Source organism: Nocardia sp. NPDC003979 (genome assembly GCF_053605015.1).
The window spans coordinates 1-230,686 of record NZ_JBSGIJ010000002.1 but is presented as its reverse complement, the minus strand read 5'-3'; the positions used below and the strand labels follow the sequence as shown (position 1 = coordinate 230,686).

Below are 230,686 nucleotides of genomic sequence, written 5' to 3'. Positions count from 1 at the left end.
GACCTGGCCGAGCACACCGTTCACGAACGACGGGGAATCGTCGGTGGACAGCTCCTTGGCCAGCTCCACGGCCTCGTCGACCGCGACGACCGGGGGCACGTCGGTGGCGTGGAACAGCTCCCACACCGCGATCCGCAGGATGGCCCGGTCCACGGCGGGCAGCCGCGTCAGGGTCCAGTCCTGCAGGTAGGACTCGATGGTGCCGTCCACCCGGTCGAGGTCGTCGGCGACGCCCTCGACGAGGGTGTTGGTGTACGGGTGCACAGGGGCCACGCTCTGATCGCGGGTCGCGAGCTCGGCCCGCTCGGCCAGCAGATCGGAGACGTCGACGTCACGCGCCTCCGCCTCGAACAGCATGTCCACGGCACGGCGACGCGCCTTGTGGCGCGCACCGAGCTTCTTGTACGAGCCCTTCTTGTCTGCCGGGGAGTCCGCCACGATCAGGCGTTGACGCGGCCGAGGTAGCTGCCGTCGCGCGAGTCGATCTTCAGCTTGTCACCGGTGTTGATGAACAGCGGGACCTGCACCTCGGCGCCGGTTTCCAGGGTGGCGGGCTTGGTGCCGCCGGTGGAGCGGTCGCCCTGCAGACCGATGTCGGTGTGCTGCACGAGCAGCTCGATGGTCACCGGGAGCTCCACGAACAGCGGCGCGTCCTCGTGCACGGCGACCTGCACGCCCATGTTCTCCAGCAGGAAGCGCGCACCCTGACCGATGGTGGCCTCCGGGATGGAGATCTGGTCGTAGGTCTCGCCGTCCATGAAGATGTAGTCGGAGCCGTCGTGGTACAGGTAGGTCATGTCACGACGGTCGACCGTGGCGGTCTCGACCTTGACACCCGCGTTGAAGGTCTTGTCGACGACCTTGCCGGACACGACGTTCTTCAGCTTGGTCCGCACGAAGGCGGGGCCCTTACCCGGCTTCACGTGCTGGAATTCGACGATCTGCTGAAGCTGACCGTCGATCTTCAGCACAAGGCCGTTCTTGAAGTCGCTGGTGTCCGCCACTGTCTTCGGATCTCCTCGTTCGTTACTGCGTGTCTCTGGGGACGCCGTCGTCACTCGACGACGGTCAGGTTCTTGCTGGTGAGGGTGAGCAGTTCCGGGCCCCCTTCGCGCACCACGAGCGTGTCCTCGATCCGGACCCCGCCGCGGCCGGGAAGGTACACACCTGGTTCGACGGTCACCGCCACGCCTGCCAGAAGTGTACCGGTACTCGTTTTGGCCACTCCGGGCGCTTCGTGGATCTGCAGCCCGACGCCGTGTCCGAGGCCGTGCACGAACTGCGCGCCGTAGCCCGCGTCCTCGATGACCACGCGGGCGGCGGCATCGACCTCCGCGGTCTTGGCACCGGGTTTCAGTGCTTCCCGTCCCGCTTGCTGGGAGCGGGCGACCAGCTCGTAGATCTCGCGCTGCCAGCCGGCCGGTTCACCGAGGACGAGCGTGCGCGTCATGTCGGAGTGGTAGCCGTCGACGACCGCGCCGAAGTCGAGTTTCACGAAGTCGCCCGTGGCCAGGACCGCGCCCGTGGGCCGGTGGTGCGGCACGGCCGAATTGACGCCCGCGGCCACGATGGTCTCGAACGAGACGGCCTCGGCGCCGTGCTCGAACATGGCCCATTCGAGGTCGCGCGCCACCTGACGTTCGGTGCGGCCTGGCCGCAGCAGGCCACGCTCCAGCAGGGACGCCAGCCCGGCGTCGGCGGCGGCGCACGCGGCCCGCAACTGCTCGACCTCGTAGTCGTCCTTGACCATGCGCAGCTGCTCGACCAGGCCGGAGGTCGGCACGAGCTGCAGCCCGGTGCGCAGCTCGCCGTAGGACTCGTGCTCGGCGACGGTCACCACGTGGCTCTCGAAGCCGACGCGGCCGAGTTGCCACTCGCCTGCCAGGTCGAGGATGCGCCGGGCGGTGGCGCGCGAGATCTCGGCACGGAGATCGGGGGTCTGCTCGGCAACCTGGGTGGCGTAGCGGCCGTCGGTGCCGATGACGGTGCGGTCCTCGGCGCCACGCATATCCCACGAGTGCACGAGCAGGACGGCGTTGGAGCCGGTGAAGCCGGTGAGATAGCGGATATTGACCAGATCGGTCACGAGCAGCGCGTCGACGCCGTTCTCCACCAGCAAGCTCCGCAGGGCGCCGCGCCGTGCCGCGTGGTCGGGACCCGTGTAGTCAGCACACATGAGTCAACGCTACCGCCGAACCACGGACACGTGGGCATCGAGTGCGCCATCTTCGGTTCCGGGCGTGGCACCGGCTTTTCCCGCGCCGACCTCGGCGGAGTCCGTGTGCGACAGCAGTTCTGGAGATAGGGCTGTCCACATGCGCGAAAGTTGTCCACATTCGGCGGAGAGGTCTCGATCGCCGCCGCTCGGGCCAGCACGATCGACACATGACTACTGCCGCGTTCTGCCTGCTCATCGCCTGGTGTCTGCTCCTCGGCGTGATCGATGTCCATGCCCGCCGCCTGCCCAACGCGCTCACCGGCGCGGGTGCGGTCGCCGTCTTCGGGTTCGCCTGGTACACCGGGCAATTGACCACGGCACTGATCGGTGCCGCCCTGCTGACCATGCCCTACCTGGTGACCCATCTGATCGCGCCCGCCGCGCTCGGCGCCGGTGATGTGAAGCTGGCGATCGCGCTGGGCGCCGCGGCCGCGCTGGCAGGCCCACCCGCGTGGACGTGGGCGGCTGTCGCGGCGCCACTGCTCACCGCAGTGGCGGCGGCTGTTGTGCTGGGTAGGCACTGGTTGCGGTCGGTATCGGGACGCGCCGTCGAGAGCGCGCGCCAGGTGACTGCACGCAGGGTGGTACCTCACGGTCCGGCGATGTGCCTGGCCACGGTGACGGCGATGGCACTGGCATGACGGCGACGCCGACGCGCCGAATCGCGAGGCCGTCCGCACGGCACCGGCACGACGGTCCGGTGGCCGTGCGAGCAGGCACACCACCGGCGTGCCGCTCGTCACTGCGGACCACGTGCCCGACCACGGGCGCCGACATGGGAAGATGGTCGGCGTGTTGCGCTGGATAACTGCCGGAGAATCCCATGGTCCCGCTCTCGTCGCCCTCCTGGAAGGGATGGTCGCCGGAGTCGAGGTGACATCGGACGATGTCTCCGCACAGCTCGCGCGCCGTCGGCTCGGCTACGGGCGCGGCGCCCGGATGAAGTTCGAGGCCGACAAGGTCACCCTGGTCGGTGGCGTGCGCCACGGGCGGACCATGGGTGGTCCGGTCGCGATCGAGGTCGCCAATTCCGAGTGGCCCAAGTGGACCGAGGTGATGTCGGCCGATCCCGTCGACGCGGCGGCGCTGGAAGGCATGGCGCGCAATGCCCCCCTCACCCGTCCGCGCCCCGGACACGCCGACTACTCCGGCATGCTCAAGTACGGTTTCGACGACGCACGCCCGGTGCTGGAGCGAGCCAGCGCCCGGGAGACCGCCGCTCGTGTGGCGGCGGGCACCGTTGCCCGCAACTTCCTGCGCCAGGCCTTCGGCGTCGAGGTGATCTCGCACGTCGTGTCGATCGGCGCCGCCGCGAACACCACCGGCGTCGTGCCCGGCCCCCAGGATCTCGAAGCCGTCGACGCCAGCCCGGTGCGCGCGTTCGATGCCGAGGCCGAGGCGGCGATGATCGCCGAGATCGAGGCGGCCAAGAAGGACGGCGACACCCTCGGTGGGGTCGTCGAGGTGATCATCGACGGGCTGCCCATCGGACTCGGCTCGTTCACCAGTGGCGAGCAGCGGCTCGACTCGCGACTCGCCGCAGCGCTCATGGGTATTCAGGCAATCAAGGGTGTCGAGGTCGGCGACGGTTTCGAGACCGCGCGCCGGCGCGGCAGCCAGGCCCACGACGAGATGCGTCCCGGTCCCGACGGTGTGCTGCGCTCGACCAACCGCGCGGGCGGTCTGGAAGGCGGCATGACCAACGGTGAGGCGCTGCGCGTGCGTGCGGCGATGAAGCCGATCTCGACGGTGCCGCGGGCGCTGTCGACCGTCGACATGTCCACCGGCGAGGAAGCTGTCGCCATCCACCAGCGCTCCGATGTGTGCGCGGTGCCCGCCGCCGCCGTCGTCGCCGAATCGATGGTGGCGCTGGTCGTGGCGCAGGCCGCGCTGGAGAAGTTCGGTGGCGATTCGCTGGCCGAGACCGTCGACAACATCACCAGCTACATCAAGCGGATCAGCAGCCGTCCCCACGTGCCCGCGGACAGCCGCACGTCGTGACCACGCCGGGCCAGCAGGGGACCGCGCGCCACACCGACGCGGGCCCCTCATCGACGACCGCACCCGGCACAGAGACCAGCGGCGACAACCCGATCACGACCCCCACCGCAGCAGGCGGAGACGCGACCCTCACCACGCCTCCCACTGCGGACACCGAGGCCGACCACGCCACGGCTTTCGCCGCGGCGGCAGAGGACGACAATCCGGCCACGGCACCCGGCCACGGTGCAGGGACGGGGGACGCCGACTCGACCACGGCAGCCGATCCGGAGGCCGGGGACGACGCCTCGGCCACGGTTCCCAGCGCGGAGGTCGGGGGAAACATCGCGCACACTGCTCCGAGTGCCGACTCCGATGGCGAGAACGCTCCCGCAGCAGGTGCGGACGTGGTTGGCGACAACGTGCTCACGCAACCGGGTGCGGACACGGTCGGCGACAACGTGCTCACGCAACCGGGTGCGGACACGGTCGGCGGCAACGCGACCACGTCACCGGGCGCCGATTCCGGTGGCGAGGCCGTGATCGTCGCGCGCGCTCGGGTGGTGCTCGTCGGTCCGCCCGGTTCCGGGAAGTCGACGATAGGTCGCAAGCTGGCCAGGGAACTGGGTGTCGAACTGTTCGACACCGATGCGGGGATCGAGGCGGAAACCGGGCGGAGCATTCCCGAGATCTTCGCCGAAGACGGTGAGCCGGAGTTTCGCCGTATCGAGGAGCAGGTGGTGCGGCGCGCCGTGCTCGAGCACGAGGGCGTGGTGTCGCTCGGCGGCGGGTCGGTGCTGTCGGCGCGCACGCGCGAGGTGCTGCGCGGCGCCACCGTGGTGTACCTGGAAATCAGTGTGGGCGAAGGACTTCGGCGCACCGGGTCGAGCAATGCCCGTCCACTGCTGAACGGTGCCGACCCCGCCGCGAAGTACCGCGAGCTGATGAAGCAGCGCCGCCCGCTCTACCGAGAGGTGGCCATGGTGCGCGTGCGCACCGACGGGCGCAGTCCGGGCCGGGTGGTGCGGATGATCCTGGCACGGTTGGGACTCGAATCGGTGCGCACCGACATCGTGCGTACCGCCGACACCACGAAGCCCACTCCCCCTTCACCTTCCACACCGGGCTCCGGCAGCAATCGTTCCAAAGCACGCAGACGGTCCCGTGCGAGGGCAGCAGCCGCACGGCGCGGCGAGACCCTTCCCGCACCCACGGCCCAGGCCGACAACGACGGAAACACTTCCGCCGCAGCACGACCCGCGCCGGGACGATCCGCCTCCGCTGAAACACCGCCCGGTGAGGGCAGGCGCTCGCGCCGCAACCGCTTGCGCCGCCGCGGCAGCCGGTCCCGTGCCGGCGGCGCGACCGACTCCACCCGGACCGGCGAGCCCACCGCCGCCGCGGCCCCACCTGCCGACGAAGCACGCGCCGACACTCCGGCCGGACCCGGCGAAAACGCCAAGACCACCCGCCCGAACCGACGCGGCCGCAAGTCCCAGCCGAGCACCCGTTCCGGCACCGCCCAAGGCTCCCCTGCCGACAGCGCCGACGACTCCCCGACCGCCGGCGGTCGCAGATCCGGCGGCACGGAATCGTCCGGCAACCGCAGCAGACGTGGCAGCCGCGGTAGGCGTGGTGGCGCGAAACAAGCAGCGGGAGGCCGGAATTCGGCGACCGATCCCGGTGCCCAAACACCCGCAGGCCCGACCGACCAGCGTGGGACTCAGCAACCCGCCGATCGGGGGCCGGGGGAACCGGCGCCGGGTTCCTGGCGGGCGCGGCCGCGACGGCGCGCGACAAGACGTATGACCAACGACCCGAGAGAATCGGAGCAGCGCACGTGACAGAGCCGACCACCATCCAGGTCCGTACCGCCGATCCCTACCCGGTGATCATCGGTCGCGGGTTGCTCGGCGACCTCGTCGAGGCGGTGACCGCGGGCAATGCGGTGCGGACCGTGGCGATCTTCCACCAGCCGCCGCTGGCCGAGACCGCCGAGGCCGTGCGAAAGGCACTGGCCGACACCGGGATCGACGCGCACCGCATCGAGATCCCCGACGCCGAGGACGGCAAGGACCTGGCCGTGGCCGGGTTCTGCTGGGAGGTGCTCGGCCGCATCGGGCTCACCCGCAACGACGCCGTGGTGAGCCTCGGCGGCGGCGCGGCCACCGACCTCGCGGGCTTCGTGGCGGCCACCTGGATGCGCGGAGTGCGCATCGTGCACGTGCCGACCACGCTGCTGGCCATGGTCGACGCCGCGGTCGGCGGCAAGACCGGCATCAACACCGAGGCGGGCAAGAACCTGGTCGGCAGCTTCCACGAGCCGAGCGCCGTCCTCGTCGACCTGGTGACCCTGGAAACGGTGCCGCGCAACGAGATCGTCGCGGGCATGGCCGAGATCATCAAGGCCGGTTTCATCGCCGACCCGGTGATCCTCGACCTCATCGAGGCCGATCCGGAGGCCGCACTCGACCCCACCGGCGAGGTGCTGCCGGAACTGGTCCGCCGCGCCATCCAGGTGAAGGCCGACGTGGTCGCCGCCGACCTCAAGGAATCGAGCCTGCGCGAGATCCTCAACTACGGCCACACCCTCGGCCACGCGGTGGAGCGGCGCGAGCGCTACCGCTGGCGTCACGGTGCGGCGGTGTCGGTCGGCCTGGTGTTCGCCGCCGAACTGGGCCGCCTCGCCGGCCGCCTGGACGACGCGACCGCCGACCGTCACCGCACCATCCTGGAAAGCGTCGGCCTGCCGGTGAGCTACGACGCCGACGCGCTGCCGCAGCTGATGGACGCGATGCAGACCGACAAGAAGACCCGCTCCGGCGTGCTCCGCTTCGTGGTGCTCGACGGCCTGGCCAAGCCCGGCCGCCTCGAGGGCCCGGACCCCAGCCTGCTCGCGGCGGCCTACTCGGCCATCGCCCGCGAGACCCCGACGAGCGGCGCGATCCTGCTCTGAGCACGGGCCGCACCGCCACCACGCGTGGACGAGCGACGCGCTAGAAGACGCCGCCTGCCTACCCCGCGTAGGCAGGCGGCACGCCCTGCGGCGAGTCGCCGCCGCCCACAGCGCACAGGCGGCGTCGACCGCTGGACCACACCTCCAGCTCTTCGTCCGCCTATCCCGCGTAAGCGGGGACCGGCTCCGGGGCGGCTTGGGGCTTCGCGGCCGATCTGCGCGCCCGGGCACGGCCGTAGCCCACGCCGATCATCGCGGGCAGGAACACCAGCAGCATGATGAACGACGCCGCGGAGGTGAGTTCGAACAGCGCGCCCGCGTCGCCGAGTTCGATACCGGGCACCTGGTCGAGGATCCAGCACACCGCGCCGCTGCCGAGCCCGGCGACCATGCCTGCCAGCAGCCAGCGGACGGTGAGGTCGGTGCCGTCGGCGGAGCGGGCGTCGCGCGCGCCCCAGGCGATGGCGGCGCCGACGATCACGATCAGGCAGGCAGCCCGCCAGAGGATGCCGTAGGTCGGCAGGGCCGCCATGGCGAATCCGAGCAGAACCCGCAGGGCGACCACTGTCGCCCCGAGTGCGATGGCACGCAACAGCCAAGTGGTCATGGGCATCACCCTAATCGGACAAAACTAGAACCGGTACCAATTCGCGGATCAGCGCGGCAACGGACCGATCAGAGGTCGAGCGCCGCCGCCATCGCCGCGCGGGGCGCGGGCTGTCCGGTGAACAGCTCGACCTGACCGTAGGCCTGGTTCAGCAGCATCCGCAGCCCGCTGACCACCGTGTGCCCGGCCTCGCCGACGGCCGTCGCCAGCGGGGTCGGCCACGGGTTGTAGATCGCGTCGAGCACCACCGGCGCCGTCGCCACCGATCCCGCGACCGCGGCCGCCGCCTCCGCGGGCACCGTGCTCACCACCGCGGCGGCACGCGCACAGATCGTGGCCAGGGATCCGGCATCGAACGACGCGGTGGCAGCCGACATCCCGAGCCGCTCGGCCAGGTCGAGCGCACCACGCGCCCGGCCCGCGTCGCGGACGACGATCGTCACCGATCGAGCGCCGAGCTGCGACAGCGCGAGCAGAGCGGGCCGCGCGGTACCGCCCGCGCCGAGCACCACCGCCTCCTCGACTCGTTCGACACCGCCGTCGCGCAGCGCGCCGAACACACCGTCGACATCGGTGCAGTCGGCCGACCAGCCGTCGTCGGTGCGGAGCAGGGTGTTGGCCGAGCCGACCAGTTCCGCCCGGTCGGTGCGCCGGTCCGCGTACGCGAGCGCCGCTTCCTTGCCCGGCATCGTCACCGACAGTCCCACCCACTCGGGGCCGAGTCCGTCGACCAGACCGGGCAGTTGCTCGGCGGAGCATTCGATGCGTTCGTAGGTCCAGGGCAGACCGAGCGCACGGTAGGCGGCCGTGTGCAGTTGCGGCGATCGTGAGTGCCCGATCGGCTGCCCGAGCACCGCCGCCTTGCGCGGCTCAGCCACCGGTCCGCGAGCTGTCGAGAATGCCGCTGCGCTGCGCCTGGGTGACCAGCCGCAGATGCTCCTGGTAGGAGTCGGTGAACTTCGTCGTGCCCTGCTTGTCGACGGTGACGAAGTACAGCCACGGTCCCGGCTCGGGCTTCTCGACGGCCCGCAACGCGGCCACCGAGGGTGCGGCGATCGGCGTCTTGGGCAGGCCCTCCATCGCGTAGGTGTTCCAGGCGGTCACCGCGGCGCGGTCGGCGTCGGTCGTGGCGACCTCGGTGGTGTCGAGGGTGTAGTTCACCGTGGAGTCGAACTGCAGCATCTGGCCGACCTCGAGCCGGTTCACGATCACCCGGGCCACCTTGCCCATGTCCTCCGGCTTGGCCTCGCGTTCCACCAGCGACGCGGCGATCAACATCTCGTAGGGCGACAGTTTCGTGTCAGCTCCCGACTGCAGCAGTCCGGTGGCCTCGTAGGCCTGCACGCTCGCGGTGATCAGTTGCTTCAGGATCTGCTGCGGTGTGCCGCTGGGATCGAAGTCCCAGGTTCCCGCCGCGATGAGTCCTTCGAGCTGCCTGGCCCGGTCGGGGCAGTCCTTGACCGCCTGCATCGCCCACTGTGGGACACCGAGGGCGGCCAGGTCGAGGCTCGCACCCGCCGCGTCGAGCTGCTCGTAGGTCACGCACTTGCGTTCGGGGCCAACGCAGCTGGCGTCGGCGATCTTGCGGTAGATGCCGTCGTAGCGGCCACCGGTGCTCACGTCGTGCTTGTCGTGCAGCAGCCTGCCCTCGGACACGACCACATTGCCCACGCGGGACTTACCACCGACCAGCGCGGCGACGGCGTCGGCGGCGGGGCTGCGCTCACCGATCGCGTAGAAGCCGGGCTGCACGCTGTTCATCCCGGTGTTCTGCACGGCCGCCTCGTAGAAGGCCTCGGAACTGGCGACGATGCCGCGTTCGTGCATCGCTTCGGCGATCTGGGTGGCGGTGTCGCCCGGATGCACCTGGACGACAACGGGTTTGCCTGCCGGGCCCGCGAAATCCTCGGCGGGAGCGAGGCTTCCCATCAGTTTGTAGCCCGCGAAGCCCGCCGCCGAGACGAACAGCAGCGCGAAGACGGCGGCCACCACCCACATGTTGCGGCGGCGGCGCTTGCGTTCGGCCGCCTTGCGGGAGGCGATCCGCGACCGTTTGCCGCGTCCCGCACCGGATCTGGCGCGGCCGCGTCCGGCCGGTGTGGCGCGCGGTGGGCGCTGACCCACCCGGCGTGGCGGTTCGGGCTCCGGTTCGGGCTCCGGCTCGGGGAATTCGTCCTCGTAGCGCGGGATGACGTTCGTGTCGTCGTCGAAGTCGTCCCATTCGGGGACCTCGGGCTCCTCGCGCGACGCACGGGGGTCGAGACCCCAGTCGTCGCGGCGCGGGTAACGCCGGTCCGCCTCACGCGCCCGGTACCGCTCCTCTGCCCTGGCCCATCGGTCGGTCATGCATCATCTCCGACCGCTGTGTCTGCTGCGTCCTTCACCATCGAACTCCGCTCGTCCAACCATCCTTGCAGAATCGACACCGCTGCCGCCTGGTCGATCATCTGCCGCTGGCCACGTGCGCGAACTCCACTCTCGCGCAACGCACGTGCAGCAGACACCGTAGTCAAACGTTCGTCGGAAAGGCGCACCGGAATCGGGTCGATCACCCGGCGCAACTGCTTGGCAAACTTGCGGGCGATGCCCGCGGCGGTGCCGTTTTCGCCGCGCAACGTCCGGGGCAGGCCGACGATCACCTCGACGGCTTCGTACTCCCGCACAATCTCGGCAATTCTCGCGATGTCGGCGGGTGGGCCGCCCTGACGGCTGGATTTGGCGCGTGGGACGGTCTCCACCGGCGTGGCGAGCACCCCGTCGGGGTCACAGGACGCCACGCCGATGCGGACACTGCCGACATCGACCGCGATCCGGCGGCCGCGACCGGGGTCGGTCGCCGGATCGGGTCGATCGGCCGGGGCCTCGTCCGAGGCGGGGGTGCTCATCAGCCGGCGAGTTCGGCCACCCGGGCGCGGACCGAGGTCAAACCGTTCGGGATACCCGACGGGTCCGAGCCGGAGCCCTGCGCCATCTCCGGCTTGCCGCCGCCGCGGCCGGCGATGCTCGGACCGAAGCTGGCGACGAGATCGCCCGCCTTGAAGCCGAGGTCCTGGGCGGCCTTGTTGACGGTCACCACGAACGGCGCCTTGCCGTCGACGTTGCCGAGCAGCACGACGATCGCCGGATCGCTGCCGAGGCGGCCACGGATATCGGTGGCCAGGGTGCGCAGATCACCGGCCGAGGCCCCCTCGGGCGCGGCGGCGGCGACCAGGCGCACGGAACCGACGCGCTCGGCCTGCTCGGCGAACGTGCCGGCCGAGGCGAGCACGGCGGCGATCTTGGTGCGCTCGAGTTCCTTCTCGGCCACCTTGAGCCGCTCCACGAGCTGCTCGACGCGGCCGGGTACCTCCTCCGAGGGCACCTTCAGCGACGACGCGACACCGGCGAGCAGGGCACGTTCCTTGGCCAGGTACTTGTAGGAGTCCAGACCCACGAACGCCTCCACGCGCCGCACACCCGAACCGACCGACGACTCACCGAGGACGGTGATCGGGCCGATCTGCGAGGAGTGGTCCACGTGGGTGCCACCGCACAGCTCCATCGAGAACGGGCCGCCGATCTCGACGACACGCACCTCGTCGCCGTAGTTCTCGCCGAACAGCGCCATCGCGCCCATGGCCTTGGCCTTGGGCAGATCGGTGACGAAGGTGTTCACCGGGAAGTCGGCGCCCACCGCGTCGTTGGACACGGCCTCGATGTCGGCCTTCTGCTGCTCGGACAGCGCGCCCTGCCAGTTGAAGTCGAAGCGCAGGTAGCCGGGCTTGTTCAGCGAACCGGCCTGCACGGCGTTGGGGCCGAGCACCTGGCGCAGCGCGGCGTGCACCATGTGCGTGCCGGAGTGGCCCTGGGTGGCGCCACGACGCCAGGACGGGTCCGCCTGGGCGAGAACCACATCGCCCTCGGTGATCTGGCCCTGCTCCACGGTGGCCTTGTGCACCCACAGTTTCTTGGCGATCTTCTGCACGTCGTTGACGCGCAGCTTCAGCCCCGAGGCGGTGATCGCGCCGCGGTCGGCGATCTGACCACCCGACTCGGCGTACATCGGGCTGCGGTCGAGGATCACCTCGACGTCCGCACCGGCCTGGGCGGCGGGCACCCGCACACCACCGGAGATCAGGGCGAGCACGTTGGCCTCGGAGGTGAGTTCGTCGAAACCGGTGAACTCGGTGGCGCCGCGGTCGACCAGTTCCTTGTAGACGGTCAGGTCGGCGTGGGCGTGCTTGCGGGCCTGGGCGTCGTCCTTTGCGCGCTGACGCTGCTCGGCCATCAGCGAACGGAAACCGGCCTCGTCCACGGAAAGGCCCGCCTCGGCGGCCATTTCGAGGGTGAGGTCGATCGGGAAACCGTAGGTGTCGTGCAGGGCGAAGGCGTCCGAACCGGCGATCTGCTTGCCGCCGGAGGACTTCACCGCCGATGCGGCGTTCTCGAAGAGGGTCTCGCCGGTGTTCAGGGTCTTGAGGAAGGCCGTCTCCTCACCCACCGCGACGGTTTCGATGCGGGGGAAGTCGGTGGCCAGTTCCGGGTAGGACGGCGACATCAGGTCGGAGACGACCTTCATCAGCTCGGCCATCACCGGCTTCTCGGCGCCGAGCAGGCGGGCCGAGCGCACGATGCGGCGCAGCAGGCGGCGCAGCACGTAGCCGCGGCCGTCGTTGCCGGGGTTCACGCCGTCGGCGATGAGCATGGCCGAGCTGCGCACATGATCGGCGATCACGCGGAAGCGCACGTCGTCGGCGTGCTCGACACCGTAGGAGCGGCCGGTGAGCTGCTCGGCCTTGTCGATGATGGGGCGCAGCAGGTCGGTCTCGTAGACGTTCTCCACGCCTTGGAGCAGCATGGCGACGCGCTCGACGCCCATGCCGGTGTCGATGTTCTTGCGCGGCAGCGACCCGACCGGCGGGAAGCCGAGCTTCGGGCTGTCCTCACCGCGGATGTCCTGCATGAACACCAGGTTCCAGATCTCGAGGTAGCGGTCCTCGTCGGCGACCGGACCGCCTTCCTTGCCGTAGGCGGGACCGCGGTCGTAGTAGATCTCCGAGCAGGGACCGCCGGGACCGGGCACGCCCATGTCCCAGTAGTTGTCCTTGCCGTCGCGGAACTGGATGCGCTCCTTCGGGATTCCGGCGACGCGCTCCCAGATCTCGGCCGCTTCCGGGTCGGACTCGTAGGCGGTGACCCAGATGCGTTCGGGGTCGAAACCGAATCCGCCGTCCTCCTGGGACTTGGAGATCAGCTCCCAGGCGAGGGTGATGGCGCCTTCCTTGAAGTAGTCGCCGAAGGAGAAGTTGCCGGCCATCTGGAAGAAGGTGTTGTGCCGGGTGGTGACGCCGACCTCGTCGATGTCACCGGTGCGCACGCACTTCTGCACACTGGTAGCTCGCGCGTACGGCGCCGCTTCCTGACCCAGGAAATACGGCTTGAACTGGACCATGCCCGCATTGACGAACAGCAGGTTGGGGTCGGCCAGGATCAGCGAGGCACTGGGTACCTCGGTGTGTCCGGCACGGACGAAATGGTCCAGGAAACGCCGTCTAATCTCGTGGGTCTGCACAGCTGACCAGCCTACCGTCTGCGATCCACCGGTTTTCCGCCGGAGTCGGTGGTCTCGGCGACAATCCGGACGTGGCTTGCTCAGTTGCCCCGGATGATGCGGCGCAACTTGCTCACCCGCGAACCGACCTCGCGTTCGAAGCCGTGGTCGGTGGGTTCGTAGTAGTCGGTGCCGACGATCTCGTCGGGCGGATATTGCTGGGCGACCACACCGCCGCGGTGGTTGTGCGGGAATTTGTAGCCCTTGGCATGACCCAGAGCCTTGGCGCCCGCGTAGTGCCCGTCGCGTAGGTGCGGTGGCACCGCGCCGGCCTTGCCCGCGGTGATGTCGGACATGGCCGCGGCCAGCGCCGAGGTGACCGCACCGGATTTCGGCGCGGTGGCCAGGTGGATGGTCGCCTGCGCCAGCGCCAGTTTCGCTTCGGGCAGACCGACGAGCTGCACGACCTGGGCGGCGGCGGTCGCGGTCTGCAGCGCCATCGGGTCGGCCATACCGACATCCTCGCTGGCGTGGATCATCAGGCGCCGGGCGATGAAGCGCGGGTCCTCGCCCGCGGTGAGCATGCGGGCCAGATAGTGCAGGGCCGCGTCCACATCGGAGCCGCGGATGGATTTGATGAAGGCGCTGATGACGTCGTAGTGCTGGTCGCCCGCGCGGTCGTAGCGCACGGCGGCCTTGTCGACGCTCGCCTCGACCAATTCGAGGTCGACAGTGCCGTCGAGCGAGGATTCGGCCGAGGCCTCGAGCGCGGTGAGCGCCCGGCGCGCATCCCCGCCTGCGACCCGCACGATGTGGTCGAGCGCCTCTTCGGTAACGGTGTACTCCCCCGCCAGCCCTCGCTCGTCGGCGATCGCGCGTTCCAGCACCGCCCGGATGTCGTCGGTGGTGAGCGACTGCAACTGCAGCACCAGCGAGCGCGACAGCAAGGGCGACACCACGGAGAACGACGGGTTCTCGGTGGTCGCACCGACGAGCAGCACGATCCGGTTCTCCACCGCCGCGAGCAGCGCGTCCTGCTGGGTCTTGGAGAACCGGTGCACCTCGTCGATGAACAGCACGGTCTGTTCGCCCACGGCCAGCCGTTTGCGCGCGAGGTCGATGACCGCGCGCACCTCTTTGACACCCGCCGACAAGGCCGACAACGCCTCGAACCGGCGCCCCGTGGCCTGCGACAACAACGAGGCGAGGGTGGTCTTGCCGGTGCCGGGCGGGCCGTAGAGCAGCACCGATGCGGCGCCGGACCCCTCGACCAGCCTGCGCAGCGGCGAACCGGGACCGAGCAGATGCTGCTGACCGATCACTTCGTCCAGCGAGCGCGGCCGCATCCGGACCGCCAGCGGCGCCCCGGGATCGCGCCGCACCACCGCGTCGAGTCCACGCTCGGGCTCGGCGGGGTCGCCCGGCACGTCGAACAGCTGATCACTCACGTCGTGCAGGGTACCGAGACCCTCGGACACATCCGGTCGATCGCCCGACACAGGCCGCGAATCTGAACAGATGACCAAATTCTGCGTGTCCGACTTGCGCGCCGGGCCGCGCTGGGATGAGATCGCTGATCGTGGTCGAAAACACCGAGGTCGTGTCCGCGGGGCAGTTCGCCCGCCGCACCCTGTTCAAAGGCAGCACAGCGGCCGCGGCGGCGGTGCTGATCGGTTCGGCGCAGGCCCACGCGACCGGGGCGGTGTTCCGGCACGGCGTGGCCTCGGGCGATCCGCTGCCCGACGCGGTGATTCTGTGGACGCGCGTGAGCGTCGACGACGACGCGACCCCCGGCTCCGGCCTCGGCGACGCGACCTCGGTGCGCTGGGAGATCGCCGCCGACGAGACCTTCACCCAGGTGGCCGCCTCCGGCACCGTGACAGCGACCGCCGACACCGACCACACCGTCAAGATCGACGCGAAAGGCCTGTCGGCGGGCACCGGCTACTGCTACCGCTTCCACGCGCTCGGCCAGACCTCCCCGATCGGGCGCACCAGCACCGCACCCGCCGCCGACAGCTCCCTCGACCGGCTGCGCCTGGGCCTGGTGTCGTGCTCGAACTGGGAAGCGGGCTGGTTCGGCGCCTACCGGCACCTGGCCGCGCGCGGCGACCTCGACGCCATCGTCCACCTCGGCGACTACATCTACGAATACGGTCGCGGGGAGTACGTCGGCCGCGCCGGAGCGGTACGTGCGCACGATCCGGCGCACGAGATCGTCACCCTCGCCGACTACCGGATCCGCCACGGCCAGTACAAGACCGATCCGGACCTGATGGCGTTGCACGCCGTGCTGCCGTTCATCTGCACCTGGGACGACCACGAGTCGGCCGACAATTCCTGGCGCGAGGGCTCCGAGGACCACGACCCCGCCACCCAGGGCGCCTGGGCCGACCGTCGCGCGGCCTCGGCCAAGGCCTACCTCGAGTGGATGCCGGTGCGTGCCACCCGGTCCGACGGGGCGGTGCAGATCTACCGGCGGCTGCGGTTCGGCACCCTGGCCGAGCTGTCGATGCTCGACCTGCGCAGCTACCGCGACGAGGAGGCGGGACCGGTCGCGGGCTGGCGGCACGCCGACGACCCGGCGCGCACCATCACCGGCCGGGCCCAGATGGATTGGCTCACAGCGGGATTGGTCTCGTCGCCGACCCAGTGGAAGCTCGTCGGCAATTCGGTGATGATCGCACCGGTGGTGTTCCCGCCGCTGGAACCGGCGACCACCGAGGCCATCACCGCCGCCCTCGGCATCCCGCAGGGCGGCATCACCGTCAACGGCGACCAGTGGGACGGCTACACCGCCGACCGCCGCACCCTGTTCGAGACCATCGCGGACGATCAGGTCGGCGATGTCGTGTTCCTGACCGGCGACATCCACACCTCCTGGGCCGCCGACCTGCCACTGAAGGCCGCGAACTACCCGGGCGGACCGACGGTCGGCGCGGAGTTCGTCATCCCCTCGGTCACCTCGGCCAGCGTCACCGACATGACGAAAACTCCGCCGCGCACCACCTCGATCGCGGCCGAGGAGGCCATCAAGGCCGCCAACCACCACCTGCGATACGTGGAACTGGACTCCCACGGTTTCGGCGTCCTCGACGTGACCCCCGAGGCAACCCAGATGGACTGGTTCTACGCCTTCGACGTCACCGACCCGGCCACCGGAATCCGCCACGGCACCTCGTTCGCCGTGCGCTCCGGCGGCCGCCTCGAACCACGAACCACACCCGTGCACTGATCGGGCGCGGCTTCTCGGGAATCGGCGCAGAATTCTCACCAGCGGCTGTCGATCACCACCGCGGTCGTTCGTCGGATGAGTACGGCCACCCGACGAACGGGCGACCACGATCCGAAGGAGCCCCCCATGAGCCAATACCTGGTCCTGATCTACGGCGACGAGGCAACCTACGCCGCCATGTCACCCGCCGAACTCGACGACATGCTCACCGCGCATCGCACCTTCCAGCAGCTCACCGGCGCGGCCAACCTCGGCGGCCACGCGTTGCAGCCCACCGCGACCGCCACCTCGATCCGCCACGACGCGTCGGGTGAGGTGGTGGTGACGGACGGGCCGTTCGCCGAGGCGAAGGAGGCGCTCGGCGGCTACTACCTGATCGAGGCGCCCGATCTCGACGCCGCGATCGCGATCGCCGCGCAAGTCCCGGCCCCGACGGGTGGGGTGGAAGTGCGCCCGATCAAGGTCTTCCCGCAGCCGTGACGACGGCGGCCGCGGCCGTCGAGCAGGCGCACCGTCGCGAATGGGCCTTCGTGCTCGCCGCGACGGTGCGGCTCGTCCGGGATTTCGATCTGGCCGAGGAATGCGTGCAGGACGCCTACGCGACCGCGCTGACCGTGTGGGCGGCCGATGGCGTCCCAGCCCGCCCGGGTGCCTGGCTGACGACGGTCGCCAGGCGGCGCGGCCTCGACCTGATGCGCCGCGACACCATCTTCCGCCGGTCGCTGCCCGAGTTGGTCGTCGACGAACCTGTGCCCGACACCGCCGACCTGGCCCTGGCCGAGTGCGACGATCCGGTGATCCCGGACGACCGGCTCCGGCTGATCAGCACCTGCTGCCATCCGGCGCTGTCCCCGCAGGCACAGGTCGCCCTGACCCTGCGGTTGGTCTGCGGAGTCACCACCGCCGAGGTGGCGCGGGCGTTCCTGGTGAGCGAGTCGACCATGGCGGCGCGCATCACCCGGGCGAAGAAGAAGATCGCCGTGGCGGGCATCCCGTATCGGGTCCCGTCGATCCGTGAGCTGCCGCAGCGGCTCGACGCGATCTGCGCGGTGATCCATCTGCTGTTCACCACCGGTCACACCGCGCCCGCCGGTGACGACCTCGTCCGCGCGGATCTGGTCGATCGCGCTCTCCAGCTCGCCAGGATGATGCACGCGCTGGTACCCGGTGATCCGTCGGTGACCGGCCTGCTGGCACTGATCGTGCTCACCGACGCACGGCGAGCCGCCCGCGTGGACGCGGCGGGCGAGCTGTGCACGCTCGAACACCAGGACCGCACCCGCTGGGATCACGCGGCGATCACCGAGGGCATCAGCCTGGTGAAACAGGCTCTGCCACACACCGATCGGTACACCCTGCAGGCGGCGATCGCCGCCGTCCACGACGAGGCGCCCAGCTGGGCCGACACCGATTGGCCCGAGATCATCGGCCTGTACCGGTTGTTGCTGCGGGTCTGGCCGTCCCCGGTCGCCCAGCTCAATCACGCCGTGGCGGTCGGTTTGGCGGGTGATCCGGCACGGGCGCTGGAATTGCTGCGTCCGCTCGGCGCGGAACCGGCTCTGGCCACCTACGGCTATCTGCACGCCGCCCGGGCGGCCTTTCTCGCCGAGCTCGGTCGGGTCGAGGAGGCGGTCGCCGCCTACGAGGACGCGCTGCTGCTCACCGACAACGCGGTGGAACGTGCGCATCTTCGAGGCAAGCTGACCGCCCTGTCCGGATGACGGACCGGCCGGTCAGGCGACGACGGCCGCTGGATCGCGGCGGATTCGGTCGCGCTCAGGCGTTCTCGGCGGCGAGCTCGCGCTTCCATTCGCGGAAGCCCTCCTCGGTGCGGCCGCGGCGCCAGTAGCCCGAGACGGACAGCCATTTCGGTGCGACGTCGCGTTCCTTGCGCAGGTAGGGGCGAAGGTTGCGCATGACGGCCTCTGCCTCTCCGTGCACGAATGCCTGAACCTGGCCGGGTAGCCAGTCGGCCGCGCGCACCGCGGCGACCAGCGGCGCGTTCGCGCCGGCGAGGTCGTCGGGCACCGCGTCCGAGGACACGCCGCGACGTACCCAGTGCACCTGGACGTCGGCGGCCGAGGCCAGCGAGATCTCGTCCTCGGCGCCGCCGACCTCGACGAAAACCTGGGCCGGTGCGCCCGCGGGCAAGGCCTCGACGGCAGCGGCGATGGCGGGTAGCGCCGATTCGTCGCCGGCCAGGAGATACCAGTCGGCGGCGGGGTCGGGAGCGAAGGCACCGCCGGGGCCGAACAGGCGGAATTCTTCGCCCGGTTCGACCGCGGCCGCCCACGGGCCCGCGATGCCCTCGTCGCCGTGGACGACGAAGTCGATGCTGATCTCGCGGCGTGACGCGTCGTAGGCGCGCACGGTGTAGGTGCGCAGTACCGGCTGACTGGCGGCATCCATCGTCTCGCGCACCGTGTCCAGATCGAACGGCTCCGGGTAGTCGACGCCGGGCACGGGGAAGATCAATTTCACGTAGGCGTCGGTGAAGGCGTTCGGGGTGAACGCACCGTCGGCGACAGTGCCGACGACGCGCACCAGGTGCGGTGTCAGCCACTGCTTGCCGACGACGGTGACGGTGATCGACTGCGGCACGTCTGCTCCCAACTCTCGGATCCAGCCGACGCTACTCCGCGCCGGGGACCATGTGGGGAGCTACGTTCTCACTCCGACCAGCGTTCCTCGAGCATCGCCGACACCTGCTCGGCGAAATCGCCGACCGCGTCGTCGCCGGTGACCCGCGCGTCCTCGGCCAGCGCCGACCAGCGGTTGATCAGCGCTTCCGATCGCGGCACGGACAGACCGTGCTCGCGGGCCGTGGCGATGCGGGTGTGGTCGGCGGGCAGGAACCAGTAGGTCGACAGCCACACCCAGATCAGGCGGGCCTCGAGGATCCGTTCGGCGAGCACCCTGTCGTCGGCCAGCGAGGGCCACACGCCGACCACGGCCGAACGCCACGCCTCGACCATCTCCCTGGCCCGGCCGCGCGACAGTTCGAAGTCACACAGGCACCCGGGGAACGAGACCAGCGCGTACGCGATGTCGAGGGTCGCGTCGCGGAAACCGCCCCACTCGTAGTCGAGGAAGCGGGCGCCCTCGTCGTTCATGATGACGTTGTCCGGGCACAGGTCCGAGGGGCTGAACGCGCGGTAGCGGCCCGCGGTGAACAACCGGTTGCCGTGCACGATGCGTTCGGCGATCTCACCGGGCACCTCGATGCCGAGTTCCGCCTCGAGCAGACCCGGCACCTCGGCGATCGCGGCCTGCGCCTGCTGGGCGATGCCGTCGACGCGGTGTGCCGAGTCGACCCGGCGCATCAGCGCGATGAAGTCCGGTTCGCGGCCGACGGTCGCGGCGTGCATGCGGCCGAGGGCCTGCGCGAACGCCATCAGCGCGTTGCGGGTGCCCGGTTCGGCGCGCGCGGCGAGCACCGAGGTGAGCAGCGCGTTGTCGCCGAGGTCCGAGAGCACGAGGATGCGGTCGGGCACGCTGTGCGCGATGAGATAGGCGCCGGGGCGCTGTTCGCGGCTCAGGGCGGTGGTGAACTGGTAGGACACCGCCTCGCGCAGGAATGCCGCGTCGATGCTGGCGACACCCGGTGCCATGCCACCGGTGACGCGGTCCTGCGCGGAGCCACGCACCTGCTTCACGATCAGCGTGCGCGGGAGCGAGAAAGCGTTCTCCGCGACACGCACCCGCAGGACAGTGGTCCTGCCACTACCACTGAGCTCCACTGGATCACTCAGCTTCACCGCAGCACCCATTCGCTTTGTGAGCAACTGTTGTGCTGCGGACACGACGTCGGCGGCGCGTTCGGCCAATAGTGCGGTCATCGCCTCTCAAGCTACTCGTACCTGGTCACTTCTAGCGAGCGGTTACGCAACCTTTCCGCGTCGCCCGGCGTGTTGGCACCGCGGTTGCGCGAGTGTGCCTGTTCGCTTGACACATCTGTCGCTCGTCGGGTTTTCTCGACGTCAACTGCAGTGCGCCACACCGCAAACCGGTTGAGTCGAAAGGTCTACCACAGTGACCGACACACCGTCCGCCGCATCGAGCGATTCACCGGGTGGGTCGCCTGCGCCCGGCGGTAGCGGGCAATTCGCCCACGGCACCGGACGCCACGAAGGACCCGGCCACCCGGCCGCCCCGAGCTCCGGAACGGGCAGGCACGGAATGGCCGGTGGCGCAGGCTATCCGCAGTTCGAAGGACCGGGTGCCGCCCAGTACGGCAGCGAACCGGTCGAACCCCCGCCGTCGGTTGCCGGATCGGGAACGGGTGCGCCGCACTACGGTCAGCCGGGCACCGGCCCGGGTTATGCGGTGCCACAGGAGAAACCGGAAACCTCGGGTTTCGCCACGACCCCCGCCGGTGGCGTGTCGCCGGGGCAGCCCGGGCAGCCGTCGGGTTACCTCCATTCGGGAGCACAGGCGCTCGATATCGGGCAGTCCCTGAGCTACGGCGTGGAACGCTTCCGCACCAACCCTGGACCGTGGCTCGGCATCATCGGCGTGGGTGTGCTCATCTACCTCGGCGCGCTCGCGATCGTCCAGATCGTGAACCCCACCTCGCCGTTGAGCGTGCTGTTCTTGTTCCTGATCGTGCTGGTTGCGCTGTGGTTGCTGCAGGCGGCGATGGTGCGTGGCGCGCTGTACGAAACAGACGGATACCCACCGGCTTTCGGGTCGTTCTTCCGTTTCGTGAACGCGGGCAACGTGTTGCTCACCGCACTGCTGGCGTTCAGCGCGACCCTGCTCGCGTCCGCGCTGTGCCTGGCGCCGGGGGTGATCGTCGGGTTCCTGTGCATGTTCTCGCTGCACTTCGTGATCGACCAGGACTACGGACCGGTCGAGGCGATCAAGGCGAGCGGCATGCTGGTGCTGGCCAACCTGTGGGCCTCGGTGCTGCTGTTCCTCACCATCATGCTCGTCACCTTCGTCGGTGTACTCGCCTGCGGGATCGGCCTGTTCGTCGCGGGGCCGGTGTGTGCCATCGCGGTCACCTACGCCTACCGGATGCTCACCGCCGGGCCGGTCGCCCGCGTCTAGTGTTCGAGCGGGGTGCGCATGCCGATCGCCCGTTTGAAGCGGCCGATCGGGCCTGATTCGTCGCCCGCGCGCGGTCGCAGTTCCAGCACGAGCACACCGGCAACCACGATGCCGATCAGGTTCACCGCGAGCTGACCCGCCGACTCGAACGCCCGGTGCCACTGACCGAGCGTCGCGGCCACCACCGCATAGCCTGCCGCGGGCACGGTGGTCACCGAGATGAACACCCCGATCAGGGCCGCCGATTTCGCGGTGACCAGCGACAGCATGCCTGCCGCCCCGGCCAGCAGGGCCACGACCAGGGAGAACGGCCCGACCTGGTAGATGAAGTCGACGTTGTGCGCGTCCATCACACCCTCGACGGTGATCCAGCCCATCCGCTCCCACAGCATGGTGGCGAACAACGTGATCGTCATCGCGACGGGGAACGCCACGGCCAGCGCGATCATCGACCGCCGGGCCAGCCGCCAATTGCGGCGGACGAGCGCGACCGACAGCGCGGCCAGCGGCCCGAACTCCGGCCCGACCACCATCGCGCCGACGATGGTGACGGGCGAATTCGTCGCCACCCCGATCGAGGCGAGCAGGCACGCGATGGTCAAGAACGCGAGGAAGGTGGAGTTGAGCGAGGACTCCTCGTGGGTCTCCACGAGCAACTGCTCCCAGACCACGGCGTCGCTAGGGTCGCCGGGCGCCGCCCGCACCGCACGATCGGCGGCGTCGGACAGCACCGCTTCCACCGGGCCCAGCGTGATGCCACCGGTGTGGACCAGTCCGAGCGACTTCACGTCGTCGAGGATCTTGTTGGCCGCCTCGCGGGCGATGTCGGCCTGGACGAGGTCACCGCCGGGGTCGACCGCGATGCCGGGCGCCACCGTCAGATGGGTGACGCCCGCATCGGCTTCGAGAATGCGGACCAGCTCAGCGGTCTGCTCGGGTGGACTGATTATGCGCAGATGCAGCACCGATAGCCTCCTGGTCACCGGTCCCCCACGGGACCACACCAGAAGCTACCGGTGCTGCTTTCCGGTCGCTACTTCTGCGCGGCAACAGCTTTCGGCGCGTCGCCGCCCTTGACCTCGGGCTTGGCGTCGATGCCCGCTTCCTTGCGCTGCTGGGCGGTGATCGGCGCGGGCGCGTCGGTGAGCGGGTCGACGCCGCCACCGGTCTTCGGGAACGCGATCACCTCGCGGATCGAGTCCTCCCCGGCCAGCAGGGCGGTGATGCGGTCCCAGCCGAAGGCGATACCACCCATGGGCGGGGCGCCGTAGGAGAAGGCGTCGAGCAGGAAGCCGAACTTCTCCTGGGCTTCGTCGTTGTCGATGCCCATCACCGCGAACACCCGTTCCTGCACGTCACGGCGGTGGATACGGATGGAACCGCCACCGATCTCGTTGCCGTTGCAGACGATGTCGTAGGCGTAGGCCAGCGCCGAACCCGGGTCGGTGTCGAAGGTGTCCATCGACTCCGGCTTGGGCGAGGTGAAGGCGTGGTGCACCGCGGTCCAGGACGAATGGCCCAGGGCCACGTCGCCGCTCGCGGTGGCCTCGGCGGCCGGTTCGAACATCGGTGCGTCGACGATCCAGACGAAGGCCCAGGCGTTCGGGTCGATGAGGTCGCACTTGCGGGCGATCTCGCCACGCGCGGCACCGAGCAGGGCACGCTGTGCCTTAGTCGGTCCGGCGGCGAAGAACACGCAGTCACCGGGCTCAGCGCCCACGTGCTTGGCCAGGCCCTCGCGCTCGGCGTCGGACAGGTTCTTGGCGACCGGGCCGCCGAGAGTGCCGTCCTCGTTGATCAGAATGTAGGCCAGACCCTTGGCGCCGCGCTGCTTGGCCCACTCCTGCCAGGCGTCGAGCTGACGGCGCGGCTGGCTCGCACCACCGGGCATCACCACCGCGCCCACGTACTCGGCTTGGAACACCCGGAACGGGGTCTCCTTGAAGTAGTCGGTGCACTCGGTGATCTCGATACCGAAGCGCAGGTCGGGCTTGTCGGAACCGAAGCGGCGCATCGCCTCCGCGTAGGTCATGTGCGGGATCGGGGTGACGATGTCGTGGCCGACCAGCTTCCACAGCGCGGTGAGGATGTCCTCGGCCAGCAGGATCACGTCCTCCTGGCGCACGAAGCTCATCTCGATGTCGAGCTGGGTGAACTCCGGCTGACGGTCGGCGCGGAAGTCCTCGTCGCGGTAGCAGCGCGCGATCTGGTAGTAGCGCTCGATACCGCCGACCATCAGCAGCTGCTTGAACAGCTGCGGGCTCTGCGGCAGCGCGTAGAAGCTGCCCGGCTGCAGGCGGGCGGGAACCAGGAAGTCGCGGGCGCCCTCGGGGGTGGAGCGGGTGAGCGTCGGGGTCTCGACCTCGATGAACTCGTGGGCGCCGAGCACCTCGCGGGCGGCGGCGTTGACCTTGGACCGCAGGCGGATGGCGTGGCCGGGACCCTCGCGACGCAGGTCGAGGTAGCGGTACTTGAGGCGGGCCTCGTCGCCGGGGGTCTCGTCGAGCTGGAACGGCAGCGGCGCGCTCTCGTTGAGTACGACCAGTTCGCGGACGTCGACCTCGATCTGGCCGGTCGGCAGTTCGGGGTTCTCGTTGCCGTCGGGACGCTGCTCCACCACACCGGTGATCTGCACGCAGTACTCCGCGCGCAGCTTGTGGGCCTGCTCGGCCGCCTCGCCTTCGCGGAACACCGCCTGCGCGACTCCCGAGGCGTCACGCAGATCGATGAAGATCACGCCACCGTGGTCACGCCGCCGGGCCACCCAGCCGGTGAGGGTGACGGTCTGACCGGCGTGCTCGCTTCGCAGCGAACCAGCCAAGTGGGTGCGCAGCACGGTATTCCTTTCGACGATTTTTCGCACCGTGGAGAACACCCGGTGCACGACCATCGTAGTGAGACACGATGGGCGAGGGAAAACCGATATCTTGCGCGCCGTGTCAAGCTTGTCGCGCGCCCTGCGCGACGGCTGCGCGCGCGGTGGCCAATGGTGCTGCAGGGCAGTGGACAACCGAGCGAAGGCGAGTACCGCGATGACCTTCAACGAGGGTATGCAGATCGATCCGGGCCGGGCATCCTCGGGCGGTGGACCGGGGATGGGCGGCAAGCTGGCCGTCGGTGGTGGCGCGGGTGGGCTGATCCTGCTGGTGGTCGGCCTACTGTTCGGCGTCGACCTGACCGGGTCCGGCAACGGAACCGGCCTGTCCGGCGGTCAGTACCAGGGTGGCGATGTCACCGCCGGGACGCCTGAACACTGCAAGACCGGTGCCGATGCGAACAAGTACGTCGACTGCCGGGTGGTGCTCACCGCGCAGAGCCTGGACGCGGTGTGGGGTGCGGAACTGCCCAAGCAGACCGGTCAGCGATACGTGCGGCCCGAACTCGTCCTGTTCACGGGAGCGGTGAACACCGGGTGCGGTAACGCGACCAGCGATGTCGGCCCGTTCTACTGCCCCGCCGATCGCACCGCCTACTTCGACACCAGCTTCTTCCAGGAACTCGTCGACCGGTTCGGCGCGAGTGCCGGGCCGCTGGCCCAGGAGTACGTGGTCGCCCACGAGGTCGGCCATCACATCCAGAACCAGCTCGGCGATATCGGCCGCGCGCAGCAGGATCCGCGCGGACCCGAATCCGGTGCGGTGCGTACCGAACTGCAGGCCGACTGCTATGCGGGCATGTGGGCGCATTTCGCCGACAAGCAGAACGCGCCGGGCAGCACGCAGCCGTTCCTGAAGCCGTTGTCGGACAATGACATCCGCGACGCACTGTCGGCCGCCAACGCCGTGGGCGACGACCGTATCCAGCGTGCGGCGGGCCGTGGCGTGAATCCGGAATCGTGGACGCACGGGTCATCGGATCAGCGCCAGAAGTGGTTCCTCGCCGGCTACCGCAGCGGTTCGGTGCAGTCCTGCGATACCTATTCCGCCACCGACCTGAACAATCCCCCCGGGTTACGCTGACCCTCGAACCCGATCCGACACAGCGTTTTTCATCGAGGGGAAACCATGCGCCTGCCCATCATCGGTCTGCTCGTCTGCGCGCTCGCACTGCCCGGTGCGGGCGCGCTCGCCCATGCCGAACCGGCGCCGCTACCCCTGATCAGCGTCACCACCATCCCCGCCGGGTGGTCGACACGCACGGACCTGCGGCCGGTGCTGCAGGTGTTCGACGACGGCACGGCCGTGTACCGGCCCGACGCGGTGAGCAAGGACCGCAAGGCCGAGACCGCGCCGAAGGAGGAGCGGGGAAAGGTAGCCGCCGACGTGATCTCGGCCGCGCGCGAGGAGATCGAGGCGCTGCAGGAGGTCGACTTCGGCATCCCCGCCGGTGAGGGCAAGGGCGCCCAGATCGTCGACCTGCTCACCGAGGATCCGGCCGAGGACGCCCACCTGGTGGTCTACTCCCCCGACGCGGCCGACGGCCTCAACCCTGAGCAGCAGGCCGCGCGCAAACGTTTCACCGACCTCACAAAGAAGCTGGTCGACGCCTTCGAGAAGTGAGTCGAGGTTCGCCCGCGGCACCGGGCCGCGGGCGAACCTCGATCAGAACCGGTCTTCGTCGGCGGTGCGTTCGTCCTCGTGGACGGCGCCGATGACCTCGGGCGTGGCTTCGCCGAGGAGACCGGTGAGGTCTTCGTTGCCGGTGCGGCTCTGGTAGGGCTGCACCGTGCGGCCGTGTTCCTCGTCGTTGGCGCGCTGGCCCGCGCCTGCCGCACCCGGGCTGCCGCCCATGAATCCGGAACCCGCGCTCGCGGGCGTGGTGCTGGCACCACCCATGCCGGTGCCGAGTCCCGTCGCCATCACGCGACCGGCGGCGGGCATCGCGGAGCCGGGCAGTGCCGTCGACTTCGGCGAGCCGGTGCTCGGAGTGCCGCTCGAGCTGCCGCCCCCGCCTCCGCCACCGCCGCCACCGCGCGCGGTACCGAGGGCGCCGAGCGCGGCACTCGAGCCACCGCCGCCCGTGCCACCGGTGCCCGCCGGGCTGGTGCCCGCCGGGGAGGTGGTGGTTCCACCGGTGCCGCCGGTGCTGGCCGCACTGGTCTCGGTGGCGCTGCTCAGCGCGTCCTCGGCCTGGGTGAGCAGTGGTTCGCCGATGTTCTCCGACGCGGCCGAGAGCACCTCTTCCGGCGAGGGCAGCCCGCTCTGACTCGCGAGTTGACCGACCACACCGCTGAGTTCGCCGGTGTACCCGGCCAATTGGCCGCGGGTGGCGTTGACGACCGTGACCGCCTCGCCCAGGTGGGTCGTCGCCAGGCCGATCAGCGTGGCCTGGGTGGGCGGCAGCATGATGGTCGGGGCGAGCGCCGTCGCCTGCGCGGCGAAGGTGGTGGCGATGGAGGTGAGCTGGGCGTTGCCCGTCTGCACGACCGCGGCCGCCTGCTGGGTGAGTGCGGAGATGTCGATGCCGCGCTGACTGGTCTCCTGCCCCTGGGCCTGCGCCTGCTGGCTGGCGGTGGTCGCGGCGTCGGCGGCCTGGCCCTCCCACAGTTGCTGCACGGTTTTCACGCCGCCCTGGGCCAGGGTCATGGCCTGTTCGATGACGGCCGAGGAGTTGCTCAGGATGGAGGTGGGGTCGAGCGAGCCGAACACGCCGGTGCCGAAGCTGCTGAGTAGGTCGAGGAACGGCTGGAACAGCGTCTCGATGCCGGGCAGCGCGGGCAGCGACAGGCCGTTCATGAGGGCCGCGACCGGGTCTTCGGTGAGGCTGGTCGCGGCGGCCGAGTTGCCGCCGGCCCCGGTGTTCGAGGCACCGCCCGCACCACCCGCGCCGCCCGTCGCACCGGTGACGGCGCCCTTGGCCTGGTTCATCAGGGTCTCGGCGGTGCCGAACGGGTCGATCGTGGCCTGGCTCAGCGCGCCCTGCACGTCGGTGAGCGCCGAGGACGCGTCGTCCGAGATACCGGTCAGGATGTCCTGGGCGTCTGTGCCCGCGCCGAGCCCGGAGAGGCCGGGCAGGCCGGTGGGCATGCCGACCTGCTGGGTTTCCTCGGTGATCTTCTGGGCGAGGGTGAAGACCGGTTCCTCGACGTCCTCGGGCAGCTGCACCAGCGGCACGTCGAGAATGGCCTGACCGGCCAGCTCCTGCGGCACGGCGCCGAGCGCGGACTGTGTCTCGGTCTCGGCGGTGGCCAGCGACGCTTCCGGGCTGATCACGCCGGTGTCCGCGCTCAGCGGCTTCATGCCGCGCCCCCGATCCCGGCGGCCTGGCGCGCGATCTGCGCCGCGTTGTCGATGTCGGTGGCGTCGAAGGTCACCGACGAGCGGAACGCCGCGTCCGACAGCGACCCGAACTTGGCGGACAGCTCGTTGATGTCCTTGGCCTGCAGCACCTGCGCGGCAGCGAACATCGCCAGGTAGTCGGCGCCGATGAGCCCGAACACGGGTGTCATCGCGGAGACATTGGCGACCAGGTCGAAATTGCCCGCCGCCGCGATCTGCCCCGCCACCCCGGCATTGGTCGTCGCGAACGCGTTGACACCTTCGGTTTGCACCGAGAGATCGGTCATGCGAATCCCCCACTCGTCGTGAAAAGTCGGTCTGGAGACCACGATCGGGTAGCCGCGCAACTCCCGACGCGACCGCCCGATTGCGCAGTGCGCCAAATATAGCCGAATACCCCGTGCGGTTTCGACTCGCGACGGACCCGATCTGCGGCATTCGATGGCAAAACTAGAACATGTTCTATATCCTCGGCCCCATGAAGGTCGCAGTGACCGGCGCAGCCGGCTACCTCGGTTCCAACCTGATCCCTCAGCTCGTGGAGCGCGGACACGAGGTGGTTGCCATCGACCGCGTCGCCCCCGCCACCACCGACCCGGCCGTCACCTGGGTCGAGGGTGACGTGCTCGACGCGGCGTCGATGCGCACGGCGCTGGACGGCGCCGAGGTGGTGTACCACCTGGTCGCCCTCATCACGCTGGCCAAGAACAACGATCTGGCCTGGCGGGTGAACACCGAGGGCGTGCGGGTCACGGCCGAGGCCGCGCTGGAGGTGGGCGCGCGCCGGTTCGTGCACACCAGTTCCATCCACGCCTTCGACCAGTACCGCGCGGGTGGGCACATCGACGAGAACTCCCAACGCTCCGACAATCCCGAACTGCCCGTGTACGACCGTTCCAAGTGGACCGGAGAGCTCTCGCTGCGGCCCGCCATCGAACGGGGCCTCGACGCGGTGATCGTCAACCCGACCGGCGTCTTCGGCCCGATCGACAACCTGCGCCAGCTCTCCCGCGTCAACCGCACCACGGTGGACTGCGCGCGCGGTCGCGTCCCGGTGATGATCGGTGGCGGCTTCGACATGGTCGATGTCCGCGATGTGGCGCACGGCCTGATCCTGGCAGGCGAGAAGGGACGCACCGGCGAGAACTACCTGCTGGGCGGGCACATGATCACCCTGCTCGAGTTGTGCCGGATCGCCGCCCGGCACGCGGGTGCCACCGGACCGCGTTTCGCCATCCCGGCGGGTCTCATCGGCGCCCTCATGCCGGTACTCGAACCGATCGGCAAGCGCCTCGGTTCGGACGTGCTCTCCAAAGCCGCTCTCGGCGCGATCATCTCGGCCCCCGTCGTCGACCACGGCAAAGCCGAACGCGAACTCGGCTACCACCCGCGCCCGATCCAGCAGAGCATCCACGACCTCGTCGACTTCGCGCTCGCGCCGCAGCACGCTTGACACCTGATCGAACGCATGTTCGACTCAAGGGGTGCGGTGGCAGTCTCAAACCCTCGATGCCGATGACGGTGCCCTGCCCGGTTTGAGCCGGGCGGGGCTCGTTCGCACCGTCCGCACGCCCGAGTTCGACGGCATCACCTTTCACGAGGTGTTGTGCAAGAGCGCGTTGAACAAGATGCCCGAGAGCAGCGCGTTGCCGTTCCGGTGGACCATCAATCCGATGCGCGGGTGTTCGCATGCGTGCCGGTACTGTTTCGCGCGCGGCAGTCACGAATATCTCGGGTTGGACGCCGGGCGTGATTTCGATTCCGAGATCGTGGTGAAAACCAATGTGGCGGCGGTGTTGCGGCGGGAATTGGGGCGCCGGTCGTGGCAGCGCGAGGCGGTGGCGCTCGGTACCAATACCGATCCGTATCAGCGAGCCGAGGGACGATACCGGTTGATGCCGGGAATCATTCGCGCGCTCACCGATTCCGGGACGCCGTTTTCGATTCTCACCAAGGGCCCGCTGCTGCGCCGGGATCTGCCGCTGCTCACCGAGGCGGCGCGGCGGGTGGAGGTGAGTGTGGCGGTGTCGATCGCGATTCTCGATCCCGACCTGCATCACAGTCTCGAACCGGGTACCCCTGAGCCACGTGCCCGCCTGGACCTGGTGCGTGCGCTGGCCGACGCGGGCTTCTCCGTGCATGTGATGGCGGCCCCGATCATTCCGTGCCTCACCGACAGCCGCGCCCATCTCGACGCCCTGTTCGCCGCGATCGCCGACGCGGGCGCCACCAGCGCCATGGCCTTCCCCATGCACCTGCGTGGGCCCACCCGCGACTGGTTCCTGGCCTGGCTCGATACCGAACACCCCGCCCTGATGCGGCGCTACCGCCAGCTCTACAACCGGGGCGCCAATGTCACCCCCACCTACCGCGACTGGTTGCGCGACCGAGTGAATCCCCTGCTCACCGCTCACGGGCTCCGCCGCGAGCAGGGCCCTACGACTCCGCCGACCGCCGCGCCCGCGCCGACGAACCCGCAACTCGCCTTGTTCGGCTGAGCGTGCGGCGTGAGTTCAGGCGCCGTCGACCACCTCCTCGCGAGAAACACTGGCAGCGGCTGCTTCGCGCTGCTCTCGCCCCGGCATCGCCGAGGTCAGCGCGGCGAGAAGCAAGGCGACACCGCAGATGGCACCCATCATCATGACGGCGCCGCCGAGGCTGTGCGAGCTGAAGAACACCGTGGTCAGCACCGCCAGTCCGACCGCGTTGCCGACCTGTTCGATAGTCGGCAGTACCCCGGACGCCTCGGCCATCCGGTCGGCGTCCAACCCCGACAGCATCATCGGTTGCAGCTGCACGCCGAACACCCCGACACCAAACCCGGCCGCGAACACCGGTCCCGCGCACAGCAGTGCACTGGCCACGCCGTCGACCAGGTACAGATACACCCCGCCCGCGCCGATGCACCCACCGAACAGCGCTATCCCACCAGCGAGCGCCCAGATGTCGAAGCGCGGCACCAGGATCAGCGAACCGATGGCACCCGCACCGGCACCGAGGGCGAACAGGGTCATCACCATGCCGGTGAGCAGCGGCGAGTAACCGAGCACGTCCTGCATCGTGATCGATGCGGCGAACACGAACGCCGTGAACAGCCCGAAGAAGGCACCGACCAGCACCGAGCCGACCCGGAAACCGTTGTTGCCGAACAGTTCCAGGTGCACGAGTGGTGACGCACCGCGTGCGGTCCGTCGACGTTGCTGGGCAAGGAACACGGCCGTGAGGGCCAGGCCGGCACCGACGACCGCCACGAGGTCGAGGCGCCAGCCGTGCTGCTGGATCTGCGCCATGCCCGCGATCAGGGCGAACAGCCCGAGCCCGGACAATCCGGCGCCGACCAGGTCGAGGCGGTGGCGCCCTTCGGGTCTGTTGCGGTCCAGGAACTTCCAGGCCAGTGCGAACGCGAACAGCCCGATCGGCAGGTTGATCAGGAACACCGACCGCCAGCCCCAGCCACCGATGTCGAGGGTGAGCAGGACACCGCCGACGATCGGTCCGAGCATCCCGGCGAATCCCGCGACGCCCCCGTACAGCGCGAAGACCAGCGGGTGGCGTTCGCGCGGGAATCCGGCGGTGAGAATCGCGATGGTCTGCGCGGCCATCCCCGCCCCGGCCGCGCCCTGCACCACTCGTGCGATCACCAATTCCATCGCACCGTCGGCCGACCCGCACCAGACCGATGCCGCGGTGAAGGCCGCGACCGACACCAGGAACATCGTGCGCCGCCCGACCATCGCCCCGATCCGGGCGGCGGTGAGCAGGGTGCAGGCGAAGGCCAGCGCGTACCCGGAGATCACCAGCAGCTGCGCCGAACGCGACGCACCGAGATCGGCGGTCAGGTTCGGCAGGGCGGTGTTCACGATCGTCACGTCGATCATCTGCATGAATACCGCGATCAGGCAGGCGCCGAACGCCAGCCAGGCACCGAGTTCGGGCGTTCGCGATTGTTCGGTGACGGTCACGACACCAACTCCATCGTCGCGCGTGGAGCCGACATCGACATCTGCGTCGGGAAACTCAGCTGCACCAGCCGGTGCGGCGCCGCCACCTCGAAGTGGGCGAGGAACGGCGGCACCACGGACCCGACCATCTTGTCGAGCATCCCGTTCACGTGCTCGAAGCCCGGCCGCAACCGCACCTGCCAGCAGGAGAACACCCCGGCGGGCCCGGTGAGCACGACCTGTTTCTCCACCCGCACGAGCAGCGGCCAGTGCACCGAGAACGCCAGCCACACATCGACGGTCTCCATCAGCCCCTCGGCGAATTCCAGGCCGCGCAGCAGGGTGAGCCCGGCGGCGATCGGCATCACGTTCGCCGGGTAGGGCTCGGGCAGGCCACCGGGTTGCAGATGCACGGTGTCGACGAAGTTCGCCTCCTCCCGCGACACCAGCGTCGAGCCCGAGAAGGTCTGCGCACGATAGGTTTCCGCGTGCAGGCGCCCATCGATGCGGCCGATGCGCTGTTCGATCGACATGACCGGCTCGCGCCCGTCACGATGCCGCTGAGCGGGGCCGACCTCGAGCGTCGTGTGGTAGCCGCCCCGGTTGTGCACGACCACCTGGGACACCTCCATCCCGCCGGGCTGTCCGGTGATGCCGACGTGGTAGGTCGACTTCTCGCCGTCGGGGATGAACGGGTCACGGAAGATGGAGGGGACGAATTCTTCTCGGATCACGGGATCTCCGCGGCGCTGTCGATGATGGCTCCGAACACGGACTTCATGGTGTCGAGGTAGCGGCCCACGTTCTCCTGGGCGATCGCGGTGTCGGGGAAGATGACGCTCAGCGAGGTCTGTCCCGGCAACCGGTTGATCCAGATCAGCGCTTCCTCGGACGCGGCGCGGTTGGCGAACACACCGGCGTGCAGGCTGTCGAACAGCTCGTTGCCGAGGAAGTCCCTGGCGTCGATGAAGGAGATCATCGGGGTCACCCAGCCGGGTTCGGCCTTGATCTCCGAATCGGCGGGCAGCAGCTCGAGGACGCGATGAAACGACGTGGGCGCCAACAGGAGTCCGCTGTCGTAGGCGCGCTGGGCGGTCCTGATCGCGCGCCCGATCGTCAGCCGTTGTGGGAGCGGGAACGCGACCGGAACCAGCGTCACATACCAGCCGACCGAATTGTTCTCCGCCGCCGAGGTTCTGGTGCTCACCGGGGTCATGCCGAAGTAGTAGTCCGACCCGACCAGTTCGCGCTCGGCCAGCGCGGCCGCGGCGAACACCCCGCCGGCGAAATCGGCGCTGTTGGCCCGGCAGACCTCCTCGAAACGCTCACCCTGTTCCTCGTCGAGCAGCACGATGCTGCGGTGGGCGCTGCGGTGGTATCCGTCGGTCTTCTCGCCGAGGTCGAGCGGGAAGCTCGGCAGCCGGTTGTCGTTGCCACGCAACAATGCCAGCCACTTCTTCACCCCGGCCGAGGCCAGCGTCTGCTGATCGCTGAGGAACCGTTCGTTGCGGCAGTAGTCCAGGTAGCTCGCCGCGGGGGCGAGCGGTTCGGCCTCGGGCCACAGTTCGGTGGCGTAGAGCTGGGCGAAGTCGGCGGCCGAGAGGTACTGGCCGAGGCCGTCGGTGTGCAGGTGGTCCACGGCCAGGTAGACGGTGGTCGAGTCCTCGTGCTCGATGGCGCCGAAGGTGAAGCAATCCCATTGGAACGGACCGGGTGTGGTCTTCTCGACATGCCGGCAGATCGCCTCGGGGTCGTCGATGTAGCCGTAGTCGACCGGGAGGAACTCCACATCGGCCTCGGGTACGAGGTGACGGCGCACCGTGCCGCCCGGTTCGACGGTGAACCAGGTGCGGAATGTGTCGTGGCGCAGCAGGAACTTGTGGATCGCCCGGGTGATGGCGTCCCGATCCAGTTCGGTGGTGGGAATGCGCGCGGTCACCAGGCACAGACCCGAGAAGCGGAAGTCCGCGCCCGCGTGCCGGGCGGCCAGGCGCAGATACTGTTCCTGTTGCAGCGACGGCGGCGCCGGATGGGCCGGGGCCCGCGCCGCGCGCGCGACCGAATCCGCCGAGGCGAACCAGGTCACGAGCCGTCCCGGCGCGGGCCGCCACTCGTCGATCAGACCGAACTCGACCATCAGTGCGATCCCGCCATCGAGACCTCGGACGCGCGGTCGACGGTCCACTGCTCGGGCACCTCGGCCGGTGCGGCGTCCTCCCCTGGTACCGGCACGACCTCCGGAAGTGGTGGTGTGGCAGCGGGTTCCGAGGCCAGGATCAACTCGGCGACCTTCGGTCCGGCCTGTTCCAGGCTGAACGAGCGGCCCATCTGCATCGACATCAGGTCGATGCCGAGCGTCTTGGTGACGCGTGCGCCCAGCTCGACCGCCATCAGCGAATCCAGCCCGAGTTCGGGCACCGGCACGGTCATGTCGATCGACTCCACGGGCACGCCCATGACGACGGCGAGTTCCTCGGCCATCTTCCTGGCGATCGCGGGCCCACGCTTGGCCTCCTCCATCGCGGCCAATTCGGCTCGGAGCCTGGCCAATTCGGAGGTGTCCTTGGCAGAGGACTTCGCGAGTCCGGCGGTGCGGCCGGTGCGGATCAGCTGGGGGAAGGTGCCGGTGAGCTTCACCCAGTCGGTGGGGATGATCGCGGCGTTGGTCGCGCCCAGACGCAAGGTCTGTTCGAGGTAGGCGGTGGCGTCGGCCATGTCGATCGGGCCGAAACCGACCAGGTCCAGGTACTTTTCGGCGGTTTCGTCCGACGCCATGCCGCCCGAGGCACCGGACAGGTGACCCCAGCCGATGCACAGGGCCCGCTCCCCCGCCGCCGCCCAGCGCCGGGCCAGGGTTTCCACCGCCACATTGGCGGCGCAGTAGTTGTACTGGCCGTAGATCCCGTACATGGAACCGCCCGAAGAGCACAGCACGAACATGTCCAGGGTGATGCCCGCGTCGGCGATCGCCTGGTGGATCACCTGCGCGCCTTGGACTTTGGGCCGGTAGACGCGGTCGAGTTCGGCCAGTTCCATCTTGGCCAGCCGGTTGTCGGCCACCGCACCCGCCGCATGGAACACTCCGCGCAACGGGTGCTCGTCGCTGTGCGTGCGGGCGATGATCGCCGCGACAGCGGCCGCGTCGGTGACGTCGGCGAGTTCCTCCACCACTTCGATGCCGATCGAGCGCCACACCTCGAGCTGACGCTTGGCGGTGTCGCTGCTCGCACCACTGCGCCCGATCAGCACGAGGCGGCGCGCACCGCGCATGGCCAGCCACCGGCCGATCGCCATCCCGAAGCCACCGAAGCCGCCGGTGATGAGATAGGTCGCGTCGCCGCCTATTTCGAGGGGCGGCAGGTAGGGGCGCACGGGTGGTTGCGGGTCGTCCATGCGCAGCGCGACGCGACCCACCCGCGAGGACCGCAGCGTCTCCTCGAAGGCCTGGCTCACTTCGTGCGTCTCGAACAGCTGATACGGCAGCGGGGTGTACACGCCCTCGGTGACCTTCTCGAACACCCGCTGCAGCAGCCGCGACAGGCGCTGCGGGCGCACCGCGACCAGGCGGTCCAGGTCCATCGAGTAGTAGGCGAGGTTCTTGTCGAAATTGGCCAGTTCCAGCAGCCCACCGGTGTAGATGTCGGCCTTGCCGACCTCGACGATGCGGCCGAATTCGGCGGCGGCATTGAAGTTCTGGCGCAGGATCTCGCCGGGGGCACTGCTGATGATCACGTCGGCGCCCGCGCCGCCGGTCAAGGCGAGCACGTCGTCGACGAAGTTGAGCGAGCGCGAGTTCACCGCGAAGTCGGCACCCATCGCCAGCACGTGCTCACGGCGCTCGGGCGAGCTCGCCGTGCCGATGATGCGGGCGCCGATCGCCTTGGCGACCTGGATGGCCGCGGTGCCGACACCGCCCGCCGCGCCGTGGATGAGCACCGTTTCCCCCGGCTCCAGCCTGGCCAGGTCGTGCAGGGCGTATTCGGCCGTGCCGAAGGCGATGGTGCTGGTGCAGTAGGCGGGATCGGTGTCGGGGGGAACCACCACCGCCAGTTCCCGGTCGACCGTGGCGAACCGGCGCATCATGCCCTTGGAGGCCACCGCGACCTTGTCGCCCACCGCCACATCGGTGACGCCCGCACCGACGCGCACGACGGTGCCCATGCCCTCCATACCGGGCACGGTGCCGAAGTAGGTCGGGGCGAGCTCACGCTCACCGAGCAGGCCGATGATCTTGAGCGGGTCCTTGTAGTTCAACCCGATCACCGCCATCGCGACCTCGATCTCGCCTGCGCCCGGCGCCACGCGGGGGCACTCCCGCCAGGCCACGTGCGAGAGCAGGCGGGTGCGCGGCATGTCCAGTTCGAAGTTGGTCTCCGGGTCGGTGAGCGGGTGGGCTGTCTCGAGTTCCTCGATGCGCTGGGGCAGCGGCTTGGTCACCACCGGCGCGAGGCGTGTTCCGTTCCGCAGCAGCACCTCGTCGGTGTTGTCGAGCGAGAATGCCCCCGGCACACCGAGTTCGGTGAGCAGGTCGGCGGTCGGGGTGCCCGGTTCGGTATCGATCAGGCGCCAGCGCAGTGGGGTCTGCTCGTTGAGCAGCACCCGGCGCGCGCCGGCGAACGCGGCGTGGCGCGGGTCGGGCGCGACATCGCTGTCCGGCGTGGCGAATGCGGATTCGGTGATCAGGGTGGCGTGCACGGTGCCGTCACCGAAGTGGATCTGCGGTGCCGCGCCTTCGACGGTGGGGGTGACGTACTCCGAGATCGCGACCGCGATGCGCTTGAGTGTCCACAGGTCGGCGACATCATCTGCGCCCGCCCCGGCCACGACGCAGACGTGCACGCGGTCGGTTTCCTCGGCCTTGGCCGCGGTGAGGATGGCGACCAGGTCCGCTTCGAGTTGCTCGCTCGCCGGGTCGACGACATACACCCGGGAACCGCGGACGGCAGCGGCGAGTCGCGCGGTGCGCGAGCTCTCGCCGAGTCCGACGATCACCGTGGACACCGAACCCGCCTCGGCCAGCGCCGCCGGGTCGAGCGGCTCGCGTTCCTCGAGCGTCTCGGTGTAGTAGAAGTCGGCCATCCGGTGCAGTGGGTCGTCGCCGGGTTTGAGCGCGCCGATCTGCAGTCCGGTCAAGCGCGCCACCAGCTTCCGGTCCTGATCGAGCAGGTCGACATCGGCACGCAGCCGGGCCTTCGGGTCGCGGCGGGCGATGACGGTGATCCGCGCGGGCAGGTCGGCGAGCAGGCGTACCGCCGTCACCCCGACGGGCACCATGACGCCCTCGTTGATCCGTTCGTCGGTGAACAGCATGGCCGCGCACTGCATGGCGGCATCGACCACGGCCGGATGCGCCAGGTGCCCGGAGTCGGCGGCGATGCTGCCGTCGACGGTGGCCAGCACGACATCGCGGCCGACGCGCACCGAGGTCACCCGCCGGAAGGACGGACCGTACTGCAGCCCCGCCGAGGCGAGTCCCGCGTAGAACATGGCCGGGTCCACATCGACGCCGACATCGATCGCGGGCAGTTCGACCTCGGTCTGTTCGTGCGCGCCGGTCAGGGTGCGCCCGGTCGAGTGCACCGTCCACGCCGTTCCGGTGGCGCTGCGCGAGCGGATCAGGAACCGGCCGCTGGCCTCCTCCACACTCATGGCGACCAACGGCACATCGGGGGCGCCCATGACGAGCGGCGCGACGAACCGGACCCCTTCCAGCGCCACCTGCTTGCTGCCGATCCGCTGCGCGGTGGCACTGAGCGCGGCATCGAGGTAGGCCGCGCCCGGCATGATCTTGACGCCGTTGACCACATGGTCGGCCAGCCAGGGCAGCAACTGGGTGCCGACCTGGAGCAGCCATTCGGGGCGGCCCTCGACGTCGGGGTCGCCGAGCATGGCGTACGTGCCGGGCGTGCCGAGGCGGGCCTGTTCGAACAGCGGCAGCGCCGAGTGCAGGCGGGTGCGCTGCCAGGGGTAGCGCGGCAGCGGCACATGCGCGGTGGGAACAGCCGGGAACAGCCGTTCGCGGTCGAGGACACCGGCCGCGTGCAGGCCGATGAGGGTGCGCCGGAGGCTGTGCGAGTCGGATTGTTCGCGGTCGAGGGTCGGCACCGTGGTGCCGTTGACGTCCGCGTCGACCATGGCCTCGCGGATATTGCCCGACAGCACCGGGTGCGGGCCGACCTCGAGGAATACCCGGTTGCCCGCGGCGAGCAGGGTGCCGATCGCGGCGTGGAACCGCACGGGCTCACGGACATTGGACCACCAGTACTCGGCGTTCCAGGCGCCCTCGGTGACGAGTTCGCCGGTCACCGACGAGTACAGCGGCACGGTGGGCGCCTGCGGGGCCACCTCGGCGAGCACCTCGCACAGTTCGTCGTGGATCGGCTCCATCAGGCGGCTGTGGTAGGGCACCTCCACCCGCAGCCTGCGGGCGAAGATGCCGTCCTCGGTGAGCTTCTCGGCGATCTCGTCGAGCCGGTCGACGTCGCCGGACAGGGTGAGCGAGGTGGGGCTGTTGATCGCGGCGATGTCGACGCTCGGGTCGTCGCCGATCAGCGCGGTCACCTGGTCGGTGCTCATCCCGACCGCCAGCATGCCGCCGGTGCCCGCCGTGGTGGCCTGCAGGCGGGCGCGGTGATAGGCCACGCGCACCGCGTCTTTCAGCGAGAGTATGCCGCTGACGTAGGCCGCCGACACCTCGCCCACACTGTGTCCGACGATGGCCGCCGGGGCGATGCCGTATTCGGCCAGCTCACGCACCAGACCGACCTGGACGAGGAAGTTGGCCGGCTGCGCGACCTCCGTACGGGTGACGCGCGACTCGTCCTCGGGCCGGTTCAGCTCCTCGATGATCGACCAGCCCGCCAGCGCACGGAACTCGGCGTCGATCTCGCGGGCGGTTTCGGCGAACACGCCACCGGCGGCCAGTAGTTCGCGGGCCATCTTCCAGTGCTGCGGTCCCATTCCGGAGAACACGAACACCGGTTCGGCGGCGGCCGATGACACCGTGCGGGACGCGTCGCGGCCGCCGCCCGCGGCGTATTCGTGCAGTTCGCGAACCACATCGTCGGTGTCGCCGTCGAGCAGCACTCCGGTGCGGAAGGGGTGCTGCGCCATCCGGGTCCAGGCCGCTTCGGCCAGCCGCTGCGGGTCGGCACCCGAGGTGATGAGGTCGGCGAACCGGCCGGCCAAGGCCCGCGCCGCGCCGGTGCTGCGCGCCGAGATGGGCAGAATGCCGAGGTGTCGTGGTGGTTCGGCCTGCGCCTGCGCCGGGGTGCGGAACTCCTGCAGGATGGCGTGCGCGTTGGTGCCGCCGTAACCGAAACCGTTGACCGCCACGGACATCGGTTCCCCGTCGGCGGGCAGGGGTTGCGCCTCGGTCTGCACATGCAGGCCGAGTTCGTCGAAGGGGATGTCGGGGTTGGGGTTCTCGAGCCAGCCCTGCGGCGGCAGCGTGCGATGGCGAAGGGCCAGCGCCGCTTTGATCACGCTCGCCACGCCCGCGGCGGCCTCGGTGTGGCCGATCGTCGCCTTCACCGAACCGACCCCGATGGTGCCCGAGCGGCCCGACGGTGCGCCGAAAACCCTTCCGAGCGCGCGCAATTCGACCGGGTCGCCGACGAGGGTTCCGGTGCCGTGCGCCTCCAGATAGGTGATCTTGTCGGGGGCGATGCCCGAGCGTTCGCACACGGTGCGCGCCAGCGCCTCCTGGGAGTCGACATTGGGCACGGTGATCGCGGTGGTCCGCCCGTCCTGATTCGAGCCCGTCGCCTTGATGACCGCGTACACGCGGTCACCGTCGCGCACGGCGTCGTCGAGTTTCTTGAGTACCACCATGCCCGCGCCCTCACCTCGGCCGTAGCCGTCGGCGGTGGCGTCGAAGGACTTGCACCGGCCGTCGGCGGCCAGGAAGCCGCCCTTGCACATCAGGACGAAGGTCTCGGGCTGCAACATCACGTTGACCCCGCCCGCCACGGCGACCCGGCAGTCGTCGTTGTCGAGCGCCTGGCAGGCCAGGTGCAGCGCGACCAGCGACGACGAGCACGCGGTGTCCACCGTGATCGCCGGGCCGACCAGGTTCAGCGCGTAGGCGATGCGGTTGGACAGCATCGTGTAGGAGGCGCTGGCCGGGGTGTGCATGTCGGTGTGGAACAGCGCCGGTCCGACCACACCGATCACCGACTGGTCGACCACGAAGCCGCCGACGTACACGCCGACCCGCTCGCCCGCGACCTGCCCGGCGATGCCGGCGTCGTCGAGCGCCTCCCAGGTCACCTCCAGCATCAACCGCTGCTGCGGGTCGAGCACGGTGGCCTCGCGCGGGGAGATCCCGAAGAAGTCGGGATCGAACTGCCAGGGATCGATGGTCATGAAGGCGCCGTGCTTGGTGTAGCTGCGCCCCGGCGTGCGCGGCTCGGGGTCGTAGTAGCGGCGCCAGTCCCAGCGATCGGCAGGCACCTCGACGACACCGTCGCGCTTGTCGACGACGAAGTCCCAGAACGATTCCGGCGAATCGATTCCGCCCGCGAACCGGCAACCGATTCCGACAATGGCAATATCCGACACGCAATTTCCTCCGGTTTCGACCGGTCTGTGGCAACTGACCGTTTGATGTCAACGTAGGAGCCCGGCACGGCGGCGATCGTTCGATAACCGACGTCTGCCATTTCTGACTGTCACTGGCGCGTACTCCTGTGATCTGCCCCAGGAGGCGAGGTCACGGCTCACAGCGAAATTCCGGGATCGATTGTGACCGAACGCAATATCGATGTTTCACGACCGAAAAGTCGCTCGACAATGACAAGTTCGACGCCATCGCGAAATGTCGTTGGGAGCCGGATGTGTACGCCGATTTGAGGCAGTGGGGCGATACCGTTGTGCGGCGCAGGTACGCCGTCATCGTGACGGTGGTCGCGGGATTGCTGGCGCTGGGAGCCTACGGACTCGGGCTCGGCGCCGATCTGAGCTCGAGCGGGTTCGACGATCCTTCCTCGGAGGCGGTGCGCGCGGCGCACGTGCGCGACAACGCCTTCGGGCGCGATCACAGCTCGGATCTGCTGCTGGTGTTCCGCGCACCGGACGGGACGACCATCGACGACCCCGCCTTCGCCGCCACCGTGGTGGCGGGGCTCAATGCCCTGCCGCAGCGGTTCCCCGACCGGATCGACCGGGTCAACGGCGCCTACTGGCCGACCGATACCGGGATGGCCTTGCCCGAGGTGTTCGGCTCGCCGGCGCGCGACAAGGCGTTCGCCTCGATCGCCGTCAAGGGCCTGAACCCCACCGAGCAGGGCCGCAACTATCGGGCGATCGCCGATGAGCTCACAATTCCCGGGGTCGCGATGGAGGTGGCGGGCGGGCAGCCGGTCGCCGCCGCGTTGAACGACACGATGGTCGAAGACCAGCGGCGGGTGGAACTGTTCGCCGTCCCGGTCGTCGCGGTGCTGCTGTTCTTCGTGTTCGGTGGTGTCGTCGCCGCCGCGCTGCCGCTGATCGTCGGCGGGCTGACCATGCTCGGCGCCTGGGGTCTGCTGCGCCTGCTCACCACCGTGACCGAGGTGAATTCCTTTGTGTCGCCCGTGGTCTCGATGATCGGGCTCGGCCTGGCCATCGACTACGGGCTGTTCGTGCTCAGCCGGTTCCGGGAAGAGCTGGCCGAAGGCCGGTCGGTGGAGGACGCGGTGCGCAACAGTGTGTCCACCGCGGGACGCACCGTGCTGTTCTCGGCGCTGATCGTGGTGGTCGCGGCGGCGGGCATTCTGGTGTTCCCCCAGGGTCTGCTCCGCTCGTTCGCCTACGGCGCGATGATCACCATCACACTGGCCGCGCTGACCTCCATCTCGCTGCTGCCCGCGATGCTCGCCGTGCTCGGCAGGCGGGTCGACCGGTTCGGTGTCGACTGGTTCCGCAAGCCGGTCGCCCGCGACCCCGGCAACGCCTGGGGCAGGCTGGCCGCCGCGGTGATGAGACGCCCGCTCGCGGTGGCGGTTCCGGTCTGTCTCGGCCTGCTGGTGCTGATCTTCCCGATCCAGCATCTGGCCTTCGGATCCGTCAACGAGAAGTTCCTGCCGCCGACTCACCCCACCCGGCTGGCCCAGCAGCATTTCGACGAATCGTTCCCGCTGCGCCAGATCGACCCGATCGACCTGGTCGTCGTCACCTTCGATCCCGGAACCGCCGATGTCGTGCGCGCCGACGCGAACCGGGCCCCCGGCCTGGCCGCGCCGTTCGCCGAACCGATGCAGTCACCGTTCCAGCCCCAGGTGCTCACCACCGGCACCGTGCTGGCCGAAGCCGCCGACGCCGAGGCGACGATCGAGTACCTGCGGTCGATGCCGCTGCCGCCGGGCACCACACTGCTGGTGGGTGGTCAGCCCGCCGTCGAGAAGGACAGCATCGACGCGCTGGTGACGCGGATGCCGCTGATGATCGCGTTCGTCTTCCTGGCCAGCACGCTGCTGCTGGCGCTGACTTTCGGCTCGGTGGTGTTGCCGTTGAAGGCCGCGGCGCTGAACCTGCTCGGGCTCGGTGCCACCCTCGGTGTCCTCACCTGGGTGTTCATCGAGGGCCACGGTGCGGGGGTGTTCGGTTTCACGCCACAACCCGTCATGGCGCTGGTTCTGGTGATCATCGTGTCGGTGATCTACGGCCTGTCCACCGATTACGAGGTGTTCCTGCTCTCGCGCATCGTCGAGGCGAGGGCGGCGGGCGCGTCCACCACCGAGGCGGTGCGGGCCGGGGTCGCCGGAACCGGGCGGATCATCACCGCCGCCGCGCTGATCCTGCTGGTGGTGACCGGCGCGTTCGCGCTGTCGGAACTGCTGATGATGCAGTACATCGCCTTCGGGATGGTCACCGCGCTGCTGATCGACGCGACCGTGCTGCGGTTGGTGCTGGTGCCCGCGTCCATGCGGTTGCTCGGTGACGCCTGCTGGTGGGCGCCGGGCTGGCTGGTCCGGCGCCGACCCCAGCCCGCATCCGATTCCGCCACATCCGTTCCCGCACCGGTTGTCGTCCGCGAACGGGACTGACATGAACCTCCGCAGCCTCGACACACCCGCGCCGCCCGTCGGCGCACTGCCTGCCTTCGCCTGGCGGGAGGTGTCGGTGGTCGCGGCTGCGGCGGGGACGCTGTTCCTGGTCCGTCTCGACCGCTACCGCATCGGCGGTGACGAGCTGTACTTCCTCGCGGCCGGGCGGCATCCGTCGGTGAGTTATGCCGATCAGGGGCCGCTGGTTCCGTTGCTGGCCGCACTGTCGGATCAGCTGGCGCCGGGTTCGGTCGTGGCATTGCGCTTGCCCGCGTTGCTGTTCACGGTGGCGGCTGTCGTGCTCAGCGCGGTGATGGTGCGGGAGTTCGGTGGCGGACGACTCCCCCAGACCGTCGCCGCGCTGGCCTACGCGACCACCCCGATGGCGGTGATGCAGTCGGCGATGCTGAGCACCTTCGCCCTCGACATCACGCTCACGGCGATGCTCGCGTGGCTGCTGATCCGGTGGGTGCGCACGCGCGCGGACGGGCTGTTGATCGCCGCGGGTGCCGTGGCCGCGCTCGACTTCCAGGTGAAGTGGCTGATTCCGATCATCTGGGCGGTGCTCGCTTTCGGTATCGCGGTGTTCGGTCCGCGCGAGATGCTGCGGCGGCCCGCGTACTGGGTCGGCTCCGCGTTGTTGGTCGGCTCGGCGGTGCCGATTCTGTGGTGGCAGCACAGCAACGGCTGGCCGCAGTTGTCCATGGGCGCGGTCGTGCGCGACGAACAGCTCGCCACGGCCGGGGTACTCGCGGCGCCCTGGACGATGATCCAGGTGACCGGGGCGGGTGGGTTGCTGCTGCTCGCGGGGATGTGGGCGGGGCTGCGCTCGCCACGATTCCGGCCGTATCGGTTTCTGATCCCGATGATCGCGATCGGGCTGAGCGGGGTAGTGCTCGCGGGTCTTCGGCCCTACTTCGTGGCCGGGGCCTTTCCCGGCCTGTTCGCCGCCGGCGCGGTGTATCTGGCGGACCGGGGGCTGTCTCGCCGCGAACTGGTGTTCGGCGGGGCGATCGCCGGGCTGTCCACGACGATCTGTGTAGCCCTCGTGCTCGCCCTGCCCCGACCGGAATCGGCGCTGCGGACGGCCACCGAGGACTACGCCCAGATCCATTCGCGCAGTGTGCTGTTCGGGTCGAGCGGCTGGGACGACCTGGTCGGCTCGGTGCGGCGAACCTACGAGCAACTGCCGCCGCGGCAGCGCGCCGGTCTGGTGATCGTGACCCAGAACTATTGGCAGGCAGCGGCACTCGAGCACTACGGACCCGCGGCCGGTCTGCCCGAGGTGTACAGCCCCAATCGGGGCTACGGCTACTTCGGCGCACCACCGGACAGCGTGACCACGGTGCTGTACGTCGGGGTGGACGGCCCGGAGACGGGTCTGCGCACCGGTTTCGCGCACACCGCCCCACTCACCCGACTCGACGAACCGCTGGGCTTCCCCGGTGTGAACCGTGGCGTGGCGGTGTGGCTGTGCACCGGACCGAGCCGGGCCTGGTCGGCGCTGTGGCCCGACGCCAGGGAACTGCGCCTGGTCGACGGAACGACAAGACACGCGCGATGAACGGAGCGATGACAGTGCTGCATTCGATGCTGCGACGGCTCGTCCTGTCGGTGGTGCTGGCCGCCGCGGGCCTCCCCGTCGCCGTGGCCGCGCAGGCCGCCCCGGACCTCGTGGCCGCCCGGGCCATGGACGCGGCCCGCCCCGCCCCGAACGGGTCGTTCGCGGTGGCCGCCGCGGCGAACGGGCCGGGCCGGGTGATCGACCTGACAGTGCACTCGGCGGCCATGAACCGCCCGGTCACCGTCGCGGTGATTCCGGCGGCCGATCCCGAAGCGCCCGCCGGTGCGCTGTATCTGATCAACGGTGTCGACGGCGGCACCGACACCCCGGACTGGCGCGAGGGCAGCAACTGGTTCACCAAAACCGATGCCCTGGACTTCTTCGTGGGCAAGCAGGCCACCGTCGTGATGCCGATCGGCGGCGCGGGCACCTTCTACACCGACTGGCAGTCCGACGACCCCGGCACCGGCCGCAACCGGTGGCTCACCTTCCTCACCACCGAACTGCCGCCGATCATCGACTCCGCCTTCCACGGCACCGGCCGCGACGCCGTCGCGGGGCTGTCGATGGCCAGTTCGGCGGTGTTCCGCATGGCGCAGGAGGCGCCGCAGCGGTTCCGGATGGTCGGCTCCTTCAGCGGGTGCGTGCAGACCAGCAATCCGGCAGGTCAGGCGATGGTCGCCTCGATCGTCACCGCGCGCCGCGGCAATCCGCTGAACATGTGGGGACCGCCCACCGACCCGGCCTGGGGCGCCAACGACGTGGCACTCAATGCCGAACGGCTGCGTGGGGTGGGGGTGTATGTGAGCACGGGCAACGGCATGCCCGGCCCGCTGGACACCCTCGACGGCCCGGGCATCGGGAACAGTCCGCTCAAACTGATCGATCAGCTGGTGATCGGCGGCGTGCTCGACGGGATCACCGTGGTGTGCACCAAGCTGCTGCGTGACCGGCTCGCCGCACTCGGCATCCCCGCCGACTTCGACTTCCGCCCGGCAGGCACGCACTCCTGGGGGTACTGGGAACAGGACATGCACACCTACTGGGAGCGCGTCGCCCCGCTCCTCGCGCCCTGATGCCTCGGATCGGTTCGGCCACTTGCTGATTCGTCAGCACCCTCGGTGGCTAGAACCGCTCGGCACTTGCGAATCAGTCAGCACCACCACGGACCCGGATCAGGTCGGCTGCTTGCGAATCCGCGGGCGCCACCGCCGACTCAAACCAGTTCGGCTACTTGCGAATCCGTGAGGACCACCGGCGACACAGCATCCTGTGCGCGTACCAGGCGGACACCGCGGTACAGCGGTCGTTCGTCGAGGCCGGCGTCGCGGGCTTCTGCCCGCAGCTGGGCGACCAGGACCTCGGAGATCGCGACGGCGGCGGCCAACGGCGCCGAGGCCAGGGCGTCGGCCAGTTTGCGCAGACCCAGCAGGTGCAGTTCGCGTCCGCTGCCCGAATCGGTGTACATGGCCAGCGGCACCAGTTGGGTATCCTCGCCCGCCGTCACGCGCAGGACGATGCGGCTGAGCCGGCCGGGGAACACCAGCAGTTGCGCGCCGGAGGCTTCGGCGAGGTCGATCCGACGCGCACCGACGAGACGATGAGCGTGGATCACGGTGCCGTCCAACCACATCCGCCTGCGCTTGAACGCCATCGCGTACGCGAGCGTGGGGACCGCGACGATCAGGCCGAGCAGGACGGCGTAGGCCCAGCTCAACCAGATCGAGGTCACCAGCATCACGACGACGCCGACGGCGAACGCGCCGAGCGAGAGTTTGCGCAGCATCGGGGCGAAAACCTCGGGTGCGACCAGGTCGATGCCGATCGGTTCCGTCGCCGGTCGCCCGGAATCCCCGCTCACCACAGTCCCTCTCACCGCCGCCGGCCCGCCCGGCGTGGGGCGCGGTCAGATTACCGCGCCCCGTGCACGCCGTCTGCTAGCGGCCGAGACCCGCTCGCAGAACCCCGACGACCTCACCGAGCGGCACCTGGCGTTGGTCGCCGGTGGCCATCTCCTTGACGCCGATCTCGTCGGTCTCGAGATCGCGGTCGCCCAGGACCAGCGTGAACTTCGCGCCGGACCGGTCGGCACCCTTCATGGCGCCCTTCATACCGCGCCCACCGTAGGCCAGGTCGACGCTGATGCCCGCGCCACGCAGCTCACCGGCCAGCGTGACCATCCGCGCCTTGGCCGCGTCACCGAGGGCGACGCCGTAGACCTGGCAGCGCGCCGGATCGGCGGCCGACTTGCCCTCGGCCGCCAGCGCGAGCACGGTCCGGTCGACACCGATACCGAAGCCGATACCCGACAGCGGCTGCCCGCCGAGCTCGGCCATCAGCCCGTCGTAGCGTCCGCCACCACCGATGCCCGACTGGGCGCCGAGCTGGTCGTGCACGAACTCGAAGGTGGTCTTGGTGTAGTAGTCCAGGCCGCGAACCATGCGCGGGTTCACCACGTACGGCACGCCCAGAGCGTCGAGGTGGGCGAGCACCTGCTCGAAGTGGGCCTTGGCCGACTCCGACAGGTGGTCGATCATCAGCGGCGCGTCGGCGGTGAGTTCGCGGACCTCCGGACGCTTGTCGTCGAGCACACGCAGCGGGTTGATCTCGGCGCGGCGGCGGGTCTCCTCGTCCAACGGCAGGTCGAACAGGAACTGCTGCAACAACTCTCGGTACTGCGGGCGGCAGGTCTCGTCGCCGAGGGAGGTGATCTCCAGGCGGAACCCGTCCAGGCCGAGCGCCCGGAAACCGGCGTCGGCGACGGCGATCACCTCGGCGTCGAGCGCCGGATCGTCCACCCCGATCGCCTCGATACCCACCTGCTGCAGCTGCCGGTACCGACCGGCCTGCGGCCGCTCGTACCGGAAGAACGGTCCCGCGTAGCACAGCTTGATCGGCAGCTGACCGCTCTTGTCGAGCCCGTGCTCGATCACCGCCCGCATCACGCCCGCGGTGCCCTCGGGCCGCAGGGTGAAGCTCTCGCCCTTGCGGTCGGCGAAGGTCCACATCTCCTTGCTGACCACGTCCGTCGACTCGCCGACACCCCTGGCGAACAGGGCGGTCAGCTCGAATATCGGCAGCTCGATGTGCCCGTACCCGGCCAGTCGGGCGGCATGAACCAACCCGTCGCGCACGGCGACGAACTCGGCCGAACCGGGCGGCACGTAATCCGGAACCCCCTTCGGGGCACTGAAGCTGCTGGTCTTGGTCACGATCACCCAGTTTTCCCCACGGGCGCCCCCCGCGTCCAACCGGTTACCCTCTAGGCGAACCTGACGACACGGGAGGAACGCGGTAGTGCCGAGTAACGAACAGCGACGGGCGGCGGCCAAGCGCAAGCTGGAGCGCCAGCTGGCACGACGGGCCGAGCAGGAGAAGAAGCGCAAGCGCCTGACGATCGCCGGGTCGGTGCTCGGCGTGATCGTGGTCGCGGCCGCGGGCGTCGGGGTGTACTTCCTCACCAAGGGCGACGACTCGCCCTCGGCGAACGCCGAGTCGTCGTCGGCGGTGCCGACGACCACGTTCGTCAACACGCCGCTCGACCTACCCGCACCGCCACCGCCTGCCCCCAAGCCGGCGACGGTCGACTGCTCGTACCCGGCCGACGCCGAGCCGCCCGCCAAGCCGGTGACGGCGCCCGCGGTGACCTCGGTGGCCACCGGCGGTCCCGAGGTGAAACTGTCGATCGACTCCACCCAGGGCCCGATCGGCCTGTCACTGAACAGCGCGCAGGCGCCGTGCTCGGTGAACTCGCTCGTGAGCCTGGCCCAGCAGGGTTACTTCGACAAGACCAGCTGCCATCGCATCGTGGCCAGCCCCGGTTTCGGCATCCTGCAGTGCGGTGACCCGACGGCCACCGGCTCGGGCGGCCCCGGCTACAGCTTCGACAACGAGTACCCCACCGATCTGTACCCGAACGGTGACCCTGCGCTGAGCCAGCCGGTGAACTACAAGCGCGGCGTGATCGCCATGGCCAACGCGGGAATCTCCCCCGAGGGCAAGGGCACCAACGGCAGCCAGTTCTTCCTGGTCTTCGGCGACACCGAACTGCCCCCGAAGTACACCATTCTCGGCACCATCGACGAGGGCCTGGCCACCTTGGACAAGGTCGCGGGCGCGGGCGTCGAGGGTGGCGCCCAGGACGGCGGCCCGGCGATGCCGATCTCGTTCAACACCGTCAAGGTGAGCTGACACCCCAGCTACCACGACACGGGCCGGACGCCTCGGGTGTCCGGCCCGTTCGTCGTTTTCAGGGTAGGCTCAGATGTCCACTTCCACAGCGGCATCGGGGAGCAGTCATGGCGGAACTCGACGACATCGGCAGCGAAACGGCGGCGATGATGCGCACCATGCTGCAGATGGCCACCCTGGTCGCCCTCAAGTCGCGCGAACACGGTCAGAAAGAGGCCGAGTCCCGCGCCAAGGCGATCGAGGCGAAGATGAAGGAAGCGCGCGAACTGCAGATTCGCGAGGCGCGCGACCTCAAGGCCAAGGACCCGCGCAATATCGAGCTCAAGCAGATGATGACGATGGGTCAGACCAAAACGCAGGAGAAGGGCCTGTCGTTGCAGAAGGACCCGTCCTCACCCTTCGCCACGAGTTCGGCCGCCGCGACAGCGACCAAGACGGTGGAGGCGCCGCAGCTCGGGTACGACTCGACCGAACGTCGTGCCGCCATCGCAGCGCATCTGCAGCGGGCCGGTGTGGCACCGGAATTGAGTCAGGTACGGATGCTCATGGAGATGAGCCAGGGCATTTCGCCCGAGGAAGCGCTGCGGATACGCGACGCGCCGACCCGCCACGTGGGGACCCGTGAGCGCGGGATCGAGTCGCGCGGGATCGAGCGCGGCCGCTGACCCGGGGCGGTCACCGCCCCGGACCGTCGACACGGTTCACGACGCGGAGGGGTCGCCCTTCTCCCACGCGCTGCGCGGAACGTGGGCGAATTGCTGATCGTCCGTCGGGTTCTCCACGGGCAGCGATTTCAGCATTTCCTTGTGCCCGTTGCGGACACTGCAGTACTTGAACGGCCCACGCGGATCGAACAGTTTCGTCATGTGCGGGTCGGCGTGGTCGAGGAACCACACGCTCAGACCCGTGCCGCCCTTCTGCCGGTAGAACTCCCATGCCTGCCACAGCGCGAGCAGACGCACGGCGGCCTCCGGGTGGCGCCACCATTCCGGGCACCACACCGTATCGCTGATATCGGTAACCTGCCGCCGATAGATCTCACTGAGATACTCGTTCACGAACGACACCAGATCGGCGTAGGCGTAGTCCTGCGTCTCCGGATTCGATTCCTGGTCGTTCACAGCGGCTTGACCTCCTCGATTTCACCGATCTCATCCGGTGGCGGATTGTTCTTCGACAGTGTTGTGGGGGCCTGGGCGCTGAGCACCAAATCGTCGATGCGGGTCTTGCGGGTCGGGTCGTTGTCCTCGATCGAGCGCCGGACCGCGTCGGCGTATTCCGATTCCCACCACGGCACGGTGCGCACGAGCACCGCGGGCTGACCGGAGGTGAACACCACTGCCCGGCCACGCGGCAGGGTGGCCAGCCCCTGGGCGGTGAAGGTGACCGACGAGCTCAGCGAGCGCGAGTAGCTCTTGCTGTTGCCCGACTGCGACACCGACGCCGAGATGGAGTCGTACTCGCCGATCGCCTCGGACCGATCACGCAGGAACGCCATGTCGTCGACACCGCTGCCGAGCACCTTGATGTTGGCGGCCGACCACAGCGCGTTCATCCCGTCCGCACCCCAGCAGCGCGCACCCTGCGCCCAGGACTGCAGCACCGTCATCACCACGATGCCGCGCGAACCGAAGTGGCTGTACTGCTTGGGCAGGTCTTTCCAACGCACCACGTTGGCGGCTTCGTCGAGGACGGCGAGCAGCGGGATCGGCAGCCGCCCGCCGGACGACATCGCCGCCTTGCGCATGGCCACATCGATCACGGCTTCGGTGAGGGCGCTCACCAGCGGCGCCGCCGATCCTCGACCTTCGAGCGAGAGGCAGTACAGCGTGCCGTTGCGTTCGATGAACTCGAGCTCGTCGAACTGCATCCGGTCGCTGCCGCCGCGGGTGATCCACGGGTGCACATTGGACAGCTGCAGGCAGCGGATCATCTTCTTCGCCGTGCCGAAAATGCCACTCTTGGTGCGCTGTTCGGCGTTGTACTGCATGGCGAGACCGGCAGCGGTGAAGTCGTGACCCGCGTCGCGCAAGTGTTGGATCGGTTCGCTGTTCTGTGAGTCGGTGACCCATTCCCACACCTGGGTGATCGGCCTGCCCGCGATCGCGGCGGCGAGGAACAGCCCGGCCAGCAGATCTTCGGCCTCGGGGTCGAAGAAGTTGTCACCGGTGTCGGCGCCACCGGATTCGGCGTCGGCGAAGTGCCCGGCCAGCCGGGCGGCCCGCATTTCGCAGCCTTCGCGCCGGAAATCGACCCAGGCCAGCGGGTCCCAGAACCAGGTCGCGCGTTCGCCTGCCACACCCTGCGGGTCGAACACGAACGTCGCGCTGCCCTTGGCCTCGCGGACATTGCGGGTGGCGTCCACGACGTCACGTTTGTTGGACGTGGTGAGTACCGGGCCGATGGCGGACAGGATCGCCGGGATCACCCGCGACGTCGACTTGCCCTGGCGGGGACCCCAAATATCGAGGTGCAGATCTTCGTAGGAACCGTAGAGCGGCGTCCCGTCGGCTACGGCGACACCGATCGGCACACCGGGCGCGTCGTTGGTGCCGAGCCGCACTCCGAGGTCCTTGGCTTTCTGCCGCACCCCTTCCTCGGTGATCGAGGCGATCGCACTCCCACTACCCATGTAGTCGGCCTTGTCGTCGATCGCCAGACGCCCGGCGACCGCCCGCTTCTTCATCTGCTTGCGGATGTAGAAGTACGCGAAGATCGCCGCGATCACCAGCAGCACGATCACCGTCGACGCGCGCGGCCAGTGCAGTTTGCCCCGGGCGAGGTCGGCCACCACCGCGATCGGGTTGACCGGCACGTTCTGCGGCTGCACCGACAGGGCGTTGCCCAGGTGCAGGGCGGCGGCGAGGACGCCGAGCGTCGCGAAGCCGACCACGATCAGGATGAGCGTCGTGTCGGGCCCGACCGCGGCCGGGTCCTTCACCTTTTTCTTCGCCACGTGTGCCTCCTCGAGGACCTTGTCGGATATGGATCTCAGCGGAATCCGTCGAGGCGCCAGCCTTGCGGCGTCTGCACCACGGTCGCGATGACCGTGCTCGGCGGTAGGTCTTCGGTGCGCCCGTCCGGGTAGACGACGGTCTGCTCGATGCCGATCTTGAACTGCGTCACGGCCGGGTCGGCGCTCGGCGGTGCCTTCTCCCCCGAGGCGAAGGTGAAAGCCGTCACCTCCGCCTTCGCCTTCGCCCAATCGGCCCATTGCAGCGACGGTTTCGGTGCCGCCGTGCCGGTCGGTGCGTCAAGCATACGTAACATGCTCGGCCCCAGCCATTTTCGCGCACGTGCCAGCGAATCACCGGGTTCCTCGGTGACCGGGTGCCAGGTGTACACCTCGCGCAACGCCACCACCGCTACCCCGTCGGGAGTGGTCGGGTCGACGGTGGCCGCGGCCTCGAGCAGCCGGGTGGTCGAACTCGCCTGTGGGCGCGCGGGATCGGCGTCGCCACCGCAGGCGACGAGCACCGTACTCAGAAACGCCACGAGCATCACCGCCGGGGTCGTGCGGATTCGTGTTGTCTTCCACCAGGTTATCCCTGGTCGGGCCGCCCGTGTGGTCACACAACCCTCCTCGCCCGCGCGTCACCGGGCATCGCCACCTCGACGACGCCGCCGCCACTGCGTCCGCTCGGCGCGACGGCCTGGATCACCTGGCCGTTGCCGGCGTAGATCCCCACCTGCGCCGGTCCCTGCGGTCGGAAATCACTGAACACCAGGTCGCCCACCGAGATTCGCCCGAGCGGCACCTCCGTGCCCGCCTCCCACTGTTGTTCGGCGGTGCGCGGCAGGTCCACCTCGCCCGCCGTCGCCGCGAACACCGCCGCGGCCGTCAGACCAGGGGCGTCGAATCCGCCGCCGCTCGGCCCCTGCGGACCGCCGCCACCCCACACGTACGGCACTCCGAGCCAGTCGTGGGCGGCCTCGGTGATCTGTGGTCCCTCGGCGCCGGGTTCGCGGGTGAACCGGCCCTGCGCGCCCGGTGCCCGGTATTGCGGTTCCATCGCCAGGATGTTGGTGACGTACGGCCGGGTCTCGGAGTAGTGCGCCGCATACCGATTCGGCATCCCGCCCGAGGCCAGCACCGCGCCCTCACCGGCGTTGTAGCCGGCGAGGGTGAGGGCGGCCAGGTCGCCGGAGACCTTGCCCTGCGCGATCCAGCCCGCGATCTTGTGGGCGATGGCGCACATGTAGCGGGCCTGGCCGATGATGGCGTCGCCGTCGTCCCACACGCTGGCGGTGCCGTTGCCGTCGGCGTCGATGATGTAGGGCTGCCCGTCGTCGGGGTTGATACTCACCGCTGTGCCGGGCAGGAACTGGGCCAGGCCCTGCGCGCCTGCCGGTGAGGTGAGCCCGCGCCGGAAACCCGACTCCTGCTTGGCCTGCGCGGCCAGCAGCGAGGAGGAGATCTCCGGGCAGACGGTGCCCGCGCGCCGGTACCAGATCTCCAGCTCGGCGGGCACTTTCCCGTCGGCGAGCAGGCCGCCCGCGCTGCCGAATCCGCGCACACAACTCGGGTCGTTCGAAAAGGCGCGTGCCCCACCGACATCGGGGGTCGGCGCGCCGTCGAGCCACGGCATCGGGTCGATCTGGCGACCACCGGTGAAGCGACCACCCGGCACGATCTCGAAATGCAGGTGGGGACCGCTCGATTCGCCCGCCGAACCGACCATGCCGATCGGCTGGCCGGCGGTGACGGTGTCACCGGTACGCACCTTCACGCCGTGATCCCACATGTGCCCGTAGACCGCGGAGTAGGCGCGGCCGTTGTAGTCGACCGAGTCGACGACGATCCAGTTCCCGAACCCCGACGCGGGCCCGGCGGCGACGACCCGGCCGTCGGACACCGAATAGATCGTGGTCCCGTCGGCGGCGGCCATGTCGATGCCCTTGTGCCCGCCGCCGCGGGAACCGAACACATCGGAGATGGTGAAGGTGCCGACCTCCATCGGCAGCGTGCGCCGCAGCGGGCCGACCCCGGCCGCGAGCGACGGTGTGCCGGTGACGGTCGCGTTCGTGGTCGTCGCCGCGGTGGTGGCGCCCGCGCGGGTGTCGGCGCCGAGTTCGGGCAGCGTCGGCGCCGAGGAGCCGACCAGCACGTCACCGGTCTCGCAGGTCTCGTCCGAGGACGGCAACACGATCACCAGCACCATGGCCACCAGCCCGATGACCGCGCCGAAGACGCCGATGATCATCGAGCGGGCGTTCATCGGCCACCGCCCCGGGTTGCGCGCCGGGCGGCGAGGACAGGCTCGTCCGCCGCGGCGGTGTTCACGTGCGGCGCCGGGTTTCGTTGAGCGTGTCGGCGAGCGTGCGGTTCATCTCGGCGGCGGCGGCCAGCTGTTGCTGCAGCAGCACCACTTTGCGGCGCAACGCGGTGGCGTCCATCCGGTCCAGGCTCGGCCCCTCGGCCGCGCGCACCCAGTTGCGCACCGAGTTCGCGTGCACGCCGATCTGTTCGGCGACCACCCGGCACGCCTCGGACTCGCTGCGCAGCTTGTCGGTGAGCGCGATGACCTGTTCGACGGCGGCGTTGCGCACCTCGGGCGAGACGCGGCGGTAGGACCGGTGCGGCATCATGGCTGGTCCTCCTCCGGTGCCTGACCTCTCGGGTGGTCGCCGAACTCGCTGAACCGCTGGTTCGTGTCGTGGATTCCGCTTTCTTTCTCCGACACCGTGAACTCCATGTGGAAGGGGATGCCGGGACGGCGATCCTCACCGATCTTCAGCAGAAACTTGCCGGTACCCGGCGGCGACGGCCGCTGCTGGCCCGGTTTGAGCGCCTCACCGGTGAGCGCCTGCGGCGCCGACCATCCGGTGACCATCTCCTGTTCGGCGGCCGTGAACGGCACCGTCGAATCCAGTCGCGAGATCTCCTCGGCGGGCAGGGCGCCGAAGATCTTGGCGCGGGCGCGTTCCAGGAAGCCGATGGCCTTGGCGATGGCGGCATCCGAACCCAGCGCCTGCAGGTCCTTGATGGTGTGGCTGATCATGATCAGCGCGGTCGCCAGACCACGTTGCAGACGCGTCAGCTCGTCGACGCGGTCGACCATGAAGTCGCCGAGCCCGAGCACCTGCCACAACTCGTCCATCACCACCTGGAAGTAGCGCTGCGGGCCGAGTTTCGCGTCGGCGAGCACGTGCGCCGCCTCCACGGAGGCGAATCCGTCGGCCCAGCAGGCCAGCATCACGGCGGCTTTGAGCTTCTTGTCGCCGGTGGGGATGTGGGACACGTCGATGCACACGGCGACGGCGCCGGTGTCGATGGGCACGCTGGTCTGGCCGTTGAAGATGGCGCCGAACGGGCCCTGGGTGAGCGCGCGCAGCGAGCGGCGCAGATGTTTGATGGCGTGGGCGTATTCGTCCTCGTCGTCGGCGCCCGCGTCGAGCATGAGCTCCGGCCCACCCGCGACGATCACCTCGAGGAGGTTCTCCATGATCGGCGGTTTGTCCGGGGCGTAGCCGCTACCCGGCTGGTACAGGATGCGCAGGGCGGTGGCGATGAGCGTTTCTTCGAAGTCCGCCACCCGGGCGCCGCGGACCAGTTCCACCAGACCCGCGATCAGGGTGACCTGCCGGGCGCGCAGATCCTGGAGTACCTGCAGTTGCAGCGCCGGGAATTCCTCGAGGCGTGGCACCACCGAGCCGAGTACACCGGCCGCCAGGGGGTTGAGTTTGCCGTGCCCGTAGCCGAGGTCGATCACCTGGCCGCCGACGAGTTCGACCATCTTGCGGTAGTCGGGTTTCACGTCGGCCAGGATCAGCGGGGTGATGCCCTGGGCGATGCCGCCGAGCACGATCCGGCGCACCAGCGAGGACTTACCGAAACCGTTGAGGCCCAACACGAAAAGGCTCGGCGCGGTGATGAAACTGCCGCGCATGAACCAGTTCATCGGGTCGAAGCACACCGGGGCGCCGGTGTGCAGGTGCGAACCGAGCGGGGTGCCGATCAGTGGTGCGCCCGCGCCGACGGACCACGGCCACAGGCCCGCGACCTGCGCGGTGGTCGCCCGGTACTCCACGGGGCGGCCGACGACATTCATCTTGCCGCCGCCCGCGCCCGAGTAGCCCCGGTCGGTCAATTCGGCGGTCGTACGGTCGAATCCGTCCTTGACGACGGCTTCGGAGCGGGCCTGGGCGTTGTTTCGGCGCAGGTCGTCGGTGTGGATACGGAAGGTGGCCCAGGCCGCGCGCAGACCCGACTGTTCGCGCGCGATCATCTCGTAGCGGGCGCGGGTGGCGTCGTCGAGGAGTGCCGGACCTTGGCGGCGTTCGGGTTTGGCCTTCGACCGTGCCGAACGACCCGCGCCCATCGCGCGATCGGCCGCGTCGTCGGGACGCAGGGCCTTGGCGGGCCGCGCGGCCTTGGTCGGACGCTGCTTCTTCGTCGGCTTCGGCGCTGACCGCTTCGGGCGGCGTGGCGAATCACCCTGCGGGCGTTCGTGTTCCAGCCGTGGTCCGTGGTCCTCGTCGCGCAATCCGCCGAGTGGGCGCCGTTCGGCGTCACGCCGCGGACCACGCTCCCCCGCCCCGCGCCGGTCACCACGACCGCCGCCGCGGACATCCTCGCGACGGCCACGCGAATCCTCACCGCGCCCACGCATGTCGTCACCACGCCCGCGCGAATCGCCACTACGGCCGCGCAGGTCGTCGCCGTGAACGCGTGGGTCGTCACCGCGCCCGCGCAGATCGTCACCACGGCCACGCGGGTCGTCGCCGCGGCGTCCGCGCACGTCGTCGCCCGACGGTCGCCGCTGACCTGCGCCACGACCTCGCTCGCGGTCGGACCGTGCCGGATCCTCGCGCGATCCGCGCTCCCCCGACGACCGCTCGTCATCCGTGCGGGAACCCCGCGACGGGTCGTCGCGGTCGGTGCGCTCGTCGAGGCCGAGCACGTCGTCGCTCACGCGCGACGTGCTCCCCGCGGGGCGTGGCTCGCGTTCGCCGCGGATGCGTGGTGGCCGGTGGACCGGGCGCAACGCGATGTCGTCGCGGTCGCGCACCGGGGGTTCGTAGTCGCGTCCCATGATCGCCTCACCCCGCCAATGCCTTCGGAATGGTCGCGTGTTCGGGCAGGATCACACCGCAACCGAGAGAGGCCGCGAATGCCGCGGACTGGTACCGGTAGCACCGGCGGATCTTGAGGCGAGCCTGCGTCGACAGGTCGCGCGTGATGGCCTCGATGCGCGGCAGGTCACCGCGCAGCGGTTCGGTGATGGTCACCAGGGCGCCGAAGCGGGTGACACCGTGGCCGCGCGCCTGTTCCTCGCGCGCCTGCTGGGTCGCGCCGACGCGCAGCGTGGCCGCCGCCGACACCACACCGCGTTCGCTCTGCTGGGCGACGAGCGCGTTCTTGAAGTCGTCGTCGACGATCTCGGCGGCGTCGGCGGCCGAATGCGGCCGGTAGACGATCGCGATGCGTTTGCGTGGCACTTCGGGATTCGGCGCGAGCAACCGCTGCAACACCCGTTCGTCGACCGCGCCTTCCGGTGCGGCGTCCATCTCCCAGGTCACCGAGCGGCCGCCGTCGTGGATGAAGTGGTCCCACTTCTCGTCGTAGGACACCGGGCCCGCGTCGTCCCAGCCGAGGCCGTGCCCGCCGGGGTCGGCGGCGGCCACCTCGAGGTCGGCCTGGGAAGCCGGGTCGTAGCTGCGCCGGATGAAGGAGATGACCTCCTCGGCCGACATCGGCTGCGCCCGCACGCCCGCCTCGGCCAGCGCCGCGCAGATACCGGGCAGCCGTCGCCCGATCTCCACGGCCTCCTCGGCCGGGTTCTTGCGGCGTTCGGCGGTGGTCGCCTTGAATGTGATCGCCACGCGCGGCAGCAGTTGCACACGCTCCTGCGGCAATTCGGTGGCCAGCTCGTACATCACCTGCTGGGCCAGGTCGGGGGCTTCCGGGCGGGTGATAGTGGAGACCTCGTTGAGCAGGCGGTTACCGGTCTCGGGCACCGTGTCGATCACCGGCACCACCGCGACGATGTCGCTGGTCTGGCCCACCGACGCCAGGAACGTGCCCCAGGCGGCGACCCAGCGGTCGATCACCGGCTGGTCGACCGCCTCGTGTCCCTGCGGCCAGGCGCGCAGCACCACCGTGTACTGCGCGAACGCGGGCAGGTGGATCATGCCGAAGTGGTAGCCGCCCGCGTCGATGCCCTCGTAGAGCTTCGACGGGGCGAGCAGACCGGGGAGTTTCGTGACGCCGCCGGGGATCCGGGAGAACCGGCCACCGCGGTACACGTGCTCGCCGTTGCGGCGCGAGCGCATCCAGTTGAACATCATCAGTCCCGTCTCATAGCCCGAACGGCCCCCCGTCCGCCACACCAGCGGCACCATCACCAGCGCGCCGAGGCCGCCGACGATGAAACCCCATTTGAATCCGCCGACCATCGCACAGACCAGTGCCGTGATCACCACGACGAAACCGATGACGGTCTCTTCCCAGCGCAGGCCGAAAAGGCCTGCGCTGCGCGGTTTCTGCCACAGGCCGTAGGAGCGGCGCTCGTAGGTGTCGGTCGCGGAGGTGCTCATCGCGGAATCGTGCTCCTGCCGAGGTCGGGTGAACGGTTGGCCCAGCGGTCACCGGCCACGTCGCCTGCCCGTTCGTCGGCGCGGGCGGTGGAGGCCGCCGCGGCCCGGGCGGCGGCCATGTTGCGGGCCGCGCCTGAGGGCACCGAACCCGAACTGGCCGGTGGCGGCGCGGAACCGCCACCACGGGGCGGCGGCGTGGGTCGCGGAGCGCCGCCGCGCTGGGCGGCCGCGCCACCGGCCCCGCCTGCCTGGTTGCCGAAATAGCCTGCCGTGCCCGGCGCCGCGACGGGTCGCGCGGCCACGGCCTTGGTGCCGACCGCGCCGAGCGCCATCGCACCGAGCGCCACACCGCCGGTGGCGATCAGACCCGAGCCGCCGGTACCGACGGTGGCCACGGCGGGCGCGACCAGACGCATCAGCGCGGGCAGCACGAACGCCACGCTGCACAGCAGCACCAGCGCGACCAGCATCCGCTGGGCGTCCTCACCGCTGGGCAGCCCACCCGAGGCGGTGGTCTCGTCGGCATGCCCCGCCGTGGTGAACGCGATCATGTACACGATCGCCGCCACCGGTTTGAACAGCATGAACGCGATGATCCAGCCGACAAGTTTCTGATACGACTGCTTGCCCGTACTGGTCGCCGACGCCGCCGCGGCCAGCGGCAGCACCCCCGCCGCGACCACGAGCAGACCTTGGCGCACGATGGCGAGCACGATCTGGGCGAGCGCGCCGAGCAGGCCGACGATCGCGATGATCAGTACGAGACCCGGCGAAAACGCTTGCAGCTTCGAGGTTTTCACCATCAGCTCGGCCATGTTCTTGGCGTTGCCGCCGGTGGCGTCGGCGATGATCCACTCGGAGAACTTGTCCGAGGCGCGCGTACCCGCCACGATCACCGCGCCGAGCATCCACGAACTGAACACCACGCGGGCGAACAGCCGGAACGACTCGGCGGCCTCGCTCACGGCCGCCCCACGTCTGGCCTCGGCCAATCTGCCACCGGTGATGATGACCGAGGCGATCAACAGCAATATCTGGATCTGATACGTGTAGTCGTTGATCTTGGTGAACAACGCGCCCGAGTCGCTCACCGCCTCGTTGGGCACCTTCATCCAGAAGGTCAGGGCCAGGATCAGCGCCTCACCGAGACCCTTCATCAGCGAGTCGACCACCTTGCCGAAGGTGGAGTCCCACGCCTTGTCCTTGACCGCCGTCGCGGCATCACCCGGATGCGTGGCGGCATTGCCCGCCTTGCAGACCGCCGACGCGGCATCACCCAGCGAGACACCGGGAATGGCGACGCTGTCGAGCGTGTCGTGCAGTTCGTTGCACGCCTCGTCGAAGCCGTAGGTCTGACCGTAGGCCACGGTCGGGGTCGCGATCATCACGGTGAAGATCACCGCGAATATTGTGACTATCCGCCTCAGCATTGTCGGCACCCCTCGATGGTTGGTCACCATGTCGTCCACCCCGCCAGCGATTCCACGTATTCGGTCCGGTTGTTGGTGGTGGTCGACGGTTTCAGCCGCCAATCACCGTCGTCCCACACCACGATCAGCCGCATGGCCGCGTACAGCTGTTTACCGTCGACCACCGGACCGCGCGAGGCCAGTCGCACGATCGCCATGTCGTCGGCGTAGTCATCGATGCGGAAGGCGTCGGAGGCGACGAAGTAGCGCGTCACCTTCTCCGGCTGCTGCTCGGGCAGTTTGTCGGCGGCCAGCGCCGAGTCGTAGGCGGCCAGCTGGGTGGAGCTCACCCGCAGCTGCGTCACGTACAGGTCGCGATCGGCGGGCCTGGCGTTGAGCCGGTAGGTGATCTGCGCGGCGGCCAGCGCGGCACCCTGCGGGGTGTGCGCGTAGCCCACGGCCAGCCCGGCCTCGATCCGCGACGGTCCGTCGGAGGTGGAGAACGGCACCGACGCGCCGTAGACCCGTTGCCATCCGTGCGGTTTCGTGGTGCCCGCCGGGGCGGCGGTGAGCCAGTCCGGGTCGTCGGGTGTGCGCCGCGTGCTCGGGTCCTGGGCCAGCGGTTGCCCGGCCGGGTTGTTGGGGACGTCGACGCGCCTGCCGAACAGGTCGACCTCCGGTTCGGCGAAGCCCGTACCGCCCGCCGCCTGCGGTGGCGGCGGACCGGCGTCGATCTCCCCCTCACCGCTACTGGTGAAGTACACGACCGCGCCGACGACCAGGATGAGGGCGAGCAGGGCACCGGAGGCGATCATGCCGAACGACGCGCGGTCGCGCGTCGACGCCTCCTTCTCGCTCACTGCGGTGCCTCCAATGTCACGATGTCGGGTGGTAATTCGTCGATCGCGTCGACGGGTCGGGTGGTGGACTCCGGGTCGGGTAAGCGCAGTCGCCAGTCTTGTCCGTACCAGCTCACCGCGGTGTGGTTCACCGCGCGGGAACTGTCCGAGTACTCGGTGTAAACGTCCACACGGGCCTGCTCGTCACGGTATTCGGTGATTTTGTAACCCAACAATTTCGGCGCGTACTCGGGCGCGGCGGGCCCGGTGATCGACAGCTGCACCCGGTTGATCGCCCACTCGTCGCGTGCCGGTCCGGGGACCAGGCCCCGGTTGACGACGGTGGCCCAGTCGTCGTCGGGTGCCACCGACAGCCGGATGGTGTGGGTGAGTGCGGCCAGCCCCGCCCCGCGCGGCGAGTGCTCGAATCCGGTCGCGGCGCCCTGCTGTACCTGGGTGGGCCCCTGATCGGCGTGGGGCAGGGCGATGCCCTGGTAGTGCTGCCAGCGCACGCCGGTCGGTGCCGAGGACAGGTCGGGGCCCGCGTCCTGCTCACCGCAACCCGCTGCGGCGGTGAGCAGGGCGATACCGACCAGCACCGGTCGTGTCACTGTGGAATTCATGGTCGTGCCTTCGTCGTCCGCTGCCTCACGCCGGCAGGAATGCCAGCGCGATCGCCGACGCGGTGCTGGCGACCGCGGCGCCGATCAGGCTCATGAGCACACCGTGTGAGGCATCGTTGACGGCGAGGTCGCTGCGGAACGCGATCCACAGCCGACCCGCCGACAGGATCATCCAGGCCAGGCACGACAGCAGCACGAACCACAGCAGCCAGTTGAGCAACTGCATCAGCGGCGCGAGCACGTCGGCCGGGATCTGTTTGTAGGCGAGCACGGCGATCACTAACCGATGACCGCATTCATGATCGTGCCCGCGCTGGTGGCGACGACACCGCCGATCATCGCGCCTGCGACCATCTTCGGCGACTCGAGGCCGCCGCCGGTCCAGCGCTCCCACGCGAACTTGCCGCCCGCGTAGGTGATGCCGCAGATACCCGACAGCAGCACGAACCAGGTGAGGTATCGCACCAGCTGCAGGATTTTCTCCGAGCCGGGAGGAGCTTCCGGGGTCGGGTTACCGACCTGGGCAAGCACGGTGCCGTACGTGTCCTGCACGGCGAGGAGGAGCATGCTCATCGGGTGCCTTTCTCCCACTGTAAAGGTGTTGTGCCACAAACACTTCGACGCCGACACACGTTTGTACACCACAGACGGCCGACGCGCCCGGCCGTCATGATCGACCCCGCTGCGCCGCCGAGGAGATCGGCGAACCGAGGCTCGTCCTGATGGCGGCGACCAGATCGGTTCCCAGCTCACCGATCTCGATCGGGACCTCTTCGAGCGGGTCCGGCCTGCGCTTGCGGGCCACCACCTCGTCGCCCGGGGACCACACCGGCAGTGCCTCGGATTCGACGAGAGTCCATTCCTCGATCCACGGCACCTGCCAGACGTGCCCGGCCAGCGAACCGACCACATCGCGGTAGCGGCGGATCTCGGCGGGCATCCGCCCGGGCCGCGCGGCGACGGTGATCAGGCCGAGCACCAGCGACGGACCGGCCAGCCCGGCGTGATGCTGGCGCAGCAGATCGTGGGCACGGGTGAGTCCCGAGATGGTCTCGCGCGCAACGAGCACCACGTAGGGCGATTCCCGGTCGAAGACACCCGGCCAGCGGCCACGGGCGTCCGCGGCGGGCGCGAGGACATGCGCGAGCGTGGTGGCGCCTGCCCCACCGTGCACGCCGAGCAACCAGACCAGCGGCGCCCGTCCCACCCCCGGGACCGGGCGCTCCCAGATCTTGGCGCGCAACGATTCAGGCGGCGCGACGACACCGGCGGGCGCGTCCGGTTCACGACGACGACGTAGATTCATAGCTGCCGTCATGATGCCACTCCCGCGAGCAAGCTCCCATATGCCGCACGCGTCGCCTCGGCGAGCTCGCTGTGGCGAACCAGTTCGCCGCGCGCCAGATGCGGGTCGTAGGGGATCTCGACGACCTCACGCACCCACCCCGACAGGTGCTCGCGCAAATGCTCCGCAACGCGCGAATCGTCCTGCGAATACTGGTGGGAGACAACGATGGTGGTGTCGGCCACGACGCCCGCGCCGTCGTCGCCGTAGTGGTCGTCGAGCCATTCCAGGGTCACCCGCAGGCGGTTGGCGGCGTCGACCCGGGCCGGAATCGTCAGGACGAGCGCGATATCGGCGTCGTCGAGCAGGGGGCGCAGTTGCCGTCCGGCAATCGGATTGCCACCGTCGTAGACGGCGGTGTATCCACCGGCGTCCAATGCCCTGGCGACAGTGAGATATGTCGCGCGCCGCCGTAGCGGGGTCGCGTCGCGCCAGAGCAGCCCGAATCCGGAGGTGGACCGCGACAGGCAGTCCTCGATCGGCGCCGGTTCGTCGTCGCCGCGCCCGTAGACCCACGACTGCAGGTTCACCGGGTGCAGGTGTTTGTCGGCGCCGCGCAGGGCGAGGTCGCTGCCCGCGGCGGTGGCGTCGACGGCGACGGTCACCGCACCGTCGATCGCCGAGGCGGCGGCCAGGCCGAGTGTGGTTGTCGTGGTGCCCGCACCGCCGCAGCCGCCGACGACGAGGATCGGCCTGCGTGCCCCGCCGGAACGGGCTCCGCCCCTGCGCCGCAATCGCACCACCGGAGCCGGATCACGCGCGAGGTCGTCCGACGGGTCCCCCTCGGGGGCCTCGTCGAGCCATCGGCTCCAGTCGTCTGTCATCGCCTTGCTCCTTACCCTGCCGCGATGCCCGCGATGAGCGTGCGATCGCCGACGCGCGTCGTTCGCACCAACTGCTTGGTGTAGGTGGCCGGCGCCCCCGCGGGCCGGAATTCGGTGACCTCCACGGTGTACCGCTCGGGGGCGACGGTGGTGATCCGCACGCAGTGCGTCGTGCCGACCGGGATGGAATCGATGCCGCGCTGGATCACCGCGGCCGAGGACACCTCGGCGTCGGGGGTGACAACCGCGCGCGCCTCGGCACCCGATCGGGTCACGTAGTAGGCGTACTGGAAGGCGAGCACCGCGTCGGGACCGGAGCCCGTGCCGCCGGGTTCGGCGCTGCGGACCACGAGTTCGGTGCGTTCGGTCGGGCAGGCGCCGCCGGCGTCGGCGGTGAGGTTGCCCGCCGTGAAGTGCAGCGGGGTGGCAGGCTGCGCGGCGTGGGTGCTGCCGCGTCCGAACAGCAGGAACATCACACCGGTCGCGGCCACCACCAGCACCAGCACGGCGATCGCGAGCACGACCCACGAGCGGTTACGCTGCCGGGCCCGCCGTGCGCGCAGGGCGCCGGAGGGTTCGAGCACATGCGCCTCGTCGTAGTCGTCGGCAGTGTCGGCCCACGGGAACTGGACGAGTTCGGCGTCGTAGTCGTCGTCGGGACCTGGTGCGTGTTCCACCCAGTCCGACCAGCCGCCGGTGAATTCGCTGCGCCGCGCGGCGTGTTCAGCCAGGGGCACCGGTTCGGGCACGTAGGGCCGCGTTTCCATGATCGGCGCCTGCTCGCGCTCTTGCGCGTAGTAGTCGACGGCCGGTTCCTCGCGGGGAGTCGTGTGGTCCGCGAGCGATTCGGAATCGTCCGCGGCGAAGCGCGCCTGGTCCCGATCGGCGGCGACGAACGAGTCGCGCTCGCGCGTCCGGAATTCGGCGATCGGGGCGGGATGGTGCTCAGCGTGCCGATCCGGAGCAGGATCCTGCCCCTGCCGCGGGCCCTCGGTACGTGGCGTGGGGTCGAACCCGGCTCGGCGGTCCTCGGCACGCACCGGCGTTTCCTGCTCCGCCGAGCGCGGTGCCGGGTCGGCACCCGGGTCCGATTTGGTGAAGTCGCGGGCGGTGAAGTCCTCGGCGGAGGCTTCGTCGACTTCGGGCGCCGGCTTGGTCCAAGGCTGTCCGGAGCGCTCGACGGGCGTGGCCGGGTGGTCGGCCGTCGGGATGCGCTCGGGGCGCTGCGAATATCGGGCGGGGGCCTCGTCGTCGCCCGCCACCTGCTCGGTGGTGTCCTGGCGCGCAGGGTCGGCCGTGTCGGTTTCCGGCTCCAGCGCCGAGTACCAGCGCGACAGTTCGTTGTACGACTTCAACATTCCCCCCTTTCCGCTACGCCGGGCACATGGATTCGCATCGATACCTCTCGGTACTCAGTTCACTGAGAACAGTCTGGTAGGTGATGGTTCGGGTGTCGCGGCAGGCGGAGTCGTCGCGCCGCCGGATGAGGCGCCATCGGCTCCTGTCCCGAACGGAAATTGTCCCCCATGACCGGGTTTCGATGGCGTAGGCTCGCCGGTTCGGCTGGTGAACAGGCCGGGGTCGGGCGTGTCGGGCCCGCCGAGCGGTGTCGCGCCGCGCCCGGAGGTTGCCGCGGCGTCGCGGGCGATCGCGGCGAACCAGTCGGCCACGTACTGGGTGGGCGTCGCGCCCTGGGCACCGACCCCGATCTGGGAGTAGGCGACGTGACGCTGCATGGAGTCCCAGTAGCGCACCCAGGTGGTCACGTCCAGCAGTTCCCGGTTGTCGGTGATGTTCTGCGCCACCGCCGTGAAGGCCTCGTTCACCAGGCGTACGCCGGTGGTCGGCGGGATCAGTTGCGCGACGGCGCCGACGAGCTTCGTCCCGAGCAGCGTGAGCCCGGCCAGCGGGTTAGACAGTGCCGCCGTGGCAAGTTCGGCGATGCTCGCCGGCGTGAGCACGGTCTTCACCACGGTCGCGACGGAGTTGAGGCCGATCATGCCCACCTTCAGCAGCGCCTGGAAGGCGGCGTTCACGTCGAGGGTGGCGCGCGGGTCGGCGGCGTCGGCGAGACGCTGGGAGATCGACTTCTTCGGCGAGAGCGAGACATCGGCCAGCGTGCTGCCCGAGATGTCCTCGTTCACCACGGTCGAGGCGGTTTTGATCGAGGTGAAGGCCAGCGCCTGCGCGATCGAGACCAGCGAACCGATGGGGTCGCCGCCGGACAGCTTCACCTGACTCACCAGACTGGTGACCGCCCGCATGAGTGGCGCGTTCTGCGGTGCGTCGCACGCGAGATCGCCTGTGGCACAGAAGCTTGCGACGCGACCCGTGAGTTTGCCGTAGTCGCCCGCCCGGTCGTGGCGGGAACCGAGCCCGCCGCCGGGGGCCGGGGCCTGACGAACCTCGCCGAGGTCGGCGACAGCGGTGCCCTCGGTGCCGGGAGCGGCGAGCGGGGTGGCGCGGTCGGGTGCGCCCGGGAACAGCGGCGCGTTCTCGCCCCGGGTCGGATCGGCGAACAGCGCGACCGCGGCGACCTTGTCGGCGGGGAGCACACCGGTGCCGGACCCGACCTCCTGCGCGAACAGCGACGCCACATGGGCGCCTTGCGAATACCCCACCACGGCGATGCGCGAGTCCGGGCACCGCTGAGCTACCTGCGTGGCCATCGACCGCAACCGCTCGAGGCCCCCGTCGACCGATTCGGTGTAGGGCACGGCTCCGCCGGGAACGGCACCGCCGAAGCCCGCCTCGTAGGGGACGTAGGCGCGGTCGACGAGTCCCGGTTCGGCGGCCGCGGCGAACAACGGCCGGAAGAGGGTGCTCAACATGCCGGTGTCGGTGCTCGGCGCGGCATCGGGCGAGGACTCCCCCGTGCCCTGAATTCCCAAGGCGTACAACGCAGGACAGGCATCGATGGCCACGCGTGTCGACGGTGCGACGGGGGTGACCTCTTCCGCGGCGGCCACCCCCGCCGACACCGACGCCGAGGCAACGGTGATCGCGATCATCGTCACCGTGAGTCGTGTCGTGCACCGAGCCATATCGATCCGCATCACAGTCCGTTTCGGCTGACCAGTGGAACGTTGAAACGCAGTAAACCGTAACAGATTCCGACTTACCGAACCCCTGCCCAAACAGGCCCTTCCGCTGCCCCAGCAAACCCTCGCGCGCCAGCTAATCTTCAGCCATCCGGCCTGCGAGACCCCGCCGATGAGCTGGTCAGGCCATGTCGGTAACCCCGTGACCTCGCGAGCACATGGGTAACTCACCGGGTACGGGCCAATTCCTCACGCACCCGAGTCCGGCCGCCGACGCGACGCCAGGCGCACCTGAGTCCGGCCAGAAGTCGCGGGGAGGCGGGACAGCGTCAGGCTGCTGAGGTTACGCGGTAGACGTCATACACACCTTCGACATTGCGCACCACATTGAGCAGATGACCCAGGTGTTTCGGGTCGCCCATCTCGAAGGTGAATTTGCTGATCGCCACCCGGTCGCCGTGGGTGGCCACCGACGCCGACAGGATGTTGACCTTCTCGTCGGCGAGCACCTTGGTGACGTCGGAGAGCAGCCGGGTGCGATCCAGCGCCTCGATCTGGATCGCCACGAGGAACACCGACGACGGCGACGGCGCCCACTCCACGTCGATGATCCGTTCGGACTGCGACTGCAGCGAGCCCGCGTTGGTGCAGTCGGTGCGGTGCACGCTCACCGCACCACCACGGGTCACGAAGCCCATGATCTCGTCACCTGGTACGGGCGTGCAGCATTTCGCGAGCTTGGCGACGGTGCCGGGGGCGCCGGGGATGAGCACGCCCGCGTCGCCGGTGACCCGCTGTCTGCTCGGCGTGGTCGACGGCGTGGACCGTTCGGCCAGCTCGTTCTCCACATCGCCGATGCCACCGAGCTGGGCCATGAGCCGCTGCACCACGTGGTGCGCCGACACCTGATGTTCGCCGACGGCGGTGTAGAGGGTGGAGATGTCGGTGTAGTGCAGTTCGTGCGCCACCGCGGTCATCGCGTCGACGCTCATCAGCCGTTGCAGCGGCAGCCCGACGCGGCGGACCTCCTTGGAGATCTGCTCCTTGCCGCTCTCGAGTGCCTCCTCGCGCCGTTCCTTGGCAAACCACTGGCGAATCTTGGCCTTCGCGCGGGGCGAGACCACGAAGTTCTGCCAGTCGCGGCTGGGTCCGGCGTTCTGCGCCTTGGAGGTGAAGACCTCGACGACCTCGCCGTTCTCGAGCTGACGTTCCAGCGCGACGAGCCTGCCGTTGACGCGGGCACCGATGCACTTGTGGCCCACCTCGGTGTGCACCGCGTAGGCGAAGTCGACCGGCGTCGATTTCTGCGGGAGCGTGATCACGTCGCCCTTGGGCGTGAACACGAAGATCTCCGGCGACTTCAGGTCGAAGCGCAGCGACTCGAGGAACTCGGCCGGGTCGGCGGCCTCACGCTGCCAGTCGAGCAGCTGACGCATCCACGCCATGTCGTCGACCTCGGCGGCGTCACCGGAGTGCTTGCCCTTGGTCTCCTTGTAGCGCCAGTGCGCGGCGATGCCGAACTCGGCGGTCCGGTGCATGTCGTGGGTGCGGATCTGCACCTCGAGTGGCTTGCCGTCGGGACCGACGACGGTGGTGTGCAGCGACTGGTAGACGCCGTAGCGCGGCTGGGCGATGTAGTCCTTGAACCGGCCCGCCATCGGCTGCCACAGCGAGTGCACCACGCCGACGGCGGCGTAGCAGTCGCGGACCTCCTCGCACAGGATGCGCATGCCGACCAGGTCGTGGATGTCGTCGAAGTCTTTGCCCTTGACGATCATCTTCTGATAGATCGACCAGTAGTGCTTGGGCCGTCCCTCGACGACGGCGTTGATCCGCGACGCGGCGAGAGTGTTGACGATCTCGGCGCGCACCTTCGCCAGGTAGGTGTCGCGCGAGGGGGCCCGGTCGGCGACCAAGCGCACGATCTCGTCGTACTTCTTGGGGTGCAGGATCGCGAACGCGAGGTCCTCGAGCTCCCACTTGACCGTGGCCATCCCGAGCCGATGCGCCAGCGGCGCGATGACTTCGAGGGTTTCCTTGGCCTTCTTGGCCTGCTTCTCCGGCGGCAGGAAACGCATGGTCCGCATGTTGTGCAGCCGGTCGGCCACCTTGATCACCAGCACGCGCGGATCGCGGGCCATCGCGATGATCATCTTGCGGATGGTCTCGGCCTCGGCGGCCGCGCCGAGGTTGACCTTGTCGAGCTTGGTCACGCCGTCGACGAGGTGGGCGACTTCCTGGCCGAATTCCTCTTTGAGCTGGTCCAGCGAGTAGCCGGTGTCCTCGACGGTGTCGTGCAGCAGGGCCGCGACCAGGGTCGTGGTGTCCATGCCGAGTTCGGCGAGGATGTTGGCGACCGCGAGCGGATGGGTGATGTACGGGTCACCCGACTTGCGGAACTGCTTGGCGTGGCGTTCGTCGGCCACGTCGAAGGCGCGCTGCAACAGCGCGAGATTGGCCTTCGGGTACAGCTCCCGGTGCACCGTCGCGAGGGGTTCGAGCACGGGCTTGACCGCCGCGATCCCGCGCTGACCGGTCATCCGCCTGGCCAGCCGGGCACGCACGCGCCGTGATGCCGAACTGGGCACCGAGGCGGTGGGCGATTGCTTCGCGGGTTCGGGCTTGCCCTGGGCACCAGCGGTTGGCGCGGCGTCGGTGGACCCCTGCCCAACCTTCGCCTCGCCGAGTTGTCGAGTCATGCCACCACCTCTCACGCCGCATTCGACCTTGTCAGCCGACTGCTGCAACCGCCCGGACCACCAACTTTAGTCCCCACACCGACCTGGTGTTCGATTCCCCGGGGTCACAGACACGCGACGGTAGTACGACGCTCCGACACGAACCGATCCGACCGCCCACCACGCGCCATCCCGCAGGTGATCTACCGAGCTGTTGACACCGGCGATCCGCTGTGGCCATCTCGGTGGGTGGGGAACACAACACCAGTCCGTATCGCCGCCACCGCCGACCTGCACATGCGTCCGGCCGTCGCGGGAAAGTTCCGATCCGACCTCCTCGCGCTGGAGAACGAGGCCGATCTGCTGTTGCTGGCCGGTGACCTCACCGACGGCGGCACCGTGGCCGAGGCCGAGCTGCTCTGCGCCGAGCTCAAGGGACTGGCGATGCCGGTCGTCGCGGTGCTGGGCAATCATGACCACGACGCAGGCGCGGGGGACGTGATCGCGAGCATGCTCACGGGCATCGGAGTGCGGGTGCTCGACGGCGGGGCGACGATCTGCGCTGTGCGCGGGCACCGGATCGGTATCGCCGGGGTGATGGGCGGCTCCGGCGGCTTCCCGGCGTACCCCGGCGACCCGGACTCCGGAAGCGAGGAGCACCGGATGCTGATGCGTCGTGGGGCCGCCGACGCACTCCGGCTCCGGGCGGCACTCGAAGCGCTGGACACACCGACGCGGATCGCCCTCACCCACTTCTCCCCGACCGTCGACACCCTGGCAGGCGAACCGATCTCGATCTATCCCGGCCTCGGCTGTCAGGCGCTGGGCGACGCGATCGACGCCGCGGGCGCCACGCTCGCGCTGCACGGACACGCACACGCGGGCACCGAAGACGGCCGGACCACGGGAAACATTGCGGTGCACAACGTTTCGTATCCGGTGCTGCGCCGCACGTACGCGCTCTACGACTTGGCGACCACTGCCGCTTCCGGCTGAACACACGCATGCGTCGGCGGCGACGGCCGAATCCCACCGAACGCACGTATGCGCTCTGCGACCTGGCGGCCACTGCCCTCCGGGACTGAACGCACGTATGCGCCCGGCGAAGATCGATCTTCCGGCTGAATGCACGCGTGCTCGGCGCCGTGGCGCGGATCAGTCGTCGAAGGCCCAGACGACGGCGGGGCGACCGGTGGCCCGGACTCGGCGGCGTTCGCCGGTGCGGCGCAGGCCGGGGATGGTGGCGAGGGTGCGGTTGAGGTTGGCGGGGTCGGGGCGGGTGCCGTGCAGGGCGGTGGTGAGGTCGACCGCGCGGGTGGCGGGGAACTCGGCGCCTGCCAGAGCGCGGGTGAAGGTGGGGTCTTTCCAGAGGAGGGCGGCCAGGGCCGGCCGGGTGGTCTCGATGATGTGGTTGTGGTCGAAGGCCAGCGGGGGCACCTCGTCGAAACCGACCCATTCGGCGGGGCCCTCGTGTTCGGCGACGACCGCCCACATGGCGATCGCGAGGGTGGGGCCACGGGGGTCGCGGTGTGGTTCGTCGAAGGTGCGCAGCTGGCCGACCGCGACGATCGCGGTGTCGGGCACGCCGAGTTTGCCAAGGACCGCGCGACGGGCGGCCTCGACCAGCCGCTCGCCCCGCCCCAGCAGGACGCCCGGCAGGGCCAGCTGCCCGGTGAAGGGTTCGAATTCGCGGGCCGCGATGCCCACGCGCACGCCGGTGTCGCCCTCCCAGCATCGCAACGTCACCACGTCGATCGACACAACGGACTGCTCCACGTCACCCCATCTGTTCGTCGTCCCCGGGCGAACGCCGCGGGTATCGGTCGTCCCCGATCATGCCTCGGCCTACTCGACCAGCCCGTCGGGGGTGAGTTCGAGCCTCCGGGTGACGCCGATGTCGTCCAGGAACCGCTGATCGTGGCTCACCACGAGCAGCGCACCTTCGAAGCTTGCCAGGGCCTGGGTGAGATGCGCCAGGCTCGGCAGGTCCAGATTGTTGGTCGGTTCGTCGAGCATCAGCAGTTTGGGCGCGGGTTCGGCGAGCAGCAGCGTCGCCAGCGCGGCCCGCAGTCGTTCCCCGCCCGACAGCGCCGACGCCGGGATGTCGGCGTCGGCACCGCGGAACAGGAAGCGCGCCAGCTGTCCCCGGATCTGCTCGGCCGAAGCGTGCGGTGCGGCATCGGCCACGTTCTCGAACACCGTTCGCGCGTCGTCGAACACGTCGAGCCGCTGGGGCAGCAATCGCCACGCCACCTTCGGGCCCTCCGCGACGATCCGCCGCAGCAGGGTGGTCTTGCCCGCGCCGTTGCGTCCGGTGAGCGCGATCCGTTCCGGTCCGCTCACCCGCAGATCGACGACGGGACCGTTGGCCAGGCGCACCTGGTCGAGGGCGATCACGTCCTGCCCCGGGTACAGCCGGGTGCCGGGCAGTTCGATCCGGATCTCCCGGTCGGCGCGCACCGACTCCTCGGCCTGGTCGAGGGTTTCGCGAGCGGTGTCGAGTTTGTCGATGTGGGAGTTGCGCAGCTTGCCCGCCGACACCTCGGCGCTGCGTTTGCGGTTGCCCATCACGATCTTCGGCTCGCGCTTGGTGTCGAACATCTTCTGCCCGTAGCGCTTTCGGCGGTCGAGTTTGATCCTGGCCGCTTCCAGTTCACGTGCCTGTTTGCGGACGTCGCTGCGCGCGTCGCGCACGGCGGCGAGCGCGGCCTGCTGTTCGGCCTCGACGACGCGTTCGTAGTCGGTGAAGTTGCCGCCGAACGACCGGATTTCACCCGCCCGCAGTTCGGCGATACCGTCCATCCGGTCGAGCAGTTCGCGGTCGTGGCTGACCACGATCACCGTGCCGGTGAACTGGCGGATGACCGTGTAGAGCCGTGCCCGCGCGACCGAGTCGAGGTTGTTGGTCGGTTCGTCGAGCAGCAGCACATCCGGTTCGCGCAGCAGTTCGGCGACCAGTCCGAGCAGCACCGTCTCCCCGCCGGAGAGGGTGTCGAGGGTGCGGTCGAGGTCGGCGACGGATCCGGCCACGTAGTCGAGGCCGAGTTTGCCGAGCAGCGCGATGGCCTCGTCCTCCACCTGCCACTGGTTGCCGACGGTGTCGAAGTCGGCGGCATCGGCCGTGCCGTGCTCGATGCGGTGCAGTGCCGCCCGCAGCGTGTCGATCCCGAGCACGGCATCGACGCGCTGACCGGTGCGCATGCCGAGATCCTGACGCAGATACCCGAGATCACCCGGCACGGTGATCGATCCGCGCATGGGGCGCAGTTCACCGGCGATCAGCCGCAGCAACGTGGACTTCCCGGCGCCGTTGGCACCGACCAGACCGATCTGGCCGGGTCCCATGGTGGCATCGAGGCCGTCGAAGACGACGGTGCCGTCGGGCCAGTGGAAAGTGAGATCGGAAAAAGACAGCGTAGACATGCGGACCACCTCGAGGTGCGACGGATACGCGGTGCGCACAGTGCGGACCGCCCGAAAGCGCTACCTCAAGAAATCAACGCATGACTCCGATCGTCGGGAACAAGACCCTTCATTGATAACACCGGTCCCCCGGACCACGCCACCCTATTTTTTCCGCGCGTGAGCCCGCTCACCTGCATACCCTCGCTGCGCGACAGGTCACTATCGTGAAAGACGAACGCGGACAGAGGGGGTCGTGAATGAAGGCCGACGTGGTCGTCCTCGGCGGCGGGTACGCCGGGATCAGCGCCGCCAAGCGCCTGGCCCGTCACCCGGGCGTCCAGGTGACGCTGCTGAATCCGCGCACCGACTTCGTGGAACGCATCCGGTTGCACCAGTACATCGCGGGCACACACCGAGCCCATCGGCCCCTGCGCAGCGTCCTGCCCGACTCCGTACGCATCGTCACCGCCACCGCACAGGTCATCGACGCCCGGCACCACTACGTGCGGACCGATTCCGGCGACGAGATCGGCTACGACCACCTCGTCTACGCCCCGGGCAGCCACACCGACGACACCTGTATCGCGGGTGCGGCCGAGCACGCCGTCTCGCTCGGCACCCGCGCGGAAGCCGACCACGCCCGCCTGCGCCTGGCCGACCTGCCCGCCGGCGCCACGGTGACCGTGATCGGTGGCGGCCTCACCGGCATCGAAACCGCCGCCGAACTCGCCGAAAGCGGTGCTGTGCGGGTGCGATTGGTGACCGGCGAACTGGGCCACAGCCTGTCCGCACGAGGGCGGGTCCGCGCGCGTACCGTCTTGGCGGCACTCGGGGTGACGGTGGTCGACCAGGTGGCCGTCGCGGCGATCGCCCAGGACAAGATCACCCTCGCCGACGGCACGGTCCTCGACACCGACCTCGCGATCACCAGCACCGCCTTCGCGCCCTCGGACCTGGCCCGGGCGAGCGGGCTGGAAGTGGACGCGGCCGGGGCCATGCTCGTCGACGACACCCTGGTCAGCACAACGAGTCCGAACATCGTCGGCGCCGGTGACGCGGTCGCCCTCGGCACGAACCCGTTGCGGATGAGCTGTCAGGCCGCGGTGCCCTGCGGCGTGCACGCCGCCGAGACCGTGCTGCGAGTCCTCGCAGGACGTGAGCCGAAACCCTTGCGCCGCAAGTACATCGGCCAGTCCGTGAGCCTGGGGCGCCGCGACGCGCTCATCCAGTTCTCCGACCTCACCGACCGCCCGCTGCCCGCGGTCCTCACCGGCCGCACGGCCGCTCTGCTGAAGGAACAGGTCTGCCGTGCGACGCTGCGCGGTGGGCAGCTCGGGCCGCTGCGGACGAGCTGGACATGGTGACACCGGACGGGCGATCGACAACCGGCGGGCGAGCAGCGCCCACCGTCAGTGGAAGGTGACAGATGTGTTGACCACAGTGCGCGCGGCCAAACAGGCCGACGTGGGGGCGCTGGCCGAAACCTTGGCCTCGGCGTTCCAGCACGACCCGGTGATGAGCTGGATCCTGCCGGACCCGCAGCGCCGGGCGACCGGTCTGCCCTGGTTCTTCGGTGCGATGGCCAGGCACTACTTCGTTCCGCTCGGCGCCTGCGAACTCGCGACCCGACCCGACGGCACCATCGGCGGTGCGACCCTGTGGGCACCGCCGGGACCATACGGTTCCTTCGGCGCCGACCTGCGGGCCATGCCCGGGCTGTGGCGGGCGTTCGGCCGCCGGATCCTGGCGGGCAAGACGGTCGGCGACCTGCTGAAGAAGCACCATCCGAGCCGACCGCACTGGTACCTGTCGGTGATCGGCACCGCCCCCGACGTGCGGGGCGGCGGCTACGGCGGGGCGCTGCTGCGCTCACGCCTCGACCGCTGCGACGCCGAGGGCACCGCCGCCTACCTCGAATCGAGCAACCCCGACAACATCGCCTACTACGAACGTTTCGGCTTCGTCGTCACCGGCGAACTGCACCTGCCCGACGGGCCGTCGGTGTGGCCGATGTGGCGCGAACCTAGAGCTTGACGATCGAGGTCAGCGGGTAGTCACCCTGATGCTCGCGGCCCTTCAGGAACTCCAGTTCCAGCACGACCGCCGCCGCGACCACCTCGGCACCGACCTCGGTGAACAGGCCCGCCGCCGCGGCGAGGGTGCCGCCGGTGGCGAGGACGTCGTCGAGCAGCAGGATGCGCTTGCCCGCGAGCTCCACCCCGTCGGCGGGGATCTCCAGTGCGGCGCTGCCGTATTCGAGCTGGTATTCGCGCGAGACGACCGGCGGGGGCAGCTTGCCGCCTTTGCGGATGGCCAGCACACCCGTGCCGAGGGTGGCGGCCACTCCGGCGCCGAGCAGGAAGCCGCGCGCGTCCACCCCGGCGACCAGGTCCACGTCGGTGGCGACGGCGGCGAAGCAGTCGATGACCGCGCGGAAGCCCTCGGCATCGGCGAAGACGGGGGTGAGATCGGCGAAACGCACGCCGGGGGTGGGGAAGTCGTCGTGCCAGCGGGTGAGCCGGGCGACCGCGTCGGCGGCCTTACCGGTCCGCATCCCGGCCTGATCGGCGGATTCGACCACCGCGTGCTTACTCATCGCCACCTCTGTCTCACGTCCACGACTCACCGCTGCAACACCCAGCGATCCATATTCCACCCGGTGCCCGCCTGCGTCGGCCCGGGGATCCCGTTCTGCATGCCGTTACCGAACGCGATGGTGCGCGGAGTGGCGAACAACGGGATGCTCGGCAGCTGCGCCCACAGCAGGTTCTCGGCCTCGGTCAGCAGATTCAGCGTCGCGGTCGAATCGGTCTCGCCCGCAAGCTGATCGGTGATGGCATCGTAGCGAGCGTTCCCGAAACCTCCCGCATCGAGCCCGTTACCCGCCCGCAAAGCGGCGAACGCGGCGACACCGGTCGCCGATCCGGCCGGTCCCGGCACCGCCGCCGTGCTGCCGAGCACCGCGTCCACCGCGCCCTCGCCGAGCTTGGCCGGCGTGAAATCCGGTGCGCCCGCGTCGACGACGGTGATGCCGGCCCCACGGCAGGATTCCGCGATCATCGCCACGGTCTTCGCCCGGCGGGCATCGGGGGTCAGGTAGCCGATCCGGATGGTCGGCTGGGCGGTACCCGCCGAGGCGAGTGTCGCTGTGGCACCGGGGATATCGGTGCCACGATAGCGGTCGCCGGACCCGGACACGGCGTCGTAGTACAGCGAATCCTGTTGCACCACCCGCGAATTCAATGTTCCCGAGCCGAGGCCACGTGGGGGTACCTCACCGGCCTTGCCGAGGGTGTCGAACAGGGCCTGGCGCGGGACACACTGGGCGAAAGCACGCCGCGTCTCCACCCGGGCGAACACCCCGCCCGTGCCGAGCACCAACTGTTCGGCGCCGCGGCCGGGGACGGTCTGCTCGTCGAATCCCTCCAGGGCCAGGTCGGTCACCGAGCCCGCGCCGAGGTCGACCACGCCGAGTGCGTTCTCCTCGGCCTTGGCCGCGTAGTCGGTGCCCTTGGGCCACACCACGATGCGGCTGGTCTCGGGTGCCGATCCCCACCACTTCTCGTTGGCGACGAGCACCAAACCGTCGGCCGCGGTGAAGGATTCGATGCGGTACGGACCCGACGACGGGAACCTGGTGAGATCCAGTTCGCCCGGTGCCATGGTCCAGCCCGAGTTCCAGAAGTCGGCGATCCGGCCGATCACCGCACCGTCACCGGACTGCAGCGCGTCGACCACGTTCGGTACACCGACCGCCTGGGCCACCACGTGGGCCGGCATCAGCTCGGCGGCGGTGAACAGTGTGCGCCACGGCAGATAGTGCCTGCCGGGACGGAACACCACGGTGGCGTCCTTGGACCCCGGCTGGCAGTCCACCCGCTCGATGTCGTCGTAGCCGTCGGTGCTCGCGGCGTCGAACATCGGTGCCTGGCCGCGGTCACCGGGCCGGGTGAACCGGCCCGACCGGGCCGACCAGGCGAGCACCAGATCGTCACAGGACGTCGCGACCCCGTCGGAGTACACCCCGTCGGGATGGAGCCGGTACTGCACGGTCTGGGTCTCGCCCGGCACCTCCTTGGCGGTGCCCGCATCGGTATCGGCCACCTGCTGACCATCGGGTCCGGTGTAGAAGAACCCGGTGAGCACGCGCCCGAACACCGCCGCCGCGCCGCTGCTCGCGCCGAGGGTGCTGCCACCGTTGTAGCTGGCGACCGCCGCGTCGACGGCGTAACCGATCGAGGGCACCTGGTTCTTGGTCGAACACCCGGTCACCAGACCGGCGCCGACGCCTGCCGCGGCGAGGACGGTGATCAGCCGAATCGTGCTACGTCGCATGATGAGACCCCTGCTCGTGCCGTCAGTGCCTGCCCTTGTGCCGCTTTCCGCTCGGCCGCGCGCCGGGCCTGGGCGCACCGGCGTCGGTGGGCCGGGGACCGCGCGCCGCGCGGGCTCCCGCCGTCACCGGCACACGCGCGGTGCCGCCACCGGCGCGCTTGTCGAGCACCTTCTTGGTGTGCGCGGCGACCGGGCCCCAGCGTTCCTTGATCGACACCAGCACGGGAACGGCGAGGAAGATCGAGGAGTAGGCGCCGACGATCATGCCGACCAGCTGCACCAGCGCGAGGTCCTTCAGCGTGCCGACACCGAGCATCCACACCGCGATCACCAACATGCCGATGATCGGCAGGATGCCGATGACGGTGGTGCTGATCGAGCGCATCAGGGTCTGGTTGGCGGCCAGGTTGGCCTGTTCGGCGTAGGTGCGCTTGTGCAGGTGCAGGACGCCGCGGGTGTTCTCCTCGACCTTGTCGAAGACGACCACGTTGTCGTAGAGCACGTAACCGAGGATCGTGAGCAGACCGATCACCGCGGCCGGGGTCACCTCGAACCCGACCAGCGAATAGATGCCCGCCGTCACGATGAGGTTGAAGAACAGCGACACGATCGCCGCGATCGACATGTCGCGTTCGAAGCGGATGGCGATGTAGACCATCGTCAGCGCCACGAACACCAGCAGCGCGATCAGCGCCTTCTGGGTGATCTGGCCACCCCAGGTCTCGCTGATCTCGGCGATGCTGATGGCTTCGGGGCCGACGGAGGTCTTGGACTCCTTCTCCAGCATCGCGCGCAGCGCGGTCGTCAGCTGGCCGGTCTGGTCCCCGTCGAGGGTCTCCGAGCGCACCTGGATGGTGGCGGCGGAACCGGAACCGACCTCCTGCACTGTCACCGGGCCGTGGCCGAGGGTCTGTGCGTAGGTGTCCTCCACGTCCTGGGTGCTGACGTTCGCCAGCGCCGGCACCTGGATGCGCGAGCCGCCCTCGAAGTCGATACCGAGGGTGAAACCGCGCACCGCGATGCTCAGGATCGAGATCAGCAGCAGCACCGCCGACATCGTGTAGAAGAACTTGCGCCTGCTGACGATCGGGAAGCCACCGGTGCCGGTGTAGAGCCGCTCGAAGAAGCCGTGCTGCGGCGACGCGGTCGGCTCTGCCTTGTCCAGGTTCAGCGATTCAGTCGTCGGATCGGCATTTCTCATCGTGACATCTCCTTCGGCCGGACCTGGCCCGCGCCACGTTCCCTGGCGATCTGCTGCACCGAACCCAAGCCGTTCACCGACGGTTTCGCCCAGAACGGCGAGCGCGCGGCGAGCATCAGCAGCGGGGCGGTGACCAGGTAGAGCACGATCACGTCGAGCACGGTGGTGACACCGAGGGTGAACGCGAAGCCCTTCACCTGGCCGGCGGCGAGCAGGTACAGCACGACCGAGGCGATCAGGCTGACCGTCTTACCCGAGAGGTTGGTCCGCTGGGCGCGGGCCCAGCCGCGCGGCACGGCCGAACGGAAGCTGCGGCCCTCGCGCATCTCGTCCTTGATGCGTTCGAAGAACACGACGAACGAGTCGGCGGTCAGACCGATACCGATGATCAGACCGGCGATACCGGCCAGGTCGAGGGTGAACCCGATCCAGCGCCCGAGCAGCACGATGATGCCGTACACGGCGAAACCGGCGGCGATCAGCGAGAACCCGGCGAGGAAGCCGAGCATCCGGTACACGAACAGGCAGTACAGCAGCACCGCGAGCAGACCGACCGCACCGGCGAGCAGACCGGCCTTGAGCGCGGCCAGACCGAGCGTGGCCGACACCGTTTCCGCCTCGGAGGTAGTGAACGACAGTGGCAGCGATCCGTACTTGAGGGTGTTGGCCAGCTCGCTCGCGCTGTCGGCGGTGAAGCTGCCCGAGATGGAGGTGCTGCCGCCGAGTTGCGGGCCCTGCTGCACCTGCGGGGCGCTCACGACCTTCGAGTCGAGCACGAACGCGACCCGCTTGTTGACGTACTCGCCGGTGAGCGCGGCCCAGGCGTCCGTTCCGGTGGACCGGAACTCGAGGTTCACCTCGTGGCGAGCCTGCTGGGCGTTGAAGCCGGAGGTGGCGTCGGCGATCTCCTGGCCGTCGATGCGGCTCGGGCCGAGCAGGAACACCTCGGTGCCGTCCTGCGAGCAGGTGACCAGCGGCAGAGCCGGGTCGTCGTTGCCGGCGAGCGGATCGGGCTTGGTGCAGTCCATGCTCATGATCGCGACTTGCTGCATGTTCTGGTCGGTGCTCTGCCGCAGCGCCTTGGCGTCGGCGATCTCCTTGGCCTGCTGCTGGGCGGGCGTGAGATCGGCGGGTGGCGGGGTCGGCGTCGGCGGAGCCTGGGCCGGGAACACCCGCGACTGCGGCGCCGGGGTGGTCGCCTCGGGTGCGGGGGTCGCCGGGTCGCCGGTCGCGGGCGCGTTCGGATCGCCGGTCGCGGGAGCCTGACCCGGTGCGGGCGCGTTCGGGTCGGCGGACGGGGCACCGGGCACCGGCTGCTGCGGTGCGGCGCCACCGGTCTGCGGCTGGGTCGCGCCGAGCACCGGACGGATGTAGAGCTTGGCGGTGGTGGCCAGGGCGCGCGCCTGCTGGCTTTCCTCACCCGGCACCGTGATCACGAGGTTGGTGCCGTCGATGACCACCTCGGAGCCCGAGACGCCGAGACCGTTCACACGGTTCTCGATGATCTCCTGCGCCTTCTGCAGGCTTTCGCGGCTCGGCTCGTTGCCGTCGGGGGTACGCGCGGTCAGCGTGACGCGGGTGCCGCCCTGCAGGTCGATACCGAGCTTGGGCGTGGGCGAATGGTCACCGGTGAAGAACACCAGCGCGTAGATCACGGCCAGCAGCGCGGCGTAGACGCCGAGCAACCGGAACGGATGCGCCGATCCTTGGGAAGGTGGCACAGCAGGTCATCTCCTAGGCGGAAGTCGAGGCCGAATCGATGGGCACAACAGTGCCCGGCCGGGCGCGCTCGTACGTCGCCCGGCGGGGGGAAGGGAACTGCTCAGGAGTCCTTGGTCAGCCGGGTCTCGGTCTGATCGACGGCCTCTTCGACGGGGGCGTCGGTCGCGTCGGCGGTCTCGGCGGCCACCGGCTCCTCGATACGCACCTCGCGGATGGCCTGACGCAGCCAGGTGGTGACGACGTCCTCGGCGATCTCCAGGTCGACGGTCGAATCGTCGATATCGACGACGGTGCCGTACAGGCCCGACGTGGTGACCACCTGGTCACCGACCTTCAGGCTCTCCTGCATGCTCGCGACCTTCTCGGCCTCCCGCTTCTGTTTACGGATACCGAAGAACATCGGCACGAGCAGGGCCAGGATCAGCAGCGGAAACAGGAAGTCCATCGTCGAAGTCAGTCCCTAGTCAGTGGTGGACGGTGCAGGTACGCCTGACAGTCTGCCAGTTCCCCGCCGCGCCGACACACCGGACACCGCCGCGCGCGGCGAAACCCCGGTCACGCACCGCGCCCGTAGGTGTAGTCGTCGAGCGGGAAACCGACCGCCTCGCGGTGCGCCGACAGCGTGCTGGTGGGGCGCAGCAGCGCGGCCTCACCGTGCTGGTTGAAGTAGTAGCTGCGCGCACCGGAGCAGTCGCCGCCGTAGAACACCGACGAATCGAGGTCGGCGGTCACCCGGTCGAGGAAGCGGGCGTTGGCCTCCTCGGTGACCTCGAAGGTGTGTGCCCCGCGTCGGAACAGCTCGGTGAACAGCCTGCCCATGTGCTTCATCTGGGTCTCGATGGTGGTGAAGTACGACAGCCCGCTGTAGGAATAGGGGCTGTTCAGCGAAAGGAAGTTCGGGAACTTCGGCACCGTGATGCCCTCGTAGGCCTGAAAGCGATTGTCACGCCAGAACTTTCCGAGATTTCGCCCGTCGCGCCCGATCACCTCGATGGCGGGGAAGTTCGCGTCCCACAGGTTGAAGCCGGTCGCCAGGACCAACGTGTCGACAACCGTCTTGTGCCCGTCGGCGGTGACGATGCCGTCGGGTTCGACGTGGTCGATCGACTCGGTTTCCAGGCGCACGTGCGGCTGGTTGAAGGTCATGAAATAGGCATTGGAGAAGGTCGGCCGCTTGCAGCCGAAGTCGTAGTGCGGGGTGAGCTTGGCTCGGGTGTCCGCGTCGCGTACCTGGGCGAACAGGTGTGCCTTGGCCAGCAGGGCGGCGGCGGTGTTGAGCGGTTTGGCCTGCTTGTAGTGCAGCACCCCCACCAGCATGATCGCCTCGAGCAGTGCGGTGTTGGCCAGCCGCGCCGCCTTCTGGGTGAGCGGGACCGCCGCGAACGCACGCTGGACCACGGCGGGAATCGGGCCGTCGATCTTGGGAACCACCCAGATGGGGGTGCGCTGGAAAACCGTCAGTGACGCCACCTTCGCGGCCAGCTCGGGGACCAGTTGCACCGCCGTGGCACCGGTGCCGATCACGGCGGCGCGACGGTCGGTGAGGTCGTAACCGTCGTCCCAGTCGGTGGAGTGGATGATCTTGCCCGCGAAGGACTCGATGCCCGGGAACGGTGGCGTGTAGGGCTGGGACAGGAAGCCGGTGGCGGTGATCAGATAGCGCGCGGTGAGGGGTTCGCCGCCCGCGATGTTCACCACCCATTGCTCGTTGTCGTCGTCCCAGCGCGCGCTCTGCACCTCGGTGCCGAACCGCATCCGCCCGCGCAGCCCGTATTTGTCGGCGACGTGCTCGGCGTATTTCTTCAGCTCGGCACCGGGCGCGAACAACCTGCTCCAGTACGGATTGGGTTCGAACGAATAGGAGTAGGTGACCGAGGCGATGTCCACCGCGAGACCCGGATACCGGTTCACATGCCAGGTACCGCCGAGGTCGTCCTCGCGTTCGAGAACCACGAAATCGCGCAGCCCGAGCCGGTCGAGTTCGATGGCGGCACCCATGCCGCCGAAACCCGCCCCGATGATGACCGCATCCCGCTGAGGCGCCACGTCGAACCTCCACACACCGATGTATGTGTTACAGCATGACACATAATTCCGTGGCCCGCGACCGGCCGCTTCGCCGGTGTACAGTCGCGATGCGCTGCCGTCGAAAACCTCTGGGATAGAAGGGCACTCCTGACACAATGACCGCTGTGACGCCCGACGATGTGAGCCGCACCCACTTCGCCATGCCCACCCTCGGCCATCGTGGCTACCATGCCGACGAGGTCGACGCTTTCCTGGAGAAGGTGTCGGCGACCCTGCACGGACACGGTGGTCTCACCGCCGACGACGTCCGCCATGTCCATTTCGGCGCGCCCCGTTTCGGTGGTCGCGGTTACCAGGCCGACCAGGTCGATGATTTTCTCGACCGGGTCAGGACCGAGCTCGAACACCGGCAGAAGGGCGCCTCCCCCGTGCCCGCGCCCCGCCCCGGGGAGGAGATCGCCGCGATGCTCACCCCCGACGACGTGCACCGCATGCGGTTCAGCCAGTCCGCGGTCGGCCGTCGCGGCTATCACGAGGAGGAGGTCGACGCCTTCCTCGACCTGGTCGCGGCCACCCTGGCTCACAACGGCCCCGGCAGCCTCACCGCCGCAGACGTGCGCGGTGTCCGGTTCACCGACAGCCGTCTCGGCACACGTGGTTACTCCCGCGAAGAGGTCGACGCCTTCGTCGACCTGGTCATCGCCGCACTGGAAAACCTCGAACGGTCACATTAACCCTGGATACTGTGCAGTTCCGCTTCTCTGAGATCGTCCGGGAAGACGTAGCGGCGGAAGGCCCAGAACCGGAACGCCATGGCCAGCAGCACGCCGAGGATCTGGCCGGAGATGAAGTTCGCGACCATCTGCACCATCGGATCAACGTGCGGCACACGCAGATTCAGCACGTACAGCGACAGCGCCTGCGGGATCATGGTGACCACGATGCCCAGCGCGCTGACCGTGAAGAACAGGGCCGCCTCGTGGCTGCGCTGCCTGCCGCCACGGGTGCGGAAGGACCATTCGCGGTTGAGGATGTAGGAGGCGATGGTCGCGATCAACGCGCCGAGCAGACGCGCGGTGAGCGGCTTGTCGCCGAGCACGGTGAGTTTCACCGCGTAGACCACGCCGGTGTCGATGAACCAGGTGACGGCGCCGACCATGGCGAACTTCAGCAGCTCCCGGTGCTGGAGCAACAGGGAGCGTAACGGTTCGGGGACGCGTTGGACCACCGCATGGACTGCCACCCAGCCGACATTAGACGACGTATCGGCGACGCGCCCGTCCGGTGGCCGCCGTTACCGGTCGAACAGGTCGAGGCTCGGTTGTGGTTCGCGCCCACGCACTTCGATGGCGCCGAACACCAGATCCGGTGGTGGCACCAGACCAAGATGCTCCCAGGCGGCGGCCGTGGCGACCCGTCCGCGCGGGGTGCGGGCGACGAGTCCGGCGCGCACCAGGAACGGTTCGCACACCTCTTCCACCGTGGCGGCTTCCTCGCCGACGGCGACCGCCAGCGTGGACACCCCGACCGGTCCGCCGCCGAAACCGCGGACCAGCGCGCCGAGCACGGCCCGGTCGAGCCGGTCGAGGCCGAGTACGTCGACGTCGTAGACCTCGAGCGCGGACTGGGCGATCTCACGGGTGATGAGGCCGTCGGCGCGGACCTCGGCGAAGTCGCGCACCCGGCGCAGCAGCCGGTTGGCGATGCGCGGCGTGCCTCGGGAGCGGCCCGCGACCTCGGCGGCGGCGTCGTGTTCGATGTGGACACCGAGGATGCGGGCCGAGCGCAGCAGGATCTGCAGCAGTTCGTCGGTGTCGTAGAAGTCCATGTGGCCGGTGAAGCCGAACCGGTCGCGCAGCGGGCCGGTGAGCGCGCCCGACCGGGTGGTCGCCCCGACCAGGGTGAACGGTGCGATGTCGAGCGGGATGGAGGTGGCGCCGGGACCTTTGCCGACCACCACGTCGACCCGGAAGTCCTCCATGGCCAGGTACAGCATTTCCTCGGCGGGCCGCGCCATGCGGTGGATCTCGTCGATGAACAGGACATCGCCTTCGACCAGGTTCGACAGCATGGCGGCCAGGTCGCCCGCGCGTTCCAGGGCGGGCCCGGAGGTGATGCGCAGGGCGGTGCCGAGTTCGCCGGCGATGATCATCGCCATGCTGGTCTTGCCGAGTCCGGGCGGGCCGGACAGCAGGACATGGTCCGGGGTGGCGCCGCGTTGCCGGGCGCCGCGCAGGACGAGGGCGAGCTGTTCGCGCACGCGTGGCTGGCCGATGAAGTCGTCGAGCGAGGTGGGGCGCAGGCCGGTCTCGGTGTCGCCGTCGGTGCTGAGATACCGGGCGGCGAGGGCGGATTCGTCGGTGTCGAACTCGTCGTCCATGGGTTACCTGTTCTTGCCGAGCAGACCGAGGGCGGCACGCAGGGCCACGGAGGTGGTGGCGGCGGGCTGGTCGGCCAGGACGGTGTCGACGGCCTGTTCGGCCTGCTTGGCCGGGAAGCCGAGGCCGATGAGCGCTTCGACGACCTGCTCGCGGACCGGGGTGACCGGGGTTTCGGCGCCGGGCGGTCCGGCCGGGACAGGCACCAGGTTCACCTTGTCGCGCAGTTCCACGACCATGCGTTCGGCGCCGCGCTTACCGATGCCGGGCACCCGGGTGAGGGCGGCGACGTTGCTCTCCGCCAAGGCTTTTCGCAGCGCCTCGGGTTCGAGGACGGCCAGGACCGCCATGGCCAGGCGTGGGCCGACACCGGACACGGTCTGCAGGAGGCCGAACAGGTCGCGGGCTTCGGTGTCGGCGAACCCGAACAGCGTCATCGAGTCCTCGCGCACGATCATGGCCGTGTAGAGGCGGGTTTCCTCGCCTCGGGTGAGGCTGGCGAGGGTGGCGGGGGTGGCGTTGAGGCGGTACCCGACGCCCGCGGCTTCGATCACCACATGGTCGAGCGCGATCTCGAGGACCTCACCGCGTACCGACGCGATCACCCGCGTACCACCTTCCGTTGTTCGGCGAGCCGTTGTTCGTAGCGGCGACGCACCTCGTCGGCCTTCGCCTGTGCGGCCGCCATCCGGTCGAGCAGCGGCGCCCGCCAACAATGACAGATCGCCAGGGCGAGCGCATCGGCGGCATCGGCCGGTTTCGGTGCGACCTGCAGGCCGAGGATTCTGGTCACCATGGCGGTGACCTGCGCTTTGTCGGCCGAACCGTTGCCCGTGACAGCCGCTTTCACCTCGCTGGGGGTATGGAACGCCACCCGGATGCCTCGCCGCGCCGCCGCCAGCGCGATCACCCCACCGGCCTGCGCGGTTCCCATCGCGGTGCGCACGTTGTGCTGCGCGAACACCCGCTCGATCGCCACCGCCTCGGGTCGATGGGTGTCCATCCACTCCTCGGCGGCATCGGCCACCGCCATCAACCGCAGAGCCAGCTCGCTCTCCGGCGGTGTCCGTACGACGCCCACGTCGAGGGCCACGACCTTACGGCCGGGACCGCTGTCCACCATGCTGAGCCCGCACCGGGTGAGCCCGGGATCGACGCCCATCACCCGCACCGGCAGCCCCTTCGAAGACACGAACAGTTGTTCGAAAGTCTAAAGCATTGCAGCACACCGTCCGACCAGCGACACGAGGGCCGGTCGCCGCCTTCAGGGGAGGCCGAGTAATGCGGGCTCGCTCGCCCGTTCGGCCCAGATGCGCTTCGGTTCGTGTAGGAGTTTGCGCTCGGTCAGGTCGAGCATGCCGCTCAGGTACGACACGGTGGCGGCGAGTTCGCCGTCGTCGCGGCGCAGTTCGTGTTCGACCCGGTAGGTCTTGCCGGTCCCCCACTCCCAGCGGCAGTCGACCTCGACGGTGTCGCCGGCGCGCAGCTCGCGCAGGTAGCGCACGGTGAGTTCGAGGTTCACCGGCCCGATGCCGTCGGCCAGCATGTCGGGTACCGACACACCGGCCGCGCCTACACACGCGAACCGTGCGTGGTCGGCGAACTGCTGATAGGCCGCACCCGTCACGTGTTGTTGCAGATCCAGATCGGAGACTCGCACCGGGATCCGAACCCGAAACGGCAGAGCATTTTCCGTCATGCGCGCCAGTGTGGCAGCGGGTTCCGACACGTTCCGGCCGTCAGCCCGCGCGGTCCATCCGCAGGAACTCGGTGATGCGCAGGACGGCGGGCGGTCGGGTTACATCCGTCGGCAGGATCCGGGAGGCTTCCTCGCGGTCGATCACGCGCGGGGCGGTGAGATCCACTTCGGTGCCGTCGACGCGCAGGCGGGCGCTGCCCGCGGCGAGGACATTGCGGACCCAGTCCGAACGGGAGCCGTAGACCAGGACGAACAGGTATCCGCCTTCGATCGGATGGGCGTCGAGCGGGGTGCGGTGGGTGACTCCGGATACGCGGCCGGTGTGGATGAGCACCGGCCATTTGCCGCTCGCGAGTGCTCGCGGGTTGAACACCCGCTTGTTCACCCGACCCCACCATCTCGGCATCGGCATCAGCGGCCTCCTTCACTCGTTCTTACACATGTAAGGCTGACTTACGGCTGTAAGATTGTCAATATGTCGACTCCCTCCACACGCCGACCGCTGAGCCGCGAACGGATACTGGAAGGCGCGATCCGGGTGGCCGACCGCGGCGGCGTCGAGGCGATCACCATGCGCCGGATCGCACAGGAACTCGGGGTGGAGGCGATGTCGCTGTATCACCACCTACCGAACAAGGACGCGGTTCTCGACGGGGTGGTCGACGCCGTCTTCGCCGCGATCGACCTACCGAGCGGGGACTTCGAGGATTGGCGAGCGGCGATCCGTTCGCGCGCGCATTCCGCCCGCGCGGTGCTGTCCCGGCACAGCTGGGCACTCGGACTCATGGATTCGCGGCGCAACCCGGGCCCGGCGACCCTGCGGCACCACGACGCCGTCCTCGGCATCCTGCGGCGAGCGGGCTTCTCGCTCCCGATGGCGGCCCACGCGATCTCGCTTCTCGACAGCTACGTCGACGGGTACGTGCTGCAGGAGGCGAACCTGCCGATCACCAACCCCGACGACCTGGAGGACGTGGCGGGCGGCATCCTCGACCAGTTGCCGACCGCGGAACTGCCCTACCTCACCGAGATGATCGTCGACCACGCCCTGCGACCCGGTTACGACCACACCGCCGAATTCGACTACGGCCTCGACCTGATCCTCGACGGCCTCGAATCACGTCGAGTCACGCAGTAGACCCAGCTTGCCTGCGGCACAGAGATATTCACGTACAGCGCAGTGCACCCCGGTGGTACCCACGGAGGCCCGCACTCAGCTGGTCGACAGAGCCGCGGCGAATTCGGTGAGCGCGCGGTCGTCGAACAGCACGAAGCGCACCTCGTCGACGGCCGTGTCGGCGGCGCGCACCGTTTCCACGGCAATGCGGGCGCCGTCGTCCATCGGCCAGCCGTAGATGCCGGTGGAGATCGCCGGGAACGCCACCGTGCGAGCACCCAATTCGTCTGCCACCCGCAGGGATTCGCGGTAACAGGAAGCCAGCAGGGCCGAGCGGTCCTCGGTCGCCGACCAGACCGGGCCGACAGTGTGGATCACCCAGCGGGCGGGCAGCCGTCCTGCTGTCGTGGCCACCGCCTGCCCCGTCGGCAGGCCCTTGCCGTACCGGGAGGCACGCAGGTCGCGGCACGCCGACAGGATTTCGGGCCCACCTTTGCGGTGGATCGCGCCGTCGACTCCCCCACCGCCCAGCAGCGAGGAGTTCGCGGCGTTCACGACCGCGTCCACGTGCTGTTCGGTGATGTCGCCGCGTACCGCCTCGATCCGAGTCATACCGACATTGTGCTGGTCACGCGAATATCCCCGCTACCTCATCGGGGGCGGCGTACCGTCGAGGTCGACCTGTTGTCCGAGGCGTTCGAGCGAGGGAGAACCGCGTCATGCCGATGCCGACCGGCGAGATCGTACCGACCGAAGACGGCCGCGACCTGGTGATCACCCGGTCACTGGCCTTACCGATCGAACAGGTGTGGGGACGGTTGACCGATCCCGACCTGACCGCCGGCTGGTACGGCACCTGGGAGGGGGAACCGGGCGCCGGGAACATGATCCAGGTGCAGTTGCGGTTCGAGGACGGGCAGCCCTGGACCGAGATGCGCATCGACGACTGCACCCCGCCGGTGCGGCTGGCCGTGTCCTCGGCCGACCAGATCGGGCTGTGGCGCATGGAGGTGACCCTGCTCGACACCGGCACCGCCACCCAGGTGCGGCTGGTCCACCACCTCACCTCGGAGTACCAGCTGGCCGAGACCTCGCAGATCGGCCCGGGCTGGGAGTACTACGCGGACATGTTCGTCGCCGCCTGCACCAACACCGAACGACCCGACTTCGCCGACTACTACCCGGCGCTGGCCGACCACTACCGGGAGTAGAGACACGAACCGCCCCAGCCGAATTCACGGCCGGGGCGGTACACGGGGGAAGATCTACTCGTCGTCGAGCTCGGCGGCGACCTCGTCGGAGATGTCGACGTTGGTGTACACGTTCTGCACGTCGTCGCTGTCTTCGAGGGCGTCGATCAGCTTGAGCACCTTGCGCGCACCCTCGGCGTCGACCGCCACCGACACCGACGCCTGGAAACCGGATTCGGCCGAGTCGTAGTCGATGCCCTTGTCCTGCAGCGCGGTTCGCACAGCGATCAGATCGCCGGGCTCGCTGATGATCTCGAAGGCGTCGCCGTGGTCGTTGACCTCTTCGGCGCCGGCGTCGAGGACCGCGTCGAGGACGTCGTCCTCGGTGAGGCCGTTCTTCTCGAGGGTCACCACACCCTTGCGGGCGAACAGGTAGGACACCGAACCCGGGTCGGCCATGTTGCCACCGTTGCGGGTCATCGCGACGCGCACCTCACCGGCGGCGCGGTTGCGGTTGTCGGTGAGGCACTCGATCAGCACGGCGACACCGTTGGGCCCGTAGCCCTCGTACATGATGGTCTGCCAGTCGGCGCCGCCGGCTTCCTCGCCGCCGCCACGCTTGCGGGCGCGCTCGATGTTGTCGTTGGGGACCGACGACTTCTTGGCCTTCTGGATGGCGTCGTACAGCGTCGGGTTGCCCGCCGGGTCACTGCCACCCGTGCGAGCCGCCACCTCGATGTTCTTGATCAGCTTGGCGAAGAGTTTGCCGCGCTTGGCGTCGATTCCCGCCTTCTTGTGCTTGGTGGTGGCCCATTTGGAGTGGCCGCTCATGCCCTACTTCCTTCAGGTCGGTTGCGCGTCTGCCCGGGCGGACAAGCTCGAACCAGCCTACTCGTGCCCGCCACGCCGGTGGACGCGGAGGTTCACCCTGCCTTGCGCACGAGGTCGACGAACAGCTCGTGCACCCGAAGATCACCCGTGACCTCGGGATGGAACGAGGTCGCCACGACATTGCCCTGCCTGGCGGCCACGATCCGGCCCTGTGCCGGGCCGTGCGGCACCCGCGCCAGTACCTCGACGCCGTCACCGACTCGCTCCACCCACGGCGCGCGGATGAACACCGCGCGCACGGGCGTGTCGAGGCCGCTGAAGTCGAGGTCGGTCTCGAACGAGTCGACCTGGCGACCGAAAGCGTTGCGGCGCACCGTCATATCGATGCCGGACAGGTGCTGGGCGTCGGGCCGGGTGTCGAGCACCTCGGAGGCGAGCAGGATCATGCCCGCGCACGACCCGAACGCGGGCAGCCCGTCGCGCAGCCGCGCGCGCAACGGTTCGAGCAGGTCGAAGGCCTGCAGCAGCTTGGAGATGGCGGTCGACTCGCCGCCGGGCAGCACCAGCCCGTCGACGGCGGCCAGCTCGGACTCGCGGCGCACCAGCACCGGTGCGGCGCCGCAGTGGCGCAGCGCGGCAACGTGTTCGCGCACGTCACCCTGGAGTGCGAGGACACCGATCGTCGGCGTGGATGTTGCGTTCACAGCCGCTGAGCTTACGAGCCCGGCCGGTGTGGGCGCGCTCACGCCTCGCGCGGCGTGCGGATGAGGCCTTCCTGCACGACGGCGGCGACCAGGTTGCCCTCGCGATCCCAGATCCGGCCGCCGGTGAGGGCGCGGCCGAAGCCCGCCGAGGGCGAAGACTGGTCGTAGAGCAGCCATTCGTCGGCGCGGAACGGGCGAAGGAACCACATGGCGTGGTCGAGGGACGCGTCCTGGGTCGGCACGCCGGGGTGGGTCACCTTCGACGAGCCGAGCAGCGTCATATCGCTCATGTAGGCGAGGGTGCAGACGTGGAACATCGGGTCGTCGGGCAACGCGTGCCGGTAGCGGAACCACACCTGCTGCGGGGAGACGGTGCCTTCCCGGCGGGCGACCTGGTCCTGCGGGACCGTGCGGATGTCCCAGTGCTCCCATTCGCGCATGGCCCACAACCGTTCCGGGCTCAGCGTGGTCTTGGCGTCGGGCAGGTTCTCGGGACCCTCGACCACAGGCATCACGTCCTGGTGCTCGGGGCCCACATCGCCGCGGTGGAAGGAGGCGGCCATGGTGAAGATCGCCTCGCCGTCCTGGATGCCGGTGACGCGGCGGGTGCAGAACGAGCGCCCCTCGCGGATGCGTTCCACCTGGTAGATGGTTGGCTCTTCCGGGTTGCCCGGGCGCAGGAAGTACCCGTGTAGCGAATGCACCTGGTAGGCGGGGTCGACGGTGCGCACCGCCGAGACCAGCGCCCGGCCCGCGACCTGACCGCCGAAGGTCCGCGTCAGCTGGGATTCCGTGGCCGCCCCGCGGAAGATGTCGCGTTCCAGCCGCTCGACCTCGAGCGCCTCTTCGATTGTCGCCATGCGGACGAGATTATCGCTAGGCGGACCGCACGGTTTGTCCGGCTCGGCGGCGCGCGGCGGGAATTTGCTGAAATGGGGTGGTGCCGTCGTTCACCCCCGTCTCCCCCACCACCCTGGCCCGCCTGGTCGCCGAGCGGGTCTCCGAGCTGCCCGGTCGCCGGGTGATTGCCGTCGACGCCGCCGATGCCGCCGAACCGGTCGCGTTCGCCCAGTTGGTCGCCGACACACTGAACGGGCAGGGCCGGTCGGCCGAGCTGGTGTCACTGCACGCCTTCGTCCGGCCCGCATCGCTGCGGATGGAGTACGGCCGAACCGACGAATGGTCTTATCGCACAGCATGGTTCGACTACGACGCGATACGCCGGGAGATTCTGGTTCCGCTACGGACCGTAGGGCGCTGGCTGCCCGCGCTCTGGGACGAGGCGGGCGACCGGTCGGCGCGGGCGGGCATCCGGACAGCTCCGGCCGATCTGGTGCTGATCGTGGCGGGCCCGATGCTGCTCGGCCGCGGACTCGACGTCGACCTGTCCGTACGGCTCGAGCTCAGCGAGCGGGCGGCACTGCGCCGCACCCCACCCGAGCACCAGTGGACCCTGCCCGCGTTGCGCGACCACGACGCCGAACATCCCGAGACCGCCACCTGGACAGTGCGCTGGGATCATCCGGACCGCGCGGCCCTGCGCACCGGCTGAAAACAGGCGAAAGCCCCGGCCGCAACGCGACCGGGGCTGCACGCGGCGCTATCAGGCGCAGGCGACCGACTGCTGGCCGAGGTTGGTGAGCATGGTGCAGGCCCACGACTTCTGGACCTTCCACTTGCCGTCCTCGGCGACGAACGGCACGTCGACCACATTGGTCTGGCCGTTGACGGTGAAGTTCGCCTTGGCGTTCACGCTGTCACCGAAGGAGGTCACCTCGGTGACCTGCACCTGGGCACCGGCATCGCGGGCGGCGACGGCCAGGCGGTTCGGCAGCTCGGGGTCGGCCTCGCCGCCCTGCACGAAGTCCAGCTTCTGCTCGTTGGGCACCGAGGGGTCCAGCGCGGTGTTGAGCTGGGCGTTGAGCTCTTCCACCGTCGGCACGGGGGGCAGGTCCGCGGCAGCGGCCGTGGTCGTGGCCGGAGCACTGGTCGTGGACTTGGCGGCGGGCTTGTCGCCCTTGTCGTCACTGCACGCACTCATTCCCAATGCGGCGACCACGGCCAGGCCTGCGATCGCCACACGTCCGGTCCTACGAAGCTTCATCCACTCGTCCTTTGCGTCGGGTCAACGGTTTTCGCCCTGTGGGCGCCAACGGCACGGTACCGGCGCCACACGACGCGGGCCACGGTGCCTCGGCCAGGACGCTACCCAGCGTTTTTGAGGAAAGTCTGAGACGTGCCGTACCGCGCCTGTGAAGGCCCCTTTCAGCGGAGGGCGAGCATCGCGTCGACGAGGCGGGCGTGGGTGTCGGCATCGACGGCGGCGATGAGCCCGTGCGGGGCGGAATGTAGTGGTTGACCTGCGATTCCGGTGACGACGCAGCCCGCCGCGCGGCAGATTTCCACCGCGCTGGTGAAGTGGACGTTGTCGCGCAGGTCGCCGCCGGTGACATAGGCGGCGCGTCTGCCCGCGGCGACCCAGACCAGGGCGAGCGAGGTGGACAGCACGCGCGGGTGGAAGTCGGCGGCGACGCTGTCGAGCAGGCGGGTGGGTCTGGACCACGGCAGCGGGTTGTCGAGGTCGATGTCGATCAGGCGGGTGGCCGCGTCGGGGCGCAGGACGGTGTCGGAGCCGTCGTGGCGGCGGTACGCTGTCTCGCCCGAGGTCCAGAACACCTCGCCGGTGAACGGGGCGCCGACGGCCGCGGCGCGAACGGTGGCCCCGATGCGCAAGGCGACGTTCACCGCGACGAGCTGTGTGCCGACCGCGAAGTTCCTTGTGCCGCAGAGCGGGTCGACGAACCAGGTGCGGTCGCTGCCCGGCGATCCCGTGGTGCCGGACTCCTCGGCGACGAACCGGTCGTGCGGACGGGCCGCGGTGAGGATCTCGAGGATCGCGCGTTCGGCGGCCAGGTCGGTCTGGGTGGCGAAGTCGTCGCCCTCTTTGGCGTAGCGGGTGACGGGTGCGTGGAACGACGACCGGATCACCTGTGACGCGAGTTCTGTTGCGTGGATTGCGATTTCGACATCGGAGTGGTGCACCGTTCTCAGGTTACGGAGTGCGGTGACGCCCGGGGCGGGTTCAGCGCGCCAGGTACACCGCGAGCCCGAGTCCGAGCACGCCGACGGTCACGCGCAACAGGTTCGGCGGGATCACCTTCACCACCGGCGGACCGCACCACCCACCGACGAGCGCCCCCATCGCCAGCCCGAGCGCCGCGAACCAGTGCACCGGTCCGAACATCGCGAAGCCGAGAGCCGCGACCAGATTGGCGATGCCGAGCAGGAAGCTCTTGAGAACCGATGCGCTCCACACGGATTCGGAGGTGCACAGCAGCATCATCGACAGGTAGATCACGCCCGCACCGGCCCCGAAGTACCCGCCGTACACCGAGATCAGCAGAATCCCCAGCGGCACGATCCACGGCGCGCTGAGCTCCCCCACATGCTTGCGAACAACCGGCTGCACCAGCAACGCGATCGACGCCGCCGCGACCAGGAACGGCACCACCACCTCGAAGGTCCCCTCGGGCGCCACCAACAACGCCAGCGCACCGAGCAACCCGCCCAGCGCCGACAACCCCGCCCACCACACGAGCGTGCGCCCCCGCCCCGTGAGTTCGCGCCCCGAATTGGCGGTAGCCCCCACCCCCACGGCCACCATCGCCACGGTATTGGTCACATTCGCCGTCACCGGCGGCAACCCCACAGCCAGCAACGCCGGATAAGAAACGATCGACGCCATCCCGGTGACGAACCCGATCAACCCGGTGAAGAATCCCGCGACGACCAGCAAGAAGAAGTCGAGCACGGTCACGTACCGACTGTACGGTACGCCCAATCGGCAGTGCCTCACGGGCGATCGCTGGGCCCTTGCGTGCACCCTGGACTTCCGAATACGTTCCGAATACGATGGATACATGCGCACGTCAGGCCTACCCGCCCGGACCCGACGCTCCTCGGACCTGAGCAAACACTCCGCCGAGGTCTTCGCCGAGGCCGAGAACCATCCCGTCACGGTGACCCGCCGCGACGGCGAGGCGCTGGTGCTGATGTCGCAGCGCGAGGCAGAGGGGCGCGCGCGCCTGCTCGAGTTCGCCGCGCAACTCATCACCGTCACCCTCGATGACAACGGCTCGCTCGCCGAGCGCATGTCCAAGGCATTCCCATGGATGCTCGCGCTGTCACCCACCGACCGAGACACCTGCGCACAGGACCTCGTGGACGCCGCCCGCGCATCGTTCTCCACCGACCAGCCGCATCTCGCGATCGCCGAACTGACCTCCTGGAAGGAGACGGCATCCGCGATCGCCGCCGGATTGGGCAGTACGGACCTGGAGTGGCTGGACGGCGACGACACGGTCGAGCGTCCATAGTGGCGGCCGCCAAGAAGGGCGAGTTGGTCCCACGCCCCGCACGAAAGACCGAGTACGAGATCCGCTTCGCCACCGCAGACGCTCAGAAGGGCTGGCGGGATCTGGTCGCGACCATCCGCAACCCGATGGCGGAAGCATGGGCCTTCCACTCGCGCACGCCGCTGTCCACGACACCGACCAACTACCCCCTCCGCGGCGAGCTGGGCACGATCTCACGCGGTGGAGCGCGGCACGAACGCTGGCAGCACAAGCCGACAGCAAAAGGCACCGCGCGCATCTGGTTCTACGTCCATGAGCACACCGTCTTCCTGGAACAGGTGCACACCAGCCACCCGAACGAAACGAAGTAGGCGTCGTTCTACGCGAATGGTGGGCGGCGCGTGATGCGCCGCCCACCGGGTTTGCTTGTGCCCGAAGGGATTACCAGCCGCGCTCGGCGAGGCGGTGGGGCTGGGGGATTTCTTCGACGTTGATGCCGACCATGGCTTCGCCCAGGCCGCGGGAGACCTTGGCCAGGACGTCGGGGTCGTCGTAGAAGGTGGTGGCCTTGACGATGGCGGCGGCGCGCTGTTCGGGGTTGCCGGACTTGAAGATGCCGGAGCCGACGAAGACGCCTTCGGCGCCGAGCTGCATCATCATGGCGGCGTCGGCGGGGGTGGCGATGCCGCCCGCGGTGAACATGACGACGGGCAGCTTGCCGGTCTGGGCGACCTCGCGGACCAGCTCGTAGGGGGCCTGGAGTTCCTTGGCGGCGACGAAGAGCTCGTCTTCGGACAGGGAGGTCAGGCGGCGGATCTCGGCGCGGATGGTGCGCATGTGGGTGGTGGCGTTGGAGACGTCACCGGTGCCCGCCTCACCCTTGGAGCGGATCATGGCCGCGCCCTCGGTGATGCGGCGCAGGGCCTCGCCCAGGTTGGTGGCGCCACAGACGAAGGGGACGGTGAAGTTCCACTTGTCGATGTGGTTGGCGTAGTCGGCGGGGGTGAGGACCTCGGACTCGTCGATGTAGTCCACGCCGAGGCTCTGCAGGATCTGCGCCTCGACGAAGTGGCCGATGCGGGCCTTGGCCATCACGGGGATGGAGACCGCGGAGATGATGCCGTCGATCATGTCCGGGTCGCTCATCCGCGACACGCCACCCTGGGCGCGGATGTCGGCGGGCACCCGCTCGAGCGCCATGACCGCGACGGCGCCCGCGTCCTCGGCGATCTTGGCCTGCTCCGGGGTGACCACATCCATGATCACACCGCCCTTGAGCATCTCGGCCATGCCGCGCTTCACGCGGGCGGTGCCGACGGTTGATGTGGTCTCGGGCGTAGTCACGGCATTCTCCTGGGTCATGTGCACCTAACGGGCAGACTGTGTGGTCTCCTGCGATTCTAGGTGGCCGCCGAATCAGGGTTCATAGCCAGTCGGAGCCCACTGGACTGGTCGCGACCTGGGCCGATACCGCCGACCGCCGCATCTGGACCGACTGCGGACCGCGCGGCGTGAGGCGACACACACGGTCCGAATCAGCGAATGGACCGGACCACCGGTTCGGTGTCGTCGGCGGCGGCGCCGATCGCCTCGGCGAGCAACTCGTCGAGGTGGTACGGGTACACCGCCTCGCCGGTGGCGTCGAGGGCGCGGATGTCGGCGGGCGTGCACCAGCGGTGGTCGGTGATGGTGCGCCGTTCCAGCGCGGTGAGGTCGGCGGGCCGCCAGGCGAAATTGGGGGCGCGCAGGACGAAGAACAGTTCTTCGGAGCGGATGAGTTCACCGTTGAACGGGAACACCGCGACCCGCCGCCACAGCGGACCACGCAACGCGGCCGGGTCGATCCGCTGCCCGGTCTCCTCGTACACCTCGCGCACCGCCGTTTCGCGCAGGGTCTCCCCCGGTTCCACGCCACCACCGACGGTGAACCAGAACGCTACCTCGGGAACCATCGGGTCGTGCCCGCGCAGCAGCAGCACCCGGTCCTGTTCGTCGAGCAGCACCACGCGCGCCGAGGTGCGGGTGGTGTGCACCTCGAGCCCGGTGGACGCGGCCGGTGTCGCGCGTTCGGTGATCTCGAAATAGGTCGGCAGCGGCGCGGTACCGCCGAGGTGCAGCCAGCGCACCGGCCGACGGGTGCGCAGGGCGAGGGTGTCGCGCACGGCGTCGTTGTGGAACCGGCGCGCGATGAGCACCCTGGCCTCGGCGTCGGCCAGTTCGGCGACGAGCTGGGGTCGCAGCTGACCGATGTCGATCGTCGACAGCGCGGCCGAGAGCTGGTTCTCGATGGTCTCGCGATCGCCCCGATCGGCGCGTTCGGCCCAGTCGGCCAGGGCGGCGAGCTGCCCGGCCCGCTCGGATCGCAGCGGGTCGGTACTCGCCGGGCCCGCGATGGCCATGGCGACCGCGCGCGCGACCACCGCACGCCGGGCCAGTGCCGCGTCGAGGGCCTGCCAGGACCGGTCCGAGCGCACGTGCAGCCGGTCGAGCCGGTTGGCGGTGGACGCCGCCCACACACCGAGCGCGAGCACGAACAGCGCGATCAGGCCGAGAACGAGGATCGCGGTCGCGGAGAAGGTGATCATCCGGCGGCCCGCACCCCGTTGTCGCCGACGGTGACGGTCTCGTACACGCGCAGGATCTGTTCGGCCACCACCGGCCAGTCGTAGGCGGCGACCACCTGGGTGGCGGTGCGCACCAACCGGTCGCGGGTGTCGTCGTCGGTGAGCAGGGTGTCGATGGCCTCGGCCAGTGCCACCGCGTCACCCACGGGGGTGAGCAGACCGGCGCTGCCGTCGCGCAGTACGCGGCGGAAGGCGTCGAGTTCGCTGGCCACGACCGGTGTGCCCGCCGCCATGGCCTCGATGAGGATGATGCCGAAGCTCTCCCCGCCCAGGTTCGGTGCCACGTACACGTCGGCGCTGCGCAGCGCGGCGGCCTTCTCGGCGTCGGAGACCTGACCGAGGAAACGCAGGTGCCCGGCGTGGGGGCCCGCCTCGCGGCGCAACCTGTCCTCGTCACCACGCCCGACGATCAGGATCTCGACGCCGGGATGGCGTTCGACGAGCGCGGGCAGGGCGGCGAGCAGCACGTCCATGCCCTTGCGCGGTTCGTCGTAGCGGCCCAGGAACAGCACTGTCCTGCCCGCGCGCGGGTAGCCGTCGAGCAGCGGGCCGCGCGCGAACGCCGACACATCGACCCCGTTGGGGATCTCCACCGCATCCGACCCGAGCGCCTCCACCTGCCAGCGCCTGGCCAGCTCCGACACGGCGATCCGCCCGCTGATCTTCTCGTGGTACGGGCGGAGCACACCCTGAAAAGTGCTGAGCACCAACGACTTCGTGGTCGAGGTGTGGAAGGTGGCCACGATGGGGCCCTCGGCGATCTTGAGCGCGAGCATCGACAGACTCGGTGCGTTGGGTTCGTGGATGTGCAGCACGTCGAAGTCGTTGCTGTCGATCCAGCGGCGGATGCGCGTGTAGGCCATGGGTCCGAACGACAGTCGCGCCACCGACCCGTTGTAGGGGATGGCGACGGCGCGACCGGCCGAGACGACGAAGTCGGGCAGCGGCGTGTCGTCGGAGGCGGGGGCGAGCACGCTCACCCGGTGCCCACGCTCGATGAACACCCGTGCCAGCTCGACCACGTGCGCCTGCACGCCGCCGGGCACGTCGAAGGAGTACGGGCAGACCATGCCGATCCTCACCGCACGTCACCTGCCTTGGCCGCGGCGATCCTGGCCAGTCGTTCCGGTGACAGATCGGCTTCCCACAGGGGCTGGAGCATGTGCCAGTCGGCCGGGTGCCGGGCGATATTCGCCGCGAACTCGTCGGCGAGCAGCTGGGTCGTCGCGGCCACGCCACCCGAGACGTCCAGCGGCGCACCGGCTTTCAAACCCCACCCTTCGGTGCCGTCGGCCTCGGTGGTGAACCAGGCGTGCACCGGCATCAGCGCGGCGCCGGTCTCGATGGCGAGTTTGGCCGCACCCGCGGGCATCCAGGTGCGTTCGCCGAAGAAGTTCACCGGCACACCGCGGCCGGTGAGGTCGCGTTCACCCATCAGGCACACGATCCGGTTCTGCCGCAACCGTTCGGTCAGCGGCACGAACGGTGGCTGTTCTCCGCCGGTCAGCGGAAACACCTCGAAGCCGAGGCTCTCGCGGTAGGCCACGAACCGTTCGAACAGCGATTCGGGCTTCAGCCGTTCGGCGACGGTGGTGAAGGTGTCGTAGTGCTGGACCAGCCACACCCCGGCCATGTCCCAGTTGCCGGAATGCGGCAGGACGAAGATGACGCCGCGTCCGGCTTCGAGGCCGGCGTCGACGTTTTCCAGGCCGTGGACGTAGTAGTCGATGGTGCTGTGGTCCATGCTCGGCAGCCGGAACGCCTCACGCCAGTACCGGGCGTAGGAACGCATGCTCGCCCGCATCAGGTCGTCGGGAACCTCCGCCGGTGCTACCCCGAGCACCCGGGCCAGGTTTCGGCGCAGCTGCCGCGGTCCGCCGTCCTTGGCCGCACGGTCGGCGCCGAAGTCGAAAGCCTTGCGCACCAAGGATTCCGGCGCCGAACGGACCAGACGCCACCCCGCCGCGTAGCCCCAGTCGCTGAGCCGTTCGCTGATGGTCACGACGCCGTCTCCCCTGCCTGTTGTTGCGGCGCGGGCGGGATCACCGTGCGCGCGCCCGGCGAGTTGCGCACCGCGAGCACCCGCTGGAACACGGTGACGGTGCTGAGCACCGCCAGCACCCACATGGCCACGTACACCGCCCAGGTGAGCCAGCCGATGCCCCAGTGTCCGCCGATTCCGGTGAGCCCGGCGCCGACGAGCACGATCACCAGCCGGTCCGGCCGTTCGATGATCCCGCCGTCGGCCGACAGCCCACTGGCCTCGGCCCGCGCCTTGGCGTACGAGATCACCTGCGAGGTGACCAGCACGATCAGCGTGGCGACGAACAGCTGCTTGCTGTGCTCGTGGTAGACCGCCCACCAGGCCAGACCGGCGAAGATCGCGCCGTCGGCCACCCGGTCACAGGTGGCGTCGAGGACCGCGCCGTACTTCGTGCCGCCGCCGCGGGCGCGCGCCATCGCACCGTCGAGCATGTCGAACATGACGAACAACCAGATGACCATCGTTCCCCAGAACAGGTGACCGCTGGGAAACAGCGTCACCGCCGCGACGATCGTCGCGGCGGTGCCGATGAGGGTCATCGTGTCGGGGGTGAGCCCGGTCTTGACGAGCGCTTTGCCCAGCGGCGCAGTCGCTTTGGCAAACGTCTGCCGCCCGAAGAAGCTGAGCACGGTGTCCTATTCCTCCTGCGCCTTGCGGGGCACCCGCACCCGATCGGCTGCGATGTGCGCGGCTTCGCGATGATCACACATCTACGCCTCCCATGCCTCCGCCAGCAATTGCCGCGTCTCACGCAACAACTGAGGCATCACCTTCACCCCGCCGACCACGGTGATGAAGTTCGCATCCCCACCCCAGCGCGGAACGATGTGCTGGTGCAGGTGGTCGGCGAGCGAACCACCGGCCACCCCGCCCAGGTTGAGTCCCACATTGAATCCGGCGGGCCGGGAGACCCGTTTCATCACGCGGATGGCCTGCTGGGTGAACGACATCAGTTCCGCGCTCTCGGCGGGCGTGAGGTCCTCCAGGTCGGCTACCCGGCGGTACGGCACCACCATCATGTGCCCTGGGTTGTACGGGTACAAGTTGAGCACGGCGTACACCTGCTCACCGCGCGCGATGATGAGCCCGTCCTCGTCCGACATCTTGGGGATGTCGGTGAACGGGTGCCCGGTGGCGTCCTTCGGCTTCACCTCGCCGGTGATGTAGGACATCCGATACGGCGTCCAGATCCGCTGCAACCGGTCGGGCCTGCCCGCCCCGGCGTCGACGATGGAGCCCGCCGACGCCTCGGCCTGTTCGCTCATGAGCTCGCCTTGACGATCTCGAAGCCCTCCGCGGTCGGTGAGGCGTTCTCCCGGTTGCCGACCCAGGCCACGATGGTGGCCACCGCGTCGTCGACGGGCACACCGTTCACCTGGGTGCCGTCGCGGAACCGGAAGCTCACCGCGCCGGACTCCACGTCGCGGGCGCCGGCCAGCAGCATGAAGGGCACCTTCTGCGCGGTCTGGTTGAAGATCTTCTTCTGCATGCGGTCGTCGCTGCGGTCCACCTGGGCACGCACACCGGCGTCGGTCAGCCGCTCGATCACCGAATCCAGGTGCGGCACAAAGTTTTCCGCCACCGGAATGCCGACCACCTGCACCGGGGAGAGCCACGCGGGGAACGCACCGGCGTAGTGCTCGGTGAGCACACCGAAGAAGCGTTCGATGGAACCGAAGAGGGCACGGTGGATCATCACCGGGCGCTGCTTGGTGCCGTCGGAGGCGGTGTATTCGAGGTTGAAGCGTTCGGGCAGGTTGAAGTCGAGCTGGATGGTCGACATCTGCCAGGTGCGGCCGAGCGCGTCCTTGGCCTGCACGGAGATCTTCGGGCCGTAGAACGCGGCGCCACCCGGATCCGGGACCAGCTCGAGACCGGAGGCCGACGCCACCTTCGACAGGGTTTCGGTGGCCTCTTCCCACAGCTCGTCGGAGCCGACGAACTTCTTCGGGTCCTTGGTCGACAGCTCGAGGTAGAAGTCGTCGAGGCCGTAGTCCTTGAGCAGCGACAGCACGAAGTTCAAGGTGGTGGTGAGCTCGCCGTGCATCTGCTCTTTGGTGCAGTAGATGTGGGCGTCGTCCTGGGTCATGCCGCGCACCCGGGTCAGGCCGTGGATAACGCCGGACTTCTCGTAGCGGTACACCGACCCGAACTCGAACATCCGCAGCGGCAGTTCACGGTAGGAACGGCCACGCGCCCGGAAGATCAGGTTGTGCATCGGGCAGTTCATCGGCTTGACGTAGTAGTCCTGGCCGGGCTTGCGCACGGTGCCGTCGTCGTTGAGTTCGGCGTCCAGGTGCATGGCCGGGAACATGCCGTCGCGGTACCAGTCCAGGTGGCCGGAGGTCTCGAACAGCGCGCCCTTGGTGATGTGCGGGGTGTTGACGAACTCGTAGCCCGCGTCGATGTGGCGCTGACGCGAGTACTCCTCCATCTCCTTGCGGATGATGCCGCCCTTGGGATGGAACACCGGCAGGCCCGAGCCGAGCTCGTCGGGGAAGGAGAACAGGTCGAGCTCGAGGCCCAGCTTGCGGTGGTCCCGGCGCTCAGCCTCGGCCAGCAGGTGCAGGTATTCGTCCATCGCCTCGGTCGATTCCCAGGCGGTGCCGTAGATGCGCTGCAGGTCCTCACGGTCCTGGTCGCCACGCCAGTACGCGGCCGAGGAGCGGGTGAGCTTGAAGGCGGGGATGAACTTGGTGGTGGGGATATGCGGGCCGCGGCACAGGTCGCCCCACAGCTTCTCGCCGGTGCGCGGGTCGAGGTTGTCGTAGATGGTCAGCTCGTTGCCGCCGACCTCCATGATCTCCGGGTCGTCGATGCCGGACTTGTCGCTGATGAGTTCGAGCTTGAACGGCTCACCGGCCAGCTCGACGCGCGCGTCCTCCACCTCGACCACGCGGCGCGAAAAGCGTTGCGCGCCTTTGATGATCTTCTTCATCCGGGATTCCAGCTTGGCCAGATCCTCGGGGGTGAACGGCCGCTCGACGCGGAAGTCGTAGTAGAAGCCGTCCTTGATCGGCGGACCGATGCCCAGTTTGGCCTCGGGGAACTCCTGCTGCACAGCCTGGGCGAGCACATGCGCGGCCGAGTGCCGGATCACGCTTCGCCCGTCCTCGGTGTTCGCGGCTACGGGCTCGACTTCGGCGTCTTCTTCGGGAACCCAGGACAGGTCCTTGAGGGCACCCTCGGCGTCGCGCACGACGACGACGGAGTCGGGGCCCTTGGTCGGCAGACCCGCTTCCCGCACCGCCGCGCCCGCGGTAGTCCCGGCCGGCACGGTGACGAGCGCGACTGGGCTGATCGGTGCAGAGGTGGTCACGGGAATGCTCTCCTTGACGTCGCGTTCTGTGGGGCGGACCCCACAGCGGTGCGGGCCATCCCCGCACCGCGCCCAACTCTACTGGGGGTGGGATGGATCCCGGGGATCAGGCTTGCGACAGCAAGGCCGTGCGCTCGGCGGGTGGGCGTTTGGGGCAACTGGTGCACATGGTGCAGGTGGGGACCTCGTAGACCAGGCAGCACGAGATCCGCTTGACGAACGTGCGGTCGGCGAGGGTGACGAAGCGTGGGGCGGGTAGCCGGGAACCGACCTCGGCGGCGAGCTTTTCGCCCGCTGCCCGGGCGCCCGCGTCGAGGGCCCGGTTGCCGATGGCGTCGGTGACGATCGCCCACAGGGCGGGCACCGCCGCCCCGGAAACCGCCGCTACCTGCGGGATCACGACTGCCAGCGTCTCGCGCAAAGCGGCACCCACAGCGGTGTCGCCGGGGGACGGCCGTCGCACGGCCTCGCGGGTGTCGCCCGACGCGGCGGGAGCGAAGGCGCGGAACCGCACTCGCTCCACTCCCCCGTCCGGGCGGATCTCGCACTCGAAGTCGTCGAGGGCTGCCAGCGGGGCCGGATAACCCTTCGCGTAGGCGGAGGTGATGGGCTCGACCAGCGCCGAGGCGACCATGCACCACCACAGGGTGCCGCCGACGCGCCGGGTCTCGGTGCCCCACGAGCGGCTCATCTCGGTGATCCTGGCCGATATCCAGGCGGGATCGGTGAGCGCGCGGCCGGGGGCCGTGCTCACGACATCAGGGGACTGCGCAACCATGGCCAATCGACTCCGATCCACCCGCCGACCATCGAATATGTGCCGAGCAGCCACAACGTCACGACGACGAGGGCGAAGGTGGCGACCGCGCCGAGTGTCTTGATCACCCAGCCGCGTGAGGTGTACCAGTCCATGACGATCCGGTACTTGCCACGCACCCAGGTGAGGGTGTGGTGTGCCCACATGAACTCGGTTGCCAGGATGCCGAAGCCCGCGAACACGAGCGCCCAGCCAGGTCCCGGGTACGGGATCGTGACGATCCCGACGATCAGCACCAACCCACCGATCACGCCGACGGCGACGCGGTAGCCGGCGTTCAGGATAGGGCGGGCGGCAATGCCTTCCCGGAAGGCGCGCCCGCGATCCTTGATCGCGTCCCACCGTCCGGGCGAGCCGGAGGCGGTGGCCACGGTGTCGGATTCGGCGCGGTCGGCGGTCGGCTCGCTGGTCATTGTCTCAGCCTAACGAGCCGACCGCCGGCCGGTCACAAACCGACGCCGAGGTCACCGTCGATGGTCCGGACACCGTCGGCGGTCACCTCGAGCACCCGGGCACCGGCGATGTCGAAGAACAGCCCCGACACGACCAGCCCACGCTCCTCGACGGCACGCCGCACCGCGGGATGACGACGCAGCGTTTCGACCTGTACGGCCACGTTCACCATGCTGAGCTGGTCGACCTCGTCGAAGCCCGCCTCCCTGGCCGCCCGGACCACCGGATGACCCGCGCGGAACCGCTCCAGACTGGCCTCGGCGTGCGCGAGCCAGGAACTGAGCCCGCCCTCGGCGTCGGCGCCGGTATAGACCGCCTTCATCGCCCCGCAGGCGGAGTGCCCGCACACCACCACCGAGCGCACGGCGAGTTCGTCCAGTGCGAACGCCAGTGCCGCCTCGACGGAGTGGTCGCCGGTGATCGGCACCAGATTGCCCACGTTGCGCACGGTGAACAGGTCGCCGGGACCGCTGGAGGTGATCACGTTGGGCACGATCCGTGAATCGGCGCAGGTGAGGAAGAACGAGTCGGGGTCCTGCCGGTCGCGCAGCCCGTCCAGGTGCGGCCGCACCACGTGGGCGTGGCTGCGATGGAAGGCCGACACACCGGCCCGCAGCGCGTCGCCGCCGGAGGCGCGGTGGCGCCACGGTCCGAGGAACTCGTCCCACACCTGCCGCCCGAAGCCTCGGGCGGGCGGCGCCGCGTCGGCACCGGCCATCCGCGCACTGCCGATCTCCACGAAATCGACACGGCCGCCGGAACTTTCCAGCTGACGCTGCCAGTCCTCGATGGCCTCGAAGGCGGCGTGGTCGAGGAAGTCGACGGTCATCTCCACCGTCACCTCGGCACCGGCGGGCACCTTGGCCAGTTCGGAGGACAGCTTGGGCAGTGCGAGGAAGGTGCACGATCCGTCGATGCGGACCAGCCAGCGCGCCCCCACCGGCACCGCGCTCACCTGCACACGCACCACCCGCCACAGCAGCAGTGCGAAGGCGAGCCCGAGCCCGAGCAGCACGCCCTCCAGCAGGTTCAGGAATACGACGCCGAGCACCGTGACCAGGTAGATCAGCAGGTCACCGGTACGTTTGGCGGACCGGATGTGGGCGATCTTCACCAGCTGGATGCCGATCACGATGAGCAGACCGGCCAGCGCGGCCATCGGGATCTGCTCGACCAGCCCGACCAACGCCACGGAGAACACCAGCACCCAGACACCGTGCATGATCGCCGAGGCACGCGAGCGCGCGCCCGCGGCCACATTGGCCGAACTGCGCACGATCACACCGGTGATCGGCAGGCCGCCGGCCAGGCCCGAGAGCACGTTCGCCGAGCCCTGGCCGACGAGTTCACGGTCGAAATCGGTGCGCGGACCGGTGTGCATCTTGTCGACGGCGACCGCCGAGAGCAGGCTCTCCACGCTGGCGATGAGCGCGATGGTGAGCACCATCATGGCCACGCCCGCCCAGTTACCCGAGGGCAGCTGCGGCAGTTGCAGGGCGTCGAAGATCGAGCCGTCGAGGACGATGCGGTCGATGTCGGTAAACAGGAACGAGATCAGTGTGCCGACGACCACCGCGACGAGCGGGCCGGGCACCGCGCGCAAGGCCGGTGGGACGTACTTCCAGCCGAGCATCACCGCGATCACCACGGCACCGACGAGGGCGCCGCCGCCGTGCACGGACAGCAGCTGACCGGGCAGTTCGACGAGATTGCGCCATGCGCTGCTGTGCGAGGAACCGCCGAGCAGCACGTGGATCTGCTGCAGCGCGATGGTGATTCCGATACCCGCGAGCATGGCGTGTACCACGACGGGCGCCACGGCGAGGGCGGCGCGCGCGATCCGGCTCAGCCCGAACAGGATCTGCAGCACACCGGCGGCGGCGACGATGAAACAGGTTGTCCGCCAGCCGAACTGGGTAATCGATTCGGCAACGACGACGGTGAGTCCGGCGGCGGGACCACTGACCTGCAGGACCGAACCGCCGAGCGAACCGGCGACGATACCGCCGATCACGGCGGCAACGAGTCCGGCGGCGACCGGCGCGCCGGAGGCGACCGCGATGCCGAGCGACAACGGCAACGCGACCAGGAAGACGACAATGGAGGCGGGCAGATCGTGACGCACTATGTTCTGCAACCGCGATGGGCGGGACGGGTTTTCGGGTAGCGGCGCGACCTCGGGCTCGGGCGGAGCGAGATCTTGATCTACGGACATGTCTCTCCTTCGCGCAGGGAACCCCGGTGCGACGGCGAACCGGGAAGGAATGGCATCGGTGATCAATCTATTGGTAAAGATTTGGCAAAACCAGTGTGCCGCAACAACAGTGGGAGTGGCCATAAACTTGTCACCATCGTGTTGTGGCCCACAGCAATTCGCTATCGGTGAGCCGGGACACACCACCCCGCCGCCGTGACGCGCCGAATGGCCGTAACAGTATGCGGCAGCGCAGAATTCACAACATCCGAACCATTGACGGTAGCCATCATTCTCCTTCGCCGGAGCGGTGAGGCGTCCGGTTCATCGGTCGAACATGCACTGGCAACAGACACTGAGCTGCGAGAAGAGCCCTCGGAAACGGGCCGCGATCAATAGTAAAGACTTACCCAAGCTCGCGAAAAGGTTCTGACCCGAATTGCTACGTAACTGTGATGTGTGCCACAGATTGCAGTGGGTCTGCTGCCTCCCGCTGATGCCGCTGGCGGCTCTGTTGTTCACCGGGCTGTTCATGCTGGTCTCGCCGATTCGGGCACGCCGCACCGCCTGATCGAGGACTCACGATGGACAGGCGGGCGGCGACACCGCGCGATGACCTCAGCCGATCTGGACCACTCTGGCCCAAGCGGGCGGCCGGTCGGGCACGTAGTACGGATCGTTCTCCGACACAGCACGTTCCCGGCGGAACAGGCCGACGACGGTTCGGCAGGACGGGCGCGCCGACGGCCACGGTGTCTGGCCGTCGGTCAGTGCGACGAGGACGTCCGGTCGGGTGCGCAGGGCGCGGGTGAATCCGGTCCGCAGGTCGGTTCCGCCGCCTCCGATGAGGGTGATTCCCTCGGCGCGGCACACCGGGTCGGCGATGCGGGCGGCGGCGTCGCACGACCACACGGTGAGCAGGTCGTGGCGGCCACCGAGGGTGCGGGTGATCGCGGCGACTTCCAGTAGGGCACTGCCCAATTCGTCATCACTGACCGACCCCGACGTATCGATGATCACCCCCACCCGTGGCGGTGTCCGGCGCAGACTCGGCAGCACCACCCCCGGCAGGCTCGCCGCGCGCCTGGCCGGTCGCCCGTACCGGTAGTCGGCACCCGCGCCCGCCGCGGTCGCCGCCGAGCGCAGGGCCGCGCCGAGCAGATCACGCCACGGCTGCGGTGGGTGCAGCGCCTCCTTCGCCCAGCGCCGCCAGCCCGCGGGTGCGTCGCCTGGTCGGCCGATGATGGCCTGGGCGACGCGGAAGCGCACCGCGTCGCGTTCCTGGGTGTCGAGCCCGTCGGCGCCGTCGGGGCCGAGATCCCACGGGCGGTCCGCCCCGTCGGCACCGCTGCCGCAGTCGAGCCAGGCCATGTCCTCGGTGAGGCGACCGAGGCGGAACTGCCGCAGATATTCCTCCATCAGTTCACCCTCGGCCAACCCCAACCGTGCGGGCGTGACCGCGCCCTCGGGCACGACGAGGCCGTCGCCGAAGGCGTCGTCGTTGATCTCGGCGTCGGCGGCGATATTGCGGCGCAGTTGCTCGGCCGGTCCGTCCAGATTGTGTGCTAGGGCGAAGCGTTCGCCGCGCTCGTGGTGTTCGCGCAACAGGTGCGAGACCTCGTGAACCAACACTGAGGCCAGTTCCTCGACCGGTGTGCGGTCGACGAAAACCGGTGCGACATAACACCGCCAGTACCGGTCGACGCCCATCGTCGGCACCTGCCGTGATTCGACGAGGTGCAGGGCGAACAGCGCGGTCGCCAGGTAGGGCCGGGCCCGAACCGCGTGCAGGCGGGCGGCGTAGAGCTTGTCGATGTCGAAGCTCATCGGCTCACCTTCGCCGCGACGCGGGCGGCCGCCCGGTCCGCGCGTTGCGAGATCGACACCACGCCCGCGAGTTCCTCGATCGCGGCGGGCACCACCCAGTCGTCGCGGCGCAGGGTGGCCAGGGTGGTGGCGGGCACGACCACCAGGTCCGGGGCACCCGTCCGGACGGCCCGCACCAGCAGTGCCCAGGCCGCGTCCCATCGCGCCCGGTTCGGGTGGTTGCGGACGGCGGCGACGACGCCGTCCAGGACCACCTGGCGCAGATCGCCTCGCTCGGGCAGGTCGGCGGCCGCCGGGTCGGCGAGCAGGATTTCCGGGTCGGGCAGGTCCATCCGGTCCATGCTGGTGAGCAGTTCGAATCCGGGTCCGTCACCGACGGTGCCGCGGATCAGCTGTGCGAGGACCTCGCGGTCGGCGCCCGCTGCAGTGGCGAAGGCGATCAGCCGCATCGTCATCTCCCAGCTGCGCGGTGAGGCCCACGCCCCGCCCCGCCGTGTTTCGGTCGTCGGCAGCTGGTGTGCGAGGGCGGGGCGTGCGATGAGGAGCGCACAGACCGATCGGCGCGCGAAAGCGACTGCCTCCGAGAGCTTTTCGGGGGCAAGTCGCGGCAGCTCAGCCTTCGGCCAGGTGCCGCCGAGACCGCGTACGACCACCTCCGGGTCGTGGGTCCAGTGCAGATGTACGAAACGGTTGGCCAGTGGCGGGCTGAGTTCCCAGCCGTCGGCGGCGGACGACCTAGGGTTCGCCGCCGCGACGATGCGCACTCCCGGAGGCAGCCGCAACGCACCGACCCGCCGTTCGAGCACCAGCCGCAACAGCGCCGCTTGCACGGCCGGTGGGGCGGTGGACAATTCGTCCAGGAACAGCAGCCCGCGGCCGGCCTGTGCGAGCTGCACCGCCCAGTCCGGCGGTGCCATGGGTACACCGTCGACGGCCGGGTCGGCGCCGGGGATCGGCAGACCCGAGAAGTCCGACGGCTCGTGCACACTCGCGATGACGGTGGTGAGTGGCAGGTCGAGGGATTCGGCGAGCTGGGTGAGCGCGGCGGTCTTGCCGATCCCTGGTTCACCCCACAGCAGTACCGGCAGATCGGCGGCGACGGCCAGGGTGAGCGCCTCGAGTTGCCGATTGCGGCGTGGTTCGGTGGTGGTGCGGCCGAGCAGGTTCAGGAGTTCGTCGGCGACATCGAGTTGGGCGGTGTGCGGTCCGGGCGCGGTCGATTCAGCTCGGCGGTCGGTTGATGCCGGATCGGGCATCGGGGCCGGGAAGGTCGCGTCGTACTGCGTGGACAGATCGGAAAATTGCACAGTCATGAATCACCTTGGGGGTGTGAGAGTTCGGGTGCCTGACGGGTTCACTGCGCGCCGGTGAGCCCGGCGGCAGGGTCAGGAAAGGACGTGGCGGTTGTCGTGGCGGGCCAGGCGCTGGAGGAGCTTGCGGTCACGTCCGTGGCGCAGCCCTGCCCGTTGCAGGCGGTCGGCGAGGGTGCGCGGGGCGTCCTTGCCGAGACCCGCGAAGATCTCGGATCGATACAGGCCGTAGGTGATCCGGCGGCGTACCGCCCGGTCGATGGCGTCGCGCAACGGTCCGTCCCGCAGCACGGCACCCGGGCCGAGCAAATCCTCGACGACGGTCAGGGCTCCGGCGGTGTCGCCGTGGTCGAGACGTTCACGGACACCGTCGATCCAGTCGGGTCGGCGATGCGCCGCATCGATCACGCGCAGGCACGGCAGGGCGACACCGGTCAAAGCCACCAGGAGTTCCTCCCGCTCGACCTCGGCCGGGTCGTGGTCGAGCGCGCTGAGCGCCCCGTTCACCAAGCCGATCCGATGCGTCTCACCTCGGCATTCGACGAGGTGTGTTCGTGGGGGCGAGTTCCGCGTTCGGGTGGGCGACCGTTCCGCCGTCGGGTCGAGCGCCTCGGCGACCAGCGGGTGGAGTCGGTCGGCGGTGATGGCGCCGGCGCGCAGGAGGTCCAGGTCGGGAAGCGTCCAGGTGGCGGCATCGGGCAGGATCGGCAAGGCGGTCAGGCGACCGCGCGGGTGGTCCGTCACGATTCGCACGACCGGACCCCACCCCGGCGCCGGTTCTCCCGATGCTGCCGGTGCGGGTTCCACCTCCAGCACCACATGGCGTCGAGCACCGAATCGGACCAGTACCCGCTGGGACGACGCTCGTTCCGCGCCCGCGGAAACCGGCTGTGCCGAAGCCTTCTCGGCGTGTGACGCCATCGGCTGCTGCTCCGCGCGAAGCAGCCGGACTGCCTCGGCGGCCCACTGCTCGACCGCACAATTCGTCGGCACGGTTTCGATCAGCCCTCGATAGGCGGGCGAGGTCGCGCCGGCGGCGAATCTCGCCGCGACACCCGGATCACCCGGCGATGCTCCGCACCGCATCCCCAGTTCCCCGGCGCGGCGGGCGTCCCAGAGGTGGCGGTGCAGGTCGAGTCGGTAGCGCCGATTCGGTCGCGGGTGCGGGTGCAGGCTCGACCCGGTGTCGGAGCCGTCCCATATGGCGAGGCTGATGCGCTGACCTGCATCGGCCCATGCCGGTGCCGTCCGCACCACCAGATGCACGAATCCGTCTCGGCCATAGGATGTTTCGCTCGCGTATCGAGCCAATGCCAGCGTCAGGCCCGGCCGGAGCAATCCGTCGGGTGCGACTCTGGGCAGGTGCCAGCGCAGCAGATCCGGGGCCAGATATCGCAGGTCGGTACGCACCCGAGCGGCGAGTTCGCGGCCGTGTTTCCGGGCCAGCGCACGCAGATCGATATCGGCGTCGACGTGTGCCGCAGCGCAGGCCCCCGCCCAATCGCCGACACCGCGCCGAGCGGTGGCCGCATCGATCATCGTCGGTGGGACGGCGAACTCGCGCACACGTGACCAGAGGGCGAGGCGGGAATCGAGCGAACAGGAAGCCGGTTCCAGGACCGGCGAGGGGCTCAACGGCCCGGGCGCAGGACGCCCTTTCCACTTGTCGTCATCAGCCGAGTATGCACAATCGGCCGCCAGGCGACAAGCGGCAGCGGCGATCCCATCTCTCGGCGACCGCGGTGATCTGCCGGGGCGGCACCGCCCACGCCGACATGCTCGACGTCGTACTTCCCCGGACGTCGCGGCGGCCGGGACTACCCTCGAAAAATGGCCTCTACCTCGCACGACGAGCACGGATCCACGGCGCTCACCGTCGTCGGCGACCTGTGGTCACCAGCGTGTGCGGCGGTCCGGACATTCCTCAGCCGCAACGAAATCGCTTGCCGCTGGATCCAACCCGCCGACCCGGAGGCGCGGCGACTGCTGGCCGACCACGGGTTCGGCGCCGAGGACACGCCCGTCTTGATCGACTCCGCCGGGCGAGCCCTGCGACCGACGGACGAGGCACAGCTGGCGCGGTGGGTCGGGTTGCACACCGAACCCAGCTGCGGCAACTACGACCTGATGATCGTCGGCGGCGGCCCGGCAGGCATGGCGGCCGCCGTCTACGGCGCGTCGGAAGGGTTGCACACCGTCGCGCTCGAGCAGTGGGCGATCGGCGGACAGGCCGGGCTGAGCTCCCGGATCGAGAACTATCTCGGTTTCCCGGACGGCATTTCCGGCGCCCAGCTCACCGATCGGGCACGGCGTCAGGCGGGCAAGTTCGGCGCCGAGCTGGTGATCAGTTCCCGCGCCGAGCAACTCGACGTCGGTCCGAACGGCTTCACCGTGCGATGCACGGGTGGCCTCGAGGTGTCGGCGAAATCGGTGATCATCGCGACCGGCGCGACCTTCCGCACCCTCGACGCACCCGGCATCGACCGGTTCGCCGGACGCGGTGTGTACTACTTCTCGGCGCTCACCGAGGCACCGCTGTGCGCGGGGTCCGTGGTGTACATCGTCGGCGGTGCGAACTCGGCCGGGCAGGCGGCGATTTACTTCGCCGAGGGTGCGGCCCGGGTGATCATGCTGATCCGCGGCTCGTCGCCGGCCGCCGAGATGTCGGCCTATCTCATCGAGCAGATCGAGGCGAATCCACGCATCGAGGTCCGCCTCGACACCGAGATCGCGGCCGCCGCGGGCAACACCCATCTCGAACGCCTCACCCTGCGCACCCGCAGCACCGGCGCACTGGAAGAAGTCCCCGCCACCTGGCTGTTCGCCTTCATCGGCGCCGACCCCGCCACCACGTGGCTCGGCCCCGCGTTCGCCCGCGACGCCAAGGGCTACCTCCTCACCGGCCCCGACATCGCCACCGTCACCGGCGATTCCTCCCCGTGGCCCCTCTCCCGCGCACCTCTCCACCTGGAAACCACCGTCCCCGGCGTCTTCGCCGCAGGCGATGTCCGCGCCTTCACCGGACATCGGGTAGCCGCCGCTGTCGGCGAGGGTTCCATGGCCGTGATGCTCGTCCACAAGTATCTGCGCGACTGACGCGGAAGCCTCTTGACCGACCGGTCGGTCATTCCTACGCTGATGTCGAGCGATCGGAGGGGATCATGCGGGTATCGGTCGAGACCAGGTTCGGCACAGTGGCCGTGCATCTGAGTGGGCGCGATCCGGGTGGGCGGACGGGATTGCTTCTCCTGCATGCCAATCCGGGTGATCATCGTGATTTCGCCGCCGTCTTGCCCGCGTTGGGTGAGCAGTGGCCCGTGGCCGCGCTCGATTGGCCCGGATTCGGTGATTCGACGGTGTCCGACCCTGCGGCTCTGCGAACGCCGGTGCTGCCGATGATCGCGAGTCGCGTTCTCGAAGTACTGCGGGCCGAGCACGGTTTCGGGTCCGTCGTCGTGCTCGGTAACAGTGTCGGCGGGTATGCCGCCGCACGGCTGACCGAACGCGAACCCGAGCATGTGCGTGCCGCTGTGCTCGTGCAACCGGCCGGGTTCGTGCCCCATGGCCTTGTCGTGCGGGCGATGTCGCGGTTCATGTCGGCGCACGCTGTCGCCGCGCGCACGGTGGGGCCCGCCGCGCGCCTCTACCTCGGGCCGCCCGGTCGCGGGGCCGTGCGCCCGGTCCTCGAACGCGCCCGCCGGGTGCGCGACAAACCGCGGCGGCTGACGGTGTATCGCAGGCTCTGGGCGACCATCGCCGACCCCGATCTCCACCTGGCCGCGAACGGCCCGTTGCCGATCCAGGCCCCGGTTCAGGTGGTGTGGGGCCGCAACGATCCGATCAATCCGTGGGTGCTCAACCGGCGCGGTCTCGCGGCAGCTCTGCCGCACGCCGAGGTCGCGGTCCTTCCCACCCGGCACGAACCCTTCTGTGAGGCGCCACAGCTGTTCCTCGAGACGGTGACACCGTTTCTGCGTGCGCACAGCGAGGTGAACCGATGAGATCTCCGGAGCCCGGGCGTCGCGCCCTGCTGGACGCGGGCCGCGCTCTGCTCGGCAGCGAGAACCTGAGCAAGGTGTCGGTCAACGCCATCACGGCCGGGGCGGGCATGGCCAAAGGCAGCTTCTACCAGCACTGGCCCAGCCGCGAGGAGTACCTCCTCGCCCTGCACCGCGAGTTCCACGACACCCTCTTCGCCCGTGTGCGGGCCGCCATCGCCGACCTCCCACCCGGCGCCGAACGCCTGCGCACCGGCATCGATGTCTATCTGGACGGTTGCCTGGCCGACCCGGCCACCAAAGCCCTGCTGGTCCAGGCGCGTACCGATGCGGGCCTGGGCGGCGAAGTCGCCCACCGCAACGCCCTGGCCGCCGACATCGCCACCGAGGACCTGACCGCGATCGGCTGGACCGACCCCCACCCCGTCGCCGTCCTCCTCATCGCCGCGATCGCCGAAACCGCCCTCCTGGAACTCGACGCCACCGCCCCGCGCCCCGATCTGCGCTCGGCGCTGCTCGAGCTGGCTCGGCGCTGACACACAGCGCTCCCGGAATTCCGATCTGAAATGAAACTGTGCCTGAAAGTGTCGACGTAACCGGCGGCGGGTGGCGAGAATTGGTCACGACGGGTCGGCACGGTTCGGCGCGTCGCGAATACCCTTCGGCAACAGAGGAATTGGTCGATGAACAGGTTGTCGAGATTCAGTGTGGTGGCGTCGGCCGTCGCGGTTGTGGCAGTCGGGTCCCCGGCGGTCGGTGTCGCGCGGGCGGAAACGCCTGGCACGCAAACCTGTACTCCGTATACGGCGATTCTGGCGCCGGGGACCTGGGAGACGACGCCGGACGCCGATCCCGAGGTGCCCGTCGGGATGCTGCGGCCGGTCGGTGAGGGCCTGCGACAGCGGTTCGGCCGTGACATCACGGTGCTCTATGTCCCTTATGCCGCAAGCGCTTTCGATCTGGGCTTGAGCTACGCGGAATCGCTGAGCACCTTGGAATCCCGTTTGGACCGTATGCTGCGCGGCCTGTGCGACTCGACGAGGGTCGTCCTGGCCGGTTACAGCCAGGGCGCGGACGGTGTCGGTGATCTCGCGACCGCGATCGGCCACGGTGACGGTCCCATCGAGGCCGATCGAGTGGCCGGTGTCGGGCTACTCGCCGACCCGCATCGCGATCCGGATACCACGCTCTCCCTGGGTGATCCGCAGCCCGGCTACGGCATCGCCGGGGCACGGGACCGGGATTTCGGCGCGTTGACCGACCGGGTTCGCACTCTGTGTGCCGACGGCGATCTGTACTGTGCCCTCGATTCGGCCACCTCTCCGTTCCTCGCCGTGGTCGGCCGCGTACTCAGTGGTGATCCCGGGCCTATCGCGAACCTCGTTCCCCCTACGGTCGATCCGAACAATCTGATCGCGCAAGCCGTCACGATGGGGGCCGGCTGGACTGCCACCGCGGCGAACCTGCCGACCATCACCGACAACTTGACCCGCCTTCGGGAGTTCATCGCGGCGGGCGATATCCGCAGTGCGCGCCGGGCCGCGGATGCCGTGAACGCCGCCCTGTCACCCTTGGTCCAGGCCGCCGCGGGTGTGGATCGTGTGCTGGTCGCCGAGGTCGTCCGCGCGGCTGCCGCCGTCGACCCCACCGGACGGACGGCGGCGGTCGGTGTCATCGCCGACGCACTCGCGCACATCGACCTGCTCGGCATCGCCGACAGAGCAGGCCGTACTCAAGAAACACTGTGGCGTGCGGTCGAATCCCTCGACCGCAACGACCACCTGGGGGCCGCTGCCGAACTGGCGTCCTTGGTCGCCGACGGCGCCGACCTCACCGGCTCCGTGTTCGGCCCGGTCGCCGCGGGCATCCGCGCGGACCTGCACGCGACCACCCGAACCCTGCTGAGCCTCACCGACCCTGCCACCACCGAGGAACTCGTCCAACTGGCTCGCCAAGGTGTCGACATGGCCAACTTCTACGCCTCCCGCGCCCACATCGACTACGCCGACGACGTCCCCATCCTGCTGAGCTACCTGAGCTCACAGGTCGTTTCGTAGTCTGGGGCGAACACCGACCGTTGCGCCGACCCGACCTGCCTCGAGCCGGCGCAACGGCATTCAGATCAGCACGACACTGCGTCTCCGACAGACCTGTCGAGACGCACCCCCAGCACTCTCGACAACTCGCAGACATTGTCGGCACTGGGTGTCACCACACCGCGTTCCCAGCGGCTGATCTGGTTTCCGTCCGCAATTCCGATCCAGTCGGCCAACTCCGCCTGGGTGAATCCGGAGGCCATCCTTGCCGCCCGAATCGCTTTGCCGATCGCCGACATGGTCTCCCCTCTCTCTCGATGCCCTCGGCACGGACCGCATCGGCACGGGTGTCCATCGGCGAACACTCGAACTCCTAATGCGGTCTCGCGCAGCCACATTCGAAAGGTATCGGGGAATCGGTCCGGGAAGGAGGCTGTGACTGCACGGCCACTGACTGTGCACGCACAAACGTACGTGCATTCGGGCGCCGATTCCGGCTATTTCGGAGAGTTGTCCGGATCGGCGGCGCTGCGGCGCCAGTCCCGTGGTGTCATGCCGAACGCTTCGCGGAATCGCCGGGCGAAATGCGCTGCGTCGCGGAAGCCGACGGCACCGGCCACCGCACCGATGGACCGGTGCGCGTAGCCCCTGTCGACCAGCATGTCGCGGGCCCGGACCAGGCGCTGCTCGATGATCCACTGCTCGAGGCTGATCCCGGACTGGGCGCACACCTTGTACAGATGCCGCACGGAGATGTTGTTGGCGGCGGCGATCGCGGGGATCTTCAGGGTCGAATCGGACAGGTGTGTCCGCACATACCCGAGGATCTGCTCGATCAGCAGTTGCTCCGGGATGGCGGCACCGTCGCCCGGACCGCGACCGGCCGCCGAGATCAGCAGCGCCCGAACCATTTCCAGGCACGACTCACCCACCGAGGCGGCGGCCGGATCGGTTTCGAGCTGGTCGGCGATCCGGACGAGATGCTGGATCTGTGCCGTGACCATGGGATACAGCGGCGATGCCGCCAGCCGCCCGTGCGCCGCGACGACCGTTTCCGGGGAGATGCCGAGGCGTTCTCTCGACAGCTGCAGGCACAGCGTCCCGCCGAGACCGTGCCAGCCGGAGGCGAATGTGGTCGCCAGGTCGATCACTTCGCACGCGCCGGGTTCGATCAGCGTTTGCGCGCCGAATTGTTCGTGCCTGCGAACCTGCCCGTTCTGGACGGTGACCGTCAACGTGTCGCTCGGCGTCGTCCGCTCATGCCGCCTGGTGCGCCAGACCTGGTGACCGGATACCTCCGAACGGGTGAGCGCGATCGGGCCGAGCATCCAGGCCTGGTGCCTGCTGACCACTTCGGCGGGCGAATCCCACATCCGCAGGTTCGCCCCGATATCGGCTTCCTGCAGGATGGCGGTGACCGCCTCCCGCCGGTCCGCCGGCGTGAAGTAGTCGGAATCGATCAGCACTGCCATCGGTGATCTCCACTTCGGATCCTCGCCGGCGGTGGAGACCCTCCCGTCGCCGGCCGCTGCGCGCATCGGGTGGTGGCAATTCGGGCAAAGGTGATTGCACGGGGGCCTGTAGTCGGCGATGCTATCGCGCCGAGGCGAGTCCGGAGCCCGATTCGGCAGGGTCGCGCAACGGATTTCAGCGCCCGGCGGCGGCGTGTTCCCTTGTCTCGGCGGGCCGCGATGCGAGGATTCGACGTTCGGCGGCGGTCGCCGTCGCAGCCCATTCCGGTCGCAACGCCGCATAGGTGCAGACGTCGCGCCACTGGCCCTGGGTGCGATACAGCTGCCGCAGCCGCGCCTCGGGTGTCAAGCCCACTCCCGCCATCACCGTGTCCATCACGGGATGATCGTGCCGATGGCCCGCCCAGACCCGGTGGATGCCGAGCGGCCCGAAGGCAAAGGCCGCCATGAGCCGTCCCGCCTCGATACCACCCGCGCGCAGCGAGCCCTCCGGAACGACGACCAGACCGCCGATCATCGCGTTGCTGCCGAAATCCTCCACGAGCAGGCCGATGGTGCCGACCATGGTGTCGTCGTCCGGCGCGGTGATCGCCAATGTGTACTTGCGCCGTGGCGTTTCGCCCCGGGAGCGCAGGGCGGCGTCGAACGACGCGGCGGCCGCCTGGACGCTCAGGCTGTCGGTGCCCATGTATCGGGTCAGCTGTGGGTCGGTGAAGATCCGCTGGTAGACGTCGAGGTCGTCGGCACGCAGATCGCGCAGTCGCAGCCGCGCGCCGATCAGTTCCACGTTGCGCAGGTCGATGGTCATCGGACTTCCTCCATCGCCCGCACGATTTCCGGCGAGATTCCCTGTCCCAGCGCGGGTATGAGTTCGTCGAGGTCGACATAGGTTCGTCCCGACGGGATCAGCTCGCCGAGCAGGATGCGTCGAGCCGTGTCCGCGACCAGGGCGCCGCCGAGCATCACCCCGGAGGCGAGTTGGGGCCAGCTGGACAGGCTGCGGCCGATCTCACCGATGGCGTCGCGCATCGCCGGGCTCAGCCGGGGTTCGTCGACCACCGTGAGCAGGAACGACAGCAGTTCGCCGCGATCCATCCGCGCGACATCGGACGACGTCGACGCACCGATCCGGCCGTGGAACAGCGGGCGGTGGGGTTCGAGATCGAACCGTTCCACGTCGAGCAGTCCGCGATCGTTGGCGTCCATCAGGACCGGAATCCCTCGGTGCCGCGCGTATTCGCGAGCCGCGACTTTCGCCCACACCGTGTCGCATTCTTCGACCAGCAGATCCAGCGCAGCGGTGCCGTCGACGCCGTCGAAGAACGGCCCGATCGATTCCTCGGTCAGCCCGGTGGTGAACAGCTCGATGTCGAGGTAGGGATCGATCTCGAACATCTGGCGTGCCGCCAGCACGGCCTTGGAAACACCGAGATCACTCACCCCCGCCCGCAGCCGGTTCAGGTTCGACAGCCCGAGGCTGTCGAAGTCGGCCAGCCGGAAGGACCCGCCGACTCCTTCCATGGCCAGCGTGACGGCCGCGCTGTTGCCCACCGACAGACCGATCACGCCGATCCGCCGTCCGCGCAGGTCTTGCTGCTGGGCCCGGTCGATCTTGTCGCGGTTGCGATCGGTGCGCAGCCGCTGGAAATGCTCGCGTGGCAGCACATGCACCAGGCTGCCGTTCCACGGATAGAAGACCCATGTCCCCCACTGCCACAGCGGCATCCCGCCACTGGCCCGGTGACGCGCCGCGGCCAGCGAGTCCGCCGAGTGCGCGACAGCGGGGTCCTCGCTGCGAATCAGTTCGTCGAGCTGATCTTCGATCGTGTCGTGCACCGCGCCGACAGCACCGGATGCCGCCAGCGCTTCCAGGTCACGCAGTCCTTCCCGGCTCGAGGCGTCGAGCAGCACAGGACGGAATTGCGATGTCGCAGCGCCGGGCGTGAGTACCGCCGGACGCGGGACCGAGCGTTGCGGAACCATGTGCGCGCAGACCTCCGATTCTCATGAGGCCGAACGGATATCCGATCGGCCCTGGCTATCAGGACGCGCAAAGGATACCTACAGCACACTTTCAGCAAACGCATCTCGGATCCCTCGGCATGGCGCGGTCACGCCCCGGCCGAATTCGGGCATTCCGTACCGAACTCGCATGGGCTCCGCGTGATCGCCGCGGCGCCTGGTGAGGCGGGTGATCCGGCGCCCACCGGCTCCATCGATCGCACCGCGCCGCGCTCCCCGCGGTCACCTGGCCCCCATCGCTCACGCATCGGAAAACATAGCGGTCCAGAATGCGGAACGGCCGAATCCGGGTAACGCACGTTGACGGTTCAGGAGACAGCATCGAGATGGCTACCCGCGAGTTCACTACCGAGCCGATGCGGTGGCCGATGCCAGTTGGGCCGCCACCCCGACAGCACGTCCCGCCTGATGGCGGGCGGCGGCCAATGCGAACTCCGTCGGCGGGTTGCCGAAGCCGGCGACGTGTCCGGCGCCGTGGGGGTTGCCGGACCGCATCTGTTCGGCGACAGGCACCGGCGCGGTGAAGCCGGGCGGCACGATGATCCCGCCCCAGTGGGTGAAGATCGTCGTGAAGGAGGCAAGGGTGGTCTCCTGGCCGCCGTGCGTGCTCGCGCTGGAGACGAAGGCTCCGTACACCTTGTCGGCCAGTCGGCCGGTCCGCCAGAGGTCGCCGGTGCCGTCGATGAACGTCTTGAGCCCCGCGGCGATCGTGCCGTAGTGGCTGGGCGTCCCGAACAGGACGACATCGGCCCATTCCAAGTCGGTATTGCCTGCCTCGTCCGCCGGCAGCAAGCGCACCTGGGCGCCTGCACCGGCGGCGCCCTCGGCCGCGGCTTCTGCCAGCCCCTTGATGCTCCCGGTGCGGCTGTAGTAGATCACTGCGACGTTGATCATCGGTACTCCTGTGTTCGAGCGATGGCCGTCATCGGTAGTGACGGCCTCTCGATGCTGCGGCGCGGCCGGGCGGCGTGACCAATACCAACTAGGTCGGCAGCGATACCGCAGCGGTATCGACGGTGGTGGTGGCTGGTTACGATGCGCTGGTGGAGACCCGGGAGTTGCGCTACTTCGTCGCCGTCGCGGAGGAGTTGCACTTCGGGCGGGCGGCGCGGCGGCTCGCGATCGCGCAACCGCCGCTGTCGCGGGCGATTCAGCGGCTCGAACGGCGGCTGGGAACGGTTCTTTTGCGGCGCTCCGCTCGCGCGGTCGCGTTGACCGAGGCCGGGTCGGTGCTGCTGCGGGAGGCCAGGGTCGCGCTCGACGCGGTCGACGCCGCCGAGCGCCGTACTCGCCGGGCCGCTGCCGATCGCCCGGGTGTGGTGCTGGCCGCCAAGGCGGGTGCGTCGAGCGAACTGTTGTCGAGGCTGTTGGAGGTGTACGCCGCCGAGGTCGGCGCTGTGCCTGTCGAGGTGGTGCTGTGCGCGCCCGGTGAACCGGAAACATTGCTGCGCAACGGGTCTGCCGATGTCGCTCTGCTGCATCGGCCGTACGACTCGACGGCTGGGTTCGACGCCGAGGATCTGCATACCGAGCCGCAGGTCGTTGTGCTGCCTGCGGGGCACTCCGCGGCCGGCCGATCCCACCTGTCGATGGCAGAGATCGGTGCACTGTCGGATCTGCCCTTGCCGCGCTGGCTTCGGCGCGATGGAAGTTTCCCGGACGGCCCCGGCCCTGAGGTTCGCAATTACAGCCAGCTGTTGCAGCTGATCGCGCTGGGGCGGGCTTGCGCGGTTGTACCCGAGTCGCTTCGGGCTCAGCTGAGCGACGCGTTCGCGGTCGTGCCGGTGCCGGATGCCCCGCCCGTGACGACGGTCATCTGCTGGCCGCCGCACAGTAGGTCGAAGGCTGTCGCCGACCTCGTCCGTATCGCGACAGAGCGGCGATCGTAAGCGGCCACTCTCGGGATACGAAAAAAGCAGGCCCGCACCGAAAAGGTGCTGACCTGCTTCTTCTGTGGTCCTAGCTGGTTTCGAACCAGCGACCTTCCGCGTGTGAGGCGGACGCTCTCCCGCTGAGCTATAGGACCGGGATCGTTGCGAGGGGCTGTTTGTGCGGCCTCTCGAACGAGACGAAACATTAGCACGGGGTACCCGGGAGACACCAAATCGCCTTGTGAACGGGAAGTTCGGGGCGGCGCGCCCGGTAGATGAAGAGGGTCCGGAACGTGCGGGCCGGCGCGGTACCCGAAGTTCGGCCATCAGTCATCGCCGCGCCACCGGACAACATGCGTGTAATTCACATTTATGCCGTTTAACCAGGCGATTTGTAGTCTTCGCCGCGCGTCGGCTAATGTTCTCATCGCACCACGGAGAGCAGCAAGGCCCCCGGGACGAGCTCCTCTGGAAGTGTGAATGCGGATGTAGCGCAGTGGTAGCGCATCACCTTGCCAAGGTGAGGGTCGCGGGTTCGAATCCCGTCATCCGCTCGAGAGGTAGGTTAGGCACTAGCAGTATGCCATCCTCCTTTGCGCGGTGGAGTGGCCGAGTGGTGAGGCAACGGCCTGCAAAGCCGTGCACACGGGTTCGATTCCCGTCTCCACCTCGCGCGATTAGCTCAGCGGGAGAGCGCTTCCCTGACACGGAAGAGGTCACTGGTTCAATCCCAGTATCGCGCACCACAAGTCAGGCCCCCTTTCGAGGGGGCCTGACTTGTTTGCGTCGCGGACCGGTCAGCCCAGCTCGAGGACGGCCTTGCCGTGCAGTCGGCGGTCGCGCAACGCGGTGACCGCCTCATCCGCGGCGGACCAGTCGCCTCGCCAGACGACCTGCGGGTCGAGAACGCCCGCGGCGACCCGGTCGGCGAGCCAGGTGAGATCACGGCCGAGATCACGGCAGCCGAGCAGGAAGAACGTCACGATCGAGCGGTCGTGCCTGCCCGCATCGCCGAAGAAGGTGCCGAACGGGAACCGCTCCGGCGCACCCGAGGCATGCCCGACCGAGACGAGCGTCCCGCCCTCCGCGAGCGACTCGAAGGCGGTAACCATCTGCGATCCACCGACGAGGTCGAGCACACCGTCGACGCGGCCATCGAGTTCCCTCGGATCCGCAATCACCTGTCCGGCACCGAGCTCCCGCATGCTGTCGCGATGCGCATCCGGGTTCGAGGTCACTGCGACGACCTCCGCACCACCCAGGTGTGCCAGCTGCAACGCGTAACGGCCGACCGCACCGGACGCGCCGGTAACGAGAACCCGGCGCCCCAGCAATGGGCCGAGCCGGTGCAATGCGCGCAATGCCGACGCGCCCGCCACCGGCACTGTACTGAGAGCTGCGAGGTCGGCACCTACCGGTGCGACTCCGACGAATTCGGAATCCACAGCACGCAATTCGGCCCAGGCACCGGCCGGTCCCAGCGTGACCACCGGCGTGCCCACAGCCGGTCCGGAGCCGTCGGCAGCCGCACGCTCGACCACCCCCGACGCGTCCCAACCCAGAACCGTGCCCGCGTCGGCGCCGGGAACGAGATGGGTCACCTCGCCATGGTTCAACGAAGTCGCGGCAACCCGCACCAACACCTGATTCGGGGCCGGATCGGGGTCCGGGACCGATCCGAGGCGGAGTCCGGCAGGGGCGGAACGGTCGACCAGCAGTGCTCGCATATCCAGGGCCTTCTCTTGTGACGACGCGGCAGATCAGCCGCGCAGCAAAAGTGCCATTGAGTGGCAATTGCTGTCAAGTGGCGTTCGCTGTCGGTCATCGGTAGGCTGAGACGATGGACGTAGCGATAGACGAGTTGCCGCTGCGCGAACGGAAAAAGCTACGAACCCGGCACGCGTTGATCGACTCCGCTCTCCGGCTGTTCACCGAGCGTGGGTTCGATGCCGTCACCCTGGACGAGCTGTGCGAGTCCGTCGAGGTTTCCAAGCGCACGTTCTTCCGCACCTTCGCAGGCAAGGAAGACGTGGCGATGGCGCCGCTGCAGGACATCTGGCTCGCCTTCCTGGAAGAGCTGGAACGCGGCGAGCCACGGGAAACCGAGCTCCTGCGCGTGCTCCGGGACGCGCTGCTGGCGGCCGTCGACCGCGTCGCCGTCGGCGAGTGGCCACGGCGTGCCGCGCTGAGCCATCGCCTCGTGGGCGTCACCCCGTCGATGGCCGGACACAACCTGCAATTCTGCGATCGGACCAGCCGCGCGGCAGTCACCCTGCTGCACCGCGAACTGGACGTAGGCGAGGACCGCGCCCTGCATCTACGCCTCGCCGTCGACATCCTGGTCGCCGCGTTCCATTGCGCGCTCGGCGCCTGGACCACCCACGACGACCGCACCGCCGGAGGATTGGCCACCGAAGTACGCCGCGCCTTCGATGCGGTCCCGGACGTGCTGACCATGACCGTGCGACCGAAGAGCCTGTAACCCCGATCACTCCTGCGCCGCAACCCGGTGGCCTCCCCTAGGATCGGCACGGCGCCGCCGGGGCCGCAGCGGATGGCGGGACAGGCGGGACGGAGGGGCAATGTGAGACAGATCCTGTTGTCGGCGGGCATCGCCCTGTTCATCACCATCACGCTCACCCCCGTGCTCATCCGGGTGTTCGCGCGGCGCGGTTTCGGGCAGGAGATCCGGATCGACGGGCCCGCCAGCCACCACACCAAACGCGGCACACCGACCATGGGTGGTCTCGCCATCGGCGCGGGCGTGTGGGGCGGCTACCTGGGCTCGCACCTGATCGGAACACTCTGGGACGCACCGGGTCCCAGCGCGTCGGGCGTTCTGGTGCTGCTGCTCGCCTCGGCGCTCGGCGTGGTCGGCTTCCTCGACGACTCGATCAAACTGCGCAAACACCGCAACCTCGGGCTCACCGCGGCGGGCAAATATCTGGGGCAGATCTCGGCGGCGGTCGTGTTCGCGGTGCTGGTGTTGCGATTCCCCGGCGCCACCGGACTCACTCCGGCGGGCCGCAACCTGTCGTATGTGCGTGACATCCCGACCATCACCTTCGCGTCGTTGTTCTTCGTGCTGTTCGTGGTGCTGCTGGTGGTCGCCTGGTCGAACGCGGTGAACATCACCGACGGGCTCGACGGGCTGGCCGCCGGGTCGATGACCCTGACCCTCGGCGCCTACGTGGTGATCACGCTGTGGCAGTACGACCACTCCTGCGAGATCACCCCCGGCCGCGCCTGCTACACCGTCCGCGACCCGCTGGACCTGGCGATGGTGAGCGCGGCCGGAGCCGCGGCATGTGTCGGATTCCTGTGGTGGAACGCCGCGCCCGCCAAGATCTTCATGGGCGACACCGGATCCCTCGGCCTCGGCGGTCTGCTGGCCGGGCTGTCGATCACCAGCCACACCGAACTGCTCGCGGTAGTGCTCGGTGGACTGTTCGTCGCCGAGATCATGTCGGTGGTGCTGCAGATCGTCGTCTTCCGCACCACCCACACCCGGCTGTTCCGGATGGCGCCGTTCCACCACCATTTCGAACTCGACAACTGGCCGGAGACCACGGTCATCATCCGGTTCTGGGTGCTGGCGGGCATCGCCTCGGCGACGGGGCTGTGCCTGTTCTACAGCGAGTACCTGACGTCGCTGTGACACAACATTGTCGGTGTTCGCCGCTACGCTGACGCGATCATGAGAGAACCGGGCCACGACATCGCCGCCGACGTCTCGTTCGAGCTCGAGGAGCTCGACGAGCTGGTCGGCGAACTGCTCGTCGACCACGCCGAACGCGCGGCACGCGAGGCGCGGGTGGTCGGGCTGCGCCTGGGCATCGGCGGACAGCGCCCGGAAACCCTCACCCGCGTCGGCGCCCGCTACGACCTCGCCCGCGACCGCGCCCGACAGCTCTACACCAAGGCGATCGGGCGCATCCTGCGCGAGGCCACCCGATCCGGACACCGCTCCGGCGAGGTGTTCGCACACCGATACCCGCGTGAGGCGGGCGATCTGCGCCTGGTGCGCACCCTGCTCACCGAGACCTACGCGACCGACACCGACCTGGTCGCCATGGAATGGTCGTATCTGAAGTTGCGCCTGGCCGGACACGACCAGACCGACGCCCGGCGCGTCGCCGGTTATGTCATGCAGCGAATCCTTGGCTGGCAGAAGAAGACCGCGAGCATCCTCGCCAAACTGCACGCCCCGGACGACGACATCGACGACCTGGACGCCGTGCTGGCGGGGACCGACTGGCCGGACGGCTCCCCCGCCCCGTTACCCACCGTCTCGGCGCGGGTGGCCGATGCCGACGACGACGGGCGCGGCCGGTTCTACCTGGCCAAGGCCGGGCGCGACGTCGCCTACGACTCGGCGCTGGTCGCCCGCCTGCTGCGCACGCTCGACGCCAGCCCGGCCGTCGCGGCATTCCAGGAGGAACCCGCCGCCCTCACCTACACGTTCGCGGGTGAGAACCACGTGCACTACCCCTCGGTCGCCGCCCGGCTCAGCGACGGCCGGACGGTGCTGATCGATGTGGTACCGCTGGGCCGGACCCTGTTCCACCACAACAGGCTTCAGGCCGATCTGGTGCGCGCCCACGCCCATGAACGCGGCTGGGGTGCGCTCACCTGGACCGGCAGCGCGATCGGCACCGCACAACTGCGCACCCGCGCCGTCGACGCGGCCGCCGAACATCGCATCGCCGCCGACCTGGCCACCGGCCCCTACGACCGGGTCGCCCTCGCCGCCGTGCTCACCGAGACCGGTCTGGATCTACTCGACCTGACGGCCCTCGTACTGCGCAACGACTGGCAGTTCGACCGGTTGCCGATGCGGCTCAGCGCATCACCATCGCCCCGGCAAGCACCGCGACAACCAGCAGCATCGCGCAGCAGGTGAGCCACTGCCACTGATCGAGGGTGCGATCCATCCGGGTGATGGTGGCGCGCAGGCCCGCCGCGGTCCGCTGCTGGGCGACCAGCTCGCTGCGCAAGCCGGCCAGGGTGATGGCATGGGCGTCGGCGGCCGCGGCCGCGCGTTCGATGCGGTGATGCAGCCTGGTCACCAATCGCTGCTTGTCGCGCACGGCCTGTCGCGACACCGCCAGTTCCACTCGCTGATCGCGCAACTGATTGCGCTGACGTTCGATCATCGCGGCCTGCGCCGCCGTGTGCTTTTCCCAGGTGCCCATCTCGGCCCACCCTCCGTTCGTCACATCCACATGACCCCAGGCGATGTCGTCCGCCACCCAGCCCTCGAGGAACTCCCGCAACGCCCAGCCCGCCCGCACCGGTGCGGCGAAACCGGACTCACCGGCGGTGAGCATGCCCTGATCGATGCGGTATTCGGCACCGGCGGGCGCGAAGTCGGCGATACCGACCGCGGGCACCAACGGCACCCAGTACCCACGCGGGACCACCCACAGCACGTCGTCGATGCCCGCTTCGCGCAGGCGTTCGCGGTGCGCGCGGGCCGCGGTGATGTCGAGGGGGCCGCTGCGCACCTCGACCACGCCGCGCCGCTCGCCACGGCGCCAGTAGATGTCGACGGGGATATCGCCCACCCGGGCGTCCACCTGCGCTTCGTCGGCGCCCGCCGCCGTCAGCCTGCCACAGATCCAATGTTCGAGCCGCTGGGTATTCCATTGCTTCGCAACGCAATCGGGGCAACCACAGCCGTAACCGGTGCGTTCGGGCGCCGCGCGACGACCGCCCTCGGAGATCCCGAGTTCGTCGAGCAGCGCCCGCCGTCCGCACACCACCTGGGTGTCGCTTCGCCGCTTCGTCCTCACACCATCACTCCCTCACCAGGGGCCTGCCGTACGCCCCGCGCCCACGACCTGCACTCAGGTTCCCGCAGCCGCCGACACGCCGCCAGCCCCCTTGACCCGCACTCGGGTGCGTCGCCGTGTGGTGATCGAGATCACAACGACGACATTGCTTGTATATCAAGCCCTTTCATTGTGCCAACGTCGCACGGACCGGCGAAGATCTTGATCATTTCGATACACAGACCGTCCGGGTTGCCGGTCCTTTTCGTCCCGATTACGAAAAGGTTCGGCGCGTCGCCTGGCGCACCGGCCGAGGATCACTACAACGCGTCGGCGGGCACCGGTGGATATGATCGCAGGCGGCCGAGGCGGGCACGCTCGCCGTCCACCGGAAGTAGGGTGTGCATGAACCACGCTGAGCACGACGAAACCATCGGGTCGATGCTGGCGAATATCGCCGCGGCGCTGCGTGAGGTCAGCGAGAAGCTCGATGTCGTCGCCGCGCGCGTCGCCCAGGAGGTCCCCGGCTTCCCCGGTGACGACGAGGACGTGCCCGACCAGCTCCGCATCCGCCGCCTCGAAGCGTGGGCTTTCCATGCGTCACAGGACATTTCCCGGCTCAGTGCCCGGCTCGACGCGCTCGACGGCGGCGACGATCCGGCCCCACCACCCGCCCGTGGGCGCAGCAGACGAGAAGTCCGCGAGGCCGCCGAGCGGGCCGCCGCCCACGAAGAAGCCACGCGGCCGCCGCTGGAGCGCCGTCAGTCGAGCCGCTCGGTCCCCGACCACCTCGGGGATCCCACCTGGCCCATCACCGCTCCCCCTGTCCCCCGCGCGACGACCGAACCGCAGAGCGGTGTGGTTGCGGGCGAACGTGGTCGGGCCGCGTCGCACGAAGAGGGCGAGCCTCGTACCGCCGCGTTCGCGGTCCAGTCGTCAGGGCTCGGCGATCCCGAACCCCAGGCAGCCCGCGGTGCGCGCGGTGACTCGGCACAGCGGCCGAAAGTGAACGGTGCGCACGCACCGGAAGCGACTGTGCGGGAAGCCGTCCCGAATGCGCAGCGGGTGAACGGCCGGCTGCCCGCGCAGCCGGAGCGAGGGACTCCGGCGAGTGGGGTGGCCGACGACATCGCGGCGCAAGGAGTCGGCCTCGCCGCGAATCGTGCTGTTCCGCTCCCGGATTCGACCGATGAACTCGGCCGCCACGAGGAGGACGCCGCGACCGTTTCGGGCGGGTCCGCGAGCGTCGAACGCGCCCGGCCGGTCGGCAAGGTTCCCACCGAGACCCGTGGCACCGAACGCCACACCACTTCCGGCAATGTGACCTGGTCGCCCAACGGCGTCGATCCACAGGCTCAGCGCAACGGATCCGTCCCCCACCGGGCAACCGACCAACGCGCCGCCGTCGAACACGCCGGCGGATCGGAAGACGTGCGGCACAGCTCATTCGACACCGGCACGGCGGGCGAGCGGGTCGGCGATTCCAGCGATGCGCGCCGCGCCGCACATGCGTCCGGTCGCGTCGACGACCAGCAGGCGAGTTCGGCGCGCGCACCGATGGCAGGCACGGGTGGGCACTCGGGTCCGGGTGAGCAAGAACGTGCCGGAATCATTCCGGCCGAAGATCCTCACGCGGCCGAAGCCCGGATCGTGACGAACGGGACGACCTTCAACGGGTTCGCCGATCGGTCGGGTTCCGGGCCGAAGAACGGCAGCGCCAACGGGATCCAGTGGTCCTTCGACGACGACGTGGAGACGACCCTTCCCACCCCGCCGCGAAACGGTCACGCCCGCAACGGCTTCACCACGGACTCCCGCGGCGAGTCCGTCTTCGCCGACTTCACGCCTCGCAACTCGACCACCACCGACAAACCGGCCGCCCCCGCCCGTTTGGTCGCCCCGCCACCCGCCGATTCGGCCCAGGTCGACGCCGGGCACGTGCCGGGCCGAGCCACCGCGCCGTCGGAGCACCTCGACCAGGCACCTCGGTCCGAGCCGTCGGTCGGCGGAACCGACTACCGAACCAGCCCGGCGACGGAATCCGTCGACCGGTCCGGCGGAACAGCCCTGCCGGCGGACTACCCGCATCAGGCGGGCCACTCCGCCCAGGCGGCGGGCGATCCCGGCCGGACGCACCAGCAGGCGGACCGCATCACCCAGGGCGCTCAACCCGGCCCGTCCGACGAAGCGGCGAACGGCCGATACGACCGAGGCGAGCAATCCAGCCGACCGCACGGTCACAGCGCCGAGGAGACCGGCCGGACCGTCGGACAGGACGCGAACACAGGTCCGCTCGCGGCCCAGGCGGCTCACAGCACCGCGCGATTCACCAACTCCGACAACGAGACCGGGACCCGGCACGGCCGACCCGCCGCCCCGGCGGTCGACCTGCCCACCGTCCACACCTCGTCGAGCGCCGACGACAACCTCGGCCCTGCCCCCATCCCCACGGCCACCGACCCGGCAGGCATCACGGTGACCGGCACCTACCGCGCCTTCGACCTCGAATCCGCCGCCCATGTGGACAAACTGCAGGCCATGCTCGACGAGCTCAAGCGCTCCGCCGGCCTGCCACCCGGCCGCCGAGATGTCTTCGGTCCGCCGACCCAGGACCTCGGCTAGACGGCGACTCCCACCGAGCGCACATCGGGTACCTCCGGCGCGTCGCGCAGTACCGTCGCGACGAGTTCGCGCACGGCGCGATGGCCCGCGTCGGCGGTATTGCGCGGATGCCAGGCCATCGCGACGACGGGGGCGGGCAACGGCAGTGGAATCTCGAAGGTGGCCAGGCCGAGCGCCTGACAGGCCGGGCGGGACAACGCCGCGGGGGCGGGGCAGATCAGCTCGGTCGTCGCCACGGTGAACAACGCGGTCGCCAGATCGGCGACGGTCGCGACGACGCGGCGGGTGCGGCCGTGCAGGGCGAGGCGGTCGTCGATGGGACTGTGGGTGCGGCCGGTGGGTGACACCTCGAGGTGGCGCGCGGAGGCGTAGGCGGCGACGGTGGGGCGGTCGGCGGCGAAGGGATGGCCGGCGGCCGCGACACCGACCCAGCGGTCGCTGAACAGCCGCTGCACAACGGTTTCGGGGTCGGTACGGCCGAGCACGCCCACTTCGATGTCGACCTGTCCGTCGCGCAGGGCAACGGCGCTGTCGGCGGGGTCCGCGGCCAGCAGCCGAACCGTCACGCCGGGCAGTTGCGTCCCGACCGCGCCGAGCAGCGGTCCCGCGAGCCGCGCCGCCACGGCATCACCCACGCGGACCACGAAATCCCGCTGCCTGCGAACACCGCCGCCCTCGTGCGAGGTGAGCAGCACCCGGCTCGCCTCGACCAGCGCCGCCACGTCCTGGCGCAGTTCCAGGGCGCGCGGGGTGGGCACCAGATGCCTGCCGGAACGCACGAGCAGCGGGTCACCGAACACCTCACGCAACCGGGTGAGGGTTCGGCTCATCGCCGAGGTGGAGGTGTGCAGTCGCCGGGCCGCCTCGGTGACGCTGTTGGTGTCGAGCAGCGCGTCCAGGGCGGGCAGCAGGTTCAGATCCAGCGCTTCCACGCGAGGATTATCACCAACGCCCGGTTCGCCACCAAGCGGCCGCACCGCGTGTCGGTTATCCCTCGACCGCGACCGGTGTCGGCGCCGGGGCGGCGTTGCGGTTGCGCAGCACGCCGCGGTAGGTCGCGGGCCGCACCGGGCGCACCCACTGCCCGAGCCGGGCCGACAGCGGCAGCGGGGTGCCGAGGTCGTCGAGCATCTCGTCGATATTGCCCAGCGAGAACGGGATCACCGACGCACCGTGCGCGTGCGCACCGTTGCTACGGGCCCGCGACCAGGCCAGGCGTTCGTCGATGTCATTGTTCATCAGTTCGGCGACCGGCGGCACGAACGCGCCGGTGAGCAGCCCCGCGATCCAGTGCGCGCCGACCTCGGCGCTCAGGGCGCTCACATTGGAGCTGTTGTAGCCGGCGAAACTGAGGTTGGGCACCTCGACGGGCAGGATGTGGCGGTAGAGGCGGAAGTCGCCCGCCTCGTCGGTGAGCGAGCGCCGCACGAACGGGGTGAGGAACGGTACCTCCTGGCGATATCCGGTGGCGCACACCACGATCTCGGCCAGTTTCAGCGTCCCGTCGGACAACCGGACCGCCGGCCCGTGCTGCCCGCCGATGAGTTCGACGATCTCGGCGTCGCGGTGCACGGCGATGCGGCCCGCCTCGACCTGATCGAAGAACCCCTCGGTGACCAGCGCGGCGCTGCTGGTCGCCATCTCGGCCAGTGGCCCGTCGGGGACCAGGCCGAGCTCGCGCAGCCGCAGCTTGCGCGTCACCCGTTCCTGCAGCAGATCGAGGTTCGCCTCGCGCAGGGCGAGCCGGTCGAGCAGGCGTTCGGCGCGGTGGCCGAACCGGGACGGGAAATGCGCCTCGCCCGCGCGGGTGAGCAGCAAGCGTTCGTAGTCGGTGCCGAATCCGAACTTGCGCGGCATCTTCCAGGTGAGCCTGCGGGCGACCACGCTGGTCTCGTCGGCGAGATGACTCACCGCCTCGGCCACATCGCAGGCCGACTTGCCGTACCCGACGACGACCACCGAACGGTCGCGCGCCAGTTCGGCGTCGTGGAACTGCGAGACATGACACAGCTGCCCGCCCGCGGCGCGGAAGGCGGCCGCACCGGGCAGGTCCGGCAGCACCGGGTCGCTGTACACACCGTTGGCGACGATCAGGTGATCGCAGGTGCTGCGGTGCACACCCATCCCGTCGCGGATCTCGAGCAACCAGCCGCTGTCGACCGGGTCGGCCGCGACCACCTCGGTGCCGAGCCGCAGGTTCCCGGTGAGACCGAACTTCTGCGCGTACCCGGCGAGGTAGGCCTGCATCTGCTGACCGTCCGGCCAGCGCGGGTAGTCCTCCGGCATCGGGTGGTCGCTGAAGTGGTTGGTGTGCTTGCTGTTCTGTGAACGCAGGCCCGGGTAGCGGCGGGTGACGCTCCACACACCGCCCACGTCAGGGGCTCGATCGAAGACTTCGACCGGGAACCCGGCCTGACTCAACACCTTCGCGCAAGCCAATCCCGCAACTCCCGCACCGACGATCCCGATGCGGCTACCGCTAGTCATGGGCAGGAGAGTACTCGGGACCGCCGTCACGGTGCCACCGCCGCGATGCCCACAGTGCTGTCTACCACCGCCACGCCCGTGCTGTACTGGAACGATGACCAACAGCTCCGTCGTCGTCGACCGGGCCGGACTCTGGGACGCCGAAGCCCTCAGCGATGTGGCGACCGCGACGTTCCCGCTGGCCTGTCCCCCGCAGGCCGACCCGGCCGACATCGAGATCTTCCTGACCCAGATGCTCTCGGGCGACCGTTTCGGCGAGTACCTGTCCGACCCGGAACGCACGGTCCTCAAGGCCGTCGACGGTGACGAGATCGTCGGCTACGCCATGTTGATCGCGGGCAGGCCGACCGATCCGGCCATCGACGCACAGGTCAGCCCGGGGTCGGTGGTCGAACTCAGCAAGATGTACGTGCTGCCCGGCCACCACGGCACCGGGGTGTCCGGTGCGCTCATGGACGCCGCCGTCGACGCCGCGCGCGAGTCGGGCGCCGACGCGGTGTGGCTGGGGGTCAACCAGGACAACGAACGCGCGCAACGGTTCTACGACAAGCACGGGTTCGTGCGGGTGGGTACCAAGACGATGACCGTCGGCAATCAGGTGCACGACGATTTCGTCTTCGAACGGAAGCTGTGATCCCTACGCGGTAGCGGCCTCGAACCGCGACAGCGCGAGCAGACGCGAGATGGCCCGCAGGTACTTCTTGCGATATCCGCCGTCGAGCATCTCCTGGGAGAAGATCTCGTCGAGCTTGGCGCCGGACACGGTGACCGGGATGCTCGCGTCGTAGAGGCGGTCGGCGAGCACGACGATGCGCAGCGCGACGGCCTGGTCGGTCACCGGGTGCACCCCGGCGACGAACACCGAGGTGACGCCGTTGATGAGCGCGCCGTACTTCGACGGGTGCAGGGTGCTCAGGTGCGCGAGCAGGGCGTCGTAGTCGTCGAGGGTGGAACCCGGTGTGGCGGCGGCGCGTTCGGCCAGCACCTCGGGCGAGGTGGGCTCGGGAGCGGGCGGCAGGTCGCGGTGGCGGTAGTCGGGACCGTCGACGCGCACCGGCTCGAAGATGGCGCCCAGCTTCTTGATCTCGCGCAGGAAGTCCTGTGCGGCGAAACGGCCCTCGCCGAGCTGGCTCGGCAGGGTGTTGGACGTGGCCGCGATCGAGACGCCCGCGGCGGACAGCTCGGTGAGCAGGCGCGAGACCATCGTGGTGTCGCCCGGGTCGTCGAGTTCGAACTCGTCGATGCACAGCAGGCTGTTGGCGGAAAGCCGTTCCACCGCGTTGACGAAACCGAGGGCGCCGACCAGGTTGGTCAGCTCGCCGAAGGTGCCGAACGACTTCGGCGCGGGCGCGCTGTGGAAGATCGAGGCGAGCAGGTGGGTCTTGCCGACACCGAAACCACCGTCGAGGTACAGGCCCGCGCCGGTGACGGCCTTCTTCTTGCCGAAGAGGCTCTTCTTCGACGCGGCCTTGTGGATCTTGGCGACCTGACCGGCGAATTCCTCGGCCTTGCGAACCGCGGCCGCCTGGCTGGGTTCCTTGGGGTCGGGAATGTAGGAGGCGAAGCTGACCTCGTCGAACATGGGCGGGGGCACCATCTGGGCGACGAGCTGGTCGGCCGGGACCTCCGGGTGGCGATCGACGAGGCGTTCTTGCATGTGCGAATCGTACGGACGTGGTTGCATCGGTACCTATGCAGCGTATCCCTAATGTGACCCAGCTCGCAGATCTCGACGCCGACGCACTGGCCAGGAGCTATGCGTACCCGAGGCACCTGGAGCGGCCGTGGGTGCGGGCCAACTTCGTCAGCAGCATCGACGGCGCGCTCGCCGTCGACGGCGTGACGAAGGGACTGGCCACCCCGGCCGACAAGCTGGTGTTCAAGCTGCTGCGCGAGCTCGCCGACGTGATCCTGGTCGGCGCGGGCACCGTGCGCACCGAGAACTACGGCGGCGCCCGCACCGACGACGAACACCGGCGGGCGCATTTCCGGCACGGGGTCGGCGGCAGCGAGGACGGCAGCCCACCACCGATCGCCGTGGTGTCGGGCAGCGCGAATCTCGATCCCGCGGCGCGCCTGTTCACCGACGCGCGGACTCCGCCGCTGATCCTCACCACCGCCCAGGCCGACAAGGACCGCGTCGCCGCGCTCGAGGACGCGGGCGCCGAGGTGGTGGTGGCGGCGGAGTTCGCGATCACGCCCGCGGCGCTGCTGCGGGTGCTCACCGAGCGCGGATTGCCGCGGGTGCTGTGCGAGGGCGGACCGCACCTGTTCGGTCAGCTGGCCGAGGCCGACCTGGTCGACGAACTGTGCCTCACCACGGCGCCGCTGCTGGTCGGCGGCGCGGGCGGGCGAATCTCGCTGTCGGCGAAGCAATTCGGTACCTCGATGACACGTAAGCAGTTGGTGCTCGACGACGACGGCACCGTGCTGGCCCGCTGGGCCCGTCGATGAAACCCGGCGCCGAACCTGGCAGGGTGTAGCCATGCGCTTGACTCGGGCCGCGGTAACGGCCGCGACACTGTCGATCATGCTCGCGGGCTGCGGGGCGGGACCGTCGGATCGGCCCGTCGTCGCGGTGGAACGTCCGGGCGCCGGTGGGGTGGCGACCCAGGAGCCCGCCACCGAGGATCTCGGCACGGCCGAGGTCCCCAAATCCGATCTCACCTGGCGCGACTGCACCGAGTCGACCATCAGCTCGCTGGCCTTCGGCGACGTACCCGCCGGGCTCGTGCTCGAATGCGCCGATTTCTCGACGCCCATCGACACCGCGGGCACCGTGCTCGGCACCTTCCGCGCGGGCGCCCTGCGTGCCCGGCTGCCCGAGACCCCCACCGATGTGGCCCCGCTGGTGCTGACCTCCGGCGCCGACCGGTCCTCGGCCTCCACCCTCGCCGGTCTGGCCATCGGCCCCAACCGCGCGCTGCTCACCGCGCAGCCGGTCGTCGCGGTGGATCGGCGCGGCATCGGCGCCTCCCAGCCCATCGACTGCATCCCGGCCCAATTGCGCGCGGTACTGACCGATCTGGGGCAGACCGGGGTGGGCAACGCCGACCAGGTCGGTGCCGTCGCCGGTTTCAGCCAGGACGCGACCATCGCCTGCCGCGACTTCCTGCAGCCCTACGAGGGCACCTTCGACGCACCGCATGCCGCCGACGACATCGAACAGCTGCGCAAGCAGTGGCAGGTCGAGAAGATCAACCTGCTCGGCGCGGGCAACGGCGGCAAGGTCGCGCTCAGCTACGCGCGCCGCTACGGCGACCATCTGGCCCGGCTCGTCCTCGACGCACCGGAACCGGTCGGCGCCGACGCCACGACCATGGCCGAGGCGCGCGTCACCGGCGCCGAGGCCGCGCTCACCGCGTTCGCCCAGCGCTGCAAGGCGGCCAATTGCGCCCTCGGACCCGATCCGCGCGCGACGGTCGTCGGGTTGATGAACAAGGCGACGTCCGGCGGACTGGGCGAGGTGACGGCCGCCGACCTGGCGACCGCGCTCACCGGTTTCCTGTCGAGCCCGCGCGGGGATCAGAACACCCGGGTCACCGCGCTGGCCGACATCCTCGCCGCGGCCGACCGCGGCGATCGCGGGCCGCTGATCGCACTGGTCGGGCGTGAGGCGGCGGCGATCTCGTCAGACGGCGAGTTCGTGAACCGCTGCACCGACAGCCAGCAACCGCCCACCCCCGATCGGGCCCGCGAACTGGCCGACACCTGGGCGGGCAAATATCCGGTTTTCGGTCGCACCGCCGCGATCGGGCTGATGGTGTGCTCGGCCTGGCCCGTCTCCACCGCCCCGCCGCTGCCCGACGACCTGTCGCTGCCCGTGCTGGTGTTCGCCGGTGCCGCCGACCCCGTCGTCGGGGGGGCCGCGGCCTCGGTCACCGGCGCGCTCGGCGCCGCGGGCGCCCGGCACGCCACCATGACCTGGCAGGGCTGGGGGCATCCGGTGGTCGCGCATTCCGGGTGTGCGCAGCAGGCCGTGAACGCCTACCTAGCGGAGGGAAAACTGCCCGCCGACGGCGGCGCCTGCCCCGCCTGAGCGCCGTCCGACCGGCGCGTCACGGCGCGTCGGACGGGTCCGGCGACACCATCGCAACCCGATCCGGTGTACCGTGCCCCAGTGTTGTTCCGACAGCTCGAGCCCCGCACCGCTCGCACCGCCGCCGAGGTGATGAAGTTCGCATTGTGGCCGTTCGCGGTCATGACGGTGCTGAACCGTGTCTTCATCAAGGCGATCAACGGTTTCGTCACCGACGACTATCGCCCGGTGTACAACGCCTCGTTCGAGTTCTTGAACGGCAGGCCGCTGTACACGGCCGATTTCTCCTCGGTCGACCCGCACTACCTCTATTACCCGAGCGGGACGCTGCTGATCGCGCCCGTGGCGGCCATCGAGTACGAATTGTCGCGCTGGCTGTTCATCGGGCTGAACGCCGTCGCGATCCTGCTCGCCTGGTACCTGCTGCTGCGGCTGTTCAAGTTCGGTCTGGGTTCGGTGGCCGCGCCCGCGCTGCTGCTGGCGATGTTCACCTCCGAGACCGTCGTCAACACGCTGGTATTCACCAATGTCAACGGTTGCCTGCTGCTGGCGGAGCTGGTGTTCATCCACCTCTTACTGCAGCGCCGCGACCTCTGGGCGGGTGTGGCGCTCGGATTGAGTATCGCGGTGAAGCCGACGCTTGCGCCGCTGCTGCTCGTCGCGGCGGTGCGCGGGCAGTGGAAGGTGTTCGTCACCGCGATCGGTGTGCCGGTGACGCTCACCGCGATCGCCTGGCCGCTGTCGGCCGATCCCGAGAAGTTCTTCACCGAGGTGCTGCCGTACCTGATGAAGACCCGCGACTACTTCAACAGCTCGATCGGCGGCAATGCCGCGTACTACGGTCTGCCGCACTGGCTGGTCCTGGTGACGCAGGGGCTGATGGCGGCGATCGTCGCGGTGTCGCTGTGGCTGCTGTGGCGCTACTACCGCGACGACGAGCTGTTCTTCGTCACCACCTTCTCCGGGGTGCTGCTCACCGCGTCGTTCCTGCTGCTCTCGCTGGGCCAGATGTACTACTCGATGATGCTGTTCCCGTTCCTGATGACGGTGGTGCTGCGCAATTCCGTGCTGCGCAACTGGCCCGCGTGGCTGGCGATCTTCGGGTTCATGACCTACGACAAGTGGCTGTCGGACCGCTGGCAGAGCATCGGTCGCAACCTCGAGTACCTGCGGGTCACCTTCGGCTGGGGCCTGCTGCTCGTCGTGGTGTTCTGTGTGCTCGGCGACCGATACCTGGCCGCCCGCCGCGAAGGCCGGCTGCAGTTCGGCATCGACCCGGCCTGGATGGCGAAGGCGCCGGACTCGCGCGACGGTGTCGAGGAGAAGCCGACGCCCACCCCGGCCCCCGACCGCGACGATCCGGTGACGCCGGTCGAGGACCGCGAACCCGCCCTGAAGTAGCGTTTCGGCGCGCGCGGCGCGAAACCATTAGCGTGGAGGCATGAGTTCCGATACCTCGTTGCCCGCGCCGCGCATCCAGCTGACGCCGCAGGAGTGGCGGGCCAAACTGAACCCCGAGGAATACGCCGTGCTGCGCGAGGCGGCCACCGAACGGCCCTTCGTCGGCGAATACACCGACACCAAGACCGAAGGCGTCTACGCCTGCCGGGCGTGCGGTGCCGAATTGTTCCGCAGTACCGAGAAATTCGACTCGCACTGTGGGTGGCCGTCGTTCTTCGACCCCGCCGATTCCGACGCGGTGATCCTGCGTCCCGACGACTCGCTCGGCATGCGCCGGGTCGAGGTGCTGTGCGCGAACTGCCACAGCCACCTCGGGCACGTCTTCGAGGGCGAGGGCTACCCCACCCCCACCGACCAGCGCTACTGCATCAACTCGATCGCGCTGAAGTTGGAGCCGAAAGCGTAGGGCCTACGGCAAGGCGTTGATCAGCTGCTCGACCTCCACGCGCGGGCCCGTGAAGAACGGGATCTCCTCGCGGACGTGGAGGCGGGCCTCGGTGGCACGCAGGTCGCGCATGAGGTCGACGATGCGGTGCAGTTCGGGTGCCTCGAAAGCCAGGATCCACTCGTAGTCGCCGAGCGCCATCGAGCTCACCGTGTTGGCCCGCACGTCCGGGTAGCCGCGGGCCGCCTTGCCGTGGTCGGCGAGCATCTTGCGGCGTTCCTCGTCGGGCAGCAGGTACCACTCGTAGGACCGCACGAACGGGTACACGCAGATGTAGGCGCCCGGGTCCTCACCGGCGAGGAACGCCGGGATGTGGCTCTTGTTGAACTCCGCCGGACGGTGCACGGCCACATTGCTCCACACCGGGGCGCTGGCCTTGCCCAGCTCGGTGGTGCGCCGGAAATCGGCGTAGGCGGCCTGCAGGTCCTCGACCCGTTCGGCGTGGGTCCACAGCATGAAATCGGCGTCGGCACGCAACCCGGCCACGTCGTAGATGCCGCGCAACACCACACCCTTGTCGGCCAGGCCGTCGAAGAAGGTCTGCGCCTCCTTGATCGCCGCCGCCCGGTCGTCGCCGAGCACGCCCGGCTGTACCTGGAACACGGAGAACATCAGGTACCGGATGGTGGAATTGAGGGCCTGGTAGTCGAGTCGCGCCATGAATCCATGGTGCCACTGCGCGGATTTCGCGCGGCGGCCGGGATCAGTCCAGGTGGTGCCCGACCGCACGCCACGGCGAGGATTCGTCGGCGCGGAAGACGGCCGTCACGGTGGTCGCCTCCCCCGCGTGTAGTTCGACGGGACCGAGATCGGGGTCGAGGATCAGGGTCGGTCGCTCAGCGGGACTGGTCACAGCGGGCGATCATGCACGAGCGCTATCGCCGATGGTGGTAGCCACGCCGCAATCGGGTATGTGCACTGCGACCCGGGTCGGCTTCGGCCTGCGTTCGCGTCGTGCCGGTGGAGCGCGTGCCCGGGCGCAGCGGACGCGGTTCGCGGTTCGCGTCGACCGGAGTCTTCGGGCCGCGTACGGTCGCGCTGACACCGACAACTCTGCACAGGAGGATCTCATGCGCGTCATCAGTGTGGTCGCCGATCTTGCCGTCGGCGATATCGACGCCGCCAGAAGCTTCTACGCGGACTATCTCGGTCTCAGCGACGAGGAGTTCAACCTCGGCTGGGTCGCGCGATTCACCTCGCCCGAGACGGGCGCGCACCTGCAGGTCGTCACGCGGGACGCGAGCGCACCGGAGAATCCGGTCGTGACGATCAAGGTCGACGATGTCGAGGCCGCGCTGGCCGAGGCGCAGCGGCGCGGATTCGAGATCGTCCACCCATTGACCACCGAACCGTGGGGAATCACCCGCTTCTTCGTGCGCGCACCCGACGGGAACGTCATCAACATCGCCCAACACCACTAGCTGGGATCTGGACGGTTGATCACCACGCTGTGTGGGTGGCATCTGCCGAAAGGCCGACGCCACCAGAGCGTGATGATCTTGATTCGCCAGAAGCTGGTGCAGTCCCGGCCTGTTCCGTGACCGGTCCGCAGCAACCCTTCAGCCTCAGGACGCGTGAGTCCCGCCGGCTGCGACGCCCAGCGATGTCAGTGACAAACGTTGTGTGCGATGCGTGCCGCGGCGGCGGTCCCTGCGGCGACACACGCCGGAACCCCGACTCCGTGCAGGTAGGCGCCCGCGACGGCAAGCCCTTCGAGCGGAGCGATGGCGGCTTCGATGGCGTCGATCCGTTCGGAATGTCCGGGGGCGTACTGGGGTAGACCGCCGGGCCAGCGCTGCACGACGGCGGCGTGCGGGGTGATCGTGGCTCCGGTGACGGTGCTCAGGTCTTCGACAGCGGCCGCGACGAGTTCGTCGTCGGTCCAGGTGAGGGGTTTCTCGTCACCGAAGCGGCCGAACGAGGCGCGGACCAGGGCGACATCACGGACGGCGAGGTGCGGCCATTTACGGCTCGACAGGGTGAAAGCCTTGGCCCGCAAGGGCTCTCCGGTGGCGACGAGGATGCCTGAATTATCCGGCAGGGCGGTGTCTTTCGGCAGTGCCATCGCGACGAGCGCCGAGGACGACAGTTCGATTCCATCCGCTAGAGCGGCCGCCTCGGGTGCGACGTAGTGCAACAGCCGGGCGGTGACCGGCGCGGGTGTCGCGAGGACGACCGCGTCGACAGCGCCCAGCGGGTCGACCACCCAACCCCGGGGTGACCGAGCCAGTCGTGTCGCGGGGAGATCGGTCACCAAGCGGGCCCGCGACGCCTCGGTCAGCGCGGCGAGCAGGGCGCCGTATCCGTCGCGGAGTCCACCGAAGACCGGCGCGGAGCTGGGCGCGGGCATTGCTGTCCGAACGGCGTCGGTGAGACTCGGTGCGCCTCGATCGAGGGCAGCGGCCAGCGTCGGCAGGGCCGCACGGATGCCGATCGACGCGCTGATCCCCGCGTACACGCCGCCGAGCAGCGGATCGACACTGCGTTCCACGACCTGCCGACCGAACCGTTCGGCGACCAGCGACTGCACGTCCACATCCGAGCCGGGTTCCCAGCGCAGCGGCCGCTCCGGCTCGGTCGCCACCCGGTGCAGGGTTTCGTCGTCGACGAGCCCGCGCAGCGATTCGGCATCGGAGGGAATGCCCATCAAGGTCCGCCCCGGCAGTGGGTGCGCACTCCCCCCTGCCCACACCAGTGGGCGTTTGCCGGCGGGTCGCACCAGCTGATCGTCGAGGCCGAGTTCGCCCATCAACTCGATCACCTCGGGCCTGCGCCCGACGAACGCCTCAGCACCGAGATCCACTGGCTCCCCGGCCAATTCACCGGTGTGCAGCACCCCGCCGACCCGCCCGCGCTGCTCGAGCACGACGATATCGGCGCTCGCACCGAGGCGTTGACGCAGCCGGTACGCCGCGACGAGCCCGCTGATTCCGCCCCCGACAACCGCGATCCGCATCCTCCGACCGTAGCCGTGCGGCCGATGCACCGATAAGACGCACCCACGCTGTGTCAGCAGTGTCACGTCGAGCTCCGGAGCGCGGCTCGTGATCGGCGGCGAACGCCCGCCACCCCACCGCCGCGATCGAGGACCATCGAGCGCGGCGGCGAAGGGATTGTCAGACGGTCGCCTCGGCCTGGTGCCTCAGAGCGAATGTACGAGTTCGACCAGCGCGGTCAGCACGCCGGGATCGGTGTCCGGCAGCACCCCGTGACCCAGGTTGAAGATGTGACCGGTCGCGCCGAGCGTGATCGCCTCGTCCGCCTCCGCCACGATGCGCCGCGCTTCCGCCTCGACCGCGTCGAATCCGGCGAACAGAATGGCCGGGTCGAGGTTGCCCTGCAGTCCCTTTCCGGCACCGACCCGGCGCACGGCGTCGGTGAGCGGCACTCGCCAGTCGACGCCGACCACATCGGCACCGGCCTCCCCCATCGCGCCGAGCAGCTCGCCGGTGCCCACACCGAAGTGGATGCGCGGCACGCCCGCGTCGGCGATCTCGGCGAACACGCGTTCCGAGTGCGGCAGCACGAACTCGCGGTAGTCGGCCAGCGACAGCGCGCCCGCCCAGGAATCGAACAGCTGCACCGCGTCGACACCGGCGGCGAGCTGGGCCTGCAGGAAGGCGATGGTGATGTCGGTGAGGGTGCCGAGCAGCGCGTGCCAGGTCTTCGGGTCGGCGTGCATCATCGCTTTGGTGCGCTCGTGCTGCTTGCTCGGCCCACCCTCCACCAGGTAGGAGGCCAGCGTGAACGGTGCACCGGCGAAACCGATGAGCGGGGTGTCACCGAGCGCGTCGGTGAGCAGCCGCACGCCCGCGGTGACCGCGCCGACCTCTTCCGGACGCAACCTGGGCAGGGCGCGCACATCGGCCTCGGTGCGCACCGGCGAGGCGATCACCGGGCCGACACCGGGCACGATGTCGAGGTCGATGCCCGCCGCCTTGAGCGGAACGACGATGTCGGAGAACAGGATTGCCGCGTCCACCCCGTGACGGCGGATCGGCTGCATGGTGATCTCGCACACCAGCTCCGGGTCGAAGCACGACTCGAGCATGCCGATGCCCTTGCGCAGCTCCCGGTACTCGGGCAGCGAACGGCCTGCCTGACGCATGAACCAGACCGGTCGCCTGCTCGGCGTCGCGCCGGTGGCGGCGGCCAGGAAAGGGGCATCGGTCAACCGGCGGCGGGTGTAGGTGCTCACCACGATGATCCTAGGCGGGCGAACCTACCCCCAGCAGCGGGGTGAGGTCGCGCGAGTCCGACCTGATCTATGTCGGCCCCGACCTCGATGGTGTTGCCGTCGCGACTAGGCATGTTCGAACCCACCGATTTCGCAAATCGCCCGTCTCATCGCACATCGCGCATCGCGAAGCGCCGCAGAATGCACCCTCCGCAACGCACCCCCGACCGGCCCGCCGTAGGCGGCGCGCCTCCGCACGCCCCGCACACCCACCGTCTACGGTTGCCCTCGTGACACCGCTCGACATCCGCGACGGCGCCGCACCGACCGGGGGAACGCCCCGCGAGCCTGCTTCTTTCCGGGCGGCGGTCGATGCGATGGGCACCGCAACCGTGCACCCTCGAATCGAGCTGGCGCCTATCCGCCCCCCACAGCGGTTGGCGCCGTTCTCCTATGCGCTCGGGGCGGAGGTCGTGCACCCCGACAGCCCGGTCGTGCCGACCGACTCCGAGGGCGACGCCTTCGGCAGGCTGATCCTGCTCCACGACCCCGACGGGGACGAGGCCTGGCACGGCGTGTTCCGGCTGGTCGCCTACATCCAGGCCGACATCGACGCCGCCCTCGCCGCCGACCCGCTGCTCCCGGAGGTCGCGTGGAGCTGGCTGGTCGACTCCCTGGAGTCACGTGGCGAACCGTTCACCGCCCTCGGCGGCACCGTCACCGCCACCAGTTCGGTGCGGTACGGCGACATCGCCGGCCCACCCCGCGCCCACCAGCTGGAGCTACGCGCCTCGTGGACGGCGATGAACACCGAGATGCGCCGTCACGTGGAGGCGTTCTGCGAGGTGCTCGCCTTCGCCGCCGGATTACCCCCCGCCGGAATCACGCATTTACGGCCGGACTCCTATACCCACACCGACAGACCGTGATCGCCACGTAGAGTTCACGTTTATGTCGGTCGCCGAGGAACCAACCGCAGCAGAGCCCCTGCTCGCCCCCGCCGAGGGGGTTCCACCCGTGCTGGCCTCCCCCGACGAGGTCGCCGCGGCCGCCAAATCCATCGCCGCGGGCACCGGCCCGCTCGCCGTCGACGCCGAACGCGCGTCCGGTTTCCGCTACTCCGCGCGCGCCTACCTGATCCAGCTGCGCCGCGAAGGCGCGGGCACCTTCCTGATCGACCCCATCCCCGTCACCGACGCGCTCACCCCGCTGGCCGAGGCGATCAACGACCTCGAATGGGTACTGCACTCCGCCGACCAGGACCTCCCCGGCCTCGCCGAGCTCGGCCTGCGCCCCGCCCGCCTCTTCGACACCGAACTCGGCGGCCGCCTCGCCGGCTATGAGCGCGTCGGCCTGGCCGCCATGGTGGAGAACCTGCTCGGCCGTTCCCTGCGCAAAGGCCACGGCGCCGCCGACTGGTCCACCCGCCCGCTGCCCGACGAGTGGCTCAACTACGCCGCCCTCGACGTGGAGCTCCTCCTGGAACTGCGCGACACCGTCGCCGAAGACCTCGCCGCCCAGGGCAAAATGGACTGGGCCGCAGAGGAATTCGAACACGTCCGCACCATGGACCCGCCCGCCCCCAAGGCCGACCGTTGGCGCCGCACCTCCGGTATCCACACCCTGCGCCGCCCCCGCCAGCTCGCCGTCGTCCGCGAACTGTGGACCACCCGCGACGAACTGGCCCGCGCCCGCGACGTCGCCCCCTCCCGCATCCTCCCCGACTCCGCCATCGTCGCCGCCGCGACCAACGACCCACGCACCATCGCCCAACTGCGCACCCTCCCCGTCTTCGGCGGCCCCCGCCAACGCCGCTACTCCCGCGACTGGCTCGCGGCCGTCGACCGCGCCCGCGCCCTCCCCGACAAACAACTCCCACCCCTCACCCTCCCCTTCGACGGCCCACCCCCCGTCAACCGTTGGGAACGCCGCGACCCCATCGCCGCCGCCCGCCTGACCACCGCCCGCAACGCCATGGGCGAACTCTCCACCCAGCATTCGATCCCGGTGGAGAACCTGCTCTCCCCCGATCTCGTGCGCCGTCTGTGCTGGGACGGGCTCCCCGATTACAAGAACGTGGGCACGCCCGAAGAGCTTTTCTCGGCGATCGAGGAGTTCCTGCGTGCGGGTGGTGCGCGACCGTGGCAACGAACCCTCGCCGTACCGGCACTGACCAAAGCGCTGACTCCGAAGGTCGAGTAGCTCAATTCGTCAGACGCAGCCGTGAAACGCCCCGAGCCTCGGGTGACGGGATAGTCCACCAAGCTGCGCTCGCGTCCGATCCACCGAATCTCATCTTTCGACCGCGATTCACTCATAATTCAGTCCGGCATACAATAGTAGCGCGAGGAAGTTCCAATCGATTCCGACAGGAATACTTCGACGGTTTTCCACGAACGCCGCGAGAGCTTCCAGAAATCGCGGCATCGTTGCATTCTCGAAAGCATCGGGGTCGCCGATCACCTGCGTACGCAGATTCAGCGCAAATTCCACAAACCGTTCCCGATTCTCGACTCCGGGAAATTCCAATTCTTCCACGTTCCAAGTCCCCTGCTCATGACGCATGCTCGGCGGACATCCGACATTGTGAACGAAGTTGAGCCAAATATTCAATAGGCGTTCGCTGTTCATTTCCGATAAGACGTAAAGCACTGCGCGAAAAATGGATCGACGGGGCGCTTGTTCGTGGTTAGTGTCGGGTGTCGAGTGTCGAGAGGAAGCGTTGTGTACGACGAGGCAATCGCCGCCAATCGGGCGAATTGGGATGAGCGGGCCGAGGTGCATGTGCGGTCGCGGATGTATGACGTGGTTGCTTATCTGGCGGATTCGGGGCAGATCTCGTCGGTGGTGCGCAACGACCTGGGGGTGCTGGCGCCGCACTTGCCGGAGTCCGGGATCGTGGGGCGGTCGTTGTTGCATCTGCAGTGTCATATCGGGATCGATACCTTGTCGTGGGTGCGGCTCGGTGCGGTGGATGTGCACGGACTCGATCTGTCGCCGAATTCGTTGCGGCACGCGGAGCGGATCGCGCGGGAGGCGGGGTGTGGCATCACCTGGGTCGAAGGGGATGCGCGGCGGGCTTCGGAGCTGGTCGGGCGGCGGTTCGACACCGTGGTGACGAGTGCGGGAACCATTGTGTGGTTGCCGGAGCTCTCGACGTGGGCTCGGTCGATCCACGATCTGCTGGAGCCGGGCGGGGTGTTCTCGATCCGGGACGATCATCCGATTCTCGGCGCGATGGGGTTCGAGCCGTGGGAAATCTCCGACGACTACCTCGGTGGGGGCGGAACGCGGACGTACACGGATTCGGGCACTTACACCGAGGATTCCGCCGGGCAGATCGCCCACACCACCAATTACGAATGGCGACACGATCTCGGCGAGGTCGTGGGAGCACTGCTCGACGCGGGACTGGCGATCGAGGCGGTGCGGGAGCTGCCCTATATGGACTGGCCCGCCTTCCCGGAACTCGTTGCCTGCGAACAGGGTTGGACATTGCCACCGGCGCGGCCGCGAATTCCGTTGAACTTCGCGGTCGTCGCCAGGCGAAGGAATTAGTGGGCGCCGAGCCAGGCGGCGATGCGTTGGGTGATGGCTTCCGGGGTCAGGCCCAGGTCCTCGAGGATTTCGGGGCGGGAGGCGTGGTCGAGGAATTGTTGGGGGATGCCGAGGTCTCGGGTGGGGATGTCGAGGCCGGCGGCGCGGAGGTGGGCGGAGAGGGTGGAGCCGATGCCGCCGTGTAGGCCGCCGTCTTCGAGGGTGACGACCAGACGGTAGTTCTCGGCGAGTTTCACGAGGGTGTCCGAGATGGGGAGGACCCAGCGCGGGTCGACCACGGTGACCGAGATGCCGTGGGGGGCGAGGTTTTCGGCGACGCGCATGGCGGTGTCGGCGAAGGGGCCCACGGCGACGAGCAGGACGTCGCCGTGCTGGGACTGGGCCGAGCCGGGGACGGCCAAGCGCAGGATGTCGAGACCGTCGAGTCGTTCGACGGCGGTGATGTCTTCGGCGACAGTGCCTTTCGGGAAACGCAGCACGGTGGGGCCGTCGGTGACGGCGAGCGCCTCGGCGAGTTCCTCACGCAGGGTGGCGCCGTCGCGGGGGGCGGCGACGCGGATGCCGGGGATGATGCCGAGCAGCGAGAAGTCCCACATGCCGTTGTGGCTGGCGCCGTCGGGGCCGGTGATGCCCGCCCGGTCCAGGACGACGGTGACGGGCTGTTTCAGCAGCGCCACATCCATCAGCAACTGGTCGAAGGCGCGGTTGAGGAAGGTGGCGTAGATGGCGACCACGGGGTGCATGCCGCCGAGCGCGAGACCCGCGGCGGAGGTCATGGCGTGCTGTTCGGCGATGCCGACGTCGAACATGCGCTCGGGGAAGCGCTCACCGAACGCGGCGAGACCGGTGGGGCCTGGCATGGCGGCGGTGATGGCGACGATGTCGTCGCGGCGCGCGGCGTGCTCGATGAGTTCCTCGGAGAACACTGCCGTCCAGCCCTTGGCCTTCTTGCCCGCCAGGGGGCGGCCGGTGAGCGGGTCGATGGGGTCGCAGGCGTGCATCTGGTCGGCGACATGGTTTTCGGCGTGCTCGTAGCCGTTGCCCTTGCGGGTGACCACGTGCACCACGACGGGGCCGCCGAAGTCCTTGGCGCGGCGCATGGCCGCCTCGAGCGCGACCAGGTCGTGGCCGTCGACCGGGCCCACGTACTTCATGCCCAGATCGCCGAACAGTTCCTGCGGGCTCACGGCGTCTTTGATCCCGGCCTTGAGCGCGTGCACCATCGAATAGGCCGAATCCCCTACGGCCGGAATGCTTTTCAGCAGACGTTTCCCGGTGTCGAGGGCATGCTCGTAGGCAGGCTGGGTGCGCAGGGCGGTGAGCCGGTCGGCGAGGCCACCGATGGTCGGTGCATAGGAGCGGCCGTTGTCGTTGACCACGACAACCACCGGGCGGTCGGCACCGGCGATGTTGTTGAGCGCCTCCCAGCACATGCCGCCGGTGAGCGCACCGTCACCGACGACGGCCACCACGGTGCGGTTCTGGTCGGTGAGCGAGAACGCCTTGGCCAAGCCGTCGGCGTAGGACAGGGCGGCCGAGGCGTGCGAGGACTCCACCCAGTCGTGTTCGCTCTCGGACCGACTGGGGTAGCCGGACAGGCCGTCGCGCATGCGCAGCGTGTCGAAGCGGTCCTTGCGGCCGGTGAGGATCTTGTGCACGTAGGCCTGGTGGCCGGTGTCGAAGATCAACGGGTCGGCCGGGGAATCGAAGATCCGGTGCAGGGCGATGGTCAGCTCGACCACACCGAGGTTGGGACCGAGATGACCACCGGTGGCGGCGACCTTCGCCACCAGGAACTCGCGGATCTCGTCCGCCAGTTCCCGCAGCTGCGGCACGCTCAGCCGGCGCAGATCTTCGGGTGAATCCACCCGCGACAGCACTCCCACCTGAACTCGCTCCCTCCGGACTTCCGATTGATCCGCCCAGTGTATTTGGCCGGGCGACGGGCGAAAGCCCTCGTCCGGTGTCGTGCACTCCGACGGTAGTCCCGACCACCCGCCGACCAGCGGGCGCACCCCTGGCTGACGGGCGCGACGTGTGAGCACAATCTCCCCGCGCGTCCGCCCGGGAACCGTTGTCAATGCCCCCTACAGTGACGCTGTGGCCGAACCGAACCGGATCGATCCCGGGGTGGTCGCGGGCATTCTCGACGAGGTGTACGCGGCCTGCCGAGACGACACCTCCGGCGCGCCCGCCGACTACATCCCCGAACTCGCCGCCGTCGCACCGGACTCGTTCGGGCTGTGCCTGGCCACCGCCGACGGGCTGGTCTACCGGATCGGCGACACCGATGCCGGGTTCACCATCCAGTCGATCTCCAAGCCGTTCACCTACGCGCTAGCCCTGGCCGACCGCGGACTCGACGAAGTCGCCCGCCACATCGATGTGGAACCCTCGGGCGAACCGTTCAACGAGATCGCGCTCGAACCCGACACCCAGCGCCCGAGCAATCCGATGATCAACTCCGGGGCGATCACCGCCGCCTCGCTGATCAAGGGGCCCGACGAGTTCGAACGGGTGCGGGACTGCTACTCGCGCTTCGCCGGACGCGAGCTGCGGGTGAACGACGCTGTGTACCAGTCGGAATCGCGCACCGGATACCGCAATCGGGCGATCGGCTACATGCTGCGTTCGGTCGGGATCATCGACGTGGACCCTGACGCCGTCGTCGACCGCTACTTCCGCCAATGCTCGATCGAGGTGACGTGTGCCGACCTGGCGGTGATGGCCGCGACACTGGCCGACAACGGCATGAACCCCGCCACCCACGAGCGGGCGTTGTCGACGGCACTGACCGAACGGGTGCTCAGTGTGATGACCACCTGCGGCATGTACAACGCGGCGGGCGACTGGGTGACCACGGTGGGGCTGCCCGCCAAGAGCGGGGTGGGCGGCGGGATCATCGCGGTGCTGCCCGGCCAGCTCGGCATCGCGGTGTACTCGCCGCGCCTGGACGCCCACGGCAACAGTGTGCGCGGGGTAGCGGCGTGCCGGGAGCTGTCGCGGCGGCTCGAACCGCACTTCTGTCACGTGACCCGCTCCGCGCGCACCGCCATCCGCGCCGAGCACTCGGTGTCGGAGTTGCCGTCGCGGATGCGCCGCTCCCCCGACGACGCCGCCGTGCTCGCCGCGCACGGTGACCGCGCCCGCGTCTACGAACTGCACGGCGACCTGCTGTTCTCCGGCGCCGAACGGGCGGTCCGGGCCATCGAGGCCGCCGCGGGCGAGCTCGACGCGCTGGCGATCGACCTGCGCCGGGTAGGTGAGGTGAGCGTGGTGGCACGCGGAATGCTCGACGCGTTGCAGGCCGAGCTCGTACCGGCCGGGGTGCGGGTGGCGCTGGTCGATCCCGATGCCAAGCTCGGCCACGACGTGTCGAGCCTGCGGCCCGACGACCCGCGCGGGCGGGTGTTCATCGATCGCGATACCGCCACCGAATGGTGCGAGGACATCGTGCTCGCCCGGCACCGACCACCCGGAACACACCCGACCACCTCGATCGCCCTCGACGAGCACCCGCTGCTGGCCGAGCTCGATCCAGCCGACCGCGCCCGGCTGGCCGCCGATTTCGGCGAGCGAACCTTCGCCAGGGGCGAGACGATCGCCCAACGCGGTGATCAGCGCTCGGGGCTGTACCTGATCCTGGACGGGCGGGTGCGGCTCACCTTCCCCGGCACCGACGGGCGGACGCACCGGCTGGTGACCTTGTCGGCGGGGATGTCGTTCGGCGAGATACCGATGCTGGTCGGCAAACCGTTCGTCAACGCGGTGATCGCCGAAACCCAGGTGCGGGTGGCGGTACTGAGCCCGGCGGCGTTCGACTCGCTCACCGAGGTGCATCCGAAGCTCAAACTCGCACTGCTGCAACGGCTCGCGGCCGGTGCGTACGCCCAGATGGAAGCCACGGTGCGCACCATCTCCGGCACGCAGTGACCGGGCGCGGAACCCGAGGGCGCCGCGAGACGTTGGGCAGCACAACAGGCCCCGACCGACAGGAGCAGCGGTGAGCGAACGATCCCCTCAGCCGAGCACCACCACCTTCGGACGCGGCACGGTGCGCGCGATCCCCGATCTCATCCGCGTCACCCTGACGGTGGAATCGCGCGCCGCCACGGTCGCGGGCGCCTACGACCGGGCTGGCCAGCGGGTGAATGCGGTGGTCGCGGCGTTGCGCACGGCCGGGGTGCGTGACAGCGACATGGCGACCAGCGGGCTCAGTGTGCGCACCGAGACCGTCTACACCGACAACGGCCGCAACGAGATCGTCGGCTACCTCGCCTCCACGGGTCTCAGCATCGCGCTGCGCGAGGGCAGCGGTGCCGAACCCGCCGAGACCGTGGCCGCCGCGGTGAACGCGGGCGGCGACGACGTGCGCCTGGGCGGGCTCACCCGGGGCATCGCCGACCCCGCGCCACTGCTGGTGCAGGCCCGCGACGCCGCCTACGACGACGCGCTCGCCAAGGCCGAGCAGTACGCGGCGCGCGCGGGTGTGCGCCTGGGTGCGGTGCTGCAGATCACCGAGGACACCTCACCCACGCCCCGCGCCTACGACGTGAGCGCCGAGATGGATTCACCGATCATGTTCGCGCGCAGCAGTTCGCCGGTGCCGGTCGTGCCGGGCGAGACCGAGGTGGGCGCGAGTGTGCGGGTGACATGGGCGCTGGAATAGCACGCTCGACATCGCGCCTTCCCCGACGAACCGACGGGGACTACCCGCACCTGGGTGCACGGCAGCCCAGGAGGCGTTGATCGATGCGGTCGTCGGGTTGTCAGCGGTCGAGTAATGCGACGCATTCCACGTGGTGGGTGGCCGGGAAGGCGTCGAACGCGCGCAACTCGGCCAGGTGGTAACCCGCGTCGAGGTACAACCCCAGGTCGCGGGCGAAAGAGGCCGGGTCGCAGCCGATGTGGACGATGCGGCGGGGGTCGGCGTCGGCGACGGCGGCCACGACTTCCTTGCCAGCGCCCGCGCGTGGGGGGTCGAGGACGACCACGTCGGGGGTGGAGGTGGCCTCGCGAGCCCAGCGTTCGACCCGGCCCGCCCGCAACTGCACCCACGGCAGGTCCCGCAATGCGGCCGTACCGTCGGCGACCGCGGAGCGGGCCGATTCCACCGCCGACACCGCACCCGTCTGCCCGGTCTGCTCCCCCAGCCGCGCCGCGAAGACACCGACACCGCTGTAGAGATCCCAGCCCGAGCCACCCGGTTCCAACCCGGACCATTCGGCGACGAGATCCGAATAGCATTGCGCCGCACCATGATGCGCCTGCCAGAAGCCTGTGGCCGACAGTTCCCAGCGACGGCCCGCGACATACTCCACCGCCCGGCCGCTGCCCGCCAGCACCCATTCCTCGCGCGGCGCGTTGGTCGCGGACTTGCGGGCGGCGGCCCGGTCACGGACCGCGCCGCGGTCGTCGGCGACGGGGCGGCCGGATTCTCGGTGCCGTGCGGGACGTTGCCCACGTCCTCGGGACCCGCCGCGCGGGGTGGCGGGGCGGGTGCCCGGGCGGTCCGCCTCGGCGGCCGGAGCCAGTTCGACGATGTGGCGGACGCCGTCACCGTCCACGGCGATCACCAGGTCGGCGCCGGGCGTCCAGGATCGCTCGGCCACCCCGTCGAGTGCGCCCGATACCGGCTGCGGACAGCGCAGATCCGGGATCACCTCGGTGCTGCGGTAGCGGTGCACACCCGCGCGACCGGCCGCGTCGACCACCAGTCGCACCCTGGTGCGCCAGCCGCCGACGACCTCCTCGCCGATCGGTTCGACCTCGATCTCGCGCTCGATCCCGGCCAGCCTGCGCAGTTGCTCGGCCACCACGGTCGCCTTGAGCGCGCGCTGGGCGGCGGGGGTCGCGAAGGAGAAATCGCAGCACCCCGCCCCACCCGGCCCCGACACCGGACAGGTCGCGGGGACACGATCTGCGGAGGGCTCGATGATCTCCACCGCGTCGGCCCGACAGAACGAACCACCACGGTCCTCGGTGACGCGGGCGCGCACCAACTCCCCGGGTAGACCGTGGCGCACGAACACCACCCGGCCCTCGTGGCGGCCCACGCAGAACCCGCCGTGCCCGGGCGCACCGAGGCGCACCTCGAATTCCTGTCCGCGCCAGTCACTCACAGCCACACACCCACTTCCGTTGTCGGCCGAGCACGCTCACTCGCGCCGCTCCGGCCGGTCGAACCCGCGACGCACCGAGCCCGGCGCATTCACCTCGGCCGCCTGTTTGGCCCGCGTCGAAGACGACAACTGCCACGGCACACTGGTCACCATCACACCCGGTTCGAACAGCAACCGGCCCTTCAACCGCAACGCCGACTGGTTGTGCAGCACCTGCTCCCACCAGTGACCGACCACGTACTCGGGGATGAACACGGTGACCACGTCGCGCGGTGCGTCCTTGCGGACGCGCTTCACATACTCGAGCACCGGTTTGGTGACCTCGCGATACGGCGACTCGACCACCTTGAGCGGCACGTTGATCTCGCTGTTCTCCCATTCGCGCACGAGCTTGCGGGTGTCGGCGTCGTCGACGTTCACCGTCACCGCCTCGAGCGTGTCGGGGCGCGTGGCCCGCGCGTAGGCCAGTGCCCGGCGCGTGGGCAGATGCAGTTTCGACACCAGCACGATGGAGTGGGTGCGGCTGGGCAGCACCCCGTCCCAATCGGATTCGTCGAGTTCGCGCGCCACCGAGTCGTAGTGCTTGTGGATCAGCTTCATCACGATGAAGATCGCGACCATCGTGATGATGGCGATGTAGGCGCCCGCGAAGAACTTGGTGATGAGCACGATCACCAGCACGGTGCCGGTGAGGGTGAGACCGATGGCGTTGATGACGCGCGAGCGCTTCATCCGCGACCGCTCCTGCGGGTCGGTCTCCTTACGCAGCAGGCGGGTCCAGTGCCGCAGCATGCCGGTCTGGCTGAGCACGAAGGACACGAACACACCGACGATGTAGAGCTGGATAAGCTTGGTGACCTCGGCGTCGAACAGCACCACGAACGCGATGGCGGCACCGGAGAGGAACAGGATGCCGTTGGAGAACGCCAGCCGGTCGCCCCGGGTGTGCAGCTGCCGCGGCAGGTAGCGGTCCTGGGCGAGGATCGAACCGAGCACCGGGAAACCGTTGAACGCGGTGTTGGCGGCCAGCACCAGGATCAGGGCGGTGACGATGGTGATGAAGAAGAAGCCGATGGGGAAGCCGTGGAAGACGGTTTCGGCGATCTGGGCGATCAGCGTCTTCTGGTGGTAATCGGCGGGCGCGCCGACCAGGTTCGAGGTGTCGTGCGCGTAGACGACCCCGATCTTCTGCGCCAGGATGATGATGCCCATCAGCAGTACGACGGCGATGGTTCCCAGCATCAGCAGGGTCGTCGCGGCATTGCGCGACTTGGGTTTACGGAAGGCGGGCACGCCGTTGCTGATCGCCTCGACGCCGGTCAGCGCCGCGCAGCCGGAGGAGAACGCGCGCGCGATCAGGAAGGCGAAGGCCAGGCCGTAGAGGTGTTCGTCCTCGGCCTGGAGCCCGAAACCGGCGGAGACGGCCTGGATGTCGTCACCGAGCACGTAGGTCCGGAACAGGCCCCACCCGAGCATCACGACCATGCCGAAGATGAAGGCGTAGGTGGGAATCGCGAAGGCCGTACCCGATTCGCGCACACCACGCAGGTTGATGGCCGTGAGCACCGCGATCGCGACGACCGCGAACAGCACCTTGTGCGTGTTGACGAACGGAATGGCCGAGCCGATGTTCGAGGCGGCCGACGAGATCGACACCGCCACCGTGAGCACGTAGTCGACGAGCAGGGCGCTACCGACCGTGAGCCCGGCGGTGGGGCCGAGATTCACCGTGGCGACCTCGTAGTCGCCACCGCCGGACGGGTAGGCGCGCACGTTCTGCCGGTAACTGGCGACGACCACCGCCATCACCACCGCCACGGCGAGACCGACCCACGGTGCGTACATGTACGCGGAGATGCCCGCCGCCGCCAGCACCAGGAAGATCTCCTCCGGCGCGTAGGCGACCGAGGACATCGCGTCGGAGGCGAACACCGGAAGCGCGATCCGTTTGGGCAACAAGGTATGGCCGAGCGAGTCACTGCGGAAGGGCCTGCCCAGCAGCACGCGTTTGGCCGCCGTCGTCAACTTGGACACCGGGCTGAGCATAGACGGGATCATCGATGTGTTCGCGCTCACGTGACCTGGCCGCCGACCGGGATGTCGAGGTTGTTTGCACCGCCTCGCCAGGGGGAAACTGGGCGGGGGAAGCTCCGGCGGGTACGGTCCAAGCCGGACGCCACGGGTTCGGCAAGGAACGAGGGTGCACGGTGTACGTAGTGATCATGGGGTGTGGGCGCGTCGGGTCGTCGCTGGCCCGCGCCTTGACCCGGGTGGGTCACGAGGTCACGGTGATCGACCGTGATCCCAGCGCCTTCCGTCGGCTCGGTGAGGGCTTCACCGGGCAGGAAGTGATCGGCGTCGGCTTCGACCGTGATGTGCTGACCCGCGCGGGAATCGAACGTGCCGACGCCTTCGCCGCCGTGTCCTCGGGCGACAACTCCAACATCATCTCCGCGCGGGTGGCCAGGGAGATGTTCGGCGTGGAACGCGTCGTCGCCCGGATCTACGACGCCAAACGCGCCGAGGTCTACGAACGGCTCGGCATCCCGACCATCGCCACCGTGCCGTGGACGACCGACCGTTTCCTGCGCACGCTGATCGGTGACAACTCCACGACCACCTGGCGCGAACCCACCGGCGCGGTGGCCGTCACCCAGCTCACGCTGCACGAGGACTGGTTCGGTCGCACCGTGCGCGACCTCGAACGCGACCTCGGCGTGCGGGTGGCGTTCATCCTGCGCTTCGGCCGGGGCCTGCTGCCCGAATCCAAGACGGTGGTCCAGGCCGACGACGTGGTGTACGTCGCGGCGACCTCCGGCAGTGTCGGTGAGGTGGTCGCGCTGGCGGCCAAGGCCCCCGTGAGCGAGGACTGAACATGAAGGTGGCCATTGCCGGGGCGGGCGCCGTGGGGCGCTCGATCGCCAGGGAACTGCTGCGCGGCGGGCATCGGGTGATGCTGCTGGAACGTCAGCTCGACCACATCGACCCGCCCGCCATCCCCGACGCGGTCTGGGTGCACGCCGACGCCTGCGAGCTGTCGCTGCTCGAGAACGCCGGGCTGGAAACCTACGAGGTGGTGATCGCGGCCACCGGTGACGACAAGACCAACCTGGTCCACAGCCTGCTCGCCAAGACCGAGTTCGGGGTGCGCCGGGTGGTGGCGCGGGTGAACGATCCGCGCAACGAATGGCTCTTCGACGAGTCGTGGGGTGTGGACGTGGCGGTGTCGACACCGCGCCTGCTCGCCTCGCTGGTCGAGGAGGCGGTGTCGGTGGGTGATCTGGTTCGGCTCATGACATTGCGCCAGGGCCAGGCCAACCTGGTCGAGATCACGCTGCCCGCCGACACCCAGCTGGCCGGTAAACCGGTGCGCAGCCTGGTCCTGCCGCGCGACACCGCGCTGGTGACGATCCTGCGCGGCGGCCGGGTGATCGTGCCCCAGGCCGACGACCCCTTCGAAGGCGACGACGAGCTGCTGTTCGTCACCTCGGTGGAGGCCGAGGAGGACCTTCGGCTCACCCTGGCCGGGCACGGCATCCGGCCCTGAGCCGCCTCAGGCGGCGGCGAGCTGAGCGCGCAGCTTGTTGAGCGCGCGGTGCTGCATCACCCGGACCACGCCGGGGCTGGTGCCGATGGCCTCGGCGGTCTGCGCGGCGCTCCAGCCGAGCACGATCCGCATCATCAGCACCTCACGGTGGTTCGGGGCGAGCACCTGCATCAGTTCGCGGGTCGTGGCACGCCGTTCGAAGGCGAGCGCCCAGTCCTCCGGGCCCGCTTCGGCGCTGGCGGTGTCGGGCATCTCGGCCATCGGATACGCGGTGTGCTTGCCCCGGCGGAAGGCGTCGGACACCTTGTTGGCGGCGATGCCGTACACGAAGGCCAGGAAGGACTTGCCCTGGTCACGGTAGCGCGGGATGGCGGCGACGGTGGCGATCAGGACTTCCTGGGTGACATCGTCGGCGGTGACCGTGAGGTGGCCGGTGGCACCCATCCGCGCCGAGCAGTAGCGGCGCACGAGGGGGTGGACCAGACGCAGGATCTCGGCGATCGCGTCGCGGTCGTTGCGGGCGGCGGGACCGATCAGGGCGTCGAGTTCGGCGCCGATGCGCCTGCTCTCCGACTGGGCTGAGCCGGGCTTGGAAGCTGCGCTTGCACGGTGCTCGGTTGCCATCATGGTCGCCGGTCCTCTCACGATCACTGCGTAATTCGGTATGCATTGATCGTGCGACGAACAGGCGGCGGCAACCAGGTACCCCAGGGTGGGTAGTTCCCCACCTCCGGCGGTACCCTTGCCCACCCTCAGGCGGAGGCGGAATCCCTTCCGGCAGCGGACTTGTCGGTGGGCAGGTGGCCCGCGCGGCGCACCGCCCACACGGTGACCACCAGGGCCACCGCGGTCAGCGGCCAGCCCATCGCGATACGGGCGATGGCGAGCCAGGTGGTGTGGTCGGTGTCGTAGAGCTGGGACTGCACCAGGTAGCGGGCGCCGAAGACGACGACCCACACGACGGTGGCCAGGTCGTAGAGCTTGCGCACCCGCGGATCGCTGCGCCATGCGGTGCCGTGGCCGTTGAGCGCGCCCCAGATCACCCCGACCAGCGGCCACCGGAACAGGATCGACAGCGCGAACACGCCCGCGTACACGAGGCTGGTGTAGATGCCGAACAGGAAGAAGCCCTTGGCCTCTCCCACCCGATGGGCGATGAACGCGCACAGTCCGACGCCGAGGAAACCGGAGATGGCCGGCTGGACGGGACTGCGTTGCACGAGCCGCCAGATCAGCACACCCGCGGCCACGCCGAGGGCGGCCCAGATGGCGGCGGTGAGCCCGGCGAAGGTGTTCACCGGAACGAACACGAGCACGGGCAGGGTGGAGTAGATCAGGCCGCTGATGCCGCCGAGCTGCTCGAGCAGGGTCTGCTCGGCCTCGGCCGTCTCCTTGTCGACGTCGGGGTCGACGGGGTGGTCGGTGACCACCGGCAGGGCAACGGTGGCTTCAGGGTCCGCGGTGTGGCGGTACTCGTCGCTGGAGGGCATACGTCAGCTGTTCCCGCGCAATTCGTAGTAGGGGTTGAAGATCACTTTGCGGCCGTCGCGGTCGCCGACGCGGCCGCGCACCAGGATGCGCCTGCCCGGTTCGATGCCGGGGATGCGCCTGCGCCCGATCCATACCAGGGTGATGGCGTCGGTGCCGTCGAAGAACTCGGCCTGCACCGTGGCACCGGCCGCCTTCGGACAGGCCTCTACGCTGCGCAGCCTGCCGACGATGGTGGCTTCCTCGCCGCGACAACAGTCCTTGGCTCGCCGGGCGCCCGAGGCGTCGGCGGTCTCGGCCAGTTCCTCGGCGTCGAGCTGATCGATATCGGCCGTCAGGCGGCGTCCGAGTCGACGAAAATATCCCGAGTCCGGGCCCGATCCCGACTTGTGTGAGCCCGTGGATGACGACATGGCACGCTTCTCCCGCTAGTTGGCCTTCAACGCCACTGTAGATGGGCAAACGCCGGGCCGCTACGCTCGGTCCGTGTTGCGCACCCCACCCCAGGTCACCGTGGTCGCCCTGCCCGGAACCGGCTCCGACGCCGATTTCGCAGCCCGTGCATTCGGACCGGCCGCGGCCGCTCACGGCCTGGAATTCCTTGCCGTCGAACCCGACCCGAAGGCCGTGATCGCGAGCTGTACCGCGGCTTTGCGCACCGCCGCCGCGCGCGGACCCGTCCTGGCGGCCGGGATCTCGCTGGGTGCCGCGATCGCCTTACGGTGGGCCACCGGACATCGCGACGCGGTTGTCGGTGTCATCACAGCATTACCCGCCTGGACGGGTCCGGAAACCACCTCGTGCCCCGCCGCGCTGAGCGCCTCGGCAACCGCCGGGCAACTTCGCGCCGACGGTCTCGGCGCCGTGATCGCCCGCATGCGCGCCTCGAGCCCGGCCTGGCTGGCCGAGGCTCTCACCCAGTCCTGGCGCGGCCAGTGGCCCGACCTGCCGCAGGCTCTGGACGAGGCGGCCGCCTACTCCTGGCCGACCGTCGAGGAATTGGCCGCCTGCCCCGTCCCCGTCGCGGTGATCGGCGCGGGCGACGACCCGGTGCATCCGATCGCCGTCGCCGAAGAATGGGCCGCGACCCTGCCGACGGCCGGATTGCGCCGGATCACCCTCGACGAACTCGGCGCGAACCCGGCGGTCCTCGGACACACCGGGTTCACCGAACTCGACCGTCTGTCGACCGAAAAGATCTCGGCCGCAACCTAGTTCAAACCGAGTTGCTGCATCGCCGAGCCGTCGGCGCCGCGCCGCGGTTCGTCGGGCAGCTTCGGCGGCACCGCCGAGGGCGGGGTCTGCGCGGCGGCCGCCTGCGCGGCCATGGCCTGCTGCTGGGCGAGCACCTGCTGCTGATGGGCGGCGGCGAGCTGTTCGGCCAGCTCCTGGGGCAGCACCACGGGCAGCGGGTCACGCACCGGTAGCGGCTCGGAGCCGCGCCGCACCACCGCGTCGGCCAGGACGGCCCGCGCGGCGGTGATGAGCGGGCTGCGATCGTCGACCGCGCCCGAGGGGCCCGCCGCGACCAGCCGGATCATCCAGCGCGGTCCGTCGACACCGATGAAGCGCAGATCGGCGCCCTCGGTGACCGCCTTCACCTCACGACCCCACGGGCCCTTCTCGATGGCGACGCTCGCACCGTCACCGCGCAGCGACTCGGCCAGGTCGGCCGCGACGAGACGCCACTGCCCGGCCGACTTCGGCGCGGCGTACGCGGCAACGGTGAGCCTGCCGTGCTGGGTGGCCAGGTGCACCGCCTGCGGGGTGCCGTCGGGGCTCATCTCCACCTGCAGCTGTCCACCCTCGGGCACGGGGATGACCACCGACCCCAGATCGAGCCTGCGCGCGATCATGTCGTCGGTCACTTCGGTGATGTCGTACGGGCCGGCGGCGGCGTCGGGGGCGTGGTCGAAGTTGCCGTAGATGCGCTCGTCGGTGGGAGCGTCGTCGAAATCGAGGTGGGCGAAGTCGGGGCGGCGGAACTCGTCGGTGTCGTAGTCGTCGGTATCGGCGAAATCGTCGTAGTCGTCCGCGGCGTAGTCGTCGCCGTAGTCGTCGTCGTAGACCGCGTCGTCCTCGCGCGGTGCGCGCTTCTTCTTGCCGAACAGACCCATTACGCCTCCTTGCCGGTCAGGCTCGCGTGCCCGCCGCTCGACCCGTAACCACCCGCGCCACGCACGGTTTCGTCCAGGTCGTCGACCTCGGCGAACTCGACCAGCTCCACCCGCTGCACGAGCAGCTGGGCGATCCGGTCGCCGCGGCGCAGCTCGATGGCGGTGCGCGGGTCGTGGTTGATCAGGCACACTTTGATCTCGCCCCGATAGCCCGCATCGATCGTGCCCGGTGTGTTCACCACCGACAGCCCCGCCTTCGCGGCCAGACCCGAGCGGGGGTGGATCAGGCCGACCGTGCCGACCGGCAGCGCGAGCGCGATCCCGGTGCCGACCAGCACCCGCTCACCCGGTTCGATGATCACATCCTCGGTGGTACAGAGGTCGACGCCCGCGTCACCCGGATGGGCACGCTTCGGCACAGGGATGCCGGGATCGAGCCGCCGCAGCGGAATCGGTGCAAGTGCGTTCACATCGGTCGAGACTACGCGCTCGGAGCCGGACCAGCGCGTCACGACCCTGCCACGATCGCCTAGTCTTGAACCGTGCCCGACCAGTCCCATTCTCCGACCACCGACGCCGCAGACACCGACGCTCGCGCGGCTGCCGCGCCCACCGTGTCGCCCTACCGGGAGCGCCTGTGGGTGCCACTGTGGTGGTGGCCGGTCGGCTTCGCGATCGCCGGGCTGATCGCCGCCGAGTTCCACATGGGCGCGCCCGGGCTGCGGGCCTGGTTGCCGTACGTGCTGCTGGCACCGGTGCCCGTGTGGATTCTGTTGTGGATGAGCCGTCACCGGCTGGAAGTGGCCGTCACCCCCGAGGGAACGGCGGAATTGCGCGTCGACCGCGCCCACCTGCCGGTGAGCTTCGTCGCGCGGGCCGCGGCCGTCGCACCGACGGCCAAGAGCGCGGCGCTGGGTCGTCAGCTCGACCCCGCCGCCTATGTCCAGCACCGGCCCTGGATCGGGCCGATGGCATTGCTCGTCCTCGACGACCCGGACGACCCGACGCCGTACTGGTTGATCAGCACGCGCAGGCCCGACCGGGTCTTGGCCGCGCTCGGACTCCCGAGCGCGGGCTGACCCGTCTACCTCGCCGTGGAACGCGTCAGAGGGCGCAGTCCATGCAGATCATCTCGCCACCCTTCTCGCTGGCCAGCCTGCTTCGGTGGTGCACGAGGAAACAGCTCGAGCAGGTGAACTCGTCTGCCTGCTTCGGGACCACCCGAACGCTGAGCACCTCGTCGGACAGGTCCGCGCCGGGAAGCTCGAACGATTCCGCTGTGTCGGTCTCGTCGATGTCCACGACGGCGGACTGCGCCTCGTTGCGGCGGGCCTTCAGCTCCTCGAGCGAATCCTCCGACACTTCGTCGGATTCGGTGCGCCGCGGTGCGTCATAGTCGGTTGCCATGTCGTCTTCCCCTCAGTCCTTACTCCGTAAATACCGGATCAGTTCGATTGCCACGTCCCCGCAGGGAGACGGCGCTCGACCGCCCCGCCGGTGGTGCACCTCACACGTACACCGCTCGACTATCAGGTGGACCGTTGCTCGATCTACTCCGACAGCGTTCGGTTAACGCAGGACATGCCCTTGTTGTTCCCGCGACCGACCACCGTTTCACGGGTGATTATTCGATCTGGGCGGGCAGACAATAGCGGACCTACCGACAAATGTCGCAATCAAAACCCCGCCGCGACGAAACCGACGACGAATCTTCACCTGCCGGGAAACTCGCCGAGACCTCCCGCACTCGCGCATCGGCGGCGGACTCGTAGAGTGAGCGCGTGGTTTCACTGATCACCGAAGGCAGCGCGACCGATCGCGACGGCAAACCCTTTCCGCGACGGCGCCCCGAGCTGTGGCTCGCGATGGTCCTCGTGCTGGCTCTTGTGGCCCTGTTCGTGTGGGTGGCGGCGTTCCGCACCCGCGAGGACAACAACGAGCCGATGGCGTGCAACGCGCCGAGCACACCGACCGCGACCAACGCACCCAAGCCCGCAGCGCTCGGCACCCGAGTCGGGCCCTCGCGCCTGGACGAGGTGGATCCGGCGGCGCTGTCGGAGTCCAAGGTGCGAGTGTTCAACGCCAACGGCAAGAGCGGACAGGCGGGCAACATCGCCTCCGCGCTCGGTGACCTCGGCTTCGCGAGCGCACCGGGGACACAGGTCGGTAACGATCCGGTCTATGTGAGCGGTGACCTCAACTGCACCGGCCAGATCCGCTACGGCGTGAACGGCAGGCCCGCCGCCGCCTCGGTGCAGCTGGTCGCGCCCTGTGCCGAACTGATCGAGGACCCGCGCACCGACGACTCGGTCGACCTGGTGCTCGGCCTGGCCTTCGGCGAGTCGCTGCGCCCGAGCGCCGACGCCGAAGCGGTCCTGCGCGCGCTGAAGAACCTGGCCCCCGGCGCCAGCTCGTCCTCCATCGACCCCGACCTCCTCGACGCCGCCCGCACCGTCAAGTGCTGAAGTATGAGCGGCTGGCGCCGCGGGTTTCTCGGCCCGGGGGGCCTCGATCTTCCCTCCCTGCGGGCACTCCTTAGTCGCACCCTCCGGTCGGTCCAGATCGAGGCGGCCGAGAAACCGGGTCAGGGTTCTCAGTCGGGTAGGGGCGTTGTCGCGCCGGTCTCGGTGAGGAGGGCGGCGAAGTCTTCGGCGATGCCAGGGGCGGCGACGAAGGTCAGTTCGCCCGCGGCACCGCCGACGGTGACCGGTGGGACGTGCACCACCGCGCCCGCTTCGGCGGCGATGAGGGCGCCCGCCGCCCAGTCCCAGGCGTTGAGCCCGTGCTCGTAGTAGGCGTCGAGATGACCCGAGGCGACGTGGCACAGGTCCATGGCGGCGGCGCCGAGGCGGCGGATGTCGCGGACCCGCGGCAGGATCTCGGTGAGCAGCCTCGCCTGGTCGGCGCGACGCTGGGTGCCGTAGGCGAAACCGGTCGCAACCAGTGCCACCGACAGCGAATCCTCTTGGGTGCAGGACAGTTTCGTGCGGGTGCCGTCGGCGGTGACGGCGAACGCCCCGCCGCCGCGCACGGCGCTGTAGGTGGTCGCGGTCGCCACGTCGGCGACCGCGCCCGCCACCGGGGCGCCGTCGATGACCGCTGCCACCGAGACCGCGTACCCGGGCAGGCCGTAGAGGAAGTTGACGGTCCCGTCGATCGGGTCGACCACCCAGGTGACGGCGCCCGGCGCGGTGGCAGCGACATCGCCGCCGCCCTCCTCGCCCAGGATCGCGTCGTCGGGGCGGCGCCGGGCGAGCAGATCGCGGATCAGCTGTTCGGATTCGGTGTCGACCACGGTGACCGGGTCGGTGATGTGGCCCTTGGTCGCCACGGCACCGTCGACGGGTCCCCCGTCGGCGAACACCTCGGGTCGGCGGGCACGCACATGCGCGGCGGCGGTCTCGGCGAGCTCGACGGCGAGCTCGCGCAGTCGTTCGTCGGCGGCGGTCGTGGCGGGGGCAACGGAACTGTGTTGAGGCACCACGCCATCGGATCATATGCGGGAGCCCGAGGGAGCGGTGACTACCGCTACTCTTTGTCCGGCACATCGACCGCGTCAGGCAAGGGGTTCATCCATGTCCGCTCGGGGGCACGCATTCGGCATCGATATCGGGGGAAGTGGCGTGAAGGGGGCCGAGGTCGATCTCGACACCGGTCTGCTCACCCATGAGCGGCTCAAGATCGCCACTCCGCGACCCGCCACGCCCGAGGCGGTGGCGGCGGCGGTGGCCGAACTCGTCGCGCTGGCCGGCTGGGAGGGACCGGTGGGGATCACGCTGCCGTGCGTGGTGCTCGACGGACACGCCCGCACGGCCGCCAATATCGACCCCGCCTGGATCGGCACCGACGCGCGCGCCCTGTTCTCGGCCGCGCTCGGCGGGCGGACGGTGACGGTGCTCAACGATGCCGACGCGGCGGGCCTCGCGGAGGACAGCTACGGCACCGCCCGCGACCTGAACGGCCTCACCCTGCTGCTCACCTTCGGCACCGGGATCGGCTCGGCGCTGCTCTACAACGGCACCCTCGTGCCCAACTCCGAGCTCGGCCACCTCGACATCGAGGGGGTGGAAGCCGAGCACATGGCCGCCGCCTCGATCAAGGACCGCGACGGCCTCACCTACCCGGAGTGGGCGCAGCGGGTGAGCAAGGCCCTGATCCACATCGAGAACCTCTTCTGGCCGAAGGTGATCGTGGCGGGCGGCGGTATCAGCCGCGATCACGAGCAGTGGATACCCTTGCTCACCAACCGAACTCCGGTGATTCCGGCCGTGTTGAAGAACACCGCGGGTATCGTCGGCGCGGCGATGGCCATCGCCGGGGGCATCGCGCCGTAACGCACGAGGACGACGCCGCAACGCCTGGAGGGCATCGTGGCACTGAGTACCCTGGTTGGATCGTTACAATGGAACACGTCCGGCGGTGAGCCGGTGAAACCTTCCGGCCTCAGCCGGTCGCGAGCAAGCCGGTGAACGAACCGGAGAGCACCCGACCGACGCACCGCCGGTGCAACCCGACCGACCGCTCCGCCGGAAACCACTCTGGCGTGACGCCGCACGAGACCGTCACGAAAGGGCGTACGTGGTAGCCACGAATACCCGTCAGACCGCCGACTCGGCCGACGCCGATGCCGACGACGCCGTAACTCCCGCCAAGAAGGCCCCGGCGAAGAAGGCCGCTGCCAAGAAGGCCCCGGCGAAGAAGGCCGCTGCCAAGAAGGCCCCGGCGAAGAAGGCTGCCGCCAAGAAGGCCCCGGCGAAGAAGACCGCGGCCAAGAAGGCGACCGGGGCCGAGGGGGGCGAGGAGCAACTCGACGACGAGTCGATCGAACTCGACGATCTCGGTGATCTCGAGGTCGCCGAGGACGAACTCACCGACGGTGATGTCATCGTCGAGGAGGTCGCCGACGACACCGCCGATGCCGCCGACACCGCCGAGCCGACCGAGAAGGACAAGGCCTCCGGCGATTTCGTCTGGGACGAGGAGGAATCCGAGGCGCTGCGTCAGGCGCGCAAGGATGCCGAACTCACCGCCTCCGCCGACTCGGTCCGCGCCTACCTCAAGCAGATCGGCAAGGTCGCGCTGCTCAACGCCGAGGAGGAGGTCGAACTCGCCAAGCGGATCGAGGCCGGCCTGTTCGCGGCGGAGAAGATGCGCGAGTTCGCCGAGGCGGGCGAGAAGCTGTCGGTGACCACCCGCCGCGATTTCAACTGGATCGTGCGCGACGGCAACCGGGCCAAGAACCACCTGCTCGAGGCCAACCTGCGTCTGGTGGTGTCGCTGGCCAAGCGCTACACCGGTCGCGGCATGGCGTTCCTCGACCTGATCCAGGAGGGCAACCTGGGTCTGATCCGCGCGGTCGAAAAGTTCGACTACACCAAGGGTTACAAGTTCTCGACCTATGCCACGTGGTGGATCCGTCAGGCCATCACCCGCGCCATGGCCGACCAGGCACGCACCATCCGTATTCCGGTGCACATGGTGGAGGTCATCAACAAGCTCGGGCGCATCCAGCGCGAGCTGCTCCAGGACCTGGGCCGTGAGCCCACGCCGGAGGAGCTGGCCAAGGAAATGGACATCACGCCGGAGAAGGTCCTCGAGATCCAGCAGTACGCGCGTGAACCCATCTCGCTCGACCAGACCATCGGCGACGAAGGCGACAGCCAGCTCGGCGATTTCATCGAGGACTCCGAGGCGGTCGTCGCGGTCGACGCGGTGAGCTTCACCCTGCTGCAGGATCAGCTGCAGTCGGTGCTCGAGACGCTGTCCGAGCGTGAGGCGGGCGTGGTGCGGTTGCGCTTCGGCCTCACCGACGGTCAGCCGCGCACCCTCGACGAGATCGGTCAGGTCTACGGCGTCACGCGTGAGCGCATCCGGCAGATCGAGTCCAAGACGATGAGCAAGCTGCGTCACCCGAGCCGTTCGCAGGTGCTGCGCGACTACCTCGACTAGGCATTCGTGAGACGAGGCCCGGACCTTACGACAAGGGGTCCGGGCCTTTTCTTGTGTCCTACGCCGAATTCCGAACGGTCTGTTTACCACAGAAAACTCGCGGTAATCGTTTCGTGATCAAACCCACACTCCCCGATTGCGCTGTGATGGCACCGAATTCGGGGTTTTCGCCGTATCGTCACGTCCAGCTTTTCGTTCTACCGCCGACCGGTCAGCGGTACCGGCATTGAGGGTTTGCGCGGCGTGCTCGACATCTATCACTTCAGCTACGGCTGGATAACCCCTGTTCTCGCCTATTTCATGTCCGTCACCGGTTGCCTGCTCGGGCTGCAGTGCGCCGCGCGTGGACGCAACGCCACCGAGGGACGGGTGAGCTGGCTCGTCGGCGCCGCCATCGCGATCGGTGGAACCGGTATCTGGGTCATGCATTTCATCGCCATGCTCGGGTTCAGTATCCGGGGCGCGGAGATCCGTTACGACGTCCCCCTGACGCTGCTCAGCGCGGTCACGGCGATGGTCGTCGTCGGGATCGGGCTGTTCATGGTGAACAAACCGCAGCCGACGCTGCGCTCGCTCGTGGGCGGTGGCACCATCGCCGGACTCGGGGTGGGCACCATGCACTACGCGGGCATGTATGCGATGAAGTCGACGGCAACGGTGTCCTACGACGCGATGATCGTCACGCTGTCGCTGGTGATCGCGGTGGTCGCCTCGATCGTCGCGCTGTGGTTCACCTTGCGCGTCAAGGGATTTCTGGCCACCATCGGCGCCTCGCTGATCATGGGCGTGGCCGTCACCGGCATGCATTACACCGGCATGGCGGCCATGAAGGCCCACCCCGGCCACCATGGCGGGCCGCCCTCGGGGGCGGGGGCGATGGAACTGCTCGCACCGCTGATCGGGGTGAGCAGCATCGTCACCATGCTGGTGCTGATCAGTGTGAGCCTCACCGAGATCGAGAACGAGGAGGCACTGCCACGCATGTGGCTCACCTCCCGCCACCAGCCGCGTCAGCGTGCCGTGCCGCCGCCCGCGATGCCCGCGCCGGTGCGGATGCAGGAGCCGATCGAATACCGCACGGAGGAACTGGCCTACGACGTGGCGGGTGGCTGGCCACGCCGGGTCATCGATTAGTCACGTCGCCGAAAGGCTCCGTCGCCCACCGCGGGTGACGACGGGTTCGATCACGCGCGCGACGACCGGACCGAGCATCGCCATCAGCAGCACATAGGCCGACGCGAGAGCGACGAGGCGGTGGTCGGCGGTGCCGTAGCTCACCGCCAAACCGGCGATGACGATGGAGAATTCGCCGCGGGCGACCAGCGCAGCACCCGCTCGCGCCCGGCCCGCCCGCGCGATGCCCTGCCTGCTCGCCGCCCACCAGCCGACGACCATCTTGGTGACCGTGGTGACCACCGCGAGCCCCGCCGCCCAGGCGAGCACCGGCGGAATGGCCGCCGGGTCGATGGACAGGCCGAAGGCCACGAAGAAGATGGCCGCGAACAGATCGCGCAACGGTTCGAGCAGCTTGGCCGCCTCCTGCGCGGTCGACCCCGAGATCGCGATGCCGAGCAGGAAGGCGCCGACCGCCGCCGAGACGTTCAGCGCCGAGGCGGCACCGGCGACCAGCAGCGCCGCGCCGATCAGCTGCAGCAGGAACACCTCGCGATCGGTGCTGTCGAGCACCGCCGAGACCACCCGCCCGAACCGCAACGCCACCACGAGCACCACAGTGATCGTCGCCAGCGCGACGGCCAGCGACACCAGCCCGCTGAGCAGGCTCAAACCCGCCAGCATCATGGTGAGGATGGGCAGATACACCGCCATCGCGAGGTCCTCGAACACGAGGATCGAGAGCACCACGGGGGTTTCGCGGTTACCGAGGCGACCGAGGTCGTCGAGGAGTTTGGCCACGATCCCCGAGGACGAGATGTAGGTGACGCCGCCGAGTACCACGGCGCCGAGAATTCCCCAGCCCAGGATCAGGGCCACGGCGGCGCCGGGCAGCGCGTTGGCGAGCAGGTCGAGCACACCGGCGGTCCAGGAGCGGCGCAGCCCGGTCATCAGTTCGGGTGCGGTGTATTCGAGCCCGAGCAGCAACAGCAGCAGCACCACGCCGATCTCGCTGGCGACGTGACCGAATTCGATCGCGCCTTCCAGTTCCACGAAACCGCCACGCCCGAACGCCAGCCCGCCGAGCAGGTACAGCGGGATCGGTGACATTCCGAACCGGCCCGCGATCCGGCCGCAGATCCCCAGCGCGAACAAGATCATGCCTAGTTCGAGTAGCGCCAGGGCCTGCGCGGTCACGGCCGTCAGCCGTGCGTGAGAATTTTCGCGGCTGCGTCCAGGCCTTCCGGCGTGCCGACGACCACGAGCTGGTCGCCCTCGGTGAAGGTGAAGTCCGGACCTGGTGAGGGGTGGAGCTGGCCGGCACGCATCACGGCCACGATCGAGGTCTTGGTTCGGGTCCGCATCCCGGTCTCGCCGAGTGTGCGTCCCGCGTACGGTGACTCGGCGAGCAGCCCGAGCTGACGGGTGGTGATGCCGGGCAGGTCGCGGTGGTCGTCGTTGAGCTTGGCCACCAGTTGTGGTGCGCCGAGCAGGTTGGCGAGCACCGAGGCCTCGTCCACCGACAGCGGCACCTGCGCGGCGATGGCGTCGGGGTCGTCGGGCTTGGACACGATCAGATCGATGTCACCGTCGCGATGGGCGACCACCCCGACACGGCGCCCCGACCTGACCTCGAAATCCTTGCGCACTCCGATCCCCGGCAGCGCTGTGACATCGACATTCACATATCCACGATAGACCCGTCAGAGCCCGGTTGTGTCCGGCGCCACTCCCGGTCGGCGTGGGGTATGGAACACGCCGTCCGAGTCCGGTCGATAGGGCGAGACGTCGAGCACCGCGGCGACCGGCAGCGGTCCGTACAGGTGCGGGAACAGCATCGACTCCGGGTCGCCCGGCACGCCCGGCTCCCACTTCAGCGGCGACGCGAGCCGGTCCTGGTCCAGCCACAGCAGCACCAGATCCGTGCGACCGGCGAAGAGGCGATTCGCGGGCAGCCGCACCTGTTCGGGGGTGGACAGGTGCACGAAGCCGCTCTCGGCCAGCGACGGCGGGCGGCGTTGCCCGTCGTGCGCAAATTGTTGCCACTCTTGGGAAGAACACAGGTGAACAAGCGTGTGAGTGTCGGATATCACGGGTAATCTCCGGGTAGACAACAGGTTCGGACGGTGAAGACCCTGTCACACGGTGGGCGGTGAGGCCGCACGGTGGTGATCGAGCTCGTGGCGTAACGAGCAACACCACAGCGCGCGACACAGTCGATGAGTGTCAGGATCGAACAGGAGGTGGGAAACGGCGCCACGGGTGATCGGCGGGTGCTCGAGACCGACGACCAGCGCATGTTCGCTTTCAGCGAAACCGCAGGTCGTGTTATCGAAAACACAAAGATTCACTTCCGGGAACAAAGCCTGAACCCCGAACGTCTGACAGAGTAGTCGTACCACTGCTGGGAAGTAGCGGACGCGAGCCACGTGGAGTGACCACGGGGCCCACACCTAGGCGAACGGCCACGCAGCGCCGGGAGCCGGGACGGAGGAGTCATGCCAGGAACCCTGACCAGCACCCCACTGACCGCGGTCGATCGTTGCGATCGTTGCGGGGCGGCTGCCCGAGTGCGTGCCGTTCTTCCCGCGGGTGGCGAGTTGCTCTTCTGCCAGCACCACGCGAATGAACACATGGACCGTTTGCGCGAGCTCGAAGCCGTGATCGACACGGAATCGGCTCCAGCTCTCTGACCACTCCTCTCGCGTCCGAACACAACAACATCCGACAATAGAAAACCCCCGACAGCGGGCGACCGGATTCCGGCGCCCGCTGTTGTGGTGTCCGGGGTCAGGCGGTGTCGGCGAGGATCCCGTCGACCAGGGTGGCGACACCGTAGGCGTAGGCGCCGTCCGGATCGGCGGGGGCCTGATAGTGCTCGCCCACCGTGGTGCCCACGCGTGCGGCGAGGGGGAACTGGTCGGCGGGCATCATTTCGGCCAGCAGCGGGCCGTGTACCCGCCACCAATCGGCATCACTGAGCTGGTCGGCCGCGCCCGCCGCCGCGACGGCGAGGCGGGCATTGCCGGTGGCGAAATCGGTGAGCACCGCGATGGCGCGGTCCATCGCCAGATCCGACAGGCCCGCGCCGTCGATGGCACGCAGCTGGCTCTCGTAGCGGCGCATCCTCGCCGGGCCGAGGACCTTGCGCCACGGCGACACCTCGAGCAGCCACGGGTGGGCGAGGAGCTCGGCGCGGACCTGGTCCGCGACGGCGATCATGCGCTCGCGCAGCGGCAGCTCGGCGGGGATCGGCTCGTCCTCGGCGGCCACGGCGTCGACCATCAGCACCAGCAGCGCCTCCTTGCTCGGCACATAGGTGTAGAGACTCATGGCACGCACGTCGAGGGCGGCGGCCACCGCGCGGATGGTCAGCTTGCCGATGCCGTCGCGATCGGCCAGGTCGATGCCCGCCGCCACGACCGCGTCGACGGTGAGGCCGGGTTTGGGGCCGCGCGCGCCGGGCTTGGCCGGCAGGGCATGACGCCACAGCAGCTGCACGAGCTGGGCGGCCTGGTCGGTGGATCTGCCGTCGGTCGGCATGCGCGGAACCTTTTCCGGTCGGTCGGGAACAAATTCAGTACAGTGTACGTTATTAGCCTGTTCGCGCTGCCCGATCAGAGGAGAACGTTCTGCCCGCCATCCAGGCCACCTATCTTCCCGATCGTCACCTGTTCGCCCTGTGGACCTGGAGCGGACTCGGTGCCGGCCGCCCACCACGCGACGTCGGAGACCCCGAGACGTTGACGCTGGCGCTGCCGGTCGGTGAGCGCAGGGCGCTCGAGCCGGTCGAGGTACCCGCCGCCGTCGTGACCGGTTCGGAGTTGCTCGAGTTGTCCGTCGCCGACCTGGGCCCTTCGGCCCTCGCGTGGCGCATGCTCCTCGAGGACGCCCGCACGGACGTCGACCATCGCCATCGGGAGGCGCCCACCGCCGATGAAGCTCGTGCGGACGCGGACGATGGGCGGCCCTCGACCGGCCTCGGCGCGGGCGAGCGGCCCGCCGCGAATGCACGGCCCACCGCGAATGCACGGGCGGCCGCCAATGCGCTCGAGCTGCCGATCGCGGCGCATGCGGTGCCCAACGCCGTGGGGACGGCCGTCGTGTCGGCCGAGCGGGCGGTGCGGGTGGTGCGGGAGACCGAAGCCGCGGCGGCGGAGCTCGCCGGGGCGGTCGAGGCGACCCTTCGCCCGTATCAGGTGCGTGGGGTCGGGTGGTTGCGGGAGACCGTCGCCGCGTACGGCGGGGCGGTGCTCGCCGACGAGATGGGCCTCGGCAAGACCGTGCAGACGATCGGGTTCCTCCAGGGGCGGGCCGCGGGGCCGCAGCTGGTGGTGTGTCCGACCTCGCTGGTCGGGAACTGGGTGCACGAGATCGCACGGTTCGCACCCGGGCTGACGGTGGTGTCGTGGCGTGGCGGTGCGGTGTCCGCAGACCCGGGGACCGTCGTGGTCACCGGGTATCCGACGCTGCGTCTGCACGGGTCGGCCCTGACCGAGAAGCAGTGGGCCACCGTCGTCTTCGATGAAGCGCAGGCGTTGAAGAATCCGCGCACCCAGGTGTCGCGGGCCGCGCGTGCGGTGCCCGCCGACGCCAAGGTCGCGCTCACCGGCACCCCGGTGGAGAACCATCTCGACGAACTGTTCGCCCTGCTCAATCTCACCGTGCCCCGGTTGTTCGCGCATCGCACCCAGTTCCGGCGCCGATTCGTGCGGCCGATCGAGGAGGGTTCGGCCGATGCGGCCGCCCGGTTGCGTGACGCGGTGGAACCGGTGCTGCTGGGCCGCAAGAAGATTCAGGTGGCGGCGTCGCTGCCGGCCAAGATCCACAGCGACCTGCTGTGCGACCTCACCCCGGAGCAGGAGAAGGCCTACGACACGGTGCTCGCCGCGGCCCTGGACGAGGGTTTCGGGTCGGGTCTGCAACGACAGGGCCGGGTGCTCGCGGCGCTCACGCACCTCAAACAAGTGTGCAACCATCCCGGCTTGGTCACCGGCGACCTCGGCGAATTGTCCGGGCGCTCGGGCAAACTCGACCTGTGCACCGACATCGTTGCGACCAATCTCGACACCGGTGATCCCACGCTGATCTTCACCCAGTACCGGCAGACCGGCGAGTTGCTCGTGCGCCACCTGGCCGAGCAGTTCGGGGTGCGGGCGCCGTTCTTCCACGGCGGGCTCGACGCCGATCAGCGTGCGGCGATCGTTCGCGAGTTCCAATCACCCGACGGCCCACCGGTTCTCATCCTGAGCCTGCGCGCCGCGGGCACCGGCCTCACCCTCACCCGCGCCGCCGACGTGATCCATTTCGACCGATGGTGGAATCCGGCGGTGGAGGCCCAGGCCTCGGACCGGGCGCACCGCATCGGGCAGACGCGCACGGTCACCGTCACCACGCTCACCAGCGCCACCACAGTGGAGGAACACATCGCGGGCATGCACACCCGCAAGTCGGCCCTCACCGACCTGTCCGATGCCGCGGGCATCGCCGAACTGGCCCGTCTCGACGACGACGCCCTGGTCGACATCCTGCGACGGAAGCGAGAGAACTGATGGCAGACAACGAGTTCGGGTACACACCGTGGGGTAAGGACTGGGTGCGGCTGGCCGAACCGCTGCGCCAGACCCGCCCCGAACCGCTGCTGCCGCGCGCCCGCAGCGTCGCCCGCAACAACGGGGTGCGCACCGAGATCGAGGGCCGCACGGTGCGCGCGCACCTGCACCGGGGCGGGCAGGCCTCGATCGCGCACGTGGAGGTGGCGCCGCTCTCGCGCGCGGCGGTGACCGCGATCGAGCAGGTGATTCCCGATGCGACCGTCGTCACCGACGACATGCACCGAGCCCTGCTCGACGCGGGCCACTCCCCCGCCCCGACCCTGGTGAGCACGGACTGCTCCTGCTCCGCGCGCACACCCCGCTGCCTCCACGTGCTCGCGGTGCTCTACACTATCGCCCGTCAGGTGGACGAAAACCCCCGTCTCGCACTGGAATTGCAGGGCTACTTCGACACCGCCCACGACCCGGAAGCGCCCGTCGCCGAGTCGCCCTGGACCCCCATCCACACTCTCGACCCTGCCCACTTCTTCTCCGTCACCGGCTGAACCCGCCCGCCGGCTCCGCGTCGGCCGCGCCGCGTGGCGTTCAGCTGCGTGTCGACAGTTGCGCGTGGCGTGTGCCGAATGGGCGCCTGATGGTCGGCGGCATTTCGAACCGGCAGGGTCAGGCGTTGGTGCCGCCGTCGACGGTGATGACTGCGCCGGTGATCGTGCGGGCCGACGGGCCTGCGAGGAAGGCGACCAGGTCGGCGATGTCGTCGGGGGTGCCGAAACGGCCGAGCGCGTTGAACTCTCGTTGAGTCGGTGCGTGCTCGCCCGCCGCCGGGTTCATGTCCGTGTCGGTGGGGCCGGGCTGCACGAGGTTGACCGTGATGCCGCGTGGGCCGAGTTCCCTGGCCAGCGCCTTGGTGTAGCCGTTGAGGGCCGACTTGCTCAGGTTGTAGAGGGCCAGGCCGCCGAACAGGGCGCGGTCGGTGAGGTTCGATCCGATGGAGATGATGCGCCCACCTTCGCCGAGGTGGGCCAGCGCGGCCTGGCCCGCGACGAACGGTGCCCTGGCGTGGATGTCGAGCGCCCGGTCGATCTCGACGAGGGTGAATTCCTCGTAGGGCTTGGCCGGGAAGATGCCCGCGTTGTTCACCAGCACGTTGAGGCCACCGAGTTCGTGCGCGGTCCGGTCGACGGCCGCGACCACGGCCGCGGCATCGGCGCTGTCGGCCTGGATCGGCAGCGCGCGCCTGCCGAGCGCCTCGATGTCGGCGGCGACGGACTTCGCGGCGACCTCGTCGCGCTGGTAGGTGAACGCCACATCGGCACCGGTGGAGGCCAGTTTCCGGGCGATGGCGGCGCCGATCCCCCGGCTGGCGCCGGTTACCAGGGCGACGGTGGTGCTGTGCGGCATGAAGGCTGCTCCAATTCTGTAGTGGTCGATACATAAAGAGAGAAGCGCATCCGACCGGCTCACGTCAAGGTTTTTCTTATCAACCGATACAGAAATCTCGGGCTACGGCGATCGCGGTATATTTACCGATCGGCACAGAAAGGTTTCCCATGGCAGAACGTGGTCGCCCCCGCGCCTTCGACCGGGATGTCGCCCTGCGGCGGGCGATGGAGGTGTTCTGGGAACGCGGCTACGAGGGCGCGTCGATGAGCGACCTCACCACCGCCATGGGCATCAACTCACCCAGCCTGTACGCGGCCTTCGGCGACAAGGAATCCCTGTTCCGGGAAGCCGTGGCGCTCTACGGCCGCGCCGAAGGATCACGCACCGCGCGGGCGCTGAGCGAGCAACCCACCGCCTACGCCGCGATCGCGGCCATGCTGCACGACAACATCGCCATGTACACCGATCCCTGCCTACCCCAGGGCTGCATGGTGGTCCTCGCGGGCGCCACGTACACCACCCGCAACGCCTCGGTGCGCGAGTTCCTCACCGAGGCACGCCGCCGCACCACGGCCGACATCCAGGCCCGATTGGAACGCGGCGTCATCGAAGGCGATCTGAAACCAGGCACCGACACCGCCGCGCTCGCCGCCTTCTTCAGCACCGTCCTCTACGGGCTGTCCGTCCAGGCACGAGACGGCGTGGGCCACACCGAACTCACGGCCGCCGCCGACTCCGCGCTGGAGATTCTCGCCGCCGCCCGAACCGCTTAGATCCACCGAGCCCGGACCCAGCGCACGCGGCTGCCGGCACCGGCCACACCGCAGGCCACTCGCACGCCTGCCGACGTGCCCGGGCTGCGCATACCCCTCGCCGACAGCTGCGTTCGCGCACGTATCGACGAACCGTGTATGCCTCGCGCGCGCATCACCTACCCGCGCAGACTGCTACCGCCGATCCACACACACCCCGGCCGCCGCGACAACTACCCGCTCATGTCCGCACGAGCTATCGCCGGCGCAGCGCCGCAATTCGTTCGGTGAGTTGATCGGCGGTCGCCAAAGCGGTTGGCGGACCACCGCATTCGCGACGGAGTTCCCCATGGATGACGCCGTGCGGTTTCCCGGTGCGGTGGTGGTGCATGGCGACGAGGCTGTTGAGTTCGCGGCGCAGTTCGCCCAGCTTGTCCGAGGTCGCGACCCGTTCGGCCACGGCGGCGGGCTGGGGTGCCGCGACGGCGGCGCTGCGCTCCGACAGCTGACGCGACTGTCGGTCGCGCAGCAGCGCCCGCATCTGATCGGCGTCGAGCAGACCGGGGATGCCGAGGTAGTCGGCTTCCTCGTCGCTGCCCGCGAAGGTGGCGGTGCCGAAGGAGGATCCGTCGTAGATCACCTGGTCGAGTTCGGCGTCGGCGGCCAGGGCGACGAAGGATTTCTCCTCCTCGCCCGGCTCGTCCTTGGTCTTGTTCGCCTCGGTGAGCAGTTCGTCGTCGAGGGCGTTCTTCTCGCGGTGCGGTTTGCCGATCACGTGGTCGCGTTGCAACTCGAGTTGCGCGGCCAGATCCAGCAGCACCGGCACCGACGGCAGGAACACGCTCGCGGTCTCCCCCGGCTTGCGGGCACGCACGAAACGTCCGATGGCCTGGGCGAAGTACAGCGGTGTCGACGCGCTGGTTGCGTAGACGCCGACCGCGAGGCGCGGCACGTCGACACCTTCGGACACCATGCGCACCGCGACCATCCACGGCTGGGTGCTGCTCGCGAACTCGCCGATGCGCTGCGAGGACTGCGGGTCGTCGGAGAGCACCAGCGCGGGCCGCTCCCCCGAGATGTGTTCCAGCAGTTCGGCGTAGTCGCGGGCGCGTTCCTGATCGGTGGCGATGACCAGGCCACCGGCATCCGGGATGCCGGAGGACCGCAACTGCCGCAGCCGGGTGTCGGCCGCGCGCAGCACCGCCGAGATCCAGTCGCCCGCGGGGTCGAGCGCGGTGCGCCAGGCGCGGGCGGTCTGTTCGGCGCTGAGGGGTTCGCCGAGGCGGGCGGTGTGTTCCTCGCCCGCGCTGTCGCGCCAGTGCGCGTCGCCGGAGTAGGCCAGGAACACCACGGGACGGACGACGCCGTCGGCGAGGGCGTCGGCGTACCCGTAGGAGTGGTCGGCGCGCGAACGCGGGAAGCCGGACTCGTCGGGTTCGTAGGTGACGAACGGGATCTTGGAATCGTCACTGCGGAACGGCGTACCGGTCAGGGCCAGGCGGCGGGTGGCGTCGCCGAAGGCCTCCTCGGTGGCCTCACCCCAGGATTTCGCGTCGCCCGCGTGGTGGATCTCGTCGAGGATCACCAGGGTGCGGCGGTTCTCGGTGCGCACCCGGTGCCGGGTGGGGTGTGCGGCGACCTGGGCGTAGGTGACGACCACACCGTGGTAGTCACCGGAGGTGCCGCCGGTGGAGTTGGAGAAACGGGAGTCGAGCTGGATACCGGACCGCGCCGCGGAGGCGGCCCACTGGTGCTTGAGGTGCTCGGTCGGCGCGACGACGGTGATCTGGTCCACCGTCCGGTCCGCCAGCAACTCGGCGGCAACCCGCAGCGCGAAGGTGGTTTTACCGGCGCCGGGCGTGGCGACCGCGAGGAAGTCGCGTGGCTTGGTGGCCAGGTATTTCGTCAGGGCGCGGCGCTGCCAGGCGCGCAGGGAACCGCCCGACGCACCACCCGCCGTCGAATCGCCCGGTGTACCCGCTTCTCTCGCCGCAGCGACGCCACCCGACCCAGTCACGCAGACGACCCTAGCCGCCCGATACGGCGTGTCGCCAACACCGACGCGGCGTGCGCGACGGGCGTCACATCCCGCCCGAGGTCACCGGCCATTTACCTGTTACCCACCGACACGATGCTCGTCCCGCACCCCATGGTCGACGTCGGTGCGGGATGCTGGACAACGACATGAGCAACAACGAGGCCCACGCGACCGACGCCGCGTATCCGCCGCCCACCCCTGGGCCCGGCGGTGCGGTGGCCGTACCCATGCCCGCCGGGCAACATCCGCGCGAACACGCGCGGTGGCTGTCCTGGTCGCGGACGGCGTGGCGGCTGATCGTGCGGGTTTCGCACAAGTGCTGGGACAACTCGATTTTCGCCAAGTCGGCGGCGGCGGCGTTCTGGCAGACGCTGTCGCTGGCACCGCTGCTGCTCGGCCTGCTCGGCAGCCTCGGCTACGTGGGTGGGCTGTTCGGCCCCGACACCGTGCAGATCGTGGAAGCCAAGATCATCGCGTTCAGCCGGGACTTCTTCAGCCCGTCGGTGGTGTCGGACCTGATCGAACCCACCGTCGACGATGTACTCGGCCGTGGCCGTGGCGCGGTGGTGTCGTTCGGTTTCGTGCTGTCGCTGTGGGCCGGGTCCTCGGCCATGGCGACCTTCGTCGACGCGATCGTCGAGGCGCACGGTCAGCAGGACGCCCGCCACCCGGTGTGGCAACGCATCTTCGCGTTGCTGCTGTATGTGCAGTTCCTGGTAGCGGCGGTGTTGTTGCTGCCGATGATCGCGCTGGGGCCCACCCGGATCGGGCGGGTGCTACCCGATGCCTGGCGCGAACCGGGGCTGCGGGTGATCGACACGTTCTACTACCCGATCGTCGGGTTGCTGCTCATCGTCGGACTCACCACGCTCTACAAACTCGCGCTGCACAAGTCGCTGCCGTGGCACCGGTTGTTCGCCGGGGCACTGGTCGCGGGGGTGTTCTTCATGGCCGCCAGCGACCTGCTGCGCCGCTACCTGTCCTGGATCACCGAGACCGGGGTGAGTTACGGCGCGCTGGCCACCCCGATCGCGTTCCTGCTGTTCACCTATTTCCTCGGCTTCGCGGTGATCCTCGGCGCCGAGTTCAACGCGGCGGTGCAGGAGTTCTGGCCCGCACGCGCGACCCGCATCGAGCAGGTGAAGGAATGGATCACCAGTCAGGTGCTCGGTGACGACGAAACCGACAGCGAACACGACGAAAACGCCGACACCTCGACGGAGGCGCCGACGTCGTCACCGACGGCGCAACCGGCTCAGTCGCCGCCCTTGCGCAAGCGGTCGTAGACCTTCTTGCAGTCCGGGCAGACCGGCGACCCGGGCTTGGGCGAACGGGTCACCGGGAAGACCTCACCGCACAGTGCGACGACCATGGTGCCCATCACGGCACTCTCGGCGATCCGGTCCTTCTTCACGTAGTGGAAGAACTTGGGGACGTCGTCACCGGTCGTCTCGTCGGTCGTGGTTTCCGGGCGTACCAGAGTGTCCGTACTCATGCCTTCCATGATGCCGCATCCGGGCGGTGGCTCGCTGACCAGCCGCGTGTGCGCCCGGCGACGGCAAGTGGAAGACTCGGGAGCATGCAGTCCAACGGCGAGTCCCCCGGCGCCGGCGATCCGACCCCGGAACCCGAAGTGCACCTGCCGGGCAAAGGTGCCTCGCGGGGGTTCTTCCGCGACTCCGGTGAGCACCCCGTGCTCATCACCGAGGCCGCGACCTCGCTCGACGAGCAGCACCGCGCCCGGGTACGCCGCTACATGCTCATCATGGGTTTCCGGATCCCGTGCCTGATCCTCGCGGCCGTCGCCTACAGCGTGTTCGAGAACCCGCTCATCTCCATCCTCATCATCGCCGCGTCGGTACCGCTGCCGTGGATCGCGGTGCTGATCGCCAACGACCGGCCGCCTCGCACCAAGGACGAACCGAGCCGCTGGGACGGCCGCCGCGAGGAGATCGCTCTCGAGGCGCGCTCACGCAAAGCCCTCGAGTGAGCGCCGCGGCCGCTTGATCAGGATCGACATCAGCGCCGCCGCACCGCACAACCCGCCCGCCAGGTACCAGGCCAGGTCGTAGGAACCGTTGAGGTCGCGGATGAACCCGGCGCCGGTGGCCGCGATCGCCGCACCGACCTGGTGGGCGGCAAACACCCAACCGAACGCGATCGGACCGTCGGCACCGAACAGTTCCCGGCACAGCAACACCGTCGGCGGGACCGTCGCGATCCAGTCCAGGCCGTAGAAGATGATGAACACCCACATGCTCGGCTGGGTGTGCGGGCCGAGCAGCGACGGCAGGATCAGCAGCGACAGCCCGCGCAGCGAGTAGTAGCCGAGCAGCAGATAGCGCGGGTCCACCCGGTCCGACAGCCACCCCGAGGCGATGGTGCCCACCACATCGAAGACCCCGACCAGTGCCAGCAACCCGGCGGCCGTGGTCGGTGGCATACCGTGGTCATGCGCAGCGGTGACGAAATGGGTGCCGACCAGGCCGTTCGTCGACGCGCCGCACACCGCGAAACCGCCTGCGAGCAACCAGAATCCGGGCCTGCGGGCGGCGGTGGCGAGCACCCGAAGCGCCCGGCCAGCTCCCCCGGCGACCGGTTGCCGCACCCCGACGTCCGAACCAGGTTCGGCACCATAGGCGCGCACGCCCGCATCGCTCGGATAGTCGCGCACGAACAACCACACCAGCGGCACCACCGCCAGGGCAACGGCCGCGACGATCACCGACGGCAGGCGCCACCCGTGATCGTGGGCGAGCATCGAGACCAGCGGCAGGAACACCAGTTGCCCCGTCGCGCCCGCCGCCGTCAGGATGCCCGTCACCAGGCCTCGGCTGCGGACGAACCAGCGGCCGGTGATGGTGGCGACGAACGGCATGGACATCGACCCGACGCCGATACCGACCAGCAGACCCCACGTCATCAGGAGCTGCCAGGACTGGGTCATGAACACCGTCAGCCCGGCGCCCGCGGCGATCAGCACCAGCGCCGCGCACACCACCCGGCGGATACCGAACCGGTCCATCAGCGCCGCGGCGAACGGCGAGATCAAACCGTAGAGCAGCATGTTCAGGGAGACGGCGGCCGAGATCGTCGCGTGCGACCACCCGAACTCGTCGTGCAACGGTTCGATCAGGACGCTGGGGACCGAACGGAACGCCGCCGCACCGAGGAGCGCGACGAAGCCGACGCCCGCGACGATCCAGGCGGGGTGCAGGGCGCGGCGGGGTTCGTCGACGAGCCGGCCGACGACCGCTGGTTCGGGTTCGATCGGGACTTCGCCGGCGGGCGGAGTGAGTGGGCGCAGGTCGGTCACCCTGGTGATCATGATGGATGTTGCCGTGTCGAACGAGTGGCCGGAGTGACACGTTTCGTCGATATCCGGCCAATTCGATGGGCCGGCCGGGTCGCGGCGACCGGAGCCCGCTCCGGGTGCGGCATTTGGGTCGACAGCGCGGCCCGCGCGGCATACCGTGCGAAAGGAGCCGCCGATGCCCGTGCCGCACGGCCTCTGCCGGTTTCGTGCCGGTCGGACCTTGCTGTCCGTGGCGGTGTCGCGAACCTCCGATCTACCAGGGAGACACTATGATTCGTTGGACCTGGGCGTTCATCGACCGGCCCGCAGCCACTTTCGACGAGTGCGTACGGTTCTGGGCAGAGGCGACCGGGTCGACGGTGTCGCCGCCGCGTGGAGCGCACGGTGAGTTCGTCACGCTGCTGCCGTCGACCGGACCCGCGTGGCTGAAGATGCAGCGGGTGGGCGGCGCAGACGGGACACACCTCGACCTGGATGTCGACGACATCCCCGCCGCGGTAGCCGAGGCGACGGCACTCGGGGCCCAGGTCGTCCTGGTCGATCCCGACTACACAGTGATGGAATCACCTGCGGGACAGACCTTCTGCTTCACCCTCGCGGGCCCGTCTCCCGCTACCGGTGCGATGGCACGGGTCACGGCGCCCGATGGAAATGTCGCGGCACTGGACCAGATCTGCCTCGACCTCGCACCGACCGACCTCGACTCCGACACCTCGTTCTGGCAGGCGCTCACCGGGTGGTCCCCCGAATCGACCCGGCTCCCCGAGTTCGAACGGCTGCGCGATCCCGCACAACCACTGCAGTTCCTGCTGCAACGCCTCGACGAGCCCCGACACCCCGGCGCCCACATCGATTTCGCGGCCACGGATATGTCCGCCGTCGCCACCTGGCACGAATCCCTCGGCGCGACCCGTCTCGTGGACGAGGAGTTCTGGATCGTCCTCGCCGATCCCAGTGGCACGCCCTACTGCGTGACCTCCCGCAAGCCTTCCTGAGCTGGCCGCGGCGCGGTGCGCCGAGGCTGGCAGAGTGGTCGGGTGCCTACGAACCCCACCACCACCGGTTCCCTGCTCACCGCACTGTGCCCGGATCTGCGCGCGGCGCTGACCAGGGTGGACTACACCGCCGACGGGCTGGTCGACGCGCTCGGCCCGGATGTGCATGCGGCACTCGGCCGTTCGGAACCGGTGCCCGTGCGTCGTGCCGCGCGCGACGCCGGTGAGCTCGGCACACTGATCCGGTTGCTGCTGCTCGGCGACGCACTGCCCGAAACCGACGTGGCCGCGGCGCTGGCGCCGGTGCGCGTCGACGACGCCGTGGCCGCCGGGCTGCTCATCAGAGACGGCGACGAGGTGAGCGCCGCACTCGACCTGCGCCCGCTCGACGCCGGCCACGGGAACCGGTGGATCCTGTCCGATCTCGACGACTCGATGCGCAGGCGAACCCTCACCGAGGAGCACGTTCTCGGCGTCGGCCACGCCTCGCTCTCGCTGCTGCGGGCCACCCCGACCGAACCGGTTGGCACCGTGCTCGACCTGGGCACCGGGTGCGGTGTGCAGGCCGTGCACGCGGCCGCCTACGCGGACAGGATCACCGCCACCGATGTGAATCCGCGCGCGCTCTGGCTGGCACAGGCCACCGCCGCCCTCAACGAACTCGAGATCGAACTGCTCGAAGGGTCGTGGTTCGAACCGGTGGCGGGCAGGCGGTTCGATCAGATCGTCGCCAATCCGCCCTTCGTCGTGGGGCCCGCACGCATCGAACACACCTACCGGGACTCGGGGCTCGCGCTCGACGGGGCGAGCGAGTTGGTGATCGGGCAGGCCGCCGGGCTGCTCGCAGCCGGCGGTACCGCGGCCATGCTCGCCGCCTGGGTGCATGTCGAGGGGCAGGACTGGCGGCAGCGGGTGTCGTCGTGGTTGCCGGAACAGGGCGTCGACGCGTGGGTGGTGCAGCGCGATGTCGCCGATCCCGGACTGTATGTGGGTACCTGGTTGCGTGACGCGGGCCTGGACCCACGCGACCCGGAGGCGCAGGAACGCGCGGCACGCTGGCTCGATGCCTTCGAGGCCGCCGACGTGACGGGTGTCGGCTTCGGCTTCGTCTACCTGCGTGCCATCGACGGGCCGACCGAACTGCTCGCCGAGGACCTCACCCACGGCTTCGACGACCCGCTCGGGGCCGAAGTGGGCGACTATTTCGCCCGTTCGGCCTGGTTGCGAGCGGTGGCCGCCGACGAAAACCTCGCGTGGCGTTCACGTTTCGCGCCGAGCCCGGCCACTGCCCTGGAACGGGTGTACCTGCCGGGTGAGGACGGCTGGGCCGAGCAGGTGGCGCGGTTGCATCGCGGTGATGGTCCGCGCTGGCAGCACGAGGTCGACGAGACGACCGTCGCGCTCATCGCGGGAATGCGGGCCGACGGTCTGCCGTTGTACGAACTGATCGAACTGCTCGCGCTCGCCGACGGAGCCGAGCAGGTGACCCCCGAGTTCGCGGCCCAGGCCCTCGGCGTGGTCGCCGGTCTCGTCCGCCACGGATTGATTCGACCGGTGTAGACCGGGCCGGACGGGGCACGCGTTCCACGACGGCGTCCTTCTCAGGAACTTCTCAGCCGTGCACGGATAAATCCGCAGCTCAGAGCGGTTTATCACGCACGGGATCGGGAACTTTCTCTAAGTCGGGTCCGTTGATCGGAGTGAGACACCACCGACAGGAGGCAAGTCATGACAAGCCCCGCCACTACTCGAGTGCGCCCCAGCGAGTCCGATATCGACGCCCAGAGCCCCGCCGCCGACCTGGTACGCGTGTACCTGAACGGGATCGGCCGCACGGCCCTGCTCACGGCGGCCGACGAGGTCGAGCTGGCCAAGCGTATCGAGGCGGGCCTGTATGCCCAGCACCTGCTCGAGACCGGCAAGCGGTTATCGGCGGCCCGCAAGCGTGATCTGGCCGTTCTGGTTCGCGAGGGGCAAGCCGCCCGCTCGCACCTGCTCGAGGCCAACCTGCGTCTGGTGGTTTCGCTGGCCAAGCGCTACACCGGCCGCGGCATGCCGCTGCTCGATCTCATCCAGGAGGGCAACCTCGGCCTCATCCGCGCGATGGAGAAGTTCGACTACGCCAAGGGCTTCAAGTTCTCCACCTACGCCACCTGGTGGATCCGCCAGGCCATCACCAGGGGTATGGCCGATCAGAGCCGCACCATCCGGCTGCCCGTGCACCTGGTCGAACAGGTGAACAAGCTCGCCAGGATCAAGCGCGAACTGCATCAGCAGCTCGGTCGCGAGGCCACCGATGCCGAACTGGCCAACGAGTCGGGCATCCCGGTGGAGAAGATCGCCGACCTGCTCGACCACAGCCGCGACCCGGTGAGCCTCGACATGCCCGTCGGTAACGACGAGGAAGCGCCCCTCGGCGACTTCATCGAGGACTCCGAGGCCACCTCGGCCGAGAGCGCCGTGATCGCGGGCCTGCTCCACCACGACGTCCGCAGCGTCCTGGCCACCCTCGACGAACGCGAACAGCAGGTCATCCGCCTGCGCTTCGGCCTCGACGACGGGCAGCCCCGCACCCTCGACCAGATCGGCAAGCTGTTCGGCCTGTCCCGCGAGCGGGTGCGTCAGATCGAGCGCGAGGTCATGTCGAAGCTGCGCAAGGGTGAGCGCGCCGACCGCCTGCGTGCCTACGCGAGCTGACCCCCTGTCAGCGCCGTGCCGATCCGCCGCCATCGCGCGACGGTGACCTGCGTGCGCTGACCCAGACCTGACGGCCCTCAGGGGTCGTCTTCCGAAACGCCGACCGGTGTCCGTGACTCCATCCCCCTCCGGGGTCGCGAACCGGTCGGCGTTGTTCGTTCACCACTTCCCTGCCTGTGGCGTGTACCGCCGCTGAGCGGGCACCGGCGCTCCGACGCGGGCGTGTGGTCGTTCATGCCAGGCGGCGGGGGCCGGTGTCGAAGCGGGTGGGTTGGGGGCCGATGCGGGCGCGGGCGTAGATGATCTCGGCCGAGCCGGGGGAAGCCAGGACGGGGTCGCAGGACAGTTCGCGCATCTGGGGGATGTCGTCGAACAGGGCCGAAATCCGTTGGGCCAGTTCGATGAGCGCCGCCTTGTCGACACCCGGTCCCGCCGGGCCGGGCGAGAGCAGTGGTGCGGCGCGAGGTGCGTCGATCAGGGCGGCGGCCTCGTCGGCGGTCAGCGGTAGTGCGCGGTAGGCGCGGTCACCGAGCAAATCCATGATCATGCCGGACAGGCCGAACTCGATGACCGAGCCGAACGACGGGTCGTCGGTGACGCTCAGCACGCACCCGACGCCCTTGGTCGCCATCTTCTGCACGTGCAGTAGGGGATCGCCGCAGATCACGACGAGATCGGTGTACGCCTGACGGACGGCATCGGGCCCCCACAGATCCAACCGGACCCCGATCAGATCCGGCCTGCGCCGCCACAGCTCACCGGTGGCCTTCGCGGCGACCGGGTAGCCCAGTTCCTCGGCTGCGGCCACCGCCTGCTCCGCGTCACGCACGGCCCGGAAGTCGACGATGTCGATGCCGTAGCACTCGAGCAACCGCACCGCCTCGTCATCGGTGAGCCACCGTCCCGACGACCCGGCCGACCACTCCTCCACCAGCGCCGTCGCCGCGGCGGTGTCGATGCCGGGAGGACGAACCACCGGTGAGACGGGCCGATCCCGCCAGCGCGCGTAGCGATCGACCCTGGTCAGCGCGCGGGCGGCACGTTCCGGATCGGGATACGACGGGATGGACCCGCGTCCCGGCGCACCACCGGTCGATCGCACGGCGAGCAGATCGGGAATTCCGGATTCCGCCACGAAGGTGGTGAGCACCGGTTTGTCCCGGTCGGGTGCGGCGGCCGCAGCCGCACGCAACGCATCCGCGAACCCACCCATATGCACCGGCACCGGGGGCGCGACAACCACGATCACCGCATCGACTTCCTCACTGCGCAGTGCCGCCAGCACGGCCTCCCGGTAGTCGGCAGGAGTCGCCTCGGGCCCGAGATCCACCGGCCCGTCAGCCGTCCCACCTCCGACGTGGCCATCCGGACCGCCCGGTCCGCGTTCGGTCGGCCGGGCTCCGGGGCCCCGGTCGACAGCTGTGGGCGGGCGGTGGATACGCAGGCCCTCGCTGGTGGCCGCGTCGATGGCCAGCCAGTTCAGGGCAGCGCTGTTGCCGACCACCGCTACCCGTGGTCCGCGCGGCAACGGCTGACACGCCAGCAGGGCGGCACAGTCGAACAGTTCGGAAATGGAGTCCACCTGGATGATTCCGGCCTGGGCGAACAGGTCACGCACCACTGTGCGATCCATATCGGCGCCGGCGGCCAGCCTGCCGCTGCTCACGGCCACGATCGGTTTGCCGCGCGCCACCCGCCGCGCGAGCCGGGAGAACTTGCGCGGATTACCGAAACTCTCCAGGTAGAGCAGGATCACCTCGGTATCGGCGGCGGTGTCCCAGTACTGCAGTAGGTCGTTGCCCGACACATCGGCGCGGTTGCCCGCCGACACGAACGTCGACACCCCGAGATTGCGGGTGGCGGCCTCGGCGAGAATGGCGGCGCCCAGGGGGCCCGATTGACAGAAGAACCCGATCCGCCCACGCTGGGGCAGTACCGGGGCGAGGGTCGCATTGAGCCCTACGGCCGGGTCGGTGTTGGCGATGCCGAGCGCGCTCGGTCCGACGACCCGCATCCCGTGCCCCCGGGCGGCGGCGACGAGGTCCTGTTCGGCGGCCAACCCGGCTGGCCCGGTCTCCCCGAAACCGGCGGTGAGCACGATCAGGCCTTTGACGCCCTTGGCCATGCAGTCGTCGAGCACCGATCCGATCGCGGCGGGCGGCACCGCGACGACTGCGAGGTCGACCTCGTCGGGAATCTCGCGGACGGTGGCGTAGGCGCGCACCCCGCGCACCGACCGGCGGTGCGGATTCACCGGGAACACCGGGCCGGCGAATCCCCCGGCGAGCAGGTTGGCCAGTACGGCGCCGCCGACCCGTGTACTCTCCGGCGACGCGCCGATCACCGCCACCGAACCGGGTGCGAGCAGATTGCCCACGCTGCGCGCCTCCGACGCCGCCTCCCGGGCGTCCCGGACGGTGCGCAGGGCCTCGGTGGGGTCGATCGCGAACTCCAGGTGCACCTCGGAGCCGTCGCGGCTGCGCTGCAACTGGTAGCCGGCGTCACGGAACACCGTGATCATGGCCTCGTTCTCGGCCAGCACCTCGGCGGTGAAGGTCTCCACCTCGTTCTCGGCGGCGGCACCAGCGAGGTGCTCGAGCAGGATCGACCCGAGTCCGCGCCCCTGGTGTTCGTCGGCGACGACGAACGCCACCTCGGCCGCGCGCGGCCCCGGCCGGTCGAGCAGTTCGTAGCGGGCCACCGCGATGATCGCGGTACCGAGCACCGCGACCAACCCCACCCGGTCGTGATAGTCGACATGGGTGGTGCGGTACATGTCCTTCGGCGAGATTCTCGGATAGGGACCGAAATAGCGCAGGTAGCGGGTGCGATCCGAGAGCCGGGCGTGGAAGTCCGCGAGCGCGTCGGCATCGGCGGGCACGATCGGACGGATCCGCACCACCCCGCCGTCGGCCGCCAGCACATCGCCGAACAGTTGCGGCGGCGGCTCCGGCGGGTTCGCGGGCGTATCGGGGGTGTCGGGCAGCAGTGGTTCAGTCACGGGGATCCTCCGGGTCGAGACCGAGCAGCGAGAAACCGGCCCGTCGGGTGGCCGAGATGGCGGTGTCGACAGCGCGCTGGGCTCGGACCTCGTCGGCGTCACCGATCTCGGGGGTGCCGCCCGGCCCGTCCCACGGGCGGTAGGTCGGGTCGCCACCGTCGCTCATCGTCGTCGGCGGGGTGATCCGCGGCGCCGACGCGCGTACCTGCTCGCGCCAGCTCTCGGGAATCGGGGTGTCCGGCGCCAAGGGGCGATCCAGCGCGGCCGCGAGCAGGTGCGTCCACGCCCGTGGCACCACCCGCACCACCCCGTAGCCACCACCACCGAGCGCGAGCCATCTGCCCTCGGCGTGGCGGTCGGCCAGCTCGCGCATGGCGAGGAAGGCCGCGCGCTGACCGTCGACGGTCAGTTCCAGATCGGCGAGCGGGTCCTCGCGGTGGGTGTCCACCCCGCACTGGCTCACGATGATCTGCGGCCGGAACGCGGCGATCGCACCGGGCACCACCGCGTGAAAACCGCGTAGCCACTGCGCGTCCCGGGTGCCGGGCAGCAACGGCAGGTTGATCGAGGTGCCCTCGGCGCTACCGAGCCCGGTCTCCTCCGGCCACCCCGTATTGGGCCACAGCGTGGCCGGATGCTGGTGCAGCGACACCGTGAGCACCCGTGGATCGGCGTAGAAGGCGCGCTGCACACCGTCGCCGTGATGGACATCGACATCGACATACGCGATCCGGTCGAATCCGTTGTCCAGCAACCAGGAGATCGCGATCGCGGCGTCGTTGTAGATGCAGAACCCCGCCGCCGAATCCGGCATGGCGTGGTGCATGCCCCCGCCGATGCTCACCGCGCGCCGGGTACGCCCGGCCGCGATCTCCCGCGCCGCGGCCAGCGTGCCGCCGACGATCACCGAAGCCGCCTCGTGCATGTGCGGGAAGACCGGATTGTCGGCGGTGCCCAGACCGTAGAGGGTGTCCTCCGGAGTGGCAGGTCCCGCACCGGCTCGGCGAACCGCCTGTATATAGGCATTGCTGTGCACCCGCAGCAACTCGCCCTGGGTAGCCTCGGCAGGCGCGAGTGGTTCGATACCGTCGAGCAGGCCGAGACTTTCGGCCAGCGACATGGTGAACCGCAGGCGCGCCGGTTTCATCGGATGCTCGGGGCTCCAGGTGTAGCCGAGGAATCGCTCGGTCCAGACGAGAGTTCCCGGCGCTCGGCTCGGTGGCACAGTGACCATGCTCGCCACGCTAGCCGGAAGCAGCGGGCCCCGTGAGACGTTGACATGCAGTAGAAATAGGGCCGCCGGTCCAGCGCACGGACCGGCGTTCGCCCGTGGGTAGAATCGTGCCGACGAAGGGGTTATCAGGTGAAAGATCTGGTCGACACCACGGAGATGTACCTCCGTACCATCTACGACCTCGAGGAAGAGGGCGTGGTGCCCTTGCGGGCACGAATCGCCGAGCGGCTCGAGCAGAGTGGTCCGACGGTGAGCCAGACTGTCGCGCGGATGGAACGCGACGGCCTGCTGCTCGTCGCGGGTGACCGCCATCTCGAGCTGACCGACAAGGGTCGCTCGATGGCGGTCGCGGTGATGCGCAAGCACCGGCTCGCCGAGCGGTTGCTGGTCGACATCATCGGGCTGGACTGGCAGAACGTGCACGCCGAGGCGTGTCGCTGGGAGCACGTGATGAGCGAGGAGGTGGAGCGGCGCCTGATCGAGGTGCTCAACCACCCGACCACCTCGCCCTACGGCAACCCCATCCCCGGCCTCGACGAACTCGGCCTCGCCGACCCGCCGCCGGTGGAGGAGAAGCTCATCCGCCTCTCGGACCTGCCCAACGGCGCGCTGCACGCGGTGGTCGTACGCAGGCTGGCCGAGCACATCCAGACCGACCCCGAGGTCATCGGCCGGTTGCGCGAGGCCGGTGTCGTTCCCGACGCGCGCGTCACCGTGGAGACCAAGCCGGGTGCGGTGCTGATCACGGTGCCGGGGCACCACGGTTTCGAATTGTCCGAGGAGATGGCGCACGCCGTCCAGGTGAGGCTGGTCTGATTCGTGAAACTTCTGGTCACCGGCGGCGCCGGCTATGTGGGCGGCGTGTGCGCCGCGGTGTTGCTCGAGCAGGGCAACGAGGTGGTCGTCGTCGACGACCTGTCGACCGGTAACGCCGACGGTGTCCCGGCGGGCGCGCGATTCGTCGAAGGCGATATCGCCGAGGCCGCCCCGGCCCTGCTGCGCGCCGAATCCTTCGACGGTGTCCTGCATTTCGCCGCCCAGTCGCTGGTGGGCGAGTCGGTGGAGCAGCCGGCCAAGTACTGGCACGGCAACGTGGCGAAGACGCTGACCCTGCTCGACGCGATGCGCGAGACCGGCACCGGGCGCCTGGTGTTCTCCTCGACGGCGGCGGTCTACGGCGAGCCCGAACAGGTGCCGATCACCGAGGACTCGCCCACCCGCCCGACCAACCCCTACGGCGCGAGCAAACTGGCGATCGACCACGCCATCACCTCCTACGCGGTGGCCTACGGGCTGGCCGCGACGAGCCTGCGTTACTTCAATGTGGCTGGCGCCTACGCCGGGCTCGGCGAAAACCGTGTGGTGGAAACCCATCTGATTCCCCTCGTGCTGCAGGTGGCGCTCGGCCACCGCAAGGCGATCTCGGTGTACGGCACCGATTGGCCCACCCCCGACGGCACCTGTGTGCGCGACTACATCCACATCCGTGATCTGGCGCAGGCGCATCTGCTCGCCCTGTCGTCCTCGCAGCCGGGCACTCACCGCGTTCTCAACCTCGGCTCCGGCACCGGTTTCTCGGTGCGCGAGGTGATCTCGGCGTGCGAGCGGGTGACCGGTCTGCCCATCGAGGCCATCGACGCGCCCCGCCGCGCGGGCGATCCGGCCGTCCTGATCGCCTCGAGCGAGAAGGCGATCGCCGAGCTGGGCTGGACGCCCGAGCACAACGACATCGACGAGATCGTCACCGACGCCTGGGAATTCCTGCGTTCGCTCGGCGACAAGGCGCACAGCGCCCGCTGACCCGGCCGACCGGTGCGGCCCGCTCAAGACCGCACCGGCCCCAGGTCGACCCCGAGATCGGCGGCGATCCGGCGCCCGCAATCGGCCAGCGTGCGCAACCGTTCGGGCCGAAGACCCGACTGCAGCGACGTTTCCAGCAGTACCGCCATCGGATGGTCACCGTCGGCATCCACGGCGGCGGCCAGCGCGATGCCCGCGAACGGCCCGTCGCCGCGCACGTAGGCACTGAAGCCGAGCAGTGCGGCGGCCTCGGCGCGGTCGCCCGCCGGGGTGGCCCTGGCCAGCTGGGCCCACAACCCTTCCGCCGCTTCGGCGTGGTCGGTGACGGCAAGCCCGTAGAGCGCGTCCCGAACCGCCCGATCACGCAGAGTGGCGGCCAGCCTGGCGAATTCGCGATCGGCGCGTGGCAGTCCCGAGGTGGCGTCGGCGATCTGCCACAGCACCCACTCCAGCGCACGACGCCGAAACACCGCGCCCTCCCCCACCCGTTCGGCCGTCGCGAGCCCGCCACGGTAGCGGGCGACGGCCGGTCCGAGCTTGCGCCGAACCCGCGCGCACAACTGTTCGTCGGGTTCGACCAGCGCCGTGAGTTCGCCGCGGGAGCGCCGTATCTGCCTGCCGTCGAGCACATGTGACAGCGAGACCATCGAGGAGTCCGGGTCGGCGACCAACCCGCCGCCGGTCCCGAGCAGACTGCGGTATCGCGCGCCCGCGGCGACGGCACGCACCGCCCAGGCCCCACGCACCTCGATCCCCTGCGCACCGATCGCGGCGAGCAGCGCGTGGCCGCGCGCGGCGGTGGCCGAGAAGGATCGCTGCCGGTCGTCGATGAAGACGGCGAACACCCCGCTCGCCTGTTCACGCACGCAGATCGACCCGAGGCACCCGAGGAAATGCTCGTAGTGGTCGGGATCGGTGACGGCGTCGAGGTCGAAGCGCACCACCGCGTCGATCCCGGCGGCGGCGGTGGGGTGCGGGTGCAGGACGGCGACGACGAGGGAGCGTTCGGGTACGAAACCGAGCATCGCCGGGAGCGCGGCGATGAGATCGCCGGGCTCGTCGACGCGGACGGCGGGGGTGGGCAGATCCCGGTAACCGGGGCCTGTCTCGGCACAGGTGAGCGCCCGGGGAAAAGGGCCGGTGCGGTTGGCCCGCCGGGTCGGGTTGGTCGAAGATGTCATGGCTCGAGCGTCCTCGCCCGCCGTCCCGGCACCGCCGGCGCGACCTGGGCTTATCGCCGCCCTGTGCACAGCGGCGAACCTGTGCACAACCACCGCGGTCGCGGGTCCGGGCGCACCGGAAATGTCGGTGCCGCGTGGTAGCGGCCGATCAGCGCGTGCGTACGGAGTCCACGGCCGTGGCGAACAGCTCGTCGACGGCGGCTTTGTCCGGTTCGCCCGCGCCGAAGGTCATCGATGTCACGGTGATCCGGATGTCGCCGACGCGCCCGACCGAGGTGTACATCGTCTGTGTCAGCCCGGCCCCACCGACATCCGGAATCACGCTGCGCCGCAAGGTCATCGCCTCGTCGGCACCGGCCGGTACGTGCGCGGAGACCTCCGTGGTGACGGTCGACCCCGCCCCCGCCCGGCTCACCCGGATCTGTTCGCAGGCCCGTAACCGGTCACGCACCCGCGCGAGCAGTTCGGTGGTTCGCGACAGTTCGACGGTGAGACTGGCCCGGCTGGCCTCGTCGGTGCCCACCGCCACCGCGGGCGGCTCGGCACCGGGCTCGGGCTCCGGCGGTGTGCATTCGACCGGGCTCACGGTCGCACCCATCCCGACCCCGTCCAGATCCCCTGCCGCGGCCGAGGCGGCCTGCGGCGTGAGCACGACCGCCGGATAGGCGGCCGGGAACTCGTGCGTGGCGGGCAGCAGATCGGCGGGCGCGGCCTCGACATGGTGCATCGAGGTGGCGCTCTCGGCGACCGGGATGCCGCTGACCGCCTCGGCACACCCGGTCAGCGTCCCCGCCATCAGCACGGCACAGGCCGCGACTCGCCGACGACCAGCCGTCGTCGGAACGGCCCTGCTGAGCGAGGTGCGCGCCACGTTCACACCTTTCACTGTGCCCCACCGGACCGAGCGGTCGCCGCGCGCCACGCCGGAGGGAATGCCAGGGCGCGTGCGGCTGTTGGAAGCAGGACGAGCCGTCCTCCGGCCGTGTGCGTCGGTCGTGCTCGCATGGGGGACAATGGACGAGCCTCCCCCGCCGCGAGCGTTGGTGGACCGCGCAGGAAGGAGAAACGCGATGGATGACCAGTCGCACATGTACGAACTGGAGTTTCCGGCACCGCAGTTGTCCGCGGACGACGGCGCCGGTCCCGTGCTGGTGCACGGCCTGGAAGGTTTCACCGACGCCGGCCACGCGGTGCGCCTGGCGACGACGCACCTGCGCGAGAGCCTGGAGTCGGAACTGGTCGCGTCGTTCGACGTGGACGAGCTGCTCGACTACCGGTCGCGCCGTCCCCTGATGACGTTCAAGACCGATCATTTCGCCGATTACGCCGAGCCCGAACTGAACCTGTGGGCGTTGCGCGACACGGCGGGCACCCCGTTCCTGCTGCTGGCCGGTCTCGAGCCGGATCTGCGCTGGGAGAAGTTCACCACCGCCGTGCGGCTGCTGGCCGAACAGCTCGGTGTGCGCCGCACGATCGGCCTGTCGGCGATCCCGATGGCGATCCCGCACACCCGCCCGCTCGGTGTCACCGCGCATTCCTCGGACCGTTCGCTGCTCGGTGAGCATCAGCGCTGGCCGGGTGAGCTGCAGGTGCCCGGCAGCGCGTCGTCGCTGCTCGAGTTCCGGATGGCCCAGCACGGCCACGAATCGCTCGGGTTCTCCGTGCACGTGCCCCACTACCTCGCCCAGACCGACTACCCCGAGGCCGCCCAGACCCTGCTCGAGAGCGTCGCCGACAACACCGGTCTCGAGCTGCCGCTCGCCGCACTCGGCGAGGCGGCCGCGCGGGTGCGCGAACAGGTCGCCGAGCACATCGCGGGCAACGAGGAGGTGGAGACGGTCGTCGCGGCACTGGAACGCCAGTACGACAGTTTCGTCACCGCCCAGGAACGCCAGTCCAGCCTGCTGGCCGGCGACGGCGAGCTGCCGAGCGGCGAGGAGCTCGGCGCCGAGTTCGAGCGTTTCCTGGCCGAGCAGGGCGGCTACGACGACACCGGACGGGACTGACGCACGGTCGCACCGCACCCGACCACTAGGGTGGTCGGAGTGGATCTGACCGACCTGCTCGAAATTCCCGGTACCGACGCCGACGCGCTCTACGAGTCGTTCGCGCTGTGGGCCGCCGAGCAGGGCACCACCCTGTATCCGGCGCAGGACGAGGCGCTGATGGAGCTGGCGTCGGGGTCCAATGTCATTCTGGCGACCCCGACCGGTTCCGGTAAGTCCTTGGTCGCGGTCGGCGCGCACCTGTTCGCCATGGCCAACGGGCAGCGCAGCTACTACACCGCACCCATCAAGGCACTGGTGAGTGAGAAGTTCTTCGCGCTGTGCGAGGTGTTCGGCGCCGAGAACGTCGGCATGGTCACCGGTGACGCCGCCGTGAACGCCGACGCGCCGATCATCTGCGCCACCGCCGAGATCCTGGCGAACCTGGCGCTGCGCGAGGGCGCCGCCGCTGAAGTGGGCCAGGTCGTGATGGACGAGTTCCATTTCTACGCCGATCCGGATCGTGGCTGGGCCTGGCAGGTGCCGATCATCGAATTGCCCCGCGCCCAATTCCTCTTGATGTCGGCCACGTTGGGCGAGGTGGATTTCTTCGCCACCGACCTCGAGCAGCGCACCGGCAGGCCGACCGCCGTGGTGGCGGGCACCGAACGCCCGGTGCCGCTGACGTTCTCCTACGTGCGCACCCCCATCACCGAAACCCTCGAGGAACTGGTCACGACCCACCAGGCCCCGGTGTACGTCGTCCACTTCACCCAGGCCGCCGCCCTGGAACGCGCGCAGGCGCTGACCAGTGTGAACTTCGCCTCCCGCGCCGAGAAGGACGCCATCGCCGCCGCGATCGGCGACTTCCGGTTCGCCTCCGGTTTCGGCAAGACCCTCTCCCGGCTGATCCGCCACGGTATCGGCGTGCACCACGCGGGCATGCTGCCCAAATACCGCAGGCTGGTGGAGAAACTCGCCCAGGAGGGCTTGCTGAAGGTGGTGTGCGGCACCGACACCCTCGGCGTCGGGATCAACGTGCCGATCCGCACCGTGCTGCTGACCGGACTGACCAAATACGACGGTGTGCGCACCCGCAGGCTCAAGGCCCGCGAGTTCCATCAGATCGCCGGACGCGCCGGACGCGCCGGATTCGACACCATGGGCACCGTCGTCGTGCAGGCCCCCGAGCACGAGGTGGAGAACGCGCGCCTGATCGCCAAGGCGGGCGACGATCCGAAGAAGCAGCGGAAGGTGCAGCGCCGCAAGCCCCCCGAAGGGTTCGTGTCGTGGAGCGAGGAGACCTTCGACCGGTTGGTCGCCGCGCAACCCGAACCGATGGTGTCGCGTTTCGCGGTCACCAACTCGATGCTGCTCAATGTCATCGCGCGGCCGGGCAACTGCTTCTCCGCCATGCGGCACCTGCTCGAGGACAATCACGAACCGCGCCCGGCCCAGCGCAAACACATCCTGCGCGCCATCCGCCTCTACCGTTCGCTGCGCGACGCCGGTGTGGTGCAACAGCTCTCCGAGCCCGACGCCAAGGGCCGGATGGCGCGGCTCACCGTCGACCTGCAACGCGACTTCGCGCTCGATCAGCCGCTGTCGCCGTTCGCGCTCGCCGCGTTCGAGCTCCTCGACCGCGAAAGCCCCACCTACACACTCGATGTCGTGTCCCTGATCGAGGCGACGCTCGAGGATCCGCGGCAGCTGCTGATGGCCCAGCAGCACAAGGCGCGCGGCGCCGCCGTGGCCGAGATGAAGGCCGAGGGCATCGAATACGAGGAGCGCATGGAGCTGCTCGAGGAAGTGTCCTGGCCCAAGCCGCTCGCCGACCTGATCGAGCCCGCGTTCGAGACCTACCGCGCCGGGCACCCGTGGGTGTCGGAGTTCGCGCCGTCACCGAAGTCGGTGGTGCGCGACATGATCGAGCGCGCGATGACCTTCGCCGAACTGATCTCCTTCTACGAGCTGACCCGCTCCGAAGGTGTGGTGCTGCGCTACCTGGCCGACGCCTACCGTGCCCTGCGCCGCACCGTGCCCGACGCGGCGCGCACCGAGGAACTCGACGACCTCACCGAATGGCTCGGCGAACTGATCCGCCAGGTCGATTCGAGCCTGCTCGACGAATGGGAACAGCTCACCAACCCCGGCGCCGAGATCGACACCGATCAGGTGGCCTTCGGGGCCGAACAGGTGCGCCCGATCTCGGCCAACGAACGCGCCTTCCGGATCATGGTGCGCAATGCCATGTTCCGCCGGGCGGAACTGGCCTCGCGGCAGCGCTGGTACGAGCTGGATCAGCTCGGGACGGGCCCCGACTGGGCCGAGGAGTTCGCACCCTATTTCGAGGAGTACGAGACCATCGGCACGGGCCCCGACGCACGCGGCCCTCAGCTGTTCCGGGTGGAGCAGCGGCCCGGTTTCTGGCACGTGCGCCAGGTGATCGACGACCCGGCGGGCGACCACGGGTGGGCGCTGACGGCGATCGTGGATCTCGAGGAGTCCGACGCCGCGGGCGAGGTGGTGTTCGACGAGGTCACGGTAGCGCCGGGCTGAGTCATACCCGATCGATATGACCAATATGACGAATGTTTGACGGATTCGTTGTTGGGTAGGCGCCGCTGATACTCTCTCCCGGCCGCCGACCGAAAGTTCAACTATGCCCGAATCCCCGTACCTTGTCATCTACCCCGAGCGGGTACGTGCCAACTACCGAACCCTCGCCGCCGCCGTCTCGGCGCAGCGCGAGCAGGGCACCCGGATCAGGTACGCGGTGAAAGCGGCTCCCGTCGACGAGTTGCTGAGCCTGCTCGACGCCGAGGGCGCCGAGTTCGACGTCGCCAGTGTCGGTGAGATCGATCAGTGCGTGCGCCTCGGTATCGCGGCCGACAAGCTCTGCTACGGCAACCCCATCAAGAAGAGCGCCCACATCGCCTACGCCCACGCCGCCGGTGTGCGCCGGTTCGCCTTCGACACCGAGGACGATCTCGAGCGCATCGCCGAGCACGCGCCCGGCGCGGAGGTGGAGTGCCGGTTCCTGTCCTCGGCACCGGAGTCGCGCACCCCGTTCGGCACCAAGTTCGGGTGCGCACCCGGCGAGGCCCTGCGGTTGCTCGTACGGGCGCGCGATCTGGGTCTGCGTGTCGGTGGCCCGTACTTCCATGTGGGCTCCCAGCAGCTCGATCCGGCCGCCTGGCGGATCGGTATCGAGCAGGCCGGTGAGATCGTGAAGGCCTTGGCGGACAAGGACATTCACGTCGCCGCGGTGAACATCGGCGGCGGCCTGCCCATCTCCTACGCCGAATCGGCGCCCGAACCGGGTGCGATCGCGGCCGCCGCGGCGCAGGCCGCGGCCGAATTCCTGCCCGCGTCGGTCGAGCTGATCGTGGAGCCGGGGCGTGCCCTGGTCGGTAACGCGGGCACCATCCACGCCGAGGTCGTCGGCGTGCGTTTCGCGCCGGACGGGCGGCGCTGGGTGTATCTCGACATCGGCCGATACAACGGTATGGCCGAGACGGAGAACGAGTACATCGCCTACCGTTTCGTCACCGATCGCGACGGCGATCCGGCGGGCGAGGCGGTGGTCGCGGGTCCGACCTGCGACGGCGACGATGTACTGTATCAACGCACGAAGGTCCTTCTGCCGACCACGTTGCGAGCCGGTGATCAGATCCAGATTCTCGACACCGGCGCCTATACCGCGAGTTATTCGTCGGTGTCCTTCAATGGTTTTCCGCCCTTGACCGTTCATGTCTCGGGCGCTGAGCGAGAGTGAGTTTGCCCATGACGGCGGAATTCACCGGCTGGCATGTGCTGGCCGAGTTCGGTGGTGTCGACACAGACCTGTGTGACGATCTCGAACGACTCGAATCGGCGTTGCGTGAGTCTCTGATCGCGGCGGGCGTCACCATCTGCGATGTCGTTCACAAAAAGTTCGAACCGCAGGGGGTGACCGTCCTCGCGCTGTTGTCGGAGTCCCACGCCTCGATTCACACCTATCCGGAGTCCGGCGAGATCTTCGTCGACGTCTTCACCTGCGGCAGCATCGGTGCGGGCGCGACGAAGGCCGTGGAACTTCTGCGAGACAAGTTGTCGCCTGCGGAAGTTCGCATGAAGGTCGTCCAGCGCGGCCACGGCGCCGAGAAGATCTACGAACCGGTGGGCGACGGCCTGACCCGGATCTGGGATCTGCACGAGGTGATCGTCGACACCAACACCCCGTACCAGCACATGGTGATCGCGCGGACCGATCAGGGCATCTCCCTGTTCTCCGACGACGACCGCCAGTCCACCGAGTTCTCCCAGGTCACCTACCACGAGGCCATGATGGTCCCGGCGTTCGTGCTGGCCGAGAAGCTGGACCGGGTGCTCATCATCGGTTCCGGTGAGGGTGTGGCCTCGCAGATGTCGGTGGCGGCCGGGGCGACCCACGTCGACCACGTCGACATCGACCAGCGCGAGGTCGAGCTGTGCGCGCGGCACCTGCCTTACGGGTACACCCCGGAGGAACTGGCCGCCGCCGTGCGCGGCGAGGGTCCGGTGCACGTGCACTACGCCGACGGCTGGGACTTCCTGGCCAAGGCGCAGGAGGCGGGCACCCGTTACGACGTGATCGTCATCGACCTGCCCGACGAGCGCGTCGAGGACGCCCAGCACAACCGCCTCTACGAGTCGGAGTTCCTGTCGCGATGTAAGGCACTGCTCGCGCCCGGCGGTGTGCTGTCGGCCCAGGCCGGCTGCGCGACCATGTGGCGCAACGAGACCCTCAAGCGGTCGTGGGGACGGTTCCACGAGCAGTTCGCCACCGTGGTGCCCTACGGCAGCGACGAGCACGAGTGGACCTTCCTGTTCGGTCTGAACGAGAAGATCGAGGACCCGGTGCGCGGCATGACCGATCGCCTGGCCCTGCTCCCCTACAAGGCCGAGACCATCGATGCCCGCGCCCTCGAGCGCGGTGCGATCGAGCCGTACGCCTTGCGTCGCTGAGCTGGGCTCGAGACACGAAGGCGGTGATCCGGTTCGTCCGGGTCACCGCCTTCGTCGTTGTCCACCGCGGCGAATACCGCGATTCCGGTGCGGGTGGGCGCCCGTTGTCGGCACTATGCGAAGAGCGCAGCGCCGAGGGAGAAGCGAGTCCACCCATGACACCGACACCACTGTCCGCCCACGGTCTGATGCCGGTGGGCAGGCCCGCCGACCACCGGCCCCGGCTGGACCGGTTGTCCGCGGCGGGGCTCGCGACGTTCGGCGCGCGGTTCGCCGCGGCGCCGGAGCCGACGGCCGCAGATTTCGCACGGCTCGACGGTGATGTGTCGATGCGGTCGTTTCCCGGGTCCGGTGAGCGGGTGCTCGCTCCGCTGATGGCCCGGCCGTCGTACTTCTGGGTGGGCAAGTCGTTGCGGCACGTCGGTGACGGGGTCGCCGTGGGACACAATGTCTTTCGCCTGCTCGGTGGATTGCGGGCCCTGAATTTCGTGGCGACGGTCGGCGATTCCGTGCTCGACGGCCGGTCGGCGGTGCTGTTCGACTACGACGACCCGCGCGTGGGTTCGCGCAGGCCCGCCCGGCGGATCTACGACGAACTGCGCGAGATCGAACCGGATCTGTGGCTCGGCCCCAGCTACTTCTCGACTCGGTCGCGGCGAATCCCGATGGGGTGGTTCGCACTCGACGCCTCGGTGCCGTTCGCCGGTCCGGCCTGACCGGGGAGCCGAGGCGCGGGATCCGCGTTCGGCTCGCCCGGTGTCACTCAGCCCCGCGCCGCGCGTTGCGCACGGTACTCGGCGACGTTCACCCCGCCCACACCCCAATCCGTCAGCGCCACTTCGTCGATCACGACATAGGTACTGTCGGGCGCCTTGCCGAGCACGTCGAAGAGCAGATCGGTGACGCCCTTGATGAGCTGTGACTTCTGCTCCGGGGTGACGTTTTCGTCGGTGACCTTGATATTCACATACGGCATGTGCGTGTTCCTTTCCTGACGGGTGCAGCGGACAAAGCCCGGGAGCGTGCTGCTGCGTGCGCGAACCCGTTGCCAGAGAGCCGATCCCGCGAGATTCAGGCCGACCGACCGGCCACGAAGCCCCCGTCGACCGGCAGGATATGACCGGTGACGAACTCGGCGTCGGCCAGATACAGCACCGCCGCGGTGGTGTCGGCGACTTCACCGATGCGGTCGAGCAGCGCCAGCGAGGCCGCGGCCCGCTCGTCGCCGTCACCGAAGAGCGGCGTGCGGATGATGCCGGGAGCCACGGCGTTCACCCGGATGCCTGCGGGCGCGAGTTCGGCGGCCAGGCTGGTGGTCAACGCGTGTACCCCACCTTTGCTGACCAGTGCGGCCGAGGCCGGCAGTCCGGTCATCGCGTGGTCGACGAGCACCGTGCCGATATTGACGATGCTGCCGCCTTCGCCTCGGGCGAGCAGTTGGCGCACAACGGCTTGCGTGGTGAGGTAGGTGCCTTTGAGGTTGCCGTCGAGATAGCGGTCGAGCTCGGCCTCGGTGACGTCGACGAACGGTGTCGACCCGAAGACGCCAGCACTGTTTATCAGCGTATCGACGCGGCCGAAGCGGTCCAGCGCGGTCCGCACATACGCGGCACCCGTTGCGGGCGAACCGATATCGCCGACCACGGTGGCCACCCGGTCCGGGGCGGCCAGGGCGGCGGCGACGTCGGCGAGCTTGGCCGCGTCACGTCCGCCGAGCACGACCGCGTCCCCGCGATCGACGAAGGCGCGGGCGACATCGCGCCCGATTCCACTGGATGCGCCGGTGACGATGACCGTCTTGGCTGTCATCTCGTGATCCTTTCAATAGATACGACCGGTCGTCTTGGAATGGTCGACCGGAAGAAACCTTGCGTGAGTGCGGGTCAGATCAGGAGGTCACGGCCGGAAATAGTCGTCGAGCAACCGCCGCAGGCACTTCTCGAGCGGGTCGATCGTGCGGTCGATCTTCATCCGGATCACCGCACCCTCCCAGGATTCCAGCAGGAGGTCGGCGAGGTCGACGGCGTCGATATCGGCCCGAACCATGCCCTCGGCCTGTGCCGTCCGCAATGCGTCGGCCACCCCGTCCCGCCAGGACCCCCAGGCAGCCGACAGTGCCGTGCGCAGCACCTCGCTGCCTTCCAGCTCGCCGCCGAGATTGCCGATGAGGCAGCCACCGGTGTACTCGGCGGCGACGAAATCGTCGATCAGGGTGGCGAAGAACCGGTGTAGACCGGAGAGCGCGTCGGGCGCGCCCGCGAACGCGGTCGCCAGGTTGCGCTGCACGCACAGCGAGTGATGTTCGATCACCGCGTGCGCGAAGCTCTCCTTGCTGTCGAAGTAGTTGTAGAACGACCCCTTGGGCACCCCGACCTTGTCGAGTACCTGTTTGATGCCGGTCCCGTGATAGCCGTGGGACAGCAGATCGGCGGCGCCCTCTTCGATGAGGAGGGCTCGCGTGTCGTCGCTACGCCGTGGTCGTGCCATGCGACGAATATACGACCGGTCGTCTACTAATGCAAAACCTGGCGTCCGCCTCACACGCGGACGCTCGCCTGCCGCACCGACACAACCGATCTCAGTCGTCGACCCCCCGAGCGGCGAGGGCGTCACCCATCGCGTCGGCAGTGCGCAAGGCACGGACCACGACCGGGGTGACGAGGGCGGTGGCGGACCAGGCGACGCCGCGGGCGCGGCGGGCTTCGGCGACGTCGTGGACGATGCTCGCCAGGAGTGGGACGCAGCGGATCGCCAGGGCCAGCAGCAAACTCACTCGTTCGGGATCGACACCGAGACGACGCAGCGGGGCGAGGGCACGGGTGAGGGCGTCGAGCATGGCGGTGACGCGCGTGGTGACAGTGACCAGGGCGGCGAGGGCCACCGAGACGAGCAGGACGCCGCAGACGGCGATCGCGCGGGCTGGGGTGGTGGTGAGCAGTTGGAACACGCCGATGATCACCGTCATCCAGAGCACCGGGCGGACCTGGGCCACGGCCACTCGCCAGGAGATGCGCGCCGCGGCGAACAACACAGCGACCGTCACCGCGGCGACCGCCACGGCGAGTGGCGTGCGGGCGAAGATCGTCATCGCGACGATGGCGAGAACCAGCAGGAGAAGTTTGAGACCCGCGGGCAGGCGGTGCACCAGCGAGTCACCGGGGCAGTACAGGCCGATCATTCGACCAGGCGCCGGTATGCGCCGACGGCGTCGGCCGGGGCACCGTCGAAGGCGACAGAACCGTTGTCCAGCACCACGACTCGATCGAAACCGTCGAGCAGGGCGAGCTGGTGGGTCACCACGATCACCTGCTGGTCGAGGGAATTCAGGGCTTGGGACACGAGGCGGGCGTTGCGCAGGTCGAGCAGGGTGGTCGGTTCGTCGGCGACGATCACCTCGGGCTCGCGGATCAGCGCGGAGCCGAGCGCCAGCAACTGCTTCTGGCCGCCGGAGAGCAGGTGCGCGGGATGGTCGGCGTGCCCGGCGAGCCCGAACCGGTCGAGCATGCGCCGCACCCGTTCGGAGATCTCGTTGCGGCTCAGCCCGCTGCGCCGCAACGAGAAGGCCAGGTCCTCACCGACCGTCGGCATGACGATCTGGGTGTCGGGATCGGTGAAGACGAACCCGACCTTGCGCCGCACCTGGGCGCCTTTGCGGGTGGCGTCGATCCCGTCGACGGTGACGGTGCCGGTGGCCGGCTTCAACAGGCCGTTGAGCATGCGGGCAAGCGTCGACTTCCCGGAACCGTTGGCGCCGATGAAACCGACCCGGCGTTCGGTGATGGTCAGGTCGATATCGCGCAGCACCACCCGGTCACCGAACCGGTGGCCGACCGAATCGACGACGATCTCACTCATCGGCTCACGCGCGGATCAGCCCCGGATACGCCCGGTGCACACCCTTGGCGACCACCGTCGCGATGACGACCTTGGCCAGGTCGCCGGGCAGGAACGCGAAGTTGCTCGAGATCGCGGCCCACAGACCCAGCTCGGTGCGGACCAGCAGGCCCGCGGTGCCGAAGAAGTAGATGACCACGATGCCGCCGAGCGCGTTGATCAGCAGACCGAGCGCGAGCGGGTATTTCGGCAGAATTCGCGCGGTGAGCCAACCGATCAGCAGGGTCGCGGGGATCCACCCGATCAGGTAGCCCGCGGTCGGCGAGGCCAGCGCGGTCAGGCCGGTGCGTCCGCCCGAGAGCAGCGGCAGACCGATCAGGGTGAGCGCGATGAACACCGCCACCGCCGTGACCCCCTTGCGCGCGCCGAGGACGGCACCGGTCAGGATCACCCCGAGCGTCTGCAGGGTGATCGGGACGCCGCTGAAGCCGACCGTGATCGCGCCGGGCAATCCGAGGGCGGCGATCAGCGCGGCGAACACCGCGATCTGCGCCAGGTCGCGGGCGGCGAAGCGGCCGGTGCGCGTGGGGGCGTTCTGAGGGTCGGGCACTGTTCGGACTTCCTTTGCACAAGCAATTGAACGACGTTCAAAATAGCAGTCGAGCTGGGCGGCTCAGAAGGGCCGCTTCGAGCGGATCACCGCCGCCAGGTACTCGTAGTCGTCGGCCCGGGCCGAGGACGCGCGGTAGGCGAGGCCGATCGTGCGGCCCGGCGCGGGATCGGCGAACCGTGCCGTCTCGAGGGTGCCGCGCGCGGTTTCGGCCGGTACCGCCATCTCGGGAATGAGCGTCACCCCGAGCCCGCCCGCCACACACTGCACCACGGTGGTCAGTGAGGCGGCCCGGGTGTCACCGACCGAACCCGGATGCACCTCGGCGGTTCGGCACAGTTCGAGTGTCTGATCGCGCAGGCAGTGCCCCTCGTCGAGCAACAACAGGGGCAGGTCGGCGAGGACCGGCGCGGCCAGGTCGGTGCGCCCGGCCAGCTCGTGCCCGCGCGGCGTCACGAGCACGAATTTCTCGGAGTAGAGCGGGATTTCGACCAGGCCGGGCGCCTCGCTCGGCAAGGCGAGCACCGCCACGTCGAGCACACCGGTGCGCAGGCCGTCGAGCAGGCGGGCGGTCTGGTCCTCCACGACCTGGGGCACCAGGTTGGGCAGTTTGCGGCGCAGCTCGGGCAGCAGACCCGGCAGCACATACGGGGCGACGGTCGGGATGATGCCCAACCGCAGTACGCCACCGAGGCTGTCGCCGGTCGCCGAGGCGACGAAACGGTCGGCCGCCTCGAGCGTGGCCATCGCCTGCGGCAGCAGCCGCATCCCGGCGGCGGTGACCAGCACTCGGCGCGTGCTGCGTTCGATCAGCTGCAGGCCGAGGCCGTTTTCCAGTGATGCGAGTGCCTGCGATAACGTGGGTTGGCTCACAGCCAAACGCGCTGCGGCAGTGCCGAAATGCCGGTATTCGGCGACGGCGACGAACGCACGCAGCTGCGAGAGGGTTGGCTGATAAGTCTGATCAGTCACGCCTATCAGTGTAGAACGAGCGATCGGCTTTACCTTTCAGTAGGCTTTGGGCAAGATCTTTGCGGGCTCACACGACGAGCACGACCACACCATCAACGAGGAGATGAGCATGGCTCTGCTGACCATTGGCGACCAGTTCCCGGCATACAACCTCAAGGCCGTCATCGGAGGTGACCTGTCGAAGGTCGACGCGCAGCAGCCCGACGATTACTTCACCCAGATCACCAGCGACGACCACGCGGGCAAGTGGCGGGTCGTGTTCTTCTGGCCCAAGGACTTCACCTTCGTCTGCCCCACCGAGATCGCGGCGTTCGGCAAGCTGAACGACGAGTTCGCCGACCGCGACACCCAGGTCCTCGGCGCCTCGGTGGACAACGAGTTCGTGCACTTCCAGTGGCGTGCACAGCACGAGGATCTCAAGACCCTCCCCTTCCCGATGCTGTCGGACCTCAAGCGTGAACTGGCCACCGCCACCGGCGTTCTCAACGCCGACGGTGTCGCCGACCGCGCCACCTTCATCGTCGACCCGAACAACGAGATCCAGTTCGTCTCGGTGACCGCCGGTTCCGTCGGCCGCAACGTCGACGAGGTGCTGCGCGTGCTCGACGCCCTGCAGTCCGACGAGCTGTGCGCCTGCAACTGGAAGAAGGGCGACCCGACCATCAACGCGGGCGAGTTGCTCTCCGCCAGCGTCTGATCCACCCTTCTCCACCCGATCCCCCTGACAGGAGCGCCTTTTCCATGAGCATCGAGAACCTGAAGAACTCTCTTCCCGAGTACGCCAAGGACCTCAAGCTCAACTTGTCTTCGATTTCGCGCACCACCGTGCTGAACGAACAGCAGCTGTGGGGCACTCTGCTCGCCTCCGCGGCCGCCACCCGTTCGGCCACCACGCTGCGCGAGATCGCCGAGGAAGCCGCCGACGTGCTGTCCGCCGAGGCCTACGAGGCCGCGCTGGGTGCCGCGTCGATCATGGGCATGAACAATGTGTTCTACCGGGGCAAGGCGTTCCTGGACGGCAAGTACGACGATCTGCGCGCGGGCCTGCGGATGAACATCATCGGCAACCCGGGCGTCGAGAAGGCCGATTTCGAACTGTGGTCGTTCGCGGTCTCCTCCATCAACGGCTGCGCGCACTGCCTCGATTCGCACGAGAAGACGCTGCGTGAGGCCGGTGTCTCGCGTGAGGTGATCTTCGAGTCGCTGCGTGCGGCGGCGATCGTGGCCGGTGTCGGCCAGGCCGTCGCCGCCACCGAGGCGCTGGCCGCGGCCGCCGTCTGATCCGCTCGTCGCACGACCCCGATCCGCGTGCCGGATCGGGGTCGTTCGCGTTCGCGCGCCTGACGCGGCGCGAGAACCGCCCGGACGGCGGTGTTGATCTTGCGCGGTAGGCTCGCGAGCATGAACGCACACGATGTGCCGGAAGCCCCTGATATCCAGGTCGAGGTCGTCCGCGTGTTCACCGATCCGACGGGCAGGCTCGGCAATGCGCTCGGCATCGCCCGGGCGGGCGATGTCGTCGCGCTCGACAAACAGGAACTCGCCGCGCGGCTGGGATTCAGCGAGACCACGGTGGTCGGGGAACCTGTCGACGGTGTCGCCGACGTCCGGATCTACACCCCGGCCGTGGAGCTGCCCTTCGCCGGACACCCCACCGTGGGCACCGGATGGTGGATGGCCGCGCGCGGCACCCCCGTGCACACGCTGAACGTGCCGGCCGGCCCGGTTCGGGTGACCGAGACCGACGGGCTCACCTGGATCACCGCCCGCGCCGAATGGGCACCGGATTTCACCTTCCACCAGGCCGGTTCACACGACGAACTGGCCATGCTCCGCCCCTCGGACTACACCGAGGGCCAGCACTACGTGTGGACGTGGACCGACGAATCGCGCGGTGCCGTTCGCTCCCGGATGTTCGCACCCGCCATGGGCATCGCCGAGGACGAGGCGACCGGCGCGGCCGCCGTCGCCCTCACCGCCAAGCTGCGGCGCGGGCTGGTCATCACCCAGGGGCAGGGTTCCCAGCTCTACACCGAGTGGGATTCCGACGGCTGGGTGCGCCTGGGCGGCCGGGTCGTCGAAGACCACGTGGTGGTGCTCTGATCCCGGTTCGCCGCTAACTTCCGAAGCGGGGCAACCACGGCGGCCTCCCCGTCCGGGCCCCGCGTCTGCCCGGGCTGTCGATCGCGGCCAGGATGCGCTGCTCCAGATTGCGGGGCGGGGGCTGCCGATCGTCGGCGGCCAGTTGGGCCAGCAGCTCGTGCACTCCGCCCACTCTGGCGTCGAACTGGGCGAGGCCGGTAGTGGTCGTGGTGGCCAGCTTGTTCTCGATGTGGTGATGCTCGAGTTCGGCGACGGCGTCGAGGGCGTAAGCGTCGGCGAGGGCGAGGACCGAACCGGGTGGGGTCCAGGGGCGCCGCGCCGCGACGCGGACGAGACGCTGGTGGGCGAGGCGTTCGATGCCCTCGGCCAGCAGACGGGTGACGGCCGGGACGCGCAAGCCCAGTTCCCGGGCGATCGAACGGTAGGTGCGGCCACCGTAGTAGGCGAGGACGAAGACTTCGCAGCGGCTGTCGAGCGGGTCGAAACCGAGCCGGGCCGAGGCGGCCAGCCAGGGGATGTCGATGCGGTCGTTGCGGTCCAGGCGCAGGCGCTGGATGGCGAGGCGGTGGACCTGGGCCAGGAGTCTGGTGTGCAGGGTCGGCGTGTACCGGATGCCGGTCGCGCCGGGGCTGTCGAAGTGGGCAGGCTCGGCCAGGGGGTCGGTGACAACGAAGGGCGCGGCATCCTCGGGGTGAACCGCGATATCGAACTGCCCGGCACGATCGAGTAGGTCGCCTGCGTCCATCGAATCGACACCGTCGACCATGACCGTGTCGCACGGTAGACCTGAGCGATCCAGTCGGCCTTCGTCGTCGAGCCGACCCGCCCGGATGTCGCCGAAGCGACCTGACCAACCATCGCGGCCCTCGTGGTCGCGTCGGCCCGAACGAGGCGTCCCCTCCGAGTGCCCGCGAAGATCCGAACGGTCGAACCCGTTCGTATTGCCGAATCCAACCGAACAGTCAAGGCCTCCCGCATGATCTCGTCCGGTCGAGTGATCCCACCGGCCGGCATCGTCGCGGCGGTCAGCGTTACCCGGGTGGTCCTCGTGATCGAAGCCGCCGGCGCGATCGGGGTTACCCCCGAGGTCGGTGCGTGGTTCGTTCGCGACGAATGTTGAACGGCCCCACGGTGTGGCGAGGTCATGGCGCGCAGCACCGGCCGGGGCATGGCCGTTGCCCTCGGTGATCCACGGACTCGCGGCGATGCGCTGGAATCCTTCGCGGACAACCTCTTCCGCCGATCCCCGTCTGCGCAGGATCCGCAGGGCGAGTCCGTAGGCGGCAGGGCCCGCGTCGCGGTAGAGCGCACGCACCACCTCGCGGTCGGCGGCGGCCGGCCGGATTTCCGGTGGGGGCGTACCGAATCCCCGACGCCCGGGTGACATGCCTGAAACGCGTTGTCCACTCATAGTCGAATTCCTGTCCGCACAAAGGCGATTCGCAGCCCGGACGATTGTGGATCGGAATTCACCCGCCGACAGCGGCGATCACCATGAATGCCGTCCCGATATCCATCACCACATGAGGCACCAAGGCCGAGGTCAGGGCGTGTGTGCCTGCCGGATGGGCGAAGCGGTGCCAGCGCGGCCGGTGACCGACGGTGCCGAGCGCGACGAGCGCGTCGAGCACGAACAGCGCCGCCAGCACCAGCGCGGGCCCGGGCGGGATTCCGGTGTGACCGGATCCGTGCCCGGCCATGGCGTAGAGCATCACCGCCGCCGCCACCGTGTGATACCCCAGCGCGAGCACACTGTCGGCCGTCGGCACCGCGCCATTACGCCACTGCACGACCCGCTCCGCGAGCAGCAGCGCGAAGGCCACCGTGAGTGCGGTCAGCAAACCGCGCATCGCGTGCGGGTCGGTGGCGGCCGGGAACACCAGCATGGCCAGCATCACCAGGCACATCAGCAGGTGCGCGCCGTCGGCCGCCGCGTCGGCCCGGACAGCGCGCCTGCTCAACCGCACGACAACGATCCCGACCGCCAGTACGAACGCCGACACCACGGCCCACCGCAAAACCGCATAGTCCTCCACGAATTCGGCCACGCCCCACCACCTTCGGCTCGCCCCTCGTCCTCATAGTCGCATCGCCCGTCCCGGCCGTGTGCCGTTTTCCCGCGTCATTTCCGCCCCGGGCACAATGGACCGATGCACGACACCACCCGGGCGGAGCAGCTCACCCTCGCCGTCGACGACCTCACCGGCGAGCAGATCACCGCCCTGCTCACCGAGCACCACACCGAAATGGCGGGCAACTCCCCCGCGTGCAGCATGCACGCCCTCGACCTGACCGGGTTGCGCGATCCGGCGGTCACCGTGTGGAGCGCGTGGTCGGGGCCGGTGCTTGTCGGCTGCGGTGCCCTGAAGGAACTGGATCCCGAGCACGGCGAGATCAAGTCCATGCGGACCGCCGCCGGATTCACCGGTCGCGGTGTCGCCGCCGCGGTGCTCGCCCAGCTGATCGCGGAGGCCGAGCGGCGCGGATACCGGCGCCTGAGCTTGGAGACCGGGACGAGCGAGTTCTTCGCCCCGGCCCGGCGCCTGTATCTGCGGCACGGCTTCGTCGAATGCGAGCCGTTCGCCGACTACACCCTCGACCCGTACAGCCAGTTCTTCACCCTCGAACTGCCCGTCACCGGATCCTGAATACCGGGCCTTTCGGGGTGAAGGGCAGGGACGCGCCCGCGGGGATCAGGAAGGCGTGTTCGCCGCGGATGCGTAACGGGTCGCAGTCGCCGTCGGTGATGACGAGAATCGGGCCGTCGGCCGGAAAGTCGTCGGCGCGTTCGAGGAGCCGGACGGCGGGTTGCAGCACCGTGCCGCCCCGCCCGCGCACGCGCATTCCGGCGGCGATCTCTTCCACCGCGACGTATCCCGCGTCGTAGGGCGCGGCGTCGCAGTAGACGACACGGGCGCGTGGCACGTCCCTGGCCAGCGCGTACGAGGCGATGGCGCCGAGACCCTTGCCGAGCAGGGTGACGTTCATCGACAGCGAGGTATCGAGCACCACACCGAACGTAGGCAGGCGAACGTTCTCCTCCGGCCGCACCCACGCCGGGCGCGGGATATCGGGGGTGGCCGCCTGTCTGCGGGAGGCCCGGGCGTAGCTGCGGCGCTTGTCGACGGTTGGTATGTGCTCGTCGAACCACTGGGCCAGCCGCGCGTCCCATGGCAGCGGTGGCTGATCGAGGGCGCGAATCGCCTGCTCCAACGCGGCTGGAACATGTCCGCGACCGCTGTTCGTGTGATAAGCCAGTCCGGTGACCAGCGCGTTGCGGTAGTACTCGTCGAGGTCGACGTAGCGGCCCGCGCTGCCGGGATGCGGCAGGGGTTCGCCGAGTACGTCGCCGCGTCCGCGACCGCGCAGGGTGGCGAGCTTGCGTAACCGGCGCAGATCGCCGGCGATGCGGTCGTAGATCTCCTCGGCCGAACACCCTTTCAGTTCCGGGTCGTAGAGCAGTCCTTCGGGCATCTGCCCGACATTCATCTCCACCAGCCAGCCGTTGACGACGTAATCGCAGGCGACATTGAACAGGTAGTGGTCGCGCCAGTCCGCCCGTTCGCCGTGGCGCAGGGCCGCGTGCAGCATCTCGTGCGCGAGCACGAACCGCCACTCCTCCTCACTCAGCCCGGCATAGGGATTCACATAGATCTCAGCGGCGTCGGCGTTCACCGCGGCGATCGAGATATCCGCGGCCCGAACGACTTCCACATCGGCGACCACGGTCATCCCGGCGGCGAGGGCACCGAGCAACGGGAACGACGAGACGAACCAGCCGAGCGCCGCGTCCCACTGTGTACGCGGCCGCTTCCCGTCGGGTGTGTGGTCGCCACCGGCCGTGGCCAGGGCGGCACGGGCGGCGTCGGACACCCCCGCCGCGAACCGGGCAGGCGCGTCGACGCGGGCCGCCGTCTCGGCGTCGGTGAGCAGGAAGTCGGGAGGTCCGGTGCGCGCGAACGCGTCCGGCACCGCGGTGTCGTGCCAGCGCGCCGCGGCGGCGTGCTCGTCGGCCAAGGCGGGCGGCACGGGATCGGGCGGGGTGCCGATCTTCATCGTCGCCAGATAGGTGTCGACGGCGGCGCAGCACGCGGCGCGGTACACCGGATGCGGTGCGCGCACCCGCGAGGAGAACCATGCGTCGTCGCTGGTCAGCCCGATGATGTTGGTCGGCACGGTATTACGCGGATCGAGGTGCCCGAATCCGGCGTGCAGCAGGCAATGCGCGAAGGTCCACGCCCATTCCTGCGCCGTGGCACGCCGATTCGGGTGGTACTCGAGACGGCCGCCCGCCAGCCGTGCCCACATCTCACGCGGTGCGCGCTTGTCCGACTGGTAGAGCTGACCGGCCAGCGGGCGCAACGCCGGGTGGGCGCGCACGATCGCCCACCCGTCCTGAACAGCCTGGTACCAAGGGTCGACCCGGCGCGTCTTGCGGGCACCCATGCTCAGCGCCGCGCGGCCAGTCGCGGCAGGTCACGCGACACCTCGATGAGGAACCACGACGGCAGCACCGGCACGCCCTCGGCATCGGCGGCGATCACCAACTGGGCGCATTCCACCGAGATCTCGGCCAGCTCCACCAGCAGCGACTTGGCGCGCAACACGAACCGGCGCACCGAGGCGGAGGTGTGCTCGCGGTCGCCGGGCAGTTCCTTCACGAGGCGGGCCCGCATCGTCTCGGCCAGGAAGTACAGCAGGTCGCGGTCGGCCGGATCGCGCGGCCAGGCGGCATCGCCCTTGAAGACGGCGTCGAGGTCGAAGGCGTGGCGCACGGTCTTGACGAAGGCGCGGAAGCCGGAGGCGTGGCCGAGGGTGAGAGTGCCACTGGCCAGCACATGCAGCGTGGTGTCGTCGATGTCGTCGCCGCAGGAGTACAGCGCGTCGGAGAGCATGTGCCACCCACGCGGGGTAGAGAAGGGCGCCTCGGTTTTGGGCGGTGCCGACCACAGGTGGTCGGGGCGCTGGGTGAGGTAGCGGATCACCCACGGATGGATGTCGTTGAAGGCCGCCCATTTCAGCCAGTCGTCCACGTCGGCGCGCAGATGCAGGTGCACCATGCGGTTGACCAGCGCCGAGGCCATGGGGCGGGCCAGCGCGTTGTCGGTGGCCCGGTTGCCCGCCCCGATCACCACCGACCCCTCGGGCAGTTCGTAGGTGCCGATGCGCCGATCCAGGATCAGGGAGTAGAACGACTTCTGCACCTCGGGTGAGGCGGCGTTGAGCTCGTCGAGGAACAAGCAGTAGGGCTGGGCGCGGGCGATCAGTTCCGGCGGCGCGAACCGGCTGCGACCGTCCACGATCTGGGGCACCCCGATGAGGTCCTCGGGTGCGAGCTGGGTGCCGAGCAGGGTGACACAGTCGAGGCCGAGCGAGCCGGCGAAGGTGCGCACCAGCGAGCTCTTCCCGATTCCCGGTGCGCCCCAGAGGAATACGGGCCGAACCACGGCGACATGCAGCAGTAGCTCCGGTAGCTGGTTTGGTGTCACCGTGACGGATGCCTGCAACGTGGTTCCCTCCCCTGTCTTCGTCGGAGCAGGAGAGTATCGGGCGGATCGCCCGGCCCGCCAGCGAGTTTCGCCGACGGGCCGGTGCGGCGCATCAGCCCAGGGCGCGCGAAAACCCTTCGGCGAGTTCGGCCACCTGGGCGTCGGTCATCACGAAGGACGGGGAGATCTGCATGGCGCCCGCTCCGGCAGCACGACCCGAGATCCCCTGGGCACGAAGGGCTTTCACCAAGCCTGGGCCTTCGGAGGGGTCGGCCAGCTGGACGGCCGCCACCGCACCGAGACCGCTGCGGACCTCCGCCACGCGCGGGTGATCGGCCAACGGGGCCAGGGCGGTGTGCAGGGTGGTCTCGAGCCGGGCCGCTTCCTCGAGCAGCCCCTCACGTTCGACGATGGCGAGGTTGGCCAGCGCCGCCGCGGCAGCACCGGCGTGCCCGCCGTAGGTGTAACCGTGCCGGAACCACACACCGCCTGCGTAGAACAGCTCGGCCAGGTGCGGGGCGATGAACACCGCACCCATCGGCAGGTAGCCGGAGGTGAGCCCCTTGGCGGTGGTCATCAGGTCGGGTCGCAGGTCGAAGCGGGTGGAGGCGAACCAGGAACCACCGATCCGCCCGAAACCGGTGACCACCTCGTCGGCGACGAACAGGATGTCGTGGTCGCGGCAGATCTGGCGCACCTCGGCCAGGTATCCCTCGGGCGGCAGGTACACCCCACCGGCACCGATGATCGGCTCGCAGAAGAACGCCGCGATCCGTTCCGCGCCGACGTCCTCGATCAGCGCGAGCAACGCCTTGGCGTCGTTCCATTCGACGGTGCGGGTGTCCTCGACCAGGACGCCGTAGCCCTCCTTGTTCGGGGTGAGACCGCCGAGCGAGGTGGAGGCATAGTGCATGCCGTGGTAGGCCAGGCGTCGCCCGACCAGGATCTTCTTGTCGGCGCGGCCCTGTTCGTGCCAGTAGCGCCGCGCCAGTTTCGCGGCGGTCTCCACCGAGTCCGAACCACCGGAGGTGAAGAAGATCTTGCTTCCGGGCACGGGCGCGATGGCCGACAGCTTCTCGGCGAGCTCCTGGGTGGCGGGCTCGGTGAGGTCACCGAAGTTCGAGTAGTGGGCGATGGTGCGCAACTGCTCGGCGACCGCGTCGGCGATCTCCCCGCGACCGTGTCCCACATTGGCGAACCACAGACCCGCGGTGGCGTCGAGGTACCGGTTGCCCTCGGTGTCGTAGACGTAGGCACCGTCACCTCGAGCGACAACGAACGCACCGTCACGAGTGACGGCACCCATATCGGCGAATCCATGCCAGAGCGCATTCATGGCTCCACACTTACACCGGCTCGCCCTCGCGCGCTCGTCGGGCCCTCCACCACGCGGGCATGTCACCCAGCGACGCCATGGCAACCGCGAGCACCGCGAACACGATGCTCAACACGATCAGGCCGAGCGTCATCGACAGGTAGCCCTGGTGGCGCGGGTCGATGAACGGGTACGGGTACCAGTCGACGATCGGGCCGCGGATCAGCGTGTAGGCACCGTAGAGCAGCGGGAAGATCAGCCACTTCCCCACCAGCTCGGGCGTCGTCGCCAGTCGGCGCCCCATGGCGACCAGCACCCAGTCCGCGACGAGGACGAGCGGCAGGTACCGGTGCATGATGTCGTTGATCCACTTGTCGGTGAGCATCACGTCGATATTGGCCAGCAGGACCGCGTACACCACCATCGTGATGAGCATGTACAGCGTCACCGCGCCGCGCACCACCTGCCAGCCGGGTCCCTGGGGCGCGAGCAGGCCACCGACGAGCAGCACGATCACGGCGAGGATGTTCGACTCGATGGTGAAGTAACTGAAGTAGTTCGCGATCGAGAACGTCGGCGAGTCCAGGTTGCGCAGGGGGATCCACAGCAGGGCGACGAGACCGAGCACTCCGAAACCGATCCGGTATGCCCTGATCCACCACGCCGTGCGCACCGAGCCCCTCAGCTGAAACTTTTGGCGGCCGGCGCCGCGGGTCTCGGCGCTGAACCCCGCCTCTTCCCTCCCTCCGGGCACTCCTTCGTCGGACCCTCCGGTCAGCCCAGAGGCGGGAACGCGCCGAGACCGGTGCTTGGTCATGCCGCATCTTCGCATGAGATGTCGGTGATCCGGGTGTAGCACGCCGACGACGATGGGCGCGCCGGGAAAACCGGTGGCATGCTTCGCTAGGCTGGTAGACGCAATGACCAGGACAGCTAGCACCGGAACCCGCGCGCTGCGCACCCGCCTGGCGGAGGTCTCGCTGCGCGACGAACATCGGCTCCGGCGCAAACTGGACCGGGCGCGCCCCGACGACCTGCCCGCGCTGGACGCCGAGATCGCCACCGCCGAGACCCGCGTGGCGAATCGCCGCGCGGCGGTTCCGTCGATCACCTACCCCGAACAGCTGCCGGTCTCGGCGCGCCGCGACGACATCGCCGCCGCCATCGCCGCCAACCAGGTCGTCATCGTCGCCGGTGAGACCGGCTCGGGCAAGACCACCCAGATCCCCAAGATCTGCCTGGAACTCGGTCGCGGCATCCGCGGCACCATCGGGCACACCCAGCCGCGCAGGCTGGCCGCGCGCACGGTCGCCGAACGCATCGCCGAGGAGTTGGGCACCGAACTCGGCGACGTAGTCGGGTACACGGTGCGCTTCACCGATCAGGCCTCGGATCGCACGCTGGTCAAGCTCATGACCGACGGCATCCTGCTCGCCGAGATCCAGCGCGACCGGTTGTTGCGCCGCTACGACACGATCATCATCGACGAGGCACACGAGCGCAGCCTCAATATCGACTTCCTGCTCGGCTACCTGAAGCAGTTGCTGCCGAAGCGGCCCGACCTCAAGGTGATCATCACCTCGGCGACCATCGATCCCGAACTGTTCGCCCGCCACTTCGCCGCCGCCGACGGCACCCCGGCCCCGATCGTCGAGGTGTCGGGTCGGTCCTATCCGGTCGAACTCCGTTATCGCCCGCTGTCCTTGGAGCTGCCGGGCACCGACGACGAGGACGACACCCGCGTAGTCGACCGCGACCCGACCGATGCCATCGGCGACGCGGTCACCGAGCTGTTCGCCGAGGGCGACGGTGACGTGCTGGTATTCCTGTCCGGCGAACGCGAGATCCGCGACACCGCCGATTCGCTGCGCGACCTCAGACTGCCGCGGACCGAGATCGTCCCCCTCTACGCGCGTCTGTCGGCGGCCGAACAGCACAAGGTGTTCGCCCCGCACACCGGTCGACGGGTGGTGCTCGCCACCAACGTGGCCGAGACGTCGCTGACCGTGCCGGGCATCCGGTACGTCATCGACCCGGGTACGGCACGCATCTCGCGCTATTCGATGCGGACCAAGGTGCAGCGGCTGCCGATCGAACCGGTCTCGCAGGCTTCGGCGCGGCAGCGTTCGGGTCGATGTGGTCGTGTCGCCGACGGCATCTGCATCCGCCTGTACTCCGAGGACGATTTCGAGTCGCGGCCCGCGTTCACCGAACCGGAGATCCTGCGCACCAATCTGGCGGCGGTCATCCTGCAGATGACCGCGCTCGGCCTCGGCGATATCGAGAGCTTCCCGTTCGTGGAGGCCCCCGACCGGCGCGCCATCCGTGACGGCATCGCGCTGCTGGAGGAACTCGGCGCACTCGCCCACGGCAGCTCCAAGGCTGTCGGCAGCGAGGAACAATCGGGTGGGCATCTCACGCTGACCCCGGTCGGCCGGGAGATGGCACAGTTGCCGGTGGACCCGCGCATGGCCCGCATGCTGGTGGAGGCCAACCGCAACGGCTGTCTCGACGAGGTGCTCGTGATCGTCGCGGCACTGTCGATCCAGGACGTGCGGGAACGGCCCGTGGAGCATCAGCAGGCCGCCGACACCCAGCATGCCCGCTTCACCGTCGACGGTTCGGACTTCCTGGCCTACCTGCGCCTGTGGGACTACCTGACCGAGCAGCGCAAGTCGTTGTCGTCCAACCAGTTCCGCCGTATGTGCCGCGACGAGTTCCTGCACTACCTGCGGATCCGCGAGTGGCAGGACCTGCACGGTCAGCTACGCACCATCACCCGTGGACTCGGGTGGGACAGCACCGGGCATCTGCCGTCGACGGCGGACGAGCAGGCGCAAGAGGGTGGCCGTGGCCGCCGCGGGCGGGGCAGACCCCAACGCGCTCAGGCGGATTCGCCGGGTACCGGCGACGCCCTGGCGACCGCTCGGGGAGCCGGTTCCGACACCACTGCGCCTGGCGCAGGGTCGGCGCGGACCGGATCCGGTCGCGGAGACGGCGGCGCTCCCGAAGCCGAAAACGACCGGCGAAGGGCGGGCTCCGGCTCCGACGGCGCAGCGCGGCGAGGCGGCCGGAAGGCGCGCGGTCGTGGTGCCGGGCAGCCATCGTCCGATGACCGTTCGCAGCATGGCGCGAAAGATGCTGCGACATCATCGGATTCGGATGCGGCCGAGGCGGCGATGCCGTGGCCGAGCGCGCAGATCCACCAGTCGCTGCTGGCGGGCATGCTCTCGCATCTCGGTGTGCGGGAAGCGGAGTTGCGGGAGTTCCTCGGGGCACGCAATGCCAAGTTCATGATCTTCCCCGGCTCGTCGCTGGCCAAGAAGCCGCCGCGCTGGGTGATGGCGGCCGAACTGGTGGAGACCTCGCGGCTGTGGGGGCGCATCGCGGCGCGGATCGAACCGGAGTGGGCCGAGCGGCTCGCCGGTGACCTGGTGAAACGCACCTATTCGGAACCGCATTGGTCGGCCAAGCGTGGCGCGGCTCGCGCCTACGAGCGGGCCACGCTCTACGGTGTGCCGCTGGTGACCGGCCGCCCTGTCGACTACGGGCGCATCGATGCGGAACTGTCGCGCGAACTGTTCATCCGCCATGCTCTCGTGCAGGGTGAATGGCAGACCCGGCACGGGTTCTTCGCCCGCAACCGAGCGCTCGTCGACGATGTCGCCGACCTCGAGCACCGGGCGCGCCGACGCGACATCCTCGTCGACGACGAGGTGCTGTTCGAGTTCTACGACCAGCGCATCCCCGCCGACATCGTGTCGGTGCGTCACTTCGACTCCTGGTGGCGCAAGGCCGAACGCAAAGACCCGGGGCTGCTGGACTTCTCGACCGACACCGTGGTCAACGCCGGTGCCGCCGCCCTCGATCCCACCGATTTCCCCGATGCCTGGCGTCAGGGGGAACTCTCCTTCCCGCTGACCTATCAGTTCGAGCCGGGCAAGGACGACGACGGTGTCACCGTCCGCATCCCCGTCGAGCAGCTCGCGCACGTGCGCGCGGTGGGCTTCGATTGGCTGGTTCCCGGCATGCGGGAGGAACTCGCGTCCGCCTACATCAAGACGCTGCCGAAGGCGTTGCGCCGCGCGGTGGTTCCCGCGCCCGACTTCGCGTCGGCGGCCCTGCGTGGGCTCACGCCTCGCGCGGAACCGTTGCGGATCGGGTTGGCGCGCGAGCTGTCACGGCTCGGTTCGGTGACCATCAGCGCAGACGACCTCTCCCCCGCCGCCCTGCCGGACCACCTGCGAATGACCTTCGCCGCCGTCGATCAGAGCGGGAAGGTGCTCGCCAAGAGCAAGAATCTCGCACAGCTGAAAACCCAACTAGCCGAACAGGTTTCGGCGTCCGTCGCGCGTGCCACCGCGGGTGCCGAACGCGCGCCCGCCACCGTGTGGACCTCCGAGTCGCTCGGTGCCGTCGCGCCGACGGTGCGACGCGAGGTAGCCGGGCAGACCGTCACCGGCTACCCCGCCCTGGTCCCCGAGGGAGAAGGCGTCGCCGTACGCGTGCTGAGCTCACCCGCCGAACAGGCCGCCGCCATGCGCGCGGGGGTGCGTACCCTGCTGCTCGCCGCCGTCCCGACATCCACCCGTGCCGTCACCGCCGGGCTGTCGGCCGCCGACCGGCTGGCTCTGAGCCAGAACCCCGACGGGTCCCTGGACAAGCTCGTGGACGATTGCCGCGTCGCCGCGGCCGACGAACTCATCGCGCGCGCCGGTGGTCCGGTGCGCACACCGGAGGAATTCGACAAGCTCGTCGCCGCCGTTCGCCCGAAACTGGCGAGCACGGTCAGCGAACTGATCCGCCTCGTCGCGCCGGTGCTGTCGGCCGCGCATCAGGCCCGCGCCGCACTCGCCGACACCGCCGAGACCGACATCGCCGACGATGTCCGCCACCAACTCGACGACCTGCTGTTCCCCGGTTTCGTCGCCGAATGGGGACGCACCCGCCTGCGCGAACTCCCCCGATACCTGCTCGCCGCCGCCCAGCGCCTCGAATCGCTGCCCGGTTCGGCGGTGCGCGACCGGCAGGGAATGGTCGAGGTCGACCGGATGCTCGCCGCCTACGACAAACTCGTCCGCAGCCTTCCCGACAACCGCCGTAACGCCCGCGATGTCACCGAGATCTGGTGGATGATCGAGGAATTGCGGGTCAGCCTGTTCGCGCAGAAGTTGGGGACCCCGTACCCGGTGTCGACCAAACGCATCGAAAAGGCGATCGCCTCCATCCGCCGTTGACGGGTGTGGCTCGGCGCGAAGAAGTGGGCGAGCCGGCCCCGGGAGACGACGGCAGCGAGCAGGGCGCGGCGACGCGGGTTCAGTCGGTAGCGGCGGTAGCGGCGCGGGCTGCACGCATCTCGGTGATCTCGCGTTCGAAATCGTCTGCGCTGGTGAAGGATCGGTACACCGAGGCGAAGCGCAGGTAGGCCACTTCGTCGAGATCGCGCAGGGGCCCGAGGATGGCGAGGCCGACCTCGTGGCTGGGAACTTCCGGAGAACCCTTGGCGCGCACCGCGTCCTCGACCTGTTGGGCCAGCAGATTCAGGGCGTCGTCGTCGACCTCGCGGCCCTGGCAGGCGCGTCGCACGCCGACGATCACCTTCTCGCGGCTGAACGGTTCGGTGACGCCGCTGCGCTTGACCACCGACAGCACCGCGGTCTCGACGGTGGTGAACCGGCGCCCGCACGACGGGCAGGAACGTCGGCGGCGAATCGCCGTGCCCTCCTCGACTTCCCGCGAGTCGACGACACGCGAGTCGGGGTGACGGCAATACGGGCAATGCATCCGAGGGGTTCCTTCGTCGGTGCGCAGTTCACTTCGCTACTCCATGACTCTTGACAGGATACCGCTCAGGTATGGGTCACCTGCCACTGCGTGGTCAGGTCCGCGATCACGTCCGGCAGCCGGGCGACCAACCGGCCCCGGTCGAGCTTGCCCGGAAACGGCTCGCGGTACACGGCCACGGCCCGCGCGCGGTCGGTGGCCAGGTCGAGGTGGCGGGGCACCAGGTCGGCGGCGAGGTAGGCCCAGCGGTCGTCGCGGTCGGCCCAGTTGAACGCGGGCAGCGGCATCCGCAGGCCGAGCTTGCTGCCGGGAATCGGCGAGCGCACGGTGGCGGGCGCGTACACCCCGGGTGCCCGGGCGCCCGCCAGGGCGGGTTTGCCCGCGACCGTGGTGACGTAGGTGAGCACCCGGCCCAAGCCGCCGCGTCCGGCGGCGGTGGCGTCCCACTGTTCGGGGACGATGTGGTTCTGTTCGCGGTCGGCCATGGTCACCAGCGCCTCGGCGAGGCCGGTGCCGTCGTCGATTCCGGCCCAGGCCGCGCGCATGGCGTCGTCGAGCAGGCCCGCCGCGTGCATCTCGTCGATCGCCGCCATCCCGTCGGCGAGGTAGGCCTCGTGCATCGGCACCAGATCGGTGAAGATGTGGCGCTGCATGATGATCAGCCTGGTCTGGTACCACGCCAGATCATCGGCGGTCAGGCGCGGGCCGAGCAGGGCGAGCGCGGCGATATCGGGCGGTACGGCGGCGACAAGCTCCGGTGGGGTGGCGCGCAGCAGGTCGGCGACGGCCGTACCGAGTTCGTGGATTCCGGGCACCGACAGCACCGCGCCGATATCGCCCACGTCGAAGAATCCCGATGCGAACGAGCCGCCCGCGATGCCCGCCAATCCGGCCCAGTAGAAGTCCGGGCGGGCCGCGGCGATGCGGAAGTAGTTCACGTACACGCGGGTGAAGGTGTTCGTGTTGGCTGCCACGCCACGCTCCGGCGCCCAGTCGGCGAGGTCGATGCCCGCGTTGTCGGTGGCGACGACGAGCCAATACTGATGCAGCAGTGTGGAATACCGGCTCGGCGCGATCCCGTCGGCTCTGGCCTCGTCGAGTGCCGTACGCAAAGGCTCGGCGCTCAGGGGCAGCGCCGGATGGATGCCGCCGGCGAATTCACCGTCGTCGTTGATGGCGGGCAGATCCAGATAGGCGGTGTAGGTGGGTTCGGCTCGGACGAGGGGCGCGGGCGCCACGACCGGCAGCACACCCAGGAGCAGAACGATCCAAAAGCTGCGCACGTGACCTCGCATCCGTGCCCCGACCGGCCCGCCCGGCAGGGACAATCGTCACGGTAGCAACGTGTTCTAGTTTTGGGGTCGCGTTTCGAACAAGCCGACCTGCGGGTGATCACCCGGCTGGGAGATTCCGGGCGTGGACTCGGTCCACTCGCCGAAGCTGCCCGCCCGCAGATGCGCCAACCCTAAGAACGTCACCACGATCAATGCGGTCACCAGCGCCGTGAGGGCCAGCGCCGCCAAGCCCGCCTGCGCCTGACGCACCCGCACCATCGGATGGGCACCGCGCGCACCGGAACCGACCACTCGCGCGTAGAGCGCCCGCTCCGAGCGCGGACCACGTAATTCCGGCCCACGATCTGACGCCCGAACGCCCGCACGCACCCGCCGGGTCGGCGCTTCGATCGGTGACAGGTCTCCGACGAGCGCCCGGGTGACGGATCGCGATCGCGTCGACTCCCAGCGGGGCACGGTCGCGAACGCGAGATCCACCTCGGCCTCGGTGATGTCGAAGGTGCGCGCACCCCTGGCCCGGAGCTCGGCACCACGAACCACCTCGGCCTCGCGCGAGCGCCGGACCGGCGCGGCCGTGGGTTGCGGCGGATGCGGGATGAAACGGGCGGCGACTTCCCGCCGCGCCGCACTGTTGCGGCCCTGTCCGCGCACGAGCGCGAAAGGACGTGGAGCGCGGGCGGTTCGGCGGCGACGCAGCACCGGTTCGGGGACTTCGGCGGGATCGTAGGAACGCAGGGCGCTGATCGCTGTGCTCATCGGAAGAACCTCCGGGGTGGTGTGCTCCGCTGGATGAAAGGGCAGGTGAGGCGACGATGACCGAACCTGTTCGAACACCTGTGCGACGAACTGATGTTCGATTTCTACCACGCGGCGGCGCACATGTCAGCACGAAACGCCCGACATGCTCGAACAGATGTTTGATACTTCGGCGTGGCCCGACTAGCGTGAGAGAGGCGAATTCGACAAGCGGAAGGGCGGGACAGGTGACCCACACAGACGACACGGGTGACGAAAGCGCTACCGGCACCGTCACATCGGGATCCGGCGCGGATCTCACCGTGCGTCAGCGCACGGTCCTCGAGGTCATCCGCTCCTCGGTGACCGAACGCGGCTACCCGCCGAGCATCCGCGAGATCGGCGATGCGGTCGGGCTCACCTCCACCTCCTCGGTGGCCCATCAGCTGCGCGCCCTGGAACGCAAGGGCTACCTGCGTCGCGACCCGAACCGGCCGCGCGCGGTGAACGTGCGCGGACTCGACGAAGCCGTGCGCGCGGTCACCACCCTGCCCGCCGAACCCGTGGACGACGCGGCCGATCCGAGCCGCCCCACCCCCACCTTCGTTCCGGTCCTCGGCCGGATCGCCGCCGGTGGGCCGATCCTGGCCGAGCAGGCGGTGGAGGAAGTGTTCCCGCTGCCGCGCGAACTCGTCGGCGACGGGTCGCTGTTCCTGCTCAAGGTGGTCGGCCAGTCGATGGTCGATGCCGCGATCTGCGACGGCGACTGGGTGGTCGTACGTCAGCAGAACGTCGCCGAGGGGGGCGACATCGTCGCGGCCATGATCGACGGCGAGGCGACCGTGAAGACCTTCAAGCGCACCGGTAAGGACGTGTGGCTGATGCCACACAACCCACATTTCGAACCGATCCCAGGAAACGACGCGCAAATCCTGGGGAAAGTCGTCACCGTCATCCGCAAGGTGTGAGGTCAGCGGCTCGCCGCCGCGTCCATCTCCCAGATCAGCACCTCGGCGGGGGTCGTCGCAGTCACGCGGTGGCCGCCCGTCGCGGTGAGCCGCACGGCGTCGCCCTGCCCGAGTGCACCGTGGTTCTCGTAGTCGACGCTGCCCCGGGCGATGAACACGTGACCGTACGGTGCGTCGGGGACGGTGATGCTGTGGCCCGGGTCCAGTCGCGCCACATGGAAAGTGGCGTGGCGGTTGCCGATTCCGATCGCGGCGTCGCCTCGATACCTCGGCATGCCGGAAGCCACCGGCACCAGCGAGTTGCGGCGCAACGCACCCTCGACGTCGAGTTCTTGATAGCTCGGCGTCGCACCGAGGGTGTCCGGCGGGATCCACATCTGCACCACGTGCAGCCGTTCGCGTTCCGTCCAGCCTGCACCGTTGCGTTCGGAATGCAGGATGCCGGTACCCGCACTCATCCGTTGTGCGAGACCGGGCCGGATCAGCCCCGAATTGCCCGCCGAATCCTGGTGCACCACCGTGCCTTCCAGCACCCAGGTCAGGATCTCGGTGTCACGGTGCTGATGTGTGTCGAAGCCCTCGCCGGGATCGACGATGTCCTCGTTGTGCACCAGCAGCAGCCCGTGCGCGTAGTCCTCGAGCACGAAATTGCCGGTCACGGGGAACGACTGGCGCGAGTCGAGCCACTCGGTGCGCCAGTACCTGCGGTCCGCGCCCGGAATCACCTGCACCTGTGCCGCCATCGACCTCACCTCTCGCCATTCGGACCTTGGTCCGTATAGCGCGTAACGCGAGGTGAGCGGCGGGTATTCCGTGAACACCCACCGCTCGGCCGGGTCAGAAGGGCAGCGCGCTCCGCAATCGGCCGATCAGGCCACGGCCGGTATCGCGCTCACGTTCGGAGAACAGGAACTGCAATTCCTCCTCCAGGCTTTTCTGCACCACGTCACGCAGGTCGGCGGCCGCGCTGTCGATGTCGTCGGTGCCGATCCACGGGGTGGGATCGATCGGTGCGCCCGCCGAGTAGTAGAACCGTTCCGGGCGCGGAATCGGGGTCGGCCCGATGCCCTTCACCAGCGGCGGATTCAGCTCGGGATTGATGCCGAGCAGTTCACACGTCCACCGCAGCGGCGACATCACCGGATGCTGGCCGTCGAAGACGATGTCGAAGGCATCATCGATACCGATCATCGCCAACGGCACGATGGGAACGCCTGCCTGGATCGCCATCCGCGCGAACCCGGTGCGGCCCTCCCACTTGAGCACATACTTCTCCCCCTTGCGGCGGATCGCCTCACGCCCGCCACCGGGGAACACCACCACCGCCTCACCGCGTTCGAGCAGCGCGAGACAATTCGACCTGGTACCGCGCACGGCACCGAAACGGTGCAGGATCTCCCGCACACCCGGCACCATCAGCACATGCTCGGCCAGGCCACGCACCAGCCGCCCCCGTTCCCGCAGGATCGCGGGCATCAGCAGCGGCGCATCGATCCCGCCGAGCAAGTTGTGGTTGGCCACGATCAGCACCGGGCCCTCGGCCGGAATGTTCTCCAAACCGTAGAAGCGCGGACTCGCCCAGGCACGCACCGGTGCGAACACCGCCTCGAAGGCCCGGATCTCCCACTCGCTCGGCGCCGGATTCAACGGCGCACCGTCGGTCAGAACGTGCTCGCCCCGCACGACCACGTCCGTTGCTTCTTTCACAGTTTCTGAACCCTGCTGGTCGTTCGACATAACACCCTCCTGCTGTCGACATTCGACCATAGCGTCCGAATATGACTGTGTCGCATCGGTGTCGGTCGCAACCGGGCGGCAAACCCGCCCGCGGCCATCACCGATCCGACGACTCCGCACGCCCGGAATGGGCGAATTCCGACAGCGCCGCCGCCAGCGCGTGTGGCACCCGAGCGCGCACGCGGGTGCCGCCCTCCTCGTGATCGGAGGAGATGATCCGGCCGTCGGCGTGGATGCGGGCGAGCAGGTCTCCCCGGCTGTAGGGCAGCAGCACACTGATGTCGACATCGAGCCCGCCGAGTACCTCGGAGAGGCGCTCGCGCAACTCCTCGATGCCCGCGCCGGTGCGGGCCGACACGAACGCGGCGCCCGGCAGCAGCCCGCGCAGGCGGGTGAGCTCGTCGGGGTCGGCGGCGTCGATCTTGTTGACCACCAGCAGTTCCGGCGGAGCCGCCGTGCCCTGCTCCTTGATCACATCGGTGATGACCTCGCGCACCGCGCGAATCTGCTCGAGCGGCAACGGGTCGGACCCGTCGACCACGTGCAGCAGCAAGTCGGCGCCGGTGACCTCTTCCAGGGTGGACCGGAACGCCTCGACCAACTGGGTGGGCAGGTGCCGCACGAAGCCGACGGTGTCGGTGAACACCATTTCGCGGCCGTCGTCGAGCGCGGCCCGGCGGGTGGTCGGGTCGAGGGTGGCGAACAGCGCGTCCTGCACCAGCAGGCCCGCGCCGGTCAGGGAGTTCATCAGGCTGGACTTGCCCGCGTTGGTGTAGCCGACAATGGCTACCGACGGCACCCCGCTGGCGCTGCGGCGCGCGCGCATGGTGTCGCGTGCGGTCTTCATCTCGCGAATCTCGCGGCGCAACTTGGCCATTCGCTCACGGATGCGGCGGCGGTCGGTTTCGATCTTGGTCTCACCGGGACCACGCAGACCGACACCACCGTTGGAACCGGCACGACCACCGGCCTGCCGCGACATCGACTCACCCCAACCACGCAGCCGCGGCAGCATGTATTCCATCTGGGCGAGCGCGACCTGGGCCTTGCCCTCGCGGGAGGTGGCGTGCTGGGCGAAGATGTCGAGGATCAGCGCGGTGCGGTCGATGACCTTCACCTTCACGACCTTCTCCAGCGCGGTGAGCTGGGCGGGGGTGAGTTCACCGTCGCAGATCACGGTGTCGGCGCCGGTGTCGAGGACGACGGTGCGCAGTTCCTCGGCCTTGCCGGAGCCGATGTAGGTGGCCGGGTCGGGCTTGTCGCGGCGCTGGATGAGGCCTTCGAGGACCTCCGAGCCCGCGGTCTCGGCCAAGGCGGCCAGCTCGACCATGCTCGCCTCGGCCTGCGCGGCGCTACCGGTGGTCCACACACCGACGAGCACGACCCGTTCCAGGCGCAGCTGGCGGTATTCGACCTCGGTGATGTCGGTGAGCTCGGTGGACAGCCCCGCGACGCGACGCAACGAGGTGCGCTCGTCGAGCTGCATCTCACCGACGGTCGGTTCGGGTGACCAGCCCGGGCGCTGCATCCGCGCCGCGTGGCGGGCCAGCGCGTCGTCGACGTCGCCGCGGTCGGCGGCGCCGTCGGCATCGGCCGCGGTGGTGTCGCGGTCCGATGTGGTGTCTGAGGGTACTTCTGGTTTCGTCATACGCCTTCCATGCTGCCACGTCACAGTGACACGGCGCATCCGGTTATCCCTGGGCTTGCGTGTTCCACCAGTCGCGCGACAGTGTGCCCGCGGCGAGCAGGACCGAGGGGCCGCGCATCCAGGCGCGCCCGTTGTCGATGGTGACGCGCACCTGCCCGCCCGGTACGCGCACGGTGACCTCGCCCCGACCCGACCCGACCGGCACTCCGGCGGCGGTCAGCGCGGCGGCCGCGGCGGCGACGGTTCCCGTTCCGCAGGAACGGGTCTCGCCGACACCGCGCTCGTAGACGCGCATGTCGACGGCGTTGTCGGGGCCGAGCGCGGTGAGGATCTCGACATTGACGCCGTGCGGGAACAGGTCGGGATCGAAGCCGGGCGACACGCTGAGATCGAGCTTGGCCAGCGCGTCGGCGGTCAGGCTCTCGTCGACGCAGGCCAGGTGCGGATTGCCCACATCGATGCCGATTCCGGACAGTGCCCAGCCGGCCAGGGTCGCGGTGGAGCTGCCGAGTTCACGCACGGCGCCCATGTCGACGGTGACCTCGCCGTCGACCGGGCCCGCGGTGTGCACCTCGACGGGTCGTCCGCCCGCGCGGCTGCCGACCACGTACTCGGTGCGGGTTTCCAGGCCGGTGGCGTTGAGGTAGTGGGCGAACACACGGGTGCCGTTGCCGCACATCTCGGCGATCGACCCGTCGGCGTTGCGGTAGTCCATGAACCAGTCGTCGTCGGCGACACCGTCGGGCAGGGTGTCGAGCACGCCCGCCTCGCGCAGGGCGCCCGCCTTGGCCACGCGCAGCACGCCGTCGGCGCCGAGGCCGCGACGGCGGTCGCACAGGGCGGCGACGCGGTCGGCGTTCAGGTCGAGACGCACCTCGAGGTCGGGCAGCACCACGAAGTCGTTCTGGGTGCCGTGGCCCTTGCTGAATTCGATGTCGGACACGTCCGCCATTGTCCCCTGTGCGGGCGCCGAGCCCGTCATCGGGCGAAGGTGCGCCGCTGCCGGGCGATCTCGTACAGGCCGATCGCGCCCGCCGACGGGGCACCGAGCGAGCTGGCGGTGCCGCCCATCGGGATGGTCACGAGGTCGTCGCAGGCCTGCGACCAGGCCGAACTCATGCCGGTCGTCTCGTTGCCGACCACCAGGATCGTGGCCTCGGTGAAGTCGTAGTCGTAGATCGTCGACGGCGCGTGTTCGTCGGTGCCGACGATGCGGGTGGGGATACCGCGCGCCACCTGCCGGTCGCGGAACTCCACGACCTGCGCGGGGCCCGACGCGCGCAGGACGGGCACGGCGAACAGGGAACCGGTGGAGGCGCGCACGGCCTGCGGGTCGAACTGGTCGGCGCCGTGACCGGTGACGATCACGCCCGATGCCCCGAAGGCGTCGGCCGAGCGGATGAGGGTGCCGAGGTTGCCGGGCGAGTTGGGCCGGTCGAACACCACGACGACCGGGAAGTCCTCGCCCGGTTCGCCGGGCGCGTATGTGTCCAGGTCGGGCTGACGCGAATGGGCAACGGCCACGATCTCGGGAATCGTGCCCGACTTCTCCCCCAGCTCGGCCATCAGCTCGGGAACCAGACCCACTTGCGGTATGTCGGTGGTGTCGAGTAGTTCCCGCGCCCAGCTCGACAGGTCGGGTGTGCCGAGCCGGTACAGCAGGGTTTCCAGCGGCCAGTCGTTGGCCAGGGCCTGGGTGATCGGGCGCACGCCCTGCACGAGGAAGCGGCCGTCGCGATGACGCTTGGTCCGGTTGTTGAGGTAGGCCTGCCACACCTGCACCGAGGCGTTGCGGGTACTCACTCGTCGGGTCACTGCGCGGTCCGTCCTGTCTGTTCGTCGAGCAGGGTGAGTGTGGTGGCGGCGAGGTCGGGGTCCGCGCCGTCGACCCAGGTCACCCTCGGGTCGCGACGGAACCACGAGCGCTGCCGTCGCACGTAGCGGCGGGTGCCGATGAGGGTGCGTTCGCGGGCGTGCGCGAGATCGTATTCGCCGTCGAGGTAGGCCAGCACCTGGGCGTACCCGATCGCGCGGCGCGCGGTCCGGCCTTCGCGCAGTCCGGCGTCGAGCAGGGTGCGGACCTCCTCGACCAGGCCCGAGTCGAACATGTGCGCGGTGCGGGCCTCGATGCGGGCGTCGAGGGCGGCGGTTTCCCGGTCGACGCCGACGATGACGGTGTCCCAGCGCGGTGCGCCGATGGTCGGGGCCGAGGCGGCGAACGGTTTGCCGGTGAGTTCGACGACTTCCAGTGCGCGGACGATCCGTCGCCCGTCGGTGGGCAGGATGGTGTCGGCCGCGACCGGGTCGGCCGCCCGCAGCGCCGCGTGCACGGCCGCGACACCGCCGTCGGCCAGCACCGCTTCCCAGCGGGCGCGCACCTCGGGGTCGGTGGCCGGGAAGTCCCACTGGTCGAGCAGCGCCTGCACGTACATCATCGAGCCGCCGACGACCACCGGGATGCGTCCGCGCGCCATGATGTCCTCGACGATGTCGCTGGCCGCGCTCTGGTAGGCGGCGACCGTGGCGGTCTCGGTGACGTCGAGAACGTCGAGGAGGTGGTGTGGGATGCCGCGCCGCTGCGCGGGCGGCAGTTTCGCGGTACCGACGTCCATGCCGCGGTACAGCTGCATCGCGTCGATGTTGACGATCTCACCGCCGAGCCGTTCGGCCAGGTCGAGGGCAAGATCGGACTTCCCGGTCGCGGTGGGTCCGACGACCGCGACGGGACGCTTCGTCATCGGCCGGCCTCCCACACGCTCACGTCGTAGCCCACGCCGTACGGTGCGCCCTGGTAGAGGGTGCGGACCCGCGGGTCGGCCGGATCGGTGGCGAACAGGCCGCCGAGCATCTGGTAGGCGGCGCGGCCCTCGACCCGCAGCTGCCCGCACAGGTGGGGGTCGAGTGCCGCGAGCTCGTCTCGGGAACCAGCGCGAAGTGCCGCGTCCAGATCCGATTGGAACGGGTCGGCGCGCTCGTCGAGGTAGCCCGGGGATTTGAGGGTGAGGGTTGCGGCTCCGTCGGCGACGACGAGCACCGCCCACGGCGCCGGATCGGCGTCGAGTTCGGCGCGCAGCTCGGCACCGATGCGGGCGCACTCCCCCGGTGTTGTGTCGGCGGCGATCACTCGCGCCCGTACGGAGACGCCGGGCGCGGCCTGCTCCCGCAACCACGCGGCGATCAGGACGGGCAGCGGAAGCTGGGGGTCTGCCGGTGCGTCGGCGTTCGCGCCCGGGCCGAGACCGACGACGACGTCGGCGCCGAAGCCACGGAAGGTCCCCCGCACACCGGGGTCGAACGTTTCGGCACGCGCGCCTGCGCCGACGACGACCCAGCGATCGGCACGGTCGGCGAGGGTGGCGGCGGCCTCGAGCGCGGCCGCGCGCAACACCAGCACCGGCTCGTCGGGAGCATCGCCGGAGGCCACCTGGTGTCCGCACAGTTGTGGCACCAGCATCGGCGGCGACGGGACCAGGGCCGCTATCGAGAACACGAGGTAACCGTAGCCGCACCGGTGGCCCGCACCAGCATCCGGCGCAGGAGGAGCGCACCGGGGTCAGCGAGTGTCCGGCGCCGTGACGCCCCGCGAGATTGCTAGTGTTTTCTGATGCGACCACCCCCGTCGTCCGGGACGAAATCCCAGGAAACGCGGTATCCGATCCCCGGGATCGATGGTTTCCTCGGCTCGAAGCGGGTTCAATGGGATGTGCTAGAGCGTAACCAGGCAGCCGTGACGCGCGGCAGGGACGGAGAGCAATGACCGACAGCAACGGAACCGCGAAGCCCACGCCCGGTCCGGGCCCGCGACCCTCCGGCACCCCCAAGCCCGGCGGCAAGGCTACGCGTCCGCCCAAACCGCACGCCGTGAAACCCGCTCCCGGCCCCGACCAGGCCCACCCGCACGCGGTGGTGGTGCCCGCGTCCACCGACCCGAGCAAATGGGGTCGGGTCGACGAGGACGGCACCGCCTGGGTGAAGACCGCCGACGGCGAACGTGTCGTCGGATCCTGGCAGGCCGGTGACGCCGCCGAGGGCCTTGCCCACTTCGGCCGCCGCTTCGACGACCTGGCCACCGAGGTGGCGTTGCTCGAGGCGCGCCTGGCCGCGGGCGCCGATGCCCGCAAGACCAAGGCCGCCGCGCTCGCGCTGGCCGAGACGCTGCCGACCGCCGCCGTGATCGGTGACATCGACAGCCTGGCCGCCCGCCTGCAGGCCATCACCGAGCACTCCGAGGAAGCCGCCGCGCACGCCAAGGAGGAGAAGGAACGCGCCCGCCACGAGCACACCGAGCGCAAGGAAGCCCTGGCCGCCGAGGCCGAGCAGATCGCCGCCGAATCCACCCAGTGGAAGGCCGCGGGCGACCGGTTGCGCGAGATCCTCGACGAGTGGAAGTCCATCCGCGGTGTCGATCGCAAGGTCGACGACGCGCTGTGGAAGCGCTACTCCAAGGCGCGTGAGGCGTTCAACCGTCGCCGCGGCGCCCATTTCGCCGAGCTCGATCGCGAACGCGCCACGGCCAAGACGCGCAAGGAAGAGCTGTGCGTGCGGGCCGAGGAGCTGTCCGGCTCCACCGACTGGACCGGCACCGCCGCGGTGTTCCGCGACCTGCTCACCGAATGGAAGGCGGCAGGCCGGGCGCCCCGCGAGGCGGACGAGGCGCTGTGGCGGCGGTTCAAGAGCGCGCAGGACGTGTTCTTCGCCGCGCGCAACGCGGCGGTCTCCGAACGCGACGCGGAGTTCGAGCACAACGCCGTCGCCAAGCAGGAACTGCTCGACGCCTACGAGCACATCGACCCGGCCGACGGCCTCGAAGCCGCCCGCGCCGCCCTGCGCGAACTGCAGGACAAGTGGGATGCCATCGGCAAGGTCCCGCGCGAACGGATGCAGGAGCTGGAAGGCAGGCTGCGCGCGATCGAGAAGCGGGTGCGCGACGCGGCCGACCAGCAGTGGCGCCGCACCGACCCGGAGGCCGTGGCCCGGGCCGCGCAGTTCCGCGAGCGCGTCGCCCAGTTCGAGGAGCAGGCCGCCAAGGCCGAGGCCGCAGGCAAGAAGCGGGACGCGGAGAAGGCACTCGAGCAGGCCAAGCAGTGGCGTGAATGGGCCGAAGCGGCCGAAGGCGCCGTCAGCAATCTCTGACGAGAACAAGAAAACCCCGACCGCCTTCGGTCGGGGTTTTCTTCGTTTCGGGAGCTACTCCTCGCCCAGCAGGCGTTTGCGGTCGCGTTCCTCGGCTTCGCGGGCGGCATTGCGGCGCTGTTCCTCCGCGGCCAGTTGCACGGCGGTGCGACTCCAGACCACCCGGATCCAGTGGAAGGTGAGCACCATGACGGCCAGGGTGCCGAGGATCAGGCCGATGCCGGGCCCGGCGCCCTCGTAGTTGCCCAGGCCGGGGGTCTGGCGATGCCAGATCGACAGCACGCCGAACACACTCGCCACGGCCGAACCGGCACAGGCCAGCCAGGCCAGCACCCAGCGCCGGGTGGTCAGAGCCAGCAGGGAGAAGCCGACACCGAACACGATGACCAGCCACACGAAGACGCGGGAGGGCAGCCCGATGTGTTCGAGGCGGGCCGCATCGGTGCTCAGCAGCACATCGAAGCCGCGCGCGGCGCCCGCGTGCGGCAGGATCAGCGAGACGAGCAGGGCGAATACCGCGCCTGCCACCACCATCGCCCGTGTGCCGGGATCGATCTCACCGGCGATCCGCCGTTCGACGGCGTCGATCTCGCCGCGGAACTGCTCGAATTCCTGATCGTTGCCCACCCGGTTCACGTCGCTCCTGTCCGCAGGGTTACTCGGCTCGTGTGCGCCGGGCTCCACTCTGCCATCCCCCGCGCCGTCCTCGGCACCCGACCCACTACGACCGGTAGTAGAGTCCGGGTTCTCGGCGTTCATGCCGGACACCCGGTCGAGCAACCGCTGTCCACCGGCTCGACCGCGGGCGCGCCGATGCGCGGCAAGCCGAGACCGACGCCGATCGGCGCGGTCTTGGGCGTGACCCCTCGTTCGTGCGCGTCACCCGCCCGCGTGCGGCGATGCGATTTCACGACACCGTCGGCGATCAGGTGGTGGGGTGCGGCGGCGGTGATGTCGACGACGACGAGGTCACCGGGCCGGATCCCCGCGTCGGTGCCGGGCCGGAAGTGCACCAGTCTGCCGTCGCGGGCGCGTCCGCTCATCCGCGCGGTCGCCGCGTTCTTCTTGCCCGCTTCGCCCACGAGCAATTCCACCTCGGTGCCGATCAGCGCCTGGTTCTCCTCGAGCGACACCTGCTCCTGCAGGGCGATGAGCCGGTCGTAGCGTTCCTGCACCACCGCCTTGGGAACCTGATCGGCCAGTTCGGCGGCCGGGGTGCCGGGACGCTTGGAGTACTGGAAGGTGTAGGCGCTGGTGAAGCGGGCCCGGCGCACCACGTCCAGGGTCTCCTGGAAGTCCTCCTCGGTCTCGCCGGGGAAGCCGACGATGATGTCGGTGGTGATCGAGGCGTGCGGCATCGCGGCGCGCACCTTGTCGATGATGCCGAGGAAACGTTCCTTGCGGTAGGAGCGGCGCATCGCCTTGAGCACCCGGTCCGAGCCGGACTGCAACGGCATGTGCAACTGCGGGCAGACGTTGGGTGTCTCGGCCATCGCCTCGATGACGTCGTCGGTGAATTCCGCCGGATGCGGCGAGGTGAACCGCACCCGCTCGAGCCCCTCGATCCGCCCGGTCGCGCGCAGCAACTGGGCGAAGGCGCCCCGGTCGCGCGGCTGTTCGGGGTCGACGAAGTTCACGCCGTAGGAGTTCACGTTCTGGCCGAGCAGGGTCACCTCGAGCACACCCTGGTCGACCAGGGCCTGCACCTCGGCGAGCACGTCACCGGGGCGGCGGTCCACCTCCTTGCCGCGCAGCGCGGGCACGATGCAGAAGGTGCAGGTGTTGTTGCAGCCCACCGAGATCGACACCCAGCCGGCGTAGGCCGATTCACGCTTGGCGGGCAGGGTGGACGGGAAGGCCTCGAGCGATTCGAGGATCTCCACCTGGGCCTGCTCGTTGTGCCGTGCCCGCTCGAGCAGCACCGGCAGCGAACCGATGTTGTGCGTGCCGAACACCACGTCGACCCACGGCGCCTTGCGTACCACGGTGTCGCGGTCCTTCTGCGCCAGGCAGCCGCCGACGGCGATCTGCATGCCGGGCCTGCCCTGCTTCACCGGCGCGAGGTGCCCGAGGGTGCCGTAGAGCTTGTTGTCGGCGTTCTCCCGCACCGCGCAGGTGTTGAACACCACCAGGTCCGGGGTGTCGCTCGGCGCGGCCTTCACATAACCCGCGTCTTCGAGCAGGCCGGACAAGCGTTCGGAATCATGGACGTTCATCTGGCAACCGAAGGTGCGGACCTCGTAGGTGCGCGCCTCGGTGACCGAGCCGTGCGTCGCATTCTGTCCGTTCGAATCCACCCGTCCAGGGTACGGCCACCGCCCCGGTGACCTGCGTCGCGGTCGGGCAGGCCGACCGCGACGAGGAGGCTGCCGCCCGGTTACCGGCAGGTGTCTTCTCGGCGAGCCGGGACGGCGAGTCACGGAAAGCAGGGCAAATCTCCGAAGAACGCCTAAGGTTTCTGAGCATGACCGACGACGCCGCACCCGCGACCGGGAAAGCCGACGCCGCTGCCACTGCAGGCGCGCCGCCGATGATCTCGATGCACAACGTGGACAAACACTTCGGTGAGCTCCATGTTCTGCGCAATATCAACCTGGAAGTGCCCCGCGGGCAGGTCGTGATCGTCCTCGGCCCCTCGGGCTCGGGGAAGTCCACCCTGTGCCGCACCATCAACCGGCTCGAACCGATCGACTCGGGCCGCATCGCCATCGACGGGGTGGATCTGCCCGCCGAAGGCAAGGCCCTCGCCGCGCTGCGCGCCGAGGTGGGCATGGTCTTCCAATCGTTCAATTTGTTCGCGCACAAGACAATTCTCGAGAACGTGATGCTCGCGCCGATGAAGGTGCGCGGCATCAAGAAGGACGAAGCGCGCAAGCACGCGCTCGCCCTGCTCGACCGGGTCGGCATCGCCAACCAGGCCGACAAGTACCCCGCCCAGCTGTCGGGCGGCCAGCAGCAGCGCGTGGCGATCGCGCGGTCGCTGGCGATGGACCCGAAGGTGATGCTGTTCGACGAGCCCACCTCCGCGCTGGACCCGGAGATGGTCAACGAGGTGCTCGAGGTGATGGTCTCCCTCGCCAAGGAGGGCATGACGATGCTCGTGGTCACCCATGAGATGGGCTTCGCCCGCCGTGCCGGCGACCGGGTGCTGTTCATGGCCGACGGCGAGGTCGTCGAGGACGCGGAGCCCGAAACGTTCTTCACCGCACCGCGATCCGACCGCGCCAAGGACTTCCTCGGCAAAATTCTCAGCCACTGACTTGTAGCGACACCACAAGAGGGAGAAGGAAACTCGATGAGGATCAATCGTGCGGTGCGCGTCGGCGTCGGCGCTGTGGCTCTGGCTCTGGCCGCCACCGTGACGGCGGCCTGCGGCGGCGGTGACGAGGGCAGCGCGCTCGACCACGCCAAGGAAGGCAAGCTGACCGTCGGCATCAAGTTCGACCAGCCGGGTCTCGGCCTGCGCAA

Annotated in this window: 213 protein-coding genes, 4 tRNA genes and 2 pseudogenes (1 of these 219 cut by a window edge); 84 read left to right on the top strand and 135 right to left on the bottom strand. The window is 69.3% G+C overall.

From position 1 onward, the window contains the following. The 3 genes in view from nusB to ACWEVR_RS04650 are tightly spaced (at most 50 nt apart) and all read right to left on the bottom strand, a layout consistent with a single transcriptional unit that may run on beyond the window. Positions 1–438, bottom strand: the 5' portion of a protein-coding gene (nusB, locus tag ACWEVR_RS04660; protein ID WP_067636094.1) for a transcription antitermination factor NusB. The gene continues 72 nt to the left of window position 1, outside the view; only the first 438 of its 510 coding nucleotides appear in the window; its start codon is at positions 436–438; its stop codon lies off the left edge, out of view. A 2-nt stretch (positions 439–440) separates the two neighbouring features. Further along, positions 441–1,004 (bottom strand): elongation factor P, encoded by a 564-nt coding sequence (efp, locus tag ACWEVR_RS04655; RefSeq protein ID WP_067493585.1) that lies wholly within the window; start codon positions 1,002–1,004, stop codon positions 441–443. Between the two features lie 50 nt (positions 1,005–1,054). Further along, positions 1,055–2,176, bottom strand: coding sequence for a M24 family metallopeptidase (locus tag ACWEVR_RS04650; RefSeq protein ID WP_452465834.1), 1,122 nt, complete (start codon positions 2,174–2,176; stop codon positions 1,055–1,057). Positions 2,177–2,385: 209 nt separating this feature from the next. On the opposite strand from ACWEVR_RS04650, the gene ACWEVR_RS04645 reads away from it, so the two are divergent. The 4 genes and pseudogenes from ACWEVR_RS04645 (at position 2,386) to aroB (ending at position 7,154) form a co-directional block, all read left to right on the top strand. Then, positions 2,386–2,859, top strand: a complete 474-nt coding sequence (locus tag ACWEVR_RS04645; protein WP_452465833.1) for a prepilin peptidase — start codon at positions 2,386–2,388, stop codon at positions 2,857–2,859. Between the two features lie 151 nt (positions 2,860–3,010). Beyond that, positions 3,011–4,219: a chorismate synthase gene (gene aroC, locus ACWEVR_RS04640; RefSeq protein WP_452465832.1), complete on the top strand. Its 1,209-nt coding sequence runs from the start codon at positions 3,011–3,013 to the stop codon at positions 4,217–4,219. Between the two features lie 521 nt (positions 4,220–4,740). After that, a pseudogene (locus ACWEVR_RS04635) lies at positions 4,741–5,430 on the top strand (shikimate kinase); the annotation flags it as partial. 608 nt (positions 5,431–6,038) lie between these two features. After that, positions 6,039–7,154, top strand: coding sequence for a 3-dehydroquinate synthase (gene aroB / locus ACWEVR_RS04630; protein WP_067493579.1), 1,116 nt, complete (start codon positions 6,039–6,041; stop codon positions 7,152–7,154). 160 nt (positions 7,155–7,314) lie between these two features. On the opposite strand, the gene ACWEVR_RS04625 is transcribed toward aroB, so the two are convergent. The 6 genes from ACWEVR_RS04625 to ACWEVR_RS04600 all read right to left on the bottom strand — a co-directional run bounded on the left by ACWEVR_RS04625 (position 7,315) and on the right by ACWEVR_RS04600 (position 14,739). After that, entirely contained in the window at positions 7,315–7,761 is a 447-nt protein-coding gene (locus ACWEVR_RS04625; RefSeq protein ID WP_357145964.1) for a B-4DMT family transporter, read from the bottom strand. Between the two features lie 68 nt (positions 7,762–7,829). Further along, the gene (locus tag ACWEVR_RS04620) at positions 7,830–8,639 is read right to left on the bottom strand and encodes a shikimate dehydrogenase (RefSeq protein WP_452465831.1); all 810 of its coding nucleotides are present in this window, start codon (positions 8,637–8,639) and stop codon (positions 7,830–7,832) included. Then, a complete protein-coding gene (gene mltG, locus ACWEVR_RS04615) occupies positions 8,632–10,107 on the bottom strand; it encodes an endolytic transglycosylase MltG (RefSeq protein ID WP_452465830.1) in 1,476 nt (491 codons plus the stop codon). Before mltG ends, ACWEVR_RS04620 begins: the two co-directional genes overlap by 8 nt. Further along, positions 10,104–10,646 carry a Holliday junction resolvase RuvX gene (gene ruvX / locus ACWEVR_RS04610; RefSeq protein ID WP_067493570.1) on the bottom strand — a complete coding sequence of 181 codons (543 nt, stop codon included), beginning with the start codon at positions 10,644–10,646 and terminating at the stop codon, positions 10,104–10,106. The genes mltG and ruvX overlap by 4 nt, the downstream gene beginning before the upstream one ends. Then, the gene (gene alaS / locus ACWEVR_RS04605) at positions 10,646–13,312 is read right to left on the bottom strand and encodes an alanine--tRNA ligase (protein ID WP_452465829.1); all 2,667 of its coding nucleotides are present in this window, start codon (positions 13,310–13,312) and stop codon (positions 10,646–10,648) included. The genes ruvX and alaS overlap by 1 nt, the downstream gene beginning before the upstream one ends. Before the next feature lie 80 nt (positions 13,313–13,392). Beyond that, on the bottom strand, positions 13,393–14,739 hold the full coding sequence (locus ACWEVR_RS04600; protein WP_452465828.1) for a replication-associated recombination protein A: 1,347 nt from the start codon (positions 14,737–14,739) through the stop codon (positions 13,393–13,395). Positions 14,740–14,855: 116 nt separating this feature from the next. Here ACWEVR_RS04600 and ACWEVR_RS04595 point away from each other — a divergent pair, with 116 nt between their 5' ends. The 3 genes from ACWEVR_RS04595 (at position 14,856) to ACWEVR_RS04585 (ending at position 18,247) form a co-directional block, all read left to right on the top strand. After that, positions 14,856–16,526 (top strand): alkaline phosphatase D family protein, encoded by a 1,671-nt coding sequence (locus tag ACWEVR_RS04595; RefSeq protein WP_452465827.1) that lies wholly within the window; start codon positions 14,856–14,858, stop codon positions 16,524–16,526. A gap of 126 nt (positions 16,527–16,652) precedes the next feature. Continuing rightward, positions 16,653–17,006 (top strand): YciI family protein, encoded by a 354-nt coding sequence (locus tag ACWEVR_RS04590; protein ID WP_067493566.1) that lies wholly within the window; start codon positions 16,653–16,655, stop codon positions 17,004–17,006. Next, positions 17,003–18,247 (top strand): RNA polymerase sigma factor, encoded by a 1,245-nt coding sequence (locus ACWEVR_RS04585; protein ID WP_452465826.1) that lies wholly within the window; start codon positions 17,003–17,005, stop codon positions 18,245–18,247. Before ACWEVR_RS04590 ends, ACWEVR_RS04585 begins: the two co-directional genes overlap by 4 nt. 55 nt (positions 18,248–18,302) lie before the next feature. Here ACWEVR_RS04585 and ACWEVR_RS04580 read toward each other — a convergent pair whose 3' ends face one another. After that, a complete protein-coding gene (locus ACWEVR_RS04580) occupies positions 18,303–19,127 on the bottom strand; it encodes a siderophore-interacting protein (protein WP_452465825.1) in 825 nt (274 codons plus the stop codon). Positions 19,128–19,195: 68 nt separating this feature from the next. Then, on the bottom strand, positions 19,196–20,365 hold the full coding sequence (locus ACWEVR_RS04575) for a phosphotransferase family protein (RefSeq protein WP_225280619.1): 1,170 nt from the start codon (positions 20,363–20,365) through the stop codon (positions 19,196–19,198). A gap of 193 nt (positions 20,366–20,558) precedes the next feature. On the opposite strand from ACWEVR_RS04575, the gene ACWEVR_RS04570 reads away from it, so the two are divergent. Beyond that, on the top strand, positions 20,559–21,578 hold the full coding sequence (locus tag ACWEVR_RS04570; RefSeq protein WP_452465824.1) for a hypothetical protein: 1,020 nt from the start codon (positions 20,559–20,561) through the stop codon (positions 21,576–21,578). Here the strand turns inward: ACWEVR_RS04570 and ACWEVR_RS04565 are convergent. After that, positions 21,575–22,543: a DUF389 domain-containing protein gene (locus tag ACWEVR_RS04565; RefSeq protein ID WP_452465823.1), complete on the bottom strand. Its 969-nt coding sequence runs from the start codon at positions 22,541–22,543 to the stop codon at positions 21,575–21,577. The two genes, ACWEVR_RS04570 and ACWEVR_RS04565, sit on opposite strands and share 4 nt — an antisense overlap. Before the next feature lie 68 nt (positions 22,544–22,611). Beyond that, positions 22,612–24,414: an aspartate--tRNA ligase gene (gene aspS, locus ACWEVR_RS04560; protein ID WP_452465822.1), complete on the bottom strand. Its 1,803-nt coding sequence runs from the start codon at positions 24,412–24,414 to the stop codon at positions 22,612–22,614. A 196-nt stretch (positions 24,415–24,610) separates the two neighbouring features. Between aspS and ypfJ the strand changes: the two genes are divergently transcribed. Together ypfJ and ACWEVR_RS04550 are read left to right on the top strand one after the other, a co-directional pair. Continuing rightward, complete coding sequence (gene ypfJ / locus ACWEVR_RS04555) at positions 24,611–25,537, top strand: KPN_02809 family neutral zinc metallopeptidase (RefSeq protein WP_067493554.1); 927 nt, start codon at positions 24,611–24,613, stop codon at positions 25,535–25,537. 45 nt (positions 25,538–25,582) lie between these two features. After that, positions 25,583–26,077 carry a hypothetical protein gene (locus ACWEVR_RS04550; RefSeq protein ID WP_452465821.1) on the top strand — a complete coding sequence of 165 codons (495 nt, stop codon included), beginning with the start codon at positions 25,583–25,585 and terminating at the stop codon, positions 26,075–26,077. 42 nt (positions 26,078–26,119) lie between these two features. Here the strand turns inward: ACWEVR_RS04550 and ACWEVR_RS04545 are convergent, their stop codons facing one another. Together ACWEVR_RS04545 and ACWEVR_RS04540 are read right to left on the bottom strand one after the other, a co-directional pair. Further along, positions 26,120–27,757 carry a hypothetical protein gene (locus ACWEVR_RS04545; protein ID WP_452465820.1) on the bottom strand — a complete coding sequence of 546 codons (1,638 nt, stop codon included), beginning with the start codon at positions 27,755–27,757 and terminating at the stop codon, positions 26,120–26,122. Then, positions 27,754–28,083 carry a type VII secretion target gene (locus ACWEVR_RS04540; RefSeq protein ID WP_067493548.1) on the bottom strand — a complete coding sequence of 110 codons (330 nt, stop codon included), beginning with the start codon at positions 28,081–28,083 and terminating at the stop codon, positions 27,754–27,756. The genes ACWEVR_RS04545 and ACWEVR_RS04540 overlap by 4 nt, the downstream gene beginning before the upstream one ends. 191 nt (positions 28,084–28,274) lie before the next feature. Here ACWEVR_RS04540 and ACWEVR_RS04535 point away from each other — a divergent pair, with 191 nt between their 5' ends. Together ACWEVR_RS04535 and ACWEVR_RS04530 are read left to right on the top strand one after the other, a co-directional pair. Continuing rightward, a complete protein-coding gene (locus ACWEVR_RS04535; protein ID WP_067636615.1) occupies positions 28,275–29,249 on the top strand; it encodes an NAD-dependent epimerase/dehydratase family protein in 975 nt (324 codons plus the stop codon). A gap of 31 nt (positions 29,250–29,280) precedes the next feature. Beyond that, a complete protein-coding gene (locus ACWEVR_RS04530; RefSeq protein ID WP_452465819.1) occupies positions 29,281–30,294 on the top strand; it encodes an Rv2578c family radical SAM protein in 1,014 nt (337 codons plus the stop codon). Between the two features lie 15 nt (positions 30,295–30,309). Here the strand turns inward: ACWEVR_RS04530 and ACWEVR_RS04525 are convergent, their stop codons facing one another. Genes ACWEVR_RS04525 through ACWEVR_RS04510 form a run of 4 tightly spaced genes read right to left on the bottom strand, consistent with a single transcriptional unit; the run spans position 30,310 to position 40,299 of the window. Then, positions 30,310–31,758, bottom strand: a complete 1,449-nt coding sequence (locus tag ACWEVR_RS04525; protein ID WP_452465818.1) for an MFS transporter — start codon at positions 31,756–31,758, stop codon at positions 30,310–30,312. After that, the gene (locus tag ACWEVR_RS04520) at positions 31,755–32,471 is read right to left on the bottom strand and encodes a hypothetical protein (protein ID WP_452465817.1); all 717 of its coding nucleotides are present in this window, start codon (positions 32,469–32,471) and stop codon (positions 31,755–31,757) included. Before ACWEVR_RS04520 ends, ACWEVR_RS04525 begins: the two co-directional genes overlap by 4 nt. Next, complete coding sequence (locus ACWEVR_RS04515) at positions 32,468–33,874, bottom strand: condensation domain-containing protein (protein WP_452465816.1); 1,407 nt, start codon at positions 33,872–33,874, stop codon at positions 32,468–32,470. The genes ACWEVR_RS04520 and ACWEVR_RS04515 overlap by 4 nt, the downstream gene beginning before the upstream one ends. Then, the gene (locus ACWEVR_RS04510; RefSeq protein WP_452465815.1) at positions 33,874–40,299 is read right to left on the bottom strand and encodes a type I polyketide synthase; all 6,426 of its coding nucleotides are present in this window, start codon (positions 40,297–40,299) and stop codon (positions 33,874–33,876) included. Before ACWEVR_RS04510 ends, ACWEVR_RS04515 begins: the two co-directional genes overlap by 1 nt. Positions 40,300–40,574: 275 nt before the next feature. On the opposite strand from ACWEVR_RS04510, the gene ACWEVR_RS04505 reads away from it, so the two are divergent. From ACWEVR_RS04505 to ACWEVR_RS04495, 3 genes are read left to right on the top strand one after another with little or no spacing between them, the layout of a single operon-like run. After that, positions 40,575–42,764 carry an MMPL family transporter gene (locus ACWEVR_RS04505; protein WP_452465814.1) on the top strand — a complete coding sequence of 730 codons (2,190 nt, stop codon included), beginning with the start codon at positions 40,575–40,577 and terminating at the stop codon, positions 42,762–42,764. A gap of 1 nt (position 42,765) precedes the next feature. Further along, a complete protein-coding gene (locus tag ACWEVR_RS04500; RefSeq protein WP_452465813.1) occupies positions 42,766–44,328 on the top strand; it encodes an ArnT family glycosyltransferase in 1,563 nt (520 codons plus the stop codon). A gap of 8 nt (positions 44,329–44,336) precedes the next feature. Next, positions 44,337–45,404, top strand: coding sequence for an alpha/beta hydrolase (locus tag ACWEVR_RS04495; RefSeq protein ID WP_452465812.1), 1,068 nt, complete (start codon positions 44,337–44,339; stop codon positions 45,402–45,404). 140 nt (positions 45,405–45,544) lie between these two features. On the opposite strand, the gene ACWEVR_RS04490 is transcribed toward ACWEVR_RS04495, so the two are convergent. After that, positions 45,545–46,189, bottom strand: a complete 645-nt coding sequence (locus ACWEVR_RS04490; RefSeq protein ID WP_452465811.1) for a hypothetical protein — start codon at positions 46,187–46,189, stop codon at positions 45,545–45,547. 76 nt (positions 46,190–46,265) lie between these two features. Beyond that, positions 46,266–47,540: a histidine--tRNA ligase gene (hisS, locus tag ACWEVR_RS04485; protein WP_452465810.1), complete on the bottom strand. Its 1,275-nt coding sequence runs from the start codon at positions 47,538–47,540 to the stop codon at positions 46,266–46,268. 85 nt (positions 47,541–47,625) lie between these two features. On the opposite strand from hisS, the gene ACWEVR_RS04480 reads away from it, so the two are divergent. Together ACWEVR_RS04480 and ACWEVR_RS04475 are read left to right on the top strand one after the other, a co-directional pair. Beyond that, a complete protein-coding gene (locus tag ACWEVR_RS04480) occupies positions 47,626–48,519 on the top strand; it encodes a peptidylprolyl isomerase (RefSeq protein ID WP_452465809.1) in 894 nt (297 codons plus the stop codon). A 107-nt stretch (positions 48,520–48,626) separates the two neighbouring features. After that, a complete protein-coding gene (locus ACWEVR_RS04475; RefSeq protein WP_452465808.1) occupies positions 48,627–49,184 on the top strand; it encodes a hypothetical protein in 558 nt (185 codons plus the stop codon). Positions 49,185–49,220: 36 nt separating this feature from the next. Here ACWEVR_RS04475 and ACWEVR_RS04470 read toward each other — a convergent pair whose 3' ends face one another. The 17 genes from ACWEVR_RS04470 to ACWEVR_RS04390 all read right to left on the bottom strand — a co-directional run bounded on the left by ACWEVR_RS04470 (position 49,221) and on the right by ACWEVR_RS04390 (position 68,839). Beyond that, positions 49,221–49,640 carry a DUF4913 domain-containing protein gene (locus ACWEVR_RS04470; protein ID WP_225280601.1) on the bottom strand — a complete coding sequence of 140 codons (420 nt, stop codon included), beginning with the start codon at positions 49,638–49,640 and terminating at the stop codon, positions 49,221–49,223. Continuing rightward, complete coding sequence (locus ACWEVR_RS04465) at positions 49,637–51,475, bottom strand: type IV secretory system conjugative DNA transfer family protein (RefSeq protein WP_452465807.1); 1,839 nt, start codon at positions 51,473–51,475, stop codon at positions 49,637–49,639. The genes ACWEVR_RS04470 and ACWEVR_RS04465 overlap by 4 nt, the downstream gene beginning before the upstream one ends. A gap of 35 nt (positions 51,476–51,510) precedes the next feature. Then, complete coding sequence (locus tag ACWEVR_RS04460; RefSeq protein WP_245655216.1) at positions 51,511–52,092, bottom strand: hypothetical protein; 582 nt, start codon at positions 52,090–52,092, stop codon at positions 51,511–51,513. Next, positions 52,089–53,738 (bottom strand): peptidoglycan DD-metalloendopeptidase family protein, encoded by a 1,650-nt coding sequence (locus tag ACWEVR_RS04455; protein ID WP_452465806.1) that lies wholly within the window; start codon positions 53,736–53,738, stop codon positions 52,089–52,091. Before ACWEVR_RS04455 ends, ACWEVR_RS04460 begins: the two co-directional genes overlap by 4 nt. 61 nt (positions 53,739–53,799) lie before the next feature. Then, positions 53,800–54,108, bottom strand: coding sequence for a transposase (locus tag ACWEVR_RS04450; RefSeq protein WP_067493524.1), 309 nt, complete (start codon positions 54,106–54,108; stop codon positions 53,800–53,802). Beyond that, positions 54,105–56,555, bottom strand: coding sequence for a hypothetical protein (locus ACWEVR_RS04445; protein WP_452465805.1), 2,451 nt, complete (start codon positions 56,553–56,555; stop codon positions 54,105–54,107). Before ACWEVR_RS04445 ends, ACWEVR_RS04450 begins: the two co-directional genes overlap by 4 nt. A gap of 7 nt (positions 56,556–56,562) precedes the next feature. Continuing rightward, positions 56,563–58,059, bottom strand: coding sequence for an SCO6880 family protein (locus ACWEVR_RS04440; RefSeq protein WP_067493522.1), 1,497 nt, complete (start codon positions 58,057–58,059; stop codon positions 56,563–56,565). Continuing rightward, complete coding sequence (locus ACWEVR_RS04435; protein ID WP_452465804.1) at positions 58,056–59,459, bottom strand: hypothetical protein; 1,404 nt, start codon at positions 59,457–59,459, stop codon at positions 58,056–58,058. The genes ACWEVR_RS04440 and ACWEVR_RS04435 overlap by 4 nt, the downstream gene beginning before the upstream one ends. Positions 59,460–59,512: 53 nt before the next feature. After that, the gene (locus ACWEVR_RS04430; protein WP_067493520.1) at positions 59,513–60,328 is read right to left on the bottom strand and encodes a hypothetical protein; all 816 of its coding nucleotides are present in this window, start codon (positions 60,326–60,328) and stop codon (positions 59,513–59,515) included. Then, a complete protein-coding gene (locus tag ACWEVR_RS04425; RefSeq protein ID WP_452465803.1) occupies positions 60,325–60,930 on the bottom strand; it encodes a hypothetical protein in 606 nt (201 codons plus the stop codon). Before ACWEVR_RS04425 ends, ACWEVR_RS04430 begins: the two co-directional genes overlap by 4 nt. Before the next feature lie 25 nt (positions 60,931–60,955). Beyond that, positions 60,956–61,210, bottom strand: coding sequence for a hypothetical protein (locus ACWEVR_RS04420; protein ID WP_067493516.1), 255 nt, complete (start codon positions 61,208–61,210; stop codon positions 60,956–60,958). Next, positions 61,210–61,503, bottom strand: coding sequence for a hypothetical protein (locus ACWEVR_RS04415; protein WP_067493819.1), 294 nt, complete (start codon positions 61,501–61,503; stop codon positions 61,210–61,212). The genes ACWEVR_RS04420 and ACWEVR_RS04415 overlap by 1 nt, the downstream gene beginning before the upstream one ends. 94 nt (positions 61,504–61,597) lie before the next feature. Next, a complete protein-coding gene (locus ACWEVR_RS04410; RefSeq protein WP_452465802.1) occupies positions 61,598–62,248 on the bottom strand; it encodes a hypothetical protein in 651 nt (216 codons plus the stop codon). Further along, positions 62,245–63,099 carry a MinD/ParA family ATP-binding protein gene (locus ACWEVR_RS04405; RefSeq protein ID WP_356984133.1) on the bottom strand — a complete coding sequence of 285 codons (855 nt, stop codon included), beginning with the start codon at positions 63,097–63,099 and terminating at the stop codon, positions 62,245–62,247. Before ACWEVR_RS04405 ends, ACWEVR_RS04410 begins: the two co-directional genes overlap by 4 nt. An 11-nt stretch (positions 63,100–63,110) precedes the next feature. Next, positions 63,111–64,457, bottom strand: a complete 1,347-nt coding sequence (locus ACWEVR_RS04400; protein WP_452465801.1) for a hypothetical protein — start codon at positions 64,455–64,457, stop codon at positions 63,111–63,113. A gap of 54 nt (positions 64,458–64,511) precedes the next feature. Next, complete coding sequence (locus ACWEVR_RS04395) at positions 64,512–66,110, bottom strand: cutinase family protein (protein WP_452466149.1); 1,599 nt, start codon at positions 66,108–66,110, stop codon at positions 64,512–64,514. Positions 66,111–66,469: 359 nt separating this feature from the next. Continuing rightward, positions 66,470–68,839 carry a RelA/SpoT family protein gene (locus tag ACWEVR_RS04390; RefSeq protein ID WP_452465800.1) on the bottom strand — a complete coding sequence of 790 codons (2,370 nt, stop codon included), beginning with the start codon at positions 68,837–68,839 and terminating at the stop codon, positions 66,470–66,472. 228 nt (positions 68,840–69,067) lie between these two features. On the opposite strand from ACWEVR_RS04390, the gene ACWEVR_RS04385 reads away from it, so the two are divergent. Beyond that, the gene (locus tag ACWEVR_RS04385) at positions 69,068–69,814 is read left to right on the top strand and encodes a metallophosphoesterase family protein (RefSeq protein ID WP_452465799.1); all 747 of its coding nucleotides are present in this window, start codon (positions 69,068–69,070) and stop codon (positions 69,812–69,814) included. Between the two features lie 159 nt (positions 69,815–69,973). Here ACWEVR_RS04385 and ACWEVR_RS04380 read toward each other — a convergent pair whose 3' ends face one another. Then, positions 69,974–70,594, bottom strand: coding sequence for an NUDIX hydrolase (locus ACWEVR_RS04380; protein ID WP_452465798.1), 621 nt, complete (start codon positions 70,592–70,594; stop codon positions 69,974–69,976). A 69-nt stretch (positions 70,595–70,663) separates the two neighbouring features. Beyond that, a complete protein-coding gene (locus ACWEVR_RS04375) occupies positions 70,664–72,241 on the bottom strand; it encodes an ABC-F family ATP-binding cassette domain-containing protein (protein WP_452465797.1) in 1,578 nt (525 codons plus the stop codon). A gap of 239 nt (positions 72,242–72,480) precedes the next feature. Here ACWEVR_RS04375 and ACWEVR_RS04370 point away from each other — a divergent pair, with 239 nt between their 5' ends. Further along, a complete protein-coding gene (locus ACWEVR_RS04370; RefSeq protein WP_452465796.1) occupies positions 72,481–73,587 on the top strand; it encodes an NAD(P)/FAD-dependent oxidoreductase in 1,107 nt (368 codons plus the stop codon). A gap of 64 nt (positions 73,588–73,651) precedes the next feature. Then, complete coding sequence (locus tag ACWEVR_RS04365; RefSeq protein WP_452465795.1) at positions 73,652–74,257, top strand: GNAT family N-acetyltransferase; 606 nt, start codon at positions 73,652–73,654, stop codon at positions 74,255–74,257. On the opposite strand, the gene ACWEVR_RS04360 is transcribed toward ACWEVR_RS04365, so the two are convergent. The 6 genes from ACWEVR_RS04360 to ACWEVR_RS04335 form a co-directional block, all read right to left on the bottom strand. Beyond that, positions 74,247–74,819: an adenine phosphoribosyltransferase gene (locus tag ACWEVR_RS04360; RefSeq protein WP_452465794.1), complete on the bottom strand. Its 573-nt coding sequence runs from the start codon at positions 74,817–74,819 to the stop codon at positions 74,247–74,249. The genes ACWEVR_RS04365 and ACWEVR_RS04360 overlap by 11 nt on opposite strands. Positions 74,820–74,845: 26 nt before the next feature. Then, positions 74,846–76,558, bottom strand: a complete 1,713-nt coding sequence (locus tag ACWEVR_RS04355) for an ABC transporter substrate-binding protein (RefSeq protein WP_452465793.1) — start codon at positions 76,556–76,558, stop codon at positions 74,846–74,848. 22 nt (positions 76,559–76,580) lie between these two features. Then, positions 76,581–77,759 carry a protein translocase subunit SecF gene (gene secF / locus ACWEVR_RS04350; RefSeq protein ID WP_452465792.1) on the bottom strand — a complete coding sequence of 393 codons (1,179 nt, stop codon included), beginning with the start codon at positions 77,757–77,759 and terminating at the stop codon, positions 76,581–76,583. Continuing rightward, the gene (gene secD, locus ACWEVR_RS04345; RefSeq protein WP_357394584.1) at positions 77,756–79,480 is read right to left on the bottom strand and encodes a protein translocase subunit SecD; all 1,725 of its coding nucleotides are present in this window, start codon (positions 79,478–79,480) and stop codon (positions 77,756–77,758) included. The genes secF and secD overlap by 4 nt, the downstream gene beginning before the upstream one ends. A gap of 101 nt (positions 79,481–79,581) precedes the next feature. After that, a complete protein-coding gene (gene yajC, locus ACWEVR_RS04340; protein WP_067492961.1) occupies positions 79,582–79,926 on the bottom strand; it encodes a preprotein translocase subunit YajC in 345 nt (114 codons plus the stop codon). 110 nt (positions 79,927–80,036) lie between these two features. Next, on the bottom strand, positions 80,037–81,527 hold the full coding sequence (locus ACWEVR_RS04335) for a flavin-containing monooxygenase (RefSeq protein ID WP_452465791.1): 1,491 nt from the start codon (positions 81,525–81,527) through the stop codon (positions 80,037–80,039). A 137-nt stretch (positions 81,528–81,664) separates the two neighbouring features. On the opposite strand from ACWEVR_RS04335, the gene ACWEVR_RS04330 reads away from it, so the two are divergent. Beyond that, on the top strand, positions 81,665–82,243 hold the full coding sequence (locus tag ACWEVR_RS04330) for a DivIVA domain-containing protein (protein ID WP_067492959.1): 579 nt from the start codon (positions 81,665–81,667) through the stop codon (positions 82,241–82,243). Here the strand turns inward: ACWEVR_RS04330 and ACWEVR_RS04325 are convergent. The 6 genes from ACWEVR_RS04325 to ACWEVR_RS04300 all read right to left on the bottom strand — a co-directional run bounded on the left by ACWEVR_RS04325 (position 82,240) and on the right by ACWEVR_RS04300 (position 85,998). After that, positions 82,240–82,752: a GtrA family protein gene (locus ACWEVR_RS04325; protein WP_166655711.1), complete on the bottom strand. Its 513-nt coding sequence runs from the start codon at positions 82,750–82,752 to the stop codon at positions 82,240–82,242. The two genes, ACWEVR_RS04330 and ACWEVR_RS04325, sit on opposite strands and share 4 nt — an antisense overlap. Before the next feature lie 51 nt (positions 82,753–82,803). Beyond that, positions 82,804–83,889, bottom strand: coding sequence for a Holliday junction branch migration DNA helicase RuvB (ruvB, locus tag ACWEVR_RS04320; protein ID WP_067636163.1), 1,086 nt, complete (start codon positions 83,887–83,889; stop codon positions 82,804–82,806). 3 nt (positions 83,890–83,892) lie between these two features. Then, complete coding sequence (gene ruvA, locus ACWEVR_RS04315; protein ID WP_452465790.1) at positions 83,893–84,492, bottom strand: Holliday junction branch migration protein RuvA; 600 nt, start codon at positions 84,490–84,492, stop codon at positions 83,893–83,895. Continuing rightward, positions 84,489–85,058 (bottom strand): crossover junction endodeoxyribonuclease RuvC, encoded by a 570-nt coding sequence (gene ruvC, locus ACWEVR_RS04310; protein WP_452466148.1) that lies wholly within the window; start codon positions 85,056–85,058, stop codon positions 84,489–84,491. The genes ruvA and ruvC overlap by 4 nt, the downstream gene beginning before the upstream one ends. A gap of 93 nt (positions 85,059–85,151) precedes the next feature. Then, complete coding sequence (locus ACWEVR_RS04305) at positions 85,152–85,586, bottom strand: acyl-CoA thioesterase (protein WP_452465789.1); 435 nt, start codon at positions 85,584–85,586, stop codon at positions 85,152–85,154. 40 nt (positions 85,587–85,626) lie between these two features. Further along, positions 85,627–85,998, bottom strand: a complete 372-nt coding sequence (locus tag ACWEVR_RS04300; protein ID WP_452465788.1) for a nitroreductase family deazaflavin-dependent oxidoreductase — start codon at positions 85,996–85,998, stop codon at positions 85,627–85,629. 63 nt (positions 85,999–86,061) lie between these two features. On the opposite strand from ACWEVR_RS04300, the gene ACWEVR_RS04295 reads away from it, so the two are divergent. After that, the gene (locus tag ACWEVR_RS04295; RefSeq protein WP_452465787.1) at positions 86,062–86,724 is read left to right on the top strand and encodes a TetR/AcrR family transcriptional regulator; all 663 of its coding nucleotides are present in this window, start codon (positions 86,062–86,064) and stop codon (positions 86,722–86,724) included. Positions 86,725–86,799: 75 nt separating this feature from the next. Here the strand turns inward: ACWEVR_RS04295 and ACWEVR_RS04290 are convergent, their stop codons facing one another. Next, the gene (locus tag ACWEVR_RS04290) at positions 86,800–87,315 is read right to left on the bottom strand and encodes an O-acetyl-ADP-ribose deacetylase (protein WP_452465786.1); all 516 of its coding nucleotides are present in this window, start codon (positions 87,313–87,315) and stop codon (positions 86,800–86,802) included. Between the two features lie 107 nt (positions 87,316–87,422). Between ACWEVR_RS04290 and ACWEVR_RS04285 the strand changes: the two genes are divergently transcribed. Beyond that, a complete protein-coding gene (locus ACWEVR_RS04285) occupies positions 87,423–87,914 on the top strand; it encodes an SRPBCC domain-containing protein (RefSeq protein WP_225280574.1) in 492 nt (163 codons plus the stop codon). A 54-nt stretch (positions 87,915–87,968) separates the two neighbouring features. Here the strand turns inward: ACWEVR_RS04285 and ACWEVR_RS04280 are convergent, their stop codons facing one another. The 3 genes from ACWEVR_RS04280 to ACWEVR_RS04270 all read right to left on the bottom strand — a co-directional run bounded on the left by ACWEVR_RS04280 (position 87,969) and on the right by ACWEVR_RS04270 (position 90,288). Next, positions 87,969–88,724, bottom strand: a complete 756-nt coding sequence (locus tag ACWEVR_RS04280) for a YebC/PmpR family DNA-binding transcriptional regulator (protein ID WP_067492941.1) — start codon at positions 88,722–88,724, stop codon at positions 87,969–87,971. Between the two features lie 92 nt (positions 88,725–88,816). Beyond that, positions 88,817–89,428 (bottom strand): pyridoxal 5'-phosphate synthase glutaminase subunit PdxT, encoded by a 612-nt coding sequence (gene pdxT, locus ACWEVR_RS04275; protein WP_067492939.1) that lies wholly within the window; start codon positions 89,426–89,428, stop codon positions 88,817–88,819. Between the two features lie 38 nt (positions 89,429–89,466). Then, the gene (locus ACWEVR_RS04270) at positions 89,467–90,288 is read right to left on the bottom strand and encodes an acyl-CoA thioesterase (protein WP_452465785.1); all 822 of its coding nucleotides are present in this window, start codon (positions 90,286–90,288) and stop codon (positions 89,467–89,469) included. Positions 90,289–90,368: 80 nt separating this feature from the next. Between ACWEVR_RS04270 and ACWEVR_RS04265 the strand changes: the two genes are divergently transcribed. Next, positions 90,369–90,980: a hypothetical protein gene (locus ACWEVR_RS04265; protein WP_452465784.1), complete on the top strand. Its 612-nt coding sequence runs from the start codon at positions 90,369–90,371 to the stop codon at positions 90,978–90,980. Between the two features lie 51 nt (positions 90,981–91,031). Here the strand turns inward: ACWEVR_RS04265 and ACWEVR_RS04260 are convergent, their stop codons facing one another. The 3 genes from ACWEVR_RS04260 to ACWEVR_RS04250 form a co-directional block, all read right to left on the bottom strand. After that, positions 91,032–91,532, bottom strand: coding sequence for a hypothetical protein (locus ACWEVR_RS04260; protein WP_067636177.1), 501 nt, complete (start codon positions 91,530–91,532; stop codon positions 91,032–91,034). Positions 91,533–91,693: 161 nt separating this feature from the next. Beyond that, positions 91,694–92,470 (bottom strand): inositol monophosphatase family protein, encoded by a 777-nt coding sequence (locus ACWEVR_RS04255; protein ID WP_452465783.1) that lies wholly within the window; start codon positions 92,468–92,470, stop codon positions 91,694–91,696. Between the two features lie 40 nt (positions 92,471–92,510). After that, positions 92,511–93,245: a sulfite exporter TauE/SafE family protein gene (locus tag ACWEVR_RS04250; protein ID WP_067492931.1), complete on the bottom strand. Its 735-nt coding sequence runs from the start codon at positions 93,243–93,245 to the stop codon at positions 92,511–92,513. Positions 93,246–93,348: 103 nt separating this feature from the next. Between ACWEVR_RS04250 and ACWEVR_RS04245 the strand changes: the two genes are divergently transcribed. Continuing rightward, a complete protein-coding gene (locus ACWEVR_RS04245) occupies positions 93,349–93,804 on the top strand; it encodes a prevent-host-death protein (RefSeq protein ID WP_452465782.1) in 456 nt (151 codons plus the stop codon). After that, on the top strand, positions 93,804–94,154 hold the full coding sequence (locus ACWEVR_RS04240) for a hypothetical protein (protein WP_452465781.1): 351 nt from the start codon (positions 93,804–93,806) through the stop codon (positions 94,152–94,154). The genes ACWEVR_RS04245 and ACWEVR_RS04240 overlap by 1 nt, the downstream gene beginning before the upstream one ends. Before the next feature lie 70 nt (positions 94,155–94,224). On the opposite strand, the gene pdxS is transcribed toward ACWEVR_RS04240, so the two are convergent. The 13 genes from pdxS to ACWEVR_RS04175 form a co-directional block, all read right to left on the bottom strand. Continuing rightward, on the bottom strand, positions 94,225–95,145 hold the full coding sequence (gene pdxS / locus ACWEVR_RS04235; RefSeq protein WP_174550208.1) for a pyridoxal 5'-phosphate synthase lyase subunit PdxS: 921 nt from the start codon (positions 95,143–95,145) through the stop codon (positions 94,225–94,227). A 173-nt stretch (positions 95,146–95,318) separates the two neighbouring features. Continuing rightward, positions 95,319–96,365, bottom strand: coding sequence for an NUDIX hydrolase (locus ACWEVR_RS04230; RefSeq protein WP_452466147.1), 1,047 nt, complete (start codon positions 96,363–96,365; stop codon positions 95,319–95,321). Beyond that, entirely contained in the window at positions 96,365–97,489 is a 1,125-nt protein-coding gene (locus ACWEVR_RS04225; protein ID WP_452465780.1) for a glycosyltransferase family 4 protein, read from the bottom strand. Before ACWEVR_RS04225 ends, ACWEVR_RS04230 begins: the two co-directional genes overlap by 1 nt. After that, positions 97,486–98,409 carry a phosphatidylinositol mannoside acyltransferase gene (locus tag ACWEVR_RS04220; protein WP_452465779.1) on the bottom strand — a complete coding sequence of 308 codons (924 nt, stop codon included), beginning with the start codon at positions 98,407–98,409 and terminating at the stop codon, positions 97,486–97,488. Before ACWEVR_RS04220 ends, ACWEVR_RS04225 begins: the two co-directional genes overlap by 4 nt. Beyond that, positions 98,406–99,080 (bottom strand): phosphatidylinositol phosphate synthase, encoded by a 675-nt coding sequence (pgsA, locus tag ACWEVR_RS04215; protein ID WP_067636187.1) that lies wholly within the window; start codon positions 99,078–99,080, stop codon positions 98,406–98,408. The genes ACWEVR_RS04220 and pgsA overlap by 4 nt, the downstream gene beginning before the upstream one ends. Positions 99,081–99,161: 81 nt before the next feature. Next, a complete protein-coding gene (locus ACWEVR_RS04210; RefSeq protein ID WP_067636189.1) occupies positions 99,162–99,716 on the bottom strand; it encodes an HIT family protein in 555 nt (184 codons plus the stop codon). Then, a complete protein-coding gene (gene thrS, locus ACWEVR_RS04205) occupies positions 99,713–101,770 on the bottom strand; it encodes a threonine--tRNA ligase (RefSeq protein ID WP_452465778.1) in 2,058 nt (685 codons plus the stop codon). The genes ACWEVR_RS04210 and thrS overlap by 4 nt, the downstream gene beginning before the upstream one ends. A gap of 106 nt (positions 101,771–101,876) precedes the next feature. Further along, positions 101,877–102,524 (bottom strand): (2Fe-2S)-binding protein, encoded by a 648-nt coding sequence (locus tag ACWEVR_RS04200; RefSeq protein WP_452465777.1) that lies wholly within the window; start codon positions 102,522–102,524, stop codon positions 101,877–101,879. Then, on the bottom strand, positions 102,521–103,000 hold the full coding sequence (locus ACWEVR_RS04195; RefSeq protein ID WP_452465776.1) for a TIGR02611 family protein: 480 nt from the start codon (positions 102,998–103,000) through the stop codon (positions 102,521–102,523). The genes ACWEVR_RS04200 and ACWEVR_RS04195 overlap by 4 nt, the downstream gene beginning before the upstream one ends. Before the next feature lie 32 nt (positions 103,001–103,032). Beyond that, a complete protein-coding gene (locus ACWEVR_RS04190) occupies positions 103,033–105,255 on the bottom strand; it encodes a SulP family inorganic anion transporter (RefSeq protein WP_452465775.1) in 2,223 nt (740 codons plus the stop codon). Between the two features lie 597 nt (positions 105,256–105,852). Beyond that, positions 105,853–107,061, bottom strand: a complete 1,209-nt coding sequence (locus tag ACWEVR_RS04185; RefSeq protein ID WP_452465774.1) for a vWA domain-containing protein — start codon at positions 107,059–107,061, stop codon at positions 105,853–105,855. Beyond that, positions 107,058–108,317 carry an AAA family ATPase gene (locus tag ACWEVR_RS04180; RefSeq protein ID WP_452466146.1) on the bottom strand — a complete coding sequence of 420 codons (1,260 nt, stop codon included), beginning with the start codon at positions 108,315–108,317 and terminating at the stop codon, positions 107,058–107,060. Before ACWEVR_RS04180 ends, ACWEVR_RS04185 begins: the two co-directional genes overlap by 4 nt. Before the next feature lie 129 nt (positions 108,318–108,446). After that, a complete protein-coding gene (locus ACWEVR_RS04175; protein ID WP_452465773.1) occupies positions 108,447–109,937 on the bottom strand; it encodes a hypothetical protein in 1,491 nt (496 codons plus the stop codon). A gap of 264 nt (positions 109,938–110,201) precedes the next feature. On the opposite strand from ACWEVR_RS04175, the gene ACWEVR_RS04170 reads away from it, so the two are divergent. The 4 genes from ACWEVR_RS04170 to ACWEVR_RS04155 all read left to right on the top strand — a co-directional run bounded on the left by ACWEVR_RS04170 (position 110,202) and on the right by ACWEVR_RS04155 (position 114,426). After that, positions 110,202–111,467 carry an NAD(P)/FAD-dependent oxidoreductase gene (locus tag ACWEVR_RS04170; RefSeq protein ID WP_452465772.1) on the top strand — a complete coding sequence of 422 codons (1,266 nt, stop codon included), beginning with the start codon at positions 110,202–110,204 and terminating at the stop codon, positions 111,465–111,467. A 65-nt stretch (positions 111,468–111,532) separates the two neighbouring features. Next, entirely contained in the window at positions 111,533–112,372 is an 840-nt protein-coding gene (locus tag ACWEVR_RS04165) for an alpha/beta fold hydrolase (protein WP_452465771.1), read from the top strand. Next, positions 112,369–112,905 (top strand): TetR/AcrR family transcriptional regulator, encoded by a 537-nt coding sequence (locus tag ACWEVR_RS04160; RefSeq protein WP_452465770.1) that lies wholly within the window; start codon positions 112,369–112,371, stop codon positions 112,903–112,905. The genes ACWEVR_RS04165 and ACWEVR_RS04160 overlap by 4 nt, the downstream gene beginning before the upstream one ends. 147 nt (positions 112,906–113,052) lie before the next feature. Beyond that, a complete protein-coding gene (locus tag ACWEVR_RS04155; RefSeq protein WP_452465769.1) occupies positions 113,053–114,426 on the top strand; it encodes a cutinase family protein in 1,374 nt (457 codons plus the stop codon). Positions 114,427–114,491: 65 nt separating this feature from the next. Here ACWEVR_RS04155 and ACWEVR_RS04150 read toward each other — a convergent pair whose 3' ends face one another. The 5 genes from ACWEVR_RS04150 to ACWEVR_RS04130 all read right to left on the bottom strand — a co-directional run bounded on the left by ACWEVR_RS04150 (position 114,492) and on the right by ACWEVR_RS04130 (position 118,793). Further along, a complete protein-coding gene (locus ACWEVR_RS04150) occupies positions 114,492–114,704 on the bottom strand; it encodes a helix-turn-helix domain-containing protein (RefSeq protein ID WP_225280548.1) in 213 nt (70 codons plus the stop codon). 198 nt (positions 114,705–114,902) lie between these two features. Beyond that, a complete protein-coding gene (locus ACWEVR_RS04145) occupies positions 114,903–115,877 on the bottom strand; it encodes a helix-turn-helix domain-containing protein (protein WP_452465768.1) in 975 nt (324 codons plus the stop codon). 175 nt (positions 115,878–116,052) lie between these two features. After that, positions 116,053–116,685, bottom strand: coding sequence for a GNAT family N-acetyltransferase (locus ACWEVR_RS04140; RefSeq protein WP_357145766.1), 633 nt, complete (start codon positions 116,683–116,685; stop codon positions 116,053–116,055). Further along, positions 116,682–117,860: a ThiF family adenylyltransferase gene (locus ACWEVR_RS04135; protein ID WP_452465767.1), complete on the bottom strand. Its 1,179-nt coding sequence runs from the start codon at positions 117,858–117,860 to the stop codon at positions 116,682–116,684. Before ACWEVR_RS04135 ends, ACWEVR_RS04140 begins: the two co-directional genes overlap by 4 nt. Before the next feature lie 384 nt (positions 117,861–118,244). Then, complete coding sequence (locus tag ACWEVR_RS04130; protein ID WP_452465766.1) at positions 118,245–118,793, bottom strand: NAD(P)H-dependent oxidoreductase; 549 nt, start codon at positions 118,791–118,793, stop codon at positions 118,245–118,247. Positions 118,794–118,942: 149 nt separating this feature from the next. Between ACWEVR_RS04130 and ACWEVR_RS04125 the strand changes: the two genes are divergently transcribed. Next, the gene (locus ACWEVR_RS04125; RefSeq protein ID WP_452465765.1) at positions 118,943–119,788 is read left to right on the top strand and encodes a LysR family transcriptional regulator; all 846 of its coding nucleotides are present in this window, start codon (positions 118,943–118,945) and stop codon (positions 119,786–119,788) included. A gap of 65 nt (positions 119,789–119,853) precedes the next feature. Here the strand turns inward: ACWEVR_RS04125 and ACWEVR_RS04120 are convergent. Further along, positions 119,854–119,925, bottom strand: a tRNA-Val gene (locus tag ACWEVR_RS04120). Positions 119,926–120,252: 327 nt separating this feature from the next. On the opposite strand from ACWEVR_RS04120, the gene ACWEVR_RS04115 reads away from it, so the two are divergent. From ACWEVR_RS04115 to ACWEVR_RS04105, 3 genes are all read left to right on the top strand, one after another. Next, positions 120,253–120,324: transfer RNA gene (locus ACWEVR_RS04115), tRNA-Gly, on the top strand. 45 nt (positions 120,325–120,369) lie between these two features. Further along, positions 120,370–120,440, top strand: a tRNA-Cys gene (locus tag ACWEVR_RS04110). A 1-nt stretch (position 120,441) separates the two neighbouring features. Continuing rightward, a tRNA-Val gene (locus ACWEVR_RS04105) sits at positions 120,442–120,516 on the top strand. 51 nt (positions 120,517–120,567) lie between these two features. Here ACWEVR_RS04105 and ACWEVR_RS04100 read toward each other — a convergent pair. Beyond that, on the bottom strand, positions 120,568–121,497 hold the full coding sequence (locus ACWEVR_RS04100; RefSeq protein ID WP_452465764.1) for a zinc-binding dehydrogenase: 930 nt from the start codon (positions 121,495–121,497) through the stop codon (positions 120,568–120,570). Positions 121,498–121,610: 113 nt separating this feature from the next. Between ACWEVR_RS04100 and ACWEVR_RS04095 the strand changes: the two genes are divergently transcribed. The 3 genes from ACWEVR_RS04095 to ACWEVR_RS04085 all read left to right on the top strand — a co-directional run bounded on the left by ACWEVR_RS04095 (position 121,611) and on the right by ACWEVR_RS04085 (position 124,673). After that, on the top strand, positions 121,611–122,252 hold the full coding sequence (locus ACWEVR_RS04095; protein ID WP_452465763.1) for a TetR/AcrR family transcriptional regulator: 642 nt from the start codon (positions 121,611–121,613) through the stop codon (positions 122,250–122,252). 102 nt (positions 122,253–122,354) lie between these two features. After that, a complete protein-coding gene (gene mraY, locus ACWEVR_RS04090; protein ID WP_067493047.1) occupies positions 122,355–123,428 on the top strand; it encodes a phospho-N-acetylmuramoyl-pentapeptide-transferase in 1,074 nt (357 codons plus the stop codon). Positions 123,429–123,467: 39 nt separating this feature from the next. Next, entirely contained in the window at positions 123,468–124,673 is a 1,206-nt protein-coding gene (locus ACWEVR_RS04085; RefSeq protein WP_452465762.1) for a hypothetical protein, read from the top strand. On the opposite strand, the gene ACWEVR_RS04080 is transcribed toward ACWEVR_RS04085, so the two are convergent. Continuing rightward, positions 124,612–125,565 carry a hypothetical protein gene (locus tag ACWEVR_RS04080; protein WP_452465761.1) on the bottom strand — a complete coding sequence of 318 codons (954 nt, stop codon included), beginning with the start codon at positions 125,563–125,565 and terminating at the stop codon, positions 124,612–124,614. The two genes, ACWEVR_RS04085 and ACWEVR_RS04080, sit on opposite strands and share 62 nt — an antisense overlap. Before the next feature lie 384 nt (positions 125,566–125,949). Between ACWEVR_RS04080 and ACWEVR_RS04075 the strand changes: the two genes are divergently transcribed. Continuing rightward, positions 125,950–128,166: a hypothetical protein gene (locus tag ACWEVR_RS04075; protein WP_452465760.1), complete on the top strand. Its 2,217-nt coding sequence runs from the start codon at positions 125,950–125,952 to the stop codon at positions 128,164–128,166. Here the strand turns inward: ACWEVR_RS04075 and ACWEVR_RS04070 are convergent. Together ACWEVR_RS04070 and ACWEVR_RS04065 are read right to left on the bottom strand one after the other, a co-directional pair. Then, complete coding sequence (locus tag ACWEVR_RS04070; protein ID WP_452465759.1) at positions 128,163–129,098, bottom strand: LysR family transcriptional regulator; 936 nt, start codon at positions 129,096–129,098, stop codon at positions 128,163–128,165. The genes ACWEVR_RS04075 and ACWEVR_RS04070 overlap by 4 nt on opposite strands. Positions 129,099–129,153: 55 nt before the next feature. Then, complete coding sequence (locus ACWEVR_RS04065) at positions 129,154–130,653, bottom strand: flavin-containing monooxygenase (protein ID WP_452465758.1); 1,500 nt, start codon at positions 130,651–130,653, stop codon at positions 129,154–129,156. A gap of 94 nt (positions 130,654–130,747) precedes the next feature. On the opposite strand from ACWEVR_RS04065, the gene ACWEVR_RS04060 reads away from it, so the two are divergent. Next, on the top strand, positions 130,748–131,287 hold the full coding sequence (locus ACWEVR_RS04060) for an N-acetyltransferase family protein (RefSeq protein ID WP_452465757.1): 540 nt from the start codon (positions 130,748–130,750) through the stop codon (positions 131,285–131,287). Between the two features lie 3 nt (positions 131,288–131,290). Here ACWEVR_RS04060 and zapE read toward each other — a convergent pair whose 3' ends face one another. After that, positions 131,291–132,310, bottom strand: coding sequence for a cell division protein ZapE (gene zapE, locus ACWEVR_RS04055; protein ID WP_452465756.1), 1,020 nt, complete (start codon positions 132,308–132,310; stop codon positions 131,291–131,293). Between the two features lie 35 nt (positions 132,311–132,345). On the opposite strand from zapE, the gene ACWEVR_RS04050 reads away from it, so the two are divergent. From ACWEVR_RS04050 to msrB, 4 genes are all read left to right on the top strand, one after another. Next, positions 132,346–133,107 (top strand): pyrimidine reductase family protein, encoded by a 762-nt coding sequence (locus ACWEVR_RS04050; RefSeq protein WP_452465755.1) that lies wholly within the window; start codon positions 132,346–132,348, stop codon positions 133,105–133,107. Between the two features lie 31 nt (positions 133,108–133,138). Continuing rightward, entirely contained in the window at positions 133,139–134,692 is a 1,554-nt protein-coding gene (locus tag ACWEVR_RS04045) for an alpha/beta hydrolase (protein WP_452465754.1), read from the top strand. An 81-nt stretch (positions 134,693–134,773) separates the two neighbouring features. Continuing rightward, on the top strand, positions 134,774–136,093 hold the full coding sequence (locus ACWEVR_RS04040; RefSeq protein WP_452465753.1) for a glycosyltransferase family 87 protein: 1,320 nt from the start codon (positions 134,774–134,776) through the stop codon (positions 136,091–136,093). Between the two features lie 40 nt (positions 136,094–136,133). Next, positions 136,134–136,559 (top strand): peptide-methionine (R)-S-oxide reductase MsrB, encoded by a 426-nt coding sequence (gene msrB, locus ACWEVR_RS04035; RefSeq protein ID WP_225280529.1) that lies wholly within the window; start codon positions 136,134–136,136, stop codon positions 136,557–136,559. Positions 136,560–136,562: 3 nt separating this feature from the next. Here the strand turns inward: msrB and hemQ are convergent, their stop codons facing one another. Further along, complete coding sequence (gene hemQ, locus ACWEVR_RS04030; RefSeq protein WP_452465752.1) at positions 136,563–137,258, bottom strand: hydrogen peroxide-dependent heme synthase; 696 nt, start codon at positions 137,256–137,258, stop codon at positions 136,563–136,565. Positions 137,259–137,301: 43 nt separating this feature from the next. Continuing rightward, positions 137,302–137,451 carry a hypothetical protein gene (locus ACWEVR_RS04025; protein WP_452465751.1) on the bottom strand — a complete coding sequence of 50 codons (150 nt, stop codon included), beginning with the start codon at positions 137,449–137,451 and terminating at the stop codon, positions 137,302–137,304. 217 nt (positions 137,452–137,668) lie between these two features. On the opposite strand from ACWEVR_RS04025, the gene ACWEVR_RS04020 reads away from it, so the two are divergent. Next, complete coding sequence (locus ACWEVR_RS04020) at positions 137,669–138,019, top strand: VOC family protein (protein WP_452465750.1); 351 nt, start codon at positions 137,669–137,671, stop codon at positions 138,017–138,019. Positions 138,020–138,204: 185 nt separating this feature from the next. Here the strand turns inward: ACWEVR_RS04020 and ACWEVR_RS04015 are convergent, their stop codons facing one another. After that, positions 138,205–139,554, bottom strand: a complete 1,350-nt coding sequence (locus tag ACWEVR_RS04015; protein ID WP_452465749.1) for a protoporphyrinogen oxidase — start codon at positions 139,552–139,554, stop codon at positions 138,205–138,207. 186 nt (positions 139,555–139,740) lie between these two features. After that, entirely contained in the window at positions 139,741–140,796 is a 1,056-nt protein-coding gene (gene hemE / locus ACWEVR_RS04010; RefSeq protein ID WP_371851993.1) for a uroporphyrinogen decarboxylase, read from the bottom strand. Positions 140,797–141,152: 356 nt separating this feature from the next. Between hemE and ACWEVR_RS04005 the strand changes: the two genes are divergently transcribed. Both ACWEVR_RS04005 and ACWEVR_RS04000 read left to right on the top strand, forming a co-directional pair. Next, positions 141,153–141,704 carry a DUF3000 domain-containing protein gene (locus ACWEVR_RS04005; protein WP_067492868.1) on the top strand — a complete coding sequence of 184 codons (552 nt, stop codon included), beginning with the start codon at positions 141,153–141,155 and terminating at the stop codon, positions 141,702–141,704. 22 nt (positions 141,705–141,726) lie between these two features. Continuing rightward, complete coding sequence (locus ACWEVR_RS04000; RefSeq protein ID WP_452465748.1) at positions 141,727–142,977, top strand: HRDC domain-containing protein; 1,251 nt, start codon at positions 141,727–141,729, stop codon at positions 142,975–142,977. Positions 142,978–143,085: 108 nt separating this feature from the next. Here the strand turns inward: ACWEVR_RS04000 and ACWEVR_RS03995 are convergent, their stop codons facing one another. Continuing rightward, entirely contained in the window at positions 143,086–143,406 is a 321-nt protein-coding gene (locus ACWEVR_RS03995; protein ID WP_452465747.1) for a DUF7660 family protein, read from the bottom strand. 93 nt (positions 143,407–143,499) lie between these two features. Between ACWEVR_RS03995 and ACWEVR_RS03990 the strand changes: the two genes are divergently transcribed. Then, positions 143,500–144,333, top strand: a complete 834-nt coding sequence (locus tag ACWEVR_RS03990) for a class I SAM-dependent methyltransferase (protein WP_452465746.1) — start codon at positions 143,500–143,502, stop codon at positions 144,331–144,333. Here the strand turns inward: ACWEVR_RS03990 and dxs are convergent. Beyond that, a complete protein-coding gene (gene dxs / locus ACWEVR_RS03985) occupies positions 144,330–146,219 on the bottom strand; it encodes a 1-deoxy-D-xylulose-5-phosphate synthase (protein ID WP_452465745.1) in 1,890 nt (629 codons plus the stop codon). The two genes, ACWEVR_RS03990 and dxs, sit on opposite strands and share 4 nt — an antisense overlap. A 214-nt stretch (positions 146,220–146,433) precedes the next feature. Here dxs and glsA point away from each other — a divergent pair, with 214 nt between their 5' ends. Both glsA and ACWEVR_RS03975 read left to right on the top strand, forming a co-directional pair. Then, complete coding sequence (glsA, locus tag ACWEVR_RS03980) at positions 146,434–148,266, top strand: glutaminase A (protein WP_452465744.1); 1,833 nt, start codon at positions 146,434–146,436, stop codon at positions 148,264–148,266. A 70-nt stretch (positions 148,267–148,336) separates the two neighbouring features. Next, a complete protein-coding gene (locus ACWEVR_RS03975) occupies positions 148,337–149,002 on the top strand; it encodes an SIMPL domain-containing protein (protein ID WP_452465743.1) in 666 nt (221 codons plus the stop codon). Between the two features lie 100 nt (positions 149,003–149,102). Here ACWEVR_RS03975 and ACWEVR_RS03970 read toward each other — a convergent pair whose 3' ends face one another. Together ACWEVR_RS03970 and ACWEVR_RS03965 are read right to left on the bottom strand one after the other, a co-directional pair. Next, the gene (locus tag ACWEVR_RS03970) at positions 149,103–150,455 is read right to left on the bottom strand and encodes a class I SAM-dependent RNA methyltransferase (protein ID WP_452465742.1); all 1,353 of its coding nucleotides are present in this window, start codon (positions 150,453–150,455) and stop codon (positions 149,103–149,105) included. Between the two features lie 36 nt (positions 150,456–150,491). Further along, entirely contained in the window at positions 150,492–152,489 is a 1,998-nt protein-coding gene (locus ACWEVR_RS03965; protein WP_357145688.1) for an APC family permease, read from the bottom strand. Positions 152,490–152,662: 173 nt separating this feature from the next. On the opposite strand from ACWEVR_RS03965, the gene ACWEVR_RS03960 reads away from it, so the two are divergent. Together ACWEVR_RS03960 and ACWEVR_RS03955 are read left to right on the top strand one after the other, a co-directional pair. Continuing rightward, positions 152,663–153,328: a potassium channel family protein gene (locus ACWEVR_RS03960; protein WP_067492859.1), complete on the top strand. Its 666-nt coding sequence runs from the start codon at positions 152,663–152,665 to the stop codon at positions 153,326–153,328. Positions 153,329–153,330: 2 nt separating this feature from the next. After that, entirely contained in the window at positions 153,331–154,002 is a 672-nt protein-coding gene (locus ACWEVR_RS03955; protein ID WP_067492857.1) for a potassium channel family protein, read from the top strand. A 6-nt stretch (positions 154,003–154,008) separates the two neighbouring features. Here the strand turns inward: ACWEVR_RS03955 and ACWEVR_RS03950 are convergent, their stop codons facing one another. The 3 genes from ACWEVR_RS03950 to ACWEVR_RS03940 form a co-directional block, all read right to left on the bottom strand. Beyond that, on the bottom strand, positions 154,009–154,629 hold the full coding sequence (locus tag ACWEVR_RS03950) for a sigma-70 family RNA polymerase sigma factor (protein ID WP_452465741.1): 621 nt from the start codon (positions 154,627–154,629) through the stop codon (positions 154,009–154,011). Between the two features lie 125 nt (positions 154,630–154,754). Continuing rightward, entirely contained in the window at positions 154,755–155,492 is a 738-nt protein-coding gene (locus ACWEVR_RS03945) for a DUF3159 domain-containing protein (RefSeq protein WP_452465740.1), read from the bottom strand. A gap of 3 nt (positions 155,493–155,495) precedes the next feature. Continuing rightward, positions 155,496–155,903: an OB-fold nucleic acid binding domain-containing protein gene (locus ACWEVR_RS03940; protein WP_067492853.1), complete on the bottom strand. Its 408-nt coding sequence runs from the start codon at positions 155,901–155,903 to the stop codon at positions 155,496–155,498. A gap of 73 nt (positions 155,904–155,976) precedes the next feature. Here ACWEVR_RS03940 and ACWEVR_RS03935 point away from each other — a divergent pair, with 73 nt between their 5' ends. Then, complete coding sequence (locus ACWEVR_RS03935) at positions 155,977–156,705, top strand: alpha/beta fold hydrolase (protein ID WP_452465739.1); 729 nt, start codon at positions 155,977–155,979, stop codon at positions 156,703–156,705. Here ACWEVR_RS03935 and ACWEVR_RS03930 read toward each other — a convergent pair. Both ACWEVR_RS03930 and dut read right to left on the bottom strand, forming a co-directional pair. After that, positions 156,702–157,601 carry a DUF3710 domain-containing protein gene (locus ACWEVR_RS03930; protein WP_452445062.1) on the bottom strand — a complete coding sequence of 300 codons (900 nt, stop codon included), beginning with the start codon at positions 157,599–157,601 and terminating at the stop codon, positions 156,702–156,704. The genes ACWEVR_RS03935 and ACWEVR_RS03930 overlap by 4 nt on opposite strands. Positions 157,602–157,606: 5 nt before the next feature. After that, complete coding sequence (gene dut, locus ACWEVR_RS03925) at positions 157,607–158,077, bottom strand: dUTP diphosphatase (protein WP_067492849.1); 471 nt, start codon at positions 158,075–158,077, stop codon at positions 157,607–157,609. 144 nt (positions 158,078–158,221) lie between these two features. Here dut and ACWEVR_RS03920 point away from each other — a divergent pair, with 144 nt between their 5' ends. Further along, positions 158,222–158,686: a DUF3093 domain-containing protein gene (locus tag ACWEVR_RS03920; RefSeq protein ID WP_225280816.1), complete on the top strand. Its 465-nt coding sequence runs from the start codon at positions 158,222–158,224 to the stop codon at positions 158,684–158,686. A 25-nt stretch (positions 158,687–158,711) separates the two neighbouring features. Here the strand turns inward: ACWEVR_RS03920 and ACWEVR_RS03915 are convergent, their stop codons facing one another. Then, complete coding sequence (locus ACWEVR_RS03915; RefSeq protein WP_067492847.1) at positions 158,712–159,014, bottom strand: DUF4193 domain-containing protein; 303 nt, start codon at positions 159,012–159,014, stop codon at positions 158,712–158,714. A 374-nt stretch (positions 159,015–159,388) separates the two neighbouring features. Between ACWEVR_RS03915 and cei the strand changes: the two genes are divergently transcribed. Further along, entirely contained in the window at positions 159,389–160,072 is a 684-nt protein-coding gene (gene cei / locus ACWEVR_RS03910) for an envelope integrity protein Cei (RefSeq protein ID WP_452465738.1), read from the top strand. 128 nt (positions 160,073–160,200) lie between these two features. Here the strand turns inward: cei and ACWEVR_RS03905 are convergent, their stop codons facing one another. Then, a complete protein-coding gene (locus tag ACWEVR_RS03905; RefSeq protein WP_452465737.1) occupies positions 160,201–161,091 on the bottom strand; it encodes an inositol monophosphatase family protein in 891 nt (296 codons plus the stop codon). 13 nt (positions 161,092–161,104) lie between these two features. Here ACWEVR_RS03905 and ppgK point away from each other — a divergent pair, with 13 nt between their 5' ends. The 3 genes from ppgK (at position 161,105) to ACWEVR_RS03890 (ending at position 164,690) form a co-directional block, all read left to right on the top strand. Further along, the gene (gene ppgK / locus ACWEVR_RS03900; protein ID WP_452465736.1) at positions 161,105–161,941 is read left to right on the top strand and encodes a polyphosphate--glucose phosphotransferase; all 837 of its coding nucleotides are present in this window, start codon (positions 161,105–161,107) and stop codon (positions 161,939–161,941) included. A 244-nt stretch (positions 161,942–162,185) separates the two neighbouring features. Continuing rightward, complete coding sequence (locus ACWEVR_RS03895; RefSeq protein WP_452465735.1) at positions 162,186–163,556, top strand: RNA polymerase sigma factor; 1,371 nt, start codon at positions 162,186–162,188, stop codon at positions 163,554–163,556. A 243-nt stretch (positions 163,557–163,799) separates the two neighbouring features. After that, positions 163,800–164,690: an MHYT domain-containing protein gene (locus ACWEVR_RS03890; RefSeq protein ID WP_452465734.1), complete on the top strand. Its 891-nt coding sequence runs from the start codon at positions 163,800–163,802 to the stop codon at positions 164,688–164,690. Here the strand turns inward: ACWEVR_RS03890 and ACWEVR_RS03885 are convergent, their stop codons facing one another. Genes ACWEVR_RS03885 through ACWEVR_RS03875 form a run of 3 tightly spaced genes read right to left on the bottom strand, consistent with a single transcriptional unit; the run spans position 164,691 to position 166,762 of the window. Then, the gene (locus ACWEVR_RS03885; RefSeq protein ID WP_452465733.1) at positions 164,691–165,866 is read right to left on the bottom strand and encodes a cation:proton antiporter; all 1,176 of its coding nucleotides are present in this window, start codon (positions 165,864–165,866) and stop codon (positions 164,691–164,693) included. 5 nt (positions 165,867–165,871) lie between these two features. Continuing rightward, positions 165,872–166,354, bottom strand: coding sequence for a cation:proton antiporter regulatory subunit (locus ACWEVR_RS03880; RefSeq protein WP_452465732.1), 483 nt, complete (start codon positions 166,352–166,354; stop codon positions 165,872–165,874). Between the two features lie 18 nt (positions 166,355–166,372). Beyond that, the gene (locus tag ACWEVR_RS03875; RefSeq protein ID WP_452465731.1) at positions 166,373–166,762 is read right to left on the bottom strand and encodes a DUF952 domain-containing protein; all 390 of its coding nucleotides are present in this window, start codon (positions 166,760–166,762) and stop codon (positions 166,373–166,375) included. Between the two features lie 126 nt (positions 166,763–166,888). Here ACWEVR_RS03875 and ACWEVR_RS03870 point away from each other — a divergent pair, with 126 nt between their 5' ends. Further along, entirely contained in the window at positions 166,889–167,062 is a 174-nt protein-coding gene (locus ACWEVR_RS03870) for a hypothetical protein (protein WP_157104669.1), read from the top strand. Between the two features lie 105 nt (positions 167,063–167,167). Continuing rightward, a complete protein-coding gene (locus tag ACWEVR_RS03865; protein WP_029903635.1) occupies positions 167,168–167,362 on the top strand; it encodes a DUF7455 domain-containing protein in 195 nt (64 codons plus the stop codon). A gap of 97 nt (positions 167,363–167,459) precedes the next feature. Here the strand turns inward: ACWEVR_RS03865 and ACWEVR_RS03860 are convergent, their stop codons facing one another. Then, positions 167,460–168,212 carry a TetR/AcrR family transcriptional regulator gene (locus ACWEVR_RS03860; RefSeq protein WP_452465730.1) on the bottom strand — a complete coding sequence of 251 codons (753 nt, stop codon included), beginning with the start codon at positions 168,210–168,212 and terminating at the stop codon, positions 167,460–167,462. Between the two features lie 128 nt (positions 168,213–168,340). Between ACWEVR_RS03860 and ACWEVR_RS03855 the strand changes: the two genes are divergently transcribed. Together ACWEVR_RS03855 and ACWEVR_RS03850 are read left to right on the top strand one after the other, a co-directional pair. Beyond that, positions 168,341–170,221, top strand: coding sequence for a DEAD/DEAH box helicase (locus tag ACWEVR_RS03855; protein WP_452466145.1), 1,881 nt, complete (start codon positions 168,341–168,343; stop codon positions 170,219–170,221). After that, entirely contained in the window at positions 170,221–170,769 is a 549-nt protein-coding gene (locus tag ACWEVR_RS03850; protein WP_452465729.1) for a hypothetical protein, read from the top strand. Before ACWEVR_RS03855 ends, ACWEVR_RS03850 begins: the two co-directional genes overlap by 1 nt. 118 nt (positions 170,770–170,887) lie before the next feature. On the opposite strand, the gene ACWEVR_RS03845 is transcribed toward ACWEVR_RS03850, so the two are convergent. After that, positions 170,888–171,625: an SDR family NAD(P)-dependent oxidoreductase gene (locus ACWEVR_RS03845; RefSeq protein ID WP_452465728.1), complete on the bottom strand. Its 738-nt coding sequence runs from the start codon at positions 171,623–171,625 to the stop codon at positions 170,888–170,890. Between the two features lie 149 nt (positions 171,626–171,774). On the opposite strand from ACWEVR_RS03845, the gene ACWEVR_RS03840 reads away from it, so the two are divergent. Then, the gene (locus ACWEVR_RS03840) at positions 171,775–172,380 is read left to right on the top strand and encodes a TetR/AcrR family transcriptional regulator (protein ID WP_452465727.1); all 606 of its coding nucleotides are present in this window, start codon (positions 171,775–171,777) and stop codon (positions 172,378–172,380) included. 235 nt (positions 172,381–172,615) lie between these two features. On the opposite strand, the gene ACWEVR_RS03835 is transcribed toward ACWEVR_RS03840, so the two are convergent. Then, positions 172,616–174,292, bottom strand: a complete 1,677-nt coding sequence (locus ACWEVR_RS03835) for a DEAD/DEAH box helicase (protein WP_067493026.1) — start codon at positions 174,290–174,292, stop codon at positions 172,616–172,618. A gap of 332 nt (positions 174,293–174,624) precedes the next feature. On the opposite strand from ACWEVR_RS03835, the gene ACWEVR_RS03830 reads away from it, so the two are divergent. Continuing rightward, the gene (locus ACWEVR_RS03830) at positions 174,625–175,683 is read left to right on the top strand and encodes a YihY/virulence factor BrkB family protein (RefSeq protein ID WP_452466144.1); all 1,059 of its coding nucleotides are present in this window, start codon (positions 174,625–174,627) and stop codon (positions 175,681–175,683) included. On the opposite strand, the gene ACWEVR_RS03825 is transcribed toward ACWEVR_RS03830, so the two are convergent. After that, positions 175,653–175,892 carry a DUF3039 domain-containing protein gene (locus ACWEVR_RS03825; protein WP_067980875.1) on the bottom strand — a complete coding sequence of 80 codons (240 nt, stop codon included), beginning with the start codon at positions 175,890–175,892 and terminating at the stop codon, positions 175,653–175,655. The two genes, ACWEVR_RS03830 and ACWEVR_RS03825, sit on opposite strands and share 31 nt — an antisense overlap. Before the next feature lie 84 nt (positions 175,893–175,976). Between ACWEVR_RS03825 and ACWEVR_RS03820 the strand changes: the two genes are divergently transcribed. After that, positions 175,977–176,387 (top strand): DUF3099 domain-containing protein, encoded by a 411-nt coding sequence (locus ACWEVR_RS03820; RefSeq protein ID WP_452465726.1) that lies wholly within the window; start codon positions 175,977–175,979, stop codon positions 176,385–176,387. Here the strand turns inward: ACWEVR_RS03820 and ACWEVR_RS03815 are convergent. Continuing rightward, positions 176,367–177,668, bottom strand: a complete 1,302-nt coding sequence (locus ACWEVR_RS03815; protein WP_452466143.1) for an MFS transporter — start codon at positions 177,666–177,668, stop codon at positions 176,367–176,369. The genes ACWEVR_RS03820 and ACWEVR_RS03815 overlap by 21 nt on opposite strands. 314 nt (positions 177,669–177,982) lie before the next feature. On the opposite strand from ACWEVR_RS03815, the gene ACWEVR_RS03810 reads away from it, so the two are divergent. The 3 genes from ACWEVR_RS03810 (at position 177,983) to ACWEVR_RS03800 (ending at position 181,405) form a co-directional block, all read left to right on the top strand. Then, entirely contained in the window at positions 177,983–178,708 is a 726-nt protein-coding gene (locus tag ACWEVR_RS03810) for a VOC family protein (protein WP_452465725.1), read from the top strand. A 42-nt stretch (positions 178,709–178,750) separates the two neighbouring features. Continuing rightward, entirely contained in the window at positions 178,751–180,268 is a 1,518-nt protein-coding gene (locus ACWEVR_RS03805) for a DUF7782 domain-containing protein (protein WP_452465724.1), read from the top strand. A gap of 168 nt (positions 180,269–180,436) precedes the next feature. Then, entirely contained in the window at positions 180,437–181,405 is a 969-nt protein-coding gene (locus ACWEVR_RS03800) for a sigma-70 family RNA polymerase sigma factor (RefSeq protein WP_067492821.1), read from the top strand. A gap of 232 nt (positions 181,406–181,637) precedes the next feature. Here ACWEVR_RS03800 and ACWEVR_RS03795 read toward each other — a convergent pair whose 3' ends face one another. Together ACWEVR_RS03795 and ACWEVR_RS03790 are read right to left on the bottom strand one after the other, a co-directional pair. Beyond that, positions 181,638–184,406 carry a bifunctional acetate--CoA ligase family protein/GNAT family N-acetyltransferase gene (locus ACWEVR_RS03795; RefSeq protein WP_452465723.1) on the bottom strand — a complete coding sequence of 923 codons (2,769 nt, stop codon included), beginning with the start codon at positions 184,404–184,406 and terminating at the stop codon, positions 181,638–181,640. Next, positions 184,399–185,640, bottom strand: a complete 1,242-nt coding sequence (locus ACWEVR_RS03790; protein WP_452465722.1) for an acetoin utilization protein AcuC — start codon at positions 185,638–185,640, stop codon at positions 184,399–184,401. The genes ACWEVR_RS03795 and ACWEVR_RS03790 overlap by 8 nt, the downstream gene beginning before the upstream one ends. 129 nt (positions 185,641–185,769) lie before the next feature. Between ACWEVR_RS03790 and ACWEVR_RS03785 the strand changes: the two genes are divergently transcribed. Together ACWEVR_RS03785 and galE are read left to right on the top strand one after the other, a co-directional pair. Next, positions 185,770–186,456, top strand: a complete 687-nt coding sequence (locus tag ACWEVR_RS03785) for a metal-dependent transcriptional regulator (protein WP_067636271.1) — start codon at positions 185,770–185,772, stop codon at positions 186,454–186,456. Positions 186,457–186,459: 3 nt separating this feature from the next. Next, positions 186,460–187,440 carry a UDP-glucose 4-epimerase GalE gene (galE, locus tag ACWEVR_RS03780; protein ID WP_452465721.1) on the top strand — a complete coding sequence of 327 codons (981 nt, stop codon included), beginning with the start codon at positions 186,460–186,462 and terminating at the stop codon, positions 187,438–187,440. 23 nt (positions 187,441–187,463) lie between these two features. On the opposite strand, the gene ACWEVR_RS03775 is transcribed toward galE, so the two are convergent. Both ACWEVR_RS03775 and ACWEVR_RS03770 read right to left on the bottom strand, forming a co-directional pair. After that, complete coding sequence (locus tag ACWEVR_RS03775) at positions 187,464–188,621, bottom strand: DUF4192 domain-containing protein (RefSeq protein WP_452465720.1); 1,158 nt, start codon at positions 188,619–188,621, stop codon at positions 187,464–187,466. 148 nt (positions 188,622–188,769) lie between these two features. Then, positions 188,770–189,492, bottom strand: coding sequence for a sensor domain-containing protein (locus ACWEVR_RS03770; protein ID WP_452465719.1), 723 nt, complete (start codon positions 189,490–189,492; stop codon positions 188,770–188,772). 199 nt (positions 189,493–189,691) lie between these two features. On the opposite strand from ACWEVR_RS03770, the gene ACWEVR_RS03765 reads away from it, so the two are divergent. The 5 genes from ACWEVR_RS03765 (at position 189,692) to ACWEVR_RS03745 (ending at position 196,311) form a co-directional block, all read left to right on the top strand. Continuing rightward, positions 189,692–190,627 carry a PAC2 family protein gene (locus ACWEVR_RS03765; protein ID WP_067492811.1) on the top strand — a complete coding sequence of 312 codons (936 nt, stop codon included), beginning with the start codon at positions 189,692–189,694 and terminating at the stop codon, positions 190,625–190,627. A 39-nt stretch (positions 190,628–190,666) separates the two neighbouring features. Further along, positions 190,667–193,165 (top strand): DEAD/DEAH box helicase, encoded by a 2,499-nt coding sequence (locus ACWEVR_RS03760; protein ID WP_452465718.1) that lies wholly within the window; start codon positions 190,667–190,669, stop codon positions 193,163–193,165. A gap of 103 nt (positions 193,166–193,268) precedes the next feature. Continuing rightward, entirely contained in the window at positions 193,269–194,384 is a 1,116-nt protein-coding gene (locus ACWEVR_RS03755; RefSeq protein WP_452465717.1) for a type III PLP-dependent enzyme, read from the top strand. 8 nt (positions 194,385–194,392) lie between these two features. Further along, positions 194,393–195,595: an adenosylmethionine decarboxylase gene (gene speD / locus ACWEVR_RS03750; RefSeq protein ID WP_452465716.1), complete on the top strand. Its 1,203-nt coding sequence runs from the start codon at positions 194,393–194,395 to the stop codon at positions 195,593–195,595. A 155-nt stretch (positions 195,596–195,750) separates the two neighbouring features. Beyond that, positions 195,751–196,311 (top strand): hypothetical protein, encoded by a 561-nt coding sequence (locus ACWEVR_RS03745; protein WP_157104756.1) that lies wholly within the window; start codon positions 195,751–195,753, stop codon positions 196,309–196,311. A gap of 47 nt (positions 196,312–196,358) precedes the next feature. On the opposite strand, the gene ACWEVR_RS03740 is transcribed toward ACWEVR_RS03745, so the two are convergent. From ACWEVR_RS03740 to ACWEVR_RS03710, 7 genes are all read right to left on the bottom strand, one after another. After that, positions 196,359–196,571, bottom strand: coding sequence for a tautomerase family protein (locus ACWEVR_RS03740; RefSeq protein ID WP_378665696.1), 213 nt, complete (start codon positions 196,569–196,571; stop codon positions 196,359–196,361). A gap of 95 nt (positions 196,572–196,666) precedes the next feature. After that, entirely contained in the window at positions 196,667–197,404 is a 738-nt protein-coding gene (locus ACWEVR_RS03735) for an SDR family NAD(P)-dependent oxidoreductase (protein WP_452465715.1), read from the bottom strand. Between the two features lie 87 nt (positions 197,405–197,491). Continuing rightward, positions 197,492–198,082 (bottom strand): TetR family transcriptional regulator C-terminal domain-containing protein, encoded by a 591-nt coding sequence (locus ACWEVR_RS03730; protein ID WP_452465714.1) that lies wholly within the window; start codon positions 198,080–198,082, stop codon positions 197,492–197,494. A 91-nt stretch (positions 198,083–198,173) separates the two neighbouring features. Continuing rightward, positions 198,174–198,773 carry an energy-coupling factor transporter transmembrane component T family protein gene (locus tag ACWEVR_RS03725; RefSeq protein WP_452465713.1) on the bottom strand — a complete coding sequence of 200 codons (600 nt, stop codon included), beginning with the start codon at positions 198,771–198,773 and terminating at the stop codon, positions 198,174–198,176. Continuing rightward, positions 198,770–199,450, bottom strand: a complete 681-nt coding sequence (locus ACWEVR_RS03720; RefSeq protein WP_452465712.1) for an energy-coupling factor ABC transporter ATP-binding protein — start codon at positions 199,448–199,450, stop codon at positions 198,770–198,772. The genes ACWEVR_RS03725 and ACWEVR_RS03720 overlap by 4 nt, the downstream gene beginning before the upstream one ends. A 4-nt stretch (positions 199,451–199,454) precedes the next feature. After that, positions 199,455–200,039 carry a biotin transporter BioY gene (locus ACWEVR_RS03715; RefSeq protein ID WP_452465711.1) on the bottom strand — a complete coding sequence of 195 codons (585 nt, stop codon included), beginning with the start codon at positions 200,037–200,039 and terminating at the stop codon, positions 199,455–199,457. Positions 200,040–200,102: 63 nt separating this feature from the next. Further along, positions 200,103–201,011, bottom strand: a complete 909-nt coding sequence (locus ACWEVR_RS03710; protein ID WP_452465710.1) for a hydrogen peroxide-inducible genes activator — start codon at positions 201,009–201,011, stop codon at positions 200,103–200,105. A gap of 109 nt (positions 201,012–201,120) precedes the next feature. Between ACWEVR_RS03710 and ACWEVR_RS03705 the strand changes: the two genes are divergently transcribed. From ACWEVR_RS03705 to ACWEVR_RS03695, 3 genes are all read left to right on the top strand, one after another. Beyond that, entirely contained in the window at positions 201,121–201,708 is a 588-nt protein-coding gene (locus ACWEVR_RS03705; RefSeq protein ID WP_067493007.1) for a peroxiredoxin, read from the top strand. 44 nt (positions 201,709–201,752) lie between these two features. Next, positions 201,753–202,292, top strand: coding sequence for a carboxymuconolactone decarboxylase family protein (locus ACWEVR_RS03700; RefSeq protein WP_181696972.1), 540 nt, complete (start codon positions 201,753–201,755; stop codon positions 202,290–202,292). Positions 202,293–202,412: 120 nt separating this feature from the next. Then, positions 202,413–203,114 carry a PhzF family phenazine biosynthesis protein gene (locus ACWEVR_RS03695; protein WP_452465709.1) on the top strand — a complete coding sequence of 234 codons (702 nt, stop codon included), beginning with the start codon at positions 202,413–202,415 and terminating at the stop codon, positions 203,112–203,114. Positions 203,115–203,127: 13 nt separating this feature from the next. Here ACWEVR_RS03695 and ACWEVR_RS03690 read toward each other — a convergent pair whose 3' ends face one another. Then, the gene (locus ACWEVR_RS03690) at positions 203,128–203,859 is read right to left on the bottom strand and encodes an RskA family anti-sigma factor (RefSeq protein WP_452465708.1); all 732 of its coding nucleotides are present in this window, start codon (positions 203,857–203,859) and stop codon (positions 203,128–203,130) included. Between the two features lie 159 nt (positions 203,860–204,018). Between ACWEVR_RS03690 and ACWEVR_RS03685 the strand changes: the two genes are divergently transcribed. Beyond that, a complete protein-coding gene (locus ACWEVR_RS03685; RefSeq protein WP_452465707.1) occupies positions 204,019–204,234 on the top strand; it encodes a hypothetical protein in 216 nt (71 codons plus the stop codon). Positions 204,235–204,583: 349 nt separating this feature from the next. Here ACWEVR_RS03685 and ACWEVR_RS03680 read toward each other — a convergent pair whose 3' ends face one another. Next, positions 204,584–205,162, bottom strand: a complete 579-nt coding sequence (locus ACWEVR_RS03680) for a DUF5134 domain-containing protein (RefSeq protein ID WP_452465706.1) — start codon at positions 205,160–205,162, stop codon at positions 204,584–204,586. A 102-nt stretch (positions 205,163–205,264) separates the two neighbouring features. Here ACWEVR_RS03680 and ACWEVR_RS03675 point away from each other — a divergent pair, with 102 nt between their 5' ends. Beyond that, complete coding sequence (locus ACWEVR_RS03675) at positions 205,265–205,762, top strand: GNAT family N-acetyltransferase (protein ID WP_452465705.1); 498 nt, start codon at positions 205,265–205,267, stop codon at positions 205,760–205,762. Here ACWEVR_RS03675 and ACWEVR_RS03670 read toward each other — a convergent pair. The 4 genes from ACWEVR_RS03670 to ACWEVR_RS03655 all read right to left on the bottom strand — a co-directional run bounded on the left by ACWEVR_RS03670 (position 205,749) and on the right by ACWEVR_RS03655 (position 210,591). Continuing rightward, positions 205,749–207,560 (bottom strand): vWA domain-containing protein, encoded by a 1,812-nt coding sequence (locus ACWEVR_RS03670; protein ID WP_452465704.1) that lies wholly within the window; start codon positions 207,558–207,560, stop codon positions 205,749–205,751. The genes ACWEVR_RS03675 and ACWEVR_RS03670 overlap by 14 nt on opposite strands. 2 nt (positions 207,561–207,562) lie before the next feature. Next, a complete protein-coding gene (locus tag ACWEVR_RS03665; RefSeq protein WP_452465703.1) occupies positions 207,563–208,621 on the bottom strand; it encodes an AAA family ATPase in 1,059 nt (352 codons plus the stop codon). 94 nt (positions 208,622–208,715) lie between these two features. Beyond that, positions 208,716–209,939, bottom strand: a complete 1,224-nt coding sequence (locus tag ACWEVR_RS03660) for an aminotransferase family protein (protein WP_452465702.1) — start codon at positions 209,937–209,939, stop codon at positions 208,716–208,718. 10 nt (positions 209,940–209,949) lie between these two features. Next, a complete protein-coding gene (locus ACWEVR_RS03655; RefSeq protein ID WP_452465701.1) occupies positions 209,950–210,591 on the bottom strand; it encodes a Pr6Pr family membrane protein in 642 nt (213 codons plus the stop codon). A 247-nt stretch (positions 210,592–210,838) separates the two neighbouring features. Here ACWEVR_RS03655 and hrpA point away from each other — a divergent pair, with 247 nt between their 5' ends. Continuing rightward, entirely contained in the window at positions 210,839–215,155 is a 4,317-nt protein-coding gene (hrpA, locus tag ACWEVR_RS03650; protein ID WP_452465700.1) for an ATP-dependent RNA helicase HrpA, read from the top strand. 79 nt (positions 215,156–215,234) lie between these two features. Here the strand turns inward: hrpA and nrdR are convergent, their stop codons facing one another. From nrdR to ACWEVR_RS03635, 3 genes are all read right to left on the bottom strand, one after another. Beyond that, on the bottom strand, positions 215,235–215,702 hold the full coding sequence (nrdR, locus tag ACWEVR_RS03645) for a transcriptional regulator NrdR (RefSeq protein WP_067492770.1): 468 nt from the start codon (positions 215,700–215,702) through the stop codon (positions 215,235–215,237). Between the two features lie 65 nt (positions 215,703–215,767). After that, positions 215,768–216,985, bottom strand: coding sequence for a hypothetical protein (locus ACWEVR_RS03640; protein ID WP_452465699.1), 1,218 nt, complete (start codon positions 216,983–216,985; stop codon positions 215,768–215,770). Between the two features lie 66 nt (positions 216,986–217,051). Next, on the bottom strand, positions 217,052–217,753 hold the full coding sequence (locus tag ACWEVR_RS03635) for a hypothetical protein (protein WP_452465698.1): 702 nt from the start codon (positions 217,751–217,753) through the stop codon (positions 217,052–217,054). Between the two features lie 302 nt (positions 217,754–218,055). Here ACWEVR_RS03635 and lexA point away from each other — a divergent pair, with 302 nt between their 5' ends. Then, entirely contained in the window at positions 218,056–218,700 is a 645-nt protein-coding gene (gene lexA, locus ACWEVR_RS03630) for a transcriptional repressor LexA (RefSeq protein WP_452466142.1), read from the top strand. A gap of 2 nt (positions 218,701–218,702) precedes the next feature. Here lexA and ACWEVR_RS03625 read toward each other — a convergent pair whose 3' ends face one another. The 7 genes from ACWEVR_RS03625 to ACWEVR_RS03595 all read right to left on the bottom strand — a co-directional run bounded on the left by ACWEVR_RS03625 (position 218,703) and on the right by ACWEVR_RS03595 (position 225,575). After that, a complete protein-coding gene (locus ACWEVR_RS03625) occupies positions 218,703–219,443 on the bottom strand; it encodes a pirin family protein (protein ID WP_452465697.1) in 741 nt (246 codons plus the stop codon). A gap of 94 nt (positions 219,444–219,537) precedes the next feature. Then, positions 219,538–220,407 (bottom strand): lysophospholipid acyltransferase family protein, encoded by an 870-nt coding sequence (locus ACWEVR_RS03620; RefSeq protein WP_452465696.1) that lies wholly within the window; start codon positions 220,405–220,407, stop codon positions 219,538–219,540. A 127-nt stretch (positions 220,408–220,534) separates the two neighbouring features. After that, entirely contained in the window at positions 220,535–221,965 is a 1,431-nt protein-coding gene (hflX, locus tag ACWEVR_RS03615; RefSeq protein ID WP_452466141.1) for a GTPase HflX, read from the bottom strand. A gap of 163 nt (positions 221,966–222,128) precedes the next feature. Continuing rightward, complete coding sequence (dapF, locus tag ACWEVR_RS03610) at positions 222,129–223,019, bottom strand: diaminopimelate epimerase (protein ID WP_452466140.1); 891 nt, start codon at positions 223,017–223,019, stop codon at positions 222,129–222,131. Positions 223,020–223,063: 44 nt separating this feature from the next. Further along, positions 223,064–223,900 carry a TrmH family RNA methyltransferase gene (locus ACWEVR_RS03605; protein WP_067492759.1) on the bottom strand — a complete coding sequence of 279 codons (837 nt, stop codon included), beginning with the start codon at positions 223,898–223,900 and terminating at the stop codon, positions 223,064–223,066. Continuing rightward, positions 223,897–224,823, bottom strand: a complete 927-nt coding sequence (gene miaA / locus ACWEVR_RS03600) for a tRNA (adenosine(37)-N6)-dimethylallyltransferase MiaA (protein ID WP_452465695.1) — start codon at positions 224,821–224,823, stop codon at positions 223,897–223,899. Before miaA ends, ACWEVR_RS03605 begins: the two co-directional genes overlap by 4 nt. Continuing rightward, positions 224,820–225,575 carry a hypothetical protein gene (locus tag ACWEVR_RS03595; protein WP_452465694.1) on the bottom strand — a complete coding sequence of 252 codons (756 nt, stop codon included), beginning with the start codon at positions 225,573–225,575 and terminating at the stop codon, positions 224,820–224,822. Before ACWEVR_RS03595 ends, miaA begins: the two co-directional genes overlap by 4 nt. A 263-nt stretch (positions 225,576–225,838) precedes the next feature. Between ACWEVR_RS03595 and ACWEVR_RS03590 the strand changes: the two genes are divergently transcribed. After that, complete coding sequence (locus ACWEVR_RS03590) at positions 225,839–227,218, top strand: DUF349 domain-containing protein (RefSeq protein WP_452465693.1); 1,380 nt, start codon at positions 225,839–225,841, stop codon at positions 227,216–227,218. 54 nt (positions 227,219–227,272) lie between these two features. Here ACWEVR_RS03590 and ACWEVR_RS03585 read toward each other — a convergent pair whose 3' ends face one another. Together ACWEVR_RS03585 and miaB are read right to left on the bottom strand one after the other, a co-directional pair. After that, on the bottom strand, positions 227,273–227,854 hold the full coding sequence (locus tag ACWEVR_RS03585) for an Rv2732c family membrane protein (RefSeq protein ID WP_452465692.1): 582 nt from the start codon (positions 227,852–227,854) through the stop codon (positions 227,273–227,275). Positions 227,855–227,973: 119 nt separating this feature from the next. Further along, positions 227,974–229,515: a tRNA (N6-isopentenyl adenosine(37)-C2)-methylthiotransferase MiaB gene (gene miaB / locus ACWEVR_RS03580; RefSeq protein ID WP_452465691.1), complete on the bottom strand. Its 1,542-nt coding sequence runs from the start codon at positions 229,513–229,515 to the stop codon at positions 227,974–227,976. 233 nt (positions 229,516–229,748) lie between these two features. Here miaB and ACWEVR_RS03575 point away from each other — a divergent pair, with 233 nt between their 5' ends. Together ACWEVR_RS03575 and ACWEVR_RS03570 are read left to right on the top strand one after the other, a co-directional pair. Then, the gene (locus tag ACWEVR_RS03575) at positions 229,749–230,477 is read left to right on the top strand and encodes an amino acid ABC transporter ATP-binding protein (RefSeq protein WP_166655747.1); all 729 of its coding nucleotides are present in this window, start codon (positions 229,749–229,751) and stop codon (positions 230,475–230,477) included. Positions 230,478–230,513: 36 nt separating this feature from the next. Continuing rightward, positions 230,514–230,686, top strand: a pseudogene (locus tag ACWEVR_RS03570) (glutamate-binding protein); the annotation flags it as partial.

Bases quoted from the DNA above. Each gene is read 5' to 3' on its own strand.
- ACWEVR_RS04005 (WP_067492868.1), top strand. From the start codon at position 141,153: ATGGGCACCGCAACCGTGCACCCTCGAATCGAGCTGGCGCCTATCCGC.
- ACWEVR_RS03810 (WP_452465725.1), top strand. From the start codon at position 177,983: ATGATTCGTTGGACCTGGGCGTTCATCGACCGGCCCGCAGCCACTTTC.
- ACWEVR_RS04645 (WP_452465833.1), top strand. From the start codon at position 2,386: ATGACTACTGCCGCGTTCTGCCTGCTCATCGCCTGGTGTCTGCTCCTC.
- ACWEVR_RS04290 (WP_452465786.1), bottom strand. From the start codon at position 87,315: ATGACTCGGATCGAGGCGGTACGCGGCGACATCACCGAACAGCACGTG.
- ACWEVR_RS04140 (WP_357145766.1), bottom strand. From the start codon at position 116,685: ATGACCATCGACCTGCGCAACGTGGAACTGATCGGCGCGCGGCTGCGA.
- ACWEVR_RS03700 (WP_181696972.1), top strand. From the start codon at position 201,753: ATGAGCATCGAGAACCTGAAGAACTCTCTTCCCGAGTACGCCAAGGAC.
- ACWEVR_RS04500 (WP_452465813.1), top strand. From the start codon at position 42,766: ATGAACCTCCGCAGCCTCGACACACCCGCGCCGCCCGTCGGCGCACTG.
- ACWEVR_RS04280 (WP_067492941.1), bottom strand. From the start codon at position 88,724: ATGAGCGGCCACTCCAAATGGGCCACCACCAAGCACAAGAAGGCGGGA.
- ACWEVR_RS03735 (WP_452465715.1), bottom strand. From the start codon at position 197,404: ATGACAGCCAAGACGGTCATCGTCACCGGCGCATCCAGTGGAATCGGG.
- ACWEVR_RS04590 (WP_067493566.1), top strand. From the start codon at position 16,653: ATGAGCCAATACCTGGTCCTGATCTACGGCGACGAGGCAACCTACGCC.
- ACWEVR_RS04045 (WP_452465754.1), top strand. From the start codon at position 133,139: ATGCGCTTGACTCGGGCCGCGGTAACGGCCGCGACACTGTCGATCATG.
- ACWEVR_RS04015 (WP_452465749.1), bottom strand. From the start codon at position 139,554: ATGCGGATCGCGGTTGTCGGGGGCGGAATCAGCGGGCTCGTCGCGGCG.
- ACWEVR_RS04130 (WP_452465766.1), bottom strand. From the start codon at position 118,793: ATGATCAACGTCGCAGTGATCTACTACAGCCGCACCGGGAGCATCAAG.
- ppgK (WP_452465736.1), top strand. From the start codon at position 161,105: ATGCGGGAGCCCGAGGGAGCGGTGACTACCGCTACTCTTTGTCCGGCA.
- ACWEVR_RS03705 (WP_067493007.1), top strand. From the start codon at position 201,121: ATGGCTCTGCTGACCATTGGCGACCAGTTCCCGGCATACAACCTCAAG.
- ACWEVR_RS04295 (WP_452465787.1), top strand. From the start codon at position 86,062: ATGTCGACTCCCTCCACACGCCGACCGCTGAGCCGCGAACGGATACTG.
- ACWEVR_RS04000 (WP_452465748.1), top strand. From the start codon at position 141,727: ATGTCGGTCGCCGAGGAACCAACCGCAGCAGAGCCCCTGCTCGCCCCC.
- ACWEVR_RS04550 (WP_452465821.1), top strand. From the start codon at position 25,583: ATGCGCCTGCCCATCATCGGTCTGCTCGTCTGCGCGCTCGCACTGCCC.
- ACWEVR_RS04595 (WP_452465827.1), top strand. From the start codon at position 14,856: ATGAGATCGCTGATCGTGGTCGAAAACACCGAGGTCGTGTCCGCGGGG.
- ACWEVR_RS04475 (WP_452465808.1), top strand. From the start codon at position 48,627: ATGGCGGAACTCGACGACATCGGCAGCGAAACGGCGGCGATGATGCGC.
- ACWEVR_RS04145 (WP_452465768.1), bottom strand. From the start codon at position 115,877: ATGGCAGTGCTGATCGATTCCGACTACTTCACGCCGGCGGACCGGCGG.
- ACWEVR_RS03995 (WP_452465747.1), bottom strand. From the start codon at position 143,406: ATGAACAGCGAACGCCTATTGAATATTTGGCTCAACTTCGTTCACAAT.
- ACWEVR_RS03830 (WP_452466144.1), top strand. From the start codon at position 174,625: ATGCCCGCCGGGCAACATCCGCGCGAACACGCGCGGTGGCTGTCCTGG.
- ACWEVR_RS03860 (WP_452465730.1), bottom strand. From the start codon at position 168,212: ATGCCGACCGACGGCAGATCCACCGACCAGGCCGCCCAGCTCGTGCAG.
- ACWEVR_RS04165 (WP_452465771.1), top strand. From the start codon at position 111,533: ATGCGGGTATCGGTCGAGACCAGGTTCGGCACAGTGGCCGTGCATCTG.
- ACWEVR_RS03670 (WP_452465704.1), bottom strand. From the start codon at position 207,560: ATGGGTGCCCGCAAGACGCGCCGGGTCGACCCTTGGTACCAGGCTGTT.
- ACWEVR_RS04410 (WP_452465802.1), bottom strand. From the start codon at position 62,248: ATGACGGCAGCTATGAATCTACGTCGTCGTCGTGAACCGGACGCGCCC.
- ACWEVR_RS04390 (WP_452465800.1), bottom strand. From the start codon at position 68,839: ATGACTCGACAACTCGGCGAGGCGAAGGTTGGGCAGGGGTCCACCGAC.
- ACWEVR_RS03730 (WP_452465714.1), bottom strand. From the start codon at position 198,082: ATGGCACGACCACGGCGTAGCGACGACACGCGAGCCCTCCTCATCGAA.
- ACWEVR_RS04170 (WP_452465772.1), top strand. From the start codon at position 110,202: ATGGCCTCTACCTCGCACGACGAGCACGGATCCACGGCGCTCACCGTC.
- ACWEVR_RS03740 (WP_378665696.1), bottom strand. From the start codon at position 196,571: ATGCCGTATGTGAATATCAAGGTCACCGACGAAAACGTCACCCCGGAG.
- hrpA (WP_452465700.1), top strand. From the start codon at position 210,839: ATGACCAGGACAGCTAGCACCGGAACCCGCGCGCTGCGCACCCGCCTG.
- ruvX (WP_067493570.1), bottom strand. From the start codon at position 10,646: ATGAGCACCCCCGCCTCGGACGAGGCCCCGGCCGATCGACCCGATCCG.
- ACWEVR_RS04160 (WP_452465770.1), top strand. From the start codon at position 112,369: ATGAGATCTCCGGAGCCCGGGCGTCGCGCCCTGCTGGACGCGGGCCGC.
- ACWEVR_RS04260 (WP_067636177.1), bottom strand. From the start codon at position 91,532: ATGAAGCTTCGTAGGACCGGACGTGTGGCGATCGCAGGCCTGGCCGTG.
- ACWEVR_RS03950 (WP_452465741.1), bottom strand. From the start codon at position 154,629: ATGATGGCAACCGAGCACCGTGCAAGCGCAGCTTCCAAGCCCGGCTCA.
- ACWEVR_RS04650 (WP_452465834.1), bottom strand. From the start codon at position 2,176: ATGTGTGCTGACTACACGGGTCCCGACCACGCGGCACGGCGCGGCGCC.
- speD (WP_452465716.1), top strand. From the start codon at position 194,393: ATGACGGCGGAATTCACCGGCTGGCATGTGCTGGCCGAGTTCGGTGGT.
- ACWEVR_RS03865 (WP_029903635.1), top strand. From the start codon at position 167,168: ATGCCAGGAACCCTGACCAGCACCCCACTGACCGCGGTCGATCGTTGC.
- pdxS (WP_174550208.1), bottom strand. From the start codon at position 95,145: ATGACCCAGGAGAATGCCGTGACTACGCCCGAGACCACATCAACCGTC.
- ACWEVR_RS04085 (WP_452465762.1), top strand. From the start codon at position 123,468: ATGAGAGAACCGGGCCACGACATCGCCGCCGACGTCTCGTTCGAGCTC.
- ACWEVR_RS04545 (WP_452465820.1), bottom strand. From the start codon at position 27,757: ATGAAGCCGCTGAGCGCGGACACCGGCGTGATCAGCCCGGAAGCGTCG.
- ACWEVR_RS04305 (WP_452465789.1), bottom strand. From the start codon at position 85,586: ATGACGGAAAATGCTCTGCCGTTTCGGGTTCGGATCCCGGTGCGAGTC.
- ACWEVR_RS04185 (WP_452465774.1), bottom strand. From the start codon at position 107,061: ATGAGCTTCGACATCGACAAGCTCTACGCCGCCCGCCTGCACGCGGTT.
- ACWEVR_RS03675 (WP_452465705.1), top strand. From the start codon at position 205,265: ATGCACGACACCACCCGGGCGGAGCAGCTCACCCTCGCCGTCGACGAC.
- ACWEVR_RS04375 (WP_452465797.1), bottom strand. From the start codon at position 72,241: ATGTCTACGCTGTCTTTTTCCGATCTCACTTTCCACTGGCCCGACGGC.
- ACWEVR_RS03945 (WP_452465740.1), bottom strand. From the start codon at position 155,492: ATGCCCTCCAGCGACGAGTACCGCCACACCGCGGACCCTGAAGCCACC.
- ACWEVR_RS03955 (WP_067492857.1), top strand. From the start codon at position 153,331: ATGAAGGTGGCCATTGCCGGGGCGGGCGCCGTGGGGCGCTCGATCGCC.
- ACWEVR_RS03775 (WP_452465720.1), bottom strand. From the start codon at position 188,621: ATGACATCTTCGACCAACCCGACCCGGCGGGCCAACCGCACCGGCCCT.
- ACWEVR_RS04405 (WP_356984133.1), bottom strand. From the start codon at position 63,099: ATGACAGACGACTGGAGCCGATGGCTCGACGAGGCCCCCGAGGGGGAC.
- secF (WP_452465792.1), bottom strand. From the start codon at position 77,759: ATGAGAAATGCCGATCCGACGACTGAATCGCTGAACCTGGACAAGGCA.
- ACWEVR_RS04355 (WP_452465793.1), bottom strand. From the start codon at position 76,558: ATGCGACGTAGCACGATTCGGCTGATCACCGTCCTCGCCGCGGCAGGC.
- ACWEVR_RS04245 (WP_452465782.1), top strand. From the start codon at position 93,349: ATGCGCACGTCAGGCCTACCCGCCCGGACCCGACGCTCCTCGGACCTG.
- ACWEVR_RS04445 (WP_452465805.1), bottom strand. From the start codon at position 56,555: ATGGGACGCGACTACGAACCCCCGGTGCGCGACCGCGACGACATCGCG.
- ACWEVR_RS04455 (WP_452465806.1), bottom strand. From the start codon at position 53,738: ATGAACGCCCGCTCGATGATCATCGGCGTCTTCGGCGCGGTCATCGGG.
- ACWEVR_RS03625 (WP_452465697.1), bottom strand. From the start codon at position 219,443: ATGGCGGCACAGGTGCAGGTGATTCCGGGCGCGGACCGCAGGTACTGG.
- yajC (WP_067492961.1), bottom strand. From the start codon at position 79,926: ATGGACTTCCTGTTTCCGCTGCTGATCCTGGCCCTGCTCGTGCCGATG.
- ACWEVR_RS04330 (WP_067492959.1), top strand. From the start codon at position 81,665: ATGACCGCTGTGACGCCCGACGATGTGAGCCGCACCCACTTCGCCATG.
- ACWEVR_RS04495 (WP_452465812.1), top strand. From the start codon at position 44,337: ATGACAGTGCTGCATTCGATGCTGCGACGGCTCGTCCTGTCGGTGGTG.
- ACWEVR_RS03695 (WP_452465709.1), top strand. From the start codon at position 202,413: ATGAACGCACACGATGTGCCGGAAGCCCCTGATATCCAGGTCGAGGTC.
- ACWEVR_RS03845 (WP_452465728.1), bottom strand. From the start codon at position 171,625: ATGCCGCACAGCACCACCGTCGCCCTGGTAACCGGCGCCAGCCGGGGG.
- ACWEVR_RS03575 (WP_166655747.1), top strand. From the start codon at position 229,749: ATGATCTCGATGCACAACGTGGACAAACACTTCGGTGAGCTCCATGTT.
- ACWEVR_RS03720 (WP_452465712.1), bottom strand. From the start codon at position 199,450: ATGAGTGAGATCGTCGTCGATTCGGTCGGCCACCGGTTCGGTGACCGG.
- ACWEVR_RS03790 (WP_452465722.1), bottom strand. From the start codon at position 185,640: ATGGTCACTGTGCCACCGAGCCGAGCGCCGGGAACTCTCGTCTGGACC.
- zapE (WP_452465756.1), bottom strand. From the start codon at position 132,310: ATGCAAGAACGCCTCGTCGATCGCCACCCGGAGGTCCCGGCCGACCAG.
- msrB (WP_225280529.1), top strand. From the start codon at position 136,134: ATGAGTTCCGATACCTCGTTGCCCGCGCCGCGCATCCAGCTGACGCCG.
- ACWEVR_RS04370 (WP_452465796.1), top strand. From the start codon at position 72,481: ATGAAGGCCGACGTGGTCGTCCTCGGCGGCGGGTACGCCGGGATCAGC.
- ACWEVR_RS03690 (WP_452465708.1), bottom strand. From the start codon at position 203,859: ATGGACGCAGGCGACCTACTCGATCGTGCCGGGCAGTTCGATATCGCG.
- ACWEVR_RS04190 (WP_452465775.1), bottom strand. From the start codon at position 105,255: ATGTCCGTAGATCAAGATCTCGCTCCGCCCGAGCCCGAGGTCGCGCCG.
- ACWEVR_RS03870 (WP_157104669.1), top strand. From the start codon at position 166,889: ATGAGTGTCAGGATCGAACAGGAGGTGGGAAACGGCGCCACGGGTGAT.
- ACWEVR_RS04210 (WP_067636189.1), bottom strand. From the start codon at position 99,716: ATGAGCGAACAGGCCGAGGCGTCGGCGGGCTCCATCGTCGACGCCGGG.
- ACWEVR_RS04450 (WP_067493524.1), bottom strand. From the start codon at position 54,108: ATGATGCCGCACCGGTCCTACCGCCGCGTCTCGCCCGAGGTGCGCAAC.
- ACWEVR_RS04415 (WP_067493819.1), bottom strand. From the start codon at position 61,503: ATGAGCATGCTCCTCCTCGCCGTGCAGGACACGTACGGCACCGTGCTT.
- ACWEVR_RS04180 (WP_452466146.1), bottom strand. From the start codon at position 108,317: ATGCCCGATCCGGCATCAACCGACCGCCGAGCTGAATCGACCGCGCCC.
- ACWEVR_RS04440 (WP_067493522.1), bottom strand. From the start codon at position 58,059: ATGAGCACCTCCGCGACCGACACCTACGAGCGCCGCTCCTACGGCCTG.
- ACWEVR_RS04535 (WP_067636615.1), top strand. From the start codon at position 28,275: ATGAAGGTCGCAGTGACCGGCGCAGCCGGCTACCTCGGTTCCAACCTG.
- ACWEVR_RS04065 (WP_452465758.1), bottom strand. From the start codon at position 130,653: ATGACTAGCGGTAGCCGCATCGGGATCGTCGGTGCGGGAGTTGCGGGA.
- ACWEVR_RS03915 (WP_067492847.1), bottom strand. From the start codon at position 159,014: ATGGCAACCGACTATGACGCACCGCGGCGCACCGAATCCGACGAAGTG.
- ACWEVR_RS03745 (WP_157104756.1), top strand. From the start codon at position 195,751: ATGACACCGACACCACTGTCCGCCCACGGTCTGATGCCGGTGGGCAGG.
- ACWEVR_RS03635 (WP_452465698.1), bottom strand. From the start codon at position 217,753: ATGAGCACAGCGATCAGCGCCCTGCGTTCCTACGATCCCGCCGAAGTC.
- ACWEVR_RS04270 (WP_452465785.1), bottom strand. From the start codon at position 90,288: ATGGCGACAATCGAAGAGGCGCTCGAGGTCGAGCGGCTGGAACGCGAC.
- ACWEVR_RS04400 (WP_452465801.1), bottom strand. From the start codon at position 64,457: ATGTTGAAGTCGTACAACGAACTGTCGCGCTGGTACTCGGCGCTGGAG.
- ACWEVR_RS03840 (WP_452465727.1), top strand. From the start codon at position 171,775: ATGGCAGAACGTGGTCGCCCCCGCGCCTTCGACCGGGATGTCGCCCTG.
- ACWEVR_RS04060 (WP_452465757.1), top strand. From the start codon at position 130,748: ATGACCAACAGCTCCGTCGTCGTCGACCGGGCCGGACTCTGGGACGCC.
- ACWEVR_RS03825 (WP_067980875.1), bottom strand. From the start codon at position 175,892: ATGAGTACGGACACTCTGGTACGCCCGGAAACCACGACCGACGAGACG.
- mltG (WP_452465830.1), bottom strand. From the start codon at position 10,107: ATGACCGACCGATGGGCCAGGGCAGAGGAGCGGTACCGGGCGCGTGAG.
- ACWEVR_RS04425 (WP_452465803.1), bottom strand. From the start codon at position 60,930: ATGAATTCCACAGTGACACGACCGGTGCTGGTCGGTATCGCCCTGCTC.
- ACWEVR_RS03820 (WP_452465726.1), top strand. From the start codon at position 175,977: ATGCAGTCCAACGGCGAGTCCCCCGGCGCCGGCGATCCGACCCCGGAA.
- ypfJ (WP_067493554.1), top strand. From the start codon at position 24,611: ATGACCTTCAACGAGGGTATGCAGATCGATCCGGGCCGGGCATCCTCG.
- ACWEVR_RS04100 (WP_452465764.1), bottom strand. From the start codon at position 121,497: ATGCGAGCACTGCTGGTCGACCGTTCCGCCCCTGCCGGACTCCGCCTC.
- ACWEVR_RS03765 (WP_067492811.1), top strand. From the start codon at position 189,692: ATGGATGACCAGTCGCACATGTACGAACTGGAGTTTCCGGCACCGCAG.
- ruvB (WP_067636163.1), bottom strand. From the start codon at position 83,889: ATGGACGACGAGTTCGACACCGACGAATCCGCCCTCGCCGCCCGGTAT.
- ACWEVR_RS04195 (WP_452465776.1), bottom strand. From the start codon at position 103,000: ATGACCAGCGAGCCGACCGCCGACCGCGCCGAATCCGACACCGTGGCC.
- ACWEVR_RS04395 (WP_452466149.1), bottom strand. From the start codon at position 66,110: ATGATCGCGATCACCGTTGCCTCGGCGTCGGTGTCGGCGGGGGTGGCC.
- ACWEVR_RS03660 (WP_452465702.1), bottom strand. From the start codon at position 209,939: ATGAATGCGCTCTGGCATGGATTCGCCGATATGGGTGCCGTCACTCGT.
- ACWEVR_RS04575 (WP_225280619.1), bottom strand. From the start codon at position 20,365: ATGACCGCACTATTGGCCGAACGCGCCGCCGACGTCGTGTCCGCAGCA.
- nrdR (WP_067492770.1), bottom strand. From the start codon at position 215,702: ATGCATTGCCCGTATTGCCGTCACCCCGACTCGCGTGTCGTCGACTCG.
- hflX (WP_452466141.1), bottom strand. From the start codon at position 221,965: ATGCAGCGCCCGGGCTGGTCACCCGAACCGACCGTCGGTGAGATGCAG.
- ACWEVR_RS04150 (WP_225280548.1), bottom strand. From the start codon at position 114,704: ATGTCGGCGATCGGCAAAGCGATTCGGGCGGCAAGGATGGCCTCCGGA.
- ACWEVR_RS04540 (WP_067493548.1), bottom strand. From the start codon at position 28,083: ATGACCGATCTCTCGGTGCAAACCGAAGGTGTCAACGCGTTCGCGACG.
- ACWEVR_RS03755 (WP_452465717.1), top strand. From the start codon at position 193,269: ATGCCCGAATCCCCGTACCTTGTCATCTACCCCGAGCGGGTACGTGCC.
- ACWEVR_RS03800 (WP_067492821.1), top strand. From the start codon at position 180,437: ATGACAAGCCCCGCCACTACTCGAGTGCGCCCCAGCGAGTCCGATATC.
- ACWEVR_RS04135 (WP_452465767.1), bottom strand. From the start codon at position 117,860: ATGGTTCCGCAACGCTCGGTCCCGCGTCCGGCGGTACTCACGCCCGGC.
- ACWEVR_RS03940 (WP_067492853.1), bottom strand. From the start codon at position 155,903: ATGTCGTCATCCACGGGCTCACACAAGTCGGGATCGGGCCCGGACTCG.
- ACWEVR_RS04155 (WP_452465769.1), top strand. From the start codon at position 113,053: ATGAACAGGTTGTCGAGATTCAGTGTGGTGGCGTCGGCCGTCGCGGTT.
- ACWEVR_RS04050 (WP_452465755.1), top strand. From the start codon at position 132,346: ATGCAGCGTATCCCTAATGTGACCCAGCTCGCAGATCTCGACGCCGAC.
- ACWEVR_RS04360 (WP_452465794.1), bottom strand. From the start codon at position 74,819: ATGAGTAAGCACGCGGTGGTCGAATCCGCCGATCAGGCCGGGATGCGG.
- ACWEVR_RS03850 (WP_452465729.1), top strand. From the start codon at position 170,221: ATGGCAGACAACGAGTTCGGGTACACACCGTGGGGTAAGGACTGGGTG.
- hemQ (WP_452465752.1), bottom strand. From the start codon at position 137,258: ATGGCGCGACTCGACTACCAGGCCCTCAATTCCACCATCCGGTACCTG.
- ACWEVR_RS04020 (WP_452465750.1), top strand. From the start codon at position 137,669: ATGCGCGTCATCAGTGTGGTCGCCGATCTTGCCGTCGGCGATATCGAC.
- ACWEVR_RS04300 (WP_452465788.1), bottom strand. From the start codon at position 85,998: ATGCCGATGCCGAGATGGTGGGGTCGGGTGAACAAGCGGGTGTTCAAC.
- ACWEVR_RS04515 (WP_452465816.1), bottom strand. From the start codon at position 33,874: ATGGTCGAGTTCGGTCTGATCGACGAGTGGCGGCCCGCGCCGGGACGG.
- ACWEVR_RS04075 (WP_452465760.1), top strand. From the start codon at position 125,950: ATGAACCACGCTGAGCACGACGAAACCATCGGGTCGATGCTGGCGAAT.
- ACWEVR_RS03725 (WP_452465713.1), bottom strand. From the start codon at position 198,773: ATGATCGGCCTGTACTGCCCCGGTGACTCGCTGGTGCACCGCCTGCCC.
- ACWEVR_RS03590 (WP_452465693.1), top strand. From the start codon at position 225,839: ATGACCGACAGCAACGGAACCGCGAAGCCCACGCCCGGTCCGGGCCCG.
- ACWEVR_RS04285 (WP_225280574.1), top strand. From the start codon at position 87,423: ATGCCGATGCCGACCGGCGAGATCGTACCGACCGAAGACGGCCGCGAC.
- ACWEVR_RS04095 (WP_452465763.1), top strand. From the start codon at position 121,611: ATGGACGTAGCGATAGACGAGTTGCCGCTGCGCGAACGGAAAAAGCTA.
- miaA (WP_452465695.1), bottom strand. From the start codon at position 224,823: ATGACGAAGCGTCCCGTCGCGGTCGTCGGACCCACCGCGACCGGGAAG.
- ACWEVR_RS04625 (WP_357145964.1), bottom strand. From the start codon at position 7,761: ATGACCACTTGGCTGTTGCGTGCCATCGCACTCGGGGCGACAGTGGTC.